A 230,686-nucleotide genomic window follows, 5' to 3' on the forward strand; every position below is an offset into this window, starting at 1 on the left:
CGCAAGTAAGTAAGATCCCTCAAAGACGATGAGGTAGATAGGTTCGAGGTGGAAGTGTGGTGACACATGGAGCTGACGAATACTAATCGATCGAGGACTTAACCATAATAGATATAAATCTTGAACGCATTCAATGTCTTTATCCAGTTTTGAGAGAACAAGCGTCTTTCAACTAAATAAGTCTAGTGATGATGGCAAAGAGGTCACACCCGTTCCCATACCGAACACGGAAGTTAAGCTCTTTAGCGCCGATGGTAGTTGGGGGCTTCCCCCTGTGAGAGTAGGACGTCGCTAGGCTTATTACCCAGGAGGATTAGCTCAGCTGGGAGAGCACCTGCCTTACAAGCAGGGGGTCGGCGGTTCGAGCCCGTCATCCTCCACCATATATGCCGGTGTAGCTCAGTTGGTAGAGCAACTGACTTGTAATCAGTAGGTCGAGGGTTCGACTCCTTTCGCCGGCATCTTTTCTTGGAGGGGTAGCGAAGTGGCTAAACGCGGCGGACTGTAAATCCGCTCCTTCGGGTTCGGCGGTTCGAATCCGTCCCCCTCCACCATTTGTAAGAGCCATTAGCTCAGTGGTAGAGCATCTGACTTTTAATCAGAGGGTCGAAGGTTCAAGTCCTTCATGGCTCACCAGTTTTATTTAAACTAGCGAGTATTAATTTATGCACATGCGGAAGTAGTTCAGTGGTAGAACACCACCTTGCCAAGGTGGGGGTCGCGAGTTCGAACCTCGTCTTCCGCTCCAATTGTGCCGGGGTGGCGGAACTGGCAGACGCACAGGACTTAAAATCCTGCGGTAGGTGACTACCGTACCGGTTCGATTCCGGTCCTCGGCACCATTTTAAAATAGCGCCCGTAGCTCAATTGGATAGAGCGTCTGACTACGGATCAGAAGGTTGTGGGTTCGACTCCTGCCGGGCGCGCCAATATTACGAGAAGTAGCTCAGCTTGGTAGAGCACTTGGTTTGGGACCAAGGGGTCGCAGGTTCGAATCCTGTCTTCTCGACCATTAATCTTAATTATATCTATGGGGCCTTAGCTCAGCTGGGAGAGCGCCTGCCTTGCACGCAGGAGGTCAGCGGTTCGATCCCGCTAGGCTCCACCAATAACATATAAATTTATTATAATGGCGGCGTAGCTCAGCTGGCTAGAGCGTACGGTTCATACCCGTGAGGTCGGGGGTTCGATCCCCTCTGCCGCCACCATAAAATTTCGGAGGCATACCCAAGTTTGGCTGAAGGGATCGGTCTTGAAAACCGACAGGCGGGTTACACCGCGCGTGGGTTCGAATCCTACTGCCTCCGCCATTTTTTAAAATCAAATTAATATTTTCGCGGGGTGGAGCAGTGGTAGCTCGTCGGGCTCATAACCCGAAGGTCGCAGGTTCAAATCCTGTCCCCGCAACCAAATGGTCCCGTGGTGTAGCGGTTAACATGCCTGCCTGTCACGCAGGAGATCGCCGGTTCGATCCCGGTCGGGACCGCCATTTTTAATGAATATGGGTCGGTAGCTCAGTTGGTAGAGCATTAGATTGAAGCTCTAAGTGTCGGCGGTTCGATTCCGTCCCGACCCACCATGTTAATGCGGGTGTAGTTTAATGGTAAAACCTCAGCCTTCCAAGCTGATGTCGTGAGTTCGATTCTCATCACCCGCTCCAATTGGGGCCTATAGCTCAGCTGGTTAGAGCGCACGCCTGATAAGCGTGAGGTCGATGGTTCGAGTCCATTTAGGCCCACCATGTAAATTTTTCCGAAGTAGCTCAGTGGTAGAGCAATCGGCTGTTAACCGATCGGTCGTAGGTTCGAGTCCTACCTTCGGAGCCACGGCCCGTTGGTCAAGTGGTTAAGACACCGCCCTTTCACGGCGGTAACACGGGTTCGAATCCCGTACGGGTCATATTGAAGAATGCCTTAAAGTTAACTAATAACTTTAAGGTATTTTTTTTATGAAAGTATTAACAAATCTGATATGTGATATAACTGTTAATTAAATATGTATTCAAAGACCATCTGAATTTCTTCTGATGGTTTTTTTAATATTCTACCCTCAACTTTGGTTGAAATGAATATTTTATACATAAATAGCATCCTTATGTGCAAAATAAAGAAAAAGCCTGGGGTTGCTAAAATTGAAGTTTTTTAAAAAAATAATTTCATCTAACAGAGAGCAGGAGAATCCAGTTACCGAACAAACATCTGAAAAAGAAACTCCAACCAAGAAAAAACATATAGATAGAAGTTTACCGTCTAATTTGAATGTCATTAAAACTCTTTATACAGTACCAAAGAATTCTGATATTAAAATTCGCCAATTGTCATTTGGAGAAATGAAGAGAGATGCAATCATTGTCTATATAAGTACTATTACAGATGCTCAGAAAATTGATGAACATATTATACACCCATTATTAAATAGTCAGTCCTCAAACCAAGTTGATAATATAGTTACTGCTGAGACGATAACAACTGCTAGGGTATTTGAGGAAGCAGTTAAAGGGATTAATGGTGGAAATGCAGTGTTGTTTATTGATGGGGAAGATGCTGCCTACATTATTTCTACTAGTAAATTTGAGGGGAGAGGTATTGAAAAGGCGGGAAATGAAGTTGTTATTAAGGGTTCTAAGGAAGCTTTTAATGAAATGGCAACTGCAAACATTTCATTACTTCGAAAAAGAATAAAAAATGAGAATCTCATTGTTGAATCAACAATTGTATCAAAACGCTCACACAATGAGGTATATCTACTTTATATAAATGACTTAGCAAACAAGGGTATTCTTGATGATGTCCGCCAACGAATCAATTCACTGGATGTTGATGCGATTCAAAATGCCGCCGTTTTAGAACAATATATAGAAGAGAGAGAAAAATCTCTATTACCAACAGTTTTATATACAGAAAGACCAGATCGAACAGCTTCATTCTTAGAAAACGGATTTATCGTGTTAATAATGGATAATTCACCTGAAGCATTAATCGTGCCGGCAACATTCTGGTCATTTTTCCATAATGCCGAAGATCATTACCTTCGTTTTATTTTTGGTAACTTTATTAGAGCACTGCGTCTGCTTGCTTTATTTATAACACTATTTATTTCTGCAATTTATATTGCTGTAACGAGTTATCATGTAGAGATGGTACCAGCCGATTTATTGCTAGCTATTTCTGCGACTCGAGAAATTGTACCATTTACGGCTATTGTTGAAGTTTTACTCATGGAAATTGCCTTTGAATTAATAAGAGAAGCCGGGCTTCGGGTACCAAGCCCAATCGGACCTACAATCGGGATAGTAGGGGCATTGATTTTAGGGCAAGCTGCGGTTCAAGCGAATATTGTTAGTCCTCTCGTTGTAATCATTGTAGCTCTAGGGGGATTAAGTTCCTTTGCAATCGGGGATATTAGTATGAACTTTTCAATCCGATTAATAAGATTCCTATTTATATTCTCGGCTGCCTTTTTCGGCTTTTATGGAATGACAGCTTTATTTACGATTGGAATCGTCTACATGGTATCCATGAAGTCCTTTGGAGTTCCATATTTAGCCCCCATGACGCCAACCTACGTTTCATCCAAAGATACTATATTTAGAAGAATGCTTAAAAATGAAACCTTTAGACCAGGTTACTTGAAAACAAAAGATTTAGAAAGAAAATCAGGAGAATAAGGATGTACAAAACTGAAGGAAAATTAGGAACAAAGGAATTATTTTCCATTATCATTCTTGTAATAGGGACAAAATTAACAGATAATACGCCACTTCTCTTTTTTGATGATTTGGGGAATGCAGCTTGGATGGCTATTATTTTCATCTTTTTAATTTCACTATTGCCTATCTATTTCTTAACAAAGGTAATGACACTCTATCCAGAAATGAATTTGATTGAGGTAACAAATCATTTGTTTGGAAAGTATATAGGCACGTTTGTATTATTTGGTTTATGGTTTCTATTAACCAGTTCTATTATCGAAACATCAGCAGTTTATACAGATATTATTGGAACAATGTATTTTACAAAAACACCCATTATGATTATCTACTTCATATTAATGGCAGTAGCTGTCTATATAGCAAAAAAGGGTTTGGAGAATATTGGCTCAGCATCGTGGATGACAATCATCAGCATTAAATTGTCCCTTCTGGTTGTATTGATTCTTGCTTATTTTAAGGGAGAGACGGCTTTCCTCTTTCCTCTGTTAGGTGAGGGTGTATTACAAAGCATAAAGGAGAGTTCATTAAATGCTTCCATTTATAATGAGTTTTTGTTCATTGCTTTAATTGCGACAAATGTTAAAAATAATTCAAGCTATAAAAAAGCGGTATGGCTAGGGTTAGTAATTGTTACAATTGAGATTACACTGGCACTTATAGCATACGTAATGTTATTTGACTATGTGGGTGTGAAATTATTGAATTATCCTTTTCATGAGACGATTCGCTTGATTGAGCTGGGTTTCATTACAAATGTGGAATCTATGTTTTTCCCTTTTTGGCTAATCGCAACGTTCCTTCGGTTTTCTTTTTTGCTATATATTAGCGCACTTTTATTTGGGGGTATTTTCAAAATTAAAAAGTTTGAGTATATCATTCCAACGCTAGGTACAATGGTTGTGTTTTTGGGGTTAATCCCAGAGACGCCGGTGTTTAATTTTACCACTAATCGGGAAATCTTTTTAAATATTTCTACCCCAATTTTTTTATTAATACCTTTTTTCCTATGGATATTCGCAAAAATAAAAGGGGATTATAAGAAATGATAAAAAAAGAACTGTATCATTTCCCCTGTCTAATTTTTCTATTGATCTTGCTTAGTGGATGTTGGGACCAGACAAATATTGATAAAAGAGCCTATGTTGTGGCAATTGGCTTAGATAAGACAGAAGAAGATCACCAATATAAAATTACTTATTTGATATCTAATCCTGAGTTATCAAAACAACAACCCGGTTCAAATGAGCCAGGAAAAGAAATAATAACGTTTAAAACTAATGATTTAATGACAGCTAAAAAATTGGCAAATACCGTCGTAGCGAAGGAGATTTCATACAATTTAATGACTGTTTTAGTGGTTTCGGAAGAATTAGCAAAAGATAAATTTTTCTTGAGATTCATATATGATGCCATAAAAGCTAGAGACATATCACGAGATACGCCTCTTATTGTATCAAAAGAGAACGCAAGCAAATTTTTGAGTAATAATGACCCTAAATTAGAAACTAGAATTCACAAATACTTTGAGTTAATTATGGAATCGGGAAGTGAGTCGGGTTTTATTCCTAAGTCTACACTACATTCATTTTTTAGAATTACAGAGGCGGATGCAGATTTGTTCTTAGCAGCATATGGTACCACAGAAAAAAGTGATAATAATAAGGATATATTAAATGATGACTTTTTAGCTGGAGAATTTCAAGTGGGAGGACAAACCAATAATTCTCAATTAATAGGCTCTGCATTATTTAAGGAAGGCAAAATGATTGCAAAGTTAACAGCAAAGGAAACAAGAATCGCTATTCTCCTAAATGATACGTTAGATATGGGAGAGTTATTGACTACTTATCCTGATCCACATAATGAGCATTACCGGTTGGGTGTGAGGGTTATGAAAAAGAAAGCAAACAAGGTCAATATGCAACTTAAAGGAGATACACCCTCCATTGATGTAGAAGTTCCTATACGTGTAGATATTTTAGCTAATCATAGTATGAAAAATTACTCTAAAGACAATCAAGAAAGAAAGGAATTAAAAAAGTACCTCGAGGAACAGATGACTAAGGAGATTAACAATTTAGTAAAGAAGACTCAAGAAGAGTATAAGGGTGAGCCATTTGGATGGTCTCTATCCGCAAGAAAAAAGTTTAAAAGCATTCCTGAATATGAAGCATTTGATTTTATGAAAACTTATCCACATATGATAGTGAAAGTAAAAGTAAGTATAGAGTTTGGAAACTTTGGTAGGCAGAGTGAGATGCCTAATTTAGATGAAATGAGGGATTAACTTGAATTATTTAGTGTGGGCAATCATGATCGGTATTTTCTTGTACACGCTGGGTTTTTCCCGGGTATTATGGAAAGAGAAGAATAAAATAGGTTCAATTGCTGTATTTATGCTGGCAGTATGCACCATTATCGCTCCGTTTCTTTCAGTCTTAAGTTAGCGAAGTGCTAAGATTCCAAATCCTCCTATAGAAAAATCCCCTACCGATTCGGTAGGGGATTTTTTAGCCTTGCAATACATTATGTATGGCAAAGCCGCCTTGCCGTAATAATTATAGAAAGTTTTAAACCACCACTCCTCAAAGTGGGTGTTCGCAAAAGAATTCCTGTATATCGTCATTCACCGCAGTGTGACGCTCGCCATTCCATCTTCTATATAAAACTCCCTTTTACAGTTCAAAGGTTAAAACTTAATATGTGTACGAACAACGCAGCTTTAATGTTATATTATACGATTGTTGTGAGGTGTGCAAGTATGTACTATCGAAAAAAAAAAGTCAAATAATTATCATGCATTTTACCAGTGTAAATTGTGGCTTTATCGGATTTAATGGAAGAAGTAATTACAGGGAAATGTTGAGGTTATAATTTTTAATAAAAATAAAAAGCCTTCCATTATTGGAAAACTTTTTTAGGTTATTTTGATGTATTCAACACTTCATTCGTCAGTGCTGCGATATTTATTTGCGTTTCCTCGTGCATCACATCATTTAGAATTTCCGTTCGGAAGTAACGAACACTAACTTCAAGTGGCATTTTCAATAACTTTTGCAGGGCCTGCTGATACATGATCACGAATTCCTTATCCGTATTACCACGCTTTAACTCTGCAAAGGACTCATAAAATTGGTCAAGTTTGTCTGCAAATTCTAGAAGTCGACCTTCAATAGTATCATCCTTACCTTCTTTCATACGCTCGAAGAAGACATCTTGGAAATCATGCGGTATTTCTTCTTTAATAAACTTCTCCATCATTTTTTCTTCAACATGGGCCAACATTTGTTTTAGTTCAATACTTGCATGTTTTACTGGCGTTTTTATGTCGCCAATGAACACTTCCGCAAAGTCATGATTGATTGTTTTTTCATAAAGTGACTTCCAATTGACACTTGCGCCATTCATTTCCTCAAGAGTTGCAAAAAACATTGCATATTGTGATACTTTCCAAGAATGGGCAGCAACATTATGCTCTTCAAATTTGAAACGACCAGGGGCACGGAAGATACGTTCCAAATCATTTAAACTTGTGAAAAATCTATGGATACCGATAAAAATCACTCCTCAACTAGTTTTTTAGCATAATTAATAAGCCTATAAGTGAATCATATAATTATTCATACCCCAATAGGAGCTTATTTAAATCATTTAACAAATATTTAATTTGATATTTACAAATAATAAATCTCTAATGGTTTAATTTATAAGATATGCAAGGAATGTGAAAAAGAGAACAGCTTTTTTAATGAAGTTGTCATGATTTCTCAAAAATCTTGTAATTGTCGATGCTATACTTAATCTAACTTTAAGTAAATGGAAGTGAAACAGTTTGTTCCATACATTAATTTTATACATACACATAGTAAGTGCGGTGGGGTCGATTGGTCCTTTATTTTCTCTGATACCCATTACAAAGAAAATGGAGTCGGCGGACGGGGGGCAGTTGTTTGGGTTGGTTCAATCGTTTCAAACCGCTATTACAATTGTAAAACATGCAGGACATGTGCTTGTGCTCTCAGGAATTATCTTGATTATCACCAGTGGATGGAGTTGGACAACTTCATGGGTCGTGTTAACAATCACGATAATGATTGGCTCCATTGTCTTTTTAGCACGTGCCTTTAAGCCAACATTAAAAACAATTGGAACGCAAGAATTCCAAAAAGAACAATTCATTAAAAAACTAAGAAAAGCGTCCTGGCAGTATATACTTATACTGCTCGTCATGCTTTGGCTTATGGTAGCAAAACCAGTTTTCTGGTAGTTATTATATAGATGTAATCGTTTGATTTAATAAGATCTTTGATATATATCAAAGATCTTTTACCTTATACGGAAACGTCAATTGTTGTTCCTTTATGAGGATGAGGTGCAGCAGGTTGTTGCTCTGGTAGCTGTTCCAGCATCTGAATGCTACTGGCCACCCCCATGTTAAGCGATTTATTCATAATGCTCATTTGCACGGTTTGCTGTAGTTGGGCCACTTGTGCGGACATAAATGAACTTAATTCCATTCAATCATCCCTCCTTTAGTTCTATATCGGCGTGTTACAGCAGGAAATTTAATTTCACCTTTAAATAGCAATAATGGTATCTTTCGACAATGGTGGAATATTTGTTTTGCCAAATGGTAATACTTTGCGTATAGGAGGGTAAGAAAATGTGGAAAAATCTTATTGTATTAAGTAGTATGACATTTCTTTTAAGTGGCTGCGGATTATTCGGTATGTTTGAAGAAGAAGAACAAATACCGGTTGCAGCACCCGAGGCATTAAAGGCATCGGCAAATATTATGGATACTGAAGGTAATGAAATTGGACATATGGAGCTAACAGAAGGAACAGATGGCGTATTAATTTCTCTGGGAGTTACAAAAATTCCAGAGGGTGAGCATGGTATTCATATACATGAGGTTGGAAAATGTGAAAAACCTACATTTGAATCAGCAGGTGCGCATTTCAATCCGCTAGAAAAACAACATGGTTTCGACAATCCAAAAGGACCTCACCTAGGGGATTTACCAAACATAACACCTGAGGAAGACGGTACAGTCCAATTGGAATTTGTCGCAAAGAACTTAACATTGGAACCTGGTATGGAAAACTCTATCTTGGATGGAGACGGCAGTGCAATTATCATTCACGAAGGTCCTGATGACTATAAAACAGATCCTGCAGGAAACTCAGGAGCACGTATTGCATGCGGTGTTATCACTTCAGCTAAATAATAAATGTGCTGTGTAATTAAGCTAATATTTTAGCTTTTGCACAGCTTTTTTCTATATTTCACCTTAAATAAGGAGGTGTTGTCTTTCCATCATCATGTTAAGAGAGATGTTTAATAACATATTTTCATTAGAATACTTTAATTGAATATTTAAAGGAATATAATATTTTATTGCTTGCATTTGACAAATCACAGTAGAGAAATAGCTATAATGGCGTGTATTAGACACTCTGTATTATAACAATAGAAAGTGAGATATAGTAGAAATACTATTCTGAAATAAATACATACTTCTTTATGTAAACGCCTTCATGCTGTTAACTAACCTATTATTCTATTAACAGACTATTAAAATCATTGACACAACTAAAAGGAAATAGTTACAATTGTAACTGTAATGTAACAATTATTTGCATTGGAGGGGTTTAAATGAAAAAGAGTAATTTATTCTTTATGACAGTATTAGGTATGCTACTTCTAGTACTTGCTGCGTGTAGTGGTGGGGAAGAGACTACAGACACGGAAAGTACAGCAGATAACGGTGGTTCTGAAGAAACGACTACTGAGATTGATTTCTTGAGTTTAGTAACTGGTGGTACGCAAGGTACTTATTATGCTTTAGGAGGTACATTTGCGGATTTAATTACTGAAGAAACTGGTATAAAAACAACAGCTGAGGTTTCTCAAGCTTCAGCAGCAAACGCTAATGCATTAAAAGCAGGAGATGCAGAAATTGCATTCCTACAAACAGATATCGCTTATTACGCTAAAAATGGTGAACTAATGTTTGATGGCCAAGCGGTTGAAGATCTTGTTGCAATCGGTGGTTTATATCCAGAAACAATCCACTTAGTAACAACTGCAGATTCAGGCATCACTTCATTCGATGATTTAAAAGGGAAAAAAGTTTCAGTAGGTGCACCGGGTTCAGGTACTTATGCAAATGCTGAGCAATTATTAGAAGTACATGGTTTAACAATGGATGATATCGAAGCTCAAAACTTAGATTTCGGTGAATCAACTGACGGTTTGACAACTGGTCAAATTGATGCTGCTTTCATCACGGCAGGTTACCCAACTGCAGCAGTTGAAGCATTAGGTGCAACAACTGAAGTAGTAATTGTTCCAGTAGAAGCAGATAAAGCTGAAGCACTAATTGAAAAATACCCTTACTATGCTGTAGATACTATTCCTTCAGGTACTTATGGTTTAGAATCAGAGGTTCCAACAGTATCAGTTTTAGCAATGATTGCAGTAAAATCAGACTTACCTGAAGATGTAGCTTACGGAATTGCGAAAGCAATTTACGGAAATGCTGGTGAAATTGGTCATGCTAAAGGCGAGTTCATTAAAACTGAAACAGCTTTAGATGGTATCGGTATTGACGTTCACCCAGGTGCTCAAAAATACTTTGATGAACAATAATTAAGTAGAAATGAAGTGAAGGGCTTGAAGATAATGCTTCTTCAAGCTCTTTTTCACTTCATTATATAACTGCTTATTAGAACAACCTTTCGAAACATTAGACAGAGATGATCGCTACATTTAGTTAGATGAGGCGTTGAAACATGAAAAGGGCATTTTTTTTCTTAGTTATATTCATAATTGGAATTATCTTCTTGTTCTCACCGTTTTATACGGTTCTATCCTTTGAAGAAACAAGAACGAATAATCCGCAAAGATTTTACATAAATGTTTCCAAAGAAAACAATTTCAATATCCGCTATACGCACTCGATTCATTTAACAGATGTACTTGAAACCTATGAAATAACGGATTCCAATCAGATCAGGCTTCGCTCAATGGAATATGAAGATGTTGCAATTGGCATGCCGGCACACGCTGAGGAAGGTCAAACTGTAAGCTATGAAAATGGCAAATATAAACTACAATTTTCGAATGAAACATTGGATAGTTTTACTCTTTATGTTGGAGACATAAATCAAGAGTTAGCAGTAATTTATAATGGGCAAACTTATGACTTAAAAAAGTCATTGGAAAGAGGAAGTGCCTTTTTATTTGAAATCAAGAATATTTCTTTAATAGACAAGCTGAGAGGAGTTGTGATGGTAAATGAAGGTGAAAGATAAACAGTTTTCAACAGAAACTAGCAAACAAGAGAGTCAGCTTGCCATAGATCAAATTGAAACTTTAACAGAAGAACAACAGCAAGAATTATTAGAAAAGTATGATGCTGAATCGAATATGCGTAGAGTGGCAGGTATGATGAAATGGGTTATTTATATTGGGCTGCTAGCCTTTTCATTATTTCAGTTATATACTGCCGTTTTTGGCCAATTTACAGCCTACATTCAACGTACAATCCATTTAGGCTTTGGCTTGACATTTGTTTTTTTACTTTTCCCAGCCTTTAAAAAGGGTAAAAAAGATAATATCCCATTCTACGATTATATTTTGGCTATTGTTGCAGCAGTAACAGGAATTTACTGGACGATTAACTATGAGCGCCTTGTCTCAAGTCTTGGTACCATTTCACAAATGGACTTTATTGTCGGGCTAATCGTTATTGTATTAGTTTTAGAGGCTGCTAGACGAGCTGTTGGTTTACCAATTGCAATTATTGCATCATTGTTTTTGGTCTACGCTTTCTTTGGACCATATATGCCAGACTTTTTGGCACATCGAGGCCAGACATTAGAACAAATTGTTAACTTAATGTACTATTCAACGGATGGTATTCTAGGAACGCCAATTAGTGTATCAGCAACATACATTTTTGCCTTCCTATTATTCGGAGCCTTCCTGGTTAAGACTGGAGTAGGGGAGTATTTTAATGATTTAGCGATTGCTGTCGCGGGGAAGTTAATCGGTGGGCCCGCGAAGGTTGCAATTTTCTCTTCTGCCTTGCAAGGTACAATCTCAGGTAGTTCGGTTGCCAATGTTGTTACTTCGGGTGCATACACAATTCCTTTAATGAAACGCCTGGGCTATAAAAAAGATTTTGCTGGAGCAGTAGAGGCGGCTTCTTCAACAGGGGGGCAATTGATGCCGCCAATTATGGGGGCTGCTGCCTTTTTAATGGTTGAGTTTATTGGTCGTGGAGTTACATATTGGGATATTGCAAAAGCTGCAGCGATTCCAGCCCTACTGTACTTTGCAGGAATCTGGATTATGACTCACTTTGAAGCAAAGCGTCTTGGTCTTCGTGGCTTAACTGATGCTGAAATGCCAGATCGAAAAATGATTTGGAAAAAACTATACTTACTAATTCCTATTGTTTTGATTATTGTAATTATGATGTTTGGTGTACCGGTCATTCATTCAGCACTTTACGGAATTATTGCATGTATTATCGTTGGTTTCTTCAATAAGGATATAACGTTTGGCGCACGTGAAATTATTGATGCTCTAGTAGATGGTGCTCGTACGGCTTTAGCAGTTGCAGCTGCTACGGCATGTGCTGGTATTATCGTAGGGGTTGTTGTTAAGACAGGTCTTGGTTTAAGTTTAGCAAATAGTTTAGTAGATCTTGCTGGCGGTAAAATATTCCTAACGCTATTCTTTGTTATGATAGCTTCATTAATCTTAGGGATGGGTGCACCAACAACAGCAAACTATGTTATTACATCGACAATCGCAGCACCGGCAATTGTTACACTATTGGCACCAGATGTTTCACAGGCTTTAGTGCCAATTACGGTTTTATTATCTGCACACTTCTTTGTGTTCTACTTCGGAATTATTGCAGATATCACACCGCCAGTTGCTCTTGCCGCCTTTGCCGCATCGGGGATTTCTGGTGGAGATCCAATCAAAACAGGGTTGCATTCAGCTAAATTAGCGATTGCTGCATTTATTATCCCGTATATGATTGTGTTTTCACCTTCACTACTAATGATTGATGTGACGATTTGGCAAGTGTTGTGGGTTGCGTTTACAGCGATGATGGGTATGATTGCGATAGGTGCTGGAGTTATCGGTTATTGGTATCGCCCTATTAACTGGCTGGAACGATTAATCGTCATTGCAGCTGGGTTAGCTATGATTTACCCAGAATCTATATCTGACTTTGCGGGATTAATCGTATTCGGAATTATGTTTATCCTCCAGTTACTATCAAAAGATAAAGGAAACAAAACGAACAGCAAAAAATTAAATACAACTACAAACTAGTTGTTTAAAGAGCCTGCATATTAAGTTGTGCAAGCTCTTTTGATTGTAAATACAATGAAATAGTATAATGTTAAGGATTTATTTTTTTCGTAAATAGTATCGCATTACAATTGTTTTTCGTGGCTACCTTTTTTACACTAATAAGTAGTGTTGAATTTTTGAAGGTAGATAATGTCTTTACTAAAAAACTATTTTTATGGAGGTACGAATGAAAAGCATTGCAGTGGATATGGACCAGGTATTGGCGGATTTTTTAGGGAAGGCTTCAAAAGCATGTGAGGAGCGTTTTAATATCTCAATTTCTAAAGAAGAATTTGATGTAGCTAAATTGGAAGCTCAACATCCCGAACTTGTGAAAAAGTTCTTTTTAATGATTAATGAACCTGACTTTTTCCGTGACTTTGAACTGTTGGACCCCGATGCAGTACCGGTCCTAAAAGAGTTAAGTGAGCATTATGAAATCTACATTGCTACAGCGGCAATGGATGTACCGGGATGCTTTAGTGCAAAATACGAATGGCTATTAGAACACTTCCCATTCTTAAACCCTGAGCACTTTATCTTCTGTGGCGATAAAAAGGTCGTAAAAGCAGATTTCTTAATTGATGATAATGTAAGGCAGCTTCATTCCTTTACGGGAGAAGGTATTTTATATGCACAACCCTACAACGAACATTGCTCGGATTTTAAAAAAGTTCGTAATTGGCAAGAGATTCGTAATATATTTTTACCTGTAAAAGAATCTTTAAAGTAGAACAGTACATGAATTAAAACAAAAGATGCAATGGCCCCTCTAGTTTGGAGGGGTCTTTTTATTGAATGTAATCCGCAAATTTCGACAATTATTATTAAATAATTATCACAAAATGAGATGGTTTTGATACTTTTTTTGCATATATACGTAAAGTATGTTGTATTCAAATTGAGAAATGTGTATGATATAAAATATCAGAAAATTCAAAATAAGAGGTGTTTAAATAATGGCGAATCTATTATTATCCAAGTTTGAAACTTATTTATTAGATGAGGGACAGGAATCAGATAAACAGCAAGATCAAAAAGAATTTGTATATGAAAAGCCTACTAATTATGAAGAATACCCACCAGGATTCTTTTCGGGTTTATAGAGCGAAGGTTTGTCTCTCGGATATTAGGTAGTATAAATTGCACATTCACTTGGAGAAGTTAATCTTTTTTTTTGCTAGGGGATTACTGATTTTAGATGATATTTCGGTAACGGCAAACCCATGTGGGCAATTGCCGTTTTTTCTCTTTATTGAAGGGAACACCAGTTTTCAAAATTTTTATTAATAGGCAGAAGCAGTTAAAAATAAACACTTTTTTATGTATAATAGAGAAAGCGAAATATAAATTCGAGGTGTGGAAAATGGGTCATGTAAAGACTTACGAAGAAGTGATTTATGGATGGTTTGATCATTTTCATGCTCATCCAGAAATCAGCTGGAAAGAAGTAGAAACGACTAAGAAGATTGCATCGATAGTAGAGGAAATGAATATAAATTACAAACTCTTCCCAGATATAACAGGCCTTGTTGCGGAAATAGGCCAGGGCGAAGAAGTCATAGCGGTACGTGCAGATATAGATGCATTATGGCAAGAGGTAGATGGAACTATGCGTGCAAACCATTCTTGTGGGCATGATGCACATATCTCGATGGTATTAGGTGCGCTTTTGCAACTTAAGGATGAACCATTAAAAAAACGAGTACGCTTTATTTTCCAACCGGCTGAGGAAACTGGCGGGGGAGCGGTTGAAATGGTGAAGCGTGGTGTGATCGATGAAGTCTCGTATTTGTTTGGAGTGCACCTGCGTCCCATTGAGGAATTACCTTTAGGAAAAGTAACACCTGCCATTCATCACGGAGCGGCAATGTTCTTAAAGGGATCGATTGGTGGAGTTGATGCACATGGTGCAAGACCGCATCAAGGGAAAAATGCTATCGATGTCGTTTTTGCTATTCAACAAATGCTGAAAAATATCTATATTAACCCATTTGAAATTTATAGTGCGAAATTAACAAAAATTGTTGCCGATGGTGGCAGTACTAATATTATCCCGGGGAATGCAACATTTTCGATGGATATTCGTGCACAAAAAAATTCGGTATTAGAAGAGCTTAAAAAACGAATTGATGAAGGCTTTGAAGCAATTAAAAATATGTTCGGAGTCGAATTAGAATGGAACTGGTTAGACACAACACCTGGAGCTGAAGTGTCTGAAGAAGCCACACAAATAGCTAAAGCTTCCATTATTGAGGCCTTAGGAGCGGAGTATTTAGATAATCCAATATCCACGCCCGGCAGTGATGATTTTCATTACTATACGGTATTAAGACCGAACTTGAAAGCAGCAATGATTGGTGTTGGAGCGGATTTAGCACCTGGTCTCCACCACCCTAAAATGACGTTTGACAAGAAAGCATTAATTATAGGTGCAAAAGTGTTAACTACCACTTTACGTAATGCAGCGCAGAATAAATAATAGACTAGTATGGGCTATAGAAGGAAGTTAAGATAAATGAAAATCAAGCAAGTTGAAATCTTTGCTATAAATTTACCATTAATTAAACCATTTATTATTAGCTATGCAACATACCCAAACATTCAATCAATCATTGTTAAAATGACAACGGAATGCGGGTTAGTAGGATGGGGAGAGAGTGTTCCAGACGAACATATTACGGGAGAAACACCGCATTCAACCTATGCAATGCTAAAAAATACATTGGCCCCATTAATGATTGGACAAAACCCAATGGAGTTTGAAAAAATCCATGAATTAATGGATCAAAATGTACACCGAGCACCAGCAGCAAAAGCAGCAATTGATATTGCTTGTTTTGATGTGGTGGGGAAAAAATTAAACGTTCCGGTTTATCAATTATTAGGTGGGCGTTATCATGAAATATTCCCGGTAACCCACGTACTTAGTATTGATGAGCCTGATAAAATGGCAGAAGAAGCCGCACAAAAAGTGGAAGAAGGCTATGCATCATTCAAGATGAAAGTAGGCCAAGATGTATTGGGTGATGTAAAACGCATTAAAGCCGTACGCGAGCGTGTTGGTGAAGATATTGCCATTCGGGTTGACGTGAACCAGGGCTGGGTAAATAGTGCGAATACACTTCAAGCAATCCGCCATTTAGAGGCTCTTGGGATTGATTGGTTAGAGCAGCCTGTTGCTCAAGATGATATAGATGCGATGGTTGAAATCAAATCAAAATCGACTATTCCGCTTATGATCGACGAAGGTATTCGTGATATGAACAACATGCGCGAAATTATTGCCAAACGTGCTGCTGATAAAGTAAATATTAAGCTTATGAAGTGTGGGGGAATCTACCCTGCAATGAAGCTTGCTACTATGGCAGAAATGGCGGGCATCGAATGTCAAATTGGTTCAATGGTTGAATCTTCAATTGGATCGGCTGCAGGTTTCCACGTTGCCTTTTCGAAAAAAATTATTAAGAGTGTGGAGTTAACTGGTCCTGTTAAATTTTCAAAGGACCTTGGAGATTTAAAAGAAAGCTATATAATCCCGAACATCCAGTTAAATGAATGTCCAGGATTGGGTGTAAGTATAGATGAAACAATACTTGCTGATCTTACTCAATACTCGGATTTAGTAGAGTAGGTGGTGGCAATTTTGACTTCAATTTACAGAGGGATATTAGGTGATAATCCATTCGAAGTGAGAGTACTGGATAATAGCTATTTAACTAAACTTCTTGCTTTACAAGAAATTGTTTATGATGACTTACCAAATAAAGATATTTTGCAGCCATTGTCCGAAGAAGAATTTAAAGAGATCCTACAAGGTAAAGGGCTGTTAATAGGGGCATTTGTAGCTGAGGAGCTCATAGCTTTTCGAGCGGTTTTAAAACCTGAACTTGATGATGAACATTTAGGCTATGCAATTGGGCTAGTAAATGAGTCGGATTTAAACCGTGTCCTTTATCAAGAAATTTCAAATGTCCATCCAGAATACCGAGGCCATGGTCTACAAAAAACATTAGCTAACATTATCATGGAACAAATCGATACAACTGACTTCGACTACATTGCTGCAACAGTCATGCCATACAATATTGCGAGTTTAAAAGATAAGTTCTCCCAAGGGTTTAATGTAGTCAATCTGAAATATGCGTATGGCGGGAAATTACGCTACGTATTTGCTTTAGATTTACATCATCAACCACAGTTAGAAGGGGAAAGAGTAGCCATTTCAATGGGTGATGTGGATGCTCAACAAAAATTTTTGAAAGAAGGTTTTATTGGGGTTTCCATGAAGCCGCTTTGGGATGATTGGGTAATAGAATATCAAAAGCGCCTTTAGTAGATAGCTTGAGCTGCCTTAGTGACAATTAGTCTAGCAGGGTAGCTTTTTTGTGTATGTAAAAGAGGAATCAAGTTTAGAATAGAATGAGAGATTAGTGGAGATAAGTACATGATAAATAGCCAACATATAAAGCCAGTCCTCCAGAAAATGAGAGGGCATCAAACATTTAATAATCGTACTACCATTTCGGATGCTACCATTGCCTCAGTAGGGGTATTTATATGTATGTTTACTATATTTGAGTTAACCAAATATACGGATTCGTTATGGTTTATTGCATCATTTGGTGCAAGCAGCATGCTTGTGATGACTGCATGGAACGCTCCTGTGGGACAACCTCGCAATGTCATAGGGAGCCATCTTATTGCATCGTTTATTGCAATAGCCATTCTAAATTTATTTGGCTCTTCGCCGGTAATGATGAGCCTAGCTCTTTGCTGTACCATTTTTTGTATGCTGATGACAAGAACATTTCATCCGCCAGCATGCGGCAATCCCATCATCATCATGATGAGTGGATACAGTTGGGATTTTTTATTTCAACCCGTCTTAATTGGTGCCATCATTATCGTTTCTTTTGGGCTCATCATAAATAATCTTCATCCTAAAAGAAAGTATCCATTGTATTGGTGGTAATAAAAACAAGCCATCTCATCGGAGTGAGATGGCTTGTGCGCTTAGTCGTGCAGTTTAACAACTAAGTTATACTATTTATTTTATTGCATCGGACAAAATTCACAACGCATCAAGCCTGGAATGTCTTTGGAAAAACAGCAGCTTTTTCTTATTGGTTTATTTACAAGCTGCGCAGGGTTTTTTCCTCCGGTGTATTGTTCAAACCATGACTTGTTTGAGAAGAGTTGCCAAACCTTTGTCCCCTCCAAAATTTCCAAATCTTCAAAGGCGCGGTCAGCAAGCAGCGGGTTTTCAAGCTGTTCGTAGTAATTCCAGAGCATATAGCCAAAAAGATTTTCCCATAAAGTCAGTGGTGAAATGGAAGTCGTTTTTCGTAATTGCTGAAATACTTCGTGGCATTGATATAAAAGCTTGCTAATCACATACTCACGTTCTCGGTCCTCAACGTAGCGATAGTCATTAGGTGTAATAAACGTACCAAGTGTATTGACCCCAAACTCATTAATCAGACTGAAGCGTACATCTACCTTCTTGCCATCCCATATTTCATCGTACATAGAAAGCATATAAAATTGCATTGCCATAAACATCCCATATCGTCTGCTGAAGTGGGAGATTGCCGCTGTTTCCGTACTCGCCTGTGTGATACCCATCATTAAATTTCTAAAATCCGTTAAGTAAAAATCCTTGTGCAAATTTTCCAATGTGAATAATGGGCGTTCAGGATTCTCCGTAAAGACACCATATGAATTTAAAACACGTATTTGATCATACGTCAAAGCAGGCATTTATTTCACCTTCGTTTTTAATTTAACTATAACACTTTCTTGAAGAGTGATGTAGATTATAGATTTAGCTATACAAAATTGATTAATCATAATAATATATATAAAACTAATAAGAAAAGTAGGTTTTATAAATGGAACAAGTGCCTTCAATTCCTAGACCGTTAGTAAGAACAAACCAATGGACGATCTTCCTCTCTGTAGTCTTAACATGGATAACAGGTAACGTATGGATCTTAACTATTCCTCTTATAGCAAATTTAATGGGAATATTATTTAACTTTAATCCAATTATGAAAGTCGCGAGAGTGTTCATCATTAAAGAGGGGAAGAAATATATTCCTGAAGATGTGACACAACAAAAATTTAATGCATGTATTGCCATATTTTGTTTAACTGGTGGGATTATTAGTTTTCTTGCAGGCTGGACGATTGCAGGATATGTTTTTACAATCATGGTTGCTATCGCTTCGTTTATTGCGATATTAGGTTTTTGTGTAGGTTGCTATATTTTCTTCCAAATAAAACAATTTCAATATCGTCAAAGATTAAAAAATCCTAAGAAATAACTACGTTAAAAGCATTCAAAAAATTTAAGCAAATGGTTGACAGTCTAATTGAAAACGATTATCATTATCATATAAATAAAAAAGCCTATTACTAGTGTGATAAGCTTTTCTCCATGATGTAAGTCAAGACGTTCTTCCCCCCTATTTAGAACGTTCTGACGCAGAAAAGGCCAAGCTTCAATGTTGAAGCTCGGCCTCTTTTTCTTTTATATGAGCATTTTTTGAAAGATGCATCGTGTGATAACTATGCAGCAGCATTCCAATTACGATTACACCAATGCCAATCAGTGCAACTGGCTCTGGTAGGGGAACACTTATTAAAATCATCTCACCAATAATAACAAATAGGACCTCTGTAGATTGGGTTGCTTCCACAGCTGCGAGTTTGCCTTGATTTTCTCGAACTCGATCTGTTGCAATGAAAAATAACACGGTTGCAATGACACCTGAACTAACGGCAACTATTAAAGATTGAAAGACTTGGGTTGAAGAGGGAAGTCCAACGGTAAATAGTGCATAAACAGCCAGGATTAGCCATGCTGGTAAAGAAGCAATCGTCATACCAAGTACTCGTTGATATGTGTCCAGTCTTCCCCCGCAAACTTCCATCATTTTACGATTCCCTAAAGGATAAGCGAAGGCTGCAACAATAACTGGCAAAATTCCGAGCATCAATGTTTCGAAAGATACAGACTGTGCTTGTGGAACTTGGATTAGTAATATACCGATTAAAATAACGGTAGATATCAATAAAGAAATAACAGGGATTCTTTGTCGAATGCTTTTATCACCAACAACTGTCAGGAATAATGGAGCTAATAGAACACCTGCTACAATAGTGAATTGCCATGTTCCTGAAACAATCCATCCTGGACCAAATGAAGCAGCGTATGTTAGTGGTCCATAAAATAAAACAAATCCTACAAAACTCCAAAGCAACCATTTTGATGGTTGAGATTTCATTTCGTTCGTTAAAGGCTTCCATCCTTTACGAGAGAGCACAATGATCAGAAGGAAGGGGAGCATAAAGAAGAAACGTAAAGAAGAACTCCATAACCAACTACCACCTTCTAGTTCCATTGAGTGGTTTAAGATAAATGTGACCGCAAAAAACAGGCTTGCGATTATTCCTATAGCAATTTCTTTCAATCTAAAAACCTACTTCCATACCAAATTTTACTCTGGCACAAGTGCAAAGAATATTCTCTTGTTGTAAGGTGACTTAATATTCAGTTTACTCTAGTTTTAAAAAGAGCGAAGTAAGTATTTCTTTCTTACTTCGCAGCAGTTCATTATTTACCTTGTGCTTCAAACAATTGAACAATTTCTAAAATAACTTTTGTAGCCTTTTCCATTGTTTCCCCTGATACAAATTCAAATTTGCCGTGCATGTTTTCCCCACCAGCAAAAATATTAGGTGTAGGTAATCCCATATACGATAATTGAGAGCCATCTGTACCTCCGCGTACTGGTTCAACAATTGGGGATATATCTAAATTTTCCATCGCTTTATAGGCAATGTCAACAATTTCTTTTACCGGTTCTATTTTTTCACGCATGTTATAGTATTGATCTTCAATTTCTACAGTGATCGAATTGTCGCCATATTTTTCTTTCACCATTTTTTCTACTTCAAGGAAATGCGCTTTTTTCGCTTCAAATTTTTCGCGATCATGGTCACGAATAATATATGAAAGCTTTGCTTCTTCAATATGTCCACTGAAATTCATTAAATGAATAAAGCCTTCGTAGCCTTCCGTTTTTTCAGGCACAGCATCTACCGGCATGGAATTTTGGAATTTAATAGCGAGTGTGATCGCATTGACCATTTTTCCTTTTGCAGAACCTGGGTGTACACTTGTTCCGCGAGTTGTCACTTTAACACCTGCTGCATTAAAGCTTTCAAATTGTAATTCTCCTAATGGACCGCCATCCATCGTATAAGCGTAGTCGGCACCAAATGCTTTTACGTCGAATTTATGTGGGCCACGGCCAATTTCTTCATCCGGTGTGAAAGCCACACGAAGTTTACCGTGTTTGATTTCTGGATGTTGCACTAAATACTCCATAGCCGTCACTATTTCAGCAATTCCGGCTTTATCGTCAGCACCTAAAAGAGTTGTGCCATCCGTTGTAATTAAAGTTTGCCCTACATAATTCTTTAAGTTCGGGAAGTAGCTAGGGGACATGATCAGGTCGTTATTTAACTGAATATCTCCACCATCATAATTGTCGATTCTTTGAGGATTTACATTTTTGCCTGAAAAATCAGGTGATGTGTCAACATGTGCTAAAAACCCGATTGTCGGAACTTCTTTGTCCGTATTGGCAGGTAAAGTAGCAAATAAATAGCCGTTTTCATCTAATGCAACTTCTGTTAGACCAATTTCTTCAAGCTCAGCTTTTAACACATTTAATAAATCAAATTGCTTTTCTGTAGATGGAGTAGTCGAGCTTTCAGGATTTGATTCAGTATCAATTTTAGCATAGCGAATTAAGCGTTCAATTACTTGTTCTTTCATTTATAAATCCCCCTTACAAATTAGTGTTTATATTGTATCACTTTACTTCGAATAGCGGAATATTTTGGGATGCTTAATGCCATTAAAATTTGTGCACTATAGTAAGTCAACATAATAATCTGGTGAGAATAATCTACTGAAAACATAAATTTATTGATTGCTAGAACCGAATCGGAAATGATAAAAAGAAGGGCACCGGAGACAGCAACTTTTGACCCTGTTCTAAAGGAGGTCGATCCCATTACTAAAATAACAATCATATAGGCAGATACCGCAATTGCCAGAATGATTTTGTTTTCTTCGATTAAAGAGCTGCCAATCCAAATCATCATGGATAAGCCGTAAATTGCCAATAGAATGATAATCCATCTAGGGGCGGTTGTTCCTTTTTCTGATAAAAAAGCACGAATATAAAACAAATGGCCAACCAAAAAACAAGAAAGACCAAGGATAAACCATTGAAGGGTATAGTCTCCGAAAGCACAAAAAATAAGGGCAAGGATGATCAATGTTTTATAAGGAATAATATTTTCAGCCTTAGTCAGGATGGCTAACAAAATAATGAGCATCATTGGCAATAATTTAAACACCATCACAAGTGGCTGACTGATGATTTCAATAAAGAAGACATAGTAGAGTCCAAAAATGATAATGAACGCTAAAAGTAATTTTCGTGTCAATTTAATCACTCCATTTTTAAACGTTTCAAGTCGGTGAATAGAAAATTTCGGTATACTAATTATCTTTCTATATATATACCTAGGTTAATAATATTTATGAAACTATATGGCTACCTATTCCGTAGAACTAATATATAAGAAAGGGTGGTTCGATTGACTCAAACTTTAATAATGGCGTTAATTGCCTCAGTCATTGCAACGCTCCTCATTGTCCCTGTAACAAAGAAGGTGCAAAAAGGGGAAATTACGAATAAGCAGCTTCTAAATTCAGTTATTTCAGTTCTAATAGCAGGTTTTATCATTGGTTTTATGATTATTTATATTACAAAGATTGACTTGCATTGGACGATTTTCGCATACGCATTACCGGTAATTGCTTTACTTGGTACACTGCTCTCTAAAGGATTAGAACAAACTTTTAAGGGATTTATTTTCTTAGCAAGTTTGATCCTGCTTGCGTTTATGCTTTGCGCACCGTTCTTTAATGCGGATGAAAAATATAATTCTGCAAAAATGGAAGAAAAGGTAGAAATCGAACCGTTTGATGAAACTCAAACACCAGCTAGTGTTCCTCCTCGATTTGCACAAAATAAAATGAAAAAAGCTTTTGGGCAAGTTCCCAATACAAGTTACTATGAACTTGGAAATTTACAAATTCAAAGTGTGGATGGGGAGTATGTCTATATAGCACCGGTTGAATTTTCAGGGTTATTCAAATGGTTTAACGGAAAAACAACGCCTGGATATTTTACGATGAGTGCGACAGATTCTACAGACAATCCGAAGTTTGTTAAATCGGAAATGACCTATGTACCATCTGCCTTTTTCAATAAAAATCTGGAACGTCATATACGTTTAGAGAATCCTACATTGATTTTCTACGGGGATCCACAGCTTGAGATCGATGATGAAGGAAAACCATTCTATATTCGTTCTTATGGAGAGTTTATTTCTGCACGTAATGGTTTCGATGTAAAAGGAATCGTGATGGTGGATGCAGCGACAGGAGAGTCTGAAGTATTAACTTTGGATGAAGTACCTGCATTTATCGATGGGGCGGTTTCACCAGAATCGGTTAGTCTTCAGAATAGCTACTTTGGAAAGTATGTACATGGATTTTGGAATAGTCTGTTTGGTAAAAAAGATGTGAGGCTGCCATCAGATGAGGGAACGGAAGCGAATGTAAGTCCAATCTTCAATGAAAATGGAGAGATGTATTACTTCACAGATTTTACAAGTCCTAAAGAAGGTGTGGATTCTATGTTAGGGTATTCGCTTACAGATGCCCGTACAGGAGAATCAACCTACTATACAGGCAACCTTGAGGAATCCTATATGGATTCACGAGGAGCATTAGATATTATTGAAAAGAAATTTATTGAAAAAGAGTGGCAAGGCGAAATGCCAATCCTTTATAACTTCTATGGAGAAGCAAGCTGGCTTGCACCTGTACTGGATTCGAATGGATTTTTACAAAACTACTTTATCGTTTCTGCAGCCAATCCAGAGATTTCCGCTTATGGTACAACACCAAACGGAGCATTGAAGCAATATAAGACTGCATTAAATCGTGGAGGCGGAACGGTTGATGGCACATCAAATGCAGAAGAAGCGACAATTTCCGGAGATGTTGTGCGTGTTTATAAGGAGCGTATCGGTGATTACACAGTGGTTTCGTTCTTGTTAAATACAGGTCAAAACTTTGTTGTCAGCTCACAAAACGCACCTCTAGCAATCTATCTACAAGAAGGAGATCGTGTAGCCATCACGTATTATGCAACGGAAGAGTTATTCCTTCCAATAAAAGAAATGAGGATTGAAGGTATTGTAGCACCATAAGTAGTAAGCCCAAACCAAGTAATTGGTTTGGGCTTTTTATTTATTGTGCGACTTTCAAATGGCGAGAATTACTTCCCTCAGAAGGGGGTTAAATAAAAAAGTGATAACAAGGCAAGCTCTTCATTCGCCTTCGATATCACTAATCATCTCCTTATTTCCAATTAAAGCCTTTGGAAGCCAGGAATTCTTTGATATGCGGTCTTCTTTGTTCAACTAGGAAGTCGGCCATTTGTTTTGTCCAGTTGGCCATTTTTTGGTTTGAGCTACGGCTTACATAGTATTCTTCCATCGTTGCATCGTATTCATCAAGCAATGTATCGTATTTTTCCACATCATAATCATTTTCGTGCAGAACAGCATCTACCGGCAGACGCGGTTTTGTTTCATTGCGTTTGGTCGGAGTTCCAATTGTCATCGCAAATAATGGGAAAACATATTCAGGTAAATTGAATAGCTCACTAATTTCTTGTGGATTGTTGCGAGCCCCGCCAATATAGCAAATACCGTATCCAGCATCTTCTGCAGCAATGACAAAGTTTTGAGCAAAGATGCCAACGTCTGCAGTACCAACTAAGACATTTTCTGCACTATCTGCAACAATGTTCACCCCTTGTTTTTGCCCCGCTACTTGGAGACGTTTAAAGTCGACACAGAACAGAAAAGAGGCACCTGCAGTTTTAAATTGGAATTCATTCTTTGAAAGCTCTCCTAATTTTTGCTTTTTCTCTTCATCTGTTACCCAAATTACACTATAGGCTTGTACAAAGTGAGAACTCGCTGCCATTTGAGCCGTTTGGATTAAATCCACAACTGTTTCTTTTGGAATTGCTTCACCTGTATATTTTCTTACAGACGTATGACTGCGTAATAAATCTTTTGCTGACATTTCATTTCCTCCCCTTAAAAAAATGCATAATTAAAGCCTTACAGAGCAAGGTGCTCCATAAGGCTATATTAGTATATTTTGTTATTTTTTCAAAGAAGAAGGGTTTCTAGAAGTTTTCCCCGGTCTAGCTCAGCCCTTCTTCTTAAAAGCCGATGTAACTTTCGGTTCTGTACCTGAACGTATGCGGTTGATATTTTCGAAGTGAAGATAAAGGGCAATTAAAAATAAAGCCAGAGTAATGATAAAGGGCCATATTGTCGGTTCGCCTAGAAGCGCAGTTACTACGAATAAAATGTACAAAAGGAAAACGCCAATCAGCAAATAATTCGTTAAAAGTGATGCAACCACAAAGGCAAGTACAGCAAGTAACCCGAATTTCCAATCAAGTGCAATAAAAATGCCGATTAAGGAAGCAGTCCCTTTTCCACCACGAAATTTCATATGGATCGGGAAGTTATGGCCCAGGATGACAGCTGCCCCAATAAGGTATAGTAAAAGAGATGTTTGTTCATCGGTAAAAGAGCCAGAGTTTACTAAGTATATACGCAGCAAAACAATAGCCACTGCCCCTTTTCCAATGTCAATCAAAGCAACGAGTGCACCATATTTCCAACCTAGGGACAGGGTGGCGTTAGATGCTCCTGCATTGCCATGACCAACTTCCTTTAAGTTAACGCCCGATAATAATCTGGCAATATTAGAGCCGTGAATGCAGCCGATTAGGTAACCTGCTAAAAGTATAATAATAATGGCAGAAAGCAAAGTGAAAACTCCTTTCGAAAAAAGTGCTTTTTACAATATACTCTATGATTATATAAGATGTTTCAGATATTATCGAAATATTTTAAAAATGTAGTTGACACAGTTGATTACTATGAATTATAGTAAGTTCTAACGATGGAACATGAATCAAATACCTTTATCCAGAGAGGCGGAGGGACTAGGCCCTACGATGCCCAGCAACCGGCGTATTTACGCAAAGGTGCTAATTCCTACAGATTTTGATTAGATCTGAAAGATAAGGGGAGGAAAAATTGCAACTTTGCAGCCCTCTTCTTAGAAGAGGGCTTTTGTTTTTCCATAAGGTCCTCCTCAAAAAAAGATCTGCCATCGATTCTAATTTAGGAGGAAGAAACATGTCACAACAACGACCGGAAACACAATTGCTTCATGGTGGGCAAACACCTGATCCAGTGACAGGAGCAATCGCAGTACCCATTTACAGAACAACGGCGTATGCTTTTGAAAGTACGGAGCACGCGCGGAAATTGTTCGCCCTGGAACAACCCGGAAATATCTACTCGCGTATTATGAACCCGACTGTTGATGTCTTTGAAAAACGTGTTGCATTGCTTGAAGGAGGGGCAGCTGCAGTTGCCTTGTCGTCAGGTGCGGCTGCAATAGCCTTTTCTATTTTGAATGTAGCTGGTACCGGGGATGAAATTGTCTCGGCAGGTTCGTTATATGGGGGTACGTATAACTTACTTGCAAATACTTTACCACGCTACGGCATTACAACTGTATTTGTAGATGAAAGCAATCCAGAGAATTTTGAAGCGGCGATTACGGACAAAACAAAAGCAATCTTTGCAGAAACGGTTGGTAATCCAAGTCTCAACATTTTAGATATTGAACGAGTAGCGGAAATTGCTCATGCGCATGGACTTCCGTTAATCATCGATAATACCTTCCCATCCCCATACGGATCAAACCCGATTGAATTTGGAGCAGATGTTGTTGTACATTCTGCAACAAAATGGATTGGTGGTCATGGTACGACAATTGGAGGTATCGTAGTGGATGCCGGTAAATTTGACTGGACAGGTGGACGCTTCCCAGGCTTCACTGAACCGGATGAGTCATATCATGGCATTCGTTTTGGGATTGATACAGCGGGTGCTGCCTTTGCAACAAAATTGCGTGTTCAATTATTGCGCGACTTCGGTCCAACCCTTAGTGCAGACAGTGCATTTAACTTCCTGCAAGGTCTAGAAACGCTTCATTTGCGTTATACAAAACACGGAGAAAATGCACAGAAGGTTGCACAATACCTTGATAACCACTCATTCGTGGAATATGTCAATTATCCAGGCAAAGAAAACTTCCCATCGCATTCATTAGCGAAAAAATACTTAAAAAATGGTTTCGGCTCCATGCTTACATTTGGCATTAAAGGTGGCCGCGAAGTGGGAAGTAAAGTGATTGATCATGTGCAGCTATTCTCTCATGTAGCCAATGTAGGAGATGCCAGATCTCTAATTATTCATCCAGCTTCAACAACACATCAACAACTATCTCCAGAAGAGTTAAAAGTGGCAGGTGTATCTGAAGAGCTCATTCGCTTATCAGTTGGACTAGAGGCTGTAGAAGATATCATTGCAGATTTAAAACAGGCTTTAACAAAAGCAATTGAATCTGTTTCGCAAGCAAACGTTTAATTAGAATACAAGGATTGGTGAAATAGACTTTTCACTTCATTCGTAAAAGGGATCTTTTCACCAATTCTATCAAGTGCCATTCATTCGGCTATCTAGACTTGAATACCAAGTAAGTCTATTTGTTTTATTGACATAAAGGTGTCTGATTTGTATAATAATTAATATAGAGCAAAATTATCGGAATTAAAATCAGTCACTTACAATCTAATAGTCGGGTTGTTTTAACGGGTGTAAAAGGAGTGTTGTTAAATGGGGAATATTTATAGCGCGCAAAATTTTGCGGCATATTTGATATATGAACTAAATGAAAAAGGTACGTTTATTAATTCGTTCTCACTTCAGCGCCTATTAGCTGTAGTAGATAATCTTTGGTACAAAAACTTTGGACATACAGCCTTTGAAGAAGAAACTACAAATTTTATAGAAAAGAATTATTATGTAAAAGAAGTTTTCGAGGCATATAAAGAGTTTGAAGATCAGCATCTACTAATACCAGCTAAAGAATGGCATTTAGAATATGGTCAATTCCAGCTTGTTCATCGCCCATATGGGGTGCCCAAGTTCACAACAAAAGAATTGCTTGTCATTAACAGAGTAGTTAGTAAAATTCGTAAGTATACTTTATATAAAGCGTCCTGATAATCTCCCATTTAACAACAGCACCATGATTTATTGGAAGTATTTCAAAGCGTAAGAAAATAAATATTATGCTATAATAATCAATTAGGTGTCTCGAGAGCAGAGATGCCTTTTTGATTTTAAATTAAATGAGATGATTAAAGATAAATTATTGGAAAAAAATTTTAGAATATAGTATTTTATAAAATATTTATGAACCTTTTTGACCTTCTTAGAAAAACATTTGTCCACCTTAGGAAGAATGTTCTTGAGTTCCTTCCAAATATAAGATAAAATTTTCTTAAGTGAAATTTTTCGAATTATTTGTTTTTATTCTGATTATGACTTATATCAGGTTGGCGTAAAATAATGTAAGGAATCGTATATCACCTATCCTTATATATTAAGATTCGTAGATGCCTAAATTATGCAGAATGTAGAGTGAAGATGGAGGCGAGTATAGAAATGGCAACAATCAAGGCGGCCATCTTAGGTTTTGGCACGGTAGGTCAGGGAATATATCATATTTTAAATGAAAAACGCGAAGAACTTCGCGATAAATTAGGCCTAGAATTAGAAGTAGCAAAGATTTTAGTACGGGATACAACAAAGGAACGTATACCAGGAACAGCGCATTTATTAACAGACAGCATCGACGATTGCCTTTCAGTGAAAGGAATCCAAGTGGTGTTTGAAGCAATTGTTAATGAAGAGCCGGCATTTGGCTATTTAAAGAAGGCTGTTGAAAATAAGTGCCATGTCATTACCGCCAACAAAGTGATGTTCGCTAAACGAGGGCTGGAATTACAGGAATTAGCAAGACAGAATGGTGTATTCGTCGGATATGAAGCAACTACAGCTGGTGGTGTACCAGTAATTAAAACGATGAAGAATATACTACTAGTAAATAATGTTTCTAGAATTCAAGGTGTTTTAAATGGAACAACAAATTACATCTTAACAAAAATGCGTGCAGAAGGCTGGTCATTTGAAGAAGCCTTAAAAGAAGCGCAAACACTTGGTTACGCAGAGGCAGATCCATACAACGATATTTCAGGTCAAGATGCATTTAAGAAGCTGATGATCCTATCCTCACTTGCATTTGGCAATCAACCAAACTGGGCAGAGGTAGAAGTAGTTGGGATTGATAGTATTTCTGCTGAACAAGTAGCCCAATCCATCAACAATGGACTGCGTTATCGTCATGTGGCTGAGGTAGAAAAGAATCCGGATGGAACGCTTTTCGCAAAAGTCGCTCCAATGCTAGTGGATAAAGAACACCCACTGTATCCAATCGATGATGTATTTAATGCGGTTACTATGGAGACGAATTATATTGGAACACTTACACTAGTCGGACCAGGAGCGGGAATGTACCCAACAGCAAGTGTCATGGTGGAAGACTATGCAGAAATTATCGGCAAACGTGCAGGTTTTGTTGTAACAATTTAAAACATCTTGAGGCGGGAAAAGCCATTTCGCGCTTCAAGATGTTTTTTGTTTTGTTCATAACACCGATTCAATCCTCGTCCTTAATATCTGGATCTTCAGGAATAGGGGTGTTGCGCCAAATTTCAATTTCTTCTTTGATACGTTCCAATTGCTCATGGTACGTATCAAATTGGGCACTGTTTACGAGGTACTGTGCTCCATCATGCACTGCCTTGATTCGGCCAGTATAGATGTAGCGAAGTACTTGTTCCTCTGGCATTGAAATGTCATTAGCAGTTTCCGCAACAGTTTTATACATGTATGGTGACCTCCTTTTTATTTGCAAGTATTTAGTTCTCTCAAATCGATTAAGAGTTACTTATTCTATTTATTATAAGTGATTATCCTAAAAATGCTACGAAACAAAATAAAGCGGCCCAATTGAACTTGCATTCAATGGGACCGCTCCAATTATTATAAAAATAGTTGTTTTACTTCTGTATATTCTTCCTCAGTGAAAACCCGCGAGCGTGTAATGAAGTGTTTCTCTTCTATGCTATCCAATGAGAATTCAGCCCCGCTGCCATCAAGAACATCGATAATCAACTGTGTATGTTTCCAATATTCATATTGGCTTCGGTGCATATAAAAGGGGGCGGCACCGATTGAACCAAGATAGATATCAGAATCAGCTATTCGAAAGTCTCCTTCTCTGTAGCACATGGGAACAGAGCCATCACAGCAGCCCCCAGATTGATAAAACAGAATAGATTCATGTTTTCCTTTGAGCAGCTCTATCAATTGAAGTGCCTCTTCTGTAGCAACAACATGATCTACCAAGTGTTTAATCTCCCTTCGATTTAGAAAAATCCTTGAGGTTTTCGGTCATAGCTTACTAATAAGCATTTTGTTTGTTGGTAGTGATCCAGCATCATAGCGTGATTTTCGCGGCCAATTCCTGACATTTTGTATCCGCCGAATGCAGCACCAGCTGGATATTTGTGATAAGTGTTTGTCCAAACGCGACCTGCCTGGATAGCACGGCCAGCACGGTAAGCGATATCACCACTGCGAGACCAAACACCAGCACCAAGACCATAAAGAGTATCGTTGGCAATTTCAATTGCTTCATCGAAATCTTTGAATGTTGTTACAGCAAGTACTGGACCAAAGATTTCTTCTTGGAAGATACGCATTTTGTTATTGCCTTTGAACACAGTTGGTTTGATGTAGTTGCCATTTTCAAGATCACCGCCTAAGTGGTTTTCCTCACCACCAAGAAGTAATTCTGCACCTTCTTCTTGACCAAGTTGGATATAAGAAAGAATTTTTTCTTTTTGTTGAGTGGAAGCTTGTGCGCCCATCATTACTTCTGTATCCAGCGGGTTACCAACTTTAATGGCTTTTACACGCTCCAGTGCACGTTCCATAAATTTATCATAAATCGATTCTTGAACTAATGCACGGGAAGGGCAAGTACAAACTTCGCCGTTGTTTAATGCGAACATGACTAAACCTTCGATTGCTTTATCTAGGAACTCATCATCTTGGTCCATAATATCTTCAAAGAATACGTTTGGAGATTTACCTCCAAGCTCTAAAGTTACCGGGATGATATTTTCTGTTGCATATTGCATAATCTGACGACCAACCGCAGTTGAGCCAGTGAAAGCAATTTTCGCGATTCTTGGATTTGTAGCTAATGGTTTACCAACTTCAATTCCGAAACCGTTTACAATATTTAATACACCGGCTGGCAATAGGTCTTGTATTAATTCCATTAATACCAGGATAGAAACAGGAGTCTGTTCCGCTGGTTTTAAAACGATACAGTTTCCTGCAGCTAGAGCAGGTGCGATTTTCCATGCAGCCATAAGGATTGGGAAGTTCCAAGGAATAATTTGCCCAACAACACCTAGTGGCTCCTGGAAATGATATGCTACTGTATCATTATCTAATTGAGTAGTGCGACCTTCTTGAGAACGGATTGTACTTGCAAAGTAACGGAAGTGGTCGATTGCTAATGGTATATCGGCATTTAATGTTTCGCGAACAGCTTTACCGTTTTCCCAAGTTTCTGCTACTGCAAGGTATTCTAAATTCTCTTCTAAGCGGTCAGCGATTTTATTTAAAAGAATGGCACGTTCTGTTGTCGATGTTTTTCCCCAAGATTCTTTAGCAGCATGTGCAGCATCTAATGCTAGTTCGATATCTTCTACTGTAGAACGAGCAGCTTTTGTAAAGACTTCACCAGTTACCGGAGTTCTATTTTCAAAGTATTGGCCCTTTACTGGTGCAACCCATTCGCCACCGATAAAGTTATCGTATTTTTCTTTAAAGCTAACAATTGCTTCTGCTGTATTAGGATTTGCATAGATCATTATGAATTCCCCCTTAGGAAGTATATACAGTGAAAACATAGAAAATATCGAAAATACTGTAATGTTTGCGCTTACATTTGTATTTAAAAAAATATGTTAGAAAGAATATTATTACTAGTTTTCTACTGCTATATTCATATAATGAACCTTTGTCTTGAAATTATCAAGCAAAAAATCTGTTTTTTTGTCGAAAAGAAATTCCTTCATATAATACAAAAAATGAATTGTTTCTAAGAGAAAATCGTAAATTATAGATTTGGAGTAATGCGGTTATAACCTCGCATTTAATTTTTATAATTTAGATTTATAGTGTTTTTTTTATAGAAAAGTTGATAGATTCACGTTTTTGTTTGGTATAATTTAACAAGCTGTTATTGAGATATAATGAAAATAAACTTGAAATTCATGAGTCTGTTGAAAATAAGAATCGCAAGAGGATACCTGCAAATTAACAATAAAGGGGTGTAGTGGATGAATTTATACGCATACATATTTGTTTTACTAGCGGCAATGCTCTGGGGAACAGTCGGGACTACCCAAACTTTTTTACAAGCCGATGTTTCTTCAATTGCAGTAGCAGCGGTACGTTCTGCAATTGGGGGAGGGGTGCTACTCGTGGTTGCGCTATTTATGCGAAAGCTTCACTTTAAAACATGGTCGTGGAAATGGACAATACTAGCAGCCTTAACGATTGCTTTATTCCAATCGCTATTTTTTACTTCTGTACGCTTTACAGGTGTCGCTCTAGGGACGGTCATAACAATCGGGAGCTCCCCAGTGTTTTCAGGATTAGTAGAATGGGCGATTTGGAAAAGGAAGCCGAATCGAGTTTGGGCAACAGCAACCGCTTTGGCGATTATTGGTTGTATTTTATTATTTGTAAATAAAGGGGAAGCATCCGTAAATCCAATCGGGATTCTTTTGGCTCTTTGTGCAGGTCTCATGTTTGCGTTATATACAAACTGCAGCAAGCAGTTAACAGAGAATGAAGAAACGCTTCCTGCAGTGGCAATGACATTCACATTATGTGCCTTATTGCTATTGCCGTTTTCGGGGGATGGGGTCATGTGGGCATTTGAAGGCCAAAATGTAATGCCAATGATATTTATGGGTCTAGCCGCGACAAGTATAGCTTATCTTCTATTCTTGGGAGGATTGGAGAAAATTTCTTCATCCTCTGCTGTAACCCTATCTTTGGCTGAGCCGTTAACTGCCGCATTACTCGGTGTTTTTTTAGTAGGTGAATATTTGAGTCCTGCTTCTTGGGTCGGGGTTGTATTGTTATTAGGCGGGATTGTAGTCCTGACATTAGGGAGTAAAAGAGTGGGGACAGAATAGGTTTTATGAGATGACTCTCTTGAACAGGTGAAAATCTTAAAAACTTCATAAGCTTTATATTCGCTAATAATAGCTATATAATGCTTTAAAAGGGGTACAGAATTTGTACCCCAAAAACTACTCATTTTTTGCTTTACTCCACAATCACACTACACATCATAGGAAATTCATCACCATTATTTGTGGTTAATTCCCCTAATACGATTGAACCGTTTAACTCTTCTGTAAAATTTATTGTTTCTGATGGTCTTACCCACGTCTCATCTTGCTCTTCATTTTCTTCTTCATCTATCGTCCATTCCCATATGGGATTTTCTTTTAAGTCCTCTATGGTTAATTCATCAACTAGTTTGCTTTTACCCACAAATAGATTCTCCTTTTCACCCTGATACATTGAGAATTCCGCAAAATCAATCTATTAATTCCTTCTTGAACTAAATGGCCCGATTGTGGAATAAGGAAAAACTGGATTTACATATTTTTGATTATTAATCGGTTCATTCATTACTTAACAGCTTCTTGTTCTTTGGCGCAAGAAGTGGACGCACTTTTAAGCCATTTCTACGAATCTCCGATGAGTTTGCAACGTCAGTACAGGAATACCTTAGTACGGAGCATGCACCCAGAATTTTGCACAAGCTAGACTAGTAGGGGCAGACCTGAAACAAATGAGATTTTTTAGTTTGAATCTGTTGAATCGACAGAGTTAGGAAGCCCCATTTTCCCCAACCAAAATAAATGTTAGTATCATATTTAATATAAAGTAAAATGGAAATGTAAGTAAAAGAAATGTAGTATTTATAAGGACTTGAAAATACTAATTGCATATAAATAAACCAAAATCTTAAGAATTTCTTCAGATTTATACAGACTATATATTAAGATTCAAATTTTATGATAGTACCATAAGAAAAAGTTGAGGTGAGGGCAGTGGAGAAATTAACAGTGCTCGTCACAGATGATGACAAAGACATTCGTGATGGGATAGAGATTTATTTGAAAAATGAAGGCTATAACGTGCTTAAAGCTGCCGACGGATCTGAAGCCTTGAAACTACTGGAAGAAAATGATGTCCATCTAATCATCCTGGATATCATGATGCCTGCAATGGATGGAATTACAGCAACATTTAAAATTCGCACAGAGCGAAATATTCCCATCATCATGTTAAGTGCAAAGGCGGAAGAGGCAGACAAGATCCATGGTTTATCCGTAGGAGCAGACGACTACATTACCAAGCCTTTCCATCCACTTGAGTTGCTCGCTCGTGTAAAGTCACAACTAAGACGTTATGTCCAATTAGGAACTTATAGTGGGAATGCGCAGCAAAACTCGAAAATAGAGGTAAATGGTTTGTCGATTGATTTCGATGCGAAGGAGGTACGTCTAGATGGGGAATTAGTGAAACTGACCCCCATTGAATACAAAATTACCGAGCTTTTATTAAAAAATGCAGGGCGTGTTTTTTCGATTAACGAAATTTATGAGCTTGTGTGGAAGGAAGAGGCTTATAATGCGGAAAACGTGGTGGCTGTTCATATTCGGAAAATCCGGGAAAAGATCGAAACAGACCCTAAAAATCCTAGGTACTTAAAGGTTGTGTGGGGAATTGGATACAAAATTGAAAAGCAAAATTGAGACAAGCCTAACAGCGCTAAGTCTCATTGCAAGTATTGTTGGTATGTTCTTTATTGTTGCGAAAACATGGCAGTTTATAAGTGAACATATTGATGAAACGTTGCAAATACTGGTGAAATTATTTTAGAGGAGGAAAGCAAAATCGTGAATACAAAAGGTAAATTGCTCCTCATACTTTTTCTTATAACTTGGGCGGCTTTTGCTGTCATTACATTTATTAATCATTCACATAATTACTTATTTAAATCCTACTTTGATTCGGATTATTTTCAATCGTCCAGAGATAGCTATGTTGAACAGTTAGGAAAGTACGTACTAGCGCCGTTCGATGCAGAAACAGCAAAAGAGCAAATCAGTGTGACGCAGGATGAGATTGAAAACTATCGCAATTATTATGGAAGCTTATCTGAGCAAGTCGAGAATATCCGAATTCAATACAGCGATCAAATCATGCAAGCTGAAGAGGCTCAAGATACAGCAGTAAAGGAAATGCTTGTTGCAGAGCGTGATACGAAAATTGCGGATATCAAGAAAAACTTTGAAAGTGACGAGTATGTTGAAGAGAAAATTGTAAAACTGAAGGAAATTGTAATTGATGATTATGCATCAGAACAAGCAAGTTTACGTCAAGATTTTCTGAATGAATATACTTACTTTAATTATCGATTTGTCGATGTAGAGACGGGAAGAGTTCTAGATTCGGGTTCACAAGAAAATAATAATCTATATAAAGAGAATTTTGGCGATGAAGTCCCGTCTTTGACTGTTAATAGTACGGTCTACATTGATAGCTACAACAGCGACTATTTGAATGAATCACTTCGAATTGATGGAAAAGTCGAGAAATTTGAAGGCTCAATTACAATTCCAAAATCAATGGTCAAAAATGATTCGAATCTTGCTTTAGAATACCAATCTTTTAAAATGGCACAAATCATATTCTCCATCGTTTGGATTACCGGGATTTTAGCTATTGTTGGATTATTTACTGTAGTAAAGCCTTCAAGGGAGCACTTTGAAGGGCTGGATAAATTACAAAAAGCATTCCTGCGTATGCCGATTGATGTACGAATAGTAATTGTAATCCTTGCTGCACTCGTTTCGCTTGCATTAATAAGTAGCACATCCAATACCATTGCGAATCTATTTTATTACAGACAAAATATATTAATGGCGATTATCGAAGTAATTACGAATATTTTCTTTATGTATATTGCGATATCATCCGTCATACTGGGATTCATATGGACTTGGAATTCCATTAATAGTGAAGAAAAAGTAAAACAGCAAATTAAACAAGCGATGCTTTATCGTTTGTCTGATGGCATGCAGGATTTATTCTTAAATCGATCGATCGGTATGCAGGCAATTGGTGTTTTAGGGATTGCGTTTTTGGCAGGCATTGGTTTTATTGGTGCCGGCTTTGGAGGGGAAGAATTAGTAATCATTTATATTTTGCTATTTTTCTTTATCGCTTTACCGGCTTTCTTTGTATTTCTTCGTCATATGGGCTACCTGAATCGTATTATGAAGCAGACGCAAGAAATGGCAGCGGGGCGTTTAACCTCTGAAATCAAAGTGAAAGGAAAATCAATCTTTTCAAAGCATGCGGCGAATTTAAATGCCTTACGTGAAGGTGTTAGAACTTCGATGTCTGAACAAGCCAAAAGTGAAAGACTGAAAACTGAACTGATTACAAATGTAAGCCATGACTTAAGAACACCTTTAACGTCGATTATTACGTATACGGATTTACTGAAAAATCCTAACCTGTCAGATGAAGAGCGTAAACAATATATTGATGTGCTGGATAAAAAATCAGCGCGCTTAAAAACATTAATCGAAGATTTATTTGAAGTCTCCAAAATGGCAAGTGGCAATATTGAAATAACAAAACAACGTCTTGATTTAACTCAATTGATGAAACAATTAATTGGTGAACATGAAGAGGATTTTGTTAAAGCTAATTTTGAATTACGTGTTTCAATGCCTGAATCACCCCTATTTGCGTATGTAGATGGGCAAAAAATATGGCGTGTGATTGACAACCTCATTGTAAATGCATTGAAATATTCATTAGAGGGTACGAGAATATATATTACATTAAAGCATACTGGTACTGTAGCAGAATTTACAGTAAAAAATGTCTCTAAATATGAGCTTAATGACAATGTTGAGGAACTAACAGAACGCTTTAAACGAGCAGATGCATCTCGCCACACAGATGGCTCGGGATTAGGCCTAGCCATTGCTCAATCCATCGTGGATCTGCACAATGGTCGATTAACAATAGACGTAGATGGTGATTTATTTAAAGTAACAGTTTCAATCCCATCTGAATATTGACTTGCCGATGTAGTAGGGGGAGAAAAACAAAATCCGTTTTTCTCCTTTTTTATTGATATGCGGCTATGTAATTTGTCTGAGGATGGGAGTGGTATGGTACAGGGGAGGGTGATCGACGTGCTTCGAAAGCTCCAGGATAAACTACTTGGTTATCAGCGATATGTATGATTGAAATATTATCGGATAAATGGGAAAGGTTGGTGGGGGTGGTGTATTGGGACAAAACGATTGGCGAATGAGACAGGAGTGTCACAAAAGAGGTTCTAATAAGACAAAAAGAAAGTATAAAGGAATTGGAGTGTCCAATTAAATGGTGTAATGTGACAAATTGATTAGCTATTGATTCAGGAGTGTCACGAAAGAGGTTCTAATGAGACAAAACAATTGTGAAAGGAATGCAAGTGTCACGAAAGATAACTGTTAATTGGAAAAACGAAGGCAAAGAGAATCAATTGGCCCACCGTAAATTTTGTTATATAAGAAACGATACGAACCCTCATTCCCACCCAAGACCGAGCCGGTTCTATGCAACACTCTCCATTCCACAGAAAACAAAAACACCCTTAATTCCGAATTTCACAAGAACTCTAAAAATGAACATCACTACCCAACGTGGTATACTTTCTTATATTGAATATGGGAGGAATATACATATGGGAAGGATTCTGGGCATAACGCTTGCGCTCATTCTATATAGTACAATTACTGCTTATTTAGGGGTAAATTTAAAAAAGTGGCTTGAGGCCGTCCATCTATTTCGCTGGCCAATTGTTTATTGGATCGTTCTCTTTTTAATTTCATTTAGTTTTCTGATTGGAAGAATGCACGATATTCTCGGACCGCTATCTATAGTGGGGAACTATTGGATGTTCTTTTTTGAGTACGGGCTCATATTATGTATCATCGCCAACCTCTTCATCACATTTACTCCTTATAAAAATGTAGCTGTTGTCGGATCTGTTGTGGTGGGACTTTTAGGTCTTTTATTTGCATGGGGTACATATAATGCGTATTCGCCGGTTGTTCGGAATCTAGAGATTAGCATAGATAAGCCTGGAGAACCGATGAGACTGGTTGTTGCTTCAGATTTCCATCTAGGAGTCCTTTCACATAAAGAGCACTTGCAAAAATTTGTTGAGCTTTCAAATGAAGCAAATCCTGATGCGGTATTATTAGTGGGAGATATTGTTGATGATGATCCCGTTTGGTTTGTAGAAGAGGGGATGAATCAAGTGATGAATCAGCTCAAAGCCACATATGGTGTTTATGGAGTCCTTGGAAACCATGAGTACTATGGAGGCAAAATTGAGGAGTTCGTCAAAGAAATGAAAAGTTCCAATGTCCAAATTTTAATGGATGAAACCATTTTGGTTGGGAATCGTTTTTATTTAACAGGTCAAGAAGATGTTACAAATCACAAGCGTAAAGAGATTCAAGCGTTAGAACCAGAAAATGTAGAATTGCCTTGGATTGTTATGAACCATACTCCGTACGATCTACATGAACCGCAGGATGCTGGAGTTGACCTGCACTTATCAGGACATACACATCTGGGACAATTGTGGCCGAATAATTTTATTACAAACCAAATTTTTGAATTAGATTATGGTCATATGCAAAAAGAAGACATGCATGCCCTTGTTTCCTCGGGATTTGGTTTTTGGGGACCGCCTATGCGGATTGGCAGTCGTTCTGAATTATGGGTTGTAGATATAACATTCAACGAGAAATAGTCCTGAATACAGCCCAAGACGTATGGACAACAAAAAGTGCTTCATGTATTGTAAGGTAGGTATTTATGAACAAAAGAAACAGTTGCGCTACTATACGCAACAAATGGAAAAAATGATGAGGAGATAAAATGAACTTATGGAATTATTCGATTTAATGAAAGCCATCATCCTCGGATTTGTTGAGGGGATGACGGAATTCGCGCCAGTTTCATCGACAGGACATATGATTATTGTGGATGATTTGTGGCTAAACACAAAAGAGTTTTTGGGCGATGGATCAGCAAATACTTTTAAGATTGTGATTCAACTAGGCTCTATTCTAGCGGTTGTGTTCGTCATGTGGAAACGGATGCTTAGCTTAGTCGGGTTGTATAAAATTGAAGGACAAACAGCCTCCCGTAAATTTAACTTAGGACATGTAATTGCTGGTATCATCCCAGCTGGAGTTTTAGGTGTACTATTTGAAGATTTTATCGATGAAAATCTTTTCTCTACCAACACTGTAATAGTAGGTTTAATTATAGGTGCCATCTGGATGATTATCGCCGATCGAGTTGGGCAAAGAAAAACAACAATTACGTCATTGGACGACATTTCATATGGTAAAGCGTTCAAAATTGGACTAATTCAATGTTTATCTTTATGGCCGGGCTTCTCTCGTTCTGGTGCGACCATTTCAGGAGGGGTAATGCTTGGGCTTGACCATAAAACGGCTGCTGACTTTACATTCATCATGGCAGTTCCAATTATGGCAGGAGCAAGTGGATTATCATTAGTGAAAAACTGGAGCGACTTGGAACCAAGTCATACAGGATTTTATATCCTAGGCTTTATTAGTGCATTTGTGTTTGCCTTAATTGCCATTAAATTCTTCCTGAGACTTATTTCAAAAGTAAAACTAGTGCCATTTGCAATTTATCGTATTGTACTGGCTGTAGTCTTAATCGTAGTTATATACTTATAGTTAAACATAATTCGTCTCAAAAGATTATTCTTTTGGGACGTTTTTATTTTGTAATGGAGTCTTATTAATCGCTTAATTTTCTAGCATTTTTTTGATAAATGGCGTACATATCATAAAATATGACATCATCTTACACATTTCTTCATACTATAGGTTTGGGGTGAGAAAATGGCGAGAGTAAAATTCCGAGATAAGGACGTCGATTTAATCGCAAGGATGATGAGGGCGGAAGCTGAAGGTGAAGGTAATCAAGGAATGCTTTACGTTGGAAATGTAATTGTGAATCGCCTTGCAGCGAATTGTTTAGACTTCAGAGATTTAAGATCAATTGAAGACGTCATTTATCAGGTGCAGGGTGGAAATTATTCTTTTGAAGCTGTTCAAAAGGGAAATTTGTTTTACAATCGAGCTCGGGCAAACGAACAGAAATTAGCGAGACAAGTTCTGAATTATTGGAGAGATCATCCAGGGAAATATGCCCTTTGGTATTTTAATCCGTACGCACCGTGCCCGCCAACATGGTACGACCAGCCTTTTGCTGGACAATTCAAAAATCACTGTTATTATGAACCAGCTGCTGGAACTTGTCCAGGGGTTTATTCCTAAGCTAACTATTTTTACTTTGATACATGGATTATAAATGGCACGAGTGAGAACTTCCTAGTTACCAGGGGTTCTCTTTTTTGTGTAATAAATTGTTAGAGAGAGAAGTTCTTATATTGATCAATTTATAAGGGGTATAGGTGCGATAAAAGTCACCTTAATTTTTTGCCTTTCAACAGAATAAATATTAAATTTTTGTCGAAAGCATCGACAGAAGGATATGAACAGCTTCAGCATCTAAGCAAACAAACAAAGGAAATTAATGAGAATGCAATTGTGATGACAAGGTTGGTTGAGGATTTGAATCCAACAATTTTGGATTTTGAAAACGTAGGTCAGCAAGTAGGGGAATTGTCTAGTATTGTTGAAAATATAGGAGATTCGATAGGCAGCTTGAAGAAGCCTCTACAACGTTAAAAGATTCCATTGATCGATTTTAAAGATAAAAAGTAGAGAGTCTCTATGAACAGGAGACTCTCGTTAGAATAAAGATTACTTATTGAACATATTAAATAATCCACCGATTCCGCCTTCGCCAGCATTTTGCCCGCCTCCGCCTTGAGAAACAGGGGCAGCAGCAAATACTTTGCTGGCTAAACGGCTGAATGGCAATGATTGAACCCAAACAGTTCCCGGCCCACGTAAAGAAGCAAGGAAAATCCCTTCTCCACCAAATAGAGCAGTTTTCACGCCGCCAACAGGCTGAATGTCATAATCAACATCTGAAGTCATGGCAACTAGACAGCCAGTATCTACAAGAATCTTTTGTCCTGGTTGCAGGCCAATTCTCTTGATTGCACCACTTGCATGAATAAAGGCCATACCGTCTCCTTCAAGTTTCTGCATGATGAATCCTTCACCACCGAAGAAACCAGCTCCGATTTTGCGCTGGAACTCAATACCGACAGATACACCTTTTGCTGCAGCTAAAAAGGCATCTTTTTGACAAATGATTTTGCCGTTATAAACACTTAAATCCATTGGAATAATTTTACCGGGATATGGAGATGCGAAATAAACATGCTTTTTTCCTTGACCCACATTTGTGAAGGTAGTCATAAATAAACTTTCTCCCGTAAGCAAACGTTTCCCGGCACCCATTAATTTACCCATAAGGCCACTGCCGCCGTTTTTCGAACCATCACCAAAAATCGTTTCCATTTTAATTGCTTCATCCATCATCATTAAGCTGCCTGCTTCAGCAACCACCGTTTCGTTCGGATCTAACTCTACTTCAACGTATTGCATATCGTCACCATACATTTTGTAATCTATTTCATGATTGTTCATCATTCATAACCTCCTACTGTTAATAATAAATATATACCATCTAAAGTTACGTTTTTCCTCTTTAAAAGTTTCATCTAATAAATTTTGTTTTGCATTAATAATCTATAAAGAGGTAAATGAAGGAAAATGTAGAATAAAGAACGGTATAACTGTATATTCGAGCTAGATAATAAGGAGGATGTTATGGAACTTCAAAACTTTATTGATGGTAAATGGACGTCTAATGATGAACTTCAAACAATTCCTGTGGTGAATCCTGCAAACAGTGAACAGCTTGCCTCTGTCCCGCTTTCAACAAAACAACAAGTTGAAGAAGCTGTAGCTGCTGCAAAAAAAGCCCAAAAGTCTTGGGCACTCACACCAGCACCAAAACGAGCGGATTATTTATATGAAATTGGACATAAATTGAAAGAAAAGAAGGAATACCTTGCTCAAATTTTAACAAAAGAAATGGGGAAGGTAATCGAAGAGGCACGTGGTGAAGTTCAAGAAGGTGTAGATATGGCATTTTATATGGCAGGTGAAGGTAGACGCTTATTTGGTGAAACGACACCTTCTGAGCTTGCGGACAAATTTGCTATGAGTGTTCGGGCACCAATTGGAGTCGTTGGGCTTATTACACCGTGGAATTTCCCAATTGCCATCGCGACGTGGAAATCCTTCCCGGCGCTTGTGGCAGGGAATACATTTATTTGGAAACCGGCGACGGAAACGCCAATGATGGCCTTTGAAATGGCTAAAATATTTGAAGAAGTAGGTTTACCTGCCGGGGTGGCCAATATAGTATTTGGAGCTGGTTCTACAGTAGGGACTGAATTAATCGAGCATCCTGATGTGAAAGTGATTTCCTTTACAGGTTCGACTGAAACGGGGAGTAAAATAGCTGAATTAGGTGGTAGACACCTGAAAAAAATCTCTCTAGAAATGGGCGGTAAAAATGCGGTCATTGTCATGGAGGATGCAGATTTACAATTGGCTGTAGAAGGCATTATTTGGAGTGCTTTTGGGACAGCTGGCCAACGTTGTACTGCTTGTAGCCGTGTTATTGTGCATAAAGATGTGAAAAACAAACTGGAACAAATGCTAGTTGAAGAGATTAGTAAGTTAACAATCGGAGATGGCCTTGATCCGACGATTAAAATAGGGCCTGTTATTAATGGAGCTGCCCTGGAAAAAATCAACCATTACGTTCAAGTTGGAAAACAGGAAGGCGCTACATTGCTAGTTGGCGGCAAATCCTTGACATCTCCGCCGTTTAACAAAGGCTTTTACTTTGAGCCAACCGTTTTTACAAATGTCAAAAATGATATGGACATTGCACAGGAAGAGATTTTTGGTCCGGTCCTAAGCATCATCGAGGTTGCTAGTTTAGAAGAGGCAATTGAAGTAAATAACAGTGTGAAATTTGGCTTGTCGAGTTCTATCTTCTCACAAGACGTTAATAAAATATTTAAGGCCCAAAGAGATCTAGATACGGGAATTGTATATGTCAATGCAGGAACAACTGGAGCGGAAATCCATTTACCTTTTGGAGGAACAAAGGGGACCGGGAATGGACACCGTGATTCAGGTCAAGCAGCTTTGGACGTCTATACAGAATGGAAAAGCATCTACGTAGACTATAGTGGGAAGCTTCAAAGAGCGCAAATTGACACTGAAAACTAATCAACAAAAGGGGGATGTGTGTTATGAAAGTTGTAGTTTTAGGCGCGGGCTTGATGGGGAAAGAGGTTGCGCGCGATTTAAATGCTAGTGAAAAAGTAGAAAAAGTGTATTTAGCGGATATAGATACAACAGCTGCCCAAAAATTTGTTGATTCACTTCAGTCAGATAAAATTGAAGTGGTTGCATTGAACGCTAAAAACGAAGAGGAACTGCGGACGGTTATGTCTAAAGGTGACGTTTGTGTCAATGCATTATTCTATGAATTTAATAAAATTGTTGCCAAAACAGCCATTGAAGTAGGTGTTCATTCCGTTGATTTAGGTGGGCATATTGGGGAAGTAACGGAATATTTGCTAACATTGCATGATGAAGCGAAGGCAAGGAACATTACATTAATCCCTGATTTAGGTGTGGCTCCAGGAATGATCAATATTTTAGCTGGATATGGTGTTTCGAAATTAGACTCAGTTGAATCCATTAAACTATATGTCGGTGGGATCCCAACGAATCCGGAACCGCCGCTCAATTATACATTGGTCTTCTCGCTTGATGGTGTATTTGACCATTATACGGAGCCAGCAAAAGTGATTCAGGGTGGAAAATTAACAGAAGTGCCATCTCTAGCTGGAGTTGAGCCTATCTATTTTGATCACTATGGTGTATTGGAGGCCTTTTATACATCAGGAGGTACTTCAACACTGATCAATACATTCCCAAATGTTAAAACATTGGAATATAAAACGATTCGTTATAAAGGGCATGCTGAACAGTTCAAGCTTCTTAGAGAATTAGGATTCTTGAGTAAAGAAAACACAGTCGAAGTGGATGGACAGCAAGTGTTAGTTCGAGATGTTGTACGAGAAGCTTTAAAGAAAAAGCTTGCTTTAGGGGATAAAGAAGATGCGGTATTATTACGTGTTATTGTCTCCGGTGAAAAATCAGGCGAGCAAGTAACCTACGAATACGAATTGAATATTAAACGGGATGCCGAAACAACGATGACGGCAATGGCACGTGCTACAGCTTGCACGATTGCAGCAGTTGCAATCATGGTCGGTAGTGGTGTTATACAAGAACGTGGCGTTTTCCCACCGGAATCCATTGTGCCGGGCGATGAATATATTGAAAAGATGGCAAGACGCGGAGTTATGATTAAGGAAACATCGCATCGTTCAACGATTGTAAAGTGGTAAAGGTTAAAAGCTCCCTTTTAAAGTGTGAAGAGTTTATTGCTCTTCACACTTTTTTTATTTTTTATTACAAATATTTGAAACGAAAATGAAGATTGAAAGTCTAATGGATTAAAGAGGCATATTAAAGGAGTGAGTTTATTGAAACGAAGGTTTTTTGCAGGAGGAATCCTATTAGTAACCCTAGCAATCGTCGCAAGTGTTGTTTTTTTCTTTTTTGGTCAAAAGCTCGAAGTGAGTAGTGCATCGACAGTCATGGTAAAGCAACCTTATCATGTTCATTTTTCAAAAGTAATTGGTGGGAACAGTATTGAAGATCAAGCGATTTATGTAACAAATGAAAATGGTGATCGAGTGAACGCGGTCATTACACTGCAAGAAAATCAAAAATCTCTTACAATTGAGAACTTAATGCCGGGTCAATATGTTTTGCATGTTGAGGAAACAGCATTTGAACAAAAATCAATTCATACAAAAAAACAAGTCATTGAATTTAAAGTCCTCGAGAAAATAGAGAAAGTTTCATCCGTTCAAGATTTACAAGATTACTTCCAGTCCATTTTAAATAGAGAAACAAAAAATGGAGAATTCACAACAGCTGTTGCTGAGGAAAGTTCAGATACGTCGAATTTAAGTGGTGCTTCTGATAAGGCGACTGCGGAAGCGGGATCAGGTCCGTCTTATTCTTCAACAAATAACCAAGTTGAAGAGATTGAAGAAGGGGATACGGTCGTTACAGACGGTAAATTCATTTATTCCATTATTGATAATCAGGTTGTGATCACGGATGTAACTAAGCCGCAATTAAAGGTCGCAAGCAAGATTACATTAGACTCTAATAGCTACCCAATGCAGTTGATGATTCATAACGATATGCTCATTGTCATTATGGATCAATATATCGAGACGAAAAAAGATGGGTATGTAAACGGAATTAGTATGACGAAAGCTGCCTTTTACAATGTCAAGGATGCGACAAATCCGCAGTTGATTAGGGAAATTGGGCAGGATGGCTACATGAATGGCATCCGTAAATACGAAAATACACTTTATATTGTTACAAATAAAACACCAAACTATTGGTTATTATCAGAGCAGGAGAATGTTGAGCTTCGACCATATACCTATGATAGTGAAGAAAGCGAAGAGCTGAAGCCGATGGAAATTGACAAATTGACAATTCTACCTGGCTCAAGTGAACCGAATTATACGATTATTTCTGCTATCAACTTAGCGAATTTCAAAAACGAAAAGGTTGAAACGAAAGGTTTCTTGGGAGGAAGCTCTGCTCTTTATATGTCAAAGGATGCCTTATATTTAACAGCGGTAAATTACTTGCCTGCAACTTTTGAAGGGAACGGTACATCAAAAATCGCGGCAGATGTGGCAATTATGCCAGTTGGGGCAGGGAATACGGATATTTTTAAATACTCCATTGATGGGACAAATGTTGAATTTAAAGCATCTACGTCGATTACGGGAACGATTTTAAACCAATTTTCAATGGATGAACATGAAGGTTATTTACGTGTGGCAACTACAGAGGGAAACCTTTTTGGAAACCCCGAAGAAACATCTAAAAACCACTTATTCATCTATAACGAGAATTTAGAGAAAGTAGGAGAGGTAACAGATCTGGCGAAGGGCGAGAAAATTTATTCTGCTCGATTTATGGGCGATAAAGCCTATATTGTAACCTTTAAGCAGGTAGATCCTCTATTTGTGATTGACCTTGAGAATCCGGAACAGCCAGAAGTGTTGGGAGAATTGAAGATTCCAGGCTTCAGTAATTACCTCCATCCATTAGATGAGAATCATTTAATCGGCATCGGGTATGATACGGAGAATCGGGTTGATAGTGTTTCGAAAGAGCCATTTACAACAACTGCAGGAATGAAGATTTCCTTATTCGATATTACAGACTATGCAAATCCAAAAGAACAGGATTCCGTTGTAATTGGTGGGCGTGGTACTTATTCGGAGGTAGAATATAACCATAAGGCATTGTTTAGAAATGAACAGTATAGCTATTATGGATTCCCTGTAAGCATATATGAGGGGAAAGGTGAGTATGAGGTCGAGTATAAAGGGACCGGTGCACTTGTATACGAAATCACGGCTGAAAAAGGAATAAAATTAAAAGGTGATTTAGTAAAACCTTCAAAAGAAGGCGAAGAATATGAAGATTGGGAATCGGTCATTTTGCGGTTGATGTATATTGATGATACGCTTTACACAATTTCAAGAGAAGATGTAAAAAGCTATGATTTGCAAACTTTCAAGGAAATGAGTAGTGTGCAATTTAAATAATGGAAATGGCGATGAAAAGTTTAATCCTTTTCATCGCCAATTTTAATTTATCTATTTTTGAGAGTTTAAGATTTCACTTACAGTTACACATTCATAGCCTTGCTTTTGCAGGTAGTTTAAGACGCTCTCTAAACCGTCTGCGGTCGATTGATGAATATCATGCATTAAAATGATATCGTTATTACTAATCGTTTTCTGAATCATTGGCAGTAGTTTAGTAGAATCTTGATACTTCCAATCCAACGTATCAATTGTCCACAACACAACCGGTAATTTCATTAAATCCGTCACCTGTTTATTCTTTGCTCCATAAGGTGGCCGGAAAACAGTAGGATATTGGCCGGTTACTTTATGGATGATACTATTCGTGGTTTTAACTTCCGATTGTATACTTTCTGATGTTAGTTTTGTTAACTTAGCATGGTTCCATGTATGGTTGCCGAGCTCATGTCCTCTAGCAAGAACGTCCTTCGCAACAGATGGATTTACTTTTACTTGTTGACCGACCATGAAAAACGTTGCCTTCGCATCATATTTTTCCAATATTTCCAAAATTTCGTTTGTAATGGTTTTATGCGGTCCATCATCAAAAGTTAAAGCAACTCGTTTGGTTGGTTTTTCCTTATGGCTAGGAGTAAGGATAGTGATTTCACTTTTTGTCTTAGTTTGAAATTCTGGTGCTAAAATCGGATTAATAAACGTCAGCGGAATAGAAATTGAAGGGGAACCGATCGTTTTATTCGAAAACTCGCCTTTATTATAATAAAGAACGAATGAATCATTTTCGATAGCGAAACGATTGTAGCGCTCCCAATAAGGATATGAAGCTTGATTCCATTTTGATAGACTTATATTTTCTTTGTAGCCCTTTTTTTCCAACATTTTTTGACGGACGTATTTTGAAAGCTTTTCAAGATTAGCAACATCTTGATTGAATAAATACCATGGAATTATTTTATATCCCGTTTTATCATTAAAGAAAATTGTGAAGAAGGTTTCGTCGGTATTTTTTCCATCTAAGGTTTGTTGTTTCGTAAAGATAATAGAAAAGTAGGTTTGTTTGTATTTACTAATCTTTACTTGAATTTTTAGATTACTTTTTGCGAGAGGGTTTCCCTTTTTCTTTTGCTGAACTGCTGTTAAGTATTGTTGTTTTGTCGTTTCTATGTATTGTGTAATTTCTTTATTTATCTTTTCGTGCTTAGTTGTTGGGATAGTGATGGAATAAGGAATGGCTGGATCATTGGAAGTGTCTTTAAAAAGCCTGATCCCTTCGAAATCAGAAGGAATTTCAATTGCTGAATCAATTGTTCCTGCTTTCTCCTCTTTCTCTTCTTTGGGTACTGTGTGTTCCGTTGGTTCTGAATGACTGCTGGCAGAAACGGTTGTAGCCTGATATTTTGAATCGCCACTAATGAAATTAAACAACCCAATCAGCACTGTTAACATGAAAATGGAACTAAGCAATAAAACATCTAACCAAGGTTGACGTTTCATGTTACTACTCCCTTCTATTCAAGATTGGTTGACAAAAATACCTTATTTCTTTAAAAATAAGCAAAATATGTATTGAGTTATGTGAATCTGTTCGATAATATGAGCATGGAGAAAAAAGGAGTGACGAGATATAGATGAACACAGAACAACAATATGAATTAGCGCTCGATTGCTTGTTATTAGCTGGCAAGATGATGATGGAAAACGGTGCTGAAACTTATCGGGTCGAAGATACAATGCTCCGTATGGCTCGCTCGCAAAATATTGAAGATGCGCAAAGCTATGTCACTCCCACAGGAATAATTCTATCTTTAGGAAAAAGACAGGTAACCAAAATCACTTCGATTACAACGAGGATTACAGATTTACATAAGATAGCGAAAGTGAATAACGTTTCTCGAAAGCTTTCAGTTCAAATGATAACATTAGAAGAAGCTTATGACGAGTTAAGATTGATACAAAAAACAAATTATTTTCTGCCGGTTCACCTGCAGGCGTTGGCTGCCTCTGTTGCTAGTAGTTGTTTTTTAGTTTTATTCAATGGTTATTGGTCGGATATGCCTGCTGCCTTTGTCGCAGGGGGAATAGGCTTTTTAGTTATGCTGATTATTCAAGAAATGACAAGGGTAAAATTTTTCTCGGAATTTTTCGCGGCATTAGTTGTAGGACTCCTTGCTTCCCTTGCGGTTCATTTTGATCTAGGAACCGAAATGGATAAAATTATTGTTGGAGCAGTGATGCCCCTCGTTCCGGGGTTATTAATCACGAATGCAGTTCGAGATTTAATGGCTGGCCACTTTACAGCGGGTATTGCAAAAGGAACTGAAGCATTTCTAACCGCGTTTGCAATTGGTTCTGGTATTGCGGTCATTGTTGCTTTTTAAGGAGAGTGGATATGGAGTTAATCATACAATTAATCTTTAGTTTTATATTTACAGCTTGCTTCGGTGTCATTTTTAACGCACCTACAAAAGCGATTCCCTATTGCGGATTCGTAGGGGCAATTGGCTGGATTATCTATTATGTACTCATACAAAACAATGTAACGGAAGTTCAAGCTTCCTTTATCGGGGCTTTTGTAGTGGCGATCGTGGCACAAGTTTTTGCCCGCCGTTTTAAAATGCCGATGATTATTTTTAATGTATCGGGAATTATTCCTCTCGTTCCAGGTGGTATTGCTTATAATACTATGCGTAATATTGTAGAACTAGACTATAATATGGGAATCCAAAATGGTATGAGAGCCTTTATGATTTCAGGTGCCATCGCAATGGGACTTGTCTTTGCGGAAGTAATTATTCAATTAATGATGAGAATGTTTAAAACAGGTCGAACTTCCATGCAATCATTTGCCCGTGCGAAGCGGAGGCAAAAATAGGGTAGGAAAAATTATAATAAAAAATTTATACTTAAAAATTGATTGGGCGACTACAGGCTCGAGGCGTACCCGTGGATAAGCGTCTTATATTACGTAAATCAATTTAACATAAGAAAAAAATAGAAAAGGCTACTCTTTAACGAGCAGCCTTTTATATATGTTCACTTAATTAACTGAACTAATCATAAGTCTTGTGATTACATCTTCGGCAACCGGTTTACTAATCAGGTAACCTTGGATAGCGTCGCAGCCATACTCTTGTAGAAGCTTTTGTTGTTCTATCGTTTCTACACCTTCTGCTAGAACATTTAAGTTCATAGACTTGCCGAATTGAACCATTCCGTGTATCAAACGTTGAGCTTTTTCAGATTGAAGTAGTGAATGGATAAACGTTTGATCAATTTTTAAAGTTTCAATTGGCAATAGCTGCATGTATCGGAAGGATGCATAGCCTGTACCAAAATCATCAAGGATAAAGACGATTCCTTCTTCTTCGAGTTGACGCATTTGTTTAATAATCGAAGTTTCAGCTTCTGCCTCTAAAGCAAATTTCTCGGTGATTTCAATTTGTATCAATTTAGCAGGGCACTGTGTATTTTCCAAAGTCGATAAAATCGATTTTGCCATGTTCTTATCACGGAATTCACGAACGGATAGGTTAATCGTAACTTTTAAATCAAGTCCTGCTTTATGCCATTTGACAGCTTGCTTACATGCCTCTTCAATCACAAATGATCCGATATTATTGATTAATCCTGTTTCCTCGGCAATTGGAATTAGTTCTTCCGGTTTTACGACACCGATTTGATCGTCTTCCCACCGGACAAGTGCTTCAACGGCCAAAATTTTACCCGTGTGAATATCAACTTGCGGTTGATAAAATACTTTTAAATTTTGTTGATCCAGTGCAAGCAATAAACGTTTTTCAATAATAGATTTACGATTAATGGCTTTATGTATTGCATTGGATAATGAAACAATATTATCTCCACCTGCTTCACGAACATTGGCAATCGTTGCAAGAGATGCCTTCATTAAATGTGGGAAAGTCGATTGATCTTGTGGAGAGCGAGTAATGCCGCCGCTAATTGAAATAGGTACGGCCACATTTCCAGTATAAATTGGATTTTGTTTTAAATACGTTAAAAAACCTTGAGTAAACCATTCACCAAGGGGTGTAATGACAACGAATTCATGTTCGTTGATTCTCGCCATTTCACTGTCTTGGAAATAAATCTTCATACGTTTTGTAAATTCGGTGATTAAGTTATCTTCCACCTTACTGTTGTCTAGTTCTTTAATTGTATAAAATTTATCGATGCTAAGATAAACGAAAGAAAAGTGACGTTTTTCCTCAATCATCTCATTAACAATCTGTTCTAAACGGTGTGAGTTCATTAATCCGGTTTCGGGATCAATGTAAGCAATTTTCTCAAGTTGTTGTTTCATTTTTCTTTCATTGGTAATATCTTTTTCAAACAAAACGAATTCATAGTTTTTGGTAGTTGGCGAGTAGGTAGGAATCGCGGTTAAAAATACCCAATAAGAAAAACCGTCCTTCGTAATTTTCTCTACTTCACCTTCCCAAATTTGACCTGAATTAATTGTTTTCCAAATGGAATCAGTTACTTTCAAACTGCCTTCATTATCCGGAAACAGCTGCCAAAATGTCTTTCCTAATACACGTTTTGGCGTCCAATGACTGATCGATAAAAAGTTGGGATTACAATTTACAATGAGACCCTCTGCATCTACGGTTACGACCATATATGAAGAGTACAATCCATTGATTAGGTCTTTTAGTTCTTGCATGGAGTCATCCATGCGAGTGTAGGACTCATCAAGAATACAAGTTACTAATATGGAAGGTTCATTATTATAAGTGACATGCGATGTGTAAATAGTTGAATCGATTAATGCATCCCCTTTTGTTAAAAGTCGAACATTATCAAAACGCAGTGAATCTTTTCCTAGAAATATATCTTGATATGCTTCTGCAGATAGAGAAGATAGTAAACCAGTTTTGATGGCAGCGGATGTACTCGAAAAGTCGTCCTTCTCATAACCAAAATAACTTTTGCTTAAATCGTTCCAAATAAGTACCTCGCTATTTCGATTCATTACAAAAGAAGGAAAGGGGGACAAATTCACCATTTTCTCATCGATCACCATGTTCACGTTCTCTTGGCTCATTCGGTTCTCACTCCTAAATAGTCGTAAATTCATACTATATATTATAAATATTTTATGGCAAATAGTCACTATTAAAATAAAGGGAAGTTTCCATTTAAAATACATGAGGGTAAAAAGTAATATAAAATTATAAAAGATCTGACGTTAACATTGTTTTTAGATAAGAGGGACAATTTTGCTAGGGTACAATGGATACCAGCCTGGAGATAGCCGGTGCTGAGGACTAATTTCTCGATTCTTAATCATCTTAAGTGCCTTCGTTTTTTACGAGGGGGTAATACTTACGACTTTAGAAGGTTGGCAATTATTAGGGTATGCATTATGCTTATATATATTACGGTTTGCGAAATTGTTCCTGGTGGAATATGGGGTAGGGGTGTATGTTTTGAAAACTGTTTTTTCTTATGTACTGCCATATAAATGGCCAGTATTAATTGCATTATGTTTAATGTTTACTGAGTTAGTCGTCGAACTTATCCAACCTTTAATCATTGCAAAAATCATTGATGACGGTATTGTTGCAAAGGATATAGGGACAATCGGCAATTGGGGAATTATACTGCTCGTTTTAGCCTTTGCGGCCTTTGCAAGTGGTGTTATTAATTCCTATTTTTCATCTCACGTAGCACAAAGCTTTGCATTTGATTTGCGAAATGCTTTGTTCAGCAAAATTCAATCCTTTACCATGGCAACTTATTTACGTTTCCCTACATCTGGTTTGATAACTAGGTTAACAAGTGATGTGCAGCAGGTACAGTCCGTTTTGTTTATGAGTTTAAGGATTATGCTTCGAGCTCCATTATCTGCTCTCGGGAGCTTGATTATGGCGTTTGTTGTTAATCCCAAAATGGCGATGTTTTTATTAATAGGGACTCCGATTTTAGTTGTCTTCTTAGTGATTATTGTGAAGAAGGGTGTTCATTTATTTAGTGAGGTTCAAAGTAGGCTCGATCGTGTAAATCGTGTTCTCCAGGAAAACTTGCAAGCCATTCGTTTAGTAAAAGCCTATATGCGCGGCAAGCATGAACAAATTCGTTTTCAGAAGGTTTCGAGCAATTTGCAACTTGATACGGTGAAGGCCCTTCGAATCATGGAGCTTATCCAGCCGGTGCTATTGTTTGTTATGAATATTAGCTTATTAGCGGCTTTATGGTTTGGTTCGATGGATGTTCGAAATGGTGATGCCCAAGTTGGGGAGCTAGTAGCGGTTGTCAACTATGCTTTAAGAATAACAGGTTCTTTCTCAATGTTCGCTTTTATCATTATTGCCCTATCACGTGCAAAAGCCTCTTCTGAACGAATGGAGGAAATTCTGCAAATTGAAAAGGGGACTGAGACATATTCTTCTACTTCTCGTCCGTTTGGTTTAAATTCTATTAGTAATGAAATGATTCGTTTTGAAAGTGTTACATTCCAATATCCAAATACGAAAAAGGCTGTCCTTCAAAATCTCTCATTCTCTGTTGCGCCGGGTGAAAAGCTGGCGATAATGGGCGCAACCGGAGCAGGCAAGTCTACTCTCCTTAACTTGCTGCCGAGATTTTATGATCCGACTAACGGGGCAATCTACGTAAACGGTCGAAATATTCAGGACTGGCCACTTGAAGAACTAAGAGCAATTATTGGCTACGTACCTCAAAGCTCCATGTTATTTACAGGTTCTATTTATGAGAATGTAAGTTGGGGTAAACAGGGGGGATCAATGGATGAGGTCATGCTAGCCACAACCAATGCACAAATTCATCAAACGGTTGAAAACTTCCCGAGCCGATATGAAACAAGAGTTGGGCAAAAAGGGGTTAATCTTTCCGGCGGGCAAAAGCAACGCCTGTCTATAGCGCGTGCTTTAATAAGAAATTCTTCCATCCTAATCCTGGATGACAGTACAAGTGCGTTGGATGTCAAAACAGAGACTGCCTTCTGGGATGCAATAGAAGGAGAAAAAGCGACTATGCTAGTGGTAACCCAAAAGATTCGAACGGCAAAAGGAGCAGATCGAATTCTATTATTAGATGATGGGCGGGCGGTTGGCTACGGTACACATGAAGAACTTCTCGGTACAAACGCTCGTTATAAACAAATTGTCATGTCACAACAAGAGCAAGAAGGTGAAGCGTGATGAAAATCGTAAGAAAACCGTTTGGCTACGAACCGATTTTAACGAAGGAAGATATAAAAGGTCCTGTCATCAAAAAGAAGAAAGGGCCAAGAGCGAATAACTGGAAAAATACATTATTGCGCATATGGAGAATTGTGGATGAGAGAAGAGCGTTATTAATTGCCGTCTTACTTTTGGTTGTTGTAAGTTCAGCGATGGCTCTTCTAGGGCCATATCTCATTGGTTATATGATCGATGAATATGTGCTGAAGCAGCAATTTGATGGGATGCTCCCAATGATTATTGGGTTAGTGTTCATTTATATTGTATTGGCTTTCTCTCTCTTTTTCCAAAACTTTTGGATGATTGGAATAGCACAAGAGACAATCTATCGAATGCGTACAGGGGTGTTCCATCATTTATTGCACCTACCCGTGACCTATTTCGATAAGCGGCAGCATGGGGAATTGATGAGTAGAGCAACGAATGATATTGAAACAGTTAGTGCCACTTTAAACACGTCATTTATTCAAGTATTCTCAAGTATATTGACGTTAACTGGTACGGTTATTGTAATGCTTACCTTAAGCCCGCTGTTAACATTGTTGACGATGCTGATTATTCCTTTAATGTTTATAGCAACTCGCTGGATTACTAAAAGGACAGGGAAGCTGTTCAAGGAACAACAAGCTGCAATTGGTGCATTAAATGGAATGATTGAAGAAACCATTTCCGGTCAAAGGGTTGTGAAGGCTTTTTCTCAGGAAGAGCGAGTGAAGGACGAATTTCGCGAAAAGAGTGCAAGATATAGAAGAACTGGATTTTGGGCACTCACTTACTCGGGTTTTATCCCAAAAGTAATGAATCTTTTAAACAATATTAGCTTTGCCATTATCGCAGGAGTTGGTGGGATACTGGCTTATAACGGCTTTGTTTCAATAGGGACAATCGTTATTTTCACGGAATACTCACGTCAATTTACACGACCTTTAAATGACTTGGCTAACCAGATGAATACGGTTTTATCAGCGATTGCTGGGGCAGAGCGAGTTTTTTCCATAATGGACGAAAAGATGGAAGAAGACACTGGAAAAATGGATGAAGACCATCAGCTTTTAGGCGAAGTTGAATTCCGTGATGTTTCGTTTAAATACGAATTAGTTGAAGATGCCTATACATTGCAAAATGTAAGCTTTCATGTAAAGCCAGGTCAAACCGCTGCACTAATAGGGGCAACAGGCGCCGGAAAAACAACCATTATGCAATTGATTTCTAGATTTTATGATGTGGATAACGGAGAAGTGTTGTTTGATGGTGTGAATGTGAAGGACATCAAGAGACAAACGTTAAGAAGTCAAATGGCATTCGTTTTGCAGGATTCGTTTCTTTTTGAAGCAAGTGTCTATGAAAATATTCGTTATGGTCGGCTGGATGCCACAAATGAAGAGGTAGTGGAAGCCTGCAAAAAAGCAAACGCACATGAGTTTATTATGAAACTTCCAAATGGGTACGAAACGATTCTAACGGCAGATGGAAGTGAAATTTCACAAGGGCAAAAGCAACTTCTCTCCATTGCCAGAGCTTTTGCAGCAGATCCGGTGATTTTATTGTTAGATGAAGCGACGAGTAGCATTGATACGGTGACTGAGTTAAAAATCCAACAAGCTCTAGAAGAACTGATGAGGGGAAGAACTAGCTTTGTCATCGCCCATCGTCTAAATACGATCCGTACTGCAGATGTCGTATTTGTCATGCAGCAAGGGCAAGTAATGGAGTCAGGAACACAGAAGGAATTAATGGAGCACAATGGCATTTATGCTAATATGCTTAGTCAATCTGGTATTAAATGATTCTACTAGGGAATTACATGTAATTCCCCAAAGGACCTTGCGACTGCATGAGTGTTCATCTAAAATGAAAATCATAAGCTTAAGAATCGGAGAGTTTTATAAATGAATCTTTCAATTATTACGCAGTCGTTTCCAATTGATCCGGAAACTTTTAATGAAATAAAGACTTTATGTGAATCTGCATTAGTAGTAGATCAATATAATTACAGTTCTGTTTTAAATTTGCTGGATTCTACTAGGCATGATGTAAAAGGGTTTTTTGTTCTTGCCTATGATGATGAACAAGGTGAGTTAGTTGGTGTTGCGAGTGCCGTTGACCAAATGGGATTAAATACGTATGAATGGGCTATCTTGGTATCACCAATGTACCGTGATATAGGATTGGATGAAGCAATACTAAAGGTAATTGGTGATGGTTTGCATCAACGAGGTGCTGAGGGAGAATTAGCCTTAGTGATCGAAAAAGATGTTCCCCGCCGTAAATTTGTCGAAAAGTATGGGTATTCCTATAGTTTTTCTGAAGCAACCTTTGAAGCAACGCCGCAAACGTTAGAATCAGTAGGATCAGTTCATATTCGTCCGTATTTAGAGGCAACGGATCAGGATGCCTTAATTGAAATCTTTAGTACTGCCTTTGGTGATTTGCGTGAAGAATCCATTGAGCTAATTCACTACAATACCATGTCGGAAGGCAGGATATTGTGGATTGCCGAATTGGAAGGAGAAATCGTCGGTACAGTTACTTCTTCAAAGGAAGGAAATGCTCAAATGATTTCTGCTTTAGCCGTTCATCCGGATAAACAAGGGCAAGGTATCGGTACGGCATTGCTAAGATGGGTAAAGGATTTTGCTTTGCGCAATGGCAGTACGAATGTCATGCTGGATGTCGAAATTGAAAATGAACGTGCACTGGCGGTTTATGAGAAAGCAGGATTTATTAAATCTATGCAAGTAGATTACTTCGTTTACACAGGTGAGTAAAGAGGGGATGCCCACAAATCAAGTTGTGATTTGTGGGTGTTTTTTGTTGGGGAGTTGACGGAAGTTTTCGGTAGAGTGTCCGGTAAATAAGGAAAAGTGTCCGGCAAAACTACAAAAGTGTCCGATAAACCAATAAAAGTGTCCGGTAAAATCCACCTCGAAGGTTCTGTGAAGAAGCCGTCATTGAGCATTCGTGTGAATTTGATATAATGAAGGAATGTGAAAAACTATATACGAAAGGTTAGTTGAATAGATTCATGGAAAATGAAAAAAATATGAGTCCCGCCAAACTAATGTGGAAAATGACTCGACCACATACATTAACGGCGACGTTTGCTCCGGTTATTTTAGGAACGGTGATCGCTTTATTTGATACTAAAATCAATTGGCTTTTATTTACTGCAATGATGGTCGCTTGTTTAGCTCTTCAAATCGCAACAAACTTATTTAATGAGTATTATGATTTCAAGCGCGGGCTAGATACTGCTGAATCGGTGGGAATTGGTGGAGGAATCGTACGCCACGGGTTAAAGCCGAAAAATGTATTAACAGTAGCAATCCTGCTATATATCTTGGCAGCTTTCATTGGTGTATATATATGCGCGAGCAGTAGCTGGTGGTTAGTGGTAATTGGATTATTCGGTATGGCTGTAGGTTACTTTTATACAGGAGGTCCTTTCCCGATCGCGTATACACCATTTGGGGAATTATTTGCTGGTGCATTAATGGGGACGGGCTTTGTATTAATTGCTTACTTCATTCAAACTGGCGATTTAACACTCCCTTCCGTCTTAATATCGATTCCAGTAGGGATTCTTGTTGGTGGCATCAATATGGCGAATAATATCCGTGATATTGAAGAAGATACAAAGGGTGGAAGAAAAACATTAGCGATTCTTCTTGGGAGAGATGGAGCTGTTCTTTCTTTAACAATTGCCTTTGTCATCTCATATATTTGGATACTTGTTCTGGTTTTCATGGGTACAGTAAGTCCTTGGGCACTAGTTGTATTACTAAGTGTAAAAAAACCGATTTCGGCGATTCAAGGATTTAAAAAAGGGGAAAAAGAACCTCAATTTATGCGAATTGCCATGAAATCCACAGCAATCACTAATACACTTTTCTCATTCTTATTATCAATCGGATTATTAATAAGTTACCTGTTTTAATTTGAACGTCTCTCTACAAATCGTAGAGGGCGTTTTTTTCGTATAGAAAATAGGAAAAGTAAACAATAATAAGACGGATTAATCAATTGATTGATTTTATCTCGAATTCGAGATAAAATGAGTGTATGAAAAATAGCTCGGTACAAAGAAAAAGGAGGAAGAGAAATGCCAACAATTTTAGGTCATCATCATATTTCAATGATTTCAAAAAATGCGAAGAAAAACGATGCCTTTTATAGAGAAACACTAGGGTTACGCAGAGTGAAGAAATCCGTCAATCAAGATGATCCATCTATGTATCATTTGTTTTTTGGTGATTTAGTGGGGAGTCCAGGAACGGGGTTAACATTCTTTGAAATCCCGATGGTAGGGAGAACGCACCGTGGCACCAATGCAATAACTCAAATTGGGCTTCTGGTGCCATCAGTGGAAAGTTTGAATTTCTGGAAGACGCGTTTTGAAGAACTAAACGTAAAACATGATGAAATCTCGCGTTACGCAGGTAGAGAAGCACTTGCCTTCGAAGATCCAGAAGGGCTTCGCATAATCTTGCTAAACAACAATGGAGAAGAGGTACCGGAGTTTTGGGCAACATGGGAACAATCCGCTGTACCTAGTGAACATCAAATTCTAGGGATGGGTACCATTGAAATAACAGTGAAAAGTGCTAGTAAACTAGAGAGAGCATTGACTGAACTATTTGGTTTCATCGTAAAAGAGCATTTTGAGGAGCAAGTCCTGCTCCAAGCTATTGATGGGCAAGCTTTTGGGGAAATTCTCGTGAAGGAATTGGATGGTCCAAGTGAAAAGCCAGGCCGTGGAAGTATACACCATTTAGCGTTACGCGCAAAAGACAATGAGGACTTAGCCTACTGGAATGAGCAGGTAAAGATGCGTGGATTCCATACATCAGGCATTGTAGATCGATTTTATTTTAAAAGTCTTTACTTCCGGGAATCCAATGGAATACTTTTTGAAATTGCTACCGACGATCCAGGATTTACAGTGGATGCAGACATAAAAACCTTAGGTGAAAAATTAGATCTTCCTCCTTTTTTAGAGGATCGCAGACAGGAAATTGAAAGCAACTTAGAACCCCTAGATTGATAATACATGAAGCTGTGCCAACGGGAATTTTGGTGCAGCTTTTTTACGTATAGAGAGAAACTTTGTGTGTAAAAAAACATGCCGAAAAAGATAACTTTTCATTTATTCGAACTGCTTGTGTGCTTATACTGCCTATCTAAAAATGAACTTTATAAGATTTTTTATTTGTAAAGACAGTCATTCAAGTCATATGTCTCACACCATTTTTTTCTACTTTCATAGAGTAGGACAAAGGAGGTGAAAAAATATGTACTTGCTAATTCTTGCAGTGGCTTTAATAACTTTGGGGCTGGTGATGTATGCTGTAGGAAAACTAACAAAGCGAAGATGGCTAAAACATCTTGCCATGCTTCCGGTTATTGCTGGAATTGTCCTTCTCCTAATTTTGGTATATTACTTGTCTTTTGTAGGTGCTATTCCAGCTTATTTCTAAGCTAGTAGATAAATAGTGAAAAGGGTGACCGTAACAAGACGTTCGGGTCACCCTTTTTCTTAAGCCCTAAAGAGCTCATCTATTACTAGGATTTCATCATTAGTTAGCTGTACATCAAGAGTTTTTAAGTTATTTAGTACTTGCTCCGAGTTTTTTGCACCTGGAATAACGGCTGTAACTGCTTCTTGTTTCAAGTACCATGCTAAAACGATATGGGCAACATCTACGCCTTTTTGATTGGCTATGTTTCTAATTTGCTCCACTTTCTCCAGATTTTTAGAGAATACTTGTTCCTGGAAGTATGGAAGTCCCTTACGTAAATCATTAAAAGTAGATTCCGTAGTATATTTCCCTGTAAGTAATCCGGAAGCTAGTGGGAAGTATGGAATGAACGCTATGTTGTTTTCAATAGTGTAAGGGAAATAACTTGATTCAGCAGAACGACTTAATAAATTATATTCTCCTTGTACAACATCCACATACCCATCTTTGTTTGCTTCTTTTAATTGCTCCGGCGAGAAATTGGAAACCCCTATGGCACGGATTTTCCCTGCATCCTTTAATTGTTTTAATGCCCCAATGGCTTCATCCTTTGGTGTAGTTTCATCGGGATAATGGATATAAAGTAAATCAATATATTCTGTTTGAAGTCGTTTTAAACTTTTCTCAACTTCGTTACGTAAGAAGGCAGGAGAATTATCAATCATCTTTTTTCCATCCATAAACTTTTGAGCAATCTTTGTTCCTATAATGACTTCGTTTCGTTTACCACTTTCCTTCAAAACTTCTGCAATCAATTCCTCTGAACGTTCTGGGCCATAACTAAAAGCAGTGTCTATAAAGTTCATTCCATTTTCGATAGCTGTGCGCACTAAGTCCTTTCCGACTTCTTCATCCAAATTCGGATATAAATTATGCCCACCAACAGCATTAGCACCTAAACCAATAGGATTCACAAAAAGCTCTGATTTACCCAGTTGAACTTTGTTAACCATAATCGCATCCCTCTTTCTCATATCTTTTAAGTAATCCAGTAGGTCTTGATAGTTAAGTTTCCAAGGTTAATTTTATACAGTTTATTCCAAAAAATAAACTAATCAGTATGGATAAAGGAGTTTAAATTTAATAATTCTCTTTAGTTGGTGTCGAGTTTAGTAGATTATTGATAGCTGGAAAAAATGTTGGAATGAAATGTAGAAAACCTTTTTTTCTGAAATACTGTGGTTCTTAGAGGTTTGTATAATAACCCGAGGTGCCCAAATCTTTGTCAACCTAGTTGACGAACTGGCTTAAAATTCAATGCTTAATTGTCGATAAGTGTATCCAATTTCGAAATTTTACAGGAAAAATAATTTGGAAAAGGAGAAATTGAATGACCCATACTTATCCATATTTTCTAAGCGTGGAGGGGATGGAATTTTTGTCAACCTGGTTGATGGTGTAGCTATTTCAGTAAAATATCGGTGTCGATTAAAGTAGATGGCGAAGAAAATCTCCTGCTATAGTTATTAATAAAATCACTTTTTAAAGGTGAGTCGATTGAGGATTGACTTAGTCTGCCGAGGCATCTTAATTTTTGTCAACCTAGTTGATGATATAACTATTTCAGGAAATAAAAATGTCGAGAATGGGAAAATAATTAAATGATTTACTAACATAATAAAACAGGAATATTGAAATTTGAATTGATCTCATTCCAGGTTGGTGTATTAAATCAAAGGACCAAAATCTTTGTCAACTTGGTTTACGGAAAAGATATTTAAGTCATAGTAGAATGTCGTTTTACGACAATTGTATTTTTAAATTCCTATGTTGTTAGTTTGCAGGAAAATAATTCGACATGTTTTATAAGTTGGTATTAATTTTAATGGCAAAGGCATGAAATTAGATTTATGATCCTAAATTCCTTACAATGAGATTAATTCCGATAGCTTTGATATGTTTTTATGAATAAATCAAAATGGGGATGCGTATAGAGAAGGGAGTCTTCAAGAAGATGAAATTAAGTGTATTAGATCAAGCGCCAATTACGAGTGGGAATACTGCCGCGGATGCCTTAACAAAAGCGGTAGAATTAGCGGTTGTGGCGGAAGAGCTAGGCTATGAGCGAATTTGGATGGCTGAACATCACAACACAAAAGGATTTGCAAGCTCGGCTCCGGAGATAACTGCTTCATATATCGCAGCAAAAACAAATCGTATACGAGTAGGCACTGGTGGCACGATGATTATGCACTACTCACCATATAAAATTGCTGAAGTGTTTAAAACATTAAGTGCACTAGCACCTGGACGAATAGATTTTGGAGCAGGAAGAGCTCCGGGTGGCGATAATTATGCCATGTATGCTTTGGCTGAAGGTCGTCAGCCGCAAGTGAATAATCTGTATGAAAAGCTGCAATGGACGTTGGATTTTTTAAATGACCAAGCACCACTAAACCCATATTATCAAAGAGTAACTGCCTCACCGAATAATGTAGTTCTTCCGCAAAGCTGGCTGCTGGGTTCAAGTGGCAATAGTGCTGTCCAAGCAGGCAAAATGGGGTTGGGGTATTCCTATGCACAATTCTTCAATGGATACATGAATAAAAAGGTGTTTGATGCCTATCGATCAAACTTTGTTTCTTCACCGTTTATGGAGAAGTCGGAAATCATGATATCCTACTTCGTGACCGTGGCCGAGACGAGGGAAGAGGCCGAATATCAAGCAAAGCCGGCTGATATTGCTCGACTTTTATTTAATAGGGGACAAGTAGATTTAATGCGAATGACTCCAGAGGAAGCAAAGGATTACCCATTGACAGAGATGGATCGCATGTGGATCGAGGATAACCGAAGTCAACATTTCGTTGGGACAGCTAAAGAAGTAGCAGACCTATTATTGCAGGAACAAGCAGAATACGGGTTTGATGAAGCCATGATTTGTACTATTCCGCATTCACAAGAAGCAAGATTAAATGTATATCGTTTGTTAGCGAAGGAATTAATGTAAGGTGACATAGACAGACACTTGGATTGATATAGTCCAAGTGTTTTTCCGTTTATTTTAATGCTTCCAAGGAAAAAATATTATTCTTTTCGAAATCGTTGAGGATATTAACAGGCAATAATTGTCTTAATTGTTCTGTGGGTGCCCATGTGTAATTAGAATGTTCTTTTGATAAAACAACCTTCCGATGTTGGCTGCTGCATAAATAAGTGATAATGATGACTTGTCTTGTTGGTGCAGCTTCAAATGTAGTTGCATATAAAATCTGCTCTATTGTTACATTGAGACTAACCTCTTCTTGAATCTCCCGTAAAAGTGCTGTTTCTAAATCTTCTCCAAATTCGATTTGGCCACCAACACACTCCCAAGTACCTCCGCCAATTTCATCGTCATCTGCCCGTTGAACGATTAAAGCCTTGCCTTCATTTACAATTACCCCCTTAAGAGCAACTAGGATATGATTTGTCATTTTGAGCACCGTCCTTTTTGGTTTTCTATTTGAAAATTATAATGAGGTTGATTGCTAGTTTTGAAACTTCTTTAAGGTTAATTGTTATATACGAAAAGTTAAATTGTCAATCAAGTTAAGAAGTAGCAAGTAAAGAGACAAAACTCGCAAGTTAGTAGAACGAAATCGCAAGTAAAAAGGCAAAACTCAATAATGAAGTATCCTTGCTCAAATTTAGCGATAACATATTTACTTAGGAGTATTGCGAGGGTAGAGTTGGTATAGAAATCCCAAACAATAAATATAAGCCTTAAAAAGCAAACTTAATTATACTGTTATTAGTATTAAAATAAACCTATATCGTAAACAAGGTTGACGGAAATTTCGAGCATTGGATTGAGAATATCAACGTTGGTTGGGTTCTTTTTGAATTTAACCTATTAAAATTGCTTTAGTAATAGAATATATTATGAGGGTCTCATTTTTCATGTTGTCAATGTGCTTTCCCGTTATTTTAAAAAACCTAAATCGTAAACAAGGTTTACAAAAAAATCAGAAGGCGAGCTTATTATATTAAGGCTGAAGGCATGGGTTCTGAATTTCGGGTAAAAATATTAGTTTAGTAATAAAATAAGCATCCCAATTGTTAGCAACAAGCTTAACGAATCGAGATGCTTATATGGTTATCTTCCTTTTATCAACAAATACATAAAATAAGGTGCCCCGATTAGTGAGACAATTAAACCAACGGGTATTTCGGCAGGAGCCATGAACATTCTGCCCAGCGTATCTGCAAGCAATAGGAATAACGATCCCGCTAGAGCCGTTAAAGGAATGAGCCTTTTGTGATTTGCTCCAACAAGTCTACGGACGATTTGTGGAATGATTAGTCCTAAAAAGGTAATTCCACCGCCAACAGCTACACAAGTACCGGCTAAAATTACGGCAATACATAATAGGTATCGGCGCTCACGTTCGATTTTCATACCTAAGCCAATAGCGATCGAGTCGTTTAAATTCAGGATATTTAAATAGTTTGATTTATAAATAGCGAGGGGAATGAAGACGAAAATCCAAGGACATAAAGCTAAAACATAGGTCCAATTGGTTCCCCAAATGCTGCCGGATATCCAAACTAAGGCTGCGGTAAAATCAGCTGGCTCCATTTTCATTTGAAAAATGATTAAGCCGGCATTAAATGCCGCGTTCACGCCAATTCCGACTAAGAGTAGACGGGAAATGGCAACGGATCGATTTTTCATTGAAAAGAAATAGATGAAAACTGCGGCTAAAAACGCTCCTGCTAAAGCAGTTAGCGGCATGATATATATCGCTAATGGTCCTGAAAAGAATGCAGAGCCTTGGAAAAAGAACATATAAAGAACTACTGCTAGCCCAGCTCCAGCGTTGATGCCAAGGATTCCTGGATCAGCGATCGGGTTTTTCGTGACCCCTTGCAAAATTGCCCCTGACACTGCAATTCCAGCACCTACTAATAAGGCAATTACAATTCTGGGTAATCGAAAACTGAGTATCGTTAGTTCATTTGGACCTGTGCCATTCCCTGTTAATGTTGCGTATACATCCGCAAGGGGAATATGTATATACCCTGCATTAATGCTAAATAACACAAGGGCAATGATCAGAAACAAAAATATAAAAATGTAACCAACAAATTTACGATTGTTCATCAATTGCGAATTCAATTTAGAGATCTCCCTTCTTTTCTAGCTAAATAAAGAAAGAAAGGTACACCAACTATAGCCGTGATTGCTCCTACGGGTGTTTCAAATGGAGGATTTACCATGCGTCCAAGGATATCGGCTCCCAATAGCAAGAGGCCCCCTAAAATCGCCGAGCATGGAATGATAAAACGATAATCCAATCCTACAAAAAATCGCGTGATATGTGGAATGACCAAACCGACAAAACCAATCATACCAGCAATGGAAACAGCAGCACCAGTTAAAATCAAGACCGTAATTGTGCCAAATAATTGTATGCGTGTTGTATTTTGCCCCAAACCCTTTGCAATATCCTCTCCCAAACTCAAGACTGTAATGGATCGAGACAATAAGATTGCAAATACTAAACCTACGCCAATGGCAGGCATCGCAAATGTTAAGTGGTGCATTTGAATGCTGGAAACCCCACCAGCATAAAAAAAGCTTATATCTTTGGCAATATCGAAGCGAATACTAATAATGGTCGATAGCGAAGTTAATAGGGATGTAATTGCCGAACCAGCTAATACTAAACGTATTGGCGTAATCCCTCCCTTGGCAAATGCAACCATGCCGAATACTAAGAATGCACCTAAACCTGCTCCTATAAACGAGAAGAGTATAAGTGATTGATACGGTAAGGAAGGCATAATGGCCATGGCAAGTGAAAGCACAAAGGCAGATCCAGCTGTTACTCCCATGATAGAAGGAGATGCTAGTGGATTTTTCGTCATCCCTTGCATAATCGCACCCGAAACTGCTAATGCTGCTCCTACAGCAATTGCAGCGATAGCGCGGGGAATTCGCAGCTCTCTAATAATGACATGCTGACTGTTTCCTTCATCAAAATGAAAAATACTTTGAAAAATCGCCGTAAAATTGATCGAGGAAGCACCGTATAAGATTGAAATAGAACCGAGGAAAATAAGCGTAAAGATACCTACAATTCCAAGAATCAATGAGACAACGGGTTTTCCTTTAAAGGAAGTATGTAAATGTTGAGATATCTTTTTTGGCTGAGCCATACAAAAGCCTACTTTCTTTATACCTTTACTGAAAAAATAAATAAATGTTGACTAAATCATTATTTAGCATTTAATATAAATGATAATCATTATCAATTAAGTTAATTTTAACATAATATTAGGAGGATTAAAATGGGCATTTCAATCAAGCCTTTAAAAATTGTATCTTTAAGCGTTTTAGCATTAGCGTTAGTAGCATGTGGAGATCAAGCCGAAGATACACCTAAATCAGAAAATTCATCTACAAGTGAAGTTTCAACCGGGGAAGAAGCATCTGGAACTCGCACTTTAACAGATGCATTAGGAAATAAGGTCGAAATTCCCGCGAATCCACAACGTGTACTTGCATCTTATTTAGAAGATCCATTATTAGCCTTGGGCGTTACACCTATCGCACAATGGTCGGTAAAGGAAGGAACAAGTATTCAACGCTACTTACAGGATTATCTAAAAGATGTTGACGTAATCAATCACGATCTTCCTTTTGAAGAAGTACAAAGCTTTGAGCCAGATTTAATTATTATGGACTCACCGAGCATGGTAGAAGGTGGAAAGTATGGTCAATACAGTGCAATTGCCCCTACATATGTGATTGGAGCAGAGTTAAATAATGATTGGAGAGAAGAGCTTAAAGAAGTAGGTAAAATCTTTGCAATGGAAGACAAAGCTGAAGAAGTAATCGCCAATTATGAAACAAAAGCAGGGGAAGCCAAAGCACAACTAGAAGAAAAGGTTGGCAAAAAATCTGCCGCTGCGATTTGGTTAGTGGGAGGAAGCTTCTTTGTAGTTAATCAAGAGCTATCAAGTGGGGATGTACTTTACAATGATTTAGGATTTGAGGTACCTGCAGTTGTGGAGGAAATTTCGGCTAGCGCTGAAAATAACTGGAATGCCGTTTCACTTGAGAAATTAGTTGAGCTTGATGCAGACTATCTATTCTTAGTAAACAGCGATGGCAGTGAAAGTGCAACATTAAGTGATGCATTATGGCAAAGCATTCCGGCAGTAAAAGCAGGAAATTTATATGAATTTGGTCCTGATAAAAGCTGGTTATACACTGGTGCCATTGCAAATGAACAAATCATTGATGATATATTGGAAAGTGTAGCGAAATAAGAAATGAAAAAGTACTTGCTGATCGAACTCGAGGCAAGTACTTTTTATTTTATTAAGAAATCGCTTTCGTAAACCAAGTTGACAAAAATTTGAATATATGCGCTTATTACAGCAAGTCCCACGAGCTATAGAGTGAAAATTATATGATGGATTTTATTATTTTCATATTGAACTAAAATTGAATTTGCTCTTGCAGCAGATCAACGGGAACAAATAATCCAACGTGTCCATGAGTCTGATCATCAATTGTTGCAAAAACTATGCCGATGACTTGTCCTTCAAGATTAATCACAGGGCTGCCACTATTTCCCCGATAGACTGGTGCATCCAACATTAACACCTCTTCATCCCAATCAGAAAGCTGCTTGTAATCAATTACCTCACCCTCATTGGCTATTCCTGTAAAATATAAAGGATTTCCAATAAAGTAAATCGATTCATTTGGTGTAGGTGTATACGAATCAGCTAGCGTTAAATAGGGGAGTTCTTCTCCTTCCACTTTTAGGATAGCTAAATCAATGTCCGGATAGCTCTCAATAACCTCTCCCTTGAAAAGACGTTCATCCGGAAAGATAACGGTGATGGTAAGGGCGTCTTCGATGACATGATCATTCGTTACAATATAGCCATCCTCTGAAACTGCAAAACCCGTTCCTTTCCCATCGTTCGTTTGAATTTCAACAACAGCTTGTTTATAGGTTTGAATATTCTCTTGCCCGGTGAGTCTTGCAGACGTTTTTAAAAACTCAATCGCCGGAATCGAGAAGATTTCAAGGATGACAGCGAATGTACTAAAGGCGAGCATCACTGCCATAACCCAGGCAAAAAGGCGAACAGGCTTTGATTTTTTCTTTGTTTCTTTTACTCCGTTTAACCTTTTTTCCCGCTCTTTTTCAAGTGCTTTTCTCTGTTCCTCAAGGACTAATTCAATTAATTCCTCTTCACTGATCGGTTCAAATTCGTTTTGTTGTTCTTTATCCATTTCGCCCCTCCTTGCTCGCCTTACCTTCATTTATCATATCGGAAATGAGTATTTTTTGAAAACTTTTGATAATTTAATAGAAAGGTTATGGCAGCTTGTATCCATGAAGCCAACTTGAAATTGCTGGGATTGTGTGACATAATACAAGAAAATTGGATTAAGGGAAAGGTTTTCTAGGGTTCCGTATCGTTGTTTTTCGATAGTCTGGTCCGAGAGAAAACTACGCAATGCGTGACACGGAAGGACAAAAGCCTGGGAGATATTAACTAATATCTCCCAGGCTTTTTTATTTTCGAAATTAAGGAGGAAATTTAACATGAAATCTTGGCTAAAGGTTTTGCTGGCATCACTGCTTGAGGTGTTTTGGGTAATTGGTTTGGCACATGCAGACGAGGTTTGGGAATGGACGGGAACGATCATAGCCATTGTCATCTGTAATTATTTATTGATTAAGGCAACCTCAACACTTCCTACCGGAACGGTTTATGCGATATTTGTAGGCCTGGGAACGGCAGGGGCAGTTCTTTCTGAAATTTTGTTCTTCGGGGAGCCATTTAACATTATAAAAATATTATTAATTGTATTGTTGCTAGTAGGTGTAATTGGATTGAAGCTTGTAACAGATGATGAGAAGGAGGCGGACGCATAATGGCATGGGTCGCTTTAATCGTAGCAGGTTTATTTGAAACTTTTGGTGTAGCCATGATGAATCAGTATAGTGTTAGCCGAAATTGGAAGCCTCTTGTTTTTTTAGTGATAGGTTTTTGTATAAGCTTATTTCTTCTAGATTACTCGATGCACACAATTTCAATGGGAACAGCCTATGCAATCTGGACAGGGATCGGGGTTGTCGGCGGCACAACGGTAGGAATGCTTTTCTATGGAGAATCAAAAAACTGGAAAAGGATACTATGTATTTTTATTATTCTGTGCGCAAGTATAGGGCTGAAAATGATTTCTTAAAACAAAAAGCGCTGAGCTTAGGGTGATGCTCGGCGTTTTTCAATGATCAGTACAGTTTCTGAAGTGTTTTTTGATAATTTGTCTAAATATGAGAACTATAATAATGTGAAGATATATCTAGTCTTAAGGAGTGGAAACGATTGAGTAAGCACCATTATTTTCTAGCTGCCAAGCTACCGAACGAAGTGAAGGACTATTTAAACGAATGGGTTGAAAAAAATAAACTGGATTTCCCTTTTGCCAGATGGGTACATTCTGAGGATTATCATATAACATTAGCATTTTTAGGCTTTGCTGAAGAAAGCATGAAACAAGAAGTGATTGACACGATGTCGCAAGTGTTAGTAGATGAACGTCCATTTACGTTAACGCTACATAAGATTGGTACATTTGGACCTCATAAAAAACCCCGGATTTTTTGGGCAGATGTAGAACAATCGGAAAGCTTGAACACAGTTCAAAAAAAGGTCTACCGCCAATGCATCAACATTGGTTTCCAATTGGATAAAAAACCGTTTCGTCCCCATATTACGTTAGCTCGGAAATGGCAAGGTGAAGGGGACTTTGATATCGAAACTTTAAAGGTATTTGAAGACAGTCCTTCATTTACAGTGAATGAAATTGTGCTCTATGAAACGCATTTGGACAAAACACCAAAATATCATGAGTATGCGCGTTTTGCTTTAGGTGAGAAGGAGTAGTACATTTGCAAAACAATAGAGGCAAGGGTTGGTTCGGTATATAAATTTAATTACTTCAACCCAAACTTCTCCTAAAGGTTTCTCCTAATTGTCGTGTATAATAGTTTTAGGCAATTAATTAATGTTTAACCTAATAGGAGTGAAGGTACTAGTGATAGAATGGATTTTGATCATTATCCTTATCGGGTTTATCGTGTATCGACTAACACCGGCGAAGGGGATTAAAACAATTGATGCAGAACAGTTAAAAAAGGTCCTTTATGACCCGGATAAGGTATTTATTGACGTACGATCTCCGATTGAATATAATGCCCAACATATTCAACAGTTTCAAAATATCCCATTGAAATCGAAATTTAAAGATTTGCCGAAAGATAAAGAAATCGTGGTCATCTGCCAAACCGGTATAAGAAGTAATCAGGCTTGCAAAAAATTAAAAAGGCGCGGCCATACGAATATCACCAATGTTCGTGGCGGTTTAAGCAACTGGAATTTTAAGGGGGAGAGATAAAATGAAAGAAATCACACCTCAAGAAGTGCAACAGCGTTTAGAAAATGGAGAAAAACTTAATTTGATCGATGTGCGTGAAGCAGATGAAGTACAAGCTGGGCATATTCCAGGTATTACGCATATTCCGTTGGGATTGCTCGAATCACGTACGCATGAACTAGAGAAAACGAAACCATATATTATGGTTTGCCGTTCGGGTGGACGAAGTGGAAAAGCAACGGAATATCTGCAAAGCCAAGGTTTTGAAGTAACAAATATGAGCGGCGGTATGCTTGCATGGGAAGGCAAAGTAGAATAGAAACTTTATTATTTACAAGGTCTAGCTCAACTTCTATTGGGTCTGGCCTTGTTTTTATATACTAAAAAATTTTAAAAACTATCAATAGGCTGAATAATATAGAACCTTATTTAATATATTTAAATAAAGGAGTGGTGAACATATGAGAATGCCTGCCTTACCTCAACCGAAAGAGATGGATTTAAAAAGAAGAAGGGTATTGTTTAAACTTCTTCGACAACTCTTTTCAAAAAAGAATGCTAAAAAACGATCCTTCGTCCGAATTCCACCAAGAAAATAAAGCTGTTCATGGTCTTAAAGCGACTCTGAACAGCTTCTATCGTTCTCCCGACTTTCTTATTTTTCTATGCTTTGATACCTGTATTAGATATTCCATCTAATAAAAAGAACTCCAGCCCTGGTCCAACCAAAAATAATTCGTGCATGGCACGCGTTAGGGCAACGTATAAAAGCTTTCGGTCAATCGGCGTATCAAAGTAGGGAATATCAAATGCTGCGATAATCACCGCATCAAATTCAAGGCCTTTTGCCAAGTGACTCGGGACAACGAGAAGCTTCTCACCACCCAGCTCTGATTCATCACTCAACATTTCAGCAGGAACGCCGGCTTTATTTAATAGCTTTGCATAATTTGTTGCTTCAGCTGTTGTTTTACAAATAAGTGCTATGGATTTGTGGCCATTTTGTCCAATCGCTTGATACATCTCGTTGATTTTCTCCGGATCAAAGAGGTCAGCTTGGACAAAGGTTGGTTCGTTGCCATGTCGCACAACGGGTTCCACCAATGGCAAGTCTTCATCCATTTTCATGAGGATTTTGTTTGCTATCTCCATTATTTCAATCGTCGTTCGGTAACTTTTCTGCAAGGTAAAATAGTTTGCGCGAGGGAATAGCTCAAGTACAGAATCCCATTCCGTCAAAGAACGGTAGCTGTGGATTCCTTGTGCCAAGTCCCCGACCATGGTGAACATATCTGTTTCAAGTCCATCTTGTAAGGCAGCTATCTGGAATAGGCTATAATCCTGCACCTCGTCGATAAATACTACACGCATTTTCCATTGATCTTGAATGCCTTTAATTTTTGCGTGCATGTAATAGAGCGCCGCTAGATCCTCTAATGCCCATTTTTCTTTTGTATGGCTTTGCAAAAACTTCTCTTGCTGTTCAAATGTCCATTCAGGTGCAAGTTCTTGTAGAAGCTGACGGTCTGTTAAAAACTTGCGGTACATTTGTTTGATTTTTGCTTTTTCAAAGCGTTTCATATAAAGGATTGCTGTAGATTTTGCTTCTGCTGTAATCTTCGGTATGCGTTCATCCCGTTCGTCGATGAATTTTGTTACGGTTTCACGTCTTTTGTCGGGATCACGAAGTCCACTCAGAGCTTTTCCAATCATATCTTCGTATCGGGTATTCAGAGAAGAGAGTACTGCTTTTGATTTTCGTTTTACTTCCGTTTGAACAACCTTCTTGATGCGTTCAAGCCGCTTTTCAATCGGCATATAAGCAAACTCTTCCAAAAACAGCTTCTTCAAGTGACTTCCAAGCATAATGCGGTACTTTTCAATATATACATCTTCGTTAAATAGATTTGCCAAAGTGCGCTCGTGGATTTTGATATAACGGTCTAACAGGTCACGGTAAAATAAAGAACCTTTCACTTGAGGGATGTTAAAAGAGGGAAGTGCATCCAGCCCTTCTTCAACGATTGTTTCAAGCTGTTCATTCGGATTTTGTAATTTCAACTTGATGCCTGTTGCATTTTGGACGTATTCTGCATAGGTTGTTTGGCAAATCTGTTCCACACCAAGCTCTGGCAAGACGTCTCCAATATATTCGATAAATAGTTTATTGGGCGCCAGAATCATTAGCTGTTCAGGGTTGAAATGCTCGCCCATTGTATATAGGAAGTAAGAGATTCGGTGAAGGGCAATGGTAGTTTTTCCGCTTCCCGCGGCGCCTTGAACAAGAATCGGCTGCTTTAAATGGGCACGGATAATTTCATTTTGTTCTTTTTGAATGGTTGCGACGATTTCGGTCAATCGTACATCGGCTTTTCCTGAAAGTGCCTCCTGCAAGAGGTCGTCATTTGTCGTTAAATCAACATCCTGGAAGCTAAATAGTTCGCCATCTTCAATTTTATATTGACGTTTTGAGAATAAATGCCCTGTAAAAACTTCGTCACGTACAGGGTACGAAATTTCGCCAAGTCGACCGTCATAATAGACATTTGCAACTGGAGATCGCCAGTCCACAATGATTGGCTCGAAGGTTTCGTTATGGAAGAGGGAGGTCTTTCCAATATATAAAAGCTCCTCAAGCTCTCCTGTTCGCTGGAAATGAATGCGGGCAAAATAGGGTTTTTTCTTAACGGCTTCCAAACTTTCTTTTTGATTTAAAGCCAGTTCGAAAAAGCGGGAATTTGTTAAGATATTGATATAACTATCACTGGAATCGATATATTCGAGGTTCGCCATCGATTCTTTAATCTTGTCCTGTACAGCTCTTAAATCTCGCTGCGATGCCTCAAGCAGTTCACTCATATATTGCTTGGTGTACTCTAATCGTTCAACCTCTTTTTGGAACTCCGGACGCTGGATTGTATTTCCTTCAGCTTGCTCAGCCACATCAATCAATCCTCCAATCATTTAGTCTATCGTACAGAAAAAAGCTAGATATTTATCTTACTAAATTTTCCTTATGAAGTGAAGTTTTGTCTAATGTTTTTTCTAAGTTAACTCCATTTAGTAAATGGCCCTTATATTATCTTGAAAATGAAAAGCCGCTTCCAGCAACTAAATGGAAACGGCTTTTATTCGTTATTGAATGCTAAGCATTAAAGACAGGTAGCCACTCATCACAAGGAATAGCCCCATCACAAAAGTCATGATGGCCGGCATCTTCTTTACGAAAGAAAAGACCATTAATACCAAGAACAGAAGGGTTACAACCGCAAGCATGATGGCTGTCGCATTCGGTGCAAACTGAACGAGCATATTTGGTTGAATTTGCCCTTGGTAAACGAGGCTGAATAATTGCGAAACATTGCTGCTGGAGATCGCTGTTTCTCTCGGAGGCGATTGTTGCCCAAGTGCAGCAGTAGCTGAAAAAATAAGAAGCATTACAATGCTTTCGGCTTTTACCCATGGCAGCGGGTTAAAGCTTTCATCCATTTGAACCTTCTTTTTTATCATTAGGCTATTAATGGCAGCAAAAACAACTAGCGGAATGATTAATAAATGTTTCAATAACAAACTTTGGCCATATGAAATGGGCCAAGAATTTGTATAGTCCTCTACAATAATATCCATCAAAAGAAGTCCACTAACAAAGGTAAGTCCAAAACAAACCAGAGCAACAGGAGTAAACCATTTTAAAAAGTTTGCCCAATTCTGATGATTTTTTGAAAACCAGCTAATTACGATTAGTATACCGACCCAAACGGATACAGCAGTAAAATGTACAGTATCACTTACAAATCCCAGCAATTGATTATAGGAACTTGCATGACTCGACCAACCTAAAGAGAGAATCAAGAGGAAAGTAAGTGCTACACCAATAGACCTGTATAATTTATTTGCTTGTACATCGAAAAAGCTTATGAATAGTAATAAAATGATCGACACAATGAATGTGAAAAGCCAAGCTTTGCCGACTTCAAATGTCAATAAAACAGATTGTAAAGTTTCGCCAAAGCCCATATTCGGTACTAAGTACAACAAGATTTGAAGCACCGGGAAAAATGAGAAGAGGGCAATCCCAATCGTGGAAACAAGCAATGCACTCTTTGGGACCACAATAGTTGGACGCTTGGCTTCCGAGATGAAAGCTAAGATAAAACTGCCCAAAAGAACTGCAAAACAAAGATAAACCAATGCCTGACTAAACATACCTAAGAAAGCCATGGACTATTGCTTCCTTTTTGCGATGAAGAAGAAGCTTCCTGCAACAATCAAAATTAGTAGGCCTATAAGTGTTGGAACCAAATAAGAAGATGAAGTATTTTCGGAAGGTTCATCAACAGCAGCGTCCTCATTAGTTGTTTCGGATTCCACAGTAGTCGTAATGTTATTCTCATCTTTGACTTCCTGGTCTACAGTTTCATCTTCAGCATTTTCGGTCGTTGTTTCTGTTACAGGTACATCCACGGTAAATGGTACTTCTCCTTCGATTAGATGGCCATCAGCACCGATAATATTCCAGTTAATAAGGTATTCCCCATTTTCAATGGGTTCTGGGAGTGAGCCGGACAATACATTTTCAGACACCGTAATGTTGTCTACGGGAACTGTTTCCCCAGCTGCATTTTGAAGTGTGAAGAAGCTGCTTTGTTCAATTTTCCCTTCATAGGTCAATGTAATTTCTTCAAGAGCCTCAGTAAGAACCTCGCCACTTTGAGGAGAAGAGCTTTCAATATGTGTATGCGCAAATGTGGTATTCACAAATGAGAATAAGAAGACAAACGAAAAGATTAGGTATTTGTTAAACATAATAGCCTCCAAATTAATAAATTCGGATAAAGTGTAGCATATTTCAATTGTCAAATACCTTGGAAAGGTTCTAAAGTCACAAACTGTATGAAGGTTTGCAACAATTCTATGAACATTTGAGGTTTTGAATTTAAGTGGAATCTTTAGAAGATTAAATATGAAAGTAAATAAAGATGAATGTAAGGAAGTTGAGATTCCTTGCACTCACCTTTTCCATGGATTATTTGGATTCAGCTCTTTTAGGGAAAAGTAGATAGGAGAGACTGATGCCTCCGTCGATCAGTACAGCTAGGGACCAGATTCTCCATACATTCGTTAAGGCTTCGGTAGAATTTGAGTTAATAAACGTAATGATCAGCCAAAAAATCATACTGCCAATTGCATAAGCGAAGACATGTCGTCCCCACATCTTTAATTCATGAACCCCTTTTTCGGCTCCATAAAGCTTTTTTTTCGTTGATTCCTTTTTTAAGATATAGGTTTGGAATTTTTCGTCTGCCCATGCAATCATTGTTTTTCCATAAGCAATCGAGACACCGATGTAAATAACCGAAATTCCGTGAGCAAATGTAGCCACGGCACCAGATCGCAAATCAACAACTGTTAATAAAATTAAAGCTAAATCGATAAGTGGGGTTAATAAAAATAACAGATAGCTTAACCTATTTTGGTGTAACACGTAGCGTGCAAAGAGTCCTGCCAAGATTACGATCCAAAACATAATTTCAGCAGCAATTATCCATTTAATCAACTTATGAATTCTCCTTTTTTCTTTTTTGCAATACGATTGTATTAAAATGATAGCATGGTGTTTTAAATAATACAAGTGTATTAAAAAATGTTATAATAACTTCATGCCAAAAATAGTGAATCATGAAGAAAGAAAATCATTAATCGCAAAATCAACATGGAATGTCATCGCAAGAGATGGTCTGGAGGGGGCTTCTGTACGTTCGATTGCAAAGGAGGCAAATCTTTCCCTTGGAGCAATTCGACACTACTTTAATACTCAGGAAGAACTACTTGAGTTTGCGATGGGATTAGTCGAAGAACAAGTAACAGAACGGATTATGGAACATACAAAACAGCCTCAGCCACCAAAACAACTCGTTTTGAATATGCTAATGGAGTTTATTCCGATTGGAAAACGTACAATCGAAATGCAAGTGTGGTTGGAATACATCTCTTACAAATTACGAAAAAAGGAGCTTCGCGAGGATTCGGTCCATCAAGGGATGGTATCGATGATGAATAAATTAGATCAAAGTGGCTTTTTAAAGAAGGACATTAATTTGGAGGAAGAAACAGTTCATTTACACGCATTAGTCGATGGGCTATCACTTCATATACTAATGGGGCTAGTAAAATTAGATGAAAACCGGATTCGATTATTAATTGAAAGAGAATTGGATAGGATATTTACATAAATTTAAAATATCTACCATGAATGATTAATTTTAGAATGATACGATAGTGCTTATGGAAAGTATGAAAGAAGTAGTGCCCAATAATTTCAAGTGAAAGGACGGTCTCTTATGAATATTTATGCTCACCGCGGATATTCTGCCAAGTACCCTGAAAATACGTTAGCTGCATTCCAAGCTGCTGCAAACCTGCCTATTGATGGGGTAGAGTTTGACGTACATTTAACAAAAGATGGGCAAGTCGTTGTCATTCATGATGAATCCATTAACCGTACATCAAATGGGGTGGGTTATGTAAAAGATATGACGCTGCAAGAGTTACGCGAGTTTGACTATGGCAGTTGGTTTAGTGAGGAGTTTGTCGGCTTGGAAATTCCTACTCTTGAAGAGGTGCTAAACGTTTATCGTGGTACAGACCTTCGCGTAAATATAGAGTTGAAGTCCGATATCTTTGCTTATGCTGGAATTGAGGAATTGGTGCTGCAAGTCGTTGAAGCACTTGGGATGATGGACCAAGTAGTAATCTCATCCTTTGATCATGAGGCGGTAGCACGAATCGCGCGTCTTTCTCCAAATGTTGAGAACGCTGCACTTTTCGTTAATGCGATTTTAGATGTCGCCAATTATCAAGAAAAGCTTCCTGCGAAGGCATTACACGTATCATTGCCCTCAGCCTTCCGCGGTCCTGTAAGAGAAGCCATCGAAAAAGGTTCTGTGGTGCGTGTTTGGACAGTAAACGAAGTGGAACATGCCGCATTGCTTGTTGATACGGGTGTGAATGCTATCTTTACGGATGAACCTGAGAAGATGTTAGCGTTCCTAAGACAGAATAGTGTACCTGTTGAAGGGTAGATTCCCAGTTTGGACGTAAGACGGTAGAAGTCTCAAGTATGAACTAAACTCCCACGGCACTAGATAATATCTGCGAGAATACATTAAACGAGCAAAAAAACAATGCGACCGTTTAAAGTTAATAAACGGCCGCATGCCTCTTTACCATTTTGCCTGTTGCTCATCTACATACCCAAGCATTTGCTGAATCAATAATGAGGAGCCATCATCGAGTTTGATCAGTCCATTAAAATATCCCACTAATTGTTGTTTAGTCGATTTTACTAGCTTGGCATCCGATTGTGAGGAACGTTCAAAGAATGGTTGGAAGGTTAGCATTACAGTATCAGAGAATTTTGATGTAATGTACCAGGGCTTCATGAAATTTGCAGGGTCATAGTTGAATAGCACATCTTCATGGATTTTGCTCATATGTCCATTGACGAAAACTGCATTTTCCGTCATGCCGGTTCCATCTGTCCATTTCCCGCCAAAGTTGATTCCAATTCGTTGATCTCGGACGCGTTGAGAAGCCATTGCCCAATTCCACTTTGCCTCACGTGGCCAAACACCCCGGCCGAAATCCAGTACCGCGTAGCAGTCTTCCTCGTTAAAACGATAATGTCGATTTCCTAGCTTCACAAAACCTGAAGTAGGTAAGGTATGATGCTTTGCTGTAAATTGAAAGGTTTGCCGATTCCAAGGAACGACAACATTCAATGTATCATCTTCTTGTGGATGATGAATCGTCAATTCAGCAAGAAGAGGCTCGCTATCAAAATCATCTGACGTAACTTTTAAAAATGTTTGATTTTGAAAATACGTAATATGAATATCAATCTCGTTATTCTTGAATTGGATTGGCTCTAATACTCGAGTTGGCATTTTTAGTTTACTGCCTAGGCCAAGAGGGAGCGTAATTGCTTTTTCAAAAAATCGTTGCGTTTCGTACTCTAAGAAATTAACAAAACAAACGGCTGCATAGTCAAAATGTAAAATTTTAATAGAAAATAATATTTCCTCGCCATAAATGGTCCAATTATTCCACTTTTTCTTCCTTAAATAGTGACCAGATAAATTGCAATCGATGATTGGTTTGCGAGCAAAACCAATAGCTTCTGGATTTAAGTTTCCCTTTTTATCACAAAGCCTTGTCAGTTCAGTTAATTCTCTTTCCGCGTGCTGCGTCAATTCCAACATCCTCTCACTCATGTTATCTAGTACAAGCATCGTTTACGTAAAAAGAAAGTAAAGACCTTCTTTTCCGCATAAGTGTAACAAAGGCTAATCGCTAAAAATCTTATCGATTAGCCAAGTTTTCTAATATTGGAAGTAAAATATGATTTTTGACTAAAAAATATATCAACCCTCAAGGTTTTATAATTTTTTAACATGAAATTTAACCCGCTCATAAAAAGTGAATTAGTTTTATTGTATCAAATTACAAGCGATATTTCTTTAGGTACACAGAATTATTAAATAATTGTCACAATTCCCCTAACCTTTTCAAAAATAAGAAAGATGGAAAATGAGTTGCATAGAATAAAAAAAAGGAGGTTTCACTAATTCCAACTTATTACAACCGAAATGCGGCTGTTCAGTATGCAAGAGCTTGGTGGAATAAGAAAAACCCGAATTATCCCGCGTTTTTAGTGGATTGCACAAACTTTGTTTCACAATGCCTTCGTGCAGGTGGAGCACCTATGTCAGGTGCACCGAACCGGGGAAGGGGATGGTGGATTACGGATGCATGGAAAAGTGGACGTGGAGAGGTAGGGCACTACTCGAGAGAATCATGGAGCTACAGCTGGTCGGTATCCCATAGCTTCCGCTGGTATTTGGAAAATGCAAAGTCAGGGCTTACGGCAACTAGGGTAGACTCCCCATCCGAACTGCAAATTGGGGATGTGATTTGTTACGATTTTCAGGGGAATGGCGTTGTGGACCACACGACAATTGTAACGAGTATGGTAAATGGTGTTCCTTATATCCATGCCCATACAGCAGACAGTGCAGATCGTCATTATGACTATTCGAATTCATTAGCTTACACACCAAACATTCGATACTATTTCTATAAAATAGATGATGTATTTAACTAAATCTCCTTGAAATATACTCCATCAATAATTAGTATGAAATTGGGAAATCATCATGTATATTTTAAAAGTCTACAATTTATGTTAAGGTTAAGGGCGGGGTTAACATATTACTATAGTTGTATATTTAGTTAATTTCTTTTAAGGAGAGAGAAACAAATGAACCAACAAACTTTGTCTGTTCGCGAAGCCATCATTGGGAGACGTTCCATTAAAAAATTTAATGGTCAACCAGTCGATCGCGAAGCATTACTACAAATTGTCGATGATGCTGTTTGGGCACCAAATCATAAAAATAGAGAACCATGGCGACTAGTTGTTGCATGTGGAGAAGAAATTTTTGAACTGCATAAGCTTTTACGCGATATTGCGATTCCAAAATGGAAAGAGCTTTCCGAAGAAACGTTAGAAAAGCAAATGCTAAAATTCACGCTGCCAGGAGCATATGCGTTTATAATTGTTTCGGAAGATGTACGACAAAAGCAACGTTTAGAGGATTATGCTGCTGCAAGTATGTTTATCCAAAACATTCAATTACTTGCGTGGGATTATGGAATCGGATCGTGCTGGAAAACACCAGATTTCCTAGATGCTCCGGAATTTCGCGAGGCACTTGGTGTGAAACCAGGTGAAAGAATTATTTCCATGCTGCAAATGGGATACTTTGATGACATACCAAAAGCAGCTGAACGAAAAAAGAGTGATGAAATCGTGACGTTTTTTGAACGAAAAGAAGAAAATAACTAATACCTTTTCAAAAGTGTAGACAAAATCGATATTTGACTTTGTCTACACGCTTTTTAGTTAATTCTAAATAAAAATAGGTAACCGGATTTCTCTACTAAGTCATAAATTGCAAAACAGGAAAATATATACTGAATAGTCTACAATTAACGCTAGGGAAGCAAAACCCTGGCGTTTTTTGTAATCCATTAAAAATTGAGAAGAGGAAGAACTTATGTCTAAACACCCGTTGGAAAAGTGGGGGAGTGTCGTAGGAAACAACCGCTCACGTTGGGTTACGCTTATGTTATGGCTACTCATCGTCGCAGTGCTATCCATCACCCTGCCTCAAATCAACAGCATTGAAAACTATGGTGGAAGTGACTTACCCGAAGAGGTTATGAGTGAACAGGCAAGTGCAATCATGGATGATCAATTTTCCTCTGATTCCGGTCTTCCATTATTAATTGTTTGGTATAAAAAAGCAGGGCTTGAAATCGAAGAGCTCCAATCCATCCAAGCTCTTTATAAAGAATTAGCCGAGAATCCATTAGACGGCCAAGCAACACTTCCGCCATTTGGCGACATACCGAAGGAAGCGTTATTAGGCAGCGTTTCGGAAAATGGAACGTCCATCGTCACCCCTGTATTCTTCGATGAAAAAACAAATACAGATTCGCTGAAAGAAAGTTTAGCAAAAATTACTGGCATTACTGAAGAACAATTTGGAGAGAATCCATACGAAACCAATATCGATGAAGATGGTTTACATGCACGCTTCTCGGGTCCAGCTGGTATTTCAGTGGATGCGACCAATCTCTTTATGCAAGCAGACGTGAAGTTAATGATTACAACAGTAATTCTAATACTGGTGTTGCTTGTTGTTATTTACCGTTCACCAATTTTAGCTATTACACCAATACTTGTTGTGGGGATTGCTTATGGTGCCATTAGTCCATTGCTTGGTTGGTTTGCTGAAAATGGCTGGATCGATAAGGATGCACAAGCAGTATCAATCATGTTGGTCTTGTTATTTGGCGCAGGAACCGATTACTGTTTATTTTTAATCACGCGTTTCCGTGAAAAATTAGGAGAAGTAGAAAATAAGTTTGAAGCACTTGCTATAGCCATGAAAGAATCCGGTGGGGCAATTATGATGAGTGCGTTAACCGTATTTATCGGTTTAGCGACATTAGGGTTGGCCGATTTCGGTGCCTTCCAACGATTTGCTGTTCCGTTTAGTTTTGCCATTCTCATTATGGGGATTGCTGCTTTAACCGTATTACCGGCGATTTTAGCCATTTTAGGCCGCGCAGCATTTTGGCCATTCTTGCCTCGTACAGTGGAGATGGCGAAAAAGTACGCACAAGATAAGAGTAAACCTTATAAAGCTCCGAAACCGAAGCATCCAGTGATGACAAAAGTCGGCGAATTTGTAACCAATAAACCTTGGCTAGTCATTATCGTGACGGCTATTGTATTAGGGGGGTTAGCTTTAACCTCTACTCAAATAAAATACAATTATGATTTATTATCGTCCTTCCCGGAAGATATGGATTCCCGTGAAGGGTTTACGATTATTGGGGAAAACTTTTCTCCCGGGGAGTTAGCACCTGTTCAAATTATAGTCGATACAAAAGGTAACGATATTGATTTAACTGAACAAATCGCGAAGATTCCATATATTGATGTTGTGAGTGAACCGACTGTTGGGGAAAGCGACGCAGATATTCAACTTTATGAGGCAGATTTGAATGAAAACCCTTATTCAAATAAAGCGATGGATTTAATTCCAGGCCTAAAGAAAGATATGGAAACAATACTTGAAGAAGCCGGTATTGAAGGAGCTGATGAAAGCTTCTGGATTGGTGGAGAAACGAGCGCGCAAGTAGATACTAAAACTGTCCAAGAGAGGGACGAATCTATTATTCAACCCGTAATGGTCGCCATTATTGCGATTCTATTACTAGTGTATCTGCGTTCAATTCCAGCTACAATTTACTTAGTCGGGACCGTATTAGTTTCATTCTTTGCTGCATTAGGATTAGGGTGGCTAGTATTATCGGCATTCTTTGGTGCAGAATCGATTGCAAGTTCGATTCCATTATATTCATTCGTTTTCTTGATTGCACTCGGTGAGGACTACAATATCTTTATGATTTCAGAGGTTTGGAAGAACCGCAAAACGCAGAGCATAAAAGAGGCGGTACAAAACGGGGTTGCACAAACTGGTTCGGTGATCACTTCTGCTGGACTAATCTTGGCAGGTACATTTGCGATTCTTGCAACCTTACCTATTCAAGTATTAGTTCAATTTGGAGTCATTACGGCAATTGGTGTTTTAATTGATACATTTATTGTTCGTCCATTGTTGGTACCCGCGATTACAATGGTATTAGGCCGTTTTTCATTCTGGCCAGGAAAACTCTTTAAAAAACAAGATTAAGTGATTAGGAGGCAGGGACAGAAGTAGAAAGTTTTTTTAAGTGAGAGCAGAATCATATTAAGAAATTAATACTTTTAGTCCAGCTTCTTCTTTCTAAACGCGACAAGACAGAGATGATAAGAGAATTCACTTTGTATATTCGGGAAAAATCTTAATAGTTCCATATATTGTATTTCATTTGAAAGACATGTATATTTATGATAAAAAGGTGATTAATATGCAAATCGAACTTTCGAAAAATGCACTAGTTATTCACAACATCATGTTACAAGCATTTATTGAGTATGACCAAGTGGGGATGCCCTCCAGCGCGTTAAAAGAAACCATTGAATCCGTGCAAAAGAATCTGGAAAATGGTGAGCAAGCATTTGTTGGCTATGACAAGAATGGCAAACCTGTTGCCATGGTACGTTTTCAGGTAAAAGAGAATTATCTCTATTTCTATCGACTATTCGTACTGCCGGAGTGCCAAGGGAAGGGCAATGCCAAACAACTCTTAAAAGCTCTTGAAATGTATGCAAAAAAGAATGCTATTCCAGAAGTTCATTGTAAAGTTCGAAAAAATGTTGAAAGAAATGTCCTCTTATATGCAAATTTTGGGTATGAAATTTATGAAGAAGAGGTTGCCAAACTTATTAGTGGCGATGTGATACCTGTTGTTTCAATGAAGAAACAGGTAAGTTAGAGGCTATTGGACGCGATAAGATTTCCATCTATAGATAAAACAGCAGAATGGCTAATCGCCATTCTTTTTTTATGTTAGGACTTGTCGATTTATTTCCCGAGAAATGTTTGATTTTGCCAAATGAATCGGTAAGAAGTCGTTTTTTGGTGGGGTATAAGTGCTTGGAAGAATTATTTTACTTAATGTATGGATTCAGATCTATTGAAAAAAAAGTCCTATAAAACATAGGTGAGAAGGTTTAGGGACCGTTTAAAAACGGGAAATGCTTTTTTTGAATTCTCAATTTTTATTGAATAAAAAGGAATGCAAAGAAGTTTGTCGAATTAGGTAATGATATGTTTTTTATGGGGGTCAGACTATTGGAGATTAAATTAGTAAAAGCAACTGCAGGAGATGTCTTATTGCTTCATGATGTGCAAACAAAGGCATTCCGCCCCTTATTAGAAAAGTACTTGGATCACGAGACGAATCCAGCAAACGAACCAATCAACCGACTTTTTGAAAAAATACAATATAGCTACTTCTTTAAAATCGTAGTAGACCAGAAGTGCGTAGGTGGGATTCGAATAGCAGTGAAAAATAATAGCTACTGGATTAGCCCAATTTTCATTCTTCCTGAGTTTCAGGGCAACGGCATTGCACAACAGGCAATACACCAAGTAGAAGGGCAGTTTACGAAATTTAGCACTTGGGAGCTTCAAACGATTTTACAGGAACAAGGGAATTGTTATTTATACGAAAAACTTGGCTATGAGCGCACAGATTTTAAACAGGTCGTAAATGATAGAATGACATTAATTGGCTACAAGAAAATAATGAAGTAATGAGGAATCCAGTAAGAGAAATTTGTTATAGCAAGAAGAAATTCAGGGGGATACAAAATGACGGTTCTAACAAAATTAGCCTCTCAACTTGATCGAAAAGACGAACGACCTAACATTGAACTAGCACGGAAACTAATGGAAGAAAATGATATTGAAGGGGTACAGGAAATAATAGAAAATTTAGCAAATCGCAATAGAAACATTAAAACAGATTGTATAAAGGTAGCTTATGAAATAGGTAGAGTCAAACCCGAATTGATTTGTGACTATGCGGAGATTTTTATTGATTTGTTAAAAAGCCCAAACAACCGATTAGTTTGGGGAGCAATGCAAGTATTGTCAACGATTGCAGAAATAAGTGCCATAGCCCTGATGAAGCAACTGCATACCATTAAACTAGCGGTTAAAACTGGAACTGTGATTACGACGGATAAAGGAATTCTCACATTAGCAAAATTAGCTTCAGTGAATGAATATAATCATGAAGAAATCTTTCCGTTTCTCATCAAGCATTTGAAAGCATGTCGAACAAAAGAAGTTCCTCAACATGCGGAAAGTATCTTAATAGCTATTACACATGAAACGAAAAAAGAGTTTAAAAGAGTTCTGATGGAACGTGAGCCTTATATGTCGAAGCCGCAAGCAAGACGACTTCAAAAAATTTATAGGGAACTGGCAGAATAAACGAAAAGGATCTAAGGAGTAAACTTAATGAACATCAAACAACAGCTTGAGCAATACAATCCATATAATGCACAGGAAGAGAAGGATCTAGAGATGATTCTGCGATATATGGACACTTTCGATAACTTATTTACTCGGGAAAATGAATTTGCCCACTTTACGGCTTCGGCATGGCTTGTAAATGAGGACCATACAAAGGTACTAATGGCGTATCATAATATATATGACTCATGGTCCTGGGTAGGTGGCCATGCGGATGGAGCTACGGATTTACTTCATGTCGCCTTAAAAGAAGCGAAGGAAGAGACTGGACTGACAAAAGTGAAGCCTGTATCGGATCAAATCTTCTCAATCGAGATTTTGGGTGTGCCGGCTCATGAGAAAAAGGGCAAACATATAGCAACCCATGTTCATTTGAATATTACGTATTTAATAGAGGCAAGCGAAAGCGACTTGATCCGAGTTAAACCTGATGAAAACAGTGATATTGGCTGGTTTGAACTAGACAGAGCGATTGAAGCCAGTACAGAACCTGAAATGAAAGTCGTATACCGTAAACTCAACGAAAAGCTTGTTGGACAGACATTTAAATAGAGATTCATCCTACAAATAAATGACTTTAGCAAAAGCTGGAGTCATTTATTTATTACACTTCTTATTTTCAATTTGTTGGTAAGTAGTGCGAGGTTATGGTGCTAAGACTTGATATTATTGTTGAAGTTTTATGCAAATGAGAACTTGATTCTGTTTGCAGGCACCTCTTTACATTTCCTTGATTGTCGGTTAACCTTTTAGATAAAATAACTGAATCTACAGAATATTAATAGGACGAAACAAAACATTTTAGAGTATTTGGTGATCCTGCCAATGTTATGAGATGTTTATTTTAATTGAAAGAGTTTTATATTTGAAAGTAACTATATTGATAGCGTTTAAATAGGAATTTTTTTCTAATATTCGGATAGGAAGACACTACAAGAAACAACAGGCTCAAAATAAGTGAAGTGTGGAACTGTTTGTTTGTAGTTTTTTGAAGACAGTACCAATGTTAATAATGATGGTGCGTACCCAGGAGGAGATGGAGTGGGAATTGGTTACGAAAAAAATATTAGTACCGTTTGAAGAGAAGGAATTGTTAGCGAAGCAAAAGGATATTTTCATCGCCTTCTTTCGTTCGGGTATTTTAGGATTTGGTGGTGGCCCATCTACCATTCCGTTAGTGAAAAAGGAAGTGGTAGACATCTTCAAAATGATGAACGATGAAGAGTTTTCAGATGTGCTTTCAATCGGGAATACATTACCAGGCCCAATTGCAACGAAGATGGCAGGGTATATTGGCTATCGTGTCGGTGGTTGGCTCGGACTGGCCACAGCATTAATTGCGACAGTGCTGCCGACAGTCGTGTTGATGATTGTCCTTCTCGCTTCTTTATACGAGTTCAAGGATTTTGACTTTGTCAAAGGCATGACGAATGGTGTTGTACCGATTGTAGCTGTGATGCTTGGCGTACTAACTTGGGACTTTTTAAAGAAATCAAAGAAGTCTTTAGGTTGGAAAATTGGTTCGATTATTTTGATATCCTCTTTTGTTGCGATGATTATATTAAACGTTCATCCGGGAATAGTCATTGCGGTATTACTGGTGCTTGCCTTATCTCTCCCAACTAAAAAGGAGGAGGAGAATAAAGGATGATCTATTTTCATATTTTTCTAGCCTTCTTTTATCCGGGTATCCTTGGCTATGGTGGCGGACCTTCATCAATTCCATTAATCGAGCATGAGATCGTTGATAATTATGGCTGGATGACAACGAGCGAGTTTAGTGAAGTGCTTGCGTTAGGAAATGCACTGCCTGGACCAATCGCTACGAAAATGGCTGGTTTTATAGGCTATGAAGTAGCAGGAATCCCGGGGGCGATAATTGCTATATTCGCAACGGTCGGACCTTCGTTAGTGTTGATGCTCATCTTGTTGAATATTTTATATCGCTATCGCAACTCGCCACGAGTAAAGCGATTGTCGAGCTTTGTCTTACCAGCCATTGCGATTTTACTCGCGGACATGACCTTTGATTTCTTCAACACGTCATATGATGCAATCGGCTTAGTGGTGACAGTCACTTTAATGGTAGCAGCTTATTTTGCATTGGAGAGAATGAAAATCCACCCGGCATTTGTAATCATGGCCGGGCTAGTAGTAGGTGGGTTTTTCTTATAGTGGTTTATGTGGGAGTCGTTAACTTGTTCTTAGGAGAGAATGAGTTGGCGGCTTTTTGTTGTGGGGGGATTTGATAGGAGTAGCTAAAGGTTCCGCTGGAAAAAGAGAAGCCGCACGTAAGATGGCTGAAGTCGCACATAAAGGGGAAACTGGCACGTAAAGTAACAAAAGCCGCAGGAAAGAAGAGGGAAGCCGCACGTAAGATGGCTGAAGTCGCACGTAAAGGGGAAAGTCGCACGTAAAGTAACAAAAGTCGCACGAAAGCAGAGTGAAGCCGCACGTAATGAGGGGAAAGTCGCACGTAAGATGGCTGAAGTCGCACATAAAGGGGAAAGTCGCACGTAAAGTAACAAAAGTCGCACGTAAAGCGAAAAAACCCCTCGCACACAAACTAACAAAAACCTCTTTCTCCCCATATTTCAACAATCTCCGAATAATCCGGATATTTATTTCCCGAGAAATGTCTTTTCTTGCGACTGAGGTAGGATAATGTAAAAAACTACGAATGATTAATGAAATGAAGGAACAAAACATAACTTGTCTTAAGGCATTTTAACCTAGGGTAATTGTATCGGATAAGTTTTTTGATAACTTTAAAGTGATGCTCTTTATATGCCATGAGAAGGGGGAGAGTAAATGGCAATAGTCATACCGACAATTAATTTAAAAGGTGGCGTAGCAAAGACAACTACAACAGTGGGTCTTGCAGAGGTGTTGACTTCAGAATTTAAAAAGAAAGTCTTGCTGATTGATTTGGATCCACAAACTCATGCCACCGTGATGTTAATCGGGAATCGGCGTTGGAAAGAGCTAAATGAAAATGGCTATACATTAGCTACTTTATTTGAAGAAGCTTTAGATCCTGATGATACAAAATTCGTACTTGAAAAAACGCTTCAAAAAAATGTTTCCAATATTTCTTCTGTAAAAGACTTAGATTTACTTCCTTCTAGTTTAGATCTAATTAATATTCAAGACGTTTTAGCTAAAATGCCGACAGGACCGTTTTACTCGGATAATCCAATCGAAATATTAAAAAAGGCTATCCGTCCTATCAAATATAATTACGATTACATCTTAATTGACTGTCCTCCGAATATGGGAATTATTACATTGAACGGGCTCCGCATCGCGAATGGGTATATCATTCCAACAATCCCTGATGTCCTTTCTACATACGGCATTCCTTATGTTGTGGATCGTATTCATGAATTCTCAAAGAATATGGAGATTAAAATTGAAGCATTGGGAATCGTTGTGACGAAGTTCAAAGAAGACTCAAGAGTACATAAAACGACTTTAGGGAAGCTGAAAAAGGGAATGATTCCTCCCGTGTTTACTCCGATCTTTAAAGAGAATAACCAAGTGGCATTGGCGGCAGATTACAATAGACAGTATGCTACCTTCAAACAGAAGTGGGATGAAGCTGGTCAGTATAATGCGTTCTATAATCTAGCAAAGGAAATAATAGATAGATATGAAGGATATAACACTAATTCGTAACGTTCACTCTCATTTTTTGTAATCATTCAAAAATAAATTAACCAATATTGGACAAACTATTCAAGTAGCATATGGGGATTACTTTTCACAAAGTCATTTCTATATGCTGCTTAACAATCAAGTGGATAGCATAGCAATCATGCCAGATGTAGAAGCGAACAACAAAAATTGTGATTCCAAATGGAAGGGAATGTTTGTAAAATGAATAAACTACATGTAAATCAGAACAAACAATCCAACAACAATGAGGAGTTTGCTTCTGAGATTCATAAAGATGCACAATTAGAATCCTATGAATCGAAAAAAGCGTTTGGTAACCAAAACGATAATCGGAACAGGCAGCCAGTGAGTGAACGAACTGCTTGGAATTAGAGACGTTTAGATGTTTGTGACGGCTATTCTAATACTTGAGGAATGTGGGACAAAAAAGAGGTAACTCTTTAGTCCCGCAATTTAGTTGTTTCAAAAAGATAGTTACTATAGTACTATAATACTGAATGAAATAAATTAAGGAAGTACTTAGTAATGAAAAATAATAAAATAAAACTAATTTTAGTAATATCTGCTGTATTATTGATAGTCTTTAATGGTTTTAGTTTCTTTGTAACAGACCGAAACATAGAAACAACGGTGGAAGAGGCGATTGCCAATCAAACGCTGGATACAGCAAAAGCGATTTCTGCAAAAATCGATATTGATACATATAAAAATTTTCTAAGTAATCCAGAAAAAAATGAGCATTATTGGAAAATTAATAACCAACTAATTAACATTCGAGATGATATAGGTGCTTTATTTGTATACACATTAAAAATTGATAATCCAAATGTATCGTATGTAATGGTTGATGGAATACCTAAGGGTCAACATGGTCTTGATATTGGTGCCATTTGTACCGTTCCGGAAGAACAAGTTAGACAAGCCTTTTATAAAGGAGCACCCTACACATCGGATATAATTGATGATCCTCAAAATGGAAAGTATTTATCTGTTGGCGCACCGATTATGGATGAGAATAATAATATAATAGGTTTTCTTGGGATAGACATCAGTACAGATAAAATTAATGCTATTAACGAAAGTGTCCAAGAAAACAATGTAGTTATATTTTTAATCAATTCAGTATTTCTTTTGATTGTCATTATTTCATCTTATTTAATTCAAAATTGGTATCAAAGGGAAGTCGCTAAAGAAGTAGAAAATACCGAAGATACATATCAAGGGGAAATTCAAACGTTGCTTAGCTCGGTTTCATCCTTGCGCCATGATTATTCAAACCATATCCAGGTGATTCATGGGCTGCTTACAATTGGCGAGACAGAGAAGGCACTACAATATGTAAACTCGTTATCCAACGAAGTTCAGTTGATTGAGTCAATTAATTCTACTATCGAGCATCCTGGCCTTGCGATCTTGTTAAAATCGAAAAAAATTGCTGCACAAAATCACCAAATAGCCATGGAAACTAAGATAGCACAAGATTCCTATCATCAAATAAAAACGACGGATATGATTCGAATTCTTTCTAATTTAATAGATAATGCCATTGATGCAACGAAAGAGTTAACCGAAGAACCACGGAGAGTATCCATCTTGTGTGATGCAAATGAAACGCATTATACTTTTGAGGTTGTAAATACGGGTCCAAGAATTGTAAACTCAGAGGAAATTTTTAAACGTGGGTTCTCAACAAAACAAGGTGAAGAAGGAATTGTTCGTGGACAAGGGTTATTTATCGTAAAAGAAGTTGTTCGAAAATACAATGGTGAAATCTCGATACACTCGACAAACGAAAATGTGACTACAGCAACGGTTGTAATACCAATTAAATAATTTAGTATATGCTCCCCAGGTTTTGGGGAGCTTTTTTAAGTTTAGTAGCTTTTATAAAAATCCCTCAAAATAAATATTTGGAACTCAAATATGCGAAATGTTTAATTCCGAGTGTAAAAAATACTGCAAATTTAAAATACTGGCCTTTTTTACGTGAGTACGTGATTTAGGGGAGTTTGACTTTGTAAGTGTAAAGATTAAAATGAGAGTAACTTCGAGATTACTTCAAAATTCCTCTAAAATAACCGCTTATATTTAGCATTCTATTAATTCCAAACTTAACGAAGGAGTGGAAAGTATGCTTTCAATCATTTCGACCATTGAATGCCCTCAATGCAAAGATGAGGCAATTGAACACTATTACTGCAATAGGGGTGAACGTACTTTAGCATGTAAACATTGTGGATACAACATTTCCGAAAAGCAGAAAATAACTAAAGGTATGAAAGAGTACAAAATAAATGACGAAAATGGTTTTGGAGTATGGTGTATTCATAAAAAAGATGGTACCTCACACTATTCCATGTATGGACAATGGATCGTACCGGAAGAAGTAGAGCGATTCAAAACGAAATTAGAGATGCCCGATACAGACCGTGATAAGAGCTTCTTCGTAACATATAAACACAGTACATTTTTTGTTAGCTACGGAATGCTCCCTGAAAACTTCTTAGAGATTTATACTCAACTTTTAAAAACACATAAACCAGCTCAAAAGCTATAGTAAAAGAACAATGAATTTGAGAAGGTGATTAATGTATGTCAACGACTCTATATATTTATCATCGTGGTTTTTGAAAAATTAAAATCAATAAATAGATCGAGCCTCGCAAAAGTCGAAATTTGTAATTTTGCGGGGTTTTGTTGTTTTAATAGACTATCAAAATCCCCCTAGCAGCAACTTCTCTCCTAACATGGCAGGAAAATAATACTGATACGGTTAACCCCTATACCTTCCAGTAATACGTCTTTTCTCAGTTTTGTTAATGAAATAACAAAACTATTATTATTATGCCAATAATATACAAAAATATAAAATAGTGTTGATTTTAGTAAAAGGATGACTTATTATTTTGAATATTAATATTATTCTAAATAATGTTAATCTTCCATTCTAAATTGGGGAGGACAAAAAAAGTATATTTGGAGGGGAAATGATGAAAAGGAAGAAATTTTGGGGAATTTTCTTATTTGTTATTACTGCAATTTTACTAGTAGGTTGTTCCGGTGAAACAACTACAAGTGAACCAACCGAGACCGATCAAAATAGTACAGGCAATGAAGCTGAGGCTGACAAAAATTTAACTATTGCAATGGGTGCGGACATGGTTACCTTCGATATCCACGACCATAACAATACTTCTACAGAAGCAGTTCATGTCAATATGTTCAATTACTTATTCAAGAAAGATGCAAATGGAGAAATTCATCCTGAATTAGTTGAAGAATTTAATATTATTGATGATTTAACCGTTGAAATGAAATTAAAAGAAGGCATTACTTTCCACAATGGTGATCCACTTACTTCTGAAGACGTGAAGTTTACGCTAGAAAGAGTAGCGACAGATGATAAGCTCAAGGAATATCCAAACTATAAGCAAATTAAAGAAGTGCAAATAGTAGATGATTTAACGTTTAAAGTAATCACGCATGCACCAGAACCATCTTTATTCCACAGACTTTCTCGTTTAGGATCTGGTATCCTGCCTAAGAAATATATTGAAGAAAACGGCTGGGATCACTTCCTTGCAAATCCAGTCGGGACTGGCCCATATCAATTTAAAGAATGGGTACGCGATGATCATATTACCCTTGTGCCATTCGATAACTACTATGATGGAAAAGTGGAAGAATGGAATGAGGTTGTATTCCGTGTAATCCCTGAAAATTCAACACGTGTGTCTGAATTACTAACTGGCGGAGTTGATATCGCAGTTAACATTCCACCAGCTGATTGGGAACGCGTAAATTCAAATGAAGGTACATCTATCGTACAAGAAGTGTCAAACCGTGTAATCATGTTAATTCTTCGTTCAACAGAAGGACTACCAACAGCAGACCCTCGTGTACGTCAGGCCCTGGATTATGCAATTGACGATGGAGCTCTAGTGGATAATGTACTACAAGGAGGGGCAGTTCCAACAACTACAATGGTAGGCCCTGGTAACTTTGGTCATAACCCTGATCTATATGAAACATTTAATTATGATTTAGAAAAAGCGAAGGCATTACTTGCTGAAGCTGGTTATGAAGATGGCTTTGAGATGACGCTTCAAGCTCCACGCGGGCGTTACTTGCAAGATGCTGAAGTAGCTGAAATGATCGCTGGTATGCTGGCAGCGATTAATGTAAAAGTAAATGTTGAGTTTTTAGAGTGGAGTAACTTTGTTGAAATGCGTAATGCAAATGAAAACAAAGAGGCTTACTTACTGGGTCTAGGGAATTCGATGTTTGATGGAGCGTATTCTGTTGACTGGTACCGTGCAGAACGTTATGCAGGTCATACAGATTACAAAAACGATCAAATTGAAGAACTATTAGCTGCCTCTGCTTCAAATATGAATCCAGAAGAGCGTGCAAAACAGATTCAAGAAATTTCAGCAATTGCTGCAGAAGATGTACCATTTGTTAACCTTTACCAAGAAAAAATTAATATCGGTGTAAGTGATAGCGTTGATTTTGATCCAACACCAGATGAAATGATTTACGCGCCATCTATTACAAGTAAATAAATTTTAATGAAAAGGGGACTAGGGAGTAATCCTTAGTTCCTTTACATCATAAAGGAGGAAGAAGATGGGCAAATTTTTGATCCGACGTCTATTGCAGATTATTCCGGTTCTTTTCATTATTTCCTTTGTCGTATTTTGTTTAGTCTTTGTAGCCGGAGACCCGGTTGCATTGATGCTGCCTGAGGATGCAAGCCCGGAAGATATTGAACAGCTTCGGGAATCGCTTGGTTTGAATGAACCTTTTCACATTCAGTACTTTACCTATATGTTAGGGTTGTTTCAATTGGATTTCGGAGAGTCCTTCCGCTATGGCCAAAGTGCTTTGCCGATTGTCCTTGAACGACTTCCGGCCACGCTTGAATTGGCAGCAGCTTCGATGATTGTTGCCATCGTTATCGCAATCCCACTTGGTATTTGGTCGGCTACGAAGAAGAATTCTCCATTAGATTTGTTGGCTACAGGAGGATCGGTGTTATGGAAAGCGATGCCGAACTTTTGGCTGGGAATCATGTTGATTTTATTGTTCTCCGTTACATTAGGATGGTTTCCGGTATCGGGAAGAGGAACTTTCAGCCACCTAGTTTTGCCGGCTCTAACACTTGGAACTGGAATCGCCGCGGAAATGACAAGGCTAATTCGGTCAAGCATGCTGGAGATTTTAAATCAGGATTACATTCGGACGGCAAAAAGTAAGGGAATCAGAGATTTCTATGTTGTGAATAAACATGCATTCCGAAATGCACTTATTCCTGTAGTAACCATAACAGCACTGCAAACTTCAACTGTAGTTGGCGGAACGCTTATTACGGAAACCGTATTTTCTTGGCCAGGTTTAGGTCAGCTCCTAATCCAAGCTGTCAATACAAGGGATATGGCGATTGTACAGGCAAGTGTGTTTATCATCGCTTTCTTCGTTATTCTCATGAATCTATTTGCAGATATCATATATAAAATACTAGATCCAAGAATTAAATATTAGAAGGGGGAGGACATATGTCGGTTAATTCACAGATTCAGAATCAAAACCAAACAGTTATTAGTCCAGCCAAACAGAATCAAAAACCAAATTTCTTTGTCCGTTGGCTGTGCCTGTTGCTAAGAAGTAAAACAGGGACTATAGGATTGATTATTGTTCTTGCTGTTACCCTTGTTGCAATTTTTGCTAAATCACTTGCTCCACATGATCCAAACCTCATCAATCCAACAATGATGCTTCAACCTCCAGTTTGGGCAGATGGAGGTTCATCTGCACATATTCTGGGGACAGATAATCTTGGCCGTGATATTTTGAGCAGGATTATTTATGGGTCGCAAATTTCCCTTGCTGTTGGGATCTCGGCGGTTGCTCTGGCAGGAGTCATTGGCGTCTTTGTTGGGCTGATCGCTGGATACTACGGAGGATTAATAGATAATATCTTAATGCGTTTAGTAGACTCTTTTTTAGCTATTCCTACAATATTATTTGCCCTTGTTATTTTAAGTATCTTTGGACCGAGCGTAACTACGTTGATTGTAGTGTTGGGTATAACGAACTGGGTTCAATATGCACGACTTGTCCGTGGTGAAGTGCTCTCCATTAAAGAACGTGAATTTGTAAAAGCGGCGAAGTCAATTGGTGTTCGCAACAATAAAATTATTATGAAACACCTTCTTCCAAATGTTATCTCGCCTTTTATCGTCATTTCGACTTTGAGTGTCGCCACAACAATTATTCTTGAGGCTTCATTAAGCTTTTTGGGATTAGGGATACAGCCCCCAACAATCTCATGGGGTGGAATTCTTAGTGACGGTAGAGATTACATAGCGACAAGCTGGTGGTTAGCAGCCTTCCCTGGGATGGCAATTACAATCACAGTGTTGGCTATTATTTTCCTGGGTGATTGGCTTCGCGATGTTCTTGACCCGAGAGCAAATAATTAAGAAAAAGGGTGCTTTATTTAAATAAACAATGAATTGGTCAGAAATACGCTGTACGCAAAACTCTATTAGAGATGAAGAGGAGGTCTAGTATATGGCAGAAGCTTTATTGGAGATAAAGGATTTAAAAACCTATTTTCATACGGAAAATGGAGTAGTCCCCTCGGTGGATGGCGTTTCTTTTTCATTAAAGAAAGGGGAAACCATTGCCATTGTTGGTGAATCAGGTAGTGGGAAAAGTGTAACTTCTCTATCCATAATGGGACTGGTAGGCTCACCAGGTAAGGTCGTAGGTGGAGAGGTTTTATTTGAAGGACAAGATTTAACGACGATGTCAAAACGTAATATGAGAAAGCTTCGCGGAAATGACATTGCAATGATTTTTCAGGAACCGTTAACCTCTTTAAATCCGTTATTTACAGTTGGTAACCAAATCTCTGAATCAATCAGACTGCATCAAAAGGCGAGCAAGGAAGAGGCAAAGGTAAAAAGTATTGAAATGCTGAAGAAGGTAGGAATCCCTCGACCGGAGAAGGTGTACTCTTCCTATCCACACCTGTTAAGCGGCGGAATGAGGCAACGGGTCATGATTGCGATGGCTCTTTCTTGTAACCCTAAGCTGCTCATAGCGGATGAGCCGACTACTGCTCTGGACGTAACAATTCAAGCCCAAATTTTACAGCTTATGAGGAATCTAACACATGAAAACGATACGTCCATCATGTTAATTACGCATGACCTTGGTGTAGTAGCAGAAATGGTTGATACCGTAATTGTAATGTACGCTGGCCAGGTGGTGGAGTATACAGATGTATATACTCTATTTAAAGAACCAAAGCATCCTTATACAAAAGGTTTATTGGACAGTACGCCCAAAATTCATGAGCTAAAAGATGAACTGCAGTCAATTGAAGGAACAGTACCAGCACCTGGAACGATTACACAAGGTTGTAGATTCCAGACACGCTGTGCCCGAGCGACAGCGAAATGTTTCGCCGAGGAACCGGAGCTTAAAGAATTATCGCCAAATCATAAAGTTCGCTGCTGGCTTCATGAAGAAGGAGAGGTGGCAATCTAAATGGTCCAAATAGTAGAGGAAAAAAACAAAAAACACGCAGAACAAAAAGAGTACTTATTAGAAGTTAAGGGTTTAAAAAAGTATTTTGATATAAGTGAAGGCTGGTTTAAAAAAGAGAAGCATTATCTAAGGGCCGTTGATAATATCGATTTTTTTGTCAAGCAAGGTGAAACGCTTGGCATCGTGGGTGAATCAGGTTGCGGAAAGTCAACAACAGGCAATTTGATCATGCAGCTGCTGGATAAAACCGAGGGAGAAATTATTTTTGAGGGCGTTGATTTAAGCACATTAAAAGGAGAAGAATTACGCAAAAAAAGAGCTGAAATTCAAATGATTTTCCAGGATCCCTACTCTTCGTTAAATCCGAGGATGAGAGTATTTGATATTATTGCCGAACCGTTAAAAACACACCATGTTGCAAAGGGAAAAGATTTAGAGAAACAGGTCTATGAGTTATTGGATGTTGTTGGGCTCGATCGCTCTTATGCAAGAAGATATCCGCATGAATTTAGTGGGGGGCAAAGGCAAAGAATTGGCATTGCTAGAGCCTTGGCACTAAAACCTAAGCTGATTATTTGTGATGAACCGGTCTCTGCCCTTGACGTTTCAATTCAATCGCAGATTCTTAACCTGATGGCAAAACTGCAAAAAGAATTCCAGTTGACCTATATTTTCATTGCCCATGGATTGCCGGCGGTTAAGCATATTAGTGATCGAGTGGCTGTTATGTACCTCGGTAAAATTGTCGAGCTTACGACAAAAGAAAAGCTGTTTGATCATCCTTTACATCCCTATACAGAAGGTTTATTATCGGCTGTGCCCATTGCTGACCCAGAACTTCGGGACCAAAAGCATCGTATAATAATAGAAGGGGATATGCCAAGTCCGGCAAACCCACCTTCAGGCTGCCGTTTTCATACGAGATGTCCATACGCACAGGAAACGTGCAAGAGTGAAGAACCAAAGCTTATTGAAGCGAAACCAGACCACTTTGTAGCTTGTCATTTTCCTCTAGAGGAAGGCCAAGGCGTACTAATAGAAAATAAATAGCAGGGAGATGGTGGTAGTGGAAACCTTTTTACAAGAGAAAAAAACAGAGATGCTTCAATTAATTGAGCAGCTCGTAAATATAGATAGTGGTTCATATGTGAAAAAGGGTGTTGACCAAGTAGGAGCCATTTTAAAAGAGCAGTATGAAAAGCTTGGGTTTATAGTTGATGTGAAAGAAGAGAAAGAATTTGGGAACAACATGATCATTCAGCATAAAAATGCGGTCGATCCAAAGATTATTCTCGTTGCCCACATGGATACAGTATTTCCGGAAGGCACCGTTGCCAAACGCCCATTTTATATCGAAGGAAATCGCGCGTATGGACCCGGTGTAGTAGATATGAAATCCAGCCAGGTTGAATTGATTTATGCGATTAAAGCTTTGCAAAAGATTGGGTCAAAGAGTGTCGAAAATATCCAAATTATTTTAAATGGTGATGAGGAGATCGGCTCCATAACATCACGCCATTTGATTGAGGAGCATTCGGTTGGAAAAGAGTACGCTCTCATCATGGAACCTGCAAGAAAGGATGGTTCCCTTGTAACGGCAAGACGCGGTGGAGGCCGCTATGAGGTCATTGTAAAAGGAAGAGCGGCGCACTCGGGGATTGATCCGGAAAACGGCAGGAGTGCCATTGAAGAACTTGCCTATAAAATTATTCAGTTGCACGGTTTAAATAATCATGAGAAAGGCATTAGCGTGAACGTTGGTTTAATTGAAGGCGGAACATCCGTCAATACTGTATCGGCAAGCGCAGTCGCCTCTGTAGATATCCGTATTTCTGAAATAGAACAGGCAGCTTATTTAGAAAAGAAGATTAAAGAAATTTGTTCCAAGTCTGAAATAGTAGGAACCGAAATTGTGCTTGAAGGCTCGATTAGTCGTCCGCCAATGGAACTGAATCATCGATCCGAAGAACTCCTTCATATCATCCAGGATGTAGGGAAAGAAATTGGCTTAACGGTTAAGAATACAGCAACTGGCGGCGGAGGAGATGCTTCGTTTACATCGGCAACCGGAGTAGCAACAGTCGACGGTCTCGGGCCGGTTGGGGGAAATGCGCATAGTGAAAGAGAATACTTAGAAATTGATACGCTCCCAGAACGCACGCACCTTCTTGCTAAAACGATTGAGCGACTTTCAGAGTAATATAGGAAGGGATACCACCTTAGTCCAATGTTGTGAGGGAAGCAGAAAATCTGGTATACTAAAACTATGCAATTCATAAATTTAAAAGCGACTGCTTGATGCTGCAACATCAAACAGTCTCGTGCAATAGCTGGTCCTGACGAAGGATTGGCATTTTCAAAGGAGTAGCCCATTTATTCGTTCACACGAAATAGGTGGGTTATTTTTTATGGTTAAAAGATAGAACGGAAACAATCAAAGCTGAAAAACCAACGGCAAACATGAGCGTTTCAGCAACTGTCAAAGGCATCACCACCTCTCGTTAGGAAGTGTGAGCCAATCATTCTGGTAGGTACCTACACTATCACAATTAAATTATAGCACATATGTTCGCTTTTTAAAGGGTACAAGGTTGGATTTTATAGAACATCGTAGAAATGAAAATAGCATGAAATTTAATTTCGATTATAAAGTAATAAAACTGAAATAAGATAGTTCGCATATTTTAACACCTAATGTAAAAAATAAACGAAATGACAAAAGTGAGGGTGAAAAATATGCGCAAACGTTACTTTCTAATATGTTTAACGTGTTCAGTAATATTTACGGCAGCTTGCACAGATAATGGGGATGAAACACCCGTAGAGGCAAAGGCACAAGTGAAAGAAGCGAAAACAACGGATTCCTCAAACAAAATCAATTCACTATTAAAAGAAGTGTAAAATTTGATAGAAATATTCCACATCCCATTTAGCAAGTTTTGAAGTCAATATCTAGAGTTTATTGGTTGCCTATCTTATGATAGAAAGAAAAGAAGATAGGTGACTTATGAAAGCTTATATTGTAAAGCTAACATTTAAAGATATCCAGCCTGAAATTTGGCGAAGAGTGATTCTGCCAGCTGGTGCAACCTTTAACCGGCTTCATGAAACAATCCAGCACGTAACCAATTTCCAAAGTAGACAAGAGCCTTATCATTATTTTGCTGTCAATGTTGAGGATTTAATGATAACAAATAATGAAGCACTGCATGAAGATTATAAAGGCAGAAAAGTTGGTGGAAGATTTCTTAAACAACCATCAAGACTTAAAATTGATGGCTATTTGCAAAAGTATGGGGTACTTTTGTATAACTATGATTTTGGTGATGACTGGTATATCAAAGTATCGCTTGAAGAAATTGTAGAGGATTATTATTTCGCATACCCGACATTGCTTGAGGGCGATGGCGTAGCGCCACCAGAGGATGTAGGTGGACCACCTGGCTATCAAGAGTTTCTAAAAGTTTATCATGACCCAGCACATCCTGATTTTTTATCAACATATGCATGGGCTGAGCAGCAGCGCTATAAAGTACTGGATGATTATGAGGTAAATGAGCGCTTAAAAAGCGTAAAGTATAAAAAAACCGAATGGCAGCATATTCATCATGATAACTATGTAGTTCTATCAGATAAATACAGAAAAACAGAGTTTATGAAGTTGGAAGAGCACATTGATAAAGAGTTAGTCATTCGCTACATAGCGGCTTGTGTGAATCTATATGGCTATATTGAACATGAGGACTTGTTAAGGATTTATAACCAGCAAAACGAACGAGCTATATCAGGTACGGAACTAAGAACTGTATTGATTAATTTAGGGTATCCGAATCCACTGCATAATCATAAAATCGTCTTGTATCAGGATGCCTTTGTTCATCAAACAATCGAATTGCTGGATGACCCAGCACATTTTATGCAAAGCATTCAGGGCAAGCCTTTTTACGTACCGGAAAAAGAGGAGCTTTTACGCTACGAGGATTACTCCTACTTTGAAAAAACAGAGCATCAGGACAAATTAATGAATATGATGGCGAGGGATTTTTTTAGTGAAAGTAAGCTAGTGGTAAAAGTTGAACTCCATCAACTCGTAAAACAGCTGCAAATTGTCGATCTGAATTTCAATGAATTGGTAAGAAAGTTTTTAGGTCGTTTTGTCATGGATGACATGAAGCAAGCTAATGAATACATTCAAGCCATTACAAGGATTTCAAACACAACGAGAATTTGGGAAAACCGTGGACATACGCCAAGTGAAATTTCCAAAATGGAGAAGCAAACCTTAAAACCACTACCAAAAGCGCCACTTCAAGTCGTCGATGTCGGAAAAGCAGGTCGAAATGATTCCTGTCCATGCGGTAGTGGAAAGAAATACAAAAAGTGTTGTGGAAAGTAAAAGCAACTAAGCAACGTGCAAATTCATAATCTCTTCAATTATATGTAAAACATTCACAAACTATATAAATAAACCATCCACAATAAATTTATAATGTGCTACATTATAGAAAAATGTATGTTTAAGAGGAAAAAAAGTGACTTCTCAATTAACAACCTATATTACATTGTTCTGCACATAGGGTATTCTGAATTTGTATTTATGTATTTATGTTTTTTTGAAGCGCCATCAATATACCAACATTAAAAATTTCTTCTCGCTCTATTGCCTAAGTATTACAATTTACTGCTTTGCAGCGGCTTTTGGGTTAACGGCATCGAACATTCAGGAGATTAAGTTTTGGACCATTGTTCAATATATTGGGATGCCATTTTCATCACCCCTTGGTTTATTATTTGTCATGCAGTATCTAGGAGTGAAAGTGACGAAAAAACGGTTACTGCTGTTGCTTTCAATTCCTTTCATCAGCTTGATTATGGTCGCGACAAATGACCTCCACCATTTCCATTATAAAGAGTTTATTATTCACCCAACTTTAGGGGCGCCATACAGTATAATTGAAATCGGCGTTTGGTATTTAGTGCATGGGATGTATACCTTTGGATGTATGTTAGCCGCTTTCTTACTATTAATCTTACGCTGGAAAGAGACAGCCAAGCTGTACCGTCCACAGGTCATTGCCCTTATGATTGGCCAACTAATTCCGATGGTGACAGCGTTTATTTACTTAATCGGCTTAACACCTCCAGGCTTCGATCCGGTGCCGCTGGTTCTTTGGTTAACTTCCATTTTATATCTATGGGCCATTAGTACTTCTCGATTATTTACGGTGATGCCCATTGCGAAGGATGCAATCTTCCACAGTATAAGTGATGGTGTACTTGTATTAGATGAAGAAAACCATCTAATTGAATTTAATGAAGCGAGTAAACGAATGTTTCCGTTATTAGTTAAATCCTTGTTGGGACAAGATTTTTATGCAGTTTGGCAGGAAGTGGCAGGCAGTTCTGAAGAATTTTGTTTAGATTCTGTCGATACAACACAGGAATTGAAGTTTGAAATTGAGCGATCCGAAAATATTTATCAAGTCCGTACCTCCACATTAAAGGATGGCGACGTTAAAAAAGGATTGCTCATCATTTTGACAGAAATTACTGAGCTTAAAAGGCTTCAATCAAGATTAGAGCAGCAAGCGTATTTTGACGAATTGACTCAAGTCTATAATCGCCGTGCTTTTTTTCAGCACTGTGAGCAAAAGCTGGCACATGCCAAAATTGTTCAAGCACCCTTGACTGTTATCTTATTTGATATTGACTACTTTAAAAAAGTGAATGATACATATGGTCACCTAATTGGAGATCAATTATTGAAACATGTAGCGAATATTTGCCAGTCGGAGCTAGAAAATCTTGCGCTTTTTGCACGCTATGGCGGAGAAGAATTTGTCATTGCCTTAGAAGGAGACGCAGCAAAAGCAGGAGCTGCAGTTGCCGATGGGATTCGAAGCAAAATAGAGTCATCGCCATTGGTTGTAGAAGAACTGATTATTACGATAACAGCAAGCTTTGGTGTTGCACAAACATCAGGAAATCCAGATGAGACATTGGCACAGGTACTTAATAATGCAGACGAAGCACTTTATGAAGCAAAAGAAGAAGGACGTAATCGCGTACAAGTTTATTCGAAAAGAAAACAACAAACTCGGTAAACAGTTAACCTAACTTTAAGGAGCAAACCTTAACGTTAGGTTTTTTTATCTTATGAAAATTTGCGTCTTCAATTTGGTGGGTAATATTCCCCAACTAAAAACAAGATATACAAAATATTGGGTGGGTGTATGAATTGTAATAATATGCTCGGTATGATAACATAAAAAATGTGTTAATTGTCAGAAATATCCGTTTTATATAGCATATATGTACCGAAATCTAGCTATATTATTATTTTCGACAATTAAAATTCTTCAATATTCACCCATTTTTCACTAGTTTAAGTATAGATTCAAAAGTGAGTCATACATTGTTAAGTGAATGTTAAAATTAGGGAATCCCGTTTACTTACTATTTTTTTCATACTAGACTAGTATTGGGGAATTCAATTTACTGATTTAATTTTAAATTAGTATTTATTGGTACATACTGATTTAGCGAAATTAAAAACTGATATTTTATTATGTTAGAAGGAGGGAATACTGCAAATGACTATTAGCTTACAAAAAGGTCAACGCATTGATTTAACAAAAGGTAAGGCTGATTTAAGCCGTATTATGGTCGGATTGGGATGGGATCCTGTTGGAAAAACTGGATTTTTCAAATCTGCACCGAATGTTGATTGTGATGCGTCTGTAATTATGCTGCAAGATGACCGCTTTACAGATAAAAAAGACCTTGTATACTTTGGAAACAAGAGTAGTAATGATGGCTCGGTGGTTCACTCTGGCGATAATTTAACAGGTGATGGCGATGGCGACGACGAAGTAATTATGGTGGATTTGAAAAGTGTTCCAAACAAGTATAATAAACTGGTTTTCGTCGTAAATATTTATGACTGCGAAAGAAGAAAACAAGATTTTGGCATGATTAAAAATGCTTATATCCGAGTGGTTAACCCACAAAACAATGAAGAAATCACTAGATTCAACTTGTCTGATAATTATTCTGGCCAAACAACATTAATAACTGGTGAAATTTATCGTCATAACGATGAATGGAAGTTTGCTGCTGTTGGAACTGGGACAACAGATCCTGGCCTGTCAGCAATCTGTAACCGATATACATGATTTTGAAATATAATAAAAAATTATTCAATTACTAGGAGGATTTAAAATGGTAGTTTCTCTTGCAAAAGGTCAAAAAGTTGATTTAACAAAAACAAATCCAGGGTTATCTAAACTAACTGTTGGTCTAGGATGGGATACAAACAAGTATGATGGTGGAAATGACTTCGACTTAGATTCATCTGTATTTCTGTTAGAAGCAACGAATAAAGTATCTGGTCCTCAAGATTTTATCTTCTACAATAACACAACAGGCGGAAATGGTTCAGTAGTCCATTCTGGTGATAACTTAACTGGTGATGGAGATGGAGATGACGAGCAAGTTCAAATCTCAATCAAGGACGTGCCAGCAAACGTACAAAAAATTGCGTTTACCGTAACAATTCATGATGCGGAAAGCAGAACTCAAAACTTCGGTATGGTTTCAAATGCATTCATCCGTGTGGTAAATGAAGAAACGAAAGAAGAATTGATCCGCTATGACTTAGGTGAAGACTTCAGTATCGAAACTGCTGTAGTTGTCGGAGAATTATATCGTCATAATGGCGAATGGAAATTCAGTGCAATTGGATCTGGTTACCAAGGCGGATTAGCAGCACTATGTAATGACTTTGGTTTACAAGTAGGGTAATTTTTTTTTCAGCACAGTGACTTGTTTGTTTCAATAAGTTGCTGTGTTCCTTTCTATTCAATTAATTGATTATTCTAAAAGAATGTAAGGGGGAATTTGATTATGGCAATTCAATTGAGTAAAGGTCAACGTATTGATTTAACCAAAAATGACCCATCGCTGCAACGAATTATTATTGGTCTGGGATGGGATATTAAACAATTTGATGGTGGTCAGGATTTTGACCTTGATGCGTCCGCCTTTCTTTTAAATGCGGATGGTAAATGTAGAACGGAATCTGATTTTATCTTCTACAATAATCTTCGCAGTGTGGAAGGTTCAGTTACTCATACAGGGGATAACCGAACTGGAGATGGAGATGGCGATGACGAACAAATTAAAATTGACCTATCAAAAGTTCCTCATGATGTACAAAAAATTGCAATTACTGTAACAATCCATGACGGAGAATTGCGACACCAAAACTTTGGCCAGGTGTCAAATGCATTTGTTCGCTTAGTAAATGAAGATACAGGTGCTGAAGTTTTGCGTTATGATTTGGGAGAGGATTTCAGTATTGAAACTGCCGTTGTTTTCTGTGAAGTCTATAAGCACGGGAATGACTGGAAATTTAATGCAGTTGGATCTGGTTACCAGGGTGGATTGCATGCATTAGTCAATGCGTATGGTCTTAGTGTATAAAAGCCTGCGAAAATTAAGCAAGAATAATAAAACTGAGAGGATGCTGACTTGGAAATAATAAATCAAATACTAAGCACATATGCCTTGTTTTTTGACTGGGAAATGTGGGGTGAAGTGCTAACTGACCCTGTAGCATGGGGGTTAATTGGTTCGCTAGTGCTCATTGAAGGTTTATTATCTGCAGATAATGCCCTCGTATTAGCCGTATTAGTAAAACACCTTCCGGAAAAGCAACGAAAGAGAGCACTCATGTATGGGATGTTTGGTGCATACTTTTTCCGCTTCCTATTCATTGGTATTGGTGTATACCTCATCAAGTTTTGGTTTATTAAAGTCTTAGGTGCCCTTTATTTAGGCTGGATTGTCTACGCTCATTTCCGCAAAAAAGGTGGAAATGAAGAAGATGAAGCAAAAGAATTTAAAAAGGATTCTTTATTGGTTCGCGTATTTGGTACTTTCTGGGCAACAGTAATCTCTGTTGAGTTAATGGATATTGCCTTCTCAGTTGATTCTATTCTTGCGGCATTTGCCATTTCAGATCAGGTCTGGGTACTTTTACTTGGTGGTATGCTGGGAATTATTATGATGCGTACTGTTGCCGGAGTATTCCTTACACTCATTGAAAAGGTCCCTGAATTGGAAAATACAGCATTTATTTTAATCGGTATTATCTCTTTGAAGATGTTTGCCAGTGTATTTGGGTTCCACTTAGAACACTGGATTTTCTTCATTATTATCATATTAGCATTTGTCATTACATTTGTTCTTCATTTTAGGAATAAGAAAAAATTAGTGGACACAGAGATTCCAGAAGAGTAGTCTACTAGTTTAAATCAATAGGTTAGCTACTGTTGCATAGGCAGTAGCTTTTCTTTAACGGATATGAAAGAATACATTTCCAGATGATATCCGCATAAGATTAACATCAACTCGACCAATCTGGGTCGAGTTGTGTTTTTCTGATACCAAAAGTTGGGGGGAATGGGATGAAACATTTTAGTTTTGAGTCACCTGAAAGATTGGGGAAAATCTTCTACAAGCAACCAGAGTCCTTTACCAAGTATACAGAAAAAGAAATTCTCTCTTACATGATAGGTGCCACTCTTTATATGCCGGCAACAAAGGAGAGCATTGCTAAAGATGTCATTACAAAGAAATTCAAACAACTAGTTTCCATGGTGATTGACTTAGAGGATGCTGTTGGAGATAACCAACTAGATGAAGCAGAAGAGCTTTTGGTAAAACATTTGGAAACAATCTATTATGCATTGGAAAACCAGGTGCTGACAATTGAAGATTTGCCGCTGATCTTCGTAAGGGTACGAACTCCTGAACAATTAAGGAGAATGACTTCAAAATTTGGTGTATTTAATAAAGTGTTAACTGGCTACGTTTTTCCGAAGTTCTCTTATAAGAATGGAAAAGAGTTTATGGAAATTATTGATGACATAAACTCGGAGGATACGGTCTTGTATGCCATGCCAATCCTGGAATCTTCTGAATTTATTTATAAAGAAAACCGAATGGAATCATTGCTCAAGACGAAAGAGATTCTAGATTCCTATAAAAAGTACATCTTAAATATCCGGGTAGGTTGTACAGACTTTTGTGGATTATATGGAATTAGAAGAAATGTCGATAAGACGATCTATGATGTTTCGATTATACGAGATTGTTTAGCCGATATCCTGAATGTATTTAATAGACGGGACGAAAGCTATGTCGTTTCTGGTCCGGTGTGGGAGTACTTCTCAAAAGACGAACGAATTTTAAAACCACAACTGCGCGTTAGCCCATTTGAAGACAGACATGGAAACACAGGGGTTAAAAAACGTAAAGAGCTAATAAATGAATTCTTGGATGGACTTATTAATGAAGTCATTTTAGATAAACTAAATGGCATTATTGGAAAAACGATTATTCATCCAACCCATATCAAACCTGTACATGCCTTATATACAGTTACCCACGAAGAATATATGGATGCCTTAAGTATTATGGATAATGCGGAAGGAAACGTAGGGGTGCTAAAAAGTCAGTACGCAAATAAGATGAATGAAGTAAAGCCCCATTATTATTGGGCAAAACGCATTATGCTAAGAGCAAAAGCCTTTGGTGTATTTAATGAGCATCAGGATTATACCAGTTTAATAATAGAAGATGATGAGGAGTAGATGAAGGAGAGATGATTCTGAAACCTGTTGAAAATAAGGAAGTCTATCAAGTATTAAATGATTTAACTGTGGAAGTGGAAGTGATGAATAATCCGTACAATTTCCAACTGGATCAGTTATTTCAAATGGCAGCACGAATCAATAAAAACCGAAGCTTCTTATTTGTGAGTCAGGTTTTAGGAAAACATCTTGCGGTCAATCCTAAAATTCCATTGCTTGTAGGAAGTTTATTGGCAATACGCTATTTGGAAGTCGTTCATGGAGAAAGTGATTCACGTGCTCAAAAAATCGCAACTGCAATCCAGACAAATGAGGGGCTGCAGGAAGTATGGAACTCGCTTCAAAAAGAACCGATTGCACTTCCCAAGTCTGCTACATTTATTGGTTTTGCAGAAACGGCGACGGCACTTGGACATGCCGTTTTTAGTACGTTTGGAAATAACGCAAAATACATCCATACGACAAGAGAACAAATTAATCAGCTCACATCCATTATTAATTTTGAAGAAGAACATTCTCATGCGACGAGTCATCGGGTGTATGCACTTGATTCGGCATTTTTCCAAGATGCCAGTGAAGTGGTATTAGTGGACGATGAAGTTACAACCGGAAAAACAGCGATCAACATTATTCGAAAAATTAAAGCAGAGTATCCTTTGAAAAATGAATTTACAGTTGTGTCGATTTTAGATTGGCGTACACCTGAATATCGTGAACGATACCGCCATTTAGAGGAAGAACTGAACATTAAAATTCATACGATTTCTTTAATAGATGGGGTCGTATCAATTAATGGAACGCCAACTATCGAAGAGCGGGGATTAGATACAGATGACACATTCCAACCAGAAGTATCTTATTTACCAGTTCAGCATTTTTTAACACCTGACTGTCTTCAACAAAGTACATCAACCAGTGTCAGTGGCATTCCTACAAAAGCGAATTATCTACAAGCAACAGGTAGATTCGGTCTTGCGATTGAAAAGGAAAAAGAGTTTTCAACCCAAATCCATGCTATAGCGGGCTACGTGAAAGAGCAAAGACGTGGGGAAAAAACATTAGTCATCGGCACGGGGGAATTTATGTATGTACCGATGCACATTGCTGCCAATATGGGGGAGGGTGTTTATTTCCATTCCACTACGCGCAGTCCAATCTACCATTCGACAACAGAAGACTATGCGATACAGCAAAAATTTGTATTTGATAGTCCAGAAAACCAAGGAGTCACCAACTATCTGTACAATATCGAAGCGAACCAATATGATGAAGTGTTTATCCTTTTTGAAAGAATGCCTTCATTAAACGCGACGAGCTCATTAGTGAAAGCGTTAAGTAGAGTGAAAATACCGTATATTCATATTGTCAATATGACAGAAATCATCGAGTAAAGCTGCAAACGCCAAGCTACAAAAGCATGGAGGGTGAATGTATGAACAAACCGATTGCGAAACCGGATAAAATGGGGAGCTATCGCCAAGAGGATGTTATTTTTTTATTGCGGGATATAAGTAATTATCAGATAGAGATAAAGTCGGAAGAAAAAGAAAAACTGATCCAATCGGGTACACATTATTCGGAAATGCTGCCTGTAGAATACCAACCAACAGAAGAATATTTGAATTTGTTTCATAGGACGTTAGAGCAATACTCAAAACGTGTGGCCATTGCTGTCGGTGTGGTTGCGGAGCAAATCAAGGAGAGAAATGGCCTTGAAAATCTGGTGCTTGTTAGTTTAGCAAGAGCCGGTACACCAATCGGCATCCTGATAAAAAGATATTTGGCATATAAATATCAAGTAGATGTTCCGCATTACTCCATCTCCATTATTCGCGGTAGAGGGTTTGATGTAACGGCCATTGACTATATTTTTGACCAACATGACCAAGCAAGAATTCAATTTGTCGATGGCTGGACAGGAAAAGGGGCTATTACTTTCGAGTTGGACAAAGCATGCAAGGCTTATAATGAGAGTCGCGGCGTTAAACTTGATCCTACTTTAAGTGTGTTGGCAGACCCGGGCCATTGTGTAAGTATTTACGGAACAAGAGATGACTTTTTAATTCCATCTGCTTGCCTCAATTCCACAGTTTCAGGATTAGTCAGCCGAACGGTACTAAACCATGACATCCTGAAAGAAAATGATTTCCACGGAGCAAAATATTATAAAGAATTGGCAGATGCAGATGTGTCCAATCTTTATGTGGATACGTTAACAAGTGAATTCGAGCGGGTGCAAGAAGAAGTGACGCAAGAGCTAGAGGAATTAAGAAAAGAAGATACAACTCCTTCCTGGAAAGGGTTGAAATCTGTTGAATTAATTCAAGAACGGTTTGGAATCCAGAACAAGAATTTCATCAAACCAGGGGTCGGGGAAACAACGCGTGTATTACTGCGTCGTGTTCCATGGAAAATCCTGGTGAATCCCAAGTACTCAAACGATTTAACGCATATCCTGATGCTTGCCAAGGAGCTTCATGTGCCGATTGAAGAATTTACAGACATGTCTTATTCATGTTGTGGAATAATTAAGGAATTATAGGGGGATTTACTTTGATACTATTTACATCAGATTTAGATCGTACTTTAATTTATTCAAATACGATGATGCAGACATACCCGATTGCAGGAGACATTGTTCCAGTCGAACATAAAGAAGAGGTCATTATGTCTTATATGTCTCAGGAATCCATTGAGTTATTAAAGGAATTTAGTAAAGAGCATCTTTTTGTGCCGGTTACAACGAGAGCCGTGCATCAATATGAACGAATCCACGCGCTATCAAAGGATATCAATCCCAAATATGCGATCACAACAAATGGGGGAACCGTTTTAATCGACGGCAAGCCCGATTTAGAGTGGAATAAAATTGTCCGAAATCGTTTAGCAGATCAATCTCGGCCAAAAGAAGAGATGATCAAAACCTTTGCAAAAATCCGACATGAATCCTGGGTATTAAGGGAATTCTATATAGATGATTTGTTCTTTATGTTCCGTGTCAACCGGGAGCTTGTACCTCGAGGGGAGCTGGCAGAATTCCAAGCAGAGCTAGCACCTATGGGGTGGAGCATCTTCCTTCATGGGAGTAAATTATATGTATTGCCGACGTGTTTAAATAAGGCCTTTGCTGTTCGATACCTGCAAAATTTTGTGGACTATGACCTCCATGTGGCAGCCGGTGATTCCATGATGGACTATGATATGATTATCGAAGCCGATTATGGTTATAGCGCAATTCACGGGGAGTTATACGAAAAACAGCCAAATGACGAAAAAGTAAAGTTTCTTAATGGCATGGGCGCTACCTCTACTGAAGAACTACTTCGCAATATCTTAGAGTTGAATGTGGTCAGGTAGTGGTTTTTGAGTTCATGATGTAACGAACCGGGTAGGCTAATAAGTTAAGAGTCGCGAATCTTTATACCCTAGATGGTTTAAATTCAAAATGAAAGTACCTATAAAAAATGGGAGGCTACATTAAATGGTGAATTTAGAAAAAATCGAGTTAAAGAAAAAAGGGCAATCCATTAATCTGAAAAAAAATAATCAGGTGATCGGCGAAATTTTAGTCAATTTGAATTGGAATAAACAAAATAGCGGCAAAAAATCGGGTGGCTTTCTTTCTTCTTTATTAGGTAAATCAAATAATGTAGATCTTGATTTAGGGTGTTTATATGAATTGAAAAATGGGGAAAAGGGCTGCGTACAGGCATTAGGAAATGCTTTCGGTTCTTACGAAAGCGCACCATATGTCCGATTGGATGCAGATGATCGTACCGGTTCAGCAACTAGCGGAGAAAACATGCGCATTAATGGAAATAAGATTTCCGGGATTAAGCGCGTTTTAGTTTATGCCTTTATCTATGAAGGTGTAGCCAATTGGTCACAAGCGGATGGCGTCGTGACATTAAAATACCCGGCAGGACCAGATATCGAAGTGAAACTGGATGAACATAAAAATGGACAAATCATGTGTGCGATCGCCATGATTGAAAATGTCAATGACGACACATTTAAAGTACAACGTCTAGTTGAGTACTTTAATGGCCACAAGAATATGGACCAAGCCTATAACTGGGGCATGAATTGGGTAGCCGGAAGGAAATAACTAAGCTTTAAAAAGTAGCCGCCTTATAGGACGGCTACTTTTTGTTAAGACTGAATAAACATCTGCACCCATGCGCCGTTATAATAGCCGACACCAATCGCGTCGTATTGGCCGTTTAATATGTTGGCTCTGTGTCCGGAAGAGTTCATCCAGGAATTCATTACCTCTTGTGGAGACTTTTGTCCTTTAGCGATGTTTTCACCTGCAGCTCTATAAGAAACGCCGAAAGTTTTCAACATATCAAAAGGACTACCGTAGTTCGGGCTTGTATGGCTGAAATAGTTGCTGTTGATCATATCCATGGCTTTCTTTTCAGCAACATTTTTTACATCGGCACGATGTTGCACAGTACTTAATCCAGCTTTTTGTCTTTCGACATTCACTAAGCGAACAACCTCTTCTTCAAAGCTTGCGACGGATTTTCCTGTTTCCTTCAAACGAATGCTTGACCCGACTTGCATATTCAGTGGATCGACAGTAGGGTTCAGCCTCATTAATTCCCTATAATCCAACCCATATCGTTTGGCAATGAACCAAAAAGTATCCCCTCTAGAGACCTTGTAATATTCAAAAGGTGGCTCCTTGTACATTGTGACACCTTGTCCATGAGCCGAATCACTGAAAGAAGTCAGGAAAAGACCACAGAATAGAAGTAAGCTCGCTAATTTTTTCATTACTTCACACCTCCTTTGATAGTTCTTATTTTTAATTTTGGATAGTATTTTTATACGACGAAAAATTGTTATATGTTAGGTGAAAAGCCATAAAATTAAGTGTCGGAATAGGCATGAATTTTAAGAAATGGTGAGAGTAAGTGTTAGTGAATAGCACTGGATTTCGTGAAAATCCCGACAGAATAGATTATAATCCCGACACTTTCTTTGATAATCCCGACAGATTGGTTCAAAATCCCGACACTTTCTTCGATATTTCCGACACTTTGAATAAATAAATCAAAAGTGCACATATTAAAACATCCAAAAAGTAAAAAACCTTGCTAAGCCAATACTTAACAAGGTTCGAGCATATCCTCTTACTTCAAAATTCCTTTTTCCTTTGCCTCCTGAAGCCAAGAGGGGAATTCGTCTAACAGGTTTTCATAGAGCTGTTCGTCAGTAATTTTCTCGATATCCTCAAAGTGGAAGAAGTTTGCGTTATCAACCAGGCGTCCTTCCATCGTATCCAACTTGCGCAGGACATCAAAATTGGAATCGCCAATCCCGACGAATTGCCAAAAGATTGGTTTGGTTGAAGATTCTACTATAAATTTTTTAATACCAGGTTTACATCCGCCATCATTGATGAAAATTAAGAAAACAGGTTCCTCAGAAGCTTCCTCTACCGTGTATTTTTTAATGACATCCGCCATAGCTTGAGGTTCATCGTTGCGGCCGAATTTATGAATTTCTTCATTATTGAGGATGTTCTTTTCAACATAGCCCAATAAGTTATTCTCGGTTACCCCAGGTAGTCGTGCAAATTCATTGTCATAAACCCAAATATCCAAAGAACCATCATCGTCAAACTGGGAAGCTACAGCTGCGATTCGTTCGACAGCTTCCTGCACTTCGCCAATTTTGTAAAGTCGCCTCATTGAACCGGAAATATCCAATACCAGCCCAACTTTTGCGCGAACACCGGTTAATTTTTTCTTTTCCAGTACGACTTTTACTTTATCTTTTCTTAAAGAAATCGTAGACATTTTGCTCCTCCTCATTGCCTTGAATTTTATTGAGTTAAGCCCTTTTGGGAAGCGCTCTTCACCCAGCCAGGGTATTCGGTCATCAGTAAATCATAGAGTTCTATGTCTGAAAGTTCCAGCGGATCTTCCACACTAAAGAAGTTGGCGTTATCGACATAGCGGCCGCTTAAATTGTCTAATTGCTCCAGGAACGTGAAATCTGATTGCAAAATACTATTGAAGAAACCACCTTTCTTTTTAGCACTTTTATTGGATTTGCCGATCGCCATAAACTGCCAGAAAATCGGTTCGTAGGATGAATGCTGGATATGGCTCGATGCATCAGCTTTATCAAAAGGGGCACCATCTGTTACAAACATCACGTAAATCGGATGTTTTTGAGAATAAGGTTTGTCGCGTTTGCCGCCATGTCCGAAATAATGCTTGCGGATAATTTTCATCGCTTTGCCATAGAAAGTATTGCCTTCCAACGGATATTGCTTAATTAAGCGATCTACAGAGCCGTTAAAGTTATCAATGGTGATTTCTCCTGCATCATAGGCATTTTTGCCGAAAAGAAAGATATCGATGGAACCGTCATCATCAAAGCGGGTACCCAGAGCCAGAATACGTTCAACAAATTCCTGAATTTTGCCGGAGCGGTACATTTTTGACATAGAGCCTGAAATATCCAAGCAAAGGGCAACCTTGGCGGTATGATTTTGCAGACCTACTTTTTCTAATGAAATTTTGGCTTTCTTTGAAAGGTCCAGAAGTTTCGGTGCTTGTTGCTCCATCTTCTTCTCGAGCAGCACTTTTTTATCCAGCACTGGAGTAGCAGGTGGTATAGGTGCTGACGTGTTTGTCGTAACTTTTGATGGCGCAGGTGCTGGAACTTCATTATGAGATTGAGTTTCTGCAGCCGTCCCACCGAAATTAGCTAATAGAGCATCCAAGCCTCCGTCAAATCCACTTCCAACAGACGAAACCTTCCACAGCGACTTATAATTGTATATTTCTGTTATAATAACGGCTTTTTCACTTTTGAAGTCTTGCCCATTAAAGGAATAGTCAAGTACTGTTTGATTTCCCGCTTTGACCTTAAGGGAGCCATTTTGAATCATCCCCATATTCCCATTCCCGTCAATCGTTGCCGTGAAAACAAGGTATTGGATGGAAGAAGGGATTTTCGCTAAATCAATGAAAAATGTTCCGCTGCCATTCCCAAGGTTCTGAAGTTGTATTTCACTGGATGGGGAATTTAATTGATTGTAAAAAATCATATAGCGATCATCCGTAAGCTGTTTTTGCTGATCTAGTCCAAAACACGTTAGATCAATCTCGAAATTTGATGATACATTCACTTCCACTTCGAGCTGCGTTGCAGACGTATAATCAGAGACATTTACTTTTTCGCCACGAATTAAAGTTTTCATAGACCCTCCACTTAATTTGAAATAAAATCACATATCCATTATATCCCATGTGAAAGGTTATAGGTTTTAGACAGATGAATTTAGGGAAAATAAGTTTAAAGTAGGGGTGCCAAGTAACTATAGATCATTAAGTTCTTCTACATAACTAGAATCGCAAGAAGATGTGAGCATGTTTTGGGTGGTTGAAACATAGATTTATATAATGGACCATTATAAAAAAATATAAAAGTGCTAGAGGAGGACTCTATGAAAAAGTTTTTAAGAATACTCGTTTTATGTTGTCTTGCTATTGGGCTCCAGTCTAATGCTCTAGCAGCTGCTCCTTCTGTAATAGGGCAAACAACTAAGCCGATATCCAGCTTCCCGGATGTAAAAGCAAATCACTATGCGTATGAAGCAGTAGCTTGGGCACACGAACAAGGAATCGTGAATGGTTATGCCAATGGGGAATTCGGTGCAAACGATCTGGTCACAGAGGCGCAATTCGCTGCACTGTTAGAACGTTTCTTTGATTTAAATGCTGACAACTTGCACGATGAAAATGCGCTAACTCAACATTGGGCGGATAAGGCGTATCAATCATTGGCTGCATACGGAGTACCACTTAACGGGTATATCGATCATTCGTTTAGAAATCAACCAGTCAAAAGGGGCTTAGTGGCGCAAGTGTTAGTGTATTTAGGTCATGATGGTTTGGACTTAACGCAATCAATAGAGTTTTTACTAGATCATAAAATATCAACTGGCCAAAACCTTGATCAAAAAAATGACCTGCTAAAATACTTTGGCTCTAGCAATGAACTTACGCGAGCACAAGCAGTAACCTTTTTATACAAAATGAAGCAACAGCGATTGGATGAAATCAGTGAAGTGGCTTCCAGTACTTATCTAAATAACAAAGGGTTGTCATTCGATGAACTAGCGAAGGAAAATGAAGCCAAGGTTGATGAAAATTTAAAAAAACTGACAGAAAATGAAGCCAAAAAGATTGTCGGTGAGTTAATGTCAGGGATTGTTGGTACATTCAATCGATTAGGGGAAGAACATAATTGGTCCTTTGACAACCATCCAGATTTTGCGATTCTGAGACCGGAATTATTAAATTACGCATCGAAAGATTTTACAGACGGATTTTTGAAAACAGTCAAGGATGAATTCTTTTGCTCCTGTGACATGCCCCCTTATCCATACGAAAATTTGGATATTCAATTCACTTTACATGAAAACACGAGTGATCGATTTGTAGCATCCAGCGTTGAACTAGATAATATGATTTCAAGCGGAAGTACAGTCTACTATACGGTGATAAAAGAAAACGGAAAGTGGGTAATGGATAACTATAAATGGGTTTCGATAGAAAAAGAACCAGTGGACCTATCATGGGAAGAAATAAAGTCCTATTTAGATCAGCAAGGCTCGAAGGTCGAACTTCTGAATACGACTCAGTACAATGGCGAAAAAATCTATATCTACAAGTATATTGACCAAGAACTAATTATGGGAATATTCGCTGACAACTCAGGTCATTTATGGGATGTCCCAGCTGATTTATATTCATAAGGGGATAAAGGCTAAAATCGTAATAAAAGAATAGAATGGTTCTCGTGAAGAGGCTATTGCATAGAGATAACCCATCTAAAAAAATCAAGATGGGTTATTTTTTATTGCGATTGTATTGAAGTGGAGACAACAAGTTGGCTAGGTTACTTGTGTTTAGAGAAAATCACAAAATACATAAAATGCTTCAAGTTTTTGTTGTGAAAAAGAATTGAATGCTTCTAGAGTCTAAGCAATAACAACATCCCCTCATATACTAGAGAAAAAGAGTAATTCTGATAGGGGGTGAGTAGAGTAATGCAGAATTATCGACCAAATCAGAGAAGAGCATTCTCGCAGGATTCTAGGAGGGGACCGGTTCCACCAGGATATCGACCAAATTATGGGCAACCTAACGAAATGAGAAGACCGGAAAATCCCTACTTGTATAACCAGCAACATCCACAGGGCTACCCGCAGCAGCCACAAGGTTATCATCAACAACCACAGGGCTATCCGCAACAGGCTCAAGGTTACCAACAACAGCAACAACAAGGCTACCCGCAGCAAGGCCCAAGAAGAAGATTGCCAGACATGAATCGAATGATGGACCATGCAGGTAAAGTATCCGAAGGGATTAATATTGTTAGACAAATAGGTGCGTTGTTTAATTTCTATAGATAGTTCATGTATACTTTATAAGTGATTGCACATCAATCTGCCAAAAATTGATGTGTATTTTTTGTTTTATTTAGATAATTAATGAAGATAAATGTTTGTATTACACTTAGACGTACTTTTAGAGAGAACTTGCTTACTATCTTGTCGTCATCGCTCTGAGGTGGCATAATGAAGGGAACTAGGTATTTAGTGGAGGATTTTAAACGTGTTTCAAACCGTAGCAAATAAATTAGGACTTGGGCTTTTTATGGTCCAAAATGATCAGTTTCTTTGGGTGAATAAAAGCTTTGGCGAAATTTTTCATGATGAGCTGGAAGAAATTCTCTTAAAAAGTCCGATTGAGTTAGTCTATCCTGAGGATGTACATGAAATAAATGAGTTCATCCCCCAATTTCAAGCTGGTGAAATCGAACAGTGTGAAGTGGAATTGCGAGGGGTAAAAAAGGATGGCACCATCTTTAATATGTCATTGAGTATCAAGCTTATTCAGTTTGAGGACAAGCCCACTATCATCGGTTCTGTGATGGATATTAGCCAGCGCAAAAAAATGGAAATGGAACTAAAAGAAAGTAAAAACCGTTACAAAAATCTGGTAGAGAATGCACCGATAGGAATTATTGTACATCAAAAAGGAATCATTCAATATGCTAACCCAATTGCATCTAAGTTACTTGGCGCGAGTACACCAATTGAGCTTATTGGACAACCCATTAAGCGCTTCATTCATCGGCAATATGAAGAAATTGTTTCGAAACGAATTCATAAGGTCCAAAACTTGGGTGTAGCTGCGACACCTTTGTACCAAAGACTAGTTCGATTGGATGGTACAGCCATTGATGTTGAAACGAGTGCGATTCCGATTCAACTGAATGGTGCGCATGCAATTGAATCGATTTTCTGGGATGTGACGGAGAAGAAAAAAGAAGAAGAACTCATTCGCTATCGAGCTTATTTTGATACATTAACCGATCTACCAAACTTTCATAAATTTCAGTTGGACTTTGAAGAAGAATTTCATAGAGACCAAAAACTAACCATCTTATATATAAAATTAAATGGTCTGAAGGAAATCTATGATTCATACGGAAAACAGGCTGGAGATTTAGTCCTTATTAAAGTGGGTGGTCGATTATCGGGAGTGATGGCGAATCGGGGTCTCGTCTATCGAATGGATGGCTACCGATTTTCGGTTGTACTATCAGGCGAGGTAAAAGAAAATGAGCTACATGCGATGGTGGAAAGAATCAACCGAACTGTCAGTCAGCCGATTTATATTACGAACACCACTGTAGAGGTATCCGTTCAAATTGGAGTTGTCGTTTACCCACAAGATGGCGGAGAAATCAATCTCATCCTCCACCACGCAGATCTTGCCATAAATCATGCCAAGATTACCAACTCGCTATACAAAAAGTATGATGGTTAACTGAAAGTCCATGTGAATATAACCGAATTTCTAAAATAAAATTAAAAGCTGATTCCTTCTGAGGAGTCGGCTTTTTCATTTGAAAAAAAACTCCATAAGAAAGTATTCCTATTCTTCGCGAGTGGAATTAGGACCTATAAATAAGAACACTAGGTGATTACTAATTAAGTGTTTTATTGACATAATGAAATTATAAAATTCGGCATTAAGCACAATCGCGAGTGATTAAGCAGTGAAGGGATGAAGACCATGAGAATTCTAGTAGTAGATGATTCGTTCTTTATGAGAAGAATTATTATGAAAATGCTATGTGAGGCTGGATATATCGATTTTCTTGAAGCAGAAAATGGTCAAAAAGCCACTGAAATGTATAAGTCCTATCGACCAAACCTGGTCATTATGGATCTCAATATGCCTGAATTGGATGGTCTGGGTGCGTTAAAGAAAATTATGAACATTAATCCACTAGCCAAGGTCCTTATGTGCACCTCTATGGGCGGACAAAAATATATTGCCGATGAACTGATGAATGATGGGGCAGAGCAAGTGATTGAAAAACCATACTTTCAAGATTTGGTTATGGCTGTAAATAGAGTAGAAAAAGAACAAAGGGAAGAGCTGCAAAGGTTAAAATCATTCGTTCAGTAACGGTTTAATTTTAAAAGGAATAGGGGAAACCTAGAGAAAAAGGAGGTTTTCCTAAATGAAAAAGTTACTGTTGATGATGTTCTTAACGTTTTCGATGTTCTCTTTAGCCGCTTGTGGTGATGAAGCACCTGAGGAAAATGAAGAAATTGAAGATGTGGAAGAGGAAGATGAAATCGGTGACGGCGAAGTTGATGATGAATAAGCTCTAAATTCGATTAGGAGATGCGAAATCTCCTAAATCTAGAAGACCTCTAACGCTAGTTTAACTTAGTGTTAGAGGTTTTATTGGTTTATGTGGCTTTACATGAAAGGTATTTACTATACCCATATTGAACCATATAGTGAGTACTTTGGACAATGGGGGGGTAAAAATGAATAAACAATTTGTAGAGAAGATCAAAGCGGCTTTTGGTGAGGTGGGGGAACAATGGCTGCAGCAATTGCCGCAGACGCTTGAATCGATATGCAATCAGTGGGGGTTAACAATAGAGGGTGAGCCATCCAATTTATCATACAATTATGTGGCCTACGTAAAAGACGCAATGAACCGTCCGTTGGTATTAAAGGTCGGCATCCCGGGATATGATTTTTCGAATGAAATACAGGCGACGGGAGAGTTTCAAGGTGAGGGCTTCGTGAATTTATATGAGAATGATGAAAAGCTGGGCAGCATTTTACTGGAACGACTCCAGCCAGGCACGATGTTAAAAGAAGTTGAAAAGGAAGCACAAACAGACATCTATTTGGATGTCTGGAACAAGTTAAACAGAGAGCCATCAAAAGAATTGCCCCATATACATAATTGGTTTAATGCGCTAGTAAATCCGGTCCCGAATGACTTTATCACACAGGTGCAAATTGAAAAAGCACTTGAATATAAAAAGGAAATCGAAGACACTTCAGCTGGAAATGTCCATCTACATGGGGATTTACATCATGAAAATATCCTATACGATCACGAACGGGGTTGGCTGGCCATTGATCCGAAAGGAGTCCAAGGAGATATTTATTTTGACTATATCCCGTTTTTATTTAATGAGTTAAATGGGGACTTGGTATTGTTGGAAACCCGAGTGAAGCAAATAGTACACATGCAAGCATTGGACGAGCAGCGTTTAAGAAAAGCGGCTGTCGCCCTTTTAACCGTCCAGGTGCTGTGGGCGGTTGAAGATGGAGCGGATGATGCGAAGGAAATGAATGCGGTTTTGAGATATTTGAGCAGGACCGTTTAGGAGTAAGGGGTCCGCAAACTTTTAGCAACGGTTCATGGACCTGGCAAGCTCAATGGTTCAGACGTTGACGTGCGGTATTTTTTTCTGCAGTTGTGGGATTGTGATTTAATGCCTTGCCCAGCCCATATTGAGGCATATTGACATAAATGGATTCATAATTGCTTTTACTTACTTGATAAGTTTCGTGATAGACCCCAACTGCCTCGTTGTTCCTTGCTTTTTGGTTGAAGTTTTTCCAAGACGACAAATGCTTTTCATTTTTGGCATAAGAAAGCAGTTCATCTGTTGAACGCCAATATTGAATCATGACAGTAGTTCTAAGTCCAAAATAGCTCTCCATCGATAAGAATCCCAGTTCCTCTTTGTTTGAGTAGAGCTCATTAATCATTCCAGGCATCGCATTAAAAACTGGTAGCCACTTATGCACGGCCAGTCGCTTGTTGATTCTCATGCCAATGATGAAAACGACAATATCCTCTGTATTATCAATCGTATAACGCCCCGTATAAATCTGTTTGGCCATTATAAATCACCCCATCGGTAGTTTTTTAAGAGTAAATTCACACCAGTCTATTGCAGCTTGAGTCGTTCTTTTTCCATAATCTAAAGTGAAAAGCCAGTAAGCCGAGTTCTCATCCTGTTCTTGATGTTGAATAATTGCCTGTTCTATAGAACGATAGGTTTCATACCGTGTTTCAAGTTCTTTTTTATACTTTTGAAGTAGGAGAAGTTGATTTTCATGGGATTGATAGCGGCCGAAAAATAATTTAAGTAAAATCTCATTTCGCTCAATTGGCAATTGCTCAACCGGCTGCTCCAACCAATTTTTGAGTGTCTGGATTCCTTTTGGAGTAAGATAGTACTCATTTTTGTCAGGTTTGCCTGGGCTTGATGCAGTGCGAACTTCTGCCAATTCTTCTTGAACAATTAATTTTAGAGTTGGATAGATTTGGCCATAACTTATCTTCCAAAAATGATTTAAGCTTCGATCGATAAACTGTTTAATGGCGTAACCAGATTTACAATCAGTAGTTAATATGCCTAATAGCGTATAAGTAGTATCATTGTAACGTTTCATATATTCACACCTATCTAAAAGATACATATATCATTTAGATATATAATAATGGATGTTAAGACGAATAGTAAGTTTGTTTTCAGAATTTTCAATCCGGCAATTTGAAAGGTTGAAGTGGAAAGGGATGCGAGACATTTCGTTGATTTAGTTACCAAAGGGCAAAATCAGGATTTTTCGTTCGTCTTAATGTCGCGGAGGAAGAATTTACATATTTACGGGATGTGAAAGGGCTGGAACTGTTGATAAATGATGAAGTATTGGAGATAGAAGGATTACTCCCCGAGTAAATAGAAGATAGGTAGGTATGCAGGGAATCTTGCAGAGCATTCTGCATTTGATTAATCACGGTAAAAAGGGTGATTCGTTGAAATTAGAAGATTATTTGGAAGAGAGTTTCCCGAATTTATTGCTCGAACCTCCACTTTTTTATAATTGGGAAATTGGGATTCGATTTGAATTAGGAGATCCAAAAGAAGAAAATGACACGTTTTATTTAGATCGTGTGTACAATCGATCGAAAACATTGTTTGCGGCCATTCATGATGATGAGGACGAATTGTTTATAGTGGCGCAGGATTTTAGAAGAATTGTTGAGAAGAGAAAACGTAAGCGAGCAAAGTTTTTTATTTCATTTTTAAGGGAAAAAAACTTGAAGTACAGCATACAACATCAGATTTTGCCTTTGAAAGAGGAAGACGAAGAGGAACTGGCAGGATGGTGCAAACATCAATTTAGTTTGCAATGTCAGGTGAAAGATATAAATCCTAGTCGGCTGGTTAATGCCATTTTCTCTACTAAAATACCACGGATTTATATGTTGAATCTTACGAAAGGAACAATCTTCTCTATTTACGACAGCAGAGGCTGCGACTTAGTGGCAACGAAAAAAGAGACAATTGAGGGTATTTATAATAAATACAACGATTGGATCCTGGACTACGATAGAAAGCAGATAGATGGGGTATTTGTTTGAGTGCCAGTGATACACACAATTTTCTTTTCTAAGCTAAATCGATGCCTCCATTATTGCAAAATAGTATAATGGGGGCGAAGTACAAACTGGAAATGGAAGGGAGCCGTTACTATGGCACAATCATTACAAGGGAAAGTAGCGTTTATTACTGGAGGAGCAAGAGGGATTGGTAAGGCAACTGCTATCGCCCTAGCAAAAGAAGGCGTAAACCTTGGTTTAATCGCAAGAAATGAGTCAGGTTTAAGAGAAGTGGCTACAGAACTTGAAGCGTTAGGTGTTAAAGTTGCCTATGCAATGGCGGATGTTTCATCTCAAGAGCAGGTAGAAGTAGCGGTAACATTACTTTCAAAAGAAGTAGGAACTGCCGATATTTTAATTAATAACGCAGGGGTTGCTACATTTGGTTCCGTTTTAGATATGGAGCCGGAAGAATGGAAAAACATAATTGATGTGAATTTAATGGGTACTTATTATGTAACCCGTGCGGTATTGCCTCAATTGCTCGATAAAGAGGCTGGCGACATCATCAATATTTCATCTACAAGCGGGTTAAGTGGGGCAGCAACTTCAAGTGCCTACAGTGCATCGAAATTTGGGGTAATCGGCTTTACAGAATCATTGGCCCAAGAAGTTCGACGCAATAATATTCGCGTAACGGCATTAGCGCCAAGTACTGTAGCAACAGATTTAGCGGTAGAAACGAACCTAATTAAAGAAAACGATGAAACGAAACTTATGCAACCTGAAGACATCGCAGAAATCATCGTCAACCAACTAAAACTAAACCCACGCATCTACGTGAAAACAGCAAGCTTCATCGCAACAAACCCATATTAAAGTGCCAGGCACACAAACAATTCTTAACTTTGACGGTACCTTGTATCTTTAATCAAAAGTCAGCTCCATTTTTGATGGGGAGCTGGCTTTTTTTAGAATGTACAATTATAGTATGTAGCGTTTCATAGTGAGCAGGCTCAAATTACCCATTATCAACTAATATAACTAGAGAAACAAAAGCTTAGGCACATTTAAATAGTGCCTAAGCTTTTGTTGTATTTACGATATTGAATTCAAGATTTATTCTTTATTTTCTTTTTCGCGTTCTTTTTTTATTTCTTCAATTCTTTTTAGATATTCCTCGTGTTGCTTCTCCATCTCTGAAGTGGCTGGTATGAAGGACTCTGTATTATAATCGACCCGTTTTCCAAATCGAATTAATTCATAAATAATCATGCCGTTGTTTGGCTTGCCATTAACTGTATACATAGGGACAATGTCAAATAAAACGTAATAAAAAGCATAAAAAATAAAGCGGTCCCAAAACGTCTTATATTCCTCCACCCACCCGTTGGCTAATAAAAAGTTAATGAGCAGGGCAAGGGAGAGGTTGATAAAAATGGGACTTGCATAGACAAAAATGTATGCTAATTTACTATCATTTTTTAAATCGTCGTACGAAAACCAGCTATAGACATGATAATATTTGCGAACATCAAATATTCCAATTTTAAAAAGCCGGGGTCCGGAACCAATCGTTAATCTTGGATTGATCACCCCAAATATCCAGCTCACAATTAAATAACTCATTTCCCGAAGGAAGATTACAATAGGCAAGATGATAAATGCTGAAATAACAAGAGATACGAGATTTGATACTCCAAACAACTAGTATACACATCCCTTTGCTTTACTCGAAGTCACCATATAACTACCCTTAACAGATGCTCACAAACATGGTGTGCAGGAATTGTGTGTGCACCAGGCACACACAATTCTCGAACAATTCCCTTTAGCGGACCATAAGAGCAAGAATGAGGACGAAAAGAGGTGGGCTTCCTTGTTAAAATAAGTTGCAACAGTCAAGGATGAAGAGGTTGAAGAAATCGCATGCACATAACTTTTATTGCGCCACTAAATGTGATGTCTTTGCCCAGACTTACCGATTGTAATAAGCTTAAGGAATTAGGAGTCCAAATGGTATGAACGATTAACTAATTGATCGCTTTTACACAAAACGGTGCCAAGCAATTAGTGGGAACTCGATTTGTACGAAATTGGAAAGAGGAAGGACGGAGAGTGATGGGGGCTAGTATCAAGCTTTCTTTTGAAGAAATGTGGGAGAAAATTTTGGACTGTGACAGTAAGTATGATGGGCTTTTTTTCACGGCAGTGAAGACTACCAAGATTTACTGCCGTCCTTCTTGCCGGTCCAGAAAGCCAAAGAAAATCAATGTGGAGTTCTATTATGATATTCATGATGTAGAAAGGGCTGGCTTTCGTGCGTGCAAACGATGCCAGCCAGAAGCGGATCACTCTCCAAATCGGGAGCTTGTCCGAAAAGTGGTTACCTTTCTCGTGAATCAATATAAACAAAAGCTGGAATTACAGGATATCGCGAATCATGCAGGAATCAGCGCTTTTTATCTTGAGCGGTTATTTAAAAAGGAAACGTCCGAGACGCCTCGTACCTATTTGGAAAAAATCCGGGTGGACAAAGCGGCACATCTTCTAAAAACGACAGATCGAACGAATCTTGAGATTTGCTATGAGGTAGGCTTTCAAAGTCCATCGAATTTTTATAAAGTGTTTCGCCGTTTGAAAAACTGTTCTCCTAGTGAATACAGAAATCACACCAGAAATGAGGTGGTGCAATGAATTGGGTTGATTACGGTTCGTTTATCGAAATAACGCCACCGAAGGATTTTAATTTCCAAGAGTGTCTTGTGTTTTTAGGAAGGTCTGAACAGGAGAATTTACACCAAATAAAGGACGGCTATTTATATAAACTGCTAAAAATAGATGGCGAATTGGTTTTATTGAAAATAGGGGAAGCCTCAAATTTAATTACAGTCGAATTCCCAGTAAGTGCGCCGACCCTTCGAACACGTGAAGAAGCGGCAGCCTATCTATGGGATTGGTTTGACTTGAATCAAGAGTTGGAACCTTTTTATGAAATGGCCAGTAAAGATAAGGTCTTGCACCATATTGCCAATGAATATCGCGGATTGCGAATTATTGGCATTCCGGATTTATTTGAAGCTTTGACATGGGCGATTCTAGGACAACAAATCAACTTAACCTTTGCCTATACGTTGAAGAAACGTTTTGTTGAACAGTATGGGGAGAGTCTAGTTTTTGAAGGAAACACCTACTGGAACTTCCCGGAATATAAAGCAATTGCCAATAAATCTGTTGAGGCGCTAAAAATGCTCCAATTCTCGACGAGGAAGGCAGAATACATTATTGGAATCGCTCAATTATTGTCGAATGGAATGATTACGAAAGAGGCATTGCTCGAGTTAAGCGATTATCAGCAGGTAAAAAAGTCATTAACGGCAATAAGGGGTGTAGGGGCTTGGACGGCAGATTACGTGATGATGAAATGCCTTCATTTCCCGTCTGCGTTTCCAATCGCAGATGTCGGCCTTCATAACGCCCTAAAGCTGCAATTGGGACTTGAACGGAAACCAGCACTTGAAGAAATAGAAGAGCACGCTAAAAACTGGGAGGGTTGGCAGGCATATGCTACCTTCTATCTATGGAGGTCCTTATATGAGTAGTGGCTTTCATCAAATCGACTATAAATCACCAATTGGACTGATAGAAATCATTGGAACGGAAGAAGCCGTCTGTTCCATTATGTTCTCTGAAAAGGCGGAGCCAGAGAATTTCATTGGAAGTGATACCCCTAAGGTTTTAGAGCTTTGTTTTCATGAACTAGACGAATACTTTAAGGGAACGCGCTATGAATTTACATTCCCTTATACCTTTGAAGGAACTGACTTTCAAAATACAGTGTGGACTACACTAAAAGGTATACCTTATGCCGGGACGAGTTCTTATAAGGATATTGCCGTTTCAATAGGCAATGAAAAAGCAATCAGGGCAGTTGGAAGCGCCAATGGAAAAAATAAGTTAAGCATCGTCATCCCGTGCCACCGCATTATCGGCTCAAATGGGAAACTAACAGGCTACGCTGGTGGTTTATGGCGAAAAGAATGGCTGCTTCAGCATGAGAAAAACTTTAAAAAGTAATCGGAAAAACTAGGAATTGTTATTAAGCAAAATTTCGATTTGTAATAAACGATTTGATTCATTGAGGAGAACCTTGGCATCTCCAACATATGTATAGAATAAAATTGACACGACACCAAAAAGTGTCCTATAATAATGACACTAAATGGTGTCCTATTTATAAGGTGAGGTTATTTTGAACGATAAGAATCAAGACCGTGATGTTTTTACAGCCATTGCGGACCCAACAAGACGTACATTGCTACGTTTGTTGGCGGATGCGGAAGAACTGCCTCTACACGAATTAACTCCTCATTTTCAAATGGGGCGTACAGCGGTTTCAAAGCATTTGGCAATCCTAAGAGAAGCGGGTTTAGTGGCTGACCGGAAAGTGGGCAGAGAAACAAGATATCGACTAAATGCGGCACCACTTCAGGAAATTAAAGATTGGGTATCATTTTACGAAAAATTCTGGTATGAAAAAGTGGCACTTTTAAAAGACTTATTAGGGGAGGAATAAAAATGGCAGAAGTATCATTAGATTTTCAGTTTACAAGCTCTATCAACAAGGTGTGGGATGCATTAACAAATTCAGAAACCCTGGAAAAATGGATTATGGTAAACAACTTTAAACCAATTGTGGGACATAAATGCCAATTCCAAAATCCACAGTGGAATCTAATTGTTGATTGCGAAGTATTAGTAGTGGACGAGCCCCATAAACTCTCTTACACATGGGTTGGCGGTCCAATTAACACCATCGTTACATGGACACTGAAAGAAGAAAATGGAACAACTTTCTTACACCTTGAACAAACAGGATTCGAACAAGAGGACCAGGCATTCAATGGTGCGAAATATGGTTGGGCGAATATGGTTGAAGAACTTAAAAAATTGATTGGGGAAGAGTAGGCTGTCTTTTTTATTAAAAATAAGTCATCCCCAAGAAACGCAACAATGTGAATGAGAGGGTAGCTAATTTGGTAGATGTCTTTACAGAAATTATTATTAACAGATCAATAGAAAAAGTATCTGAATATGCAGCAGATCCTGATCATGCGCCTTTCTGGTATGTAAATATTCATTCAGCCGAATGGCACACGCCAAAACCGATGAGAATAGGAAGCCAGATTGCATTTAAAGCACAATTTCTTGGTCGAGAGCTTGCCTATATCTATGAAATTAGAGATTATATTCCGGGAGAAAAATTGGTGATGGAAACAGCAAATGGACCATTTCCGATGGAGACCACTTATACATGGGAAGCGCTTGACCAGGAAAGAACGAGAATGACATTAAGAAATAAAGGAATTCCGAGTGGCTTTTCAAAAATACTAACGCCTTTCTTGTCCTTATCGATGAAAAGTGCAAACAAAAAAGACTTACTAAAAATTAAAAATCTACTTGAAGAAAGCTCATCAATTTAGCTGATGGAACATTATGGTGAGCTTTTGCAAGTGTAGGGCTTTAAATGTACTTGGGCATCTTTTGCTGCTCAGGTTTTTTTATTTTTGAAGTATTGTGTGTACAGGGGACCTGCTCCATCAAAATTTTTATCTCTATTCGTTAAATAGCTTTGTCTGAAAAATATTAATCGCATGTTCAATTTCATCTAAATCTTCTTTCGAGAGGTCTTTAACACGTTCTAGAAAACGTGATTCTATAATTGCGAAAGATTCATTCATCATAGCTTTTCCCTCTTTGGATAGACGAATATATTGCTTTCTTCGATCATCCTTATCATGTATCTTCTCAATTAAATTTTTTTCACTTAACTTTTTTAGTTCACGGCTTGTGTTCGGCATAGACATATTCATGCAATCATTGATATCACTTGGAGTCACAGGTTGGCTAACTGCAATATACTCAAGAATCTTATATTGAATTTGCGAAACTAAATCTGACTTTGCATCTTTTGTGAACTCATGTGTTACACGGTGAAAAGACGTTGTAAATAATACAAAATTATTAAAAAGGGAATTATTATCCATATTATACACCTCATTCGTCAATGTAACAAAATAATTATCAAAATACAATTATCAATTGATAATTAAAATGGTAAATGTTACTATTTATTTACCAAATAAGAATGAAGAGGTATGCGATGAAATTGCTCATTATCTATACCTATCCTAATCATGCAAGTCTAAATTATGCATTTTTGCAAAAGGTCATTAAGGGAAGTAGTGAAAATTCCAACATAAAGGAATTGCAGGTCTTAGATTTATATGAAGAAGGTTTTGATCCTCGTCTCGTATTTAATGAGCAACAAAGAAGACGCGATATGCATACGAACCCTAGTATCGAAAAATATAGAAAACAAATCTTGTGGGCAGATAAGCTAGTATTGGTCTATCCGATTTGGTGGGGAAGACCTCCCGCAATGCTACTGGGATACATTGATCAATTATTTGCTTCTAACTTTGCTTATAAAGATAAGAAGGGCCTTTTCCCAGATGGGCTTTTGGAAGGGAAATCGGTTGTATGTGTGTCTACTATGAAGGGGCCAACGCACTATCCATTACTCTGGTTGCATAATTCACATAAAATTTTAATGAAAAGAGCGCTATTTAATTTTGTAGGAATTAAAAAAGTGAAGTTTTTTGAATTCGGAAATATGGAAAGTCCCAAAGGAAACCAATTGAAAAAGCTTGAAAGGGTTTATCAATATTTCAAGAATATAAAGCAATAAAAAAATAGGACCAGGCACACATACAATTTCACTGGAGGTTATTGGAGAAAAGAGGCTGCTCCAGCATGCGCAGAGTTTAAAAAAAGACAAAAACCGATTTCTCCCAAAGTGGCCAACTTTAGTAGAAATCGGTTTAAAACTTTTACTATTGTCTTAGTTTAGAGTCAAAAGTGATAATAATGAATCAAGTATGTCTAGTTGAGAAGTCCAGATATCTTCCTGGTCCTACTCCCCAGAAGCCGCGTTTAAGTGCGTATCCAGATTCAATGAAGAAGAATCATCGTTTTTGTTATAAGCCGCCCCAAGATTGAGCTCAGTGTCTTGTTGAGAAGTCGACATATCTTCCTGATTTCGCTCCACAGTGGCTGCATCTAAATGTGTATCCAGATTCAATGAAGAAGAATCATCGTTTTTGTCATTAGTCGCACCAAGATTAAGTTCAGTGTCTAGTTGAGAAGCCGACAAATCCTCCTGATCTTGATCGACAGTAGCCGCGTCTAAATTCGTATTCAATGAAGAAGAATCATCGTTTTCGTTATAAGTCGCACCAAGATTGAGTTCAGTGTCTTGTTGAGAAGTCGACATATCTTCCTGATTTTGCTCCATAGTGGCTGCATCTAAATGTGTATCCAGATTCAATGAAGAAGAATCATCATTTTTGTCATTAGTCGCACCAAGATTAAGTTCAGTGTCTAGTTGAGTAGCCGACAAATCCTCCTGATCTTGCACCACAGAAGCCGCGTCTAAAATCGTATTCAATGAAGAAGAATCATTGTTTTCGGTATTAGTCGCACCAAGATAAAGCCCAGTGTCTAGTTGAGAAGAGGACAAATCCTCCTGATCCTGCTTCACAGAAGTAACGTTTAAATCAGAATCAAGCCAAAGGGAAGAATGCTCGTCATCGCTGTCTAATGCACCAAGATAAAGCCCAGTGTCTAGTTGGGAAGAGGCCTTATCTTCCTCATCTTGCTTCATGGAAGCCGCGTCTAGATTTGTATCCAGATTCAGTGAAGGAGAATCAACGTTTTCGTCATTAGTCACCTCAAGATAAAGCCCAGTGTCTAGTTGGGAAGAGGCCTTATCTTCCTCATCTTGCTTCATGGAAGCCGCGTCTAGATTCGTATCCAGATTCAGTGAAGAAGAATCTTCCTCTTCATCATTAGTCGCACTAAGACCAAGCGCGGTGTTAAGTCCAGTAGCTGAAGCTTCCTCGTTCTCAAGATTCCTATTAGCAGTAACTACATCAGTTTCAAGGTTTAGTGATGATGCAGTATCGTCTTCTTTCTCTGCAGATAATCCGATTGTACTATTGAGATTAGCAGATGAGCTTTCAGTTTCTGTTGTTTCTTCTTCTGTGGTGCTAACACTTTGATCTGCATTGGCAGACACATCCTGTTTTGCTAGAGATAGATTAATATTCTGAACATCAGAGTAAGTTTCTTTTAACAGTTTATCATTGATGGAATTCCCGATATTTTCAAGCGATAGTACGCCGTTTGTTGTACCTGTTTCTGATGAAGGTTCGTTTTCTGTCGCAAAGCTAAGTGATGCACCTGTAAATAGTCCGAATGCTGTGAAACCGGTAACCGCCAATGTTTGAATAAAGTGTTTTTTCTTCATTTTTTTCTCTCCTTCTTCTTTTCAAATTTTTAAATGGTATCTTTAATATTTTGTAAGAAGAAGGATGTTTGCGGTGGCTGAGTTGGTGGAGCATTCAGCCAATCGTCATAATGTAATTTAGTCTCTTCCAGCGCCTTTTTGCTCAATGAATCTTCTGATAGATACATAGTTAACAGTATGCCTGTAGTAGAAAAACTTGTACCATTCCAGATACTGGATGTGCAAGAAGTACCTTGTCCATTATAAAATGTCGTCGGGGAAGCAGGCTGAGTACCCGGCGATACATGATTTATGTTGTCATAGGTAACTAAAAGTTGTCTGCTGGGTGTGTCTGTTCTGTCAGTTAGATCCCCAGACTGCTCTTCTTGTCCGAAGTTGCTATTTATGGAAATAGATTGTTCTCTATTTCCGGCAGTTTTATCCGATGTTGTGTACCATATGAATACAGGTTCGAAAGTGCTCTGTCCATCCTTTTGTTCGGGTGAAACAATTGGTGAAACGTTATCCTGCTCTTCAGGTAGACTAGTTGGTAATGCAGGATTCTTTGATTCCTCTATCTGTTCTTCCTTCAGGTCAGGAGAAACATCCTCGGTTAGCTCTGGAGTTTCAACTTTGACGGACGGTGACTCTGTTCCTGCCTCAATTTTCACTTGCAGAGAACTCACTTCATCCGCTGGCGTGTTAGCGGAAATATCAGCCTCAACCACTGGAGTTTTCACCTTGATGGCCTGTGTATCGGCAGAAACGTCAGCAATTCCTAAAGCACTCACTTTAACCGCTGGAGTGTTATTGGAAATGTCAGCCTCAGTCACAGGAGTCTCTACCTTGATGGCCTGTGGATCGGCAGCAACCTCAGCGTGACCTAAAGGGGTACTCGCTTTCACGGCTGGGGTCTCAGCGACAACCTCTGCTTCCACTTCTGCAACCTTTACCTTAATTGAGTCAGCAGATTTAGAGGCTTGTGCTTTTACCAACGGAACCTCGTTTTCAGTAGAAGGTGAATCCGTTTTAGTCGATTCCTCATCATTAGTCGGTTCAGGATTACCGTCAGATGAATCGGGAAAAATCGTTTGGTTCACTGTTTGTTGGACAGAATGGCTTAGCGTATTGGTGACATCTGTTATTCCACCATCAGCATAAGCATGTGCAGGCAATGAAAAAGCGGCTACAAACAGTAGAGAAGCTAACCAGCGATTGGACACTCGATTTTTCACCTCCTTACCTATTAAAGATTTTTTACATTCCTTCGATTCCCGTTTAAAAACTGTGTAAACAAAAAATGTGAATATTGAATTAATTTTCTCATAATACTATCTTCGTATTCTGTCTAATTAGTTTTAGGAAGGGAAAGTCAAAAGGCACAAGACATGGGATTGTATGCAGGATTTCTATTGATGATAGGGGAAGCTGTGCAATCTCCGGTGGATCGCTGAAAATGAGGCATTTTGGAAGTTGTAGTTAGAGGAGTAAACTCAAGGACTCACTGTTATAAATAAATGAGAAGATTGTGTACCAGGTCGTAAACAATTTATAAGCGTGACCTGGTACTTTATTAATTTTAGGAGCCTTCCCGCAAAAGAGGCATCGTACAGCAACGGAAAGAACCACCGGATTTGATAATTTCGGTGATATCGACTTCAATCACTTCGAAGCCGCGTTTACGAAGTTCGTTGTTTACATGCTTATTCACGGGCAAGCTGAGAACGCGTTTGTTGCCAATGCTTAATACATTCGTACCTAGCTGAAATTGTTCCTCTTCCGAAACCTCGATGCATTCATAGCGGGAAGAGAAAAGCTCGATGTCTTCCTTAGTCAAAGCAGGTTTGTAAATTAATGCTAAATCCGGTGAAACGACGTTAAATACACAATCCAGATGCAAGTATTTATCTTTAAACGGAATAGTCACAACCTTAAATTTATGGAGAAGACGCTTTAAATGAGCGGTAGCTTTTTCGTCTGTCCGACTACTCAGCCCAACATAAATAGTGTCCTGGTCAACAATGACATCGCCACCTTCAATATGTTCCTTCACCAGGTTGAAATAGGAGATTTCTTCATCTTCCAGCCATTGCTTTAAAACGTTTTCCTCACCAGCTCGAGCATCTGTCGCCATATTCGCGACAAAGATTGTTTCGCCCAATGTAAAACCGATATCCCGCGTGAAAACTTGCTCAGGATATTTTTTATGATAGGGCAATAAAATGACATCGATGTCGTATTCTTTAAGCATATTAACAAAATTGGTGTGCTGCTCCAGGGCGCGTTCAATATGAATGCCTTCATCCTTAAAATGTTCCTGCGTCTCATTAATCACTTGCCGGATTGTCATATACTGAGGCTGACACATGATCACTCGTTTCAATGTGTCATATTCACTCTTGCAAAAAACTTTGTTTGTGTTTGTACGTTCTTTCATTATCCTCATCCTATCTTTGCACTTTGGTTTAGTTTTTCCTAAACTTAGAGGATTATATCCGTCAAAAAAGGTACTTTTTCCGCCAGTTCTACTGTTATTTCCGCCACATTTTCGAGGATAACCGTCAATCGTTAATTGTTTGAAAAATCAGTAATTTATAGGCTTGCTAATATTAATTATGTTATATTATTGATAATAGAAATCTAGTAATCTCAGGAATGGAGGCTGATCTAATGAATGTATTGGTGTTCGGTGCAGGAGCGTTAGGGTGTTATTTTGGAGGAAGATTACTCGAGGTTGGCCAAGATGTTTCGTTCTTTGTTCGAGAACAACGTGCGGAGCAATTGAAGACTCATGGCTTGAAAATTAGCAGTCCAGAAGGCGACTTTGAAAGTGGAAATGTCTCAATTTATACATCGTCAGAACAAGTCCAAAATGCAGATTTAGTCCTACTCACTGTGAAAGGATATCATCTGGATTCAGTCATCCCGCAAATCCAATCAATTGTGGCCAAGACAGGTGCTTTTGTAATGCCATTGTTAAATGGAATGGAGCATATGGAAAAATTGCAGCATGCTCTTGGGAAAGAAAAAGTATTGGGAGGGCTTGCCACAATTGTTGCCACATTGAACAAGGAGGGTCATGTGGAGCATACGAATCCAACCAGTAACTTGAAATACGGGGCGCTTCATAGTGAGCAAATTGCAATTTGTGCACAACTGGAAGAAATCCAGCATAAGCTGAAAACCACTTTCGTAAAAGAGGCTGACATTTTAAGACATATGTGGATCAAGTATGCATTCATCACGGCACTTTCTGGTATAACGTCAGCTATGCAATTACCAGCAGGCTACATCGCCAATACCCCTGCGACTTTAACAGTTGCAAAAAAGGTGGTCCACGAAATGTGTACGGTAGCCGCGGAAGAAGGCATTCATTTGTCAAATGATGAAGTGCAAGGGATCGTAAATATGCTAAAAGGCTTCAAGAAGGAGGCAACCTCTTCCATGCATCAAGACATGAGAAAAGGGCTTCCAATCGAAATTGAGCATCTTCAAGGAGGGGCCCTGCGCTTGGCAGCAAAGCATCATCTCACAATCCCGGTTATTGAAACATTGTATGGGGTCTTGAAGCCATATGAATTTGGGCGACCCGAATACTAAATGCATAATTGATTTCCGTTGCGGGGACGCGCATCCTCGGGCACGGCTCGACACGAGCGTCTCTCCCTCGTGCTAGCCCCCCAGGAGTCGCCCCTCCACTTCAATCAATTATAAAAACTTAATTTCTTAATCAAGATTCTTACCTCATTCAAAGACTTTTCTACTTCTGTCCCAGCCCGATTCTTTCCTAACACCAAACAATCACTTCTGAAGGTGTGGTCTGAGCGGGAATACTTCTTGTCGTTGGGCCGTAGATGACGATGAGGTTGTGGTTGGCAGGATTTCTTGTAAAGGGCTGCCAATTCCTCAACAAAACAGGAGTATTTGGAGAGAGATTTAATTTTAATTGTCCATCCCGACTAACTAATTGGCTGTCAAAAAAGTCTACCTTCACGTTCTCAAAGGAATTTTCTTTTACGACGATCAGCGCTTGATATTGAGGCGGATATATTAATGGAACGGGTGCATCGCCATCATAATAGCCTGTAACTAAATCTCCGGGTCTCACAATTTCAGCGTAAACAAAATACGTAGTAGGGGAGACGACGAAATTGACGATGCCGCCTTGCGTATCCTCGACAGTCAATAATTTATAACAACCTGCACCTTCACCGTTTTGACCAATATTAAACTCCTGAACCTGTGTAACGGTACCGCGAAAACCTTGAAAGTTTACCATATCCATCCCTTTCCCTCATGAAATTTCTTTTGCTAAACGTGACACATTTAAATTTAAACAGGGCTTTGCCCATCATAATCACTTTAATTTATGTGATGCTGCCGGGTTCGGTGAATGGCCTTGGTCAAATAAAACGTCAAACAAAACTTTCGAATTTATAGCATTCTATTAAAAGTGTTTAAATTTTGAATTCCCGAGAATAAATAATATAGAGGATAAGGAGGAAAAGGAGGGCTGCACGATGTACATCGCAAAATTAATTGATAATAAAAGTGAAAAATTGCTTGGCAAAGTGGATAAGCCGTTTTTTGTGCCCATTCAGTTGATAGAAGTAAAGTTGAATGTGGACAACTTAGAAAACGCTTTAAAGTTAGCAAAAAGACGATTGCGTCCCATCATTAACACTCCAGCCAATCTGAAAATTGAAAAAATATCCCATGACTCGCTCATATTATCATTTAGAAATAGTCAAGATGGTCTGAAAGTGACGTATGAACTACAAGAACACAAAATATAAAGTAAGTACTCGGAAAGACCCATGTTGCATAAACATGCTCACTTTCCTCAAGTGAGAAAACACTTTAAACTTGTCAAATATTAGCTTAGGGTTGCTCTGTGCCTCTAAGCTTTCATTTACTTTAAACTCATCGACTGCAATAAAATGAATTTTGAGGTTTCCTTCTCTCTCCGAATGGGGATAGTTATAATAAATGGAAAGGTAAATTTACCTATTAGGGATTATAAGGATTTAGGTCCAGTAATATCCCATACTACAAGAACAGGAAGATCAGCTATGATTGGTTATGAATTAATGCATCGTCGAAACAAAATCTTATTCATTTTAATTAGTATTTTCTACTCCGTCCAAGCCATGATTAATATTGTCATTGAGGGATTCGCAAGTATCTTTCCGCCAGCATATCTATTTATACTATTTGTTGCGATTCTAATCGGATTGATTCATAAAAAAGTAAATCCAAAGATTACGATGTATGGGTTGGTCAGCTGCATGTATGTCTATTTTTATTTTCTTCTAAAAGATTCTCCGTATTTAGTAAACTATCTATTCATGTGGCTTGCCCTTCCGCTAAGCGCCATCTATCAACACACACGAGTGGTCGTAATGGCAGGAATCGCATCGACGATTCTAACTTTTTATGCGTTCTTTTATTTGTATAATGAAATTTTCCCGAATGTGGCAAAGGAGGATTTTGTTTATCTTGTATTGTTTGGCCTATTTATGACAGCCTTTTTATTAACATTTATCCACAGGGTAAAAGATGCGAATGCGAAGCTTCAGGAACTTGCGTATCTTGATCCTTTAACCGGCGCAGCGAATCGCTTATTTCTTAATAAAAAGTTCGACCTTCTAAAAGAGTCAAAAGTCCATTCAATCGCCTTGTTATTCCTCGATATGAACGGGTTTAAAAAAATTAATGATACATATGGACATGAAGTAGGCGATCAATTATTGGAGGTAGTTGTACAAAGGATAAATGGTGTACTGAGAGGGACCGATTTACTGTGTCGATTAGGAGGAGATGAATTTGTCATTTTACTATCCAATATCGATCAGCCTATTTTAGAAAGTCTATCGGAACGGATTCGCTTTGCACTGGATAACCCAATCACCTTGAATCATCAACTGATCAATGTTTCCGCCAGCATTGGAAGGTCCTACACAACGGAAACTTTACAAGCCGATTTAGAGGTTATGATTAAAGAAGCCGATCGAGCGATGTATAAAGAAAAGGGGAGAGAATTGATCACCCACACCCCGGAATTGGTAGAAGTTTGATAGGAAGCAAAAAGCCAGGAGGTGAACTTCTGGCTTTTTTTGTGTTAAAAAGTACAAAACCTTCTTGTGAATACATTTCCCATTCTATTTTGCATGAATTTAGTTCCCTAGTCGCAACTCTCCAAATTCCCCTCAAAGTTTTTTGAAACAAATTGTCTCTTTTCCCATCAAAAAAAGATATTTATAAAGTTGAAGACAAGTTTACAACTTATTAAAAGGAGAGATGACGAGTGAACATTATCCAATTTAATGGAGAACTGGTTGTTGAAACAAATGAATTAGGGAGAATGTATTGTCAAACCCCTCATGAGATAACGAGAGCATTCTTCCAAAACAAAGGGAGATTTCAAGAAGGCGAACATTATTACTTACTAGATGATCGGTTTGATGACTTTGAAGTATTTAAATATGAGAACTTGGATAATGAATGTATCAATCATCAAGAAATCTATCTCTGGACGGAACAAGGTTTGTATGAACATGCACTACTCTTGAACGGAAAGCTTGCATGGCATGCCTACTGCCAGTTTATCTACTTCGTTTTCAACAAGTCGGATGAAGTAAAGAAGGCCATCCAGGTACTTCAGAAAGCAGAATTCATCCTGACAAAAGAGAGAATCTTTACTTTTCTGGCAAAGGAGTTGTTCCAGTAATGAAACCGATTATCGATGAGCCTTTTTTACTAATAGTGCCGCCGTCGTTAGCCGTGAAGATAGGATTGAACGAAGCGATTGTACTGAACCAGCTGCACTATAGATTGTCGCAATCTCCTCTGAAAAGTGGCGGTTTTACATGGTATCACCATACGTATACGAAGTGGCAAAATCAGTTCCCTTTCTGGTCTGAGAGAACGATTGTCCGAATCTTTTTATCGCTTGAAAACCAAGGGATTATCGTGTCCTCACAACATCACAATGCCATGAAGATCAATAAGACCAAATGGTACCGTATAGATTACGATGTGCTTCATGCTGTCTTGGGTTGTCAAATTGACAATACGATTGTGCCAGATTTTCAAGAACCTACAACCAAAGTTGTCACGACGGATGCACAACATTTGGCACCATCAGATTTAAAAGAATTAATAAAAGAAGAAGTAAAAGAAAAACATGTCGACTTTGTTTTTGAAGTGGTTAATTATCTAAACAAAAAAACAAACAAAGAGTTTCGAGCAAGCAACAAAGCAACGAAACGCCTGATCAATGGGCGATTAAGTGAAGGATATACACTCAAGGATTTTCAAACAGTCATTGATCGAAAGGTTCACCATTGGCTTACAAACCCGGAGATGAAGCCCTATTTAAGACCGAGTACACTCTTTAGTGCAACCAACTTTGAAAACTATCTCAATGAACCGACGAATACACAATCGTCCAAAGCGAATACGGGTATACAACCAATTGTTCTGGACTTTGATGCTGGGGAAGAGGACTAGGACAAATGCTTGTCTAAGTGAAAGGGGAGTTCACGTCGTGTCTACAGAACTAAGCATTGATTTGCTGGAGAAGAGTTTGCTAGGAACCATGCTTAAAGAAAACTATTTAATACTCGATGCAGGCATCCAGCCAAGCTTGTTTCAATCCCAAATCCATCGATCCATCTACCTTGCCATGCAGCATTTAGCCCGAAACAATCAACCCGTGGATTACATTACAATCCTAACAATGGTTGAGCCGAGTGAAGTAGGGGGAGCAAATTATTTAGCAGGTTTACAAACTTTTGGCGATGGAGAGAAATTCGAAGCCTACGTAGGAATCGCGAAAACGGAATGGCGGGAGAAACAAAAACAGCACATTCTCAACCAAGCAACCAGTCAGAATTGGACAATCGAAAAAATTCAAAAGGAGCTCGATGCCTTACAAACAGACACACTATCGGTGGAGACGGATGTTAAGAATGACCTCGTGAAAATGGCAGAGCGACCCTACCACCCCATAGAAGAAGAAAAGATAGTACCAACTGATTTAAAAGAACTTGAAAAGCTGATTGTCGGCTTTCGACAAGGGGAACTAACCATCATTGCGGGAAGACCTTCAATGGGGAAAACGGATGTCATGAATTATTTTGCGCTAACAGCAGGGCTTGCGGGTTACCTGCCCATTATCTTCTCACTTGAAATGAATAAAGCCATGCTGCTCGATCGGCTGATTGCAGCAAGCGGAAGGATTAGCAGACTAAAAATGCGGGACCCGTTTCAATACTTCTCTGAAAAACAGCGGGAACAATGGATTCCGGTGTTAACAGAATTAAGTAAAGCCAATCTTCAAATTGATGATCGCGCGGGACTATCGGTTAGCCAAATGCGAGCCCAAGTAAGGAGGTTGATTAAAACCAACCCAGAGCAAAAACCGATTGTCTTTATCGATTACCTCCAAATCATCTACTCCAATATGGCAAGGGGGAGCAACCAGACAACCATCATCGGACAAATCAGCTGGGAACTCAAACAAATGGCCAAGGAATTTGATTGTCCGGTGGTGTGCTTATCACAACTCAATCGGAGTGTAGAATGCCGTCAAAACAAGCGACCCGTGATGAGTGACCTTCGCGACTCAGGCAATATCGAACAGGATGCAGATGTCATCATTCTCTTGTACCGGGATGGGTATTATGGTCTAACGTCAGAACCAGCAGGTGAAAATTCGCAGATTGAATCGGGCGAAGCCGTCAATGCAAAAAGAGAAAAGCTCGAACTCAATGTCGCGAAAAATCGCAACGGCCCTACAGGAATTGTAAGCGTCAATTACTCGAAGATGACCGGCCAACTGAAGGAATAAAGGTAATGGAGCCTAAGCAACAATCCATTCAATCTTTATTCGAGGACGCCATTCACTACGATGAACCCTATGCAGCACACCTTATCTACTACGCAACGAGAAAAGGCAAAGTCAAACTTCAAGATCCTGTTTCCAAGTTATTCGAAATGAACCTGACTCCAAAAGAACAGGAGGAAATTAGAAAAATACATGTAGAAGACATACTCGATATGCGGAAAATCAAATTATATGCCATTAAGCGTGGTGCAACTACCTACGTCTTCTACTTCGCACATAATGCTTGGGAAGCAAGAGAACTGCATTATCAACTCTATGGCAACTGGGAAAACCGTATAGTCTATGCCTATAACCAAATGATCGATAAGGGACTGTATTTTCCGGATATAAAGGAAACGAAAACGTTTCGAGAGTTGATGAGGGAGACGGTGGTTTTTCCTCGGTGGGTTTGTGAGATGGAGGTTTAGAGGGAAGGAAGGTAATGTAGAGTATTTTATATTAGATTGGTACCTATCTTAATATCACTAGAATCTTGTTGGTCTATTGACTAATTAGAGGGAACAAATTAGAGATGGAGAGTTTACTTATAATGGCGAAGGTAATATTATTAAATTTAGAAAAATGATAATACCATAATTTGGAGTGTGCTCAGTTATGCTATCAAGTAAAAATATAAAAAAGGCATTTGAAAAAGTTGAATTTAAAGGTTTGGCATTAGACGCGTAACTAACTAGTCAACTAGAAGGTGTAAGGAAGGTTGCTGAGGAAGAATTCACGTACGGATACAGGAAGGTAAAATCCGACGGTAGTCTTACAAAGAAATTTGCTACCTTGATGATTCTTAGAGGTGTTCCTTCTTTAGTGCTACATATAGGTAACAAATCAGATAAAGAAGGACTTAGAATCCAAAAAGAAGTGGATAAGAAATTAAATCGCATATACGAAAGAAATACCAATCAGATTGATGAAAAAGCACATGAAGTTTTTATTAGATTAGATTGGATAATCAATCTGGCAGATATAGAGACATTTATTAATGAAGCATATGAAAGAAGAGAATAATATTTTGTTGTAGTGTTAAAAGATAATGCTCCGTCTAAGAATAGGCGGAGTTTTTTATTTTTTGAGGAATTTCTTCATAAAGTAAAGCAGTGTAACAGATTAATTTCCATCCTTATAATCAATTACTCCCAATCCAACCGCCCATCTTCTAATTGCCCAAAGATCTAAATTTGTTCTAATATTACATTAGACACAATTGAGACGTTCCGTGGGAATGAAGTGGAATTGCTGATTCGTGAAATATGCCAAAACTCTTTGGAGAATAGTTAAATAAAATAATAGTGGCTGTTTAAACAGCCTGGCTATGAGAATTAGATGTCAAAGCTGTTTTTGGTTTTCTTTTTTTATTTTATCTATGAAGTTTGAAATATCCTCTATTACTCCATAAAAATCCTTTTTAATCTCGTGTTCCCAGATTCTTTTTATATTCCATCCATGACTCGAATAATATTCATTTACTTCTATATCGCGTTGCTGATTCCGAAGTAGTTTCTTTTCCCAATATTCTAGGTTGCTTTTAGGTTGGTTGCCGTGAATAGGGCAGACATGCCAAAAACAAGAGTCGATGAAAATAACAATTTTATATTTTTGTATTGATATATCTGGTTTTCCATACATAGTTTTTACATTTTTCCTAAATCTGTAGCCCCTAATCCAAAGTTCTTTTGTTATGGAGTTTTCAAGTTCTGATTGAGAACGAATGGATTTCATTGTTTTGCTTCTATTTTCCTTTGACATTTTATCTGTCACTAGTTTGCACTCCTTTATATCTTCCATATCCTAACTCTACCCAAAAAGAAAGTAATTAAATTTTACTCTTTATATAATTGAGAAGTATAATGAGTAATTTTGAAGAAATAAAGAATGCTCGGGGAAATGAAATAAAAGACTTGATTTAGAAGTAGTTGAGGCAAAGAGGTTAAGAGTCAAATTAATATATTGTTTATATTTTTGATCTAGATAAGCTATAATAAATAAATTTAAGGGAAAATACGTTCGTTTAACTCTTGAAATTATAGTTGAAAATGATGTATGCTGCATGTATAAGGTATTTATAGGAGAGAAACAAATGAGAAGTAAAGGTACCATATTCAAATTAATTGATTTGTTTGCAGGTGCGGGTGGTCTAAGTAATGGTTTTGAACAAACAGGCAAATTTGAAGTGGTTGGAGCAGTAGAGATAAATAAAGAGGCGACTCAAACATACATTCATAATCATAAAAACAATCCAAATATAATCATTAAACCTGGAAATGATGAAATTAGTGATATAACTAAAATAGATTTTAAACGTTTTATAGAAGAAAAAAACATAGATAATAATGAAGTAGTGGTAATAGGAGGCCCACCTTGCCAAGGGTTTTCAAATGCCAATAGACAAAAAAATTATTTAATTTCAGGCAACAATCAACTTGTCAAAGAGTATGCAAGAGCAATAGATGAAATAAGACCAATTGCTTTTTTAATGGAAAATGTTAAAACGATGAATTCGGAGAAACATAAGTTCTTTGTAACTGAGCATAAAGAAAGTTCCATTTTAGCTTATAGCTCAGAAAAGCACTTAATGAAATTAATCAAAAAAACTGGTGATGAAGTCTTCTGGGAAGAAGATGAAATATTTCTTATGGAATCGGAAAATCCTAATTTAGCGAATTTAGTTAACGATGTTTTTAATTCAGAAGAAATCCAACCAATGATATTTGGGGATGTTCATTTATCAAGACTGCGAAGTATCGTTCGTAACTTAAAAAGAAATAAGTTATATAATGTATCAAAATCGGCAGATGTAAAAGAAATTGAGAACATTATTGAAGAATTGGTACGCTACAGAGATAAAAATAATGGTTTAAATGAGCTTTTTCTCCATATTATTGAAAATGCAATGCAAGTTCTAGAGGTTCTCTTAGCTCAAGAGAATACTGATAATAATAAACAAATGGCTAAGTTAAATGATTTTATAGACATCAATCAATTTATAAGATATTTAAAAGAGTTGAAAGAAGAGAGTATAGTTTACAGCAGTGAACCGATTGTAGAAGAAGTAAATAGTGGAAAATTGAGAGTTTCAGTGACGGTTCAGTCATATAATGTTGTGAAGTACTTAAAGGTATTTTTTAAATACTTAGGTTATAAAATTGATCCGGAAGTAATGCTATCTAGCGATTTCTATACTCCTCAAAATCGACATCGTTTTATGATTTTAGGGGTTAAAGAAGATGCTATCAAGAATGGGGCAGTTGCTATGCCGGAGAAAATATCTTCTAAAGAATTACCATATACAGTTTTCGATGCAATCGGTGATCTAGAAAAAATTGAGCCTAAAAAGGAAGTAAAACATTCTGTATTAGAGTATCAACCTGCAACAGCAACCCGTATGCAACGTTATTTCAGATCAGATATGAAAGAAGATGTGATATACAATCATATCAATACTGCTAGTACAGCATTAAGTAGGAAAAGATTTGAAGCCTTAAAAGAAAATAACGGTAAAAATTTCCACAGTCTATCTAAAGAGCTTAAGGAAGTCACATACACTGATGCATCAAGAACTCAAAATACTGTATATTTAAGGTTAAAGTATGAGGAACCTTCTCCAACAGTAATAAATGTAAGAAAATCTATGTGGCAACATCCAAATAAACCAGAGGCGTTAAGCATAAGAGAAGCTGCTAGACTACAGTCTTTTAAAGATGACTTTGTTTTTTTAGGTACAAAGGATAAACAATATCAACAAATAGGAAACGCTGTACCTCCTTTACTAGCTAGGGCAGTAGCGGAGCAAATGTTGAAAATTCTTGGTGAAGAGCCAACGAAAACAATTAAAAGTGAATTTGAAAATTAGTTAAAAGAGTATTTGATGGAAAAAGTTCATCATATACTCTTTTTTCTTTATTTGTTACTCTTAAAATAACAATATTTTAATAGGAGATAATAGATTTGGATACAATACTTACTCAACCCTCTGCTGCACCTGTTATTCAATCACTTAGAAGTATAGGTTATAATGCTCAAACTGCAATAGCTGATATTGTCGACAATGGGATTGATGCAGGAGCGAAGGAAGTTAATATAATCTTTAGTTATGATAATGGAGATGGCTACATTTCGATTCAAGACAATGGAATTGGAATGACAAATGAAGAATTACAAATTGCTATGACAATAGGATCAAAGGACCCAAGAGAAGAAAGAAAACAAAAAGAACTTGGGCGTTTTGGTATGGGGTTAAAAACTGCTTCTTTTTCATTAGGTAAACGATTAAGTGTATTGACCAAAAAAGATGGCATTATCTCAGAGCGTTGTTGGGATTTAGATTATGTAAGTAGCTCAAATGAGTGGAATTTATTTAAAAGAATACCTGATGAGGTAAAAGAAAAGATAGGACAAATTGATTTTAATAATGGAACAATTGTTTTTATAGATAAATTAGATCGTTTTTGTGGGTATGGAACTAATAAAGTAATTCAATTGAATAGTTATAATAGTAAGATTGCACGTACAAGAAATTACTTAGAAATGGTTTTCCATTTAAAAATCCAAAGTGGTATAAATATTTTAATTAACGAAAATGTTTTACTGCCATGGGATCCATTTTTATCCGAACATCCTAAAACAATCGAGGGTGAAGTTCAATTAATACGAGTAAATAACAAAAGAGTAAAAGTAACACCTTACGTTCTCCCTCATCCATCTTCATTTACGGAGACTGAGTATAAAAAAGCATCTGGAATAAAAGGATGGCGGGATCAACAGGGCTTTTATATATACAGAGAAGGTAGGTTGGTGAACTTTGGAGATTGGTTCGGAATCTTTACCAAAGATTACTTTTCTGAATTAGTTCGAATTAAAATTGATTTTACAAATGATGCTGACGATGATTGGAAAATAGATATAAAAAAGTCTAGTATTTCTGTTCCTGAAGATGCTAAAGAAAACTTAAAAGCAATTGGCAAATATTATCGACAGGTATCAAAAGAAATAATGCTATACCGAGCAAAACCCAATCAGAAAACGGGGAGAATGAAAGGATCCTTACATACATGGGAACTTTATAATGATGAAGCAGAAAGTTCTTATATATTAAATAGGAACCATCCAATTTTAATGGAAGTTTTAAAGCAAATTGATGATGATGCTAGAAAAAAATTGAATTTTTACTTAAAACTAGTTGAATTAGGTTCTCCAACAAATTTACTTAACTCTGAATCGATGGTGCGAGAAGAGGAATCTATCCAAAATATAGATGAGGGTAAAAAATTTATTATTATACAATTAGCGAATAGTTTAATTGGATTAAATGATGCCATAGATATTGAAACATTAGTGGATTCTATATCTTTAATTCAAGGTTTTGAATCTATAAATCGAACAACTATTAAAAATGTTATTGAGAGAGAAGTGTTAGTAAAATGAATAATGCAATGAGAGAAGATTATAAAGCAACATTCAAAATCATGTATGAAGCATTTCAAAATATTGGTATTAACAATTCGTTCTCAGAAGCACAAAAATCGGCTGAGAAAAAGGTTTTAGATAGTTATGAGGGAATAAGGACTTCAGATTTAGAAAGTTTAGCATTAGAAATGTTTGAAACCTATGGGGGTTCCATAGAAGTCCCAAAAACTCCTATTATGCAAGGAAAAGGAGCGAAAAATTGGTTTGGAGAAACCAATCCTACGTATTCATTTTTCTGGCCAAGATATAAAAAATATCTAATAGATTATAAGAAGTGGGAAAAAGAAACCGTAGAATCTATCAATGAATCGACTGATAAAATTTTGAAATCGATAGGTAACCCTAATAGTATAGAAGATTTTGATGTGCGTGGTTTAGTATTGGGCTATGTTCAATCGGGGAAAACTGCTAATTTTACAGGTTTAATTAATAAAGCGTTTGATGTTGGTTATAAATTAGTAATAGTTTTAGCTGGAATGCATAACGACTTACGATCTCAAACACAAATCCGATTAGAAGAAGAGGTAGTAGGGAGAATTGATGAAAATACAGATGAAAAAATTGGTGTATCACAAATTAGAATTGATGGTCCACTTGTAACTACCTGGACTACTAAAGATAAAGATATCACTTTAGCACATGGCAAGAAACGTGATTTTCTTTCTCGGAACCTCCTTGTAGTGAAAAAAAATAAATCTGTACTGGAGTCCTTAAAAGAAATTCTATCTCAAAGTATAATGCTATCTACAAAAAACGAAAATGTACCAGTATTAATCATTGATGATGAGGCAGATCAAGCAAGTGTAGATACTTCAAATCAAAACAAAGAAGAAGATCCTAAAACTATTAATAGATTAATTAGAGAAATATTAGAGCTGTTCAAAAAAAAGTCCTATGTAGGCTACACAGCTACACCTTTTGCGAATCTTTTAATTCCTACTGATGTGCAGCATAATACTGCTGGTAAAGATTTATATCCTAAAGATTTTGTTGTAGCATTACCGAAACCGAAAGGATATTGTGGTCCTGCAGAATATTTTAACGTTACGGGTTACCTAGAGGATGATAAACCTTTATTTATTCGACATTTGAAAGAAGAGGACTTAGCGGTATTTGATAGCATGAAGAAAACAACTGATTCTGATAAATTTAGATATGTACCAGAATCGATGCAAGAAGCAGTTTTAGCTTTTTTAATTGCGATAGCAATAAGAAATCTGCGTGGTCAAAATGGGAAACATAATTCAATGCTAATCCATACATCTCGCTTCACGGATACACAGGGTGCTATGAAAGAAGTTGTGGAAAAATATTATCAAGAGTTATCTAATGATATTTTATATAATAGTGGAAGTGTATATATTACGAGATTAAAAGAGTTATATTTAAATGATCATGTTATAGTTCAGCAAGAATTTGATAACAAGCTACCGGTATTTGATTGGAAGATTGTTTTCAAAGAGATAAAATCTATTGTTAGTAATGTTCGTATAATGGAAATTAATGGACATAGCGGGGAAGCTTTAGAATATGAAACTTATAAAGATGTTGGCTTAAACGTAATAGCAATCGGCGGAGATAAATTATCGCGGGGTTTAACACTTGAAGGGCTAAGTGTTTCATATTACTATCGTTCAACAAATATGTATGACACATTAATGCAAATGGGACGCTGGTTTGGATTTAGAACAGGCTATATGGATTTATGTCGTATATATACTTCTGAAATAATTGCAGAGTATTTTGAACATATGGCATATGTTATGGTCGAACTAAGAGAACAGTTTGAATATGTTGCAGATAATGAAGACATCACACCAGAAGACTATTCCATAAAAATGTTAGATCATGAGAAGATGTTAGTCACAAGTATGGCTAAAATGCGTTCATCTGAAAAACTTTTCAGTCATAGCGGCATGATGAGACAAACTCGTATTTTTGATGCGAATGAATCTATTATGAAACATAATATGGAGGAAACTGTAAATTTAATCAATAATATAGAAGAATCATTTAGTAAAAAGTCTGGAGATACCTCATATTACATTGCCTATGATATCCCTAGTAGAATTATTATAGAGTATTTAGAGCAATATCAAACTGCTGCTTCTGCCAATAAAGTTAACAGTAAAGATATAGCATCTTTTATTAAAAGAATGAATAATAAAGATGAATTAAATAGATTTAATGTCGTAATAGTAGATAGCACTAGATCTACATTAAAGAAAAAAGATGTGGTTAAAGAGGGGATTCAAACCTTCCCCGTACGTCTAGGGAAAATTCAACTGGACAGTGCTGTTATTCGTGCTGTATCAAAAGAAGTTGATGGAATACCAAATGTTGTAGATATAGGAGCTTTAGTGGCAAGTAAACAAGAGTTTACTGATTTAAATGTAGCTAGCCAAGAAGAACGTAATGCTAATAATCCAGCAATTTTTATTTATCCATTACATCCAGAAGTTAAGAGATTTAAAGCTTTAGGATATAATTTTAATGAAAACTTTGTTCCGATTGGGCTTGCATTATCATTTCCTGAAGTAACAGAAACGGTTACTGATGATGAGGGAAAAACTATAGAAAAAAAGGGAAATTATATTATTAACAAAACTGTAAAGCGAGGTAATATAAATGATTAATATTACCGAGGCTTTTCGGAATTTAATTGAACAGGCCGAAAAAGAAAAATCAAATGATATATATAAATTAAAAACAATATCTTTTAGTATGCCTTTTATACTGATTGGAATAGACTTAATAACAAAAGAACGCAGAATTTATATAGATATAACCAATGAGGATTGGAATGAAGATCAATGGCAGTCTTTCCCTAAATGGAAAGGAGTATCCATTACAAATGAATACTTTGAAAAAATTGGACCATTAAAAGAAAAGCATTTTTTAATTATTGCTCAGGATGAATTGAATTCTGAGGAAATTTTTGAAAAGTTACTGCAAAGCCTTGTAGATCATATATTATTTATTGAAGATCAATCATTGTTTACAGTTATTTATGGAGTTTTAGACCGCTGGCATAATTTTTTTCGATATAGATCCAATAAACGACTCTCACTAGAAGAACAAATGGGCTTATTCGGTGAATTGTATTACATTAACAATTGGTTAGAAAAATTTGCAGATGATCCACCTTTAATAATCGATTCATGGAAAGGTCCAACAAGGCATCGTATTGACTTTGTTAAAAATAATATAGGAATTGAAATTAAAACAGTTTCTCCAAAGATTCAACATGGTATCCGAATTTCAAATGAAACGCAACTAGAGTTAAGTAACGTTATCCAAAAAATATACTTATATGTTTTGAAAATTGAAGATACACAGTCTGATGGATTATCAATTCAAGATTTAATTAATTCCATAAGAGAGAAATTAATTAAGAGATCTCAAACTAGTTTAGTTAGATTTAATGATTTGTTATTCGAGTTATATATCTTGGACGATGTATATAATGATATTTGTTTTTATATCCATAATGCAGAGACATATGAAGTAAAAGAAAATTTCCCTAAGATAACTAGCAGTGAGTTACCTGTCGGGGTATCTAATGTTTCATACATTATTGATTTATCGCATTGTATTGATTATAAAGTAGAAACAGAAAATGTATATTTTAGTAAAGAAAGTTGATGAGCAGGATGAGGGAAGTAAAAAAGAAACTAGAGTTTCTAGAAGAATTTATAGATGCAGTTGAGCTGAAAGGTAGCATGATAGGCAGCAGAGAAATTCCTTTCTTCACAGAAATGTTATCTTACATGAATCAAGAAGATGAACCTTCTATTATATTTCCATATATAAAAGCCAATATAAAAGTAAATGGCTATATGTACCAAGAAGAAACAAGTTCTCTTAGTTTATATGTTGTGGACTATGATATTGACTATGATAATGAAGAATTACCGGAAATCTCTAAGACTGCTATAACCGAAATTGCAAATAAAGCAAAGCGATTTTATACAAATTCGAACGGTATTTTCCACAGCGCAAGTGAAGGTGTTGAGTTTAGAGAACTAGCGAAATTCATAAATGACAATAGAAAAACAATTGATGAAGTAGATATATATGTATTGACAACTAGATTTTATTTGACTAATAAACCTATCGAAGTTCGAATTCCTGGTGTAGAAACGGTAAACGTTCACGTATGGGATATGGATCGTATTTTTAGACTATCTGAAGCAGAGCAAGGAATGAGAGATTTTGATATTGAATTTGAGAAAGATTATTCTCATTCCATAGAAATGATGTATGTTCCTAATAATAATTCTGAAGGTAATTACGATTTTGAATGCTATATAGGATATATACCAGCGAAGCTGTTAGCTCAACTTTATGATGAGTGGGGTCCTAAATTAGTAGAACGAAACGTTCGTTCTTTCTTGCAAGCACGTGGAGGAACAAATAAAGGGATTCGTGATACATTAAAAGACCCAATTCAACGAGAAATGTTTGTTGCATATAATAATGGGATATCTAGTGTTGCTAAAGATGGTGAAATAGAACAAATTGGTGACTCAAATCTTTATAGAATAAAACGAATTACAAGTTGGCAAATTGTAAATGGTGGACAAACAACTGCTTCGATTCATCAAGCGTATAAAAGTGGTATTGATTTAGAAGGAGTTTATGTCCAAACTAAATTGACTATTATTAAAGTGGATTCAGAAAATGAACAAGATCGGTATGAATTAGAGGATGAATTAGTATCGAGAATTTCGGAGTATGCAAATACACAAAATAAAATTAACAAATCAGACTTATTGGCAAATACACGATTTATGTCTGATATTGAGAATTATTCTAGAAATACATGGATTCCTAGTAGAGACAATCGAAAAGAAGAAAACAAATGGTATTTTGAACGTGCTCGTGGACAATATATGGTTGATATTGGTCGCCGAAAAAATGGCAAAGAACAAAATGACTTTAAAAAAGTCTATCCAAAAGAAAATGTTATTACAAAAGTAGAAATGGCCAAGTATTTTATGTCATGGGAAGGGTATCCACATGTCTCAAGTAAAGGTGGAGAAGAAGCGTTCAAACATTTCATGAACTTAAATGGTCGATACTGGAAACGTTCAGAAGATGAAGAGGGTAACCCTATTACTATTAGCAATATTGATAATGATTTTTATAAAACATTAATATCACGGAGAATAATTAACGAATTTGTTACTGATGTAGTTAACCAAATGGGATTAAAGGGTTATAGAGCTAATGTAATATACTATACTGTAGCTATGCTTGCGCATCTTTATGGTAAGGATATTAATTTAATAGAAGTATGGAATAACCAAGAACTTTCTGATAAATGGACAAATGTTGTTAGAACAATTGCTCAAAATACACTTGATTATTTAAGAAATTCTGCAGGTGACAGAAACGTAACGCAGTGGGCGAAACAAGAGGCATGTTGGACTGGTTTTAAAGAAGAATCATCAGATATACTAAGTATGCTATTGTAAATTCTTATATAAGAGGAAATGCTAAGCATTAATAGGGAGAATGTATCATTATTTAAATTGCTAAATGTTATCTAGATTTTGGATGTTACAGTTGATTGTTAACTATAGTTAGCGAACTATACTTAAATGTGCTGCATAACATAATATAAAAAAGATAGATTCTACGTTAGAACTTTAATGAAATCGACGACTATGGGAGACCATAGTCTTTTCTTCTATATTTTCCGAAAATTTTTGCAAGTAAAGGCGGATAAAGATGGCTTATAAAAAGGGACAAGCAGATAAAAATATAGAATTTTTAACAAATGATTTGGGCTTAAGTAAAGTTGTTCCTTTTAATGTTTTTATTGATAAGGATTTATTAGTTCTATCACCTGCAGTACAGGGAGAAAACGAAGACTCCGGAGCGTTTGATGTAAATTTAAATAACATTCTAGAAATCAGAAATAGAATGAAAATAAATCAAGGGGTGAAAAGGTTATTAATAGTAAGATACTACGATAGATTTTTAATTGCTAATTTAGATGACTTTTTAAATAAACTTACAGACGAAAGATATCTTTATAGTCCACCAAGTAGACCAAGTACTAAAAAATGGCAATATAATATTAAAAATATCAATGATAATTATTTTATTAAAGGAAAAAATAATAAACTTGATTTACTTGTATTTAACAGAGATCAATTACTTGAGTATGTGGAAAAATATAGAGGGGATGAAAGTATACAAAAGCAAAGTCGCATAGAAGAGATACAACCGGAAGACTTAATTAACAATATTTATAAATATATTAATTCAAAAGGATTTAATTATACAATCGGTAATCTTTATAATTTTTACCTTTCTCTAAGAACAAAACCCTTCGTAATCATCTCGGGCATCTCCGGAACGGGAAAAACAAAAATCGTCCAACTTTTTGCCGAAGCAATTGGAGCAACGGAAGAGAACGAACAATTCAAGTTGATTCCAGTAGGTCCAGATTGGAGCGACAGTTCAGAACTTCTTGGCTATACAGATATTAAAGGAGATTTTATAAAGGGTCCACTTACTGAAATAGTAGAGCAAGCACATCAAAATCCTGATTTACCACACTTTGTTCTATTAGATGAGATGAACCTAGCACGGGTTGAGTATTACTTTAGTGATGTCTTGAGTGTAATGGAAAGTAGAAAAAAAGTAGATGGAGAGATTACTTCTTCCACACTTGTTACAGTAGAGGGGAAGCCATTAACACTTCCAGGCAACTTGTACATAGTAGGTACTGTGAATATGGACGAAACAACACATCCGTTTAGTAAGAAGGTATTAGACCGTGCTAATACGATTGAATTTAATGAAATTGATTTGATGAATTTTGATTCGATGACAAAAGGTGAAGCGATGGATCCAATAGGAGTAACGAATAAAGTATTAGAATCATCATTCATTCATTTAATTGATGCATTCTCTACTCATGAGCAGCTTATTCGAGAAGTTTCTGAAAAGCTTGTGGTAATCAACAAACATCTCCAACCAATCCATGCACAAGTAGGTTATCGTGTCCGTGATGAGATTAGTTTCTATATGGCTCACAATGAAGAGGCTGGACAATTGCTTTCAGCAAATGATGCGATGGATTTTTGCATTATGCAGAAGATATTGCCGCGTGTTGGTGGAATGGAAGCCGTTGTTCGGCCTGTATTAAAAGATTTAGAGGCAGAATTGAGTTCATATCCTAGGTCCACTAAGAAGATTAAGGAAATGTTAGAAAGGTTAGATACCGATGGATTCACGTCATTCTGGATTTCTTAAGGGGATTCAATTATTAACCATTAAGACTGATGTTCTTTTCTTAGCCATCACAGGTAATATTGATTTACAAAGATACAATGAAGATAGCTATAAGTCTTTCATTGAAAACAACGAGTCCATGCATTTTAGTTGCTCAAATGGAGCGGAAATCCAAATATTTGATGTTAATACTGGCGCATTAGTTAAGAATATTGGACAACCTTTTTTACCTATCTTCTTTGAAAATGGTATGTATGAGTTACAGATCCAGCCAGTAGGAAACCGAGAAATTAAGTTTTGGCACGAGTATGAAGGGTTTCGGAAAGCTATCCATCCATTCTTAAATACCAATTCATTAACGGGAACCTTACATTTTCAAAATGAAGTTGGTTTTAGTAATTTTGAGATACGTGATAAACAGAATCAAACCTTATTATCAGTGGTAATGGAAGTTTATCCAACTAAACTTGATTACAAAAAGGATTATCGTGCTTTACTGGATGAAGTAAATGACGAGATTTATAATTTGGCATATGCATTTATAAAACGAACCTACTTACATGGATCAACAGAGATCTTTAAAGAACCCACCGGTGTTGAGTTTTATCGATTGCTTCAGGAACACTTCGAGGATTATATGAATGCAATTAATTTAATCGAGCAGCAACCACATCGCCAATTAGAAACAATTCATAAAGAAGTACGGGGAGATCGTTTAAGAAAGCAGGATAGTAGGGGACGCGCTTATTTAAGGAAAAATACCAATTTATTTGTTGAGGTTGAAAAGGGAGTTCCTATAAATGGCACTCAAATGATGCCTAAAAAAGGGCTGCTTATTAAAAAGGTTCATACAACAGATACCCATGAAAATCGTTATGTCAAAATGACCTTAATGCGTCTTTATGCCAGAATCGATTCTCTCCATAAATCTGTCATTGCTTCGGCCAACAAATGGTTTGAAAAGGCTCCAGACCCAGTGATAGTTGATATTTTAGAAGATATGAAAAAACGCTTAGAACAAAAAGTTAAGCAACCTTTCTGGCGTAGTATTGGCAAATTAGATCGTTCGGTCATTAGCCTTGTTATGCAAATGGCAGCAGGCTATCGTGATGTCTACCAAATCTACGGAACCCTATCAAAAGGGATAATTTTACAGGGTGAGTTATATAAAATGTCCATTAAAGATATTGCAACTCTCTATGAATATTGGACATTTATCAAGTTGGGCAAAATTTTGGGAGAGAAATGTGAACAAGTCTCTCATAACATTATTAAAGTAACTAGTAATGGTTTAGTTGTAAATTTAAATCAAAATAGCGGAGCAAAAAGAGTGTTTCGGAATAAACAAACAGGTGAAATTATTTATTTACAGTATCAATACTCTACAAAGAAGAAAATCACTGTGAATCAAAAACCAGATACCATGTTAACTATTGAAAAACTTGGTCGAGATTATCATTTCCAATATATATTTGATGCAAAGTATCGAATTAATTTAAATGATGATCAGAATAATGGGCCAGGTCCTATGGAAGATGATATCAATACAATGCATCGATACCGTGATGCCATTGTGTCTGAAAGTAAGGGGAGCTATGAACGAACTGCTTTCGGTGCCTATGTATTGTTTCCTTGGAATGATACAGACCGCTATCAGGAGCATGATTTATATAAAAGTATCGAGAAAGTAAATATCGGTGGATTGCCTTTCCTTCCAGATGCAACAAAACTGGTAGAAACAATTATCGATAATTTATTGAATAAAAGCGCGGATGAATTGCAAAAAGAGGGTATTTTGCCACAGGGAACAAAAGAATATCTTTATGAAAAAGAAGTTAAAGATGTTTTAATTCTTCCCGTGAAAGAAAATATGGATAAGATAATACGAGAACGAGTTATCAAAGTGAGGTCTGAGTCACTTCCGAACCAATGGAAATCTGCGAAGAAAATTGCATTATTTAATTCCAAACAGATTCGAGAAGAAGGAAACATTACTAAAGTAGAACGGAAGGGTAAACACCTAATATTCTATGTAGAATCATGGGTTTCAAAGCTACAACCTATCCACTCGAACTTTTTTGTTTTTAAAGAACCGATTTTGGTTGAAGAACATGTATATAATGATGCTAGAAATGTAACAGAGCTATTCATTACTTCAGATGAAAAACGTCAGCTTTGGTTGATGTTAAAAGGGATATCGAGTGAAGTTGAGATTGAGCTAAATTCAATGGATTTAAATCAGTCTACGTCTATAAATTTGTTCCGTCTTCGAGGGCATGAACTAATCTGGACTCCTAATATGTTAATTCATATGAACGGGGATAATTTTGTAGAAGAGATTGCTTTAAGTGATTTTAAACATAATTCATATCAGATTTTAAATAGGCTAGCAGCTAAATTATTATAGTTGCTAGCCTTTATTCTTTAATAAGACGTTCAACCGCAGGAATATCAGCAGGAGCAAAATCAAGCTGAGTTAGTTCATCTCGCTTGACCCATTTCGTTTCTGCATGTTCAATGGCAATAGGTTGTCCATTCACTAGCTTTGACTTATAGGTTTCGAGTCGAACAATGAATGTTTCATATTCATAAGTTGTGTCTTCTACTTTCTCTCCAACGCTAATCGTGCAGTTGAACTCTTCTTGAATTTCTCGCGCTAATGCTCCTTCAGGTGTTTCACCGGATTCAACCTTCCCACCGGGAAATTCCCAATAGTTTGGGAGGGTCATTTCGGAACTTCGTTTTGCGCAAAAAATCTCATCTTGGTCATTTTCAATAATTGCTCCAACCACGTGGACTTGCTTTTTCATTTTGATCACCTTTTTACGATTAATAAGTTAATTTTAGACGATTTCCAATACTTGAGCATTATTTTGCCATTAGAAGTTTAAGGAGATTATTAACATTGTTATAAGCAGGAAGATTATTAACTGTCAATAATCTTCCTAACAAAGCCCTAATCTCTTTGATTCATCTTTATCCCCCTAGTAAGGCTTATGGTGAAAGCGAGCCATTGCCAATTCGATATTCCATGCTCTTACCCTTGCTTCCCCTTAATCATCTCAACATGCTCCGCCTTCACAGCTTTATCCACCTTCTGGTATTGCGACAAAAAATCATAGATTCGATCGATGTAGTGTGGTTCCAAAATCTTAGGCAAAACCTCAATTTGTTTGTTCATGAACTTCGCTAAGTCATAGCGTTTGAGGACATATGTATCTTTTGCCTCGTAGGAGACTTTTTTCAGCTCGCATCTTTCGCTAAAGACGATGACTGATTTATAATGCTCCTTCTCAACAGAGGGGAGGAGGGCTTGCAATGCTTTGATATGGCCGATGTTTTGCTTGATGGGGTTATAAAAGGGATACTTTTGGCCGTTTGGGAAGGTTTGCATCCACTTTTGGGACTTCTCATCGCCGTAGATCCAGCCACTGTAATTCTTTGATTCAATAACGTAAATGCCCGTTTCATGGATAAAAACTAAGTCCACCTCGGTCGTTTGTTCTTTGCCGTTCGGAATATAGATGTTGAAGAGTGCTTTATGGTAGCCTGGCAGTTTCGCCATTTTCCCATAGGAGGAGAATTCCCCGTAATTGCCTTTGTTGAACATGGTGGATAACAGGCCATTTCCCGTTTGTTCCTTGTATGTAGAGATTACCGATTTTTTCTTGGGTTTGTCTGTGGGTTTCGTTGAAGTAGGTGGGTTTAGTAAATCTTTTACGTTACTGATTAGTTTTTTAAACAACATCTCCACTACCTTTCTCATCATTACTTACTCTATTTTACTAGAAATTGGTATTTTTGTAAGTTTTTATTCTGTGGGACTTTTTACTAGAGAAGGGTTTTTATTTATTGAGACGAATAGTTCGACGGATTGGACAGGTAGCGCAGATGTTTCTTTACAACAATAAATATTGATCTACAGAGCCAAAACCAACTTAAGCATTTTTAAACACGATTATATTAATTTAATATTTTTCATCTGGAGATTTTATTTGTAAAGAAAAAAAGGCTATTTTTATTCAAATTGCACGTGGTTGTATAACACTGAGAATACCATCAGGAAAGTATATGAGAGCGCAAACATTATTGTGGAATAGAATATTTTATCTACTTTCTTAAGATTTCAGTTATTTCAGAATACTATAAATCTGTAAGGGAACCGTCATTTATTTTAAACCCATTAACATAAAACAGTAACAAAACAAGTGTATATTCTAGGCAGGCAGATGATGGTGCTGCCGGAAAATATGGGCAGTTTGCTTGCTCAGATGAATAGGAGAGTGAACCGAAAATAACTGGAATAATGAAAAATCCATCCTATCAGTATCAGTAGAAAAATACGAACTAGGAGAGATCAAGTAATGAATAAAAAACAGTTGAATTCAAAGAAAGTTAATAAAAGTTTCTCAAAGAAAGTAGCACCACTAGTCATGTCAACATCAATGGTAGCGACAGCCTTTTTAGCGGCTGGTGCACCTATTTCAGCAGCAGAGCTAGATGATAAGGGTGTTAATCCGGAAGTGATTGAACAAGCGAAAAATCATGGTCAGCAAGTATCAGCATTAGCAAGAAGTCTACCGGGATCACCTGAAAAAGGTAAACTAGTGAGCGCACTGGCTCAAGAGAATTCGGTGCCAACTAGTGACGATACAGATGATAGTGAAACTATAGATGAAACAAATAATAATGATTCACAAGAAGACCAAGTAGATGATGGTACACAAGCAGAAGAAGAAACACCAGCTGAGGAACCGGAAGCACCGGTAGCGGAAGAAGAAACACCAGCTGAAGAACCAGAAGCACCAGTAGCAGAGGAAGAAACACCAGCTGAAGAACCGGAAGCACCGGTAGCAGAGGAAGAAACACCAGCTGAAGAAGCAGAAGCACCGGTAGCAGAAGAAGAAACACCAGTTGAAGAACCGGAAGCGCCGGTAGCGGAAGAAGAAACACCAGCTGAAGAACCGGAAGCCCCGGTAGCAGAAGAAGAAACACCAGCTGAAGAACCAGAAGCACCGGTAGCAGAGGAAGAAACACCAGCTGAAGAACCGGAAGCACCGGTAGCGGAAGAAGAAACACCAGCTGAGGAACCAGAAGCACCAGTAGCAGAAGAAGAAACACCAGCTGAGGAACCGGAAGCACCGGTAGCGGAAGAAGAAACACCAGCTGAAGAACCAGAAGCACCGGTAGCAGAGGAAGAAACACCAGCTGAAGAACCGGAAGCACCGGTAGCGGAAGAAGAAACACCAGCTGAAGAACCGGAAGCCCCGGTAGCAGAAGAAGAAACACCAGCTCAAGAAGATGCTTTTGGTTTATGGGTAGATGAAAGCTATCAATTTATCGGCGATACGTATCAAAGTGTTGCTTCATACTATCAATCCATTATTGAAGAAATCTTAGGTTCAGCTTCTGTTGAAGCAAGCGAAGAATCTGAAGACCTTGCAGAAACGGATGTAGTAACAGAAGCACCAGCAGCTGGAGAAACAATAGAAGAACCAGAAGCACCAGCAGCTGGAGAAACAACAGAAGAACCAGAAGCACCAGCAGCTGGAGAAACAACAGAAGAACCAGAAGCACCAGCAGCTGGAGAAACAACAGAAGAACCAGAAGCACCAGCAGCTGAAGAAACAACAGAAGAACCAGAAGCACCAGCAACGGAAGAAACAGAAGAGAGTGGATCCGACCAAATCGCTTTAGGAGATAAAGTGATTGGATACTATCAAAGCGTAGTAGCTTCGTTGTCTAACCTTCTTAACTTCTTAAAATAAGAAGAACTCTCTGGCATTTCAAGTGTAGTGTGAGAGTTTACGCTATTGAAGTGAACTGAATAAAGAGAAAGGGGAATGAATAAGGAAGAAAATTCATTCCCCTTTTTTGAGCCTAGAATTGCAGTACATATCCTTTTCCATTAATAATATTCTTCTAGCCTTTCTACTTAAGGAGGGTTTTTATTCATTGAAACGAATAGTTTAGGGAGAGTAGAAAAGGAGGGTCAACATGAACATACGCCTATTAAACGAAGAGGATGCCCAAAAGTACCAGGCACTTAGACTAAGAGCTTTACAAACCGATCCGGAAAACTTTGGTTCTACATATGAAAGAGAAGTTCATTTCACAATTGAGGTAGTCGAGGAGCGAATTCGCCAAGCCGAAGATCGATATGTGCTAGGAGCTTTTAATGAGGAAGGTTCGCTGGTTGGCGTGGTTCGGTTTATGCGAGCGTTGGACCTGAAATCCAGGCATAAAGGAAGTATTTATGGGATGTACGTTGCTACAGAAGTGCGCGGTCAAGGTGTTGGAAGGACACTAATGGTAGAAGTGATCAAGCGTGCAAAGGATTTTGACGGGGTAGAGCAGATTCATCTGCAAGTGGTTTCCACAAACGAATCTGCTAAAAAACTCTATAAATCTTTAGGTTTTAAAACGTACGGTGTCGAGCCAAGGGGACTAAAAGAGGGAGACCAGTATTTTGATGAGGATCTGATGGTGCTGTTTTTAGAAAAAGAGTTTAAGTGAATAAACTGCATAAGTCTCGGTACTTAGTAATTATAGGTTTACACTTCAACTAACGCGGCAGTTTACTTAACAAAGAATACCTAGGCCGATGTTTTTAGCTCGTTTAAGAATATTGGTGATTTTTGATAATACTTCGAAAACTTACTTTCAGTTACTTGTCATATGGAAGAAATATAGGAATAGTATATTTGTGGATTAAATAAAACTAAAACAGGAAGAAATGAGGTGACTTTATTTTAGAAAAGCTCAGAAAAATTAATATGAAAACTGCTGTATTTATGGGGATTATTTTTTACTCTTTGACTATCCTAATCCATTTTCTTATTATTAGCAAAAGTATTCCATTCACATGGGTTAATGGCGGAAGGTCTGAATCATTTGCTGAACAGCTTCCAATATCCGTTATAAATACCGTTATTTCTATTATTGGACTGGTTTTTACGTTGTTTGTTGGTAGAGTTAAACTATCTAAATACAAAAGAGGAATAACCGTTATATGTTGGTTTTTTGTTGGACTTTGGTCTTTTGGATTTATACAACAATTGTTTGGAACACCTTTTGAAAAAATAGTTGTTTCGATCATATTGCTTCTGGGAGTTATCTCGAACTTGCGTATGTCGATTGAAAAAAACTAGCTGTAACTATTTAACTAACAAGTTTTTGAACAATTATACTTAAACAAAGAGTGCTTAGTAAAAAACTGACATCAAAATGCAATGAGCTTGGAGAGACATTTCCTAGCTCATTTTTATGTGCACTTTTTATTTAGAATGCATATTCTCTCAGCCTTAACTTGTCTGTGGTTTCCCATGTTCCATGAACACTTGCCAAGATAAGCATTTGTTTTTTCTTGCTTAAATCGCTTTCCATTTTCCTATTGTCGAGGAATTGAAACCACACTAAATAAAGTTGTAAATACTTCGTAGAAACACCATTAAACAACTTATCCATTTCTTTAAACGGGAATGGTAATTATTAATATTATTGAGGTGGTAGATGCCTTTCTTTACATATTCTTGTTTACTTCCGTTTATGATGATGTGCTCCGCATCGTTAGTAGTAGTGTAAGATTTGCACCGTATCATTCTTAAAATGCGATGTAAGGGTGTTATCAGTTTGTTCCATTAGAATTCTACCTGAACCTACCCGTTTTGAAAGGGTTGTTTTGTTTCGGTCTCCAGCGTCTAATACACAGACTTGTTCATTGGAAATACCTCTTTTGGAAGCAGAACCGCCACGTTTTCTTGGTTTGCAATTCGAAATAATTTTTCCCTCCGCTTCAAATTAGCGTTCTATACACATATCGTAAGGATTTTAAGGAACTTTATTGAATCCCGAAAAATCCAGACCCTACCCTTGAAGTTGGAGGAATAGTATCTAGTTTTTGTTGTCGGCATTTTGGATATGCAATAAAATAGAACGAAAGTAAGGAGGAAGAATCTAGACCGATCCATGTCTGCAGGATAGTAGAATAGAGCGGTGAAAAAGAAAAGAGTAATAGAATCGCCTCCATGAATCGGCAGTATAGATAAGATGGATAAAAGTTATTGATAAATAATCTCCTCAAATACATTGGAAATCGAATAAATGGAGAACTATATATGCCAGGAAAAGATGGAAACAAAATCATATAGTCTTTTAAAATACGCGAAATTATAATAGGCATATAGGCCAATCATTATATTAAAGGAGATTCAGTCAAATATGAAAAAGCAAATATTTTCAGGCTTGGTTTCCTTTGTGCTTCTATTTTCAATCATACCGACAATAGCCGAAGCTCAAATACAAGAAGAACGCGTTATTGTCTATTATAAAGATAAAGTTGAAAAGACTATTATTGGCAAAGTAAAAGGGAAAATAAAAAAGGAGTATAAGAATGTCTCCGCTATAGCAGTTACAGTTCCATCAACTTCAATTGAAACATTAAAGAAGGATCCAAACGTCAAATTGGTAGAAAAAGACGTATTAATAAAAGTAAATACACAGACAGCTGACTGGGGGATTACAAGAACAGCAGCTCAAAAAGCATGGAATTCAGGCTTGACAGGTAAAGGTATAAAAGTGGCAATCGTGGATACAGGTATTGCCAAGCATGATGACTTAATGATTGCAGGTGGAGTCTCAACGGTGGATTATACGAGCTCTTATACGGACGATAACGGCCATGGAACGCATGTTGCCGGAATCGTCGGTGCGGAAAACAACTCCATTGGTATAGTCGGCATTGCACCGGATGCCGATGTTTTTGCGGTCAAGTCATTAGACCAAAATGGTTATGGTTACTTATCCGATACTATTGAAGCCATAGACTGGTCGATTACGAATAAAATGGACATTATTAACCTTAGCTTTGGAACAACTACGCACTCTGCTACTTTACAGCAAATTGTAGATAAAGCGTATAGCCAAAACATCTTAGTTGTCGCGGCAGCTGGTAATAACGGGACAGCTGATGGAAGTATAGATACTATAGAATACCCCGCCCGTTACGAATCGGTTATTGCGGTTGCAGCAACGGATTCCGCCGACAAGCGAACTTCCTTTTCAGCAACAGGCAGTACTATTGAAGTGTCTGCACCGGGCGAGGGTATATTAAGTTTATTTTTAAACAATCAATATGCCCGTATGAGTGGTACATCAATGGCCGCACCTTATGTGGCAGGTAACTTAGCCTTGTTGAAACAATCAAATGGCACATTAAGTGCAAAAGAACTTCGCCTTAAATTACAACAGGGGGTAGTGGATTTAGGGGCTGTAGGTAAGGATACATGGTATGGATATGGAATTATTCAAGCCCCTGTAGCTACCTCAACAACAAAAGAACCTACTCAAAGCACGGAAGTTAGGTACAATTCTAAAACCGCTTTAGCTACAAACAAGTCTGCATACAAAATCGGAGAAGCTGTTTCTCTAACAGTGACATCTTATGATCAAAACGGTAAAATTCTGGCAGGAGCCAATGCCCAAATAGTAATCCTTGAAAAATTTCGAGTAGTCAAGGTATTTAAAGGAACAACAAATTCTTATGGCCAATTCAAGGTGGCTTATAATACATCAAGAAGAAATTCCTTAAAGGGGCTATACCATGTTCAAGCTAAAACAACTAAAGAAGGATACAACATGAGTGAATCGGTCCAACGTTTTAAGCTGCGATAAAAAATAATGCCCTTGGTAAATATACCGGGGCTTTTTTTGCGGGAGTAGCACTAATTATGTTTATTTTTCCATGAGGAACGTGTTTTTTATGGTAAGTCTAGGTTATGGAGAAGTCAAAAAGGCAATCCTCATAACATGAAGATTGCCTTTAAGTGACAATTTAGTAAATCAAAATCCTCTTACATATTGCTCTGGTATCTGCGTCTCTTTTTTAAGGACAGTTGCCGCTTCCAATGCCCAGTTTGGGTTTCTTAACATCCCTCTTCCGATGGCAACAAGATCGGCATCTTCATTCCCGATAACGGAGTTTGCTAATATAGGGTCGTCCAATCGTCCAACTGCAATCACTGGAACGTCAAGGGCATTTTTAATATCCCGAGCAAGTGGCACCTGATAAGCAGCATGTGTACCCGGTCTTCCCGCTGCAGTGATATGTCCTTCTCCACCCGAAGAGATGTGGAAGATATCGACTCCTGCCTGTTGATACGCTTTAGCGATCTCGATACTTTCTTTGATTCCGTATCCACCCTCTACATACTCTTGGGCAGAGATTCGCATAATCAACGGCATATCTGCGGGCATTTCACTTTTAGCCGCTTGTAATACCTCTCTGCCAAACAATGTTAAATCCTTTCCATATTCATCATTACGTTTATTTGTTAAAGGGGAGTGAAATTGGTGGATTAAATAGCCGTGAGCACCGTGAATTTCAATTGCGTCTACTCCGGCCTTAATCGCACGTTGAGTCGCCTCGCGAAACTTTTCGACCATTTCCTTCACTTCGTCTGTAGAAAGGGCTCTCGGTGTTTTTGAATTTTCATCAAATGGAATAGCGGAAGGGGCAACCGGCACAGCAGCATCTTCAGCTTTACGTCCTGCGTGAGCAATTTGAATACCCACTTTTGCTCCGTATTTGTGGCAGGCTTCAACAATTCTTGCTAGAGCAGGGATTTGTTCGTCTGACCATAATCCCAGGTCAAAGTCTGTAATTCGTCCATCTGGCTCAACATCGGTCATTTCAATGATGATAAAACCGGCTCCGCCTATAGCTCGATTTACATAGTGCAGATAATGCCAATCGTTTGCAACGCCATCCTTCTTTTCCACTGAATATTGGCACATTGGAGGCATCACTACACGGTTTTTTACTTCCAACCCTTTAAATTCAAAGGGACTAAATAAATGTTTCATCATCAAAACTCCTTTATTAGCGATATTTTCAGGGGATACAGATCATCATGTATGAGTGTCGACCCCAAATTATTATTCAACAATTAACGAAATACTTTTTTGGCCACTTCATCCACGAGTCAGGATTTCTGTATGGATTATGTAACTGTATCCTCGTTAGTGCGTTTATTCCCTCTATCTTTAAAATAAAGTGAAAGAACCATAAATAGCAAAGCGAAGACCCGTTTCATATTCAATTCTATCACTAAACGATGGAACCATCCAAAATGATGAACCATCCACCTATCACAAGTTGTCCAGCGATTTCGGCAATGATTGTTGCTATTACCCCAATCTGGATATTTATGTAAAAATTAAAGTGAAATTGTGAAGTGATGTCTTAAAATATCAAGGCAGGTTATTTGAAGGAGGATTTTTACTTCCGAAATAAGAATATTAATTTAGAAAGTGACAATAGTTTTCTTATAAGGGAGTGAAAGGAATATGTTAAGTAAAGTCGGTCAAATTATGTTGTATGTCAATAACCAAGATGAGGCAGTGAAATTCTGGACAGAAAAATTAGGTTTTACTGTAATAGCTGAAGAGAACAATAATCAAGGATTGAGATGGATAGAAATTGCTCCAAATAAAGATGCAGAAACGAGCCTCATTTTGCACAATAAAGATTTCGTTTCTAAAATGTCTCCTGGATTAAATCTCGATACTCCTTCATTAATGTTTTTCGCGGAGAATCTCGAACAATTACACAGTGACTTATTAGATAAAGAAGTTACAGTCGGAGAGATTGTAAATATGCCATCTGGTAGAGTATTCAACTTTGCAGATAATGAAGAAAACTATTTTGCGGTTATGGAACAAAAGTAATTTCCTAAACTATGAGTTGAGAGTACAGAAAAGGCTACCCAATCTAGGTAGCTTTTTTATTATGTGGAGGAAAGATTGTGAAGAATTATACTTAACGAAAATGACTGTTTTTGCATAATTCCCCATTAATCTTCTCCTTGTTACCCGTGATGTAATTCTTTCCAAGCACCTAATTTATACGTCATTCATTTTTATACTTATCATAATTCGAGGATTCTTTAAGTGCTCCATATTGCTCCATGGTTGCGTATCTTCTATGCCTTGTTGTAATTCTACAAAGGGGATTGAAAATTCTGATATTATATTGACTCTTAACTTTTGGTATATTAAAATAAAAAACAACTCATCTAGATGTATAGATGTATAGATGAAATGTTGGTTAATCGAATCTTAGGAGGGGGAACATGAGTAATTTCAATAATCAAATCCCAAAGTACGTTCAAATTGCAGATAGCTTAAGAATAAAAGTAGACAAAATGTACAAAGAAGGACAAGAAAAATTTTTAAGCGATGATGAACTCATAAAAATGTTTAATGTCTCTAGAATGACTATTCGGCAAGCAGTTCAACTGCTTGTAGAGGAGGGTCTTTTAAAACGAATCCAGGGGAAAGGCACCTTTATTGTTCGAAAAAACAAATTAAAAACAGATATTGCTAAATTGGATACTTTTTTTCAAGGCTGGTACTTAAAAAACTTTCATGTCCAGTTGCTATATAGGGGATCCATACCTTGTCCTGAAGGAATAGATGAAAAATTAGGGGTAACACCTGGAGAAGAGGTTTATCAGGTAAAACGTTTGCGTCTTTCAGAAGGAATCCCAGTTGTTATCGATAACCGGTATCTTTTAAAACAGTATGGTGAACAAATTACTGATGAAGAATATATTAATTATTCTTTCTCCCACTTATTTTTAAATAAATTTAATATGTCTCTTTCCGAAGGAGAAATTGAAATAGAAGCAGCCCTAGCTAGTCAAGAGATTTCAAACATTCTTAATGTTTCCGTAGGGTCTCCAATTTTATATAGAAGTGTTGACCTGAAAGTAAAAAATGATTGTGTTTTAACAGGTGCTTCTTCCTATCGTGGAGACATGTACAAATACAAATCAGTATTAAATTTAGAATAGAAATATAGAAAAGAGGTGGTGGCTTTTTTTATACAGGTTTATTGTTCATCAGTATTTTGTAAGTGCTTCCATTTGTATTGAATGAATTTTTTATGATTTATATAAGAAGGGGGAGGAAAGAATGTTCTATTCAATTTTAATAATATTGGCTATTATTGTTTCAATCTACCTGGGGGAAAAGCTTGATATTAATACTGGTTTAGTAGCTTTAGCATTTGCCTATATAATTGGTTGTTTTGTTTTGGGAATGTCAATTAGTGATTTATTGGCAACGTTCCCAACAAAATTATTTCTGGTTATTTTCACTTTAGCGCTCTTCTTTAATTTTGCAGTAGTAAATGGTACTTTAGAAAAAATTGCACATTTATTGCTTTATAGATTTCAAAAACATACAAAATGGCTGCCTTTAATTCTGTATTTTATTACAGCGTTGATTTCTGGAATGGGTGCCGGTTTCTTTACCTCTGTGGCAGTCATGGGGGCAATTGCAATGGCATTATGTAAGACATCAGGGATTAATAAGCTGCATGCTTCCTTCGCGGTATCATTAGGTTCTCTTTCTGGTGCAAATTTCATGTATAGTGCACATGGCGTACTCTTTAATTCTTTGTTTAGTGAAACAGCGCTAGCTGAAATGGCGAATGTTCTGACAAGGGATATCTTTGTTGTTTCATTTATCTATCCTATATTTATCATGTTGATACTGATGTTTTTTGACAGAAAGAACAGTCAAATCGCTGAATTAAATATTGAAAAACCAGAAGGATTTACAACAAAACAAAAAGTAAATATATCTTTAATCATTCTCCTAATGGTCATTGTACTAGGCGTGCCAATGCTCGCTACTTTTATGAAAGAGAATGAACTTATTCAGTTTATTAACGCACGTACGGACATTACTTTACTAGCAGTTGTATTCGCTATCCTTGCATACATACTAAAATTAGCCGGTGACAAACCTAAAGAAGTAATGGCAAAAGTACCTTGGAATACATTATGGCTTGTGTCAGGGGTAGGAATGTTAATTGATGTTGCCGTTGAAGCAGGTACAATCGATTTATTGGCTTCTTTAATCAATAATATGCCGTCCTTTATTGTTCCTATTGCTGTGGCAATTATTGCCGGCATTATGTCAATCTTTAGTAGTACTTTGGGGGTTGTGGCACCGCTTATGTTCCCAATGATTGCTGGTATAGTTGCTCCAACAGGCTATAGTGCGTCGTTAATTGCGGTTGCTATAATCATCGGCGCCCAATCAACAGCACTGGCGCCATTTTCTACAGGGGGAAGTTTAATCCTTGGTAACAGTGGTTTAAGCGAAGGAGATTCCAAGAAATTTTATAATGATTTACTTTATAAAGCAACGCCTTTAGGGTTAGTGTTTGCTATTGTTGCAACTTTGATTTTAATGTTTATATTATAAGGAGTAGTTATGCAAAAAATATTTGACGCTCATTTTCATATTATTGATCCAAAGTTTCCGCTTGTAGAAAATCAAGGATTTGTCCCTGATTATTTTACTGTGGACGATTATTTACAGGAATTAAAAGAAATGTCCATTGAAGTAACTGGTGGCGCTGTTGTGTCAGGTTCATTTCAAGGGTATCATCAAGAGTATTTTGCAGAGGCAATTTCAGAATTAGGTAATAATTTTGTGGGGATTACACAGCTTCCGTTCGATACAACAGATGAAGGCATCTTAAAATTAAACGATGACGGGATAAGGGCAATAAGATTTAATTTATACAGAGGATTATCCGCTTCACCTAAACAAATAAAAGAGCTGTCGGAGAGAGTTTATAAATTATGTAATTGGAAGACAGAGCTTTATCTTAATCTACAAACAATTGATAGTGAATTAGAAGAATTAATATTTACCTTGCCAAAGGTGTCTATTGATCATCTTGGGATGCATAAGTGTTCAATTGATCAATTGAAAAAAATTGTTCATGCAGATATTCCTATACGTTTAACAGGCTTTGGGAGAGTGGGTTATGAACGTGATGAAATTAGAGAACTAATTACTACACTATATAGTGAAAACCCAAGCTGTCTTATATTTGGAAGCGATTTGCCGTCAACTCGAGCAAGGTATCGATTCTCAAACAATGATATTCAATTAATTAAAGAAACAGTAGGTAGGGAAGCTCAAGATCGAATTTTCTTCCAAAACGGGGAAAATTGGTATCTCAATAAATAACTTGAACAAAATTATTTATTGTTACCAAAACTATGAACACCTAATGGGGCGCTTATCAGCAGCAAAGATAAGTGTCCATTTTTCATTATAGGGACAATAGATAAATTGAAAATTGAAGAAGATAAAAAAAGGATTCTAGCTAATTTTTTGCTATGATCCTTTTTTATTTGACCAACTGTACCGGTTGTTCATTCATACATTTCCCGATTCGAGGGAATATTATTATTTGATATATAAAATAGGAGGTTATTTATGGAACAGGCCGATAAAAAATTAAATCCCATGAATGTGATGAAACCGCTAAGTTTTAGTACGCAAGAATTAGATGAATCTCAACCTTTAACGGTTTTTGAAATGGGTAAACTTTGGGTGAGCTATATGGGGAACAGTATGTCAAGTCATATTCTCCCTTATTTTCTTCAACATTGTGAAGATGAGGCTATTAGGACGCTATTGGAAAATGGTTTAGCAGTAAGTAAGGATTTTTTGCAGAGGATTGAAAAGTTTTTTAACGATGCAGATTTCCCTATACCAATTGGATTTTCCCAAGAAGATGTAAATCTTGGAGCCCCACGTTTATACAGGGATGAGTTTTATGCACATTATTTAAAATATGCGGCTAAGGCAGGTATGAGCATTTACGCAGTAGCCATTCCGCTAGGCATGAGGGAGGATATCAGAGAATTTTTCGTTTATGCAAATGAATGTACCACGATCTTATTAGGACAAGTTAATAATGTTTTATATGGCAAGAAATTCATTATAAAACCTCCGCTAATCCCAATTCCTGAAAAAAGCGATTTTATCAATAAACAAAGCTATCTAAACGGTTGGCTTGGAGAGGTGAGACCACTTCATGCAATGGAAATTATTCACCTTTACGATAATATTGAAAATAACACAACAAGTAAAGCACTGTTATTAGGATTTTACCAGAACGTCAAAGACGAAAAAATAAAGGCTTTGTTTAAACGAGGGTTGGGAATGACTGATAAAGCGGTGAAGCAATTTACTGAAAAGCTTCATATGGAAAACTTGCAAGCGCCATCATATCTAGACCATCTGGTTACAACCTCCAGCTATCCACCTTTTTCAGATAAAATCATGTTATACCATAAATTTGACATGTTCTCTATAAAAATCAGGACAATGGGAAATTCAATTGCTGTGAATGGAAGAAGAGATATATCCGCGTTATATGGGAGAAGTATAGTCAATAATGGGTTATTTGTTGATGATGCTGCCAATATCTTAATTGATAAGGGCTGGCTGGAATCACCGCCAAAAGCATTTGAAAGAAATTAGATGAAAAAACAAAAGAAAAAAGGTGGGCAAATACTGCACTCACCTTTTTTTACAATGCATAATAGAGATTACTTAGTGAATACTCATTGCTTTACGCAAATGATGGAATTCTTAACCAAGCTTTTAGCTCAAACGTCTTCTTATTCAGTAAGGAAATTACTTTAAGATAAGTAATATACAGACTGCAAATTAAGCTAAATACAGTATTCAAAGTATATCCCCCTTCGCATTGAAATTTTTAGTGTTACATAATAACACTTAGATTATTATGTAACCCCAAAAACAATCCTATTCTTCCCACTGAGTTTTTCTCTCTTACCATATAATGGGCTACTATAAGCATCTATGCGTAATTCTTCTGTCCAAGTTTATCAATGATCCATTTAAAGATCACTCCAATCAGGATATAAGGAATAAATGAATAGATATGTTTCCAGATATATAATTCATATATGTGTAGCCACACCAAAAGTGCTTCCAGAATAAATGCGAAGATAAATGCATTGATTGTGATGGCAATTAGGAATGTTTTCCATCTTTTAAAATATTGATAAATAATCATATAAATAATAGGCATTTGTATAATGTGAATTTCGATAGGTATCGATAAAGGCGTTAAAGTATGATTGTATTGCCAAAACATTAGAATTAGGCCAAATGCATCTAATATTGTGCTTATACTTGAAACCATAAATCCGTATGAGAGTATCTCGAAAATCCTCTTTTTGTCTAAAATAATTACCCATACAATAAAAAGACCAAGAGTTGTAACCAAAAGAACCCACCAACTGATGGTAAATAAGGTTTCATTTAACCAATACTCTAATCTGGTGTATCTGTATTGCTGTGATAATTTAGCAACCTCTTGCCAACTAGTTTCCATATTAAATTCCCCTATATTAAATTAATGTACATTTATTATTAAATGCTTTGATGCCCATCTATGATGGAGATAGAATAAAAAAAGTAAAATCCAGTCTGCTATATAAGAATGCATGATATTCCACCATAACCCGTGTTCAATAAAACCAAGATACAAATAAATGAGCTCAAGAATAATGGCAAATATAGACCAATAGAAGATATAACGTGTTACCGATAAAATTGTTTGTTTTTTGGGCAGTAATTGGAGGAAGAAGTATATAACTACAAAATATAAGCCAAATCCATTTAGTAATTGAATAAAGAATTTTTCTACCTTTGATCCCGGATAGTTCCACAGGGGATAAACAAACATCAGCAAGTCTGTAATCAATGCCAGAACAATCCCTATGTAAACAGTAAGAGCATAAAAATGGTATTTCTTTTTATCAGAAAAGAATAAATAGACTATCCAACTTATAATAAAAGACACTATTGCGACAACCACCGTAAAACACCTCTTCACCACGTCATTCTCTTTATATAATGTACATTATCCCCCATCTGAAGAAATATTAAGACGTAAAGCGAAAGATTTTTGAAACGCGCTACAATTGATGAAATATACCTGAAAGTAAAAATTTGGATATTACTTTAGAGTTGTTGTTGGGATGTGAATTAATGAATGGTTATGTATGAGCGGTTTGCATAAGGGGGGACAAAGTCGCGGATTACAAATGCCCTATTGACTATGTATATGACATAACTAACAATAACCTTTATGCAAAAGCTGAATCGTTAGACTAGAAGGTAGAAGGTGGAACAAAACGTGGGAAGAATGGAAAGAAGAAAGCAACAAAAATTAACCGAGCAGATATGGAGTAAGTTTAAAGGTAAAAAATTGCTGGTAAAGATTTTAGCAGCGGGTTTAATAGTGTGTTTAAGCAGTTTGCTTCTATTCAATATTTTAATTTGGACAAGCGATGTCAGTAAATTAGAAGAGCCAACTCCACAGCCAACAATTATTTATGATCAAAATGGTGAAGTGGCCAGTAAGATTTCAGGTTCCAAAATAGATGGAGTTAGCATTGAACAGATTCCAGACCATCTTGTTCAAGCTGTAATCGCTACAGAAGACCAGAAGTTTTACAAACACGATGGCATTAATGTGATTGGAATTGTTCGGGCATTGATGCAAAACATGACGAGTGGCGATATTGTGGCGGGCGGAAGTACAATTACGCAACAGTTGGCTAAAAATGTCTTTTTAACACAAGAACGTACCTATACGAGAAAGTTTAAAGAGCTGATTTTGACGAAAAAAATTGAACAGACGTACTCCAAAGATGAAATTATGGAACGGTACTTAAACCAGATTTATTTTGGTGAGGGAGCTTGGGGCATCCAGCGGGCTTCACAGACGTACTTCGGCAAAGATGTGACCGAATTAACGATAGGTGAGTCGGCAATGCTCGCTGGGCTAATCAAAGCACCTTCCATTTTGTCGCCATTCAAAGATATGGAGCAATCAGTGGAACGGAAGAATCTGGTTTTATCCTTAATGGAAAAGGAAGGCTACATTAGTCAAAAGGATGTAGAAACAGCAAAGGAACAGTCAATTGTTTTAGACGGCGAAAATACTGACGAATATAAAGGGAAATATCCATATTATGTAGATCATATCATTGAGGAAGCCATAAAAGAATATGGTCTTACAGAAAATGAGGTGCTTTCAGGTGGACTTCATATTTATACAGAATTAAACCCTGCCATACAAAATGCAGTTGAAAAGGTGTATAAGAATGACGAGGTGTTTCCTGAAGGGCAATCTGACCAGCTAATTCAAAGTGGAGCCGTCTTCATCAACCCATCCAGTGGCGGAATAAACGCACTTGTTGGAGGAAGAGGGGAACATATTTTTAGAGGATTTAATCGAGCTACCCAACTAAAACGGCAACCTGGCTCTACCATGAAACCGCTGGCAGTGTACACGCCGGCTCTAGAACAGGGATATGATATCTTTGATAAATTACCGGACTCGCCTATTAATATAGACGGCTATCAACCAATGAATGTTGACAATAGATTCCGCGGAGAAGTGACGATGTATGAAGCTCTGATCAATTCCTATAACGTCCCGGCGGTATGGTTATTGCAAAGAATGGGATTGAATTACGGCATTAATGCTGTCGAGCGGTTCGGTATTCCATTAACCGAAGAGGATTCCAACCTAGGTTTGGCACTTGGTGGGATGAATGAAGGCGTATCGCCTTTATTGATGGCGCAGGCGTTTTCCGCATTCCCCAATAATGGGGTGATGGCAGAAGAACACGCGATTCAAAAAATTGAAGATGTCAATGGCGATGTTATGGCAGAATGGCATAGTAAAAAGACAAACGTCACAGATGCTTTAATAGCCCAGAAAATCACCTATATGCTTAGGGGAGTCGTAGAGGAAGGCTCAGGGACGAATGCCCAGGTGGAAGGTTTGGAAATAGCGGGTAAAACGGGTACAACACAACTTCCATTCGAAAGTGCAGGAGGAGCAAAGGATCATTGGTTTGTCGGATATACGCCACAAATTGTCGGGGCAATTTGGATGGGCTATGATCAGACGGATGAAAATCATTATTTATCGGGATCCAGCGGGTCAACGGTCACAAAAATTTTCAACGAAATTCTCTCTGAGTCCATTTCGGAATTTTCCCAAAAAGAATTTGATTTATCATTACTAGGCAAACAATTAAAGGAACAAGCAGATAAAGAGAAGGAACAGAGGAAGAAAGAAGAGAAGGCGAAGGAAGAAAAAGATAAGAAAGATGGAGTAGAAGAGAAGAAAGAAGAAAAGAAAGAGAAAAAGGAAGAGAAGAAAGAGAAAAAGGAAGAGAAGAAAGAGAAAGAAAAAGAGAAGAAAGAAAAAGAAAAAGAAAAAGAAAAAGAGAAGAAAGAAAAAGAGAAGAAAGAAAAAGAGAAAGACAAAGACAAAGACAAAGAGTAATTTGAGAGGCATTGAAGTTTATGGAGAAACATTAACTATCCGGCTTAAAAGGCACAGTAGTAATATCCGTATAAGTCCATCAATTCAGCAGTCTATCTTCGAATTTTTCGTACTTTTACATTGCATCTTTATTTTCTATAACAGGGCGCGATTCTAGAAATAACGGAATTGCGCTTTTTCCTTTATCAAATAATGATTTAAACTACCTATTTTTAGAAAAATTCCCATATTTTGTTATTAGACCGTGTTATAATTTATTTGATTAGTAGAGGAGAGAATATGAAGAAGAACAAAATGAATTATTTAATGGGAATACTATTGCTTCTGTCACTGATCTTCGGACTTTCAGTTGAAAATCAAGTTTCAGCGGCAAACAATAGTTCCGTTGTAATCGATGGAAAGTTGCAAGAATATCCTCATTCTCCTGTCATCAAAAATGGCGCAACATTCATCCCTTTCCGAGAAGCGTTTGAATTATTAGGTGCGAAGGTTACTTGGAATGGAAAAGATAAGACACTAACTGCTAAAAAGGGAAATACTTATATTTGGGCGCAACTAGGAAATGGAAATATAGTGACTGAGCGAAGTAACGGCCATAGAATAGGAAAAAACTATTCTGCTCGACCTCAGACAATTAATGGCGTTACAATGGTGCCTGTAAAAGTTTTTGAACAATTAGGTGCAACAGTTAGCTGGAATGCTCAAAATAAAACGATTGAGATAAAATCCGCAACTAGTACGTTCAAGGGATTTATAGGATTGGGGACATCAGCGGAAGAACAGAAGTCAGATGAGGTTTATAAACAAATAGAAGAACTTTCTACGGTTTGGGCAAATGCACTTAAAACCAGAGATGGAAAACCTAGATACAAAATGATGTCTGAAAAGGCGAAAGAAAAATTCAAACAAGAACAGATCAATAGAAGTGGGGAAAACTGGAATTATATTATCGGTGATTCTAGTCCTTGGGTTGTCGATTTTGATATTGCTATTAACGGGATGACAGCTAATATTACGTATGTAACTCAAACAAGCGAATATGCCTATTATAATACAAAAGAAACTCTTACATTTATCAGGGAAAACGGAAAACTTATTGTAGATGATTATCAAATCAATTTTGAAAACCAAGCCGTTGATAGCAAGGTAATTAACAATTAAAAAGTAAATTAATTACGTAGTAAGCCACAAACACTGTTGCCAGGATTTGTGGCTTATTCTATTTGGACAATTGCGACCTAACTGGAATTTGGTTTAAAAACTTAGCAAAATTAATCAAAAAATCTTTTTTTAATTTTGATATCCTATTTATGACAGGAGGGAAAAGAACATGAAGTATGAATTCGTCCTGAATAAAACAATTGACTATATAGAAGAGAGTTTACATGAAACGCTAGAAATTGAAAGAATTATGAATCATGTAGGGTTTTCTAAGTACCATTTTCATCGAATATTTAAGGCAGCGATCGGCATGTCAATAAGTGAGTACATCAGAATGAGACGGTTAGCAAGGGCATCCGCAATGCTGTTATATACAGATGAAACAATTCTTGATATTGCTTTTGAGCATCATTTCGAATCACAAGAGGCATTTACAAGGGTGTTCAAAAAATACTATCAATTGCCGCCAGGTCAATATCGAAGGTTGATGTCGGCTGTACTAAAAAACAAGGAGGAATCTTATATGGATAGACCTATAAAAGGATGGATGTTAAGTGGATCCGATCCGTTTAACTATGAGATGGGGGTTGACCGAGAAATTGTTCACCAAGGAAAAGCCTCAGGATATTTAAAATCGAAAACGGTATTGGAAGCTGACCATTTTGCGACGATGATGCAGCAATTTAAGGCCGAGAATTATCACAATAAGCGCATTCGACTTTCTGGTTTTTTAAAAACAAAAGATGTAGACGTGTTTTCGAGTATGTGGATGCGAGTGGATAATGTAAATGGAGACATTATCCAGTTTGATAATATGAGCAATCGCCCAATTCAAGGCACGACAAACTGGAATTTATATTCCATTGTGCTAGATGTTCCAGAAGAGAGCGCACTGATATCATTTGGCATTATTTTATCAGGACGTGGCCAAGTTTGGGTCGATCAAATAACGTTCGAAGAAGTAGACAAAAGTATAGAATCCACGAATTTAGAAATGTCATCAGAGGTCTTAAGTGAACCAACAAATCTATCTTTCGAAGAATAAACAGTATGAGTATTGGCCTATTGGTATGGGCAACGTTACTCGACAGGACCAGTGGAGTGGGCATTACGGAAGTTTGTTTGTCTAAGAAGAGAGCATCTGTAAGGAAATTCAGGTTAATTATACAAAAGGAGAGGTCAATGAAGCATAAGGATACAATCAAAATAATGAATTGGTTTGTCTTTACAGGTCTTGTTTGTTTGGGAGTTACTGTAGGCTATGATGGATTGAGTTCTCTTGATCACACACCAATGCCACATGACGAGGCCTATCAATCTCGTTTTCAACTCAATTGGGGTGTTCTTCAAACAGTAACGATAAGCATTCTACTAATCTTCACTGTTCTTCTGATAGTTGGTTGGAAACGCACATTCCCTTTTAATGTTCCTTTCGCCCTGATCATTGCTGGAAGTCTGTATCTTTATATCTTCATGACATTTACTATAGGGTGGATTCGCCTTCTTGGTATGATTGGCTTTGCCATTGCTATAGTAGCCGCCCTTATCTTGATGATCCTTCATACGATTATTTTGTGGAGAAGCAAAGAATAATAACTTTGTTTGTAGTGCTGCCTACATTCGAAAACAGTTCAAGTTAGGAGCTGATAGATTGACTAATTTATATTTTGTTAGGCACGCACACTCTACATACACACCTGATGAAATAAATAGACCTTTATCGGAAAGCGGTTTTATTGATGCAGCACTGGTTACAAAATTATTAAAAAAAGAGGAAATTGATATTGTTGTCTCAAGTCCGTATAAACGAGCTATTCAAACTGTCACAGGCATAGCACAATTCATAAATGCAGAAGTTGAAATTATAGATGGTTTTAAAGAACGCACCTTAACCACAGTGCCAGCCAACGATTTTACTCTTGCAATAACAAAAGTATGGGAGGACTTCAACTTTTCATGGGAGGGTGGAGAATCTAATATTGTCGCTCAAAAAAGAGGTGTTGAAGCCACATTTAAAATATTAGAGAAATACAAAGGTGAAAATGTTGTTATCGGAGCACATGGAAATATAATGACTTTAATCATGAATTTCTTTGACAGACAGTATGGTTTTTCTTTTTGGCAAAATCTCGATATGCCAGATATATATAAATTAACTTTTGATGGTAAAGTTCTAAGAAACGTAGAAAGAATATGGGGAAGAATTTAATAATAGTCTTTAGCTAACGAAGGTTTAACTTTAAACAAACGATCCTCAGCAATCGGACACGATTCTTCATCAAGAAGAAGCTTTTTTCCGTTGAAGGGCCAGATTGTGGAGGAACGGCTAATCAATATTATGAAGTAGTACACTTAAAATTAAGGTACGTGTAGTTGAGGCGAAATACTATAAAATTGGATATCGACAAAAAACAAGATGTAGAATGTTGAAGCCACGAGCGTATTGAACGCTAAGCTTCTTAGATAAAAATTACGTAAATAAATCTAACTAGAAAACTCGGTTCAATAATTTTGAATCGAGTTTTTTGCATTTGAAATAAGTGGAAAAAATTAGAAAATAATTAAAGAGGATGTTATTGTAATTTTAAGGAAATATTCAAGCTTGCATGAATTGGTGCCTAACTAATGAGGAAGAAGAATATTTAATTTTAAAAGATATGCTTTATATAAGAAGGAAAGATTTTTTCAGGTTAAAAGGATTCTTATGCTTTTAGTTTTATTTTCCCTGTTAAACGGGTGTTCAAATGAACAAACCTTTGAAGATTTTTTCCACAATGAAATGGAAGATAATGAAAAGAAGTACGATGAAGAAGTTAACTATTCCTACTCAATTGTTCATCAAGAAGAGAACATAATTGAATAAGATGACGCTATTTCTATTTTTAGAGAGAACAATCCTCAAGGGGAGCAAAATGGGATACACCTCACAAATGGTCCGCTATGCCAAACTTCTACTCAGGGGCAATTAGTGATAACAGTATGGATGAAATCTATGCTGGCGGAGAAAGAGCAAGAATTATTGAGGTTGAAGGAAACAAAAGGTTCTGGTTGGTATGCAATCAATCCTTCAGAAGGATTTCAAGTTAAGTATGTAAGAAAAGACGGAATAGAAGAAATAGTGGAGTCAACTGATGCAGCAATGTTAAAAGAGTGGGATAAATAATAGATTGCTATAGGGTGAACTAAAAATGCTTTGTCTGAAGAAGTAATCGTCGAAATTTTAGACTGGGATGAAATGCAGATAGTAGAAATCAGAATAAGGCTTCGATTCAATATAGGAGCATCAAAAGGGGGATATTTTATGATTACTGAGATTCTTGAGATAACTGCGGAATTGCTTTTTAACGGTGGGAGAAGAGATCCTTTAAATTCAAAGAAAGCAGATAAGCACATTGAAGAATTGCGAAGATATCAATGGTTTACTGAATTATATGAGGATAAAAGGTATCACCATTTGTTTTTCGGCAATCGACGTGTGAGGAAGGTTTTGAGAAGTAAATATCGAACGAAAAGGTTGATAAATAATACGAGTGCGCAAGGCACCTTCATATCTTTGCTTGATAAGCAAAACCAAAAATAGAAGCTTGCTGTAGTTTTATAGAAAAGATTTTTTTTATAAAACTCGATTATTTAAAATGAAAATTGGTTATTTATAATAAACTTCGGTTAAAATCCTGTGTTGGTATACAGGATTTTTCTTATTCTAGAATCGTGCCAGTTTGTGGAATAAAGGTAAAGTTATACAGCTTGAAGAAATATATTTAAGATAGGTTGTAGATTGTAGTTTAACAAGGTGGGGTCACAATCAATAAAATAAGCCTGGGGGATGAAGATATGAAACAATTGGGGACGCTATACTTTTTCTGTGGAAAAATGGGAACAGGAAAAACAACTAAATCAAAACAATTGGCTATAGAAAAACACGCGGTACTGTTATCTGAGGATGAATGGCTTTCATCTCTTTATCCTAACCAGATAACATCATTTGAGGACTATCTTAAATTCTCAGCGCAGCTTAAGCCGTTTGTGAAAAAGCATGTCCAAAACATATTAAGTGTTGGTACAGATGTAGTAATGGATTTTCCAGGTAACACTAAAAATCTGCGAAAGTGGTTTTTAGATATGGTGTCAGAGATTAATGCAAACCATCAACTGATTTTCCTTAATTTAAATAACGAGCAATGCTTACGGCAAATTGCAAAAAGGCGTAACGAACAACCCGAAAGAGCAGCTTTTGACACGGAAGCGATGTTTATTCATGTTACTAAATTTTTTGAAGCACCAGAAGCATCCGAGGGTTTAAATATTTTAGAGTTTAGTGGAAACGAATAACAAGGAGTTCAACATAGAATTATAAACCAGATAAAAAATTAGTTTAACTAAACCAGCCAATTGAAACTCCTTGGAATTCAACATTCGGGTGCAATTCTTGTACAAGGAATTGTGTCTTTTTTAGGTTTCATATCAAAAGTGGTATTGTATACTTGTATATCCCGTCAAGGACATATTATGAAACAGTGCTTTAATAAAGGAGTTGTATAAAATGGATGAAAAAAAAGATACAGAACTAAAACGCTCACCAAAAGCAGAAAACATTCTATCTCAGATCAATAGTAAAACTAAGCTGGGCGACTTAAGAAAAATCGCGAAGGACATTAAAAAAGATCACGAACTAGCTATGGAACTTTGGTCAACCGAAGAGTTTTTGCCCAGACTATTAGCAATCTTAATTATGGACAAAAAACTTCTTTCACAAGATGTGCTAAATAAGCTTGATAAGGATATGCAGAATCACCCTTTTAATGAGCGAAATAACTTAATGGATTGGTTAATGGCTAATCAGCTCACCAAAGACAAGAAGATAATTGCATTGATGGAGTCATGGGAAAATAGCCCTTCTGCTCTTCAAAGGCGAGCTTTCTGGTATTATCAAGGGCGATTGAGATGGACTGGACAAACACCGCCTGATAACACTGCAGAGTTGCTATCTGCATTAGAAGCCAATATAACGCAGGAAGAACCGGAAGTTCAATGGGCTATGAATTTCACGGCCGGCTGGATAGGCGTTTATGATGAAAAGAATCGTGCACGTTGTATTAAACTTGGTGAGAAAACGGGTCTTTACAAAGATGAAAAAGTAGCAAAAGGATGTACTCCCAGCTATTTGCCGGAGTTCATTGCGATTGAAGTTAACAAACGACATATTAATTAGTTACCTCTGAAAAATTTATTAAAGATACTATTCAATAGAAAAAGAACATTCGACAATCGGGCGCTTTTCTTGAATAAGGAGAGGGTCTTTCTTCATGAATGGGCCAGATTGTGGGGCAGCACAGATAGGTTATTAGGCTGAAATTTAAAGATAAAGTTGCGTTACTACTTCAAATAATAAGAGGTAAATCCAACTCTAATCTCGAATTGTTTCCAGAAACAAATGATTGTGAAGTTGGTGTTTTTTTGGAAAAGACAATATACAAGAGAATACATATTATTGGCTCTGTTGGAAGTGGTAAAACAACTTTAGCAAAAGAAATATCCTCGAGGTTAGATATACCGTATTACGAATTAGATAATGTAGTTTGGATAAGGGATAAGTTCGGGGATATAAGAAGAACTGAACAAGAAAGGGAGGAGTATCTAAACAGTATATTACAATCAGACAGTTGGATAATTGAAGGAATACACAATGAGGATTGGGTAAGCAATTGTTTTCAGAGTGCAGATTTGATTTTCTTTTTAGATATAAAATATTCAATAAGAACTTACCGAATTATAAAGAGGTTTCTAAAACAAAAACTCCGATTAGAGAAAGCAAATTACAAACCAACATTAGTTATTTTTTTCAAGATGTTTAGATGGAATCGTTATTTTGAAGACGTTGGTAAAGTTAACTTTTTCAACAAGTATGGCATACATAAAGATAAGATAAAAGTTATTAACAATGCAAATTGTATTAAGAAATACTTCAATTAAAAGGCGCCACCCCTTAATAATATTGCGTTTTAAATTCACTTTTTTAAAATTTATGATAGGCGGATTCTAAGAGCAGCAGGCGTATTCAACAATCGGGTGCAATTCTTGAAGTGAATTGCGCCCTTTTTTTGCAATAGGCCCAGATTGCTGAAAAAGAATCTGTTAAGGAAAGAATCGACGTGGGTCAGCTTGTCCGTTATTCAGAAAAAGGATTCGGGACCGGTAACAGGCGCTCTTTGACTTTTTTCGCTACTACCGTTCTTCCTTTTGAAGAAACGGTCTTTGGTATAGGGAATCTCGCCTCAAGATCTTCCCAGAAATCGGCGTTTTTAATGCCTAATAAAATCGGGTTGAATGTTGGGTTAAGCCCCAAACTTTTTTGTGTATCATAATCTTTAAGCGCGGTTAAAGCGGTTTTAGAAAGCAGCAAAATGGTGATAACATTCACCCAGCCGAGCAGACCGACACCTAAATCGGTAATGGCCCAAATCAGCGTTGCAGAATTCACTGCACCGAAAACAACCATGCCAAGAAGTCCGATGCGGGCAACATGCGTAATGTATTTACCTGTTTTGTCAATATTCAGCATTTCTTTAATGAAAGCGATATTCGTATCCATTTTGTAGAAGTACGTAATTAACGTAGTAAAACAGAACAGGAATAAAGAAATCGACATAAAGTATTGACCGAATGTTGGAGAAATCAGTGTACTTATAGCGGCCTGTGTATATAGTTCAGGGTCTGCACCTGGGAAGTTGGTTACAATTGCTTCACCAGCGCTTGGCACAACATTGTACATACCTGTAATCAAAATCATTAGCGCTGTTGCTGTACAAATAACGAATGTATCAATATAGATGGAAAATGCTTGTACTAAACCTTGTTTAGCAGGATGCGAAACACTTGAAGCGCCAGATTCAAAGGTTTCCGTACCTAAACCGGCAGCACTTGAGAATACACCGCGCTGTACACCCATTGCAATGGCTGTACCAAGCAGGCCGGCAAATGTAGCGTCCAAATTAAGTGCACTTCTTACAATCAGTGATAACATCGCAGGAATTTCTGAAAAGTTCAGTGCCAATAATGCGATACAAATCGCTACGTATGCCAATGCCATGAAGGGCACCAAGTATTCTGAAACTGTAGCAATACGTTTGACACCACCATAAATGATAATGGCCATAAAAGCAGCAAGCAGAAGACCTGTTGCTAGGGGGGGGACATTAAATGAATCCTGAACAGTTAAGGCAATTGTATTTGCCTGAACAGTCGGCCACAAAATCCCGATGACGATAATCAGAATCGTGGCGGAAATGATTGAAAACCATTTAAGGTTCAGCCCTTTATATATGTAAAATGGCGTACCTCCACGATATTCTCCGTCGATTTTACTTTTGAAAATTTGCGAAAGGGTAATTTCGATAAATGAAGTAGCGGCACCTAAGAATCCCATAACCCACATCCAGAAAACTGCACCAGGACCACCGAGGCTGATTGCCGTAGCTACACCAACAATATTACCTGTACCTATACGACTTCCAAGTGACATCGCCAATGCCTGGAATGAAGAGATCCCAGCTTTATCATTATTTTTCTCAAACAATAATGTGATCATATCTTTAAAGCGTCGAACTTGGATAAACTTTGTTCTTAACGTGAAAATTATTCCAACACCCAAGAATAAAAATACGAGCGCATTACTCCAAATATACTTATTTAAAAAATTTACTATTTCTAACATTAGAAACCACGTCCCCTGAAAAATTAATTTTAAATGATGACTGAAATAATCGAGCTCTAATCATTTCATTCATTTAAGTTAAGAATGCTTTGTAGAGTTTTGTTTTTAAAATAAAATACTTAATAGTGTAAATAACACAATCAAGTGGTTACTAAACAAAAGTTTTTCGGTTTGGCAGTAAATTCTTTAGAAATGATGTTGCACAATCCCTTTCAGGTAGGTTTTTAACGGTGTTTTGCTTTATAGAAAAAAATATTTGTTTGAAAGGGGATAAGCAAATGAAACAGTGGAAGAATGGGTAGGAAAGGCAATAACATCTTTTTCGAAGTAGCTCAGTGGTAGAGGAATCGCCTGTTAACCGATTGGTCGTAGGTTCGAGTCCTACATCCGGAGTAATAAGTAATCGATTTTAATTTCCAAATCTGACGAACGCTATTCTTGAGAAAGAATGAGCGTTCGTTTTTCAATAAATAGTATTTTGCAGCATGCGTCTTACCTCGTGAATAGAGTCAGATTGTTGAGTATAGTAGATTATACATGCAGCTTATTAGTTAAGAATAATGTTTAAGTCAACATTAAAAACGCTTGACATAAAATTCAAGCGTTAAAAGGCAACTAAAATTTCCTCACCAGATTTTTTAGTCTATAGCACATTCAAGTCATTACTGAATTGCCCCCGTACTCTTTAATTCCGAATTAATTGTCATTTTTATTTCCGCATTTTTATATGCTTCTTCCCATTCCTCGTTGCTCATTCGTTGGTTATGCAATGTGCGGGATTTATATTCTAAGCCAAAACCAATCGGGTCATAACCTGTATTGATCATTTCTGTAAAAAATTCGGTATATTTCTCTTCCGCCTCTTGTTTCAACAATTGGTTATAGTACGTTAAATCTTGAGGGTTTAATGGATTTTTAGATTCGGATATATATCCTGCAAAACTTACTTCTATTTCGATTTCTATTTTGTTGGTGTCTTTTATATTCACTTTATGTCTGGAGTCCATAGAGTTAATTTTTGCAACAAAATATTGTCCCTCTTCATTTATGACTAAATCAGCAACTGGTGCATTCAGTGTTAATATGTTAAATGTTTGTGTATATAGCGATGAAAGTTCGTAGGGTGCTTTCTTATCCATCAAAACCAGGGACTTATTTACTTCAAAGTGTGATTCTTTCTTTTTTACTTCGATGATCGGTAATACGGGATCGATTCCTTCTTCCTTCAATCTTCTTCTGAAATCAAACAAGTAAGTAGTGACGATAAATTGACTTTCTGTTCCAATATCATCAAAGTAATTGAATAGAGCCGGATAAGCTGCATTCTCCCCCTGAGGTACCATTTTGACTACCTCTTCTGCAGAAGGCCTGCCAACAGCAACCCAGGATATCATTTGGATATCTGGTCTTCTCAACAAAAAATCCATTATCTCATTTGTTTTCTCCTCCAAAAGGTCTTCTCCGATTACGATTAGCTTCGAGTGACCAAATTCTAATTCTTTGTCTGAATAGCTCTCCATTAAGCGAATTGCCTCGCTTAAAGTCTCTCCATTCTGAGTGATATAAGAGTATTCAGGTTTCGGGGATTGTTTAAAAGAACTGGTCGGTACATATAATTTCAAAGTTAGTTTGTATGGTTTGTCTTCATCGTCTGATTTATCAATGCCAATCATTGAAACAAATACATTTTTATCAATATCCTTAAATTCGCAACCGGTCAACAGGCTAATAATAGGTAATAAGATTAAGACGAATAATTTAGTTTTGTTTTGCTTGTTTGGCATTTTTCATGCTCCTTTTAATAAAGAAAAAAAGTATGATCATTGATGGGAAAAAGAATATCAATAAGTTATAAAAAATACTCGAAAAACGGAACAATTGATATTCGTTAAGTTTAACAACAGTTAGTAGAGATGCACCTATGAAAAAAGGAATTGGTATGAATTTGCCTATTTTGAATCCCTTAAATTTAATTTTTTCGAAATCGAAAACAAACTTTAAAAATTCTATTGCTACGTGCCAGTGAATCATGATACTTACGAAGGCGATTCCCAAATAAAACAATAAAAAAACAAACAGAACGCGTTCAATCATGAAATATTCCATCCTTATCGAGTCGCTTGTTGAAATCCAAGGATATACGAGTTCATCTATGTTCTCAAAACCGTTATAACCGATAGGAATAAAATAAGTAGTAAATAGATTTAAGGTAGATATAATAGCTATTATTGCGACATGTTTCCATTTAAAATTTTGTTTCATGGTAAAGAATCGATTAAACATAAAAAGATTTACTACCCCTAGAAATAGGAAGAAACTTGCAGAAAATGAACTTAAGTTAGGTAGTTGGTTCACATATAATGCCGCTTCCTTTACAAAGTCCCATTCCAAACTATCGCTGCTATAGGTTTTATAAAAGATAAATAAGATTAATGGAAGGGTAACTAACAATATTAACTCAATCGTATATAACACTCGTTCGGTTCTCATTAGACACCCAAAAATGACATAAAGTATAATAGCCAAACTTACTTGAATAATTGGCATCTCGGGAGTAACAAATCGGATAAGAAGGAATGTATACGTAGCCAATGTGATTAATCCGGCAATAAACCACATAAAAGCTAAAAATAATACGAATGGTTTGTAAAACCATTTTGCTGTTGTTTTCTCAAGTAAATCTGGTAATGTCATCCCAGGGTAAGCATTGAAAAATCGTGTATAAATAGTTACAAGAATCGTCCCTGCAACTAACCCCAGTATCATGGAGGAAACGGAGCCTTCCTTATGGGATTGATAGAGGATAGAAGGGACTGAAGCGATAATATTCGCCACCATATTTATAAATATTAAGTAGTAATAATATCGGCTCAAGATTTCCCCTCCGAACTCTTCTTGTTTTTCGATAATGTATATAACTTCAAGTAGGGCTCTCCAAAACTATCTAAATTAACTAAATACATAATCAATGCAAAAAAACTTAATATCAATCCGGCTAAACCAAATATACTTGTGATCAGTATTAATAATAAGCGTACAACTCTAATAGAAAACGCCATTTCATTGACTGGAATAACAAAAGTTGATATAGCCACTGCTGAAACAATAATAACCATAATATTGGATGCAAGAGATGCTTCAGTAACGGCTGTTCCTAATATTAGACCTCCTACCGTAGTAGCAGTGGCACTGACTGCTTTTGGAAGTCGAATACTGGCCTCTAGTAATAATTCCATAAAAAATAGCATGAATAGAACTTCGACAAAAGAAGAGAAAGGTACACCCACTCTACTTCCGGCTACGGTCAAAGCTAATTCAGTTCTGAATACTTCAGGTGTAAATGAAGTTACTCCCACATATAACGCGGGTAGGAGAAGGCTGAGAAGTAATCCGGCATACCGTAGAATCTTCAAAAAAAGTGAAATAAATAGAGTATGATAATTATCCTCTATAGTCGTCATGAAATCGAAAAATACTACTGGCGTAGCCAATGATTGTGGATTGCCGTCGACCAACAGAATGACTTTACCGCCACCTAGATTGTAGACGATTCGATCGGGACGTTCAGTCATAATCATTTGAGGGAAAAGTGAAAATCGCTTATCATTGATAAAATTATTCAACTGGGTGGTTGAAGTAATGAGTTGCTTATCTACATTCTGAAGTCTTTTTCGAATGGTATCTAAAACATCGTTTTTTACCTTATCCTTATCATAGATGATTGCAACCTTATGCTGATTTACCTCGCCCTTAACAAGATATTCAACAGATAAAGAAGCTTGATGATAATTAGAACGGATTATATTAATGTTCGTCATGAGATTATCACTTAAAGCTAATTGAGAACCATGGATAGTGGATTCTACTGATGTTTGATTGACTTTGTCATTGTTTGCTGATCTAAAGTCTAATAAATACAATTCATTTTGAATTTCAACCAAAATGTTTCCGTTCATCATTTCAAGCGGGATTTGTTCTTTTGACGTAACTTCTTGGAACTGTGGTAATGCTTGCAAATATAACTTGAATTGTTCTTCGGAAGACATTTCGAAGAAGGGTTTAATTAGTAACTTTTGAAGCATTTCAGAGTCAATAAGTGATTTAAGATAGAGTACCAAGACGTGTTTATTTTCATACTCTAATTTCTTTTGTACAAATTCATTTGTATTTTTGAACTGTTCGTTAATCCAATTAATGGTTTCCAATGAAAACATATGATTCCCCAATCAACTAGTAAGAATATTATTTATCTTAACCAATAATTGTGGGTGAATTTCATTTCCAGGGCAGTTAATTGACTTTTATTTGAAAACTAATAGCTGAGTTCGTGAATTAAAGTCCTTAAAACTAACAGGGGATTTAGCAAAATAACTGAGAAACTTTTTATCGCTCTCTTATTTTTAAATTTCAACAATCGGGCCATTTAATGGAGTAAGAATCTCAAAATCAAATCGGATATTTAGGTAATAAATAAGCTAGCGAGGCAAATTAGTGGAACAAGAAAAAGAGGCTATTAATCATTGAAAAATGATTAGCCTCTTTCCAGATTATGAGGGAATTTTATAAATGTTTTTTTATAAAGTGAAACAATGTTTGTCCTAAAGCAGTTAAAATAACACTTTACCATCACACATGGGGCAAGATTCTGGTTTATCTTTAACAAGAATATATTTTTGACCATTACAATTAGGACAAGAATGTTCTAAATCATCTGTTAGGAGTTCTTTATTCTTTAATTTAGGTGCAATTCTAGATTAGAAATTACGTCTTTCTTTGTGTAACGGGCCAGATAGTTGAGTAGTAACACAATTAATTAAGTGAGGTCTCCATATTTTCCCTATGTCTAATAAGTTTTGCCTAGTTTTTAAAAAATACTTCTCTTTCTACAGATATCCATTGATCAAGATCCTCATTACTACTTTTTACTATTCGATTAACTAAGACATCATGCCATATGTAATCTTCCAATAAATAAATATGAACTGGATCATTTGTATAAAATGCTAAGTTACGCGCTTCTAAAGAAGGTCCATAAATCATTTCTTGTTCATCTACGGATAAAATAAACCAATGTTCACTAGTTGGTGTTTCAGTGAAATGTGTAGGACGATGGGTGTCTAAATTACTGACCGGGTTCTCAACATGGATTGTAATCCCCTTGATATCAATACGTTTAGCTGCTTCCTCTAAATCTTCTTTTAACACATCATACATATCATCCCACATTGAAATAATAATACGCTTTTTTGCTTTCTTTAATAGAGTCTGACAATAGCTGATAATCATTTCTTTCTCTTTCAGTGTCATTACGCGATTATTGGGAAGGGTATCAACTTTCTCTAGTTCCTTTAAGGAAGTACTAATTTCTTTAAAATTATGTTTCCAATTGGATTGAACTTTCTCTAAAAAAACGTCCACTTGTATGGGAGAGTATTGCATTGTTTCATCTATTTCTTCCTTGATCACAATCCCTTTTTCTACAAGAACGTCTAATATTTCATAAATGCGAGCACGGGGAACACCTGAATCTTTACTGACCTGATAAGCAGTTACTGTCCCTAGTTTGACAAGAGATATATAAGCTTTCGCCTCATATTCATTAAAATTCATATTCTTTAACTGTTGTATTAAATCCTTCACTCTTTTCCCTCCGCAAACGAATTCGTATTATTATCATACCAAATTTAATGGAACTATTTACAACAATCGCACTTTTAGTTACTATTCAAGTAGTAACTAAAGGGAGGCCTTTTTATGCTTAGTAATTTAGATATTTTAGTAGTTGTTATTTTTGGCTTTTTAGGAGCCTTTATCAATTCAATTGTTGGTGGGGGTGGTTTGATTACATTACCAGCACTATTATTTGTTGGACTACCACCCGCAACAGCCATCGCCACCAATAAACTGGCAGCTACATTAGGAAACTTAACAAGTATGCTGACATTTTTACGTGCCGGGAAAATTGATTGGAAATTATTAAAGCCTATTGTACCGTTAGTCTTTATTGGTTCAATGCTAGGAGCCTTTACAGTAAACTATATTTCTCCTGATTTACTTAAGCCTCTTATTTTTCTAATGCTGGTAGTTGTTTTGATTTACACTACAATAAAAAGGGATTGGGGAAGTGTGGAAAAGCGACGGGAGATGACAAAGAAAAGAAAAGTTCTTTTTATCAGTACGTTAATTGCTATTGGTTTTTACGACGGTTTTTTGGGACCTGGTACAGGATCATTTATTATCTTCGCCTTTATCATCATGGGATTTGATTTTATTCAAGCTTCAGGTAATGCCAAGTTACTTAACTTTACAAGTAATTTTGCTGCACTAATTATGTTTTTATTTCTAGATACAGTTAATTATTCATATGGAATTATTATGGGCTTATCAATGATTATTGGCGCTTTTATTGGAGCTAAATTTGCATTAGGACGCGGAACTAATTATGTACGGATTATCTTTATTCTTGTAACTTTGCTTCTTATTCTTAAAAATGGATACGACTTTTTTATAGAAGAACTTTATTCTGGCAAGTAATTAGCTTTTCGCTTTTTACAAAGACAGTTGGTTTAATAACTAAACTTTGAATAATTATTTGAGATATTCTTCAATAACAAATGCGAGAAAAAACAAATGATTTTGGGGCTAGCTTATCGGTAGTTATTCAATTAAAGGGCCATTTAACGGAATAAAACTCAATAATTAAATTGGATATTTATGTTAAAGTATAAAAAAGGCTGTTTGGTGCAATGGAGGTAAAATGAGAAAACTATTGGGATATTTTGCGGGCGGATTCCTAGTAATTCTTTTAGCAATAATCATTAGTTATCAAGACGGTCATGAAAATGGAGAAAAAAGAATGGCGGCGGTTTTAGGAAACTCTGTCTATAACGTTTGGGAAGGTTATTATGAAATTGTTGAAGATTCCAATAAAGAAATGACAATAGATTCTATAAGTAGAATGAATGACAGACTTATTTCCGTAAAAGCTTATTCGAATGTTGTAGATAGGACCGTGGGGGAAGAAGTACTTTTACCTATAGCCGACAAATTATTGAATATTGGTACAGGGTTTGAAGATGGTTATCGTGAGAATGGGAATTTTGATAAAGAGAAGTACATGGAAACAGTAGAGGAAATAGAAAAAGTTATTACTTTATTTACAGAAATTTATTATATTCCAAACTCAGAAGGAAGCTAATTTGGAAATAGAGAATTTTGAAGAATTGATAGAAATCAATGAACGGTTAGGAGAGCTCTAAAGAAAGTGGGGAGGGATAACTTGCAAAAATGCGGAAAATGTAACTCAGCATTTAGCTGGAGTAACATCTTTAAATCATTTAAGTGGACATTCAAACCAATTGAATGTGACTATTGTGGTACTAAACACAAGATATCCTTTTTTGGTAGATGTACTTTTGCAGTCCTGACGACTTTGCCAATGTTGATATTCTTTTATTTTCTTTCTCTTTTCGATAACATCTTTGCATCCATTGGTGTAGGGGTTCTTTTAGCAACGGTCGGCTTTTTACTCTCGCCATATGTTGTCCGATACAAAGAGAAATTGTGAGGAAATATACTTAAAGTAAAGGGTGCTTTAGTTCAATTAGGTTGGAAATATTACGCCAAAAAACGCTTTTAAAAGTAAGTCTAGCGGTGACAAAAATCAATAGGGTATAGGAAATCTAATTTTAAAAAAATAGAGTCTATCTGAATAACTGAGGACATAAAGTGTTAGAAAAATAGTTTATTGTTTGTGATGGTTATTCAACAATCGCGCGCTTTCCTTGAATAAGGAGAGGGTCTTTCTTCATGAATAGGGCCATATTGTGGAGGAAAGTAAACGCATATTTTTATAGAGTTCAACCGAGATTGAGAAGAATTACACTTAAACTAAGTACAACAAGGGATTATTTATTGTTTGTAGAATTTATTACTTATTACTTATTATTTTTTCTAAAGGAAGTACGTAGATGAGACAAATAATTGCTCTTGGTGGTGGTGGGTTTTCAATGGAACCAGAGAATCCATTGTTAGATTTATATATATTAAAGCAAGCAAAGAAAGCTAAGCCGCAAATTTGCTTTATCCCTACTGCAAGTGGAGATTCTGAAAATTATATATCTAGGTATTATAACTTTTTTAATCTACAAGATTGTAAACCATCCCATTTATCTTTATTTGAACCTCCAACAAGGGATCTTGAGAGCTTTATTTTAGAGAAAGACATTGTATATGTTGGTGGAGGAAACACTAAAAACCTTTTAGCTTTATGGAAAGAATGGGGTTTAGACAGTATCTTAAGAAATGCATGGAATCAAGGCGTTATTTTAGTTGGGTTAAGTGCAGGTTCCATTTGTTGGTTTGAAGAGGGGGTTACTGATTCGTATGGGGATGGTCTCGAACCAATAAAATGTTTAGGTTTTTTAAAGGGGAGTAATTGTCCGCATTACGATGGTGAAATAGAAAGAAGACCTACATATCACAAACTTATTGAATCAAAAAAAATACAATCAGGGGTTGCAACAGATGATGGGGTTGCTATTCATTACAAGGAACAAGCAATTAGTAAAATAGTTAGCTCAAGGCCTAACGCTAAAGCGTATAGTGTTTCCTTCGAAAAGGGGATTAAAGAGACAGAACTTCAAACAGAATTTTTAGGCTCCTATTAAACAACGGGTGCATTTCTTAAATAGATTGTGCCTTTTTCAGCAATAGGGCTATTTAATGGAATAAGGCTCCCTAATGACAAAATGGATATCTATGTTAAAATCGGTATAGGTTTGTGAAGGGTTATACGCAAACTGGCAGGTTAGTTTAGAAAAAAGTATTAATCATATCAAAAAACTGTTTAAGATGTATATAGTAAAAAAGTTACCATTAATTGAATTTTGGGAGATGTATTAATTGGATTTCTTAGGTTTTATTACATTGATAATAGCGGGGCTTCACTGCATGTGCTGAGTTTACTTCATACGCTTTAGTACATCCAGTTATCCGTCAATTACCTCAAAAGCAACATATACTTTTTGAACAAGGTTCACTGAAAACATATGGACGTATTATGCCCATATTTATGCCTGTAAGTGTGATTCTAACCTTATCTTTCGCATTATTTGCTAAAGAACTTGGGGGTATCGAGCTTACAAGCCGTTTCTCTTCTGCTGGAATGTTCATAGTAGCAACGGTCATAACTATTATTTATAATGTTCCTATTAACAAGGCAATTCAACAAAGGGATGCAGACAATCCACCCACTGATTGGAAGGAGATAAGAAAACGATGGATGTTCTTTCAATCGATTCGTTCTTGGTTACTTCTTATTGGTTTCGTGTTACTATGTTTCTCAGTGTCATTTTGATATAAATGGTTCACTCTCAATACATTACCCTTACTCAGGTTTTTTAAATAACGATTTTCACCAATCGGGCGCATTCTTTAATAAGAAATGGCCCTTTTTCCGTTTAATGGCCAGATTGTGGAGAAGTAAAGTATATATACGTTTATAATACTAGACATTATGAAGGACTACTCTTTTAAAAACGTCGATAAATTTAATGAGCTTGACCTTGGAGTACACTCCAATGATAGGATGTTCTTAGGAGGGATGTAGTGGTGCAGATTAAAGAATTTGCTTCAAAGTATAAGCTAACGACTGATACTGTCCGTTATTATGAAAAGGAAGGTATGATTTTACCTAATCGACTAAATAATGGCTACCGATTTTATGATGAAACATGTGAAAAAAATATTAAATTTATACTTGTTCTAAAACAATTAAAGTTTTCATTGCAGGAAATTAAAATGTTATTACTATTGGACAATAGAGAACCTACTAATGAGTGTAATGGAGAATCGGTAACATTGTTTCAAAGTAAAATCTCTTATCTAGAAAGCAGAATTGAATTTTTCAAGACAGCTGTTCAAGCACTACAAACAGTATCGGGTTTAATGGAAGAAAGGAAATATATCGAAAATAAAGAGAAGTTGGAACTTTTAGTAGAAGAAATGTATCAAAAATTGGAAGGGGGAATTAACGAGTATGTCCCTTCGTAAATATATATATTTCGAGTACGCAATCGGATTTATTATCTGTCTTTTACTTTACATACACCTAGAGTATTCAGTACTGCTATTTATTTTACTTCTATTAGTCCCTGATATAACAATGTTAGGTTATCTCATTAATACTAAAATAGGGTCTATTTTTTATAATCTAGGGCATAGTTTAATTTTTCCATTCATTCTTTTCATAGTAGCGTTTCTCATAAATTCCTCAAGCTTGCTGATGATTGTCATTATATGGCTTGCTCATATTTATATGGACCGATCAATGGGCTATGGACTAAAGTATAACGATGCTTTTAAAAACACACATCTACAGAAAATCGATTGATTACTTTCGAGTTTGAGTTATCAAACATTACAAAATAAACCATTCTTTCAAATAGAAGGGTGGTTTTATTATATCTAATTTGACGTTTGTACTGGGAAAGGCTAGTTGAAAAGAGTTTTTGATTATTCAGCAATCGGGCGCTATTGTTGAATTAGATTCATTTTTTCATTTTCAAATAAGAAGGTATTGATCCGAGAAGGGTTAATGCCTTTTTTGAACTTATTGTACTAACTTAGCAGATTAATTGAATAATGAAATTGAGCAATTAATAATTGCCAAATTCTATTTTAATATGAGGAAATACGCTTTTTAGAATTATAATTTCCTAACATAGTAATTCCGCATTTTCCTAAACTACATCAAGTTGTATGTGTAAAATATCGCTTAAAAAAGTGCAAAATACATCCTGAAGCAACCCGTCCTACGTTAGAACGGGTTAGCTTTACTGAGATTTTAAAATTAAATAGCTATATTGTCACTTTATATTACTTCAGTGGGCTAGGTTGTGTCTTTCTCCATCCATAAAACTGCATGACGTCTTTTGATCATATAAATCATTTCAATTCCCACCTTTCATGTTTTTTAATTAACAAAATTAATATTGACGAAAATATTTTTCTACTTTTCTTCGGTTCTCTTCAAAGATTTTTTCCACATTTTCATTATGAAGTGCATTCTCAAGAGAGATCTCACGTTTTGTAATAGTTATCGTGAGAGAAAAAATGTTTAATGTCATTTATTATCACCTCCTTAAAATTACCCTGAAAAATGAAAAAACCGTAGAGAGACTCCCCTACGGTAAAAAAAGGCACAAAAATACCGCAGGGGCACACTTCTCCCTGCGGTATGGGTATGCTTAATTACAAAAAAACCTTAAGCGATCCATTCCGATCTGGCCGAATGTGTGAATTTCATTTTTGCTGAAGTTGTAACTACCAGTGACATCAATTTAACGATAACGATCATTTCATTCGACCTCCTTAAGAATTTTTTATTTACTTTGTAAGTATATCCATCTTTAAGTTGTTTGTAAACATTTTTTTTCATTTACCCCGAATTATACCTTCAACTAGAAAAACTCCTTGCTGCTTTACATTGTAGTTATCTCATTTTTTCGGTGAGCAAATAGAAGATATAGAAGACTTAAAGCAAAAAACATAATTATTATTAAGGAAAGGGTTTCAGAAATAGTTTGAATGATTAAATTTAAGGACAATTTAAAGGAAAACCTAAATGGCAATTGGGCTTTTATGGAATTTTAATGTGCCTGAGAATTTTTGTACTTAAAGTAAAGGGGGCTTTAGTTGAAAAACAATCTTCAACAAATGGGCGCAATTCTTGAAAAGGAATTGCGCCTTTTTCAGCAATAGGGCCAGATTGTGGAATAAAAACAATTTTTATACTGGCTGATTTGAATTAGTTTATTAATGCTTGCATCCAAATAAGAAACCCAGTTTATCTTCTCAACATATGAAGATAGCTGGGTTTTTACAGTTTAATGTGAAAATAACATTTAAGACTAACGCAAATTCTCCCCTAAAATGATATCGATTAATTTGGAAGCGTCAGTAAAATAATATATCTGATTTTTACTAAGGAATAAGGCTTTAGGTGAAATATTGCGTTTTTTACTCATGCTCCCTTCAAGTATAAGTTTTAAACTAATCGTGTAAATAACTTGGAAGGGGCAATGAAAGTGAAAGCGATATTAACGGCAAGAGATGTAATAAAGATTTATAACAAAAATCAGGTAGCAGGACTTAATAAAGTATCCCTTGATATTGAATCAGGTGAATTTATTGGAATTATGGGAGTTTCAGGTTCGGGAAAAACAACATTACTAAACATTTTATCGACTATTGATAGGCCTACTAGTGGAGATATAGTAATCAATGGGGTTAACATCAATAAACTAAATGAAAAAAAGGCTGCTGATTTTAGGAAAAGTAATTTAGGTTTTATTTTTCAAGAGTATTATTTATTAGATAGTTTAACTGTAAAGGAAAATATCTCAGTTCCACTTACATTGTTGAAAAAATCTCCACAAGAAATTGAAGTGTCTATAAATAGTCTAGCAGAGCGTTTCGGAATAAAAGAACAACTATCTAAGTACCCTAATCAACTCTCTGGTGGACAAAAACAAAGAGTAGCTGCAGCAAGGGCTATTATAAAAAAACCTTCACTTCTATTTGCAGATGAACCGACGGGTGCATTAGATTCAAAATCTGCAACAGCCTTGTTACACAAGTTGAGAGAGGTGAATGAGGAACTTCAAACCACTATCTTAATGGTTACGCACGATGCCTATACCGCTAGTTTTTCAAGTAGAATTCTCATATTTAGAGATGGAAATATTATTAAGGAAATAAGAAGAAATAATCGTACTAGAAAAGAATTTCTTGAAGATATTTTAACAGAAGTCACAAGCATTGAAGTTTCCAACGAATAGGAGTTGATATCCTTGGGTTTATTAAAAATAGCATATAAGAATTTAAAAACGAACTTTTCTTTTTATTCTCTTTACTTTATTTCGGTTGCCTTTGTATTAATGGTATTTTTCTCCTTCATCTCTTTTGCCATGAACGATATTATTATGGAGAAAATATCATCCGATGGTAGGGTGGAAACCATGTCAAAAACAGTAGCCGTTTTTGTTATGGCCTTCGTATTATTTTACATGTCCTATTCAAACTCTTTCTTTTTGAAACGACGAACGAAGGAACTTGGAATCTATTCTCTTTTAGGATATAGAAAATCAAGTATGTTAAAGTTGTTAACCATTGAAAATGTTGTAATTTGTTTACTATCGTTGCTTACCGGGATAATATTGGGGGCCATTCTTCACAAAGGCATTATTGAGGTCATTATTAGGGTATTAAAATTGCAAATTGAAACATCAGCAATTCCGTTATTTAACTATGGCGCGATTCTTTTTACTTTAACTTTTGTATTTGCTGCTTTGATTGTATTGTTTTTGTCAAATTGGGTTGTCCTTCGAAATAGCTCTGTCTTAAATTTGGTTCGCATGGAAAAGCGTGAAGAAAAGAAAATTAAAATCAGGTTGAGTCTATCCATTGCAGGATTGTTATTCATGGTTCTTGGGTACATATTAGCGTTTGACATTACTAGAGGTGTAGAATCATTATGGAAAACGATTGGATTCTCACCAATGGCACTTCTGACTATGTTAACAGTAGTAATAGGAACCATATTCTTTATCCATTCGTTTTTACCTTTCTCAATCCATAAATTAGAGCAAAGAAAAAACTGGCTTTACAAGGAAATGAATATTATTGTCCTGCCAAATTTCAAATATAAAATCCGGTCAAAGGCAAAGACTTTAATCTTATTAACATTATTAGCTGCCGGTACACTCTCTCTTTTCGCTTCCACTGTACTTTCTGTTTATTATCCGGTAGCAGCCACGGAACGGATTATCCCATCAGCTATAGAATTTCCGGTAGAAGATAAAGGTATGGCGAGTAAAGTACTTGAGATAGTGAAGGGGACGAATAATGTTGAAGATATAAAATATAGTGAAACAACGATTATACAAGTAATATCCTCTTCAGCCAACTTACCTTTTGAATATAACGTTAAGGAAGCATCGGGCTTTGATTTGATTTCCGAATCAGATTATAGGGAGCTTATAGAGCTTCAAAACAAAGCTGCAAAAATTGAAAAGTTGAAAGATGATGAGGCAATTTTAGTAAAGTATCGGCCAGAGGAAGGTGATCCCGATAAAGGGAATGTCTATAATTTAAATTTGTCAGCTAGTGATAACGTAGAAGTAATGGTCAAAGAGACCACCTTAATAAATCCAATTGGGTTTGCGAATAGCATTGGAACATTAATCATTTCAGATACCCTTTATCAAGAAATAAAGACATTTGATCTTCCTGAAAAAACGATAATGAGTATTGATGGACAAAATATGAGAGATAACAAAGAAATTTATGAAAATCTAGAACCACTGTTTAAAGATGACCCTTATTTTTCAAGTAGTTATCAAAGGAATGAAGTCATTACGCAAGCGAATAGTTCTACATTTTTACTTATCTCCTTTGTTACCATTATCTTTTTTGTTGCAACGGGGAGTATACTCTACTTCCATAATATTTCTAGTATAATAGCGCATAAAGACGACTTTATGATATTAAATCGAATGGGTTATAACAATAAAATGATGAAGAAAATAATTAACAAACAAATTTTGGCTTTGTTTTGCATACCATATGTTTTAGGAGTAACACACAGTACCTTTGCTATAATAGCCTACAAGTCGGCTCTAATGGATGATCTTCTAGGAAGAAATAGCGCCTTTATACTTCCTGTTTTGGTAGCTGTAGTTATTTTTACAATTGTTTATATTATTTATTATGTAGTAACAAAAAGAGCTTGTCATAAAATTATTTTTACAAATTAGATTTATCAAAAAGCTGATGGACAGTGGATGTCTATCAGCTTTTCTTAAAAATAGATTGTATAATGATTTTAGGAAGTGAACAGAGGTAATAAGATTATGAAAAAATCCTATGAGAGAAAGCAACTTTTTATTTTACTGAATCAAATTCTGGTTATCTTGTATTTATGTTTTCAGTATACAATGAACAACTTTGCTGGAATGGAAAATTTAATACCATTAATCATTATATCCTTAATTATTATTGATGCAGCGTACATTAGCTACAAAAATATCAAAGGGAATATCACACTATCAAGATTTACAAACTTATTAATTTTGGTTGTATGGCAATTTTTATTTTCTTTAGATGGAAGCAGCACTTTTTATACATTAAGTACATTACTTAGCGTTGTAATCCTGTATAAATCGGTTCAATTTTTGTTCATCTTTTTTTTTCAGGATACTACCTATACATATAAACAGAAAATAGGCTGGATTTTAACTTTCATATGCCTGTTGACGTTAATATCTTTATTTATAAACGAAAGGTTGTTTGCGGTACTATTTTTCCTTCAGTGGATTTTAAGCTTTGGCTGTATTACTTTTCTATTTCTAAAGCATCGCAAACGAGTTTCCTTTGTCTTAATTAGTGAGAAAAAGCATTTTCTTAAAACAGGTCTCATTATTTTTGTCTCATTTGTAGGATACGTAATGATATTTGCTGACAAACCAGAATACCTAAGTAATTTTGGGTGGTATGTGATGATTATTTTCCCTTTATTTAGTGTTCATTCAATTGCTTTTAAAAACACTGGTAGTGTGGGGGCATATATTCCATTTAAGAAAACAAATGTCTATGTGATGTGCTTTTTAGTACTTATCAGTGTTTTTTTACTTGGATTGTTATTTCGATTTAATATAATAAGTCATTTTATCGTCATTCACATGATTCTTTTGTTTGTATTACTTCGTTTTACATTATTGTATAAAGAACTGCAAGGCACTATTTTGGAAAAAGATAATTACAAAGTAGCCCGTGATAATTTTTATGCTCATAATTTGATGCAAGTGAGGAAAGAGGAAGAGCTAAAAAGTAATGTATCCAATTATTTACACGATGAAATTTTACAAGATATATTATCCATAAAAAACATGATTAATAAATCGGACAAAGAAGAAGTTCGAACAATAATTTTTGAAACGTTAGATAACTTAAATCTATCAATACGAGATCAAATGCAAGAATTCCATCCAACTTTATTAAAATCACTCACCTTAAAAGAAAATTATGGTTATCTATTGAAAACATTAGAACAGAATTATGGCAAAGGAGAAATAGAAATAATTTTCAACTGCATGAATGGTCTATTTTTAGTTGATCCGTATCATCTTGTTGTTTATCGGATTTTAAAAGAACTGGTTACAAACGCTATAAAGCATTCTCAATGCTCAAAGATAACGGTAACATTTAAACAGGACAAGGAAAAAGTTGAACTAATAGTATCGGATGATGGAACAGGATTAAAGGAAAAGGTATATGGAGAAGTTGGATCTACTCATCATAAAGGACTTAATTCTATCAATGAACAATTATTCTTATTAAATGGTAAAATGACTATTTTGGATAACGAACCTAATGGTTTATCTGTCTGTATTCAAATTTTCATGAAAGGAGATGATTCCTATCAATATTTTATTAATCGATGATCATGTTTTATTTGCAAAGAGTTTAAAGATAGCCTTTGAGGATTATGTTCAAATAAATCAATTTTCTATAATACAAGATATAAATCATGTTATGTCAGTAATAGAAAACGTCAAGCCGGACATTACTTTAATCGATATCAATTTAAGCAATATAAGCAATGAAGATGGTTTAGAGCTAGCTAAAAACATTATTAATGGAGGATGTAAAACTAAAATAGTAATGTTGACAGGTTATGATCTCCCCGTTTATCGACATGAAGCAAAAAAGATTGGGGTAAACGGTTTTATTAATAAAAATATTATTCCAGATAAATTATTGGAAATATTAATAGATATTAATAATGGTACTTCCTATTTTCCAGAGTCCTCGGAATTTGTAGAAGAATTGACTGATAGTGAAAAACAAATTTTACAATTACTAGCCAATGGGTATAAGCGCAAAGATATTGCTTCTATTGTTTTTGCTAGCGAACGTACAGTTTCAAATCATATTCAGCATATATTTGACAAGTTGAATGTATCATCTTCATTAGAAGCTGTGACTAAAGGAATTAAATATGGCTATATTCAGCCTGATTATAAAGAATAGTTTTAATTTTCTTTTATTAAACAGGCAAATAAAAACTCTTCTGGTATTCAACAAATCTGCTAATAGAAGCTGTTCGTTATTCAACAATCGGGCGCAATTCTTTAATAAGAATGCGTCTTTTTCCATCAAAGGGCCATTTTCTGGAATAAGAGTTTCAATAAGTAAACTTGATATTTATGTTAAAATACAATGAATTACAAATCAATTTTTTAAAAATAACAAATAGCAAGGGAGCTTAATGGTGGATACCTATGAAACTAAAAGAAATTATGGGAAAACATTATGATGGACTTTCTATAACACCAGGTTTTTATCATCAATGGAATATAGGTATACATCTAGAATTAGGAAATGACATTTATCAGTTTGATGATAATAATCCCCTTAACATGCAAAGGTTTTATATGATTTATAAACAGGTATCTGCTATTGTTCCTATTCTTTTCAAGAAAATGGATGACGTCTTAGTGGTGGTAAATTCATATCCACATGAAACAAACAAAGTAGTTTATCCTAACTTTTTCAAACGTTATGTAAAAGAACAAGAATTAAAGTATTCCTTGCACTTACATGAATTCCAATGGCAGTTCGATGAAGATAATTTATTTGTTCAGCAAATGACATTGTTCTGTAAAGTTTCAGATTTAAAGTTGGAACACCTTTTGAAAACATTAATTCATGAGGATTTCTATCCTCTACAACCTAGATTAAGAAAAGCACATTGCCTTTATGCACCCGATGTTCTTTTAATAAATGTTAATACTAATTGTATTTTCCATTTATATGATGATAGAGGTTGTGAAATTATAAACGCTGATAAAGAGTTACATAACAAACTACTTGAAACTTTTAGTGGTTGGGAATTGCAGGAAAAATCTTAATCATTTCGTTTAACTATTTATTATTCTTATTCAACAATCGGGCGCTTTCCTTGAGTACGGAAAGTGCTTTATTCAATTAAAGGGCCAGATTGTTGAATAAGAACTTTAACGTAATCGTAATATAGTGAAACTATTTGAGGTTGAAAAATGCACTTGAATTATGTGGGAATTGAATGTATATAAGTCGGTTACTTTTCATATTGGAGCTGACTTTTTTAATTAGGAAATGGGCAATTATTTTAGATTGTAACTTAAAAAGAAAAAATTCGACTAATATTTAGGAGGTGAAAGGACTTGAAAAAAATTATATTGATCCTGTTTCTTATGATACTTTTAACTAATTCTTCAGTTCAGGCATTAAGTTGGGCTTACCCTTTTGTAGTTTGGAGTGGGAATGTATATGAAGTTACAGATGAAGAGGTTATTGATAGTCTAATTGGCAAGCGTATAGGTGAGGTCAAAACAAAGCCTAACGATATGACTGGCGACTTTTATGGGAATGCATCAAATCTTTTTCCTAGAGGAACGGAATACTTTGAAATAAGCGGTATATCTACTGATACCACTATTGCTGTCAAAGAAGAAAAGGGAAAATGGGTAAAAGCTGTCTATGTTAAAAAAGCCCCTTTTCATTGGATGAATTTATTAACAAATCCTTTCCCATATCTTATTTTAATTCTAATAGTATTATTTATTGGATTGCTAAAAATGAAGAAGAATAGTAAGAAATAATTTGAAAAACTTTTTAATTTTTTTCTCCAAGATTTTTTGAAATCGGGCGCTTTTCTTGAACAAAGATCAACGCTTATTTGATTATAGGGCCATTTAATAGAATAACGTTTTTAAAGTGATTTGGAAAAATTATGTTGAAATTTAGGTTAGTTGTGAAGTGTGTTTAAACTTACCGGTAGCTTAGTAACATACCAGATTGTTATTTTTTGTTTTAATTATTAAAAGCATTGTTTGAAGGAGGGATTTAAAAAGTGTTAAAAAAGACTATGATTTCCGGAATGATATTAGCTTTTATAGTGTTAGTTGGATGTAGTGGAGAACATAACGAAGAACAAGCACATGGAAACGAGGGAAATACTAACATAGTAAGTAGGTGTCCAGATGCAGAGATATCTTGGGTAGATATATTAATGATTAATGGTATTAAATACGAGGGTGAAGATGAAGGTTTATCAGAAGGGGAAACTTTAGAAAAAGGCGAACAAATAGGTGAAGTTAAGTTTAGATTAGCAGGAAACGCCTGTTCCAATCATCAGACGAAAAATGGTGATGCTGCGTTTTTACCTGTTGGGACAGAAATCTATAAACTTGTCGGGTATGATACAAATTTCAGAGTGGTTGCTGAAAATAAAGTTTATCAAGTAAAAGAAAACAAAAAGGCGAAGACAATCTCTGAATTACTGGATATAAAAGGGAAGGTATCGAAAATGAGTATTGAAAGCGACCATGATGGTAGCCATATCTCCGATTTTGCTGAACAAGAAACATTAGATTTCATAGAAGACTTTCTATCTTTGGAATATATAGATATGGATAAAGTTAATAAGGAAACAAGTGATAGAAGAGTATTTTTACGAATTCATCTTAATGATGGATCGTCCTTCAGGATAGTTTATTGGTTAGACGGAAACGCATTAAGTTTGGGTGCTTTTGGAACGGAAAAAATGAAAAATATAGTGAAAAATAAAATAGACTTATAATTAGTCTACTAGGTGAACCATTGTGTTTATAGTAACGGGTACGTAGTTCAAGAAGAATTAAGTATTTGAATAATAGTTATTCCATTATAGGGCGCTTTCCTTGAACAAGGATAAGTGCTCGATTTTCATTTTAGGACCAGATTGTTGAGTAATACTAGAAACAATATTGTGAAGAATGTGATTAAAAAACGCTATTCTAATTATTATAGAGATTGCATTTGGAAATAACTTGAAACTTTTATTATAAATTATCGTACTTAAATATAAGCACTAATATTATTTGATAGGTGGTTGAACATATGTACGATAAGAAAAAGGGGATATTTCAATTCTTTGTAATAGTTTTAATGATATTACTAATGGTTTCGGCGTTTGTTTTACTTTTCTCAGGACATTACGGTATAGCGTTAGTCTTGTTTGGAATTTGGATGGCGCTTTTAAGTTCTATTTGGATAGGAACTAAGAATTTAGTTTAAGTAAAAAGTGGAATAAGTCTACTTAAAGTGTATGCTGCTGTCAAATCAATTAACTTGTAAGAATTCCGTATTGTCTTAAATCGTAACTTATATTAGGAAAGCGAGGGGTTAAGTATGAAGTTAGGATTGAAAAATAACGAGGTTGTCATTGTTCCTTTTGATAAAGAATGGAAAGATGAATTTAATAAAACAAAAACGGATATAATTCAAAATACAAATTTAAATCCAACTCAAATTGAACATATTGGTAGTACGTCTATTGAAGGGATTCGAGCTAAGCCGATTATAGATATTTTAATAGGTGTTGATAGTCTTACAACACTTGATAAAGCATTTTTTAAAGATCTTCAAAATATAGGCTTTTACAGATTAAAGGTTGAAAGGCCAAATGAAATTGTTTGTGCTAAATTTACTGATGAAACATTTGAGATAAAAACACATTTCATTCATATTGTTGAGTTCGAAAAGGAAAAATGGAACCAAATGCTATTCTTTAGAGATTATTTAAATATTAATCAAGATGTTAAGGAACAGTATGAAAGCCTAAAAGAGTCTTTTTTTAGCACAGACCTAAAAGGCAGTAATTCATATACAGATTATAAAGAGCAATTTGTACAATCTATCTTTGAGCGAATGACAAGTAAGTAACTCACAAATACACAACAAGTCCTTATAGCGATTTGAAAACGCTGAAAATTTCAAACCCCTGTTAAGAGAACACTACGCTAAGTTTTAAATGACTAATTAAACAACGACCATATTCAACAATCGGGCGCGATTCTTCAATAAGAGGATCGCGTTTTTCCGTTATAGGGCCATATTGTTGAATAACATCTTTTATGAATGGTTACCAAACGACGCTTTAGAAATGTAATATATAATTACATTTATTGTATCATTTATTAGATCTTTGAAAATTAATTACATAAAATTATTCGATTAGGACTTTTTATATTCAAAGGAGGCATAGAAATTGATTTTAGAAACAGAAAGATTATTGTTAAAGCCTTATGAAAATGAATTTGCAGATGATATTTATAAAGTCGTAAAACATAAAGAAATTGCAGATACAATGGTGATGATTCCACATCCATATCCACGTGAAGTTGTCGATAGTTGGATTTCCTATTTACAAAAAAGCTTTGAACAAGGAACAGCATATGAATTTGCTGTATTTTTAAAAGAGAATGGTCGTTATATCGGAAATTGTGGGTTAGTTACGATTTCTACCACTCACAAAAATGCTGAGGTAGGCTATTTTATCGACGTATCAGAATGGGGCAAGGGTTATGCAACTGAAGCCTGTAAAAAAATAATTGACTATGGGTTCCAAGAACATCAATTAAATAGGGTTTATAGTCGCTGTATGGTAAGAAATATAGCTTCTAGAAAAGTAATGGAAAAGGCTGGAATGATTTGGGAAGGTCGTCATAAACAAGAATTCATAAAAGGTGATGTGTATGAAGATATGGATTACTTGGCTATTTTAGCAGAAGATTATTATAAAAATAAGTACTGAATTGCTAATACAAAACGTTTCCAAATCAAAGTTTCTGTACAGAAAAATACTCTGAACATTTTTCAACAATCTAATTGAACAACATCTTTTTAAAAAAGGACATTAATGGTTGAGTCTATGATATATTCAATCTATTGAATGGAAATTATATGGAATAAGAGAGGAAGTTATAAATGCAGAAGAAGACTGTAAAGGGCTTTGTTTTAGGGTTCGCAACAGCAGTGGTACTAGGTGGGGCAACTCTAACTGTAGGTGCTGCAAGTGGGGCATTCACAGACGTTAAGGCAGGGGCTTGGTATGAAGATGCTGTTCTATGGGCAAAGGATAAAGGGATTGTTGGTGGCTACCCAGACGGTACTTTCAAACCTAATAACAATGTTACAAGGGCTGAACTTACAGGCGTTCTACAGAACATGGCAAAAGAAGGATATATTGATGTAGATGTTTTGGCTGGTCTTGAAAAATTTGAAGCCATTCAAGTTGGAAAAACAACGGCAAAGGATTTGAGGGAAATGTTCGGTGAGTACTCCCCTGGCTCTAACTTTGGTGAATTTTATGTATTTGCAGGGGACGTGGCTATAACCGTAACGTTTAGCAATGACGATATAGTAAATTCTAAGTGGTACAACGTTGAAGTTGAAGATAGTGCCAAGAAGAAATACCCGCAAATGACAGTGGAGAACCTTAAGAAATTAGAAAATGGCATGAGTTACGAACAAGTTTGCTTCATACTAGGTGGTAAGGGTTCGTTTGACGGTGAAACTGAGAATAGAAAGTCTTATAAGTGGTATGGTACAGATGGTTCATCCAAACAATTAACTTTCAATAAGCTTGGTGATGGACTAGCTTTAAACTTGGTGGAGTAGATTTCACGCCAGAATAATCAGATATCAGACCCTGATCGCATTTGATTGGGGTTTCATTTATGTATTCCGCATATGCCTCCTAGCCCTTCAATAGTTGAATAACGCTATTCAACAATCGGGCGCAATTCTTGAGTAGAATTGTGCCTTTTTCAGCAATAGGGCCATTTTCTTGAATAACAATCCCCGATAAATTTAATTAATGTTAAGATATAGATATGAATTACTTTTGAAAGATAAAGTTATTATCATGCTGGAAGTAAAATACTAGAAAGAAGGTAAATTATCGATATGCTTTTTGCTATCCTAATTTTTGTTGGCCTTTTTGCTATATATGATTTAATAAGAAGATTGAACAATAATATTCTAGAACAGACAGAAGAATTAAAAAAATTACGAAATGAATTAAATCAAAAACAGCAAAATTAGTTAATAAACAGGCGTATTTCTTTATAAAAATGCGTCTATTTTATTTCAGGGCAATATTATTATCTTTAATGTTAAATGAACACACAACACTCTTTGCATTTATGGTAATGTTTAAATAGAGAAGTTTGGAGCGAATTGGTGATGGAGATATATTTATTCAGTATTATTGGTTTAATTATTCTGTTTCTTATTATTACATACGCCGTTCGATATGGAATTGACACTTCAAAGCAGGTTAAGTCTTTAAGGGCCGAACTTAAAGACTTAAAACGGCAAATTAAAGACTTAGAGAAAATAATAAGAGATAAATAAATAACATATTCAACAATAGGGTCATATTGTTGAATGAGAAATGCTTAGTAAATTGGATATTTATGTTCCTTGAAAAGCAGTAAATTGAAATTCAAAAGAGCAATCATTAAAAAACCTGTTAGGATGAAATCCTTAACAGGTTTTTGTTTTTTTTTTCAGTATGATATCGGATTGACAATCATCGGAAAAATTATAAGCCCAAAACAAAACGCCAACCGAAGAGAAAGCATAAATGATTTTGGAAGAGGGAGAGAAGTTCGAGGCTTCTCTTCCTTACTATAAAAATTAAAACAAACTACCACTTGTGATCCAATGAGAAAATCTGAAGTGTTTTAGTTAAACTCACATCGGGTTTGTTTTTACTTATTGGCAACTATGACCAATTTACCTGTATCCAGTTCCTTTTCGAATTGAGCAGCTTCCGTTTCACTTAATCCGACAGAAGCTAACTCATTGCGGAGTTCATCTCCACGGGAATTCACCAGGTTTTTCATAGAAGTCAGGAACCCTTGCTCGCCAATACCAGCTTCCTCTGTCCCCAGTGCTTCGTTAATATCATCTTCACGTGCTTCATAGTGCGCAAAGATGTAAATGTTATCTCGAACATATCCTTGCGCTTCTAAATTCTCCACTTCTTGTTTCGCCTGTACTACGTTTTCTACTGTCAATTTGACTGTCATTATTTATCCCTCCTATATATGTTTACACTCATTCTATTCCACTAAATTGAATGAATAAAACGTAGGGAGGAAGTCACTTTCTATATGTAGTGAAGTTTTATGCTTTTAAAAAACTTATCAGTAGTAAACAGTTTCATGATTGTCAAAAGAAAGAAGAGCTTGAGGCGAATAATGCCAACAAGCTGTTCTTATTAGGAAATATACGCATGATCGCTTGTTCATCATCAAGCTTTAATTCAATCGCTGCTGTGAACGGATCCATGTTCGATATTTTTTATGACTCATATTCTTACAGTTTAATTTTATCTGATTTTGAGAAGTATCGTAATACTGACCAATTATAATAAGGAACATAAGCATAATTTGCTAATTCTACAATTGGGGGCAATTTTGCAGTTCAGAAAAGGAATTGTGCCTTCTTCAAATAAGAGGCCAGATTTTTGAAAAACGTAAAGGTTTATACATTAAAATAATGGGATTAGTTCAATAACTATTTTAACGAATATTATATAGGAATTGGAAACATTTCATATTCCTCATCGTTTATAAATACGGTAGATATAGACAAGATATTGGGAGCTTTTCTGCTAATAAAAGTGGAGTAGGTAATGTCTTTGGAATTTTTCACAACACATTTAGTAATGATTGCATTTTTTATCTTAATCATTCATTCAATTGAAACAGCTTTTCCTGAAAACTAGGAAAGCGTCTGTGTCCTTATAAGACATATTATTATTAAAGCTTTTATACATTCATAATACATGCAAAACTAGAAATTTATATTGGGGGAAGGCATTGTTATGGAAATACACTGAGTAAATGGACAATATCGAGAAGATGATAGGATTTTTGATTCCCAGTTTGAAGTTTATGAATGGACGGACTCATTGTATCAAGACTTCTCAAATTGCTTTTTTAGAGAAGAAAATGTCGGTTATGCAACTCTTGATGTAAAGGTAATTGATTGTTTAACTGAATTAATACCACAATAGGCGGGATACACTAATGTAAATGTTTTATTGCAAAGGGATAAGATTGAGGTAGACGGTAAATATGTGTATAGAATTTGGACTTCATATAGTAGATAAAGTTATTCAACAATCGGGCGCTTTCTTTGAATAAGGAAGTGTTTTTTTCATTAAGGTAAATTGAAAATATTTGATTGGAGGTATTACAAATTAAAAAATATTTGATAGTGTTATTTATTTTTAGTTCAATGCTAATTCTTTCCGCTTGTGTAAATTCCCCAGCGCATGTTATTGGAGAATATGATACTACTAAACTCAACAACGTTTTAAATGAAAATAATGAAGCATATTCAATTGGGACAAATAAAGATGGAATGCCAATATTTAAAGATACAAACAAAGCTTTAGAACAAGCATCTTTTGATTACGCAGATGGATTTGCAGCTATTCAAGGACAGTTTAATTTAGAACCGATTAACAATGAAAATTGGGATAGCTATAAAACTTATGGTTGGCAATTAACAACAGATGATGAAAATATAAAAAAACAAGGTAGCGAAATAACTCAATTCTTTGATATATACGAGAATAGTTTTAAATAATCACTATTCCACAATCGGCGCAATTCTTGAAGATGGATTGTGCCTTTACCTTTTCCAGCAATCGGGCCATATTCTTGAACAACAGCAGGGAATTTGAAGTAGGTTAAGAGATATAGCAAAGTTCAAGCAGGAAAGTACATGAGGTAAACAGGGAAGACCCTCTTTTAAAGTGATAGACTTTACTACCTATCTTAACTTGAGCGAGCTAATCAAGTAGTTAATAATAACATTAAACAATTTCACTTTTGCTATTTGCCAAAGCACTTATGTAAAGCTTACAAACATTATAATAATTTCTCATATAGAAAATTCTGGTTGTTATGTTAAGAAAATGATATATTAAAATAGTTCAAATATATTAGCAGGAAATTTAGGTATATAGTTAGTTTACTTTAGCATTAAATGTAAAATTTAATAGATTTCCATTAGAAAGAGGCCAAAATGAAAAAAACATTAAAATCCAAATTGTTATTTACCTTTTCTGTCTTAATTCTGCTTACTTGTGTAGTGATGAGCAGCCTTTTGTATCGTTCTTCTGTGAATCTAGTAAAGGATTCCGTGGGTAAGCAGGTTGCAGGTATGGTAGAAAATGTAGTGGAAGTTATTGAATTAAAAAAATACAAAGAAATATCCATTGATTCTGGAGAGACGGACTATTATTACGAATTAAGAGAGAAATTAAATGAAATAAGAGAAATGAACAATATTGTTTACTTATTTACAATGGCGCGTGAACAAAAAAATGATGAATATGAATATTATTATGTGGTTGATGGTCTAGATTCGGAAGATGCTTCAGAAATAGGAGAGGTTGAAGAGAACGCCAGTACTTATAAAGCAATGATTGATGCATTTGAAACTGGTGGCACTGAATTTGAAATGTCAAATGATCAGTACGGTTCTTTGATTTCTGTCTTTGCTCCTATTAAAGATGAGAAGGGTGAAATCATTGGAGTCGTTGGAGCTGATATTGATGCTACTGATGTTTATATGCAAATGAAAAACAATAAAACCAGTATAATAGTTACCACGTTAATTATTTTAGTCATTGGACTTGTTATTGTTTATTTTATAACGGAATATCTAACAAAACCGTTAAAGAAATTAACATCTCATGTAGAAGAGGTAGGAAAGGGCAACTTGTTGCCGATTGCCGAAATATCCAAAAGGCAGGATGAAATAGGCGTAGTAACGAATACTTTTGGCAGGATGGTTCATGACCTTCGTAACTTGATTGAAGGCATCCAATTAAATTCAAACCAATTACTCGATACTTCTAAAAAATTAATAAGCAATAGTGAAAAAGTTAGTGAAGATAGCAAGTATGTTGCAATATCTGTTCAAGAAGTATCAGAAGGTGCCAATATGGTATATAATTCTTCTAAAGAGCGTACTTTAGCTATTGAACAAATTTCAGGTGGTATTCAACAAGTTTCTGATGCATCGGAAAATGTATTGAACTTATCAAATCTCAGCCTGGAAAATGCCAATATCGGCAATGTAGCGATGGATAATGTCATAGACCAAATGAATGTGATTGATAAATCAGTGAAATTGTCGTCCAACGCAATCAATGAATTAGAGAATCAATCCCAAGAAATTTCAACTTTTATTAATATTATTCAGGAGATTTCCAACCAAACAAATCTGCTTGCTCTAAATGCTTCAATTGAGGCAGCAAGAGCTGGAGAAAATGGTAAGGGTTTTGCAGTTGTAGCAGATGAAGTGAGAAAGCTTGCAAATCAAACAGAGCAAGCTACAACGAGTATAGTTGACTTGATATCCAACATGAATCAAGGTACGAATCAAACTGTTGAATCGATGTATCTCGTTTCGAAAAGCGTGGCAAAAGGAATTGAAACTGTTGGTGAAGCCAAAGATTCGTATAACAAAATTGTTACTTCTATTCAAAATGTTGCCTCTTATATAAAAGGGATTTCGGCAACTTTATCGGAAATGGCGGCTTCCTCCGAACAAATAGCTAGCTCTGTAGAGGAGTCAACCCAATTTGCTTATCAAACCGCAAATTATACAAAAGAAGTAGCGAAACGATCCATGGATCAAGAAAATGATGTACATGAAATATCAAAAACTATTGAACTTTTAACAAATATGTCAAGGAACTTAGATGAACTAATCAAGAAATTTAAACTCTAGGATAAAGAAATTTCAGTGATATCTATTCGAAAATATAACCACATATCCTTAATAGTTCTTACTGTATTTTTATTAACTGTAGGTTGTTAATCCTTAATCTATGAACAAAATCAGTAGCGAGGATATGCCAGGGTTCTATTTATATAGCNTTCAACAAACAATGGACGCGTTTCTTTAATAAGAAATGTGTCCTTTTCCATTAAATGGACAGATTGTTGAACAACATTCTTTTATGAAAGTCCAAAGGACGATTTGGGAACCATATAATTACAATTTATGTCTATAATAAAAAGGGAAGTATATTGGAGGCATCATTATGTGGTTAATAATAGGTCTTATTGCAATAGTAGCAACTTTTATAAATCTTTATATGTATACAGCAGGTAAAGATTACAAACTTGCGATGGCAATGGGGTTATCATTTACAGCCTTAACCCTTTGTGCAGAATACAGTCTTGTATCGGAGTGGGTAGGAGTGAAAGATTGGGCAGCATTAGAGGATGTAGTACCTGGTATGGAAAGGGCACTATGGTTTTTGACAATTGTTTCTATCTTACTAAATTTCGCTCCTATACTTTTAGAACGAAAAGGTAAGAAATAATTACTTACTGTTGTCACCTCATTTATATAATATGCAATTAATGTGTAAGTCTTTATGTATAACTAACGGGTGCGTCGTTGAAGAAGAATTAAGTTAATAGGGGTTAAGAACAATTATAGTTATTCATAAAAGGGCACTTTCCTTGAATAAACGATTAGGGGGATATTTTAGAAGATAGTTATCGTATTCAACTTAATAGTGCTTATAGCAGTTGATTGGTATTCGGCCGGGATTATTGAATAGCATGAGCTTAATTCTGCTGTATCAATTGCTTTTGTATTTGTGCGTTATGTTTGTATTTTTAACTATTTTCGAGCTGCAAATGGATTAAGATAACTCAAGATTGCAAAATGGATTGTCCTATACGAGACAACCCATTTTTGTTGTTAATCATTCAATTCAAGCGTTTCATTAATGTCTGTCGATTTAGAGCTTTGTCCTGTCATGCGTTTATAATAAAAGACAATCTTCTTTATGAGATTTCCGCCTTCCCAATATTCGGCTGCTTCAGCCTTCACCTTTATCAGGATAAGGTTAGGATCATCATAAGAAGTTTGCATTATTTTCTCATATACTTTGCTCCACAATTCCTTTTTCTTGCCTAAATCTTCAACGATTTCTGCTCTTCCACGCACGGAAACATAGGATTTACCTACATATGCTACATTAACATCTTGATTTTGTAATATTTCATCATATTTATTTGTATTTTTTTTAGTGAAAAACCATAAGTCGCCATCAAACTCTACTTCTTGCGTTTTCATGGGACGAGAAACAAGACCTTCTTCAGTAGCAGTAGTCAACATAGCCATGTCTATATCTTTAATTAACTCTCTTAATGTTTCGATTTCTTCTTGTTTTATCATGTTAGACATTTTTATCACCTCTTTCATGATTACATATTACCCTCCATACCAACTTTTAATCAGGGATAGAGTATTACCAAACTTAATCTAACAAAATGAAACCAAACAACCGCAGCGTATCTGGCCTCTAATTACATTTTCTTTTCCATACTAGAACTAAAATAATCAGCGGTTAATAACAAATATTTTTATAGAATGCAATTAAGATTGTGACGAATTACACTTCAACTAACAGTCAGTTTAGTTGAAGAAATATGTGTATTAACAATAATAATAGATTCAAAGCTACAGAATTTATGAGCAACCAGTTATAATAATTTTGATTATTGCTGTCGGTTTTTACCATCAAGTTCTACTTGCTGATTGTTAAGTAAATTAGAACAAAATAAAAAGCGGTCCTCCACAGTTAAGATCGTGGAAGGCCGCTTTTTTATTATCTACTGTCACCATTTATTGTTGCTTACATATGATTCGCTTAAATGTTTAGAGTTAAACTAACACCTATTTCCCATTACGAAGCTTTACGCATTGATTTCATAATTAAGCTCACAATGAATACAAGTATAATTGCTCCAATTAAAGCAGGGAGGATATAGAAATCAGAAACTTTAGGCCCCCAACTTCCTAGAAGCATACCACCAATCCAAGCACCGATGACACCTGCGATAATATTACCAATAATTCCACCTGGGATATCTTTTCCCAGAATCATACCTGCAAGCCAACCGATAATTCCGCCAATTATTAAAAACCAAATGAAACTCATACTGTCCATCTCCTATTAAGTAGTTTGATATTTCGCTATAGTTGTTTATAACCTTTATTAAATCCCCTCAAACATTGAGGAGGAAAAAATTAATGGGAAATTCAAGAGAGTTAGCGGGAAATTGTAACACCTAACGTTTTTTTAAAATGACAAAGTGCCCATCCATGACCTGTTGAGAAAAATGCACCTGTTATTATTCCTTTATCATTCGTGGCTTAGGGATTTTTATGTGAGAAAAGATTGTGAAGGAATGTATTTAAGACTTGTAAACATGTTTAGCTAAAGAGTGCTTTAGAGGAAGAATCAATTGATTGTTGATTTAATCATCTTTTAGTGAATCCATTATATGCACAATTCTTATACAAGGAATTGTGCCTCTTTTAGTTATCATCTCCAAAAGTAGTATTGCTTACTTAAATCATGTTGGAAAAATGGGGGCGGTAAATTTGATAAAGACCGGGAAGAAGTACACGGATTAAGTATAGAGTACAACTTGAAGATTAAAAAAAGGGAACAACAACCGTCCCTTTTTAATGATTATTAAATTATATCTAAACCAAATGCTTTTTTTGTAGAGTTAATTATATCTTCAAATGCCTTATAGCCCTCATCATGAAGATTTTCTTCATGATAATGTTTAATATCAATCGTATTTAATAAAGAGATTATTGCTTTCACTTTTAAATCGTCATTCCAGAAAGGCATTTTTGATTCACCTTCAATTGTGATTTCGACTTCTGAATTTAGTGAATCTAAATTCAATCCAGTAGAGATTTTTATAACTTCATGCGCCATATGCTCAACTCCATTAAATAGAATTTTTATATAGTTCAAATTCTAGCAGAATATTGGGGTTGAAAAAATATGTAGATAAAATGCTTGTTTATTAAGAAAAGCTAGATTTTATTTAATAAAGCGCAGTAAAAAAATGAGGAACCTTATCAAGTCGTGGTCAAAACAAATCTACGTAAGCAATTTGAATAAATTATGCAGTTGCTTAGCATTAATTGAAGAAGAATCAGTAAAATTATCGAACTTTATTCCAGGGCTACAATCCGATCAAATCGCTTTAAGAGATAAAGTGATTGGATACAATCAAGGACTAGTAGCTTCATTGTCTAGCTTTCTTACCTATTTAAAATAAGAAGGACTATCTAGCGTTATCAATTGTAGTCTGATAGTTTAACGAGTTTGAACTAAATAAAGAGAGAGGGGAATGAATAATGGAAAATATCCATTCCCTTTTTTTGAATATAGGCTTGCATGCTGAAAAAGTAGGAAAACGTTAAAAGCTTATACTTATTCAATTTATGTAATGATGGATTGATAAGATAAAAAGAATTTACTTTGTAGAATTAACCAAAGAGCTATAAGTAAATTTTGTAGCTTTCACGTTCTTCGATATTGGTTAACCGTACGCGTTTCTCTAAGAAATGCGCTTTTTCTATTTAAGGACCAGGTTGTGGATACGCAAAGTTTAACTCCGTAAGTAAAGGGGAATATAGATAGAAAAAGATAAACTGAAAGTGGGAAACCCTTTCATCCATAAGGGGAGAGGTACATGGGAGAAAAGAGTCAGATTTTAATCGAATTTCCATTAATATTAATTGTAACGTTTTTCATTTTCCGTTTAATGGGTAATAAGGAATTAAACCAATCAACCCCGATTGATTTTGCCTTTATGGTACTGATGACAAGTATTGGCTGGGATTTGACAATCACCCAAGATTTTCCTTTATGGTTTACGCTCGTCCTTATCATTGTATTGGTAACGATGATTTATCTATTTGATTTGATTACGAGTAAATCAGATAAAGCAGAAAAACTCATTATCGGTGAGCCCCTTCTTTTAATTGAAAATGGTGAAATCATTGAGGAATCTTTAAAAAAAGAACGATTGGCCGAGACTGAACTATTGGCACTTTTACGTTTAAAAGGCTTTTTTTCATTAGAAGAAATAGAACAGTGCTATCTCGAATTCAACGGAGATATTTCAGTTAAACCGAAAAAGCATTAAGGTTTCATTAATCATTGCTGATTTCAATAAATTGGGAAACACACGCTTGTTAACAGGCCGGGTGGAATGGGTGATATAATTTTAATAAAATAAAAAATCATCCAAGGGGGGATAGGGTGTTTGAAATCAACAACCAATCCGATAAATTAATGATTGTCGTTCACGAGATTTACGGAATGAACCAACATATGGTTGATGTTTGTGAATTTCTATCAGAACAAGATTATGATGTCATATGTCCCAATTTATTGGAGCATGATTTTCCCTTTGATTATTCTCAAGAAGAAAAAGCCTATCGCCATTTTATGGACCATGTAGGTTTTATAAACGCAGTACATAAAATAAGAGATCTAATATTAGCTAATCAACATGAGTATTCAAAAATCTACATTATTGGATTTAGTGTAGGGGCCACGGTGGCTTGGTTGTGTAGTGAGGAAGAAAGTGTGGATGGTATTGCCGGATTCTATGGATCACGTATCAGGGACTATATAAATATAAATCCCAAATGTCCGGCGCTGCTATTCTTTCCAACAGTTGAACATTCCTTTCATGTGGATGAATTAGTTTCAACTTTAGATCAACCGAATGTAGAGCTACATATATGTAAGGGAGAGCACGGATTTTGTGATCCATACTCATCTAAATATAATGAAGAATTAGCTCAACAGAAATTTTCAAAGACATTGGAGTTCTTCGGAAATCTTTGAAAGTCTATCATGTGAAAATAAAGTATGATTATTTAAATCCTGTGTTCACATGCAGGATTTTTTTATAACGCAATTGAGGAAGACTGTGGAGGAAAGCTAATCCGGCGCTTTTCACAAGCAAAGAAAATTACCCCAAGTGTACTCTTTTTTACTTTAATGTTGGAATCCTGTTAATTTCTTTTACTACCTTCCTGTATTTACTATAACTTGTATACCTTCATATGTTACTGTAGCGATTTTAGTTTTGTTATCCCATGTTAACTTAGCGTCTTGAGGTGCGGCAACAACTAATGGAACATACGTCGTACCATTATAGATTTTAACTGGAACATCGATAGTCATTGTTCTGCCATTCATATTTACCTTTTTAGAATTAGCTGTGAAGATAAATATGTTATTGCCATCGATTATTGTCACTTGTTTAAGCTTTTGATTCCACTTAACATCTAGTCCCAATCCTTCTGAAATTGCACGTAATGGTACAAGGGTTCTGCCACTTACAACTATACCATCATTGACAACAAGAGTTTTCAGTGTTGATTGAGTAGTAGTTGTAATAGTTTCTGAGTTCGTTTGTGTATTAGTAGTGGCTTCTGTAGTTTCAGCAGACCCTCTATTTGCCGGTAATGCCAATCCAATTAGTAATGCAGATAACAATATCATTCGTTTTTTCACTATATCCCCACTTTATAAAAAATTTAACAATATAATAATAAAATAAATTTCCATAAATTTCCTCACTTTTATTAAATTTGAATCATAATTACTAAATTTTTGTTACTAATGAACAAATAGTCACTTTTTTATTCAAATAAAGGGTCAGGTAATTATCCTGGCGTTTTGGAACTTTTAATGTCTAATTTAATAGCGAGATATTTGAAAGCTTTCAGAATAGGGATTCTAACATACCTTGTTCATTAATAAGTAATGTGTCTATTTTCATTTATAGGGTAAATTGTAAAAGGATTTTTAAGGTAAAAATATAGACTATTGATTGAGATTGTTAAGTTATAATCATGAAGACAAGAGCGTTTGTGCTCGGTCTTTTTTTTTTATTCTCCACTTTTATACCATCAAATAATTTTCATAATACATAAAATAAAATAGATCTATAAGGGAGGTGAAATTATGTCAAGTAACTATGAAGGCGGCAGTTACAACAACGGCAGTAAATTTGCATTGATTGTTGTTCTGTTTATTTTACTAATTATTGTTGGTGCATCGTTTATGGGATACTAAATGATTAAATTCCACAGTCAATCGGAAGTTGTCATGTGGAATGATTAAACCGCCTTTTCGAAGTTGGAAGGCGGTTTTTTGTCGTTAAGATTTCCTCTTCTTTAAGGCTCATTATATCTTCAAGCAGGCATCATTTCTGCCAACTTAGTTCCTTGAAGGGGACGATTCTTCTACGTCACTAATGGACTGAAAGAGTGTCGACTACTTCCAATATTAATCAATACTTCTGATTGCACCAGTTTAACCAAGTCCTCTTAGGCAAGTGTCTAGCATCCTTATAGGTAACTTGAATAATCTATATCGAATTAAAAAGGAGGAATATTATGCAAAATAATTTCGAACAATATGGCGGATATCAGGATTACAGAGATGATGATTACGGTTATGATTATGACAGTTATGGAAGAGGTCATCGAAGAAGAAGACGTCCACGATATCAGTACCCGTTTTTCCCGTTCTTCCCTGTTTATCCAATCTACCCACCGTACTATCCCTATCCCTACAACCGTTATCCGTACTACAACCGACCATACAACCGACCTTATGGTTACTAATATCTCATTATAAAACCATGGACCTACTGGAGCTTAACTGTAGGTCCATGGTTTTATTTAATCTGATATCTACATAGGGGCTAACTGATGCCATACAATTGTGATATTGTATGGTTTTTTTGTGCGTGTTATGATGATTCAAATCTTGTTGGAAGTTTAATAGAATGGATTTGTAGAAAGGCAGGTTGCAATATGGTACACAAAGACAGTGTTGAAGCGTTAGACGTCCAAACAACTCCGCTGCAAAGCGACATTCTCTCTCCAGAAAAACAAAAAGCGTTATATAAGCGTACATTATTCGTTGTAAGTGTTTCACAAATTTTTGGTGGTGCAGGATTAGCAGCAGGAGTTACGGTGGGGGCGCTTCTTGCACAGCAAATGCTTGGTACAGACGCCTTTGCTGGACTTCCTTCGGCATTAATTACTTTAGGGTCAGCGGGAGCAGCTTTATTTGTTGGGAGACTTTCCCAAACGTCTGGACGTCGTATTGGTCTGACAGCGGGTTTCATGATGGGTGGACTTGGAGCGATAGGGGTCATCATTGCAGCAATACTAAATAGCGTTTTGCTGTTATTTCTTTCTTTCCTTGTTTATGGTTCAGGGACTGCAACAAATTTACAAGCTCGTTATGCAGGTACGGACTTAGCAAATAGTAAACAGAGAGCGACTGCTATTAGTCTTACGATGGTTTTTACAACATTTGGTGCAGTTGCTGGTCCGAACTTAGTAGATGTAATGGGCAATATTGCTCTTTCCATTGGCGTTCCATCACTTGCCGGTCCATTTATTTTGGCAGGGGCAGCATATATCTTAGCAGGGATTGTCCTTTTCATTATGCTTCGTCCAGATCCGTTAATAATAGCAAGAACAATAGAAGCATTCAACAAAGAACAGAATGAGAAAAAACATTCAGCTACTACTGAGCAACTAGAAAACAAAAGAGGCATAATTGTAGGTGCGACAATTATGGTTCTTACGCAAATCGTCATGGTAGCTATTATGACAATGACACCAGTCCATATGCGGCATCATGGACATAGCGTGGGGGAAGTAGGTCTTGTTATTGGTTTTCATATAGGTGCCATGTATCTCCCTTCACTGGTTACAGGAATCCTTGTTGACAAATTGGGCCGTACTGCCATGGCGATTGCATCTGGAACAACGTTGTTTCTGGCAGGTTTAGTAGCAGCATTTGCTCCAGGAGATTCAATGGTTTTCCTAGTAATTGCTCTTTCTTTACTCGGATTAGGGTGGAATTTTGGTTTGATCAGTGGGACTGCACTTATTGTTGATTCAACTACAACTTCTACAAGGGCTAAAACACAAGGTACGTTGGATGTTTTGGTTGCCTTGTCAGGAGCTGCTGGTGGAGCCTTGTCCGGAGTGATTGTGGCAGGTTCAAGTTATCTAGCATTATCATTTATTGGCGGAATTCTCTCCATATTATTAATTCCGGTTATGATATGGTCTCGCAGAGCAGAAAATTAGAAAGATTATATCTCGAACGGGCGCTTTTCTCTAATAGGAAAGCGTCTTTATTCATTAAAAGGGCCGTTTGAACACACAGTATACAACGTTTCTTTTTTTATAATCATTTTTCACCTCTTAATCACGCGGGATTTTAGACTGAAAGATATATTTTTAACCCCATCCTAGATTTAGAACGGGGTTTTTAAACTACTTATTTTATTTAATAATTTAATTGTCCGTTTGATTTCTCGGTATCGTAGGGGGATCAAGGTTTCCTTCATATTATTAGTCAGCGGTCAAACCAACAATTATAAACTACAGTCGAATCTTAACCTCAGTACCGTCTTGAGCTTTGACATCTACCAGTACGAGGCCCTTATAATTTTTTAGTTCCTCGATGATAGGCTTTAGCGTTTTTTTGTCTATTACTGGGAAGGGGAACTCCATTTCTTTTCGTTCAAAGTGATCTTTTGTCCATTTGCTCATTTTTTGCTGAAACAGATTAGAGGATATAACGGAAATAACTAAATTTAAAAGAGTATATGGAATGGGGATGCTGAGCCGAACGTCCTGTGTTTTGACTTTTACATGCATCATAAGCGAATCACTAATCGATCAAGACCGAAACGGTATCCCCGTTGGCCGATTTAATATCTACAATTTGACCATCTAATTCGTTATCAATTGCTTCAATAATCAGGCTTAGGTCGATTTCTTTTACGTATTTTTCTGATTGAGGGATGCTCGCTGCAATGCTGTGTCCAGCCATTAGTACGGCTTTAACAAGTTTTAAGGGCAAATTGACTGTGACGTTATCATTTTCGGCTGATACAACACGAATTTTTAATGTCTTGTCTAAATATTTAGTTGGTTTTTTGGAAAGCGTATAGCCAGGTTCTTCTTTCTCTTTTAGTAATTGAATCAGTTCCGTTCCCTTAACGGCATCGATTTTACCATCTTGGACCATTGATAAGACTTTTGAAATTTCTTCCTTCATGATTATTTCCTCCTTATTCCTCTTTTAAAAGCTGAATGGCTTCTTCTGCTGTGATTTCGCCATTTTCTAACATGGTAAGAACTTTTTTCTCGTCAACTTCGTTTTTCTTCTTCTGTACATATCCAAGAGAAGAAATGATGTCTGTCAACTTACCTCGAACTGTTGGATATGAAATCCCCAATTCCTTTTCAACTTCTTTGATATTTCCTCTGCATGTCAAAAATACTTCTACAAAATGTAGCTGATCCTTTGATAAGGATGCCAGCTTAGATAATTCAAACTCATTTTCAATCGTAGTGTGGCAATGGGAGCACTGCAACTTTGTAATTTTCATGGTTTTACTGCAAACAGGACAATTCGTAATTACTTGATAGGCCATTATGAAATGAAATTCCTTTCTTTTAATTGATTTGATTATACAACAATAAATTGAAAATAAAAACAATAAAATTGAAAAATTTAAATAAAAAAATCAATAATGTTAATTGTGGAATTGAAATAATTGATTTTTGAATGTGGAGTTTTAGGGGCGGGTGATATTGATAGGAAATTATGAGGCACCTTTGACTGAATTAGGCGCAATTTTGGTCAGTCAACCCGGTAACGATTCTTTTGTACGGTATTTGGTTACAAATCGAATAAACTGTATATGCAAAACAGAAGATAGTACTAAATTAAACCCATTTTCCATCAACAAGCGCTTTCCTAAAGCAGGGAAAGTGCTTTTTTCGTTGTTTTTTTTCGTTGTTAAAGAAAGAGAAGGATTATTGAAATTGTAAAAAATTACATTTAATATAAGACAAGGGAAGGGATGTTCGCATGAAAAAATGGAGTAAAAGATTTAGATATACAATTGGTGGAATTGTGATCGTTTTCTTGTTAGTCGTCTTGGCTTTTAAAATACACAAATATCTTAACGAGAAAGAACAGCAAGAAGCTATAAAGCAAACACAACATTATTTAGCTGAAAACTATCAAAATATGAAATATGACATACAAGATATTTCCTCTTCCACTGACTTTAAACACTATGGTTATTTTGAGCATGCCGTAACAGTTCAAGACATCAATACAAAGGAAACATTTGAAGTATTTTATGATAAAAAAATGAACCGAATGGAAGATTCACATATTATAGAAACACAAGAGGAACTTTTAAAGCGCAATATAACGCCTAAAATAGAGAAGTACATAGAAGAAAACTTTGGGGAAACAAGATATATATACGTTAGCTACGATATCGCAAGTGGAAAGCCGATGATTGTTGTGAAATTTAACCAAAACCATGAGGAGATAACACAAAAGGATTTTGATACATTTATATCGTATCTAAAAGAAACAATTGGTATCGATCACGCAATTGTAATTGTGGATTATTGGAAAAGAGAACTGTCTTTTAATAAAGAATTTTAAAAACACGGCCCGTTAGAATTTTTATTAAAAGCATTCAGACTGTAGGCAATCTCGGAATATCGAGTTTGCCTATAGTCTGAATTACATTCACAGGATGCTGTTTAGTTTTTGCGAAGCATTGTATCCGCAAGAGGGATTCCAATCACAACAACTACAGTCGATAAAACGATTAAGGCTTTTAAAATAAATAACGCTACTTCTTCTAACATCGTATCTCTCCTTTTTTCTTTACAATCTATCTTACCTTATATTCTATTTAATTATCCATCTTCCTTTTGTAAAGTCAAACAAAAAAAGAACATTATCATATGTTCCTTAATATTAGCCAAGCAATACCCGATGATATTCTACAATTGAATGATTTCCTAAATATGGTATTTCAATTTTTTCATTTTATTGGAAAATGACAAGAATGTAACTGGAAAACTATGTTATAATTTTCATGTATTGTAATATTTTTCTAGGAAAGAAGGAGAGAATAATGAAGAGAACTAGAGTTGTATCCGTTTTATTTGCACTTCTTTTAATTTTGGCATTGCCATTTCAACAAGCCAATGCTGCATCTTCTAATGGTGTTACAGAAGGTTCGGAAGCAACAATTACTGAATTACTAAAAGAAGTTTACGAGAATGAACAAGAATTAGATTCATACAAATTTGAAGGTAACATCAATTTAGGTTTAATTTTACCTGAAACAGATGAAGTAGATCCAGAATTGGCAATGATCTTCGATCTATTAAAAGATATCCAAATTGATATTTCGGGTGCATACAAAAAAGACCCAATGCAACTGGAAGCGAATATCGACCTTACATTAAAAGGGGATATTCAAACAACTTTCACGATGCCAATGGTAATGACTCAAGAAAAAATGTGGATCAAGCTTCCAGACTCTCCGCTGTTACCATTGCCTGAAGAAATGAAAGGGAAATTCATCGAATATGACCTATTAGAACTAGCTGAGCTTTCAGGACAACCTGCTACTGCTCTTGATTATGATTTACAAATGAAATTAAATTCGGATATTATGAATTTAGTCGTTGAATTGTTTGGAAAGGATTTTTATAAAGAAGTAGATCCAAGTACTGTAACGATTCCAGAAGGTGTAGTGGCAGACAAGGTCATTAAATTCGAATTAACAAACGAAACAATTAAACCATTTATCGATACAGTTCTTAATGACATGCTGCCTAAGTTTGTTGAATTACTAGATAATCCTGAGTATTTAGAAACGCTTGGGATAACTGCTGAAGATGTTAAATTATTAAAAGAGGCATATGCAACTCAAGAAGAAATTAATGTGGATGAAGTAGTGGCCGAGTTTAATAAATTCCTGAAAATCAATCAGTTAGACGAGATTATTGTTATTACGGAAGATAACTATATTAGCTACGATAAAGGAACAATTGATGTTACGGTCATTGTAGAAGAAGAAGAGGCCTTTACTCTTAAGTTGTCATCCATTCAATCAAAATCGAATGTAAATGAAGAATTTGATTTTTCAATCGGAATTCCATCTGCCGAAAATGTTCTGCCATTTGAAAAACTATTAGAATTGGAAGAAGCAGCATTAACAAATAGTGGAATTTAACCGAATAAATTTGCAGTTAATTCTATAAGGTTCAGACTGTAGACAAGCTCAAAGAAACACTTTGAATTGTCTGCAGTCTTTTTTGTTTTGATAATATATCTTTAAGTCTAAGTTTGTAATAGAATAACACTTCAATCTTTTTTAATTTCGCTTACGATATGATAAATATTCTAAAAATCTCTTAGCCGCAAGTGAAAGTGATTTTTGCTCTCTCATAGCAACCCCAATAGTCCGATAAGCAGGTACTTCAAGCTCTTTCGCAATAATTTGGTAAGGAATCCGTTGTGAAATTAATTCTGGTAATATACTGATTCCTAAACCGTTTTCCACCATTGACATAATGGCATAGTCGTCCCATGTTGTAAAAGAAATTTGCGGCGAGATTTGGTGCTTCTCGAGAATTTCGGAGATTTCTGCTTTTGCACCTTTTTCTAATAGCATGAATGGACTGTTCAATAATTCATTGATTGGAAATTGGTCACAATCACAAAGAGGATGATCTTGAGGAATGACTACCAACAAACGGTCTTGCTCCACAAAGATTGTTTCCATTTCAGCTTTTGTAGGTAGTCGTAAAAAGCCAAAATCGACCCGACCTTCAATAATCCAGTCTTCAATTTCCGTATAATCCCCTAAGAGTAATTCGAAATCAATGCCCGGATAGTCCTTCTTAAAGAACTTAATTATATTAGGTAGCCAATGGGTTGCCACGCTAGAAAATGTTCCAATCCGGATGATACCAGACTGGATATCATGTAAGTCCTCGATCTGGGTCATTAACATTTCATGGTCATTACAGATACGCTGTAATTGTGGCAGTAGCTTTAAGCCATCAGATGTTAAACTGATACCGGCATTATTGATTAACACCTAGATATATAGGTTTTAGAAGAGGTATTGAAATTTTTTTCCTTAAGTAACGGCAGGTTAGTTTGAGTAGAATAACAAAAAGCTAAGAGAAAACCCCTTAGCTTTACGTTAATATTCTGATAGTTATTTTCTTCCTAATTTAAAGAGCATTCGCCAATAAGTGAAATAAATAAATTTTAGTTGTTTTATAATTATACTTTTATATAAACTGCGAGTCAGAAACCGCCATTATAAATTTGTTCTCCCGCTGTAGCTGTGTCTATGGGGATTATCCCCATTTACAGTAGTAACACCACTGAACTCGTGATAATGACCGCCGTTAGGAAGGGGAATAGCTGGACCAGTAACTCCACGAATCTCATGTCTATGTCGATTATCGACAGAAGTAAATGTAAAGTAACGATGAGTGTGTGGTACACCACTTGGTGCTGGTTCAGTAGTTCCGGCATATCTGTGATTATGTCCTGCATCAAAAGAAGTCACACCTCTAAATTCGTGTACATGGGCAGGTACGGGTCTTCCATCCCATTGAGTAATAAAAAGTTGATGGGAATGTTGAGAATCAGAATTGTCTGAATGATACATGAATCCAGAAACAGGGATATTCAAAAGTACATCTCCTTTTCGCCTATTCAATCAGTACTATCATATGTCTGGTGTTAAAAAGGGTTCAAAGTTAGGGCCAAGCCACTTGATGCCAGTCAAATACTCTTCCCAATTATCATCTTCTTTAAATCGAGTATCTTCAACAATTACTTTTGTAGAATGGGTTTCAACTGGTACAAAACTAACACGAACAGTTTTGAGGAACATCAATAAATAAATAAATAAATAAATAAAACAGTAAGGGGGCTAAGAGAGTGAATTCTATCTATAAACATCCAACATACAATGAAACCGAAGTATATTGGAAAAAGTACCAGAGATTCTTTCCCGATGAACTGCGCATTAATGAGAATAACCTACCCACCGAAGAATGGTGGGATTGGAATGAATGTCAGATCCATCTAGATCGTATGCCCGTTCCAGATTCAAAGGTCAAAGTTATTTTGATTCATGGTGCAGGTGGAAACGGTAGGCTCTTAGCACTTACGCACGAATAACTACAAGTACACGGATATGAAGTTGTATCACCAGATCTCCCTCCATACGGTCTCAGTTCCGCGAAGCCAAAAAACTTAATCGATTACCAGCAATGGATTCAAATCATTACGGATTTAATCGAACGAGAGATTGAACGAGACGGTAAACCAATTGTTTTATAGGAGCCAGTATCGGAGGCATGCTTGCTTATCATGTGGCTAATATGAGTGAAAAAGTTAAAGGTTTAATTGTAACGACTTTTGTCGACACGAGTAATTCGAAAGTTCGGGATCAAATTGCTCCGAATAAAGTAATGAGTCATATAGGTAAATTCACAATGGATACATTCCCATATCTATTGGATTCTTTTCGGATTTCGGTTTCGATGGTATCGAGAATGAAATTACTATCAAATAACTCTGAACTGACCCAGTTAATAATCAATGATCCTTTAGCAGCAGGAACAAAAAATTCTTTCCGTTTTCTAAGAACCTTCTTAAATATGAAACCAATGGTAGAACCTGAGCATTTTGATTATTGCCCTATATTGTTAGTCCATCCAGAAATAGATCCAATGACGCAGTTTAATTTAAGTGAACCATTTTATAATCGTTTAAACTGTAAGAAAAGATGTGTGATTTTAGAAGGAGCTGGACATTTTCCTATAGAACTACTGGGGTTGGAACAGATGAAAAAAGCAGTTCTCTCATTTATCAAAGAGATAGAAATTGAGATTTAGAACAAGAATTAGTTTTTATTAAGACAAGAGCGCATTCTGCTCAGTCTTTTTTTATTTTCCACTTTTGTACCATCAAAAGATTTAAGTAAGACATAAAATAAAATAGCTTATATAAGGGAGGTGGAATTATGGGTAACTATGAAGGAGGCAGTTACAATAACGGTAGTCAATTTGTATTGATTGTTGTTCTCTTTATTTTACTAATTATTGTTGGAGCATCATTTATGGGCTATTAAATGATTTTCCACAATCAATCCTAGGTTGTCATGTGAAATGATTAAACCGCCTTTCCGATGCTGGAAGGCGGGTTTTTTGTTGATTCGTCGTTAAGATCTGTATTAGATTGTAATTATTTCGCTTCTACAGTACGGCTCATTATAGCTTCACGCAGGAATCATTTATCTCCACTTAGTTCATTGAAGGAGACGATTCCTCAAGGTATCACTAATGGATTTAAAGAGTGTCGACTAAGTTCCAAAATCCCTAATAGTCAATACTTCTGATTGCACCAGTCTAATAAATTCCTTCTAGGCAAGTGTTTAGCATCAATATAGGTAACTCCCATAACCTATATTGAATTAAAAAGGAGGTGTATTATGCAAAATTACGGACAATATGGTGGTTATCAGGATTACAGAGATGATGACTATGATTATGATTATGACAGTTATGGAAGACGTCGTCGAAGAAGAAGACGTCCACAATACCAGTACCCGTTTTTCCCGTTCTTCCCTATTTATCCTATTTATCCTATCTACCCACCGTACTATCGCTACCCATACTATAACCGACCATACAACCGACCTTATGGCTACTAATATCAATAAGGTAACTAATTAATAAAACGATGGACCTATTGGATTTACACTGTAGGTCCAATTTCATTTTTTATTTAATCTGATACTTACATAAAAGTCTAATAAATTCAGAACCCGTTTCGTTAAACCTTTCAATGACAAAGTCAATAAAATACCTGCTTGCGATGGGTAAAACCCTTTTATCTTTATAGGCCAAACTGATTGTGCGTGCAACAGGTGGAGAGATTGGTTTTGTTACAATATTATATGGACACCGATCTAGCACTAGTTTCGGTAATATCGATATGCCAAGACTTTGTTCAACCATTGACATAATTGCATAATCGTCATGTACTCGGAATTGTATGTCCGGTTCAATATCGTTTTGTTTAAAAATAGTTAATGCTTCATTTATTTCTCCTTCATCTAAGAGTATAAAATGTTCATTTGATAATTCTAGCAATGAAACTGTGTTTTTAGATGCTAATCTATGACTTTTTGAGACTATGGCAAGTATTTCATCTTCTTTTAATGGAATGGACGTTAGTTTGGATACAGCATCGGGGTTAACAAAGCCAAAGTCTACGAACCCTTCTTTAATCCAGTTAGAAATAACCGTATACTCCCCTTGATATATATTAAAAGAAACAGAAGGGTACTTACTTTTAAAATCCTTTATTAAGTTCGGTAGCCAGTGGCATGCAACGCTAGAGAATGTTCCTATACGAATAAGCCCGCTTTGTAATCCCATCATCTCGTTATGCTTTTCCGATAACTCCACATGCGAATTGCTAATATTTCTAATGTAAGGTAAATACTCTTCTCCATCTGGTGTTAATGTGATGCCGGTTCTAGATCGCAAAATAAGAGTGGTTGAAAGTTCTTTTTCCAAAGAATTTACCATTTGACTAAATGGCTGACTGGGTATAGCCTAGTTCGTCTGCAGCCTTCGTAAAATTACCTGTTTCGATTACTTTCATAAAAGCGTGATATGCATTCATCCTGTATACTCCTTGCATTAGAAATCCTAATAGTTTCATTATAAATATTAATTTCACTAATGAAAATGATGGTGATACCATATAGCCAATATTAGATACCTGAAAGGATAAATTAGATGACACAAAAACAGGCTAACTTATTATTGGCAACTGTCTCTTTAGGGTGGGGGACATCTTATATATTTATGAAGCTTCTTGCGGATACAGTTTCTCCATTCACTGTAATCGCCTTACGATTTGGAATTGCATTTCTAGTTATGCTTGTCATTTTTTATAAAAAGTTAATTACTGTAAATACCAAAACATTGCAGTACAGTGCAATTGTCGGGGCACTATTATGTGGGATTTTTATTGCGCTTATGTATGGAATGAAAACGACAACAGCTTCTTCGGCAGGATTTTTAACAAGTACAACGGTAATTTTAGTGCCTATTTTACAAACACTCATTACAAAGAAATTACCTCGCAAAGAAGTTATTTATGGGGTCATAACTGTTTCGATTGGCTTATCACTTCTTACGATTAATGATGATTTTACATTTGCTTTAGGTTCCATTTTATGTGTGGTGGCTGCCTTACTTTATGCAGTCCATATCATCGTTACAAATTACTTTGTTCAAGAAGTTGATGCCTTTCAATTGGGGATTTTTCAACTAGGTTTTGCTGGTGTTTATGCTATTATCGGTAATTTCTTATTTGAAACACCTGCTCTACCAACAGAAGCAGTAGAGTGGTTCTCAATATTAGGCTTGGCGATTGTTTGCTCTGCTTATGGATTTGTGATGCAGCCAATTGCTCAAAAGTACACGACACCTGAAAGTACAGGGTTTTTGTTTTCCCTCGAACCAGTTTTTTCAGCTATATTTGCATTTCTCTTCCTTGGCGAAAACATGGGGGTACAAGGATATTTGGGTGCGTTATTAATTCTGGCTGGGGTTTTAATTGCAAACACGCCATTAAAAAGACGAATTGTATTGAAGGACCTTGAAGATTTTTAGGGCTGAATAATTCAATTGAAAATAGAAAAACGAATTTTGATTATCCTTATGTCAAAAAAACCCGCTTTTTTTAGATGCTTCTAACCATTAGTAAAATTATTAAGGGATAGTCGACACCTTAGATTGTTCATAATCAAATCGTATTATTGGTACTTTAGTGAATTATCTTAAAATATCCTTGCTTGAATAAATTCTTTACGAAAGCCACCTGTTAAGATAGGTAGTCCAAAATTCTAACCATATATTGAAATTTAAAGTCATATAGCTGCTGATTAAGGTGTTAATAGTATATTTAATTATATGTCTGACGAAAAAAATGGGTTATTTCTCCTGATTCAGTTGTACTGTTCCTGGAGAGTTAGCATTCAAGTATTAAGTGTTGAAGGAGGTCTTTTTAGTATTAATTCTCTTTTTTATTTTATCTATTATCAAAGTAATGAGAGGGATGATGAATCCCATGATCATGGTATATGGAGCCCAATAAGTAGAATCCCAGTGAAGCATATACTCGATATCTGGGTATACCACTGTGGAAAAAGCAACTGTCAAAAGACCCAATGGGATTACCAGAAAACGAAAGTTCTTGACTTCCAAAATTTGTGCGAAACCAATCACGAAAGCATAAAAATAGATAGAGGTTTTAAAAAACATGGTCATAATCCAAAAACCGGCAATTAAAGATTCGATTCTCTCAATAATCTTAAATACACTCACCGTCTTGGCAAGAACGTAGGTTGGGTACAACTGTCTAGCTGTAGTTGAGGCGCCTAAGACGAGGATGCAAAGAACAATAATAATGGCTACTGCAACTGTACCAATAAATGTTCCCGCAATAAAATTCCACTTTACTTTGTCCGGACGGTTTAAGTGTTTCGGGAAAATTACTAAAAACACAACTAACGGAAAACCAGCAGATGCAATGAATGTTAGAATAGATTTTGCATGATTCACGGGACTTGCCTCATTAAAAGGACGTAATCGTTCGAAATCCACTTCTGGCAAAATAAAAACGATTAAGGCAAAAAGTAATAAGAAAATCCAAAAGATTAGAAGTTCTCCTGTACGGGCCAATACCTCAAGGCCGGCTCGTACCACTAAAATAATCAATATGGCCAACGATAGATTCAAAATTTCGAATGGGGTATCCGTCAATATTTGAGTCGTAGTGAAAAAACCATAATACGACAAAAGTGAACTTGTCCCGATAAAACCAAAAAAAACATACAATAAACCAATCAACTTCCCGAGGGCTTTCCCGTACACATCCTCAAGATATTGGAAATAATTTTTCCTACCCATAGCCCTGCTGCAGACAACGTAAAAGTAGGCTAATCCACAACAAATTATGATACCGAGTAGGGATGTCAACCAAGCGTCTTGATTAACCTCGGCTGCCATGCCAGAAGGAATGATAAGGATTGTTGTGCCTATCGTGAATAAAATTGTGAGCACGCTAAGTTGAAATGGACTGATCCGTACTTTTTCCTCCAATGTGTGTGACCTCCTTTTGAACGCTTAAGAAAACAACTGGATTAAAGGTTTCATTGTAAATGCTATTAGCTCCAGTGGGTTAGGAATGGATACATTATTGATCTTTCCAATTACAATTACAGCTGTGAAAACCATAAGAAAAGAGAATATGACAATCTCTCTGGTCAACTTTTCTTTTGCAAGCTGTGGAATCTGAAATAAGGCAATGGTAATAAAAGTAAGTAGCACCCCTAGGCTCTTTAGCATTTTTTCTACTCCTCTAACAATTCATTTTTGAATGGATTTGTAATAGTTCCTACTCGCCTGATATTTATATCAACATTCACATCGACCTGTATATCTGGGTACATTTCTGTCCATTTTTTTTTAATTTCCTTCCACAGTTTTGGGTTGTTTTTGTGGACTTGGTCTCCGAAGCCGAAAATATCTGATTCATACTCTTTTTGGGATTGGTCGAGAGCTTGGTTAATGGTATCTTCTATATCTTTATTTACTTTTTCTTCAAGTTGAGAAAAGACATTCTTACTCATCAGATCTATTGTAGCATTCACTTCGGCTACATTAGCTTCTCCGGATATCTTCACTTCAAAAGAAGGTGTGTCACTTCCTTGAAAACGAGGAATGATTTCAGCTTTGGTATCAAAAATTTCAACCCCAACCGGTCCATTATTAATATCGATTACAACAATCGTGTTTTCGACTTTGCCCTTTACATAGTTCAATCCTTTACTTTCATCTTCACTTAGCCAGCCTACTAGCTTGTTTTTTCGGAAAGCTGCCATGCCATCAAAAGCAAGGCGAGCTTTAGTATCAATTGTCTGAACATTCTCGGCAGAAGCACCTGCCTTAGGATCACCCAAGATTTTAACTGCTGTTAGAATTGGTTGAGTTCCCTCACTAACTATGTCATCCATAATCTCGTTTATTTTCACCTTACCCGTAGCTGCCCATGCCTCAGATGAAGCTTCCAGTGAATCGAATAACTTGTTAGCAGGGATTTTTTCGATAGAGGTTAGTACCTCCAAAATTTCCTCAGCTTTAGAATCCTTTGAAACGACCAGATAAAAATCAGTTCGCATCGAATGATCTCTAGATAAGAAATCGATGGTGTTATAAATACCTTCTTTTGCGACCTCTTCACCAATAACAATCATTCGAAGGTGTGCAAGATATATTTTGCGAGGTGCCTGTTGTGTTAGTTTCCGTATCGCTTCAAACAGAATTTTTCCTGATGCTGTATAAGAAGTAACAGGAGTCGTGTAACCACTGCCGCCACCTGTAACAGATGATGCAACTTCCGAAGGATTTAGCACTTGTACAGTAACCTTATATTCATTATCTTCCGTTTTGTCGATTCCGAGAGCTACGCCAATGGCTAGATCATTTACTTCCTGGCTACCCCAGCACCCAGCCAAAGTAGGTAGTAAGAAGGCAATTAGTATAATGAAACGGGCCTTTTTCATATGGATTTCACTACTTTCTTGTTCTGCTTTCTGGTTTTGAGGGGTGATTGACTTGCTCTCGGATGTTATTATTCTGGCTAATCAATCGCGGTCGAGAAAACATGGACCATAACGGCAATCGGATAATTACATCTTTTTGATCCTGTAAAATAAAGGGAGCAGCTGGTGTTGTGTAAGGTACCCCAAATGACCTTAGCGTGCATAAATGTATACAGAGTAGGATAATCCCAAACATAATACCAAAAATGCCGAATACTGCCGCTAAGCACATCATACCGAATCGAATGATGCGTACTGATGTGGCTAAATTAATTGCCGGGAAGCAAAAGTTAGCGATTGCGGTAATCGACACAACAATCACCATTGCGTTTGACACAATTCCAGCTTGAACCGCTGATTGCCCTAATACTAATGCACCGACAATACTCATCGCTTGACCAACTGCCCTAGGCATACGAACGCCAGCCTCTCTTAAAATTTCAAATGTTATTTCCATTAATAAAGCTTCAAAAAAAGCAGGAAAAGGAATTCCCTCTCGTTGAGCTGCGATACTAATCAACAATGTCGTTGGTAACATCTCTTGATGATGCGTTAACACCGCAATATAAATAGAAGGGGCTAATAAGGCAATGAAAAAGCAAAAAAAACGTAATAAACGTAATAGAGTAGCGACATCCGCTCGTTGGTAGTAATCCTCACTAGCTTGGAAAAATTCAACCATCAAGCTTGGTACGACAATCACAAATGGTGAACCATCCACTAGGATTGCTACACGTCCTTCTAATAGCTTCCCCGCGACAGCATCTGGTCTTTCTGTACTGAAAATCGTAGGGAAAGGGGTGTAGCCTTCATCTTGTATGAGCTCTTCTACATAACTAGTTTCTAAAATGGCGTCTATATTAATTTTATCTAGGCGTTCATGTACCTCTCTGACTACATCTTCATTTGCAATCCCTTTGATATAAGCAATCATTACCCTTGTTTTGGTAATCTCGCCAATTTCCTTGGATTCTAGCCAAAAATTTGAACTCCGAATTCGCCGTCTTAATAACGAAGTATTCGTGCCAAGTGTTTCTGTAAAGCCATCACGGGGTCCTTTAATAAGGGTAGCAGACTGTGGTTCTTCTACACCACGCTTCTCGTGCCCAGGAATACTAACTGTAATAGCTTGGGGTTCATCTTGAATCAATAATGCTGCATGACCAGAAAGGATATTGGTAATCAGCTTATCAAAGTCTTTTAATTCTTCTACTTCGCCGACGGTAACTGCATTTTTTTGTATGGCAGTTACGATGCTGGTTTTGTCGAGTGAATTGATATCATTTGGTTTCAATTTGTTAATCAAGGAATCAAGTAAATCTTGAAGTGCCGTTGTGTTAACCATTCCATCTGTATAGAGCACTCCAATATTTACGCTATTTTCTGGTCCGATGTGTATAACTCGTATGATAAGATCGGCGCTGTTGCCTAACGTCTTTTTCACTTTAGAAATGTTGTCTTCAAAAGAAGGTAAGAGCATTTCCTTCTCTTGTTGTTGGTTTTGGATAGCCTGTTCATCCTTAAATGTTTCTTGAGAGCTGTTATTTGATTTACGATGAAAAAATCTT

225 protein-coding genes, 18 tRNA genes, 2 rRNA genes, 1 other RNA gene, 3 pseudogenes and 2 riboswitches (1 of these 251 cut by a window edge) are annotated in these 230,686 nt (G+C 36.7%); of the genes and pseudogenes, 181 read left to right on the top strand and 68 right to left on the bottom strand.

The window, feature by feature from the left end; genetic code table 11:
- From ACFQU5_RS09050 to ACFQU5_RS09160, 23 genes are all read left to right on the top strand, one after another.
- Positions 1–106 (top strand): 23S ribosomal RNA (locus ACFQU5_RS09050); the annotation flags it as partial.
- A 75-nt stretch (positions 107–181) separates the two neighbouring features.
- A 5S ribosomal RNA gene (rrf, locus tag ACFQU5_RS09055) occupies positions 182–297 on the top strand.
- 10 nt (positions 298–307) lie between these two features.
- Positions 308–383: transfer RNA gene (locus ACFQU5_RS09060), tRNA-Val, on the top strand.
- Between the two features lie 5 nt (positions 384–388).
- Positions 389–461: transfer RNA gene (locus ACFQU5_RS09065), tRNA-Thr, on the top strand.
- Between the two features lie 9 nt (positions 462–470).
- Positions 471–554: transfer RNA gene (locus ACFQU5_RS09070), tRNA-Tyr, on the top strand.
- Positions 555–561: 7 nt separating this feature from the next.
- Positions 562–636, top strand: a tRNA-Lys gene (locus tag ACFQU5_RS09075).
- 37 nt (positions 637–673) lie between these two features.
- Positions 674–748, top strand: a tRNA-Gly gene (locus tag ACFQU5_RS09080).
- A gap of 5 nt (positions 749–753) precedes the next feature.
- Positions 754–842, top strand: a tRNA-Leu gene (locus ACFQU5_RS09085).
- A 10-nt stretch (positions 843–852) separates the two neighbouring features.
- A tRNA-Arg gene (locus tag ACFQU5_RS09090) sits at positions 853–929 on the top strand.
- A gap of 6 nt (positions 930–935) precedes the next feature.
- A tRNA-Pro gene (locus ACFQU5_RS09095) sits at positions 936–1,012 on the top strand.
- 20 nt (positions 1,013–1,032) lie between these two features.
- Positions 1,033–1,108 (top strand) — tRNA-Ala (locus ACFQU5_RS09100).
- A gap of 23 nt (positions 1,109–1,131) precedes the next feature.
- Positions 1,132–1,208, top strand: a tRNA-Met gene (locus ACFQU5_RS09105).
- 9 nt (positions 1,209–1,217) lie between these two features.
- Positions 1,218–1,310, top strand: a tRNA-Ser gene (locus ACFQU5_RS09110).
- A gap of 25 nt (positions 1,311–1,335) precedes the next feature.
- A tRNA-Met gene (locus ACFQU5_RS09115) sits at positions 1,336–1,410 on the top strand.
- Between the two features lie 3 nt (positions 1,411–1,413).
- Positions 1,414–1,489 (top strand) — tRNA-Asp (locus ACFQU5_RS09120).
- 14 nt (positions 1,490–1,503) lie between these two features.
- Positions 1,504–1,579 (top strand) — tRNA-Phe (locus ACFQU5_RS09125).
- Positions 1,580–1,586: 7 nt separating this feature from the next.
- Positions 1,587–1,660 (top strand) — tRNA-Gly (locus ACFQU5_RS09130).
- Positions 1,661–1,664: 4 nt separating this feature from the next.
- Positions 1,665–1,741, top strand: a tRNA-Ile gene (locus tag ACFQU5_RS09135).
- A 10-nt stretch (positions 1,742–1,751) separates the two neighbouring features.
- Positions 1,752–1,826, top strand: a tRNA-Asn gene (locus tag ACFQU5_RS09140).
- 1 nt (position 1,827) lies between these two features.
- Positions 1,828–1,899, top strand: a tRNA-Glu gene (locus ACFQU5_RS09145).
- Positions 1,900–2,131: 232 nt separating this feature from the next.
- Positions 2,132–3,667, top strand: coding sequence for a spore germination protein (locus ACFQU5_RS09150; RefSeq protein ID WP_390286968.1), 1,536 nt, complete (start codon positions 2,132–2,134; stop codon positions 3,665–3,667).
- 2 nt (positions 3,668–3,669) lie between these two features.
- Complete coding sequence (locus ACFQU5_RS09155; protein ID WP_390286970.1) at positions 3,670–4,758, top strand: GerAB/ArcD/ProY family transporter; 1,089 nt, start codon at positions 3,670–3,672, stop codon at positions 4,756–4,758.
- Positions 4,755–5,999 carry a Ger(x)C family spore germination protein gene (locus ACFQU5_RS09160; RefSeq protein ID WP_390286972.1) on the top strand — a complete coding sequence of 415 codons (1,245 nt, stop codon included), beginning with the start codon at positions 4,755–4,757 and terminating at the stop codon, positions 5,997–5,999. The genes ACFQU5_RS09155 and ACFQU5_RS09160 overlap by 4 nt, the downstream gene beginning before the upstream one ends.
- A gap of 247 nt (positions 6,000–6,246) precedes the next feature.
- Here the strand turns inward: ACFQU5_RS09160 and ssrS are convergent.
- Positions 6,247–6,438, bottom strand: a non-coding RNA gene (gene ssrS, locus ACFQU5_RS09165) — 6S RNA.
- Between the two features lie 196 nt (positions 6,439–6,634).
- Positions 6,635–7,276: a YfbR-like 5'-deoxynucleotidase gene (locus tag ACFQU5_RS09170; RefSeq protein WP_390286974.1), complete on the bottom strand. Its 642-nt coding sequence runs from the start codon at positions 7,274–7,276 to the stop codon at positions 6,635–6,637.
- A 268-nt stretch (positions 7,277–7,544) separates the two neighbouring features.
- On the opposite strand from ACFQU5_RS09170, the gene ACFQU5_RS09175 reads away from it, so the two are divergent.
- Positions 7,545–7,979, top strand: a complete 435-nt coding sequence (locus ACFQU5_RS09175) for a hypothetical protein (protein ID WP_390286976.1) — start codon at positions 7,545–7,547, stop codon at positions 7,977–7,979.
- A gap of 64 nt (positions 7,980–8,043) precedes the next feature.
- On the opposite strand, the gene ACFQU5_RS09180 is transcribed toward ACFQU5_RS09175, so the two are convergent.
- Entirely contained in the window at positions 8,044–8,229 is a 186-nt protein-coding gene (locus tag ACFQU5_RS09180; protein WP_390286978.1) for a YjfB family protein, read from the bottom strand.
- A 146-nt stretch (positions 8,230–8,375) separates the two neighbouring features.
- Here ACFQU5_RS09180 and ACFQU5_RS09185 point away from each other — a divergent pair, with 146 nt between their 5' ends.
- From ACFQU5_RS09185 to ACFQU5_RS09230, 10 genes are all read left to right on the top strand, one after another.
- Positions 8,376–8,942, top strand: coding sequence for a superoxide dismutase family protein (locus tag ACFQU5_RS09185; protein WP_390286980.1), 567 nt, complete (start codon positions 8,376–8,378; stop codon positions 8,940–8,942).
- 428 nt (positions 8,943–9,370) lie between these two features.
- A complete protein-coding gene (locus tag ACFQU5_RS09190) occupies positions 9,371–10,366 on the top strand; it encodes a TAXI family TRAP transporter solute-binding subunit (RefSeq protein ID WP_390286982.1) in 996 nt (331 codons plus the stop codon).
- Between the two features lie 143 nt (positions 10,367–10,509).
- A complete protein-coding gene (locus ACFQU5_RS09195) occupies positions 10,510–11,031 on the top strand; it encodes a DUF1850 domain-containing protein (protein WP_390286984.1) in 522 nt (173 codons plus the stop codon).
- Positions 11,015–13,075, top strand: coding sequence for a TRAP transporter permease (locus tag ACFQU5_RS09200; protein ID WP_390286986.1), 2,061 nt, complete (start codon positions 11,015–11,017; stop codon positions 13,073–13,075). The genes ACFQU5_RS09195 and ACFQU5_RS09200 overlap by 17 nt, the downstream gene beginning before the upstream one ends.
- A gap of 208 nt (positions 13,076–13,283) precedes the next feature.
- Positions 13,284–13,829 carry a 5' nucleotidase, NT5C type gene (locus ACFQU5_RS09205; protein WP_390286988.1) on the top strand — a complete coding sequence of 182 codons (546 nt, stop codon included), beginning with the start codon at positions 13,284–13,286 and terminating at the stop codon, positions 13,827–13,829.
- Positions 13,830–14,055: 226 nt separating this feature from the next.
- The gene (locus ACFQU5_RS09210; RefSeq protein ID WP_390286990.1) at positions 14,056–14,202 is read left to right on the top strand and encodes a hypothetical protein; all 147 of its coding nucleotides are present in this window, start codon (positions 14,056–14,058) and stop codon (positions 14,200–14,202) included.
- 260 nt (positions 14,203–14,462) lie between these two features.
- The gene (locus ACFQU5_RS09215) at positions 14,463–15,578 is read left to right on the top strand and encodes an amidohydrolase (RefSeq protein WP_390286992.1); all 1,116 of its coding nucleotides are present in this window, start codon (positions 14,463–14,465) and stop codon (positions 15,576–15,578) included.
- Between the two features lie 36 nt (positions 15,579–15,614).
- Positions 15,615–16,730, top strand: coding sequence for a mandelate racemase/muconate lactonizing enzyme family protein (locus ACFQU5_RS09220; protein ID WP_390286994.1), 1,116 nt, complete (start codon positions 15,615–15,617; stop codon positions 16,728–16,730).
- A gap of 12 nt (positions 16,731–16,742) precedes the next feature.
- Positions 16,743–17,432 carry a GNAT family N-acetyltransferase gene (locus ACFQU5_RS09225; RefSeq protein WP_390286996.1) on the top strand — a complete coding sequence of 230 codons (690 nt, stop codon included), beginning with the start codon at positions 16,743–16,745 and terminating at the stop codon, positions 17,430–17,432.
- Between the two features lie 111 nt (positions 17,433–17,543).
- Positions 17,544–18,071 (top strand): HPP family protein, encoded by a 528-nt coding sequence (locus ACFQU5_RS09230; RefSeq protein ID WP_390286998.1) that lies wholly within the window; start codon positions 17,544–17,546, stop codon positions 18,069–18,071.
- Positions 18,072–18,151: 80 nt separating this feature from the next.
- Here ACFQU5_RS09230 and ACFQU5_RS09235 read toward each other — a convergent pair whose 3' ends face one another.
- Positions 18,152–18,859: a Fe-S oxidoreductase gene (locus ACFQU5_RS09235; protein WP_390287000.1), complete on the bottom strand. Its 708-nt coding sequence runs from the start codon at positions 18,857–18,859 to the stop codon at positions 18,152–18,154.
- Positions 18,860–18,990: 131 nt separating this feature from the next.
- Here ACFQU5_RS09235 and ACFQU5_RS09240 point away from each other — a divergent pair, with 131 nt between their 5' ends.
- Entirely contained in the window at positions 18,991–19,425 is a 435-nt protein-coding gene (locus ACFQU5_RS09240; RefSeq protein ID WP_390287002.1) for a DUF4395 domain-containing protein, read from the top strand.
- 177 nt (positions 19,426–19,602) lie between these two features.
- On the opposite strand, the gene ACFQU5_RS09245 is transcribed toward ACFQU5_RS09240, so the two are convergent.
- The 3 genes from ACFQU5_RS09245 to ACFQU5_RS09255 form a co-directional block, all read right to left on the bottom strand.
- Complete coding sequence (locus tag ACFQU5_RS09245; protein WP_390287004.1) at positions 19,603–20,574, bottom strand: DMT family transporter; 972 nt, start codon at positions 20,572–20,574, stop codon at positions 19,603–19,605.
- A gap of 143 nt (positions 20,575–20,717) precedes the next feature.
- Positions 20,718–21,947, bottom strand: a complete 1,230-nt coding sequence (gene pepT / locus ACFQU5_RS09250) for a peptidase T (RefSeq protein WP_390287006.1) — start codon at positions 21,945–21,947, stop codon at positions 20,718–20,720.
- 20 nt (positions 21,948–21,967) lie between these two features.
- Positions 21,968–22,627 carry a lysoplasmalogenase gene (locus tag ACFQU5_RS09255; protein ID WP_390287008.1) on the bottom strand — a complete coding sequence of 220 codons (660 nt, stop codon included), beginning with the start codon at positions 22,625–22,627 and terminating at the stop codon, positions 21,968–21,970.
- A gap of 153 nt (positions 22,628–22,780) precedes the next feature.
- Between ACFQU5_RS09255 and ACFQU5_RS09260 the strand changes: the two genes are divergently transcribed.
- Positions 22,781–24,466, top strand: a complete 1,686-nt coding sequence (locus tag ACFQU5_RS09260) for a hypothetical protein (RefSeq protein WP_390287010.1) — start codon at positions 22,781–22,783, stop codon at positions 24,464–24,466.
- A gap of 151 nt (positions 24,467–24,617) precedes the next feature.
- On the opposite strand, the gene nfsA is transcribed toward ACFQU5_RS09260, so the two are convergent.
- The gene (gene nfsA, locus ACFQU5_RS09265; protein ID WP_390287012.1) at positions 24,618–25,352 is read right to left on the bottom strand and encodes an oxygen-insensitive NADPH nitroreductase; all 735 of its coding nucleotides are present in this window, start codon (positions 25,350–25,352) and stop codon (positions 24,618–24,620) included.
- 129 nt (positions 25,353–25,481) lie between these two features.
- Positions 25,482–26,114 carry a glycerol-3-phosphate acyltransferase gene (locus ACFQU5_RS09270; protein WP_390287014.1) on the bottom strand — a complete coding sequence of 211 codons (633 nt, stop codon included), beginning with the start codon at positions 26,112–26,114 and terminating at the stop codon, positions 25,482–25,484.
- Between the two features lie 154 nt (positions 26,115–26,268).
- A riboswitch (SAM riboswitch) is annotated at positions 26,269–26,377 on the top strand.
- Between the two features lie 111 nt (positions 26,378–26,488).
- On the opposite strand from ACFQU5_RS09270, the gene ACFQU5_RS09275 reads away from it, so the two are divergent.
- The 3 genes from ACFQU5_RS09275 (at position 26,489) to ACFQU5_RS09285 (ending at position 29,860) form a co-directional block, all read left to right on the top strand.
- Positions 26,489–27,790, top strand: a complete 1,302-nt coding sequence (locus ACFQU5_RS09275; protein WP_390287016.1) for an O-acetylhomoserine aminocarboxypropyltransferase/cysteine synthase family protein — start codon at positions 26,489–26,491, stop codon at positions 27,788–27,790.
- 249 nt (positions 27,791–28,039) lie between these two features.
- Positions 28,040–28,429, top strand: coding sequence for a hypothetical protein (locus tag ACFQU5_RS09280; RefSeq protein ID WP_390287018.1), 390 nt, complete (start codon positions 28,040–28,042; stop codon positions 28,427–28,429).
- 444 nt (positions 28,430–28,873) lie between these two features.
- Positions 28,874–29,860 carry a homoserine dehydrogenase gene (locus ACFQU5_RS09285; protein ID WP_390287020.1) on the top strand — a complete coding sequence of 329 codons (987 nt, stop codon included), beginning with the start codon at positions 28,874–28,876 and terminating at the stop codon, positions 29,858–29,860.
- A 67-nt stretch (positions 29,861–29,927) separates the two neighbouring features.
- On the opposite strand, the gene ACFQU5_RS09290 is transcribed toward ACFQU5_RS09285, so the two are convergent.
- The 3 genes from ACFQU5_RS09290 to exaC all read right to left on the bottom strand — a co-directional run bounded on the left by ACFQU5_RS09290 (position 29,928) and on the right by exaC (position 32,220).
- Positions 29,928–30,158: a DNA-binding protein gene (locus tag ACFQU5_RS09290; protein ID WP_390287022.1), complete on the bottom strand. Its 231-nt coding sequence runs from the start codon at positions 30,156–30,158 to the stop codon at positions 29,928–29,930.
- 155 nt (positions 30,159–30,313) lie between these two features.
- Positions 30,314–30,679, bottom strand: a complete 366-nt coding sequence (locus ACFQU5_RS09295) for a DUF779 domain-containing protein (protein WP_390287024.1) — start codon at positions 30,677–30,679, stop codon at positions 30,314–30,316.
- Between the two features lie 20 nt (positions 30,680–30,699).
- A complete protein-coding gene (exaC, locus tag ACFQU5_RS09300) occupies positions 30,700–32,220 on the bottom strand; it encodes an acetaldehyde dehydrogenase ExaC (protein ID WP_390287026.1) in 1,521 nt (506 codons plus the stop codon).
- A 471-nt stretch (positions 32,221–32,691) separates the two neighbouring features.
- Between exaC and ACFQU5_RS09305 the strand changes: the two genes are divergently transcribed.
- Positions 32,692–33,558, top strand: a complete 867-nt coding sequence (locus tag ACFQU5_RS09305) for a DMT family transporter (RefSeq protein WP_390287028.1) — start codon at positions 32,692–32,694, stop codon at positions 33,556–33,558.
- Between the two features lie 136 nt (positions 33,559–33,694).
- On the opposite strand, the pseudogene ACFQU5_RS09310 reads toward ACFQU5_RS09305, so the two are convergent.
- A pseudogene (locus ACFQU5_RS09310) lies at positions 33,695–33,922 on the bottom strand (hypothetical protein); the annotation flags it as partial.
- 566 nt (positions 33,923–34,488) lie between these two features.
- Between ACFQU5_RS09310 and ACFQU5_RS09315 the strand changes: the two are divergent.
- The 7 genes from ACFQU5_RS09315 (at position 34,489) to ACFQU5_RS09345 (ending at position 41,259) form a co-directional block, all read left to right on the top strand.
- Entirely contained in the window at positions 34,489–35,196 is a 708-nt protein-coding gene (locus ACFQU5_RS09315) for a response regulator transcription factor (protein ID WP_390287030.1), read from the top strand.
- The gene (locus ACFQU5_RS09320) at positions 35,180–35,323 is read left to right on the top strand and encodes a hypothetical protein (protein WP_390287032.1); all 144 of its coding nucleotides are present in this window, start codon (positions 35,180–35,182) and stop codon (positions 35,321–35,323) included. The genes ACFQU5_RS09315 and ACFQU5_RS09320 overlap by 17 nt, the downstream gene beginning before the upstream one ends.
- A gap of 17 nt (positions 35,324–35,340) precedes the next feature.
- Positions 35,341–37,542: a sensor histidine kinase gene (locus ACFQU5_RS09325; RefSeq protein ID WP_390287034.1), complete on the top strand. Its 2,202-nt coding sequence runs from the start codon at positions 35,341–35,343 to the stop codon at positions 37,540–37,542.
- 653 nt (positions 37,543–38,195) lie between these two features.
- Complete coding sequence (locus ACFQU5_RS09330) at positions 38,196–39,275, top strand: metallophosphoesterase (RefSeq protein ID WP_390287036.1); 1,080 nt, start codon at positions 38,196–38,198, stop codon at positions 39,273–39,275.
- Positions 39,276–39,411: 136 nt separating this feature from the next.
- Positions 39,412–40,239, top strand: a complete 828-nt coding sequence (locus ACFQU5_RS09335) for an undecaprenyl-diphosphate phosphatase (protein ID WP_390287038.1) — start codon at positions 39,412–39,414, stop codon at positions 40,237–40,239.
- A 168-nt stretch (positions 40,240–40,407) separates the two neighbouring features.
- Positions 40,408–40,845 (top strand): cell wall hydrolase, encoded by a 438-nt coding sequence (locus ACFQU5_RS09340; RefSeq protein WP_390287040.1) that lies wholly within the window; start codon positions 40,408–40,410, stop codon positions 40,843–40,845.
- Between the two features lie 192 nt (positions 40,846–41,037).
- Positions 41,038–41,259, top strand: a complete 222-nt coding sequence (locus ACFQU5_RS09345) for a hypothetical protein (protein WP_390287042.1) — start codon at positions 41,038–41,040, stop codon at positions 41,257–41,259.
- A gap of 75 nt (positions 41,260–41,334) precedes the next feature.
- Here the strand turns inward: ACFQU5_RS09345 and ACFQU5_RS09350 are convergent, their stop codons facing one another.
- Positions 41,335–42,132 (bottom strand): TIGR00266 family protein, encoded by a 798-nt coding sequence (locus ACFQU5_RS09350; RefSeq protein WP_390287924.1) that lies wholly within the window; start codon positions 42,130–42,132, stop codon positions 41,335–41,337.
- A gap of 183 nt (positions 42,133–42,315) precedes the next feature.
- Here ACFQU5_RS09350 and ACFQU5_RS09355 point away from each other — a divergent pair, with 183 nt between their 5' ends.
- The 3 genes from ACFQU5_RS09355 (at position 42,316) to ACFQU5_RS09365 (ending at position 47,297) form a co-directional block, all read left to right on the top strand.
- A complete protein-coding gene (locus ACFQU5_RS09355) occupies positions 42,316–43,797 on the top strand; it encodes an aldehyde dehydrogenase family protein (protein ID WP_390287044.1) in 1,482 nt (493 codons plus the stop codon).
- A gap of 23 nt (positions 43,798–43,820) precedes the next feature.
- The gene (locus ACFQU5_RS09360) at positions 43,821–44,990 is read left to right on the top strand and encodes a saccharopine dehydrogenase family protein (protein WP_390287046.1); all 1,170 of its coding nucleotides are present in this window, start codon (positions 43,821–43,823) and stop codon (positions 44,988–44,990) included.
- Between the two features lie 138 nt (positions 44,991–45,128).
- On the top strand, positions 45,129–47,297 hold the full coding sequence (locus ACFQU5_RS09365) for a beta-propeller domain-containing protein (RefSeq protein ID WP_390287048.1): 2,169 nt from the start codon (positions 45,129–45,131) through the stop codon (positions 47,295–47,297).
- Positions 47,298–47,348: 51 nt separating this feature from the next.
- Here the strand turns inward: ACFQU5_RS09365 and ACFQU5_RS09370 are convergent, their stop codons facing one another.
- Entirely contained in the window at positions 47,349–48,794 is a 1,446-nt protein-coding gene (locus ACFQU5_RS09370; protein ID WP_390287050.1) for a polysaccharide deacetylase family protein, read from the bottom strand.
- A gap of 134 nt (positions 48,795–48,928) precedes the next feature.
- Between ACFQU5_RS09370 and ACFQU5_RS09375 the strand changes: the two genes are divergently transcribed.
- Entirely contained in the window at positions 48,929–49,678 is a 750-nt protein-coding gene (locus ACFQU5_RS09375) for a threonine/serine exporter family protein (RefSeq protein ID WP_390287051.1), read from the top strand.
- Positions 49,679–49,689: 11 nt separating this feature from the next.
- Complete coding sequence (locus tag ACFQU5_RS09380; RefSeq protein ID WP_390287053.1) at positions 49,690–50,172, top strand: threonine/serine exporter family protein; 483 nt, start codon at positions 49,690–49,692, stop codon at positions 50,170–50,172.
- 165 nt (positions 50,173–50,337) lie between these two features.
- On the opposite strand, the gene ACFQU5_RS09385 is transcribed toward ACFQU5_RS09380, so the two are convergent.
- A complete protein-coding gene (locus ACFQU5_RS09385; protein WP_390287055.1) occupies positions 50,338–52,365 on the bottom strand; it encodes a sensor domain-containing protein in 2,028 nt (675 codons plus the stop codon).
- Positions 52,366–52,750: 385 nt separating this feature from the next.
- On the opposite strand from ACFQU5_RS09385, the gene ACFQU5_RS09390 reads away from it, so the two are divergent.
- The 6 genes from ACFQU5_RS09390 to ACFQU5_RS09415 all read left to right on the top strand — a co-directional run bounded on the left by ACFQU5_RS09390 (position 52,751) and on the right by ACFQU5_RS09415 (position 60,003).
- Entirely contained in the window at positions 52,751–54,484 is a 1,734-nt protein-coding gene (locus ACFQU5_RS09390; protein ID WP_390287057.1) for an ABC transporter ATP-binding protein, read from the top strand.
- A complete protein-coding gene (locus ACFQU5_RS09395) occupies positions 54,484–56,313 on the top strand; it encodes an ABC transporter ATP-binding protein (protein WP_390287926.1) in 1,830 nt (609 codons plus the stop codon). Before ACFQU5_RS09390 ends, ACFQU5_RS09395 begins: the two co-directional genes overlap by 1 nt.
- 102 nt (positions 56,314–56,415) lie before the next feature.
- Positions 56,416–57,294, top strand: a complete 879-nt coding sequence (locus ACFQU5_RS09400; RefSeq protein WP_390287060.1) for a GNAT family N-acetyltransferase — start codon at positions 56,416–56,418, stop codon at positions 57,292–57,294.
- Positions 57,295–57,551: 257 nt separating this feature from the next.
- Positions 57,552–58,463, top strand: a complete 912-nt coding sequence (locus ACFQU5_RS09405) for a 1,4-dihydroxy-2-naphthoate polyprenyltransferase (protein WP_390287062.1) — start codon at positions 57,552–57,554, stop codon at positions 58,461–58,463.
- 165 nt (positions 58,464–58,628) lie between these two features.
- Positions 58,629–59,570, top strand: a complete 942-nt coding sequence (locus ACFQU5_RS09410) for a ring-cleaving dioxygenase (protein WP_390287064.1) — start codon at positions 58,629–58,631, stop codon at positions 59,568–59,570.
- A gap of 247 nt (positions 59,571–59,817) precedes the next feature.
- The gene (locus ACFQU5_RS09415; protein WP_390287066.1) at positions 59,818–60,003 is read left to right on the top strand and encodes a hypothetical protein; all 186 of its coding nucleotides are present in this window, start codon (positions 59,818–59,820) and stop codon (positions 60,001–60,003) included.
- Positions 60,004–60,062: 59 nt separating this feature from the next.
- Here ACFQU5_RS09415 and ACFQU5_RS09420 read toward each other — a convergent pair whose 3' ends face one another.
- The gene (locus ACFQU5_RS09420; RefSeq protein ID WP_390287068.1) at positions 60,063–60,998 is read right to left on the bottom strand and encodes an aldo/keto reductase; all 936 of its coding nucleotides are present in this window, start codon (positions 60,996–60,998) and stop codon (positions 60,063–60,065) included.
- A gap of 1,001 nt (positions 60,999–61,999) precedes the next feature.
- On the opposite strand from ACFQU5_RS09420, the gene ACFQU5_RS09425 reads away from it, so the two are divergent.
- Positions 62,000–62,995, top strand: coding sequence for an LLM class flavin-dependent oxidoreductase (locus ACFQU5_RS09425; RefSeq protein ID WP_390287070.1), 996 nt, complete (start codon positions 62,000–62,002; stop codon positions 62,993–62,995).
- 49 nt (positions 62,996–63,044) lie between these two features.
- On the opposite strand, the gene ACFQU5_RS09430 is transcribed toward ACFQU5_RS09425, so the two are convergent.
- From ACFQU5_RS09430 to ACFQU5_RS09440, 3 genes are all read right to left on the bottom strand, one after another.
- Positions 63,045–63,461 (bottom strand): NUDIX hydrolase, encoded by a 417-nt coding sequence (locus ACFQU5_RS09430; protein ID WP_390287072.1) that lies wholly within the window; start codon positions 63,459–63,461, stop codon positions 63,045–63,047.
- Between the two features lie 662 nt (positions 63,462–64,123).
- Positions 64,124–65,131, bottom strand: a complete 1,008-nt coding sequence (locus ACFQU5_RS09435) for a FecCD family ABC transporter permease (protein ID WP_390287928.1) — start codon at positions 65,129–65,131, stop codon at positions 64,124–64,126.
- A gap of 11 nt (positions 65,132–65,142) precedes the next feature.
- Positions 65,143–66,189: a FecCD family ABC transporter permease gene (locus ACFQU5_RS09440; protein WP_390287074.1), complete on the bottom strand. Its 1,047-nt coding sequence runs from the start codon at positions 66,187–66,189 to the stop codon at positions 65,143–65,145.
- 132 nt (positions 66,190–66,321) lie between these two features.
- Here ACFQU5_RS09440 and ACFQU5_RS09445 point away from each other — a divergent pair, with 132 nt between their 5' ends.
- Complete coding sequence (locus ACFQU5_RS09445) at positions 66,322–67,305, top strand: ABC transporter substrate-binding protein (protein ID WP_390287076.1); 984 nt, start codon at positions 66,322–66,324, stop codon at positions 67,303–67,305.
- A 172-nt stretch (positions 67,306–67,477) separates the two neighbouring features.
- On the opposite strand, the gene ACFQU5_RS09450 is transcribed toward ACFQU5_RS09445, so the two are convergent.
- Positions 67,478–68,287 carry a S1C family serine protease gene (locus ACFQU5_RS09450; protein ID WP_390287078.1) on the bottom strand — a complete coding sequence of 270 codons (810 nt, stop codon included), beginning with the start codon at positions 68,285–68,287 and terminating at the stop codon, positions 67,478–67,480.
- A 162-nt stretch (positions 68,288–68,449) separates the two neighbouring features.
- Positions 68,450–68,548: riboswitch (guanidine-I (ykkC/yxkD leader) on the top strand.
- Between the two features lie 55 nt (positions 68,549–68,603).
- Between ACFQU5_RS09450 and ACFQU5_RS09455 the strand changes: the two genes are divergently transcribed.
- From ACFQU5_RS09455 to ACFQU5_RS09475, 5 genes are all read left to right on the top strand, one after another.
- Positions 68,604–68,936 carry a DMT family transporter gene (locus ACFQU5_RS09455; RefSeq protein ID WP_390287080.1) on the top strand — a complete coding sequence of 111 codons (333 nt, stop codon included), beginning with the start codon at positions 68,604–68,606 and terminating at the stop codon, positions 68,934–68,936.
- Positions 68,936–69,250 carry a DMT family transporter gene (locus ACFQU5_RS09460; protein ID WP_390287082.1) on the top strand — a complete coding sequence of 105 codons (315 nt, stop codon included), beginning with the start codon at positions 68,936–68,938 and terminating at the stop codon, positions 69,248–69,250. The genes ACFQU5_RS09455 and ACFQU5_RS09460 overlap by 1 nt, the downstream gene beginning before the upstream one ends.
- A gap of 140 nt (positions 69,251–69,390) precedes the next feature.
- Positions 69,391–69,951: an RNA 2',3'-cyclic phosphodiesterase gene (thpR, locus tag ACFQU5_RS09465; protein WP_390287084.1), complete on the top strand. Its 561-nt coding sequence runs from the start codon at positions 69,391–69,393 to the stop codon at positions 69,949–69,951.
- 151 nt (positions 69,952–70,102) lie between these two features.
- Complete coding sequence (locus ACFQU5_RS09470) at positions 70,103–70,462, top strand: rhodanese-like domain-containing protein (RefSeq protein WP_390287086.1); 360 nt, start codon at positions 70,103–70,105, stop codon at positions 70,460–70,462.
- Between the two features lies 1 nt (position 70,463).
- Positions 70,464–70,760: a rhodanese-like domain-containing protein gene (locus ACFQU5_RS09475; protein WP_390287088.1), complete on the top strand. Its 297-nt coding sequence runs from the start codon at positions 70,464–70,466 to the stop codon at positions 70,758–70,760.
- A 344-nt stretch (positions 70,761–71,104) separates the two neighbouring features.
- On the opposite strand, the gene helD is transcribed toward ACFQU5_RS09475, so the two are convergent.
- From helD to ACFQU5_RS09495, 4 genes are all read right to left on the bottom strand, one after another.
- Entirely contained in the window at positions 71,105–73,300 is a 2,196-nt protein-coding gene (gene helD / locus ACFQU5_RS09480; RefSeq protein WP_390287930.1) for an RNA polymerase recycling motor HelD, read from the bottom strand.
- A 276-nt stretch (positions 73,301–73,576) separates the two neighbouring features.
- Complete coding sequence (locus ACFQU5_RS09485) at positions 73,577–74,662, bottom strand: copper resistance D family protein (protein WP_390287090.1); 1,086 nt, start codon at positions 74,660–74,662, stop codon at positions 73,577–73,579.
- Between the two features lie 3 nt (positions 74,663–74,665).
- Positions 74,666–75,247 carry a copper resistance CopC family protein gene (locus tag ACFQU5_RS09490; protein WP_390287092.1) on the bottom strand — a complete coding sequence of 194 codons (582 nt, stop codon included), beginning with the start codon at positions 75,245–75,247 and terminating at the stop codon, positions 74,666–74,668.
- 220 nt (positions 75,248–75,467) lie between these two features.
- Positions 75,468–75,998, bottom strand: coding sequence for a hypothetical protein (locus tag ACFQU5_RS09495; protein ID WP_390287094.1), 531 nt, complete (start codon positions 75,996–75,998; stop codon positions 75,468–75,470).
- 103 nt (positions 75,999–76,101) lie between these two features.
- Here ACFQU5_RS09495 and ACFQU5_RS09500 point away from each other — a divergent pair, with 103 nt between their 5' ends.
- Both ACFQU5_RS09500 and ACFQU5_RS09505 read left to right on the top strand, forming a co-directional pair.
- Positions 76,102–76,674, top strand: coding sequence for a TetR/AcrR family transcriptional regulator (locus ACFQU5_RS09500; RefSeq protein ID WP_390287096.1), 573 nt, complete (start codon positions 76,102–76,104; stop codon positions 76,672–76,674).
- A gap of 108 nt (positions 76,675–76,782) precedes the next feature.
- Positions 76,783–77,523: a glycerophosphodiester phosphodiesterase gene (locus ACFQU5_RS09505; RefSeq protein WP_390287098.1), complete on the top strand. Its 741-nt coding sequence runs from the start codon at positions 76,783–76,785 to the stop codon at positions 77,521–77,523.
- A 141-nt stretch (positions 77,524–77,664) separates the two neighbouring features.
- On the opposite strand, the gene ACFQU5_RS09510 is transcribed toward ACFQU5_RS09505, so the two are convergent.
- Positions 77,665–78,693: a DUF2804 domain-containing protein gene (locus ACFQU5_RS09510; RefSeq protein ID WP_390287932.1), complete on the bottom strand. Its 1,029-nt coding sequence runs from the start codon at positions 78,691–78,693 to the stop codon at positions 77,665–77,667.
- Between the two features lie 374 nt (positions 78,694–79,067).
- Between ACFQU5_RS09510 and ACFQU5_RS09515 the strand changes: the two genes are divergently transcribed.
- The 31 genes and pseudogenes from ACFQU5_RS09515 to ACFQU5_RS09665 all read left to right on the top strand — a co-directional run.
- Complete coding sequence (locus ACFQU5_RS09515) at positions 79,068–79,604, top strand: amidase domain-containing protein (protein ID WP_390287934.1); 537 nt, start codon at positions 79,068–79,070, stop codon at positions 79,602–79,604.
- Between the two features lie 156 nt (positions 79,605–79,760).
- Positions 79,761–80,348, top strand: a complete 588-nt coding sequence (locus ACFQU5_RS09520) for a nitroreductase family protein (protein WP_390287100.1) — start codon at positions 79,761–79,763, stop codon at positions 80,346–80,348.
- 211 nt (positions 80,349–80,559) lie between these two features.
- Positions 80,560–82,770, top strand: coding sequence for an MMPL family transporter (locus ACFQU5_RS09525; RefSeq protein ID WP_390287102.1), 2,211 nt, complete (start codon positions 80,560–80,562; stop codon positions 82,768–82,770).
- A 217-nt stretch (positions 82,771–82,987) separates the two neighbouring features.
- Complete coding sequence (locus tag ACFQU5_RS09530) at positions 82,988–83,455, top strand: GNAT family N-acetyltransferase (protein ID WP_390287104.1); 468 nt, start codon at positions 82,988–82,990, stop codon at positions 83,453–83,455.
- A 359-nt stretch (positions 83,456–83,814) separates the two neighbouring features.
- Entirely contained in the window at positions 83,815–84,279 is a 465-nt protein-coding gene (locus ACFQU5_RS09535) for a GNAT family N-acetyltransferase (protein WP_390287106.1), read from the top strand.
- Between the two features lie 57 nt (positions 84,280–84,336).
- Complete coding sequence (locus ACFQU5_RS09540; protein ID WP_390287108.1) at positions 84,337–84,963, top strand: hypothetical protein; 627 nt, start codon at positions 84,337–84,339, stop codon at positions 84,961–84,963.
- 27 nt (positions 84,964–84,990) lie between these two features.
- Positions 84,991–85,557, top strand: a complete 567-nt coding sequence (locus ACFQU5_RS09545) for an NUDIX hydrolase (protein ID WP_390287110.1) — start codon at positions 84,991–84,993, stop codon at positions 85,555–85,557.
- Between the two features lie 496 nt (positions 85,558–86,053).
- A complete protein-coding gene (locus ACFQU5_RS09550) occupies positions 86,054–86,656 on the top strand; it encodes a chromate transporter (RefSeq protein ID WP_390287112.1) in 603 nt (200 codons plus the stop codon).
- Positions 86,653–87,180: a chromate transporter gene (locus ACFQU5_RS09555; RefSeq protein ID WP_390287114.1), complete on the top strand. Its 528-nt coding sequence runs from the start codon at positions 86,653–86,655 to the stop codon at positions 87,178–87,180. Before ACFQU5_RS09550 ends, ACFQU5_RS09555 begins: the two co-directional genes overlap by 4 nt.
- A gap of 636 nt (positions 87,181–87,816) precedes the next feature.
- A complete protein-coding gene (locus ACFQU5_RS09560) occupies positions 87,817–88,683 on the top strand; it encodes a ParA family protein (RefSeq protein WP_390287116.1) in 867 nt (288 codons plus the stop codon).
- A gap of 201 nt (positions 88,684–88,884) precedes the next feature.
- Positions 88,885–89,055, top strand: coding sequence for a hypothetical protein (locus tag ACFQU5_RS09565; RefSeq protein WP_390287118.1), 171 nt, complete (start codon positions 88,885–88,887; stop codon positions 89,053–89,055).
- A gap of 153 nt (positions 89,056–89,208) precedes the next feature.
- Positions 89,209–90,516, top strand: a complete 1,308-nt coding sequence (locus tag ACFQU5_RS09570) for an ATP-binding protein (RefSeq protein WP_390287120.1) — start codon at positions 89,209–89,211, stop codon at positions 90,514–90,516.
- Positions 90,517–90,814: 298 nt separating this feature from the next.
- A complete protein-coding gene (locus ACFQU5_RS09575; protein ID WP_390287122.1) occupies positions 90,815–91,240 on the top strand; it encodes a hypothetical protein in 426 nt (141 codons plus the stop codon).
- Positions 91,241–91,673: 433 nt separating this feature from the next.
- A complete protein-coding gene (locus ACFQU5_RS09580; protein ID WP_390287124.1) occupies positions 91,674–93,248 on the top strand; it encodes an ABC transporter substrate-binding protein in 1,575 nt (524 codons plus the stop codon).
- 64 nt (positions 93,249–93,312) lie between these two features.
- Positions 93,313–94,227, top strand: coding sequence for an ABC transporter permease (locus ACFQU5_RS09585; protein WP_390287126.1), 915 nt, complete (start codon positions 93,313–93,315; stop codon positions 94,225–94,227).
- Positions 94,228–94,241: 14 nt separating this feature from the next.
- Positions 94,242–95,168, top strand: coding sequence for an ABC transporter permease (locus ACFQU5_RS09590; RefSeq protein ID WP_390287128.1), 927 nt, complete (start codon positions 94,242–94,244; stop codon positions 95,166–95,168).
- Positions 95,169–95,259: 91 nt separating this feature from the next.
- Positions 95,260–96,243, top strand: a complete 984-nt coding sequence (locus tag ACFQU5_RS09595) for an ABC transporter ATP-binding protein (RefSeq protein ID WP_390287130.1) — start codon at positions 95,260–95,262, stop codon at positions 96,241–96,243.
- Entirely contained in the window at positions 96,244–97,293 is a 1,050-nt protein-coding gene (locus ACFQU5_RS09600; RefSeq protein ID WP_390287132.1) for an ABC transporter ATP-binding protein, read from the top strand.
- A 16-nt stretch (positions 97,294–97,309) separates the two neighbouring features.
- Positions 97,310–98,443 (top strand): M20 family metallopeptidase, encoded by a 1,134-nt coding sequence (locus ACFQU5_RS09605; protein ID WP_390287134.1) that lies wholly within the window; start codon positions 97,310–97,312, stop codon positions 98,441–98,443.
- A gap of 536 nt (positions 98,444–98,979) precedes the next feature.
- Positions 98,980–99,144, top strand: a complete 165-nt coding sequence (locus ACFQU5_RS09610) for a hypothetical protein (protein WP_390287136.1) — start codon at positions 98,980–98,982, stop codon at positions 99,142–99,144.
- 106 nt (positions 99,145–99,250) lie between these two features.
- A complete protein-coding gene (locus ACFQU5_RS09615; RefSeq protein ID WP_390287138.1) occupies positions 99,251–100,639 on the top strand; it encodes a plasmid pRiA4b ORF-3 family protein in 1,389 nt (462 codons plus the stop codon).
- Between the two features lie 193 nt (positions 100,640–100,832).
- On the top strand, positions 100,833–102,347 hold the full coding sequence (locus tag ACFQU5_RS09620) for a histidine kinase N-terminal 7TM domain-containing diguanylate cyclase (protein ID WP_390287140.1): 1,515 nt from the start codon (positions 100,833–100,835) through the stop codon (positions 102,345–102,347).
- Positions 102,348–102,836: 489 nt separating this feature from the next.
- Positions 102,837–103,418 (top strand): TerD family protein, encoded by a 582-nt coding sequence (locus tag ACFQU5_RS09625; RefSeq protein ID WP_390287142.1) that lies wholly within the window; start codon positions 102,837–102,839, stop codon positions 103,416–103,418.
- Between the two features lie 46 nt (positions 103,419–103,464).
- Positions 103,465–104,046, top strand: a complete 582-nt coding sequence (locus tag ACFQU5_RS09630) for a TerD family protein (protein ID WP_390287144.1) — start codon at positions 103,465–103,467, stop codon at positions 104,044–104,046.
- Between the two features lie 102 nt (positions 104,047–104,148).
- Entirely contained in the window at positions 104,149–104,727 is a 579-nt protein-coding gene (locus ACFQU5_RS09635) for a TerD family protein (protein WP_390287146.1), read from the top strand.
- A gap of 102 nt (positions 104,728–104,829) precedes the next feature.
- Entirely contained in the window at positions 104,830–105,546 is a 717-nt protein-coding gene (locus tag ACFQU5_RS09640) for a TerC family protein (protein WP_390287936.1), read from the top strand.
- A 167-nt stretch (positions 105,547–105,713) separates the two neighbouring features.
- The gene (locus ACFQU5_RS09645) at positions 105,714–106,901 is read left to right on the top strand and encodes an HpcH/HpaI aldolase/citrate lyase family protein (RefSeq protein WP_390287148.1); all 1,188 of its coding nucleotides are present in this window, start codon (positions 105,714–105,716) and stop codon (positions 106,899–106,901) included.
- 11 nt (positions 106,902–106,912) lie between these two features.
- Positions 106,913–108,292 (top strand): phosphoribosyltransferase family protein, encoded by a 1,380-nt coding sequence (locus tag ACFQU5_RS09650; RefSeq protein WP_390287150.1) that lies wholly within the window; start codon positions 106,913–106,915, stop codon positions 108,290–108,292.
- A gap of 41 nt (positions 108,293–108,333) precedes the next feature.
- Positions 108,334–109,443, top strand: a complete 1,110-nt coding sequence (locus ACFQU5_RS09655) for a cysteine protease StiP family protein (protein ID WP_390287152.1) — start codon at positions 108,334–108,336, stop codon at positions 109,441–109,443.
- Between the two features lie 11 nt (positions 109,444–109,454).
- Positions 109,455–110,258: an HAD family hydrolase gene (locus ACFQU5_RS09660; RefSeq protein ID WP_390287155.1), complete on the top strand. Its 804-nt coding sequence runs from the start codon at positions 109,455–109,457 to the stop codon at positions 110,256–110,258.
- A 127-nt stretch (positions 110,259–110,385) separates the two neighbouring features.
- Positions 110,386–111,009, top strand: a pseudogene (locus tag ACFQU5_RS09665) (TerD family protein); the annotation flags it as partial.
- A 44-nt stretch (positions 111,010–111,053) separates the two neighbouring features.
- On the opposite strand, the gene ACFQU5_RS09670 reads toward ACFQU5_RS09665, so the two are convergent.
- The 4 genes from ACFQU5_RS09670 to ACFQU5_RS09685 all read right to left on the bottom strand — a co-directional run bounded on the left by ACFQU5_RS09670 (position 111,054) and on the right by ACFQU5_RS09685 (position 114,126).
- Entirely contained in the window at positions 111,054–111,683 is a 630-nt protein-coding gene (locus ACFQU5_RS09670; RefSeq protein WP_390287158.1) for a CAP domain-containing protein, read from the bottom strand.
- A 143-nt stretch (positions 111,684–111,826) separates the two neighbouring features.
- Positions 111,827–111,976, bottom strand: a complete 150-nt coding sequence (locus ACFQU5_RS09675; RefSeq protein ID WP_390287161.1) for a hypothetical protein — start codon at positions 111,974–111,976, stop codon at positions 111,827–111,829.
- Positions 111,977–112,042: 66 nt separating this feature from the next.
- On the bottom strand, positions 112,043–112,711 hold the full coding sequence (locus ACFQU5_RS09680; protein ID WP_390287164.1) for a vWA domain-containing protein: 669 nt from the start codon (positions 112,709–112,711) through the stop codon (positions 112,043–112,045).
- A gap of 26 nt (positions 112,712–112,737) precedes the next feature.
- Positions 112,738–114,126: a VWA domain-containing protein gene (locus ACFQU5_RS09685; protein ID WP_390287167.1), complete on the bottom strand. Its 1,389-nt coding sequence runs from the start codon at positions 114,124–114,126 to the stop codon at positions 112,738–112,740.
- 246 nt (positions 114,127–114,372) lie between these two features.
- On the opposite strand from ACFQU5_RS09685, the gene ACFQU5_RS09690 reads away from it, so the two are divergent.
- The 6 genes from ACFQU5_RS09690 (at position 114,373) to ACFQU5_RS09715 (ending at position 119,649) form a co-directional block, all read left to right on the top strand.
- Positions 114,373–115,686, top strand: coding sequence for an S-layer homology domain-containing protein (locus ACFQU5_RS09690; RefSeq protein WP_390287170.1), 1,314 nt, complete (start codon positions 114,373–114,375; stop codon positions 115,684–115,686).
- A 294-nt stretch (positions 115,687–115,980) separates the two neighbouring features.
- Positions 115,981–116,346 carry a hypothetical protein gene (locus tag ACFQU5_RS09695; protein ID WP_390287173.1) on the top strand — a complete coding sequence of 122 codons (366 nt, stop codon included), beginning with the start codon at positions 115,981–115,983 and terminating at the stop codon, positions 116,344–116,346.
- 202 nt (positions 116,347–116,548) lie between these two features.
- The gene (locus tag ACFQU5_RS09700) at positions 116,549–117,769 is read left to right on the top strand and encodes a sensor domain-containing diguanylate cyclase (protein ID WP_390287176.1); all 1,221 of its coding nucleotides are present in this window, start codon (positions 116,549–116,551) and stop codon (positions 117,767–117,769) included.
- Between the two features lie 249 nt (positions 117,770–118,018).
- Complete coding sequence (locus ACFQU5_RS09705; RefSeq protein WP_390287178.1) at positions 118,019–118,417, top strand: response regulator; 399 nt, start codon at positions 118,019–118,021, stop codon at positions 118,415–118,417.
- Between the two features lie 55 nt (positions 118,418–118,472).
- Entirely contained in the window at positions 118,473–118,619 is a 147-nt protein-coding gene (locus ACFQU5_RS09710; RefSeq protein ID WP_390287181.1) for a hypothetical protein, read from the top strand.
- Between the two features lie 169 nt (positions 118,620–118,788).
- On the top strand, positions 118,789–119,649 hold the full coding sequence (locus ACFQU5_RS09715) for an aminoglycoside phosphotransferase family protein (protein WP_390287183.1): 861 nt from the start codon (positions 118,789–118,791) through the stop codon (positions 119,647–119,649).
- 49 nt (positions 119,650–119,698) lie between these two features.
- Here ACFQU5_RS09715 and ACFQU5_RS09720 read toward each other — a convergent pair whose 3' ends face one another.
- Positions 119,699–120,172: a DUF4188 domain-containing protein gene (locus ACFQU5_RS09720; protein WP_390287185.1), complete on the bottom strand. Its 474-nt coding sequence runs from the start codon at positions 120,170–120,172 to the stop codon at positions 119,699–119,701.
- Between the two features lie 6 nt (positions 120,173–120,178).
- Positions 120,179–120,727: a PadR family transcriptional regulator gene (locus ACFQU5_RS09725; protein ID WP_390287188.1), complete on the bottom strand. Its 549-nt coding sequence runs from the start codon at positions 120,725–120,727 to the stop codon at positions 120,179–120,181.
- 304 nt (positions 120,728–121,031) lie between these two features.
- Between ACFQU5_RS09725 and ACFQU5_RS09730 the strand changes: the two genes are divergently transcribed.
- Positions 121,032–121,700 (top strand): DUF3885 domain-containing protein, encoded by a 669-nt coding sequence (locus tag ACFQU5_RS09730; protein WP_390287190.1) that lies wholly within the window; start codon positions 121,032–121,034, stop codon positions 121,698–121,700.
- A 111-nt stretch (positions 121,701–121,811) separates the two neighbouring features.
- The gene (locus ACFQU5_RS09735; protein WP_390287192.1) at positions 121,812–122,537 is read left to right on the top strand and encodes a 3-ketoacyl-ACP reductase; all 726 of its coding nucleotides are present in this window, start codon (positions 121,812–121,814) and stop codon (positions 122,535–122,537) included.
- 240 nt (positions 122,538–122,777) lie between these two features.
- Here ACFQU5_RS09735 and ACFQU5_RS09740 read toward each other — a convergent pair whose 3' ends face one another.
- Positions 122,778–123,365, bottom strand: a complete 588-nt coding sequence (locus ACFQU5_RS09740) for a hypothetical protein (RefSeq protein ID WP_390287194.1) — start codon at positions 123,363–123,365, stop codon at positions 122,778–122,780.
- A gap of 414 nt (positions 123,366–123,779) precedes the next feature.
- Between ACFQU5_RS09740 and ACFQU5_RS09745 the strand changes: the two genes are divergently transcribed.
- The 6 genes from ACFQU5_RS09745 to ACFQU5_RS09770 all read left to right on the top strand — a co-directional run bounded on the left by ACFQU5_RS09745 (position 123,780) and on the right by ACFQU5_RS09770 (position 127,141).
- On the top strand, positions 123,780–124,355 hold the full coding sequence (locus ACFQU5_RS09745) for a bifunctional transcriptional activator/DNA repair enzyme AdaA (protein WP_390287197.1): 576 nt from the start codon (positions 123,780–123,782) through the stop codon (positions 124,353–124,355).
- Positions 124,352–125,260, top strand: a complete 909-nt coding sequence (locus ACFQU5_RS09750) for a DNA-3-methyladenine glycosylase family protein (protein WP_390287200.1) — start codon at positions 124,352–124,354, stop codon at positions 125,258–125,260. The genes ACFQU5_RS09745 and ACFQU5_RS09750 overlap by 4 nt, the downstream gene beginning before the upstream one ends.
- Entirely contained in the window at positions 125,253–125,735 is a 483-nt protein-coding gene (locus tag ACFQU5_RS09755; RefSeq protein WP_390287203.1) for a methylated-DNA--[protein]-cysteine S-methyltransferase, read from the top strand. The genes ACFQU5_RS09750 and ACFQU5_RS09755 overlap by 8 nt, the downstream gene beginning before the upstream one ends.
- 175 nt (positions 125,736–125,910) lie before the next feature.
- Positions 125,911–126,234, top strand: a complete 324-nt coding sequence (locus ACFQU5_RS09760; protein WP_390287204.1) for an ArsR/SmtB family transcription factor — start codon at positions 125,911–125,913, stop codon at positions 126,232–126,234.
- A 2-nt stretch (positions 126,235–126,236) separates the two neighbouring features.
- Complete coding sequence (locus tag ACFQU5_RS09765) at positions 126,237–126,626, top strand: SRPBCC family protein (RefSeq protein WP_390287206.1); 390 nt, start codon at positions 126,237–126,239, stop codon at positions 126,624–126,626.
- A 68-nt stretch (positions 126,627–126,694) separates the two neighbouring features.
- The gene (locus tag ACFQU5_RS09770; RefSeq protein ID WP_390287208.1) at positions 126,695–127,141 is read left to right on the top strand and encodes an SRPBCC family protein; all 447 of its coding nucleotides are present in this window, start codon (positions 126,695–126,697) and stop codon (positions 127,139–127,141) included.
- 132 nt (positions 127,142–127,273) lie between these two features.
- On the opposite strand, the gene ACFQU5_RS09775 is transcribed toward ACFQU5_RS09770, so the two are convergent.
- Positions 127,274–127,705 carry a MarR family winged helix-turn-helix transcriptional regulator gene (locus ACFQU5_RS09775; protein WP_390287211.1) on the bottom strand — a complete coding sequence of 144 codons (432 nt, stop codon included), beginning with the start codon at positions 127,703–127,705 and terminating at the stop codon, positions 127,274–127,276.
- Positions 127,706–127,821: 116 nt separating this feature from the next.
- Between ACFQU5_RS09775 and ACFQU5_RS09780 the strand changes: the two genes are divergently transcribed.
- On the top strand, positions 127,822–128,409 hold the full coding sequence (locus tag ACFQU5_RS09780) for an NAD(P)H-dependent oxidoreductase (RefSeq protein WP_390287213.1): 588 nt from the start codon (positions 127,822–127,824) through the stop codon (positions 128,407–128,409).
- 225 nt (positions 128,410–128,634) lie between these two features.
- Here the strand turns inward: ACFQU5_RS09780 and ACFQU5_RS09785 are convergent, their stop codons facing one another.
- The 3 genes from ACFQU5_RS09785 to ACFQU5_RS09795 all read right to left on the bottom strand — a co-directional run bounded on the left by ACFQU5_RS09785 (position 128,635) and on the right by ACFQU5_RS09795 (position 132,445).
- Positions 128,635–130,002 (bottom strand): hypothetical protein, encoded by a 1,368-nt coding sequence (locus ACFQU5_RS09785; RefSeq protein WP_390287216.1) that lies wholly within the window; start codon positions 130,000–130,002, stop codon positions 128,635–128,637.
- 56 nt (positions 130,003–130,058) lie between these two features.
- Positions 130,059–131,231, bottom strand: a complete 1,173-nt coding sequence (locus ACFQU5_RS09790; RefSeq protein ID WP_390287218.1) for a hypothetical protein — start codon at positions 131,229–131,231, stop codon at positions 130,059–130,061.
- A gap of 356 nt (positions 131,232–131,587) precedes the next feature.
- Positions 131,588–132,445: a dimethylarginine dimethylaminohydrolase family protein gene (locus ACFQU5_RS09795; protein WP_390287220.1), complete on the bottom strand. Its 858-nt coding sequence runs from the start codon at positions 132,443–132,445 to the stop codon at positions 131,588–131,590.
- Between the two features lie 233 nt (positions 132,446–132,678).
- Here ACFQU5_RS09795 and ACFQU5_RS09800 point away from each other — a divergent pair, with 233 nt between their 5' ends.
- Positions 132,679–133,608 carry a ketopantoate reductase family protein gene (locus ACFQU5_RS09800; RefSeq protein ID WP_390287222.1) on the top strand — a complete coding sequence of 310 codons (930 nt, stop codon included), beginning with the start codon at positions 132,679–132,681 and terminating at the stop codon, positions 133,606–133,608.
- A 187-nt stretch (positions 133,609–133,795) separates the two neighbouring features.
- On the opposite strand, the gene ACFQU5_RS09805 is transcribed toward ACFQU5_RS09800, so the two are convergent.
- Positions 133,796–134,287: a hypothetical protein gene (locus ACFQU5_RS09805; protein WP_390287938.1), complete on the bottom strand. Its 492-nt coding sequence runs from the start codon at positions 134,285–134,287 to the stop codon at positions 133,796–133,798.
- 241 nt (positions 134,288–134,528) lie between these two features.
- Here ACFQU5_RS09805 and ACFQU5_RS09810 point away from each other — a divergent pair, with 241 nt between their 5' ends.
- The 7 genes from ACFQU5_RS09810 to ACFQU5_RS09840 all read left to right on the top strand — a co-directional run bounded on the left by ACFQU5_RS09810 (position 134,529) and on the right by ACFQU5_RS09840 (position 139,921).
- Positions 134,529–134,804: a hypothetical protein gene (locus ACFQU5_RS09810; RefSeq protein ID WP_390287224.1), complete on the top strand. Its 276-nt coding sequence runs from the start codon at positions 134,529–134,531 to the stop codon at positions 134,802–134,804.
- A 276-nt stretch (positions 134,805–135,080) separates the two neighbouring features.
- The gene (locus ACFQU5_RS09815; protein ID WP_390287226.1) at positions 135,081–136,085 is read left to right on the top strand and encodes a GGDEF domain-containing protein; all 1,005 of its coding nucleotides are present in this window, start codon (positions 135,081–135,083) and stop codon (positions 136,083–136,085) included.
- 230 nt (positions 136,086–136,315) lie between these two features.
- A complete protein-coding gene (locus tag ACFQU5_RS09820) occupies positions 136,316–136,738 on the top strand; it encodes an ORF6N domain-containing protein (RefSeq protein WP_390287229.1) in 423 nt (140 codons plus the stop codon).
- A complete protein-coding gene (locus ACFQU5_RS09825; RefSeq protein ID WP_390287231.1) occupies positions 136,738–137,520 on the top strand; it encodes a conserved phage C-terminal domain-containing protein in 783 nt (260 codons plus the stop codon). Before ACFQU5_RS09820 ends, ACFQU5_RS09825 begins: the two co-directional genes overlap by 1 nt.
- A 37-nt stretch (positions 137,521–137,557) precedes the next feature.
- On the top strand, positions 137,558–138,862 hold the full coding sequence (locus tag ACFQU5_RS09830) for a replicative DNA helicase (RefSeq protein ID WP_390287233.1): 1,305 nt from the start codon (positions 137,558–137,560) through the stop codon (positions 138,860–138,862).
- A gap of 5 nt (positions 138,863–138,867) precedes the next feature.
- Positions 138,868–139,326, top strand: a complete 459-nt coding sequence (locus tag ACFQU5_RS09835) for a hypothetical protein (RefSeq protein WP_390287235.1) — start codon at positions 138,868–138,870, stop codon at positions 139,324–139,326.
- A 364-nt stretch (positions 139,327–139,690) separates the two neighbouring features.
- The gene (locus ACFQU5_RS09840) at positions 139,691–139,921 is read left to right on the top strand and encodes a hypothetical protein (RefSeq protein ID WP_390287237.1); all 231 of its coding nucleotides are present in this window, start codon (positions 139,691–139,693) and stop codon (positions 139,919–139,921) included.
- A gap of 318 nt (positions 139,922–140,239) precedes the next feature.
- Here ACFQU5_RS09840 and ACFQU5_RS09845 read toward each other — a convergent pair whose 3' ends face one another.
- Positions 140,240–140,671: a very short patch repair endonuclease gene (locus tag ACFQU5_RS09845; protein WP_390287239.1), complete on the bottom strand. Its 432-nt coding sequence runs from the start codon at positions 140,669–140,671 to the stop codon at positions 140,240–140,242.
- Positions 140,672–140,990: 319 nt separating this feature from the next.
- On the opposite strand from ACFQU5_RS09845, the gene ACFQU5_RS09850 reads away from it, so the two are divergent.
- From ACFQU5_RS09850 to ACFQU5_RS09880, 7 genes are all read left to right on the top strand, one after another.
- Positions 140,991–142,763 carry a DNA cytosine methyltransferase gene (locus ACFQU5_RS09850; protein ID WP_390287241.1) on the top strand — a complete coding sequence of 591 codons (1,773 nt, stop codon included), beginning with the start codon at positions 140,991–140,993 and terminating at the stop codon, positions 142,761–142,763.
- Between the two features lie 95 nt (positions 142,764–142,858).
- Positions 142,859–144,334, top strand: a complete 1,476-nt coding sequence (locus ACFQU5_RS09855) for an ATP-binding protein (protein ID WP_390287244.1) — start codon at positions 142,859–142,861, stop codon at positions 144,332–144,334.
- On the top strand, positions 144,331–147,012 hold the full coding sequence (locus tag ACFQU5_RS09860; protein WP_390287246.1) for a Z1 domain-containing protein: 2,682 nt from the start codon (positions 144,331–144,333) through the stop codon (positions 147,010–147,012). Before ACFQU5_RS09855 ends, ACFQU5_RS09860 begins: the two co-directional genes overlap by 4 nt.
- Entirely contained in the window at positions 147,005–148,021 is a 1,017-nt protein-coding gene (locus tag ACFQU5_RS09865) for a PD-(D/E)XK motif protein (RefSeq protein WP_390287248.1), read from the top strand. Before ACFQU5_RS09860 ends, ACFQU5_RS09865 begins: the two co-directional genes overlap by 8 nt.
- Before the next feature lie 8 nt (positions 148,022–148,029).
- Positions 148,030–149,856 carry an AIPR family protein gene (locus ACFQU5_RS09870; protein ID WP_390287250.1) on the top strand — a complete coding sequence of 609 codons (1,827 nt, stop codon included), beginning with the start codon at positions 148,030–148,032 and terminating at the stop codon, positions 149,854–149,856.
- A gap of 256 nt (positions 149,857–150,112) precedes the next feature.
- On the top strand, positions 150,113–151,648 hold the full coding sequence (locus tag ACFQU5_RS09875) for an McrB family protein (protein ID WP_390287252.1): 1,536 nt from the start codon (positions 150,113–150,115) through the stop codon (positions 151,646–151,648).
- The gene (locus ACFQU5_RS09880) at positions 151,620–154,034 is read left to right on the top strand and encodes a DUF2357 domain-containing protein (protein ID WP_390287255.1); all 2,415 of its coding nucleotides are present in this window, start codon (positions 151,620–151,622) and stop codon (positions 154,032–154,034) included. The genes ACFQU5_RS09875 and ACFQU5_RS09880 overlap by 29 nt, the downstream gene beginning before the upstream one ends.
- A 10-nt stretch (positions 154,035–154,044) precedes the next feature.
- Here ACFQU5_RS09880 and mutT read toward each other — a convergent pair whose 3' ends face one another.
- Positions 154,045–154,437 (bottom strand): 8-oxo-dGTP diphosphatase MutT, encoded by a 393-nt coding sequence (gene mutT / locus ACFQU5_RS09885; RefSeq protein ID WP_390287257.1) that lies wholly within the window; start codon positions 154,435–154,437, stop codon positions 154,045–154,047.
- 227 nt (positions 154,438–154,664) lie between these two features.
- On the bottom strand, positions 154,665–155,393 hold the full coding sequence (locus ACFQU5_RS09890) for a nuclease-related domain-containing protein (RefSeq protein WP_390287259.1): 729 nt from the start codon (positions 155,391–155,393) through the stop codon (positions 154,665–154,667).
- A 598-nt stretch (positions 155,394–155,991) separates the two neighbouring features.
- On the opposite strand from ACFQU5_RS09890, the gene ACFQU5_RS09895 reads away from it, so the two are divergent.
- Both ACFQU5_RS09895 and ACFQU5_RS09900 read left to right on the top strand, forming a co-directional pair.
- Positions 155,992–157,395, top strand: a complete 1,404-nt coding sequence (locus ACFQU5_RS09895) for a hypothetical protein (RefSeq protein ID WP_390287262.1) — start codon at positions 155,992–155,994, stop codon at positions 157,393–157,395.
- Between the two features lie 229 nt (positions 157,396–157,624).
- Entirely contained in the window at positions 157,625–158,143 is a 519-nt protein-coding gene (locus ACFQU5_RS09900; protein WP_390287264.1) for a GNAT family N-acetyltransferase, read from the top strand.
- 292 nt (positions 158,144–158,435) lie between these two features.
- On the opposite strand, the gene ACFQU5_RS09905 is transcribed toward ACFQU5_RS09900, so the two are convergent.
- Positions 158,436–158,726: a hypothetical protein gene (locus ACFQU5_RS09905; protein ID WP_390287267.1), complete on the bottom strand. Its 291-nt coding sequence runs from the start codon at positions 158,724–158,726 to the stop codon at positions 158,436–158,438.
- Positions 158,727–158,908: 182 nt separating this feature from the next.
- A pseudogene (locus ACFQU5_RS09910) lies at positions 158,909–159,406 on the bottom strand (IS1595 family transposase); the annotation flags it as partial.
- Between the two features lie 441 nt (positions 159,407–159,847).
- Here ACFQU5_RS09910 and ACFQU5_RS09915 point away from each other — a divergent pair.
- Positions 159,848–161,299 (top strand): S8 family peptidase, encoded by a 1,452-nt coding sequence (locus tag ACFQU5_RS09915; protein WP_390287269.1) that lies wholly within the window; start codon positions 159,848–159,850, stop codon positions 161,297–161,299.
- 168 nt (positions 161,300–161,467) lie between these two features.
- Here the strand turns inward: ACFQU5_RS09915 and ACFQU5_RS09920 are convergent, their stop codons facing one another.
- On the bottom strand, positions 161,468–162,490 hold the full coding sequence (locus tag ACFQU5_RS09920) for an NADH:flavin oxidoreductase/NADH oxidase (RefSeq protein WP_390287272.1): 1,023 nt from the start codon (positions 162,488–162,490) through the stop codon (positions 161,468–161,470).
- 483 nt (positions 162,491–162,973) lie between these two features.
- Between ACFQU5_RS09920 and ACFQU5_RS09925 the strand changes: the two genes are divergently transcribed.
- From ACFQU5_RS09925 to ACFQU5_RS09945, 5 genes are all read left to right on the top strand, one after another.
- Positions 162,974–163,354, top strand: coding sequence for a VOC family protein (locus ACFQU5_RS09925; RefSeq protein WP_390287274.1), 381 nt, complete (start codon positions 162,974–162,976; stop codon positions 163,352–163,354).
- Positions 163,355–163,758: 404 nt separating this feature from the next.
- Entirely contained in the window at positions 163,759–164,481 is a 723-nt protein-coding gene (locus ACFQU5_RS09930) for a GntR family transcriptional regulator (protein ID WP_390287277.1), read from the top strand.
- A 121-nt stretch (positions 164,482–164,602) separates the two neighbouring features.
- On the top strand, positions 164,603–165,904 hold the full coding sequence (locus ACFQU5_RS09935; protein ID WP_390287280.1) for an SLC13 family permease: 1,302 nt from the start codon (positions 164,603–164,605) through the stop codon (positions 165,902–165,904).
- A gap of 9 nt (positions 165,905–165,913) precedes the next feature.
- The gene (locus ACFQU5_RS09940; protein WP_390287283.1) at positions 165,914–166,681 is read left to right on the top strand and encodes an amidohydrolase family protein; all 768 of its coding nucleotides are present in this window, start codon (positions 165,914–165,916) and stop codon (positions 166,679–166,681) included.
- Positions 166,682–166,933: 252 nt separating this feature from the next.
- Positions 166,934–167,986, top strand: coding sequence for a DUF3231 family protein (locus tag ACFQU5_RS09945; protein WP_390287285.1), 1,053 nt, complete (start codon positions 166,934–166,936; stop codon positions 167,984–167,986).
- A 343-nt stretch (positions 167,987–168,329) separates the two neighbouring features.
- Here the strand turns inward: ACFQU5_RS09945 and ACFQU5_RS09950 are convergent, their stop codons facing one another.
- Both ACFQU5_RS09950 and ACFQU5_RS09955 read right to left on the bottom strand, forming a co-directional pair.
- Positions 168,330–168,869: a CBO0543 family protein gene (locus ACFQU5_RS09950; protein ID WP_390287287.1), complete on the bottom strand. Its 540-nt coding sequence runs from the start codon at positions 168,867–168,869 to the stop codon at positions 168,330–168,332.
- A 21-nt stretch (positions 168,870–168,890) separates the two neighbouring features.
- Complete coding sequence (locus ACFQU5_RS09955) at positions 168,891–169,340, bottom strand: CBO0543 family protein (RefSeq protein ID WP_390287289.1); 450 nt, start codon at positions 169,338–169,340, stop codon at positions 168,891–168,893.
- Between the two features lie 345 nt (positions 169,341–169,685).
- Between ACFQU5_RS09955 and ACFQU5_RS09960 the strand changes: the two genes are divergently transcribed.
- The 11 genes from ACFQU5_RS09960 (at position 169,686) to ACFQU5_RS10010 (ending at position 178,979) form a co-directional block, all read left to right on the top strand.
- Complete coding sequence (locus tag ACFQU5_RS09960) at positions 169,686–171,845, top strand: transglycosylase domain-containing protein (protein ID WP_390287940.1); 2,160 nt, start codon at positions 169,686–169,688, stop codon at positions 171,843–171,845.
- Positions 171,846–172,124: 279 nt separating this feature from the next.
- Positions 172,125–173,006 carry a copper amine oxidase N-terminal domain-containing protein gene (locus ACFQU5_RS09965; RefSeq protein ID WP_390287291.1) on the top strand — a complete coding sequence of 294 codons (882 nt, stop codon included), beginning with the start codon at positions 172,125–172,127 and terminating at the stop codon, positions 173,004–173,006.
- A gap of 169 nt (positions 173,007–173,175) precedes the next feature.
- On the top strand, positions 173,176–174,051 hold the full coding sequence (locus ACFQU5_RS09970; protein ID WP_390287293.1) for a helix-turn-helix transcriptional regulator: 876 nt from the start codon (positions 173,176–173,178) through the stop codon (positions 174,049–174,051).
- A gap of 137 nt (positions 174,052–174,188) precedes the next feature.
- A complete protein-coding gene (locus tag ACFQU5_RS09975; protein ID WP_390287295.1) occupies positions 174,189–174,599 on the top strand; it encodes an RND transporter in 411 nt (136 codons plus the stop codon).
- 58 nt (positions 174,600–174,657) lie between these two features.
- Positions 174,658–175,215 (top strand): histidine phosphatase family protein, encoded by a 558-nt coding sequence (locus ACFQU5_RS09980; protein ID WP_390287297.1) that lies wholly within the window; start codon positions 174,658–174,660, stop codon positions 175,213–175,215.
- Positions 175,216–175,710: 495 nt separating this feature from the next.
- The gene (locus ACFQU5_RS09985; protein WP_390287299.1) at positions 175,711–175,869 is read left to right on the top strand and encodes a hypothetical protein; all 159 of its coding nucleotides are present in this window, start codon (positions 175,711–175,713) and stop codon (positions 175,867–175,869) included.
- Between the two features lie 105 nt (positions 175,870–175,974).
- A complete protein-coding gene (locus ACFQU5_RS09990; protein WP_390287301.1) occupies positions 175,975–176,169 on the top strand; it encodes a hypothetical protein in 195 nt (64 codons plus the stop codon).
- 30 nt (positions 176,170–176,199) lie between these two features.
- Positions 176,200–176,586, top strand: a complete 387-nt coding sequence (locus tag ACFQU5_RS09995; RefSeq protein WP_390287303.1) for a hypothetical protein — start codon at positions 176,200–176,202, stop codon at positions 176,584–176,586.
- A gap of 254 nt (positions 176,587–176,840) precedes the next feature.
- The gene (locus ACFQU5_RS10000; RefSeq protein WP_390287305.1) at positions 176,841–177,338 is read left to right on the top strand and encodes a P-loop nucleotide/nucleoside kinase family protein; all 498 of its coding nucleotides are present in this window, start codon (positions 176,841–176,843) and stop codon (positions 177,336–177,338) included.
- Positions 177,339–177,549: 211 nt separating this feature from the next.
- A complete protein-coding gene (locus ACFQU5_RS10005; protein WP_390287308.1) occupies positions 177,550–178,218 on the top strand; it encodes a DNA alkylation repair protein in 669 nt (222 codons plus the stop codon).
- A 245-nt stretch (positions 178,219–178,463) separates the two neighbouring features.
- Positions 178,464–178,979, top strand: coding sequence for a P-loop NTPase family protein (locus tag ACFQU5_RS10010; protein ID WP_390287311.1), 516 nt, complete (start codon positions 178,464–178,466; stop codon positions 178,977–178,979).
- A 196-nt stretch (positions 178,980–179,175) separates the two neighbouring features.
- Here ACFQU5_RS10010 and ACFQU5_RS10015 read toward each other — a convergent pair whose 3' ends face one another.
- The 5 genes from ACFQU5_RS10015 to ACFQU5_RS10035 form a co-directional block, all read right to left on the bottom strand.
- On the bottom strand, positions 179,176–180,720 hold the full coding sequence (locus ACFQU5_RS10015; RefSeq protein WP_390287313.1) for an alanine/glycine:cation symporter family protein: 1,545 nt from the start codon (positions 180,718–180,720) through the stop codon (positions 179,176–179,178).
- 662 nt (positions 180,721–181,382) lie between these two features.
- Complete coding sequence (locus ACFQU5_RS10020) at positions 181,383–182,504, bottom strand: Ger(x)C family spore germination protein (protein WP_390287315.1); 1,122 nt, start codon at positions 182,502–182,504, stop codon at positions 181,383–181,385.
- Positions 182,479–183,594: a GerAB/ArcD/ProY family transporter gene (locus tag ACFQU5_RS10025; protein ID WP_390287317.1), complete on the bottom strand. Its 1,116-nt coding sequence runs from the start codon at positions 183,592–183,594 to the stop codon at positions 182,479–182,481. Before ACFQU5_RS10025 ends, ACFQU5_RS10020 begins: the two co-directional genes overlap by 26 nt.
- Entirely contained in the window at positions 183,591–184,934 is a 1,344-nt protein-coding gene (locus tag ACFQU5_RS10030) for a spore germination protein (RefSeq protein WP_390287319.1), read from the bottom strand. The genes ACFQU5_RS10025 and ACFQU5_RS10030 overlap by 4 nt, the downstream gene beginning before the upstream one ends.
- Before the next feature lie 643 nt (positions 184,935–185,577).
- On the bottom strand, positions 185,578–186,330 hold the full coding sequence (locus ACFQU5_RS10035; protein WP_390287942.1) for a TrmB family transcriptional regulator: 753 nt from the start codon (positions 186,328–186,330) through the stop codon (positions 185,578–185,580).
- A 144-nt stretch (positions 186,331–186,474) separates the two neighbouring features.
- On the opposite strand from ACFQU5_RS10035, the gene ACFQU5_RS10040 reads away from it, so the two are divergent.
- From ACFQU5_RS10040 to ACFQU5_RS10070, 7 genes are all read left to right on the top strand, one after another.
- Entirely contained in the window at positions 186,475–187,254 is a 780-nt protein-coding gene (locus ACFQU5_RS10040; protein ID WP_390287321.1) for a TSUP family transporter, read from the top strand.
- A 223-nt stretch (positions 187,255–187,477) separates the two neighbouring features.
- The gene (locus ACFQU5_RS10045; RefSeq protein WP_390287323.1) at positions 187,478–187,918 is read left to right on the top strand and encodes a hypothetical protein; all 441 of its coding nucleotides are present in this window, start codon (positions 187,478–187,480) and stop codon (positions 187,916–187,918) included.
- A gap of 81 nt (positions 187,919–187,999) precedes the next feature.
- Positions 188,000–188,287: a TIGR04104 family putative zinc finger protein gene (locus ACFQU5_RS10050; RefSeq protein WP_390287326.1), complete on the top strand. Its 288-nt coding sequence runs from the start codon at positions 188,000–188,002 to the stop codon at positions 188,285–188,287.
- 403 nt (positions 188,288–188,690) lie between these two features.
- Positions 188,691–189,389, top strand: coding sequence for a Type 1 glutamine amidotransferase-like domain-containing protein (locus ACFQU5_RS10055; RefSeq protein ID WP_390287328.1), 699 nt, complete (start codon positions 188,691–188,693; stop codon positions 189,387–189,389).
- 392 nt (positions 189,390–189,781) lie between these two features.
- Positions 189,782–190,078 (top strand): anthrone oxygenase family protein, encoded by a 297-nt coding sequence (locus ACFQU5_RS10060; protein ID WP_390287330.1) that lies wholly within the window; start codon positions 189,782–189,784, stop codon positions 190,076–190,078.
- 251 nt (positions 190,079–190,329) lie between these two features.
- Positions 190,330–190,773 carry a MerR family transcriptional regulator gene (locus tag ACFQU5_RS10065; protein ID WP_390287333.1) on the top strand — a complete coding sequence of 148 codons (444 nt, stop codon included), beginning with the start codon at positions 190,330–190,332 and terminating at the stop codon, positions 190,771–190,773.
- Positions 190,760–191,113, top strand: coding sequence for a DUF4260 domain-containing protein (locus ACFQU5_RS10070; RefSeq protein ID WP_390287335.1), 354 nt, complete (start codon positions 190,760–190,762; stop codon positions 191,111–191,113). The genes ACFQU5_RS10065 and ACFQU5_RS10070 overlap by 14 nt, the downstream gene beginning before the upstream one ends.
- 595 nt (positions 191,114–191,708) lie before the next feature.
- Here the strand turns inward: ACFQU5_RS10070 and ACFQU5_RS10075 are convergent.
- Positions 191,709–191,849: a YrzI family small protein gene (locus tag ACFQU5_RS10075; protein WP_390287337.1), complete on the bottom strand. Its 141-nt coding sequence runs from the start codon at positions 191,847–191,849 to the stop codon at positions 191,709–191,711.
- Between the two features lie 960 nt (positions 191,850–192,809).
- Here ACFQU5_RS10075 and ACFQU5_RS10080 point away from each other — a divergent pair.
- The 11 genes from ACFQU5_RS10080 (at position 192,810) to ACFQU5_RS10130 (ending at position 204,006) form a co-directional block, all read left to right on the top strand.
- Positions 192,810–193,562: an ABC transporter ATP-binding protein gene (locus tag ACFQU5_RS10080; RefSeq protein ID WP_390287339.1), complete on the top strand. Its 753-nt coding sequence runs from the start codon at positions 192,810–192,812 to the stop codon at positions 193,560–193,562.
- 12 nt (positions 193,563–193,574) lie between these two features.
- Entirely contained in the window at positions 193,575–195,539 is a 1,965-nt protein-coding gene (locus tag ACFQU5_RS10085) for an FtsX-like permease family protein (RefSeq protein ID WP_390287341.1), read from the top strand.
- 96 nt (positions 195,540–195,635) lie between these two features.
- Positions 195,636–197,225 (top strand): ATP-binding protein, encoded by a 1,590-nt coding sequence (locus ACFQU5_RS10090; protein WP_390287344.1) that lies wholly within the window; start codon positions 195,636–195,638, stop codon positions 197,223–197,225.
- Positions 197,194–197,814, top strand: coding sequence for a response regulator transcription factor (locus ACFQU5_RS10095; protein ID WP_390287346.1), 621 nt, complete (start codon positions 197,194–197,196; stop codon positions 197,812–197,814). Before ACFQU5_RS10090 ends, ACFQU5_RS10095 begins: the two co-directional genes overlap by 32 nt.
- Before the next feature lie 251 nt (positions 197,815–198,065).
- Positions 198,066–198,695, top strand: a complete 630-nt coding sequence (locus ACFQU5_RS10100; protein WP_390287349.1) for a DUF3885 domain-containing protein — start codon at positions 198,066–198,068, stop codon at positions 198,693–198,695.
- 294 nt (positions 198,696–198,989) lie between these two features.
- Positions 198,990–199,427 carry a hypothetical protein gene (locus tag ACFQU5_RS10105; RefSeq protein ID WP_390287351.1) on the top strand — a complete coding sequence of 146 codons (438 nt, stop codon included), beginning with the start codon at positions 198,990–198,992 and terminating at the stop codon, positions 199,425–199,427.
- Positions 199,428–199,678: 251 nt separating this feature from the next.
- Entirely contained in the window at positions 199,679–200,407 is a 729-nt protein-coding gene (locus ACFQU5_RS10110; protein ID WP_390287353.1) for a hypothetical protein, read from the top strand.
- Between the two features lie 590 nt (positions 200,408–200,997).
- Complete coding sequence (locus ACFQU5_RS10115; protein WP_390287355.1) at positions 200,998–201,531, top strand: GrpB family protein; 534 nt, start codon at positions 200,998–201,000, stop codon at positions 201,529–201,531.
- 325 nt (positions 201,532–201,856) lie between these two features.
- The gene (locus tag ACFQU5_RS10120) at positions 201,857–202,402 is read left to right on the top strand and encodes a GNAT family N-acetyltransferase (protein WP_390287358.1); all 546 of its coding nucleotides are present in this window, start codon (positions 201,857–201,859) and stop codon (positions 202,400–202,402) included.
- 173 nt (positions 202,403–202,575) lie between these two features.
- On the top strand, positions 202,576–203,268 hold the full coding sequence (locus ACFQU5_RS10125; protein ID WP_390287361.1) for an S-layer homology domain-containing protein: 693 nt from the start codon (positions 202,576–202,578) through the stop codon (positions 203,266–203,268).
- 564 nt (positions 203,269–203,832) lie between these two features.
- A complete protein-coding gene (locus tag ACFQU5_RS10130) occupies positions 203,833–204,006 on the top strand; it encodes a hypothetical protein (protein WP_390287363.1) in 174 nt (57 codons plus the stop codon).
- Between the two features lie 359 nt (positions 204,007–204,365).
- Here ACFQU5_RS10130 and ACFQU5_RS10135 read toward each other — a convergent pair whose 3' ends face one another.
- Positions 204,366–204,686 (bottom strand): YflT domain-containing protein, encoded by a 321-nt coding sequence (locus tag ACFQU5_RS10135; protein ID WP_390287365.1) that lies wholly within the window; start codon positions 204,684–204,686, stop codon positions 204,366–204,368.
- 1,162 nt (positions 204,687–205,848) lie between these two features.
- Here ACFQU5_RS10135 and ACFQU5_RS10140 point away from each other — a divergent pair.
- From ACFQU5_RS10140 to ACFQU5_RS10150, 3 genes are all read left to right on the top strand, one after another.
- Positions 205,849–206,256, top strand: a complete 408-nt coding sequence (locus ACFQU5_RS10140; RefSeq protein WP_390287367.1) for a hypothetical protein — start codon at positions 205,849–205,851, stop codon at positions 206,254–206,256.
- Between the two features lie 441 nt (positions 206,257–206,697).
- A complete protein-coding gene (locus ACFQU5_RS10145; protein WP_390287369.1) occupies positions 206,698–208,413 on the top strand; it encodes a methyl-accepting chemotaxis protein in 1,716 nt (571 codons plus the stop codon).
- A gap of 316 nt (positions 208,414–208,729) precedes the next feature.
- Positions 208,730–209,014 (top strand): hypothetical protein, encoded by a 285-nt coding sequence (locus tag ACFQU5_RS10150; RefSeq protein WP_390287371.1) that lies wholly within the window; start codon positions 208,730–208,732, stop codon positions 209,012–209,014.
- Positions 209,015–209,400: 386 nt separating this feature from the next.
- Here the strand turns inward: ACFQU5_RS10150 and ACFQU5_RS10155 are convergent, their stop codons facing one another.
- The 3 genes from ACFQU5_RS10155 to ACFQU5_RS10165 form a co-directional block, all read right to left on the bottom strand.
- Positions 209,401–209,889: a pyridoxamine 5'-phosphate oxidase family protein gene (locus ACFQU5_RS10155; RefSeq protein WP_390287372.1), complete on the bottom strand. Its 489-nt coding sequence runs from the start codon at positions 209,887–209,889 to the stop codon at positions 209,401–209,403.
- Positions 209,890–210,391: 502 nt separating this feature from the next.
- Positions 210,392–210,646 carry a GlsB/YeaQ/YmgE family stress response membrane protein gene (locus tag ACFQU5_RS10160; protein WP_390287373.1) on the bottom strand — a complete coding sequence of 85 codons (255 nt, stop codon included), beginning with the start codon at positions 210,644–210,646 and terminating at the stop codon, positions 210,392–210,394.
- A gap of 540 nt (positions 210,647–211,186) precedes the next feature.
- The gene (locus ACFQU5_RS10165; protein ID WP_390287374.1) at positions 211,187–211,441 is read right to left on the bottom strand and encodes a hypothetical protein; all 255 of its coding nucleotides are present in this window, start codon (positions 211,439–211,441) and stop codon (positions 211,187–211,189) included.
- A 133-nt stretch (positions 211,442–211,574) separates the two neighbouring features.
- On the opposite strand from ACFQU5_RS10165, the gene ACFQU5_RS10170 reads away from it, so the two are divergent.
- From ACFQU5_RS10170 to ACFQU5_RS10180, 3 genes are all read left to right on the top strand, one after another.
- Complete coding sequence (locus ACFQU5_RS10170) at positions 211,575–211,790, top strand: hypothetical protein (RefSeq protein ID WP_390287375.1); 216 nt, start codon at positions 211,575–211,577, stop codon at positions 211,788–211,790.
- Positions 211,791–212,207: 417 nt separating this feature from the next.
- Positions 212,208–212,663, top strand: a complete 456-nt coding sequence (locus ACFQU5_RS10175; RefSeq protein ID WP_390287376.1) for a DUF421 domain-containing protein — start codon at positions 212,208–212,210, stop codon at positions 212,661–212,663.
- 116 nt (positions 212,664–212,779) lie between these two features.
- Positions 212,780–213,373: a dienelactone hydrolase family protein gene (locus ACFQU5_RS10180; RefSeq protein ID WP_390287378.1), complete on the top strand. Its 594-nt coding sequence runs from the start codon at positions 212,780–212,782 to the stop codon at positions 213,371–213,373.
- A 183-nt stretch (positions 213,374–213,556) separates the two neighbouring features.
- Here the strand turns inward: ACFQU5_RS10180 and ACFQU5_RS10185 are convergent, their stop codons facing one another.
- Positions 213,557–214,048 carry a copper amine oxidase N-terminal domain-containing protein gene (locus ACFQU5_RS10185; RefSeq protein WP_390287380.1) on the bottom strand — a complete coding sequence of 164 codons (492 nt, stop codon included), beginning with the start codon at positions 214,046–214,048 and terminating at the stop codon, positions 213,557–213,559.
- Between the two features lie 453 nt (positions 214,049–214,501).
- On the opposite strand from ACFQU5_RS10185, the gene ACFQU5_RS10190 reads away from it, so the two are divergent.
- From ACFQU5_RS10190 to ACFQU5_RS10200, 3 genes are all read left to right on the top strand, one after another.
- Positions 214,502–214,612 carry a YjcZ family sporulation protein gene (locus ACFQU5_RS10190; protein WP_390287382.1) on the top strand — a complete coding sequence of 37 codons (111 nt, stop codon included), beginning with the start codon at positions 214,502–214,504 and terminating at the stop codon, positions 214,610–214,612.
- Positions 214,613–214,981: 369 nt separating this feature from the next.
- Positions 214,982–215,179 carry a hypothetical protein gene (locus tag ACFQU5_RS10195; RefSeq protein ID WP_390287384.1) on the top strand — a complete coding sequence of 66 codons (198 nt, stop codon included), beginning with the start codon at positions 214,982–214,984 and terminating at the stop codon, positions 215,177–215,179.
- A gap of 179 nt (positions 215,180–215,358) precedes the next feature.
- Positions 215,359–216,654 carry an MFS transporter gene (locus tag ACFQU5_RS10200; protein WP_390287386.1) on the top strand — a complete coding sequence of 432 codons (1,296 nt, stop codon included), beginning with the start codon at positions 215,359–215,361 and terminating at the stop codon, positions 216,652–216,654.
- Between the two features lie 297 nt (positions 216,655–216,951).
- On the opposite strand, the gene ACFQU5_RS10205 is transcribed toward ACFQU5_RS10200, so the two are convergent.
- Genes ACFQU5_RS10205 through ACFQU5_RS10215 form a run of 3 tightly spaced genes read right to left on the bottom strand, consistent with a single transcriptional unit; the run spans position 216,952 to position 218,012 of the window.
- Positions 216,952–217,233 (bottom strand): hypothetical protein, encoded by a 282-nt coding sequence (locus ACFQU5_RS10205; protein WP_390287388.1) that lies wholly within the window; start codon positions 217,231–217,233, stop codon positions 216,952–216,954.
- A gap of 10 nt (positions 217,234–217,243) precedes the next feature.
- Positions 217,244–217,633 carry a hypothetical protein gene (locus ACFQU5_RS10210; protein ID WP_390287390.1) on the bottom strand — a complete coding sequence of 130 codons (390 nt, stop codon included), beginning with the start codon at positions 217,631–217,633 and terminating at the stop codon, positions 217,244–217,246.
- Positions 217,634–217,646: 13 nt separating this feature from the next.
- A complete protein-coding gene (locus tag ACFQU5_RS10215) occupies positions 217,647–218,012 on the bottom strand; it encodes a DUF2089 domain-containing protein (RefSeq protein WP_390287392.1) in 366 nt (121 codons plus the stop codon).
- Positions 218,013–218,452: 440 nt separating this feature from the next.
- Here ACFQU5_RS10215 and ACFQU5_RS10220 point away from each other — a divergent pair, with 440 nt between their 5' ends.
- Both ACFQU5_RS10220 and ACFQU5_RS10225 read left to right on the top strand, forming a co-directional pair.
- A complete protein-coding gene (locus ACFQU5_RS10220; protein ID WP_390287394.1) occupies positions 218,453–219,046 on the top strand; it encodes a hypothetical protein in 594 nt (197 codons plus the stop codon).
- Between the two features lie 481 nt (positions 219,047–219,527).
- A complete protein-coding gene (locus ACFQU5_RS10225) occupies positions 219,528–220,637 on the top strand; it encodes a hypothetical protein (RefSeq protein WP_390287396.1) in 1,110 nt (369 codons plus the stop codon).
- A 141-nt stretch (positions 220,638–220,778) separates the two neighbouring features.
- Here ACFQU5_RS10225 and ACFQU5_RS10230 read toward each other — a convergent pair whose 3' ends face one another.
- On the bottom strand, positions 220,779–221,507 hold the full coding sequence (locus tag ACFQU5_RS10230) for a LysR family transcriptional regulator substrate-binding protein (RefSeq protein ID WP_390287398.1): 729 nt from the start codon (positions 221,505–221,507) through the stop codon (positions 220,779–220,781).
- 228 nt (positions 221,508–221,735) lie between these two features.
- Complete coding sequence (locus tag ACFQU5_RS10235) at positions 221,736–222,116, bottom strand: YmaF family protein (protein ID WP_390287400.1); 381 nt, start codon at positions 222,114–222,116, stop codon at positions 221,736–221,738.
- A gap of 251 nt (positions 222,117–222,367) precedes the next feature.
- Between ACFQU5_RS10235 and ACFQU5_RS10240 the strand changes: the two genes are divergently transcribed.
- From ACFQU5_RS10240 to ACFQU5_RS10255, 4 genes are all read left to right on the top strand, one after another.
- Positions 222,368–222,610, top strand: a complete 243-nt coding sequence (locus ACFQU5_RS10240; RefSeq protein WP_390287402.1) for a hypothetical protein — start codon at positions 222,368–222,370, stop codon at positions 222,608–222,610.
- Between the two features lie 179 nt (positions 222,611–222,789).
- A complete protein-coding gene (locus ACFQU5_RS10245; protein ID WP_390287404.1) occupies positions 222,790–223,329 on the top strand; it encodes a serine aminopeptidase domain-containing protein in 540 nt (179 codons plus the stop codon).
- A 128-nt stretch (positions 223,330–223,457) separates the two neighbouring features.
- Entirely contained in the window at positions 223,458–223,565 is a 108-nt protein-coding gene (locus tag ACFQU5_RS10250) for a YjcZ family sporulation protein (RefSeq protein ID WP_390287406.1), read from the top strand.
- 360 nt (positions 223,566–223,925) lie between these two features.
- Positions 223,926–224,147 (top strand): hypothetical protein, encoded by a 222-nt coding sequence (locus ACFQU5_RS10255; protein WP_390287408.1) that lies wholly within the window; start codon positions 223,926–223,928, stop codon positions 224,145–224,147.
- Positions 224,148–224,217: 70 nt separating this feature from the next.
- Here ACFQU5_RS10255 and ACFQU5_RS10260 read toward each other — a convergent pair whose 3' ends face one another.
- Together ACFQU5_RS10260 and ACFQU5_RS10265 are read right to left on the bottom strand one after the other, a co-directional pair.
- Positions 224,218–225,018 (bottom strand): LysR family transcriptional regulator substrate-binding protein, encoded by an 801-nt coding sequence (locus ACFQU5_RS10260; RefSeq protein WP_390287410.1) that lies wholly within the window; start codon positions 225,016–225,018, stop codon positions 224,218–224,220.
- A gap of 16 nt (positions 225,019–225,034) precedes the next feature.
- Entirely contained in the window at positions 225,035–225,127 is a 93-nt protein-coding gene (locus ACFQU5_RS10265; protein WP_390287412.1) for a helix-turn-helix domain-containing protein, read from the bottom strand.
- 116 nt (positions 225,128–225,243) lie between these two features.
- Between ACFQU5_RS10265 and ACFQU5_RS10270 the strand changes: the two genes are divergently transcribed.
- On the top strand, positions 225,244–226,125 hold the full coding sequence (locus tag ACFQU5_RS10270; protein WP_390287414.1) for a DMT family transporter: 882 nt from the start codon (positions 225,244–225,246) through the stop codon (positions 226,123–226,125).
- Positions 226,126–226,497: 372 nt separating this feature from the next.
- On the opposite strand, the gene ACFQU5_RS10275 is transcribed toward ACFQU5_RS10270, so the two are convergent.
- The 4 genes in view from ACFQU5_RS10275 to ACFQU5_RS10290 are tightly spaced (at most 24 nt apart) and all read right to left on the bottom strand, a layout consistent with a single transcriptional unit that may run on beyond the window.
- Positions 226,498–227,616, bottom strand: coding sequence for a GerAB/ArcD/ProY family transporter (locus ACFQU5_RS10275; RefSeq protein ID WP_390287416.1), 1,119 nt, complete (start codon positions 227,614–227,616; stop codon positions 226,498–226,500).
- A gap of 24 nt (positions 227,617–227,640) precedes the next feature.
- The gene (locus ACFQU5_RS10280; protein ID WP_390287418.1) at positions 227,641–227,862 is read right to left on the bottom strand and encodes a hypothetical protein; all 222 of its coding nucleotides are present in this window, start codon (positions 227,860–227,862) and stop codon (positions 227,641–227,643) included.
- A gap of 5 nt (positions 227,863–227,867) precedes the next feature.
- Positions 227,868–229,079 (bottom strand): Ger(x)C family spore germination protein, encoded by a 1,212-nt coding sequence (locus tag ACFQU5_RS10285; RefSeq protein ID WP_390287420.1) that lies wholly within the window; start codon positions 229,077–229,079, stop codon positions 227,868–227,870.
- Positions 229,080–229,089: 10 nt separating this feature from the next.
- Positions 229,090–230,686, bottom strand: the 3' portion of a protein-coding gene (locus ACFQU5_RS10290) for a spore germination protein (protein ID WP_390287422.1). Its footprint extends 8 nt past the window's final position; 1,597 of the gene's 1,605 nt are visible here — the last part of the coding sequence; its start codon lies off the right edge, out of view; its stop codon occupies positions 229,090–229,092.

It is taken from the genome of Ureibacillus sp. GCM10028918 (genome assembly GCF_042666115.1).
In the GTDB taxonomy this organism is placed as follows: Bacteria; Bacillota; Bacilli; order Bacillales_A; family Planococcaceae; genus Ureibacillus.

What these genes read in the sequence shown, in the direction of transcription:
- ACFQU5_RS09155 (WP_390286970.1), top strand. Translation starts at nt 3,670, where the DNA reads ATGTACAAAACTGAAGGAAAATTAGGAACAAAGGAATTATTTTCCATT.
- ACFQU5_RS09160 (WP_390286972.1), top strand. Translation starts at nt 4,755, where the DNA reads ATGATAAAAAAAGAACTGTATCATTTCCCCTGTCTAATTTTTCTATTG.
- ACFQU5_RS09180 (WP_390286978.1), bottom strand. Translation starts at nt 8,229, where the DNA reads ATGGAATTAAGTTCATTTATGTCCGCACAAGTGGCCCAACTACAGCAA.
- ACFQU5_RS09185 (WP_390286980.1), top strand. Translation starts at nt 8,376, where the DNA reads ATGTGGAAAAATCTTATTGTATTAAGTAGTATGACATTTCTTTTAAGT.
- ACFQU5_RS09190 (WP_390286982.1), top strand. Translation starts at nt 9,371, where the DNA reads ATGAAAAAGAGTAATTTATTCTTTATGACAGTATTAGGTATGCTACTT.
- ACFQU5_RS09195 (WP_390286984.1), top strand. Translation starts at nt 10,510, where the DNA reads ATGAAAAGGGCATTTTTTTTCTTAGTTATATTCATAATTGGAATTATC.
- ACFQU5_RS09200 (WP_390286986.1), top strand. Translation starts at nt 11,015, where the DNA reads ATGAAGGTGAAAGATAAACAGTTTTCAACAGAAACTAGCAAACAAGAG.
- ACFQU5_RS09205 (WP_390286988.1), top strand. Translation starts at nt 13,284, where the DNA reads ATGAAAAGCATTGCAGTGGATATGGACCAGGTATTGGCGGATTTTTTA.
- ACFQU5_RS09210 (WP_390286990.1), top strand. Translation starts at nt 14,056, where the DNA reads ATGGCGAATCTATTATTATCCAAGTTTGAAACTTATTTATTAGATGAG.
- ACFQU5_RS09215 (WP_390286992.1), top strand. Translation starts at nt 14,463, where the DNA reads ATGGGTCATGTAAAGACTTACGAAGAAGTGATTTATGGATGGTTTGAT.
- ACFQU5_RS09220 (WP_390286994.1), top strand. Translation starts at nt 15,615, where the DNA reads ATGAAAATCAAGCAAGTTGAAATCTTTGCTATAAATTTACCATTAATT.
- ACFQU5_RS09230 (WP_390286998.1), top strand. Translation starts at nt 17,544, where the DNA reads ATGATAAATAGCCAACATATAAAGCCAGTCCTCCAGAAAATGAGAGGG.
- ACFQU5_RS09235 (WP_390287000.1), bottom strand. Translation starts at nt 18,859, where the DNA reads ATGCCTGCTTTGACGTATGATCAAATACGTGTTTTAAATTCATATGGT.
- ACFQU5_RS09240 (WP_390287002.1), top strand. Translation starts at nt 18,991, where the DNA reads ATGGAACAAGTGCCTTCAATTCCTAGACCGTTAGTAAGAACAAACCAA.
- pepT (WP_390287006.1), bottom strand. Translation starts at nt 21,947, where the DNA reads ATGAAAGAACAAGTAATTGAACGCTTAATTCGCTATGCTAAAATTGAT.
- nfsA (WP_390287012.1), bottom strand. Translation starts at nt 25,352, where the DNA reads ATGTCAGCAAAAGATTTATTACGCAGTCATACGTCTGTAAGAAAATAT.
- ACFQU5_RS09275 (WP_390287016.1), top strand. Translation starts at nt 26,489, where the DNA reads ATGTCACAACAACGACCGGAAACACAATTGCTTCATGGTGGGCAAACA.
- ACFQU5_RS09280 (WP_390287018.1), top strand. Translation starts at nt 28,040, where the DNA reads ATGGGGAATATTTATAGCGCGCAAAATTTTGCGGCATATTTGATATAT.
- ACFQU5_RS09285 (WP_390287020.1), top strand. Translation starts at nt 28,874, where the DNA reads ATGGCAACAATCAAGGCGGCCATCTTAGGTTTTGGCACGGTAGGTCAG.
- ACFQU5_RS09290 (WP_390287022.1), bottom strand. Translation starts at nt 30,158, where the DNA reads ATGTATAAAACTGTTGCGGAAACTGCTAATGACATTTCAATGCCAGAG.
- exaC (WP_390287026.1), bottom strand. Translation starts at nt 32,220, where the DNA reads ATGATCTATGCAAATCCTAATACAGCAGAAGCAATTGTTAGCTTTAAA.
- ACFQU5_RS09305 (WP_390287028.1), top strand. Translation starts at nt 32,692, where the DNA reads ATGAATTTATACGCATACATATTTGTTTTACTAGCGGCAATGCTCTGG.
- ACFQU5_RS09330 (WP_390287036.1), top strand. Translation starts at nt 38,196, where the DNA reads ATGGGAAGGATTCTGGGCATAACGCTTGCGCTCATTCTATATAGTACA.
- ACFQU5_RS09335 (WP_390287038.1), top strand. Translation starts at nt 39,412, where the DNA reads ATGGAATTATTCGATTTAATGAAAGCCATCATCCTCGGATTTGTTGAG.
- ACFQU5_RS09340 (WP_390287040.1), top strand. Translation starts at nt 40,408, where the DNA reads ATGGCGAGAGTAAAATTCCGAGATAAGGACGTCGATTTAATCGCAAGG.
- ACFQU5_RS09350 (WP_390287924.1), bottom strand. Translation starts at nt 42,132, where the DNA reads ATGAACAATCATGAAATAGATTACAAAATGTATGGTGACGATATGCAA.
- ACFQU5_RS09355 (WP_390287044.1), top strand. Translation starts at nt 42,316, where the DNA reads ATGGAACTTCAAAACTTTATTGATGGTAAATGGACGTCTAATGATGAA.
- ACFQU5_RS09360 (WP_390287046.1), top strand. Translation starts at nt 43,821, where the DNA reads ATGAAAGTTGTAGTTTTAGGCGCGGGCTTGATGGGGAAAGAGGTTGCG.
- ACFQU5_RS09370 (WP_390287050.1), bottom strand. Translation starts at nt 48,794, where the DNA reads ATGAAACGTCAACCTTGGTTAGATGTTTTATTGCTTAGTTCCATTTTC.
- ACFQU5_RS09375 (WP_390287051.1), top strand. Translation starts at nt 48,929, where the DNA reads ATGAACACAGAACAACAATATGAATTAGCGCTCGATTGCTTGTTATTA.
- ACFQU5_RS09380 (WP_390287053.1), top strand. Translation starts at nt 49,690, where the DNA reads ATGGAGTTAATCATACAATTAATCTTTAGTTTTATATTTACAGCTTGC.
- ACFQU5_RS09385 (WP_390287055.1), bottom strand. Translation starts at nt 52,365, where the DNA reads ATGAGCCAAGAGAACGTGAACATGGTGATCGATGAGAAAATGGTGAAT.
- ACFQU5_RS09395 (WP_390287926.1), top strand. Translation starts at nt 54,484, where the DNA reads ATGAAAATCGTAAGAAAACCGTTTGGCTACGAACCGATTTTAACGAAG.
- ACFQU5_RS09400 (WP_390287060.1), top strand. Translation starts at nt 56,416, where the DNA reads ATGAATCTTTCAATTATTACGCAGTCGTTTCCAATTGATCCGGAAACT.
- ACFQU5_RS09405 (WP_390287062.1), top strand. Translation starts at nt 57,552, where the DNA reads ATGGAAAATGAAAAAAATATGAGTCCCGCCAAACTAATGTGGAAAATG.
- ACFQU5_RS09410 (WP_390287064.1), top strand. Translation starts at nt 58,629, where the DNA reads ATGCCAACAATTTTAGGTCATCATCATATTTCAATGATTTCAAAAAAT.
- ACFQU5_RS09415 (WP_390287066.1), top strand. Translation starts at nt 59,818, where the DNA reads ATGTACTTGCTAATTCTTGCAGTGGCTTTAATAACTTTGGGGCTGGTG.
- ACFQU5_RS09420 (WP_390287068.1), bottom strand. Translation starts at nt 60,998, where the DNA reads ATGGTTAACAAAGTTCAACTGGGTAAATCAGAGCTTTTTGTGAATCCT.
- ACFQU5_RS09425 (WP_390287070.1), top strand. Translation starts at nt 62,000, where the DNA reads ATGAAATTAAGTGTATTAGATCAAGCGCCAATTACGAGTGGGAATACT.
- ACFQU5_RS09430 (WP_390287072.1), bottom strand. Translation starts at nt 63,461, where the DNA reads ATGACAAATCATATCCTAGTTGCTCTTAAGGGGGTAATTGTAAATGAA.
- ACFQU5_RS09435 (WP_390287928.1), bottom strand. Translation starts at nt 65,131, where the DNA reads ATGAACAATCGTAAATTTGTTGGTTACATTTTTATATTTTTGTTTCTG.
- ACFQU5_RS09440 (WP_390287074.1), bottom strand. Translation starts at nt 66,189, where the DNA reads ATGGCTCAGCCAAAAAAGATATCTCAACATTTACATACTTCCTTTAAA.
- ACFQU5_RS09445 (WP_390287076.1), top strand. Translation starts at nt 66,322, where the DNA reads ATGGGCATTTCAATCAAGCCTTTAAAAATTGTATCTTTAAGCGTTTTA.
- ACFQU5_RS09450 (WP_390287078.1), bottom strand. Translation starts at nt 68,287, where the DNA reads ATGGATAAAGAACAACAAAACGAATTTGAACCGATCAGTGAAGAGGAA.
- ACFQU5_RS09455 (WP_390287080.1), top strand. Translation starts at nt 68,604, where the DNA reads ATGAAATCTTGGCTAAAGGTTTTGCTGGCATCACTGCTTGAGGTGTTT.
- ACFQU5_RS09460 (WP_390287082.1), top strand. Translation starts at nt 68,936, where the DNA reads ATGGCATGGGTCGCTTTAATCGTAGCAGGTTTATTTGAAACTTTTGGT.
- ACFQU5_RS09475 (WP_390287088.1), top strand. Translation starts at nt 70,464, where the DNA reads ATGAAAGAAATCACACCTCAAGAAGTGCAACAGCGTTTAGAAAATGGA.
- helD (WP_390287930.1), bottom strand. Translation starts at nt 73,300, where the DNA reads ATGAGTGAACTGCTTGAGGCATCGCAGCGAGATTTAAGAGCTGTACAG.
- ACFQU5_RS09485 (WP_390287090.1), bottom strand. Translation starts at nt 74,662, where the DNA reads ATGGCTTTCTTAGGTATGTTTAGTCAGGCATTGGTTTATCTTTGTTTT.
- ACFQU5_RS09490 (WP_390287092.1), bottom strand. Translation starts at nt 75,247, where the DNA reads ATGTTTAACAAATACCTAATCTTTTCGTTTGTCTTCTTATTCTCATTT.
- ACFQU5_RS09500 (WP_390287096.1), top strand. Translation starts at nt 76,102, where the DNA reads ATGCCAAAAATAGTGAATCATGAAGAAAGAAAATCATTAATCGCAAAA.
- ACFQU5_RS09505 (WP_390287098.1), top strand. Translation starts at nt 76,783, where the DNA reads ATGAATATTTATGCTCACCGCGGATATTCTGCCAAGTACCCTGAAAAT.
- ACFQU5_RS09520 (WP_390287100.1), top strand. Translation starts at nt 79,761, where the DNA reads ATGAACCAACAAACTTTGTCTGTTCGCGAAGCCATCATTGGGAGACGT.
- ACFQU5_RS09525 (WP_390287102.1), top strand. Translation starts at nt 80,560, where the DNA reads ATGTCTAAACACCCGTTGGAAAAGTGGGGGAGTGTCGTAGGAAACAAC.
- ACFQU5_RS09530 (WP_390287104.1), top strand. Translation starts at nt 82,988, where the DNA reads ATGCAAATCGAACTTTCGAAAAATGCACTAGTTATTCACAACATCATG.
- ACFQU5_RS09540 (WP_390287108.1), top strand. Translation starts at nt 84,337, where the DNA reads ATGACGGTTCTAACAAAATTAGCCTCTCAACTTGATCGAAAAGACGAA.
- ACFQU5_RS09545 (WP_390287110.1), top strand. Translation starts at nt 84,991, where the DNA reads ATGAACATCAAACAACAGCTTGAGCAATACAATCCATATAATGCACAG.
- ACFQU5_RS09555 (WP_390287114.1), top strand. Translation starts at nt 86,653, where the DNA reads ATGATCTATTTTCATATTTTTCTAGCCTTCTTTTATCCGGGTATCCTT.
- ACFQU5_RS09560 (WP_390287116.1), top strand. Translation starts at nt 87,817, where the DNA reads ATGGCAATAGTCATACCGACAATTAATTTAAAAGGTGGCGTAGCAAAG.
- ACFQU5_RS09565 (WP_390287118.1), top strand. Translation starts at nt 88,885, where the DNA reads ATGAATAAACTACATGTAAATCAGAACAAACAATCCAACAACAATGAG.
- ACFQU5_RS09570 (WP_390287120.1), top strand. Translation starts at nt 89,209, where the DNA reads ATGAAAAATAATAAAATAAAACTAATTTTAGTAATATCTGCTGTATTA.
- ACFQU5_RS09575 (WP_390287122.1), top strand. Translation starts at nt 90,815, where the DNA reads ATGCTTTCAATCATTTCGACCATTGAATGCCCTCAATGCAAAGATGAG.
- ACFQU5_RS09580 (WP_390287124.1), top strand. Translation starts at nt 91,674, where the DNA reads ATGAAAAGGAAGAAATTTTGGGGAATTTTCTTATTTGTTATTACTGCA.
- ACFQU5_RS09585 (WP_390287126.1), top strand. Translation starts at nt 93,313, where the DNA reads ATGGGCAAATTTTTGATCCGACGTCTATTGCAGATTATTCCGGTTCTT.
- ACFQU5_RS09590 (WP_390287128.1), top strand. Translation starts at nt 94,242, where the DNA reads ATGTCGGTTAATTCACAGATTCAGAATCAAAACCAAACAGTTATTAGT.
- ACFQU5_RS09595 (WP_390287130.1), top strand. Translation starts at nt 95,260, where the DNA reads ATGGCAGAAGCTTTATTGGAGATAAAGGATTTAAAAACCTATTTTCAT.
- ACFQU5_RS09600 (WP_390287132.1), top strand. Translation starts at nt 96,244, where the DNA reads ATGGTCCAAATAGTAGAGGAAAAAAACAAAAAACACGCAGAACAAAAA.
- ACFQU5_RS09610 (WP_390287136.1), top strand. Translation starts at nt 98,980, where the DNA reads ATGCGCAAACGTTACTTTCTAATATGTTTAACGTGTTCAGTAATATTT.
- ACFQU5_RS09615 (WP_390287138.1), top strand. Translation starts at nt 99,251, where the DNA reads ATGAAAGCTTATATTGTAAAGCTAACATTTAAAGATATCCAGCCTGAA.
- ACFQU5_RS09625 (WP_390287142.1), top strand. Translation starts at nt 102,837, where the DNA reads ATGACTATTAGCTTACAAAAAGGTCAACGCATTGATTTAACAAAAGGT.
- ACFQU5_RS09630 (WP_390287144.1), top strand. Translation starts at nt 103,465, where the DNA reads ATGGTAGTTTCTCTTGCAAAAGGTCAAAAAGTTGATTTAACAAAAACA.
- ACFQU5_RS09635 (WP_390287146.1), top strand. Translation starts at nt 104,149, where the DNA reads ATGGCAATTCAATTGAGTAAAGGTCAACGTATTGATTTAACCAAAAAT.
- ACFQU5_RS09640 (WP_390287936.1), top strand. Translation starts at nt 104,830, where the DNA reads ATGTGGGGTGAAGTGCTAACTGACCCTGTAGCATGGGGGTTAATTGGT.
- ACFQU5_RS09645 (WP_390287148.1), top strand. Translation starts at nt 105,714, where the DNA reads ATGAAACATTTTAGTTTTGAGTCACCTGAAAGATTGGGGAAAATCTTC.
- ACFQU5_RS09650 (WP_390287150.1), top strand. Translation starts at nt 106,913, where the DNA reads ATGATTCTGAAACCTGTTGAAAATAAGGAAGTCTATCAAGTATTAAAT.
- ACFQU5_RS09655 (WP_390287152.1), top strand. Translation starts at nt 108,334, where the DNA reads ATGAACAAACCGATTGCGAAACCGGATAAAATGGGGAGCTATCGCCAA.
- ACFQU5_RS09670 (WP_390287158.1), bottom strand. Translation starts at nt 111,683, where the DNA reads ATGAAAAAATTAGCGAGCTTACTTCTATTCTGTGGTCTTTTCCTGACT.
- ACFQU5_RS09675 (WP_390287161.1), bottom strand. Translation starts at nt 111,976, where the DNA reads ATGTGCACTTTTGATTTATTTATTCAAAGTGTCGGAAATATCGAAGAA.
- ACFQU5_RS09680 (WP_390287164.1), bottom strand. Translation starts at nt 112,711, where the DNA reads ATGTCTACGATTTCTTTAAGAAAAGATAAAGTAAAAGTCGTACTGGAA.
- ACFQU5_RS09685 (WP_390287167.1), bottom strand. Translation starts at nt 114,126, where the DNA reads ATGAAAACTTTAATTCGTGGCGAAAAAGTAAATGTCTCTGATTATACG.
- ACFQU5_RS09690 (WP_390287170.1), top strand. Translation starts at nt 114,373, where the DNA reads ATGAAAAAGTTTTTAAGAATACTCGTTTTATGTTGTCTTGCTATTGGG.
- ACFQU5_RS09695 (WP_390287173.1), top strand. Translation starts at nt 115,981, where the DNA reads ATGCAGAATTATCGACCAAATCAGAGAAGAGCATTCTCGCAGGATTCT.
- ACFQU5_RS09705 (WP_390287178.1), top strand. Translation starts at nt 118,019, where the DNA reads ATGAGAATTCTAGTAGTAGATGATTCGTTCTTTATGAGAAGAATTATT.
- ACFQU5_RS09710 (WP_390287181.1), top strand. Translation starts at nt 118,473, where the DNA reads ATGAAAAAGTTACTGTTGATGATGTTCTTAACGTTTTCGATGTTCTCT.
- ACFQU5_RS09715 (WP_390287183.1), top strand. Translation starts at nt 118,789, where the DNA reads ATGAATAAACAATTTGTAGAGAAGATCAAAGCGGCTTTTGGTGAGGTG.
- ACFQU5_RS09720 (WP_390287185.1), bottom strand. Translation starts at nt 120,172, where the DNA reads ATGGCCAAACAGATTTATACGGGGCGTTATACGATTGATAATACAGAG.
- ACFQU5_RS09725 (WP_390287188.1), bottom strand. Translation starts at nt 120,727, where the DNA reads ATGAAACGTTACAATGATACTACTTATACGCTATTAGGCATATTAACT.
- ACFQU5_RS09730 (WP_390287190.1), top strand. Translation starts at nt 121,032, where the DNA reads ATGCAGGGAATCTTGCAGAGCATTCTGCATTTGATTAATCACGGTAAA.
- ACFQU5_RS09735 (WP_390287192.1), top strand. Translation starts at nt 121,812, where the DNA reads ATGGCACAATCATTACAAGGGAAAGTAGCGTTTATTACTGGAGGAGCA.
- ACFQU5_RS09745 (WP_390287197.1), top strand. Translation starts at nt 123,780, where the DNA reads ATGGGGGCTAGTATCAAGCTTTCTTTTGAAGAAATGTGGGAGAAAATT.
- ACFQU5_RS09750 (WP_390287200.1), top strand. Translation starts at nt 124,352, where the DNA reads ATGAATTGGGTTGATTACGGTTCGTTTATCGAAATAACGCCACCGAAG.
- ACFQU5_RS09755 (WP_390287203.1), top strand. Translation starts at nt 125,253, where the DNA reads ATGAGTAGTGGCTTTCATCAAATCGACTATAAATCACCAATTGGACTG.
- ACFQU5_RS09765 (WP_390287206.1), top strand. Translation starts at nt 126,237, where the DNA reads ATGGCAGAAGTATCATTAGATTTTCAGTTTACAAGCTCTATCAACAAG.
- ACFQU5_RS09775 (WP_390287211.1), bottom strand. Translation starts at nt 127,705, where the DNA reads ATGGATAATAATTCCCTTTTTAATAATTTTGTATTATTTACAACGTCT.
- ACFQU5_RS09780 (WP_390287213.1), top strand. Translation starts at nt 127,822, where the DNA reads ATGAAATTGCTCATTATCTATACCTATCCTAATCATGCAAGTCTAAAT.
- ACFQU5_RS09795 (WP_390287220.1), bottom strand. Translation starts at nt 132,445, where the DNA reads ATGAAAGAACGTACAAACACAAACAAAGTTTTTTGCAAGAGTGAATAT.
- ACFQU5_RS09800 (WP_390287222.1), top strand. Translation starts at nt 132,679, where the DNA reads ATGAATGTATTGGTGTTCGGTGCAGGAGCGTTAGGGTGTTATTTTGGA.
- ACFQU5_RS09805 (WP_390287938.1), bottom strand. Translation starts at nt 134,287, where the DNA reads ATGGTAAACTTTCAAGGTTTTCGCGGTACCGTTACACAGGTTCAGGAG.
- ACFQU5_RS09810 (WP_390287224.1), top strand. Translation starts at nt 134,529, where the DNA reads ATGTACATCGCAAAATTAATTGATAATAAAAGTGAAAAATTGCTTGGC.
- ACFQU5_RS09815 (WP_390287226.1), top strand. Translation starts at nt 135,081, where the DNA reads ATGATTGGTTATGAATTAATGCATCGTCGAAACAAAATCTTATTCATT.
- ACFQU5_RS09825 (WP_390287231.1), top strand. Translation starts at nt 136,738, where the DNA reads ATGAAACCGATTATCGATGAGCCTTTTTTACTAATAGTGCCGCCGTCG.
- ACFQU5_RS09835 (WP_390287235.1), top strand. Translation starts at nt 138,868, where the DNA reads ATGGAGCCTAAGCAACAATCCATTCAATCTTTATTCGAGGACGCCATT.
- ACFQU5_RS09850 (WP_390287241.1), top strand. Translation starts at nt 140,991, where the DNA reads ATGAGAAGTAAAGGTACCATATTCAAATTAATTGATTTGTTTGCAGGT.
- ACFQU5_RS09860 (WP_390287246.1), top strand. Translation starts at nt 144,331, where the DNA reads ATGAATAATGCAATGAGAGAAGATTATAAAGCAACATTCAAAATCATG.
- ACFQU5_RS09865 (WP_390287248.1), top strand. Translation starts at nt 147,005, where the DNA reads ATGATTAATATTACCGAGGCTTTTCGGAATTTAATTGAACAGGCCGAA.
- ACFQU5_RS09870 (WP_390287250.1), top strand. Translation starts at nt 148,030, where the DNA reads ATGAGGGAAGTAAAAAAGAAACTAGAGTTTCTAGAAGAATTTATAGAT.
- ACFQU5_RS09875 (WP_390287252.1), top strand. Translation starts at nt 150,113, where the DNA reads ATGGCTTATAAAAAGGGACAAGCAGATAAAAATATAGAATTTTTAACA.
- ACFQU5_RS09880 (WP_390287255.1), top strand. Translation starts at nt 151,620, where the DNA reads ATGGATTCACGTCATTCTGGATTTCTTAAGGGGATTCAATTATTAACC.
- mutT (WP_390287257.1), bottom strand. Translation starts at nt 154,437, where the DNA reads ATGAAAAAGCAAGTCCACGTGGTTGGAGCAATTATTGAAAATGACCAA.
- ACFQU5_RS09890 (WP_390287259.1), bottom strand. Translation starts at nt 155,393, where the DNA reads ATGAGAAAGGTAGTGGAGATGTTGTTTAAAAAACTAATCAGTAACGTA.
- ACFQU5_RS09895 (WP_390287262.1), top strand. Translation starts at nt 155,992, where the DNA reads ATGAATAAAAAACAGTTGAATTCAAAGAAAGTTAATAAAAGTTTCTCA.
- ACFQU5_RS09900 (WP_390287264.1), top strand. Translation starts at nt 157,625, where the DNA reads ATGAACATACGCCTATTAAACGAAGAGGATGCCCAAAAGTACCAGGCA.
- ACFQU5_RS09905 (WP_390287267.1), bottom strand. Translation starts at nt 158,726, where the DNA reads ATGATCGAAACAACTATTTTTTCAAAAGGTGTTCCAAACAATTGTTGT.
- ACFQU5_RS09915 (WP_390287269.1), top strand. Translation starts at nt 159,848, where the DNA reads ATGAAAAAGCAAATATTTTCAGGCTTGGTTTCCTTTGTGCTTCTATTT.
- ACFQU5_RS09920 (WP_390287272.1), bottom strand. Translation starts at nt 162,490, where the DNA reads ATGAAACATTTATTTAGTCCCTTTGAATTTAAAGGGTTGGAAGTAAAA.
- ACFQU5_RS09925 (WP_390287274.1), top strand. Translation starts at nt 162,974, where the DNA reads ATGTTAAGTAAAGTCGGTCAAATTATGTTGTATGTCAATAACCAAGAT.
- ACFQU5_RS09930 (WP_390287277.1), top strand. Translation starts at nt 163,759, where the DNA reads ATGAGTAATTTCAATAATCAAATCCCAAAGTACGTTCAAATTGCAGAT.
- ACFQU5_RS09935 (WP_390287280.1), top strand. Translation starts at nt 164,603, where the DNA reads ATGTTCTATTCAATTTTAATAATATTGGCTATTATTGTTTCAATCTAC.
- ACFQU5_RS09940 (WP_390287283.1), top strand. Translation starts at nt 165,914, where the DNA reads ATGCAAAAAATATTTGACGCTCATTTTCATATTATTGATCCAAAGTTT.
- ACFQU5_RS09945 (WP_390287285.1), top strand. Translation starts at nt 166,934, where the DNA reads ATGGAACAGGCCGATAAAAAATTAAATCCCATGAATGTGATGAAACCG.
- ACFQU5_RS09950 (WP_390287287.1), bottom strand. Translation starts at nt 168,869, where the DNA reads ATGGAAACTAGTTGGCAAGAGGTTGCTAAATTATCACAGCAATACAGA.
- ACFQU5_RS09960 (WP_390287940.1), top strand. Translation starts at nt 169,686, where the DNA reads ATGGAAAGAAGAAAGCAACAAAAATTAACCGAGCAGATATGGAGTAAG.
- ACFQU5_RS09965 (WP_390287291.1), top strand. Translation starts at nt 172,125, where the DNA reads ATGAAGAAGAACAAAATGAATTATTTAATGGGAATACTATTGCTTCTG.
- ACFQU5_RS09970 (WP_390287293.1), top strand. Translation starts at nt 173,176, where the DNA reads ATGAAGTATGAATTCGTCCTGAATAAAACAATTGACTATATAGAAGAG.
- ACFQU5_RS09975 (WP_390287295.1), top strand. Translation starts at nt 174,189, where the DNA reads ATGAAGCATAAGGATACAATCAAAATAATGAATTGGTTTGTCTTTACA.
- ACFQU5_RS09985 (WP_390287299.1), top strand. Translation starts at nt 175,711, where the DNA reads ATGCTTTTAGTTTTATTTTCCCTGTTAAACGGGTGTTCAAATGAACAA.
- ACFQU5_RS10000 (WP_390287305.1), top strand. Translation starts at nt 176,841, where the DNA reads ATGAAACAATTGGGGACGCTATACTTTTTCTGTGGAAAAATGGGAACA.
- ACFQU5_RS10005 (WP_390287308.1), top strand. Translation starts at nt 177,550, where the DNA reads ATGGATGAAAAAAAAGATACAGAACTAAAACGCTCACCAAAAGCAGAA.
- ACFQU5_RS10015 (WP_390287313.1), bottom strand. Translation starts at nt 180,720, where the DNA reads ATGTTAGAAATAGTAAATTTTTTAAATAAGTATATTTGGAGTAATGCG.
- ACFQU5_RS10020 (WP_390287315.1), bottom strand. Translation starts at nt 182,504, where the DNA reads ATGCCAAACAAGCAAAACAAAACTAAATTATTCGTCTTAATCTTATTA.
- ACFQU5_RS10030 (WP_390287319.1), bottom strand. Translation starts at nt 184,934, where the DNA reads ATGTTTTCATTGGAAACCATTAATTGGATTAACGAACAGTTCAAAAAT.
- ACFQU5_RS10035 (WP_390287942.1), bottom strand. Translation starts at nt 186,330, where the DNA reads ATGAATTTTAATGAATATGAGGCGAAAGCTTATATATCTCTTGTCAAA.
- ACFQU5_RS10040 (WP_390287321.1), top strand. Translation starts at nt 186,475, where the DNA reads ATGCTTAGTAATTTAGATATTTTAGTAGTTGTTATTTTTGGCTTTTTA.
- ACFQU5_RS10045 (WP_390287323.1), top strand. Translation starts at nt 187,478, where the DNA reads ATGAGAAAACTATTGGGATATTTTGCGGGCGGATTCCTAGTAATTCTT.
- ACFQU5_RS10055 (WP_390287328.1), top strand. Translation starts at nt 188,691, where the DNA reads ATGAGACAAATAATTGCTCTTGGTGGTGGTGGGTTTTCAATGGAACCA.
- ACFQU5_RS10060 (WP_390287330.1), top strand. Translation starts at nt 189,782, where the DNA reads ATGCCCATATTTATGCCTGTAAGTGTGATTCTAACCTTATCTTTCGCA.
- ACFQU5_RS10070 (WP_390287335.1), top strand. Translation starts at nt 190,760, where the DNA reads ATGTCCCTTCGTAAATATATATATTTCGAGTACGCAATCGGATTTATT.
- ACFQU5_RS10075 (WP_390287337.1), bottom strand. Translation starts at nt 191,849, where the DNA reads ATGACATTAAACATTTTTTCTCTCACGATAACTATTACAAAACGTGAG.
- ACFQU5_RS10090 (WP_390287344.1), top strand. Translation starts at nt 195,636, where the DNA reads ATGAAAAAATCCTATGAGAGAAAGCAACTTTTTATTTTACTGAATCAA.
- ACFQU5_RS10095 (WP_390287346.1), top strand. Translation starts at nt 197,194, where the DNA reads ATGATTCCTATCAATATTTTATTAATCGATGATCATGTTTTATTTGCA.
- ACFQU5_RS10100 (WP_390287349.1), top strand. Translation starts at nt 198,066, where the DNA reads ATGAAACTAAAAGAAATTATGGGAAAACATTATGATGGACTTTCTATA.
- ACFQU5_RS10115 (WP_390287355.1), top strand. Translation starts at nt 200,998, where the DNA reads ATGAAGTTAGGATTGAAAAATAACGAGGTTGTCATTGTTCCTTTTGAT.
- ACFQU5_RS10125 (WP_390287361.1), top strand. Translation starts at nt 202,576, where the DNA reads ATGCAGAAGAAGACTGTAAAGGGCTTTGTTTTAGGGTTCGCAACAGCA.
- ACFQU5_RS10135 (WP_390287365.1), bottom strand. Translation starts at nt 204,686, where the DNA reads ATGACAGTCAAATTGACAGTAGAAAACGTAGTACAGGCGAAACAAGAA.
- ACFQU5_RS10145 (WP_390287369.1), top strand. Translation starts at nt 206,698, where the DNA reads ATGAAAAAAACATTAAAATCCAAATTGTTATTTACCTTTTCTGTCTTA.
- ACFQU5_RS10150 (WP_390287371.1), top strand. Translation starts at nt 208,730, where the DNA reads ATGTGGTTAATAATAGGTCTTATTGCAATAGTAGCAACTTTTATAAAT.
- ACFQU5_RS10155 (WP_390287372.1), bottom strand. Translation starts at nt 209,889, where the DNA reads ATGTCTAACATGATAAAACAAGAAGAAATCGAAACATTAAGAGAGTTA.
- ACFQU5_RS10160 (WP_390287373.1), bottom strand. Translation starts at nt 210,646, where the DNA reads ATGAGTTTCATTTGGTTTTTAATAATTGGCGGAATTATCGGTTGGCTT.
- ACFQU5_RS10165 (WP_390287374.1), bottom strand. Translation starts at nt 211,441, where the DNA reads ATGGCGCATGAAGTTATAAAAATCTCTACTGGATTGAATTTAGATTCA.
- ACFQU5_RS10170 (WP_390287375.1), top strand. Translation starts at nt 211,575, where the DNA reads ATGAGGAACCTTATCAAGTCGTGGTCAAAACAAATCTACGTAAGCAAT.
- ACFQU5_RS10175 (WP_390287376.1), top strand. Translation starts at nt 212,208, where the DNA reads ATGGGAGAAAAGAGTCAGATTTTAATCGAATTTCCATTAATATTAATT.
- ACFQU5_RS10190 (WP_390287382.1), top strand. Translation starts at nt 214,502, where the DNA reads ATGTCAAGTAACTATGAAGGCGGCAGTTACAACAACGGCAGTAAATTT.
- ACFQU5_RS10195 (WP_390287384.1), top strand. Translation starts at nt 214,982, where the DNA reads ATGATGATTACGGTTATGATTATGACAGTTATGGAAGAGGTCATCGAA.
- ACFQU5_RS10200 (WP_390287386.1), top strand. Translation starts at nt 215,359, where the DNA reads ATGGTACACAAAGACAGTGTTGAAGCGTTAGACGTCCAAACAACTCCG.
- ACFQU5_RS10205 (WP_390287388.1), bottom strand. Translation starts at nt 217,233, where the DNA reads ATGATGCATGTAAAAGTCAAAACACAGGACGTTCGGCTCAGCATCCCC.
- ACFQU5_RS10210 (WP_390287390.1), bottom strand. Translation starts at nt 217,633, where the DNA reads ATGAAGGAAGAAATTTCAAAAGTCTTATCAATGGTCCAAGATGGTAAA.
- ACFQU5_RS10215 (WP_390287392.1), bottom strand. Translation starts at nt 218,012, where the DNA reads ATGGCCTATCAAGTAATTACGAATTGTCCTGTTTGCAGTAAAACCATG.
- ACFQU5_RS10220 (WP_390287394.1), top strand. Translation starts at nt 218,453, where the DNA reads ATGAAAAAATGGAGTAAAAGATTTAGATATACAATTGGTGGAATTGTG.
- ACFQU5_RS10225 (WP_390287396.1), top strand. Translation starts at nt 219,528, where the DNA reads ATGAAGAGAACTAGAGTTGTATCCGTTTTATTTGCACTTCTTTTAATT.
- ACFQU5_RS10245 (WP_390287404.1), top strand. Translation starts at nt 222,790, where the DNA reads ATGCTTGCTTATCATGTGGCTAATATGAGTGAAAAAGTTAAAGGTTTA.
- ACFQU5_RS10250 (WP_390287406.1), top strand. Translation starts at nt 223,458, where the DNA reads ATGGGTAACTATGAAGGAGGCAGTTACAATAACGGTAGTCAATTTGTA.
- ACFQU5_RS10255 (WP_390287408.1), top strand. Translation starts at nt 223,926, where the DNA reads ATGCAAAATTACGGACAATATGGTGGTTATCAGGATTACAGAGATGAT.
- ACFQU5_RS10265 (WP_390287412.1), bottom strand. Translation starts at nt 225,127, where the DNA reads ATGAATGCATATCACGCTTTTATGAAAGTAATCGAAACAGGTAATTTT.
- ACFQU5_RS10270 (WP_390287414.1), top strand. Translation starts at nt 225,244, where the DNA reads ATGACACAAAAACAGGCTAACTTATTATTGGCAACTGTCTCTTTAGGG.
- ACFQU5_RS10280 (WP_390287418.1), bottom strand. Translation starts at nt 227,862, where the DNA reads ATGCTAAAGAGCCTAGGGGTGCTACTTACTTTTATTACCATTGCCTTA.
- ACFQU5_RS10285 (WP_390287420.1), bottom strand. Translation starts at nt 229,079, where the DNA reads ATGAAAAAGGCCCGTTTCATTATACTAATTGCCTTCTTACTACCTACT.